At 73.3% G+C, this 188,523-nt stretch carries 157 protein-coding genes, 1 pseudogene and 1 riboswitch; of the genes and pseudogenes, 61 read left to right on the top strand and 97 right to left on the bottom strand.

What is annotated here, in order from left to right:
* Positions 1 to 121: 121 nt before the first annotated feature.
* The 3 genes from ACFVDM_RS06755 to ACFVDM_RS06765 all read right to left on the bottom strand — a co-directional run bounded on the left by ACFVDM_RS06755 (position 122) and on the right by ACFVDM_RS06765 (position 3,807).
* Positions 122 to 1,180 carry a hypothetical protein gene (locus tag ACFVDM_RS06755; protein ID WP_383634459.1) on the bottom strand — a complete coding sequence of 353 codons (1,059 nt, stop codon included), beginning with the start codon at positions 1,178 to 1,180 and terminating at the stop codon, positions 122 to 124.
* 71 nt (positions 1,181 to 1,251) lie between these two features.
* The gene (locus tag ACFVDM_RS06760) at positions 1,252 to 2,919 is read right to left on the bottom strand and encodes an OPT/YSL family transporter (protein ID WP_383634138.1); all 1,668 of its coding nucleotides are present in this window, start codon (positions 2,917 to 2,919) and stop codon (positions 1,252 to 1,254) included.
* Positions 2,920 to 3,006: 87 nt separating this feature from the next.
* Positions 3,007 to 3,807 carry an IclR family transcriptional regulator gene (locus tag ACFVDM_RS06765; protein ID WP_383634140.1) on the bottom strand — a complete coding sequence of 267 codons (801 nt, stop codon included), beginning with the start codon at positions 3,805 to 3,807 and terminating at the stop codon, positions 3,007 to 3,009.
* Between the two features lie 383 nt (positions 3,808 to 4,190).
* Here ACFVDM_RS06765 and ACFVDM_RS06770 point away from each other — a divergent pair, with 383 nt between their 5' ends.
* Positions 4,191 to 5,255 carry a PRC and DUF2382 domain-containing protein gene (locus tag ACFVDM_RS06770; protein WP_383634142.1) on the top strand — a complete coding sequence of 355 codons (1,065 nt, stop codon included), beginning with the start codon at positions 4,191 to 4,193 and terminating at the stop codon, positions 5,253 to 5,255.
* 171 nt (positions 5,256 to 5,426) lie between these two features.
* Here the strand turns inward: ACFVDM_RS06770 and ACFVDM_RS06775 are convergent, their stop codons facing one another.
* The 4 genes from ACFVDM_RS06775 to ACFVDM_RS06790 form a co-directional block, all read right to left on the bottom strand.
* A complete protein-coding gene (locus ACFVDM_RS06775; RefSeq protein ID WP_383634144.1) occupies positions 5,427 to 6,215 on the bottom strand; it encodes an ABC transporter ATP-binding protein in 789 nt (262 codons plus the stop codon).
* Complete coding sequence (locus ACFVDM_RS06780) at positions 6,212 to 7,291, bottom strand: FecCD family ABC transporter permease (RefSeq protein ID WP_383634146.1); 1,080 nt, start codon at positions 7,289 to 7,291, stop codon at positions 6,212 to 6,214. The genes ACFVDM_RS06775 and ACFVDM_RS06780 overlap by 4 nt, the downstream gene beginning before the upstream one ends.
* The gene (locus ACFVDM_RS06785) at positions 7,288 to 8,355 is read right to left on the bottom strand and encodes an ABC transporter substrate-binding protein (RefSeq protein WP_383634148.1); all 1,068 of its coding nucleotides are present in this window, start codon (positions 8,353 to 8,355) and stop codon (positions 7,288 to 7,290) included. Before ACFVDM_RS06785 ends, ACFVDM_RS06780 begins: the two co-directional genes overlap by 4 nt.
* 33 nt (positions 8,356 to 8,388) lie before the next feature.
* A riboswitch (cobalamin riboswitch) is annotated at positions 8,389 to 8,575 on the bottom strand.
* Positions 8,576 to 8,738: 163 nt separating this feature from the next.
* Positions 8,739 to 10,694, bottom strand: coding sequence for an acyl-CoA dehydrogenase (locus tag ACFVDM_RS06790; RefSeq protein WP_383634150.1), 1,956 nt, complete (start codon positions 10,692 to 10,694; stop codon positions 8,739 to 8,741).
* A gap of 158 nt (positions 10,695 to 10,852) precedes the next feature.
* Here ACFVDM_RS06790 and ACFVDM_RS06795 point away from each other — a divergent pair, with 158 nt between their 5' ends.
* The gene (locus ACFVDM_RS06795; protein WP_383634152.1) at positions 10,853 to 12,145 is read left to right on the top strand and encodes a hypothetical protein; all 1,293 of its coding nucleotides are present in this window, start codon (positions 10,853 to 10,855) and stop codon (positions 12,143 to 12,145) included.
* 200 nt (positions 12,146 to 12,345) lie between these two features.
* On the opposite strand, the gene ACFVDM_RS06800 is transcribed toward ACFVDM_RS06795, so the two are convergent.
* The 11 genes from ACFVDM_RS06800 to ACFVDM_RS06850 all read right to left on the bottom strand — a co-directional run bounded on the left by ACFVDM_RS06800 (position 12,346) and on the right by ACFVDM_RS06850 (position 26,655).
* Positions 12,346 to 13,311 carry a carbohydrate kinase gene (locus ACFVDM_RS06800; RefSeq protein ID WP_383634154.1) on the bottom strand — a complete coding sequence of 322 codons (966 nt, stop codon included), beginning with the start codon at positions 13,309 to 13,311 and terminating at the stop codon, positions 12,346 to 12,348.
* Between the two features lie 149 nt (positions 13,312 to 13,460).
* Positions 13,461 to 13,724, bottom strand: a complete 264-nt coding sequence (locus ACFVDM_RS06805; RefSeq protein ID WP_383634156.1) for a type B 50S ribosomal protein L31 — start codon at positions 13,722 to 13,724, stop codon at positions 13,461 to 13,463.
* A gap of 124 nt (positions 13,725 to 13,848) precedes the next feature.
* The gene (locus ACFVDM_RS06810; RefSeq protein ID WP_383634158.1) at positions 13,849 to 14,724 is read right to left on the bottom strand and encodes an ABC transporter substrate-binding protein; all 876 of its coding nucleotides are present in this window, start codon (positions 14,722 to 14,724) and stop codon (positions 13,849 to 13,851) included.
* 93 nt (positions 14,725 to 14,817) lie between these two features.
* A complete protein-coding gene (locus ACFVDM_RS06815) occupies positions 14,818 to 15,444 on the bottom strand; it encodes a GNAT family N-acetyltransferase (protein ID WP_383634160.1) in 627 nt (208 codons plus the stop codon).
* A 210-nt stretch (positions 15,445 to 15,654) separates the two neighbouring features.
* A complete protein-coding gene (locus tag ACFVDM_RS06820) occupies positions 15,655 to 15,981 on the bottom strand; it encodes a cupin (protein ID WP_383634162.1) in 327 nt (108 codons plus the stop codon).
* Positions 15,982 to 16,075: 94 nt separating this feature from the next.
* A complete protein-coding gene (locus ACFVDM_RS06825; protein WP_383634164.1) occupies positions 16,076 to 17,701 on the bottom strand; it encodes a glycoside hydrolase family 13 protein in 1,626 nt (541 codons plus the stop codon).
* Between the two features lie 136 nt (positions 17,702 to 17,837).
* Positions 17,838 to 18,794, bottom strand: coding sequence for a carbohydrate ABC transporter permease (locus ACFVDM_RS06830; RefSeq protein ID WP_383634166.1), 957 nt, complete (start codon positions 18,792 to 18,794; stop codon positions 17,838 to 17,840).
* Between the two features lie 16 nt (positions 18,795 to 18,810).
* Entirely contained in the window at positions 18,811 to 19,770 is a 960-nt protein-coding gene (locus ACFVDM_RS06835; RefSeq protein WP_383634168.1) for a carbohydrate ABC transporter permease, read from the bottom strand.
* A 76-nt stretch (positions 19,771 to 19,846) separates the two neighbouring features.
* Positions 19,847 to 21,271, bottom strand: coding sequence for an extracellular solute-binding protein (locus ACFVDM_RS06840; RefSeq protein ID WP_383634170.1), 1,425 nt, complete (start codon positions 21,269 to 21,271; stop codon positions 19,847 to 19,849).
* A 214-nt stretch (positions 21,272 to 21,485) separates the two neighbouring features.
* Positions 21,486 to 25,775: a discoidin domain-containing protein gene (locus tag ACFVDM_RS06845; RefSeq protein WP_383634172.1), complete on the bottom strand. Its 4,290-nt coding sequence runs from the start codon at positions 25,773 to 25,775 to the stop codon at positions 21,486 to 21,488.
* Between the two features lie 400 nt (positions 25,776 to 26,175).
* Positions 26,176 to 26,655 (bottom strand): GNAT family N-acetyltransferase, encoded by a 480-nt coding sequence (locus ACFVDM_RS06850; RefSeq protein ID WP_383634174.1) that lies wholly within the window; start codon positions 26,653 to 26,655, stop codon positions 26,176 to 26,178.
* A 179-nt stretch (positions 26,656 to 26,834) separates the two neighbouring features.
* Here ACFVDM_RS06850 and ACFVDM_RS06855 point away from each other — a divergent pair, with 179 nt between their 5' ends.
* Both ACFVDM_RS06855 and pgm read left to right on the top strand, forming a co-directional pair.
* A complete protein-coding gene (locus tag ACFVDM_RS06855) occupies positions 26,835 to 27,572 on the top strand; it encodes a 4'-phosphopantetheinyl transferase family protein (protein ID WP_383634176.1) in 738 nt (245 codons plus the stop codon).
* Between the two features lie 47 nt (positions 27,573 to 27,619).
* Complete coding sequence (pgm, locus tag ACFVDM_RS06860) at positions 27,620 to 29,260, top strand: phosphoglucomutase (alpha-D-glucose-1,6-bisphosphate-dependent) (protein ID WP_383634178.1); 1,641 nt, start codon at positions 27,620 to 27,622, stop codon at positions 29,258 to 29,260.
* 126 nt (positions 29,261 to 29,386) lie between these two features.
* On the opposite strand, the gene ACFVDM_RS06865 is transcribed toward pgm, so the two are convergent.
* Positions 29,387 to 30,838 (bottom strand): NAD(P)-binding domain-containing protein, encoded by a 1,452-nt coding sequence (locus ACFVDM_RS06865; protein WP_383634180.1) that lies wholly within the window; start codon positions 30,836 to 30,838, stop codon positions 29,387 to 29,389.
* A gap of 140 nt (positions 30,839 to 30,978) precedes the next feature.
* Between ACFVDM_RS06865 and ACFVDM_RS06870 the strand changes: the two genes are divergently transcribed.
* Entirely contained in the window at positions 30,979 to 31,341 is a 363-nt protein-coding gene (locus tag ACFVDM_RS06870; RefSeq protein WP_383634182.1) for an ArsR/SmtB family transcription factor, read from the top strand.
* A 94-nt stretch (positions 31,342 to 31,435) separates the two neighbouring features.
* Here ACFVDM_RS06870 and arsB read toward each other — a convergent pair whose 3' ends face one another.
* Together arsB and ACFVDM_RS06880 are read right to left on the bottom strand one after the other, a co-directional pair.
* On the bottom strand, positions 31,436 to 32,548 hold the full coding sequence (gene arsB / locus ACFVDM_RS06875) for an ACR3 family arsenite efflux transporter (protein WP_383634184.1): 1,113 nt from the start codon (positions 32,546 to 32,548) through the stop codon (positions 31,436 to 31,438).
* The gene (locus ACFVDM_RS06880) at positions 32,545 to 32,853 is read right to left on the bottom strand and encodes an ArsR/SmtB family transcription factor (protein ID WP_383634186.1); all 309 of its coding nucleotides are present in this window, start codon (positions 32,851 to 32,853) and stop codon (positions 32,545 to 32,547) included. Before ACFVDM_RS06880 ends, arsB begins: the two co-directional genes overlap by 4 nt.
* Before the next feature lie 94 nt (positions 32,854 to 32,947).
* Between ACFVDM_RS06880 and ACFVDM_RS06885 the strand changes: the two genes are divergently transcribed.
* Positions 32,948 to 33,388, top strand: a complete 441-nt coding sequence (locus tag ACFVDM_RS06885) for an arsenate reductase ArsC (RefSeq protein ID WP_383634188.1) — start codon at positions 32,948 to 32,950, stop codon at positions 33,386 to 33,388.
* A 70-nt stretch (positions 33,389 to 33,458) separates the two neighbouring features.
* Here ACFVDM_RS06885 and ACFVDM_RS06890 read toward each other — a convergent pair whose 3' ends face one another.
* Complete coding sequence (locus ACFVDM_RS06890; protein WP_383634190.1) at positions 33,459 to 35,348, bottom strand: rhamnogalacturonan lyase; 1,890 nt, start codon at positions 35,346 to 35,348, stop codon at positions 33,459 to 33,461.
* Between the two features lie 191 nt (positions 35,349 to 35,539).
* Here ACFVDM_RS06890 and ACFVDM_RS06895 point away from each other — a divergent pair, with 191 nt between their 5' ends.
* Together ACFVDM_RS06895 and ACFVDM_RS06900 are read left to right on the top strand one after the other, a co-directional pair.
* The gene (locus ACFVDM_RS06895) at positions 35,540 to 37,612 is read left to right on the top strand and encodes a SpoIIE family protein phosphatase (protein WP_383634192.1); all 2,073 of its coding nucleotides are present in this window, start codon (positions 35,540 to 35,542) and stop codon (positions 37,610 to 37,612) included.
* A gap of 66 nt (positions 37,613 to 37,678) precedes the next feature.
* Entirely contained in the window at positions 37,679 to 39,853 is a 2,175-nt protein-coding gene (locus ACFVDM_RS06900) for a hypothetical protein (protein WP_383634194.1), read from the top strand.
* Between the two features lie 19 nt (positions 39,854 to 39,872).
* Here the strand turns inward: ACFVDM_RS06900 and ACFVDM_RS06905 are convergent, their stop codons facing one another.
* Positions 39,873 to 40,490: a DUF6629 family protein gene (locus ACFVDM_RS06905; RefSeq protein ID WP_383634196.1), complete on the bottom strand. Its 618-nt coding sequence runs from the start codon at positions 40,488 to 40,490 to the stop codon at positions 39,873 to 39,875.
* 281 nt (positions 40,491 to 40,771) lie between these two features.
* Here ACFVDM_RS06905 and ACFVDM_RS06910 point away from each other — a divergent pair, with 281 nt between their 5' ends.
* Entirely contained in the window at positions 40,772 to 42,073 is a 1,302-nt protein-coding gene (locus tag ACFVDM_RS06910; RefSeq protein ID WP_383634198.1) for a pectate lyase, read from the top strand.
* A gap of 74 nt (positions 42,074 to 42,147) precedes the next feature.
* On the opposite strand, the gene ACFVDM_RS06915 is transcribed toward ACFVDM_RS06910, so the two are convergent.
* Positions 42,148 to 42,447: a DUF1876 domain-containing protein gene (locus ACFVDM_RS06915; protein WP_383634200.1), complete on the bottom strand. Its 300-nt coding sequence runs from the start codon at positions 42,445 to 42,447 to the stop codon at positions 42,148 to 42,150.
* 184 nt (positions 42,448 to 42,631) lie between these two features.
* On the opposite strand from ACFVDM_RS06915, the gene ACFVDM_RS06920 reads away from it, so the two are divergent.
* Both ACFVDM_RS06920 and ACFVDM_RS06925 read left to right on the top strand, forming a co-directional pair.
* The gene (locus ACFVDM_RS06920) at positions 42,632 to 43,456 is read left to right on the top strand and encodes a PP2C family protein-serine/threonine phosphatase (protein WP_383634202.1); all 825 of its coding nucleotides are present in this window, start codon (positions 42,632 to 42,634) and stop codon (positions 43,454 to 43,456) included.
* Positions 43,457 to 43,538: 82 nt separating this feature from the next.
* Entirely contained in the window at positions 43,539 to 44,534 is a 996-nt protein-coding gene (locus ACFVDM_RS06925; RefSeq protein WP_383634204.1) for an MASE1 domain-containing protein, read from the top strand.
* Between the two features lie 19 nt (positions 44,535 to 44,553).
* Here ACFVDM_RS06925 and ACFVDM_RS06930 read toward each other — a convergent pair whose 3' ends face one another.
* Positions 44,554 to 45,813 carry a D-arabinono-1,4-lactone oxidase gene (locus ACFVDM_RS06930; RefSeq protein WP_383634206.1) on the bottom strand — a complete coding sequence of 420 codons (1,260 nt, stop codon included), beginning with the start codon at positions 45,811 to 45,813 and terminating at the stop codon, positions 44,554 to 44,556.
* Positions 45,814 to 46,160: 347 nt separating this feature from the next.
* Between ACFVDM_RS06930 and ACFVDM_RS06935 the strand changes: the two genes are divergently transcribed.
* A complete protein-coding gene (locus tag ACFVDM_RS06935) occupies positions 46,161 to 47,663 on the top strand; it encodes an exopolysaccharide biosynthesis polyprenyl glycosylphosphotransferase (protein ID WP_383634208.1) in 1,503 nt (500 codons plus the stop codon).
* Between the two features lie 98 nt (positions 47,664 to 47,761).
* On the opposite strand, the gene ACFVDM_RS06940 is transcribed toward ACFVDM_RS06935, so the two are convergent.
* Positions 47,762 to 48,745, bottom strand: a complete 984-nt coding sequence (locus ACFVDM_RS06940; protein ID WP_383634210.1) for a GDP-L-fucose synthase family protein — start codon at positions 48,743 to 48,745, stop codon at positions 47,762 to 47,764.
* Between the two features lie 112 nt (positions 48,746 to 48,857).
* On the opposite strand from ACFVDM_RS06940, the gene gmd reads away from it, so the two are divergent.
* From gmd to ACFVDM_RS06965, 5 genes are read left to right on the top strand one after another with little or no spacing between them, the layout of a single operon-like run.
* Positions 48,858 to 49,871, top strand: a complete 1,014-nt coding sequence (gene gmd, locus ACFVDM_RS06945) for a GDP-mannose 4,6-dehydratase (protein WP_383634212.1) — start codon at positions 48,858 to 48,860, stop codon at positions 49,869 to 49,871.
* Positions 49,868 to 52,648: a DNRLRE domain-containing protein gene (locus tag ACFVDM_RS06950; protein WP_383634214.1), complete on the top strand. Its 2,781-nt coding sequence runs from the start codon at positions 49,868 to 49,870 to the stop codon at positions 52,646 to 52,648. Before gmd ends, ACFVDM_RS06950 begins: the two co-directional genes overlap by 4 nt.
* A complete protein-coding gene (locus tag ACFVDM_RS06955) occupies positions 52,645 to 54,900 on the top strand; it encodes a LamG-like jellyroll fold domain-containing protein (RefSeq protein ID WP_383634216.1) in 2,256 nt (751 codons plus the stop codon). Before ACFVDM_RS06950 ends, ACFVDM_RS06955 begins: the two co-directional genes overlap by 4 nt.
* Positions 54,897 to 55,595 (top strand): hypothetical protein, encoded by a 699-nt coding sequence (locus tag ACFVDM_RS06960; protein ID WP_383634218.1) that lies wholly within the window; start codon positions 54,897 to 54,899, stop codon positions 55,593 to 55,595. Before ACFVDM_RS06955 ends, ACFVDM_RS06960 begins: the two co-directional genes overlap by 4 nt.
* On the top strand, positions 55,592 to 56,419 hold the full coding sequence (locus tag ACFVDM_RS06965; RefSeq protein ID WP_383634220.1) for a glycosyltransferase family 2 protein: 828 nt from the start codon (positions 55,592 to 55,594) through the stop codon (positions 56,417 to 56,419). The genes ACFVDM_RS06960 and ACFVDM_RS06965 overlap by 4 nt, the downstream gene beginning before the upstream one ends.
* Here ACFVDM_RS06965 and ACFVDM_RS06970 read toward each other — a convergent pair.
* On the bottom strand, positions 56,408 to 57,580 hold the full coding sequence (locus ACFVDM_RS06970; protein WP_383634222.1) for a glycosyltransferase: 1,173 nt from the start codon (positions 57,578 to 57,580) through the stop codon (positions 56,408 to 56,410). The genes ACFVDM_RS06965 and ACFVDM_RS06970 overlap by 12 nt on opposite strands.
* A gap of 105 nt (positions 57,581 to 57,685) precedes the next feature.
* Here ACFVDM_RS06970 and ACFVDM_RS06975 point away from each other — a divergent pair, with 105 nt between their 5' ends.
* Positions 57,686 to 59,200 (top strand): hypothetical protein, encoded by a 1,515-nt coding sequence (locus ACFVDM_RS06975; RefSeq protein ID WP_383634224.1) that lies wholly within the window; start codon positions 57,686 to 57,688, stop codon positions 59,198 to 59,200.
* On the opposite strand, the gene ACFVDM_RS06980 is transcribed toward ACFVDM_RS06975, so the two are convergent.
* From ACFVDM_RS06980 to ACFVDM_RS06990, 3 genes are read right to left on the bottom strand one after another with little or no spacing between them, the layout of a single operon-like run.
* The gene (locus ACFVDM_RS06980) at positions 59,169 to 60,413 is read right to left on the bottom strand and encodes a hypothetical protein (protein ID WP_383634225.1); all 1,245 of its coding nucleotides are present in this window, start codon (positions 60,411 to 60,413) and stop codon (positions 59,169 to 59,171) included. The genes ACFVDM_RS06975 and ACFVDM_RS06980 overlap by 32 nt on opposite strands.
* Positions 60,410 to 62,134, bottom strand: a complete 1,725-nt coding sequence (locus ACFVDM_RS06985; RefSeq protein ID WP_383634227.1) for a lipopolysaccharide biosynthesis protein — start codon at positions 62,132 to 62,134, stop codon at positions 60,410 to 60,412. Before ACFVDM_RS06985 ends, ACFVDM_RS06980 begins: the two co-directional genes overlap by 4 nt.
* Positions 62,131 to 63,393: a glycosyltransferase gene (locus ACFVDM_RS06990; RefSeq protein WP_383634229.1), complete on the bottom strand. Its 1,263-nt coding sequence runs from the start codon at positions 63,391 to 63,393 to the stop codon at positions 62,131 to 62,133. The genes ACFVDM_RS06985 and ACFVDM_RS06990 overlap by 4 nt, the downstream gene beginning before the upstream one ends.
* Positions 63,394 to 63,609: 216 nt before the next feature.
* Between ACFVDM_RS06990 and ACFVDM_RS06995 the strand changes: the two genes are divergently transcribed.
* The gene (locus ACFVDM_RS06995) at positions 63,610 to 64,056 is read left to right on the top strand and encodes an adenylyltransferase/cytidyltransferase family protein (RefSeq protein WP_383634231.1); all 447 of its coding nucleotides are present in this window, start codon (positions 63,610 to 63,612) and stop codon (positions 64,054 to 64,056) included.
* Here the strand turns inward: ACFVDM_RS06995 and ACFVDM_RS07000 are convergent.
* Positions 64,025 to 64,765 carry a CDP-alcohol phosphatidyltransferase family protein gene (locus ACFVDM_RS07000; protein ID WP_383634233.1) on the bottom strand — a complete coding sequence of 247 codons (741 nt, stop codon included), beginning with the start codon at positions 64,763 to 64,765 and terminating at the stop codon, positions 64,025 to 64,027. The genes ACFVDM_RS06995 and ACFVDM_RS07000 overlap by 32 nt on opposite strands.
* 156 nt (positions 64,766 to 64,921) lie before the next feature.
* Entirely contained in the window at positions 64,922 to 65,614 is a 693-nt protein-coding gene (locus tag ACFVDM_RS07005) for a ribonuclease H (protein ID WP_383634235.1), read from the bottom strand.
* Between the two features lie 187 nt (positions 65,615 to 65,801).
* Between ACFVDM_RS07005 and ACFVDM_RS07010 the strand changes: the two genes are divergently transcribed.
* The 3 genes from ACFVDM_RS07010 (at position 65,802) to ACFVDM_RS07020 (ending at position 67,378) form a co-directional block, all read left to right on the top strand.
* Complete coding sequence (locus tag ACFVDM_RS07010; RefSeq protein WP_383634237.1) at positions 65,802 to 65,984, top strand: DUF6381 family protein; 183 nt, start codon at positions 65,802 to 65,804, stop codon at positions 65,982 to 65,984.
* A 136-nt stretch (positions 65,985 to 66,120) separates the two neighbouring features.
* Positions 66,121 to 66,855: an SDR family NAD(P)-dependent oxidoreductase gene (locus ACFVDM_RS07015; RefSeq protein WP_383634239.1), complete on the top strand. Its 735-nt coding sequence runs from the start codon at positions 66,121 to 66,123 to the stop codon at positions 66,853 to 66,855.
* A 4-nt stretch (positions 66,856 to 66,859) separates the two neighbouring features.
* The gene (locus tag ACFVDM_RS07020; protein WP_383634241.1) at positions 66,860 to 67,378 is read left to right on the top strand and encodes a hypothetical protein; all 519 of its coding nucleotides are present in this window, start codon (positions 66,860 to 66,862) and stop codon (positions 67,376 to 67,378) included.
* Positions 67,379 to 67,435: 57 nt separating this feature from the next.
* Here the strand turns inward: ACFVDM_RS07020 and ACFVDM_RS07025 are convergent, their stop codons facing one another.
* On the bottom strand, positions 67,436 to 68,308 hold the full coding sequence (locus ACFVDM_RS07025) for a UbiA family prenyltransferase (protein ID WP_383634243.1): 873 nt from the start codon (positions 68,306 to 68,308) through the stop codon (positions 67,436 to 67,438).
* Positions 68,309 to 68,426: 118 nt separating this feature from the next.
* On the opposite strand from ACFVDM_RS07025, the gene ACFVDM_RS07030 reads away from it, so the two are divergent.
* From ACFVDM_RS07030 to ACFVDM_RS07045, 4 genes are all read left to right on the top strand, one after another.
* Positions 68,427 to 69,482 carry a type III polyketide synthase gene (locus tag ACFVDM_RS07030; protein WP_383634245.1) on the top strand — a complete coding sequence of 352 codons (1,056 nt, stop codon included), beginning with the start codon at positions 68,427 to 68,429 and terminating at the stop codon, positions 69,480 to 69,482.
* A 13-nt stretch (positions 69,483 to 69,495) separates the two neighbouring features.
* A complete protein-coding gene (locus ACFVDM_RS07035) occupies positions 69,496 to 70,023 on the top strand; it encodes an isoprenylcysteine carboxyl methyltransferase family protein (protein ID WP_383634247.1) in 528 nt (175 codons plus the stop codon).
* Positions 70,020 to 71,033: an NAD(P)/FAD-dependent oxidoreductase gene (locus ACFVDM_RS07040; protein ID WP_383634249.1), complete on the top strand. Its 1,014-nt coding sequence runs from the start codon at positions 70,020 to 70,022 to the stop codon at positions 71,031 to 71,033. Before ACFVDM_RS07035 ends, ACFVDM_RS07040 begins: the two co-directional genes overlap by 4 nt.
* Before the next feature lie 139 nt (positions 71,034 to 71,172).
* Positions 71,173 to 71,805 (top strand): class I SAM-dependent methyltransferase, encoded by a 633-nt coding sequence (locus ACFVDM_RS07045; protein ID WP_383634251.1) that lies wholly within the window; start codon positions 71,173 to 71,175, stop codon positions 71,803 to 71,805.
* A gap of 45 nt (positions 71,806 to 71,850) precedes the next feature.
* Here the strand turns inward: ACFVDM_RS07045 and ACFVDM_RS07050 are convergent, their stop codons facing one another.
* On the bottom strand, positions 71,851 to 72,366 hold the full coding sequence (locus ACFVDM_RS07050) for a MarR family winged helix-turn-helix transcriptional regulator (protein ID WP_383634253.1): 516 nt from the start codon (positions 72,364 to 72,366) through the stop codon (positions 71,851 to 71,853).
* Between the two features lie 113 nt (positions 72,367 to 72,479).
* Between ACFVDM_RS07050 and ACFVDM_RS07055 the strand changes: the two genes are divergently transcribed.
* Complete coding sequence (locus ACFVDM_RS07055) at positions 72,480 to 72,893, top strand: organic hydroperoxide resistance protein (RefSeq protein ID WP_383634255.1); 414 nt, start codon at positions 72,480 to 72,482, stop codon at positions 72,891 to 72,893.
* Between the two features lie 38 nt (positions 72,894 to 72,931).
* Here ACFVDM_RS07055 and ACFVDM_RS07060 read toward each other — a convergent pair whose 3' ends face one another.
* The 4 genes from ACFVDM_RS07060 to ACFVDM_RS07075 all read right to left on the bottom strand — a co-directional run bounded on the left by ACFVDM_RS07060 (position 72,932) and on the right by ACFVDM_RS07075 (position 78,191).
* Positions 72,932 to 73,690: an IclR family transcriptional regulator gene (locus tag ACFVDM_RS07060; RefSeq protein ID WP_383634257.1), complete on the bottom strand. Its 759-nt coding sequence runs from the start codon at positions 73,688 to 73,690 to the stop codon at positions 72,932 to 72,934.
* Positions 73,691 to 73,768: 78 nt separating this feature from the next.
* The gene (locus tag ACFVDM_RS07065; protein WP_383634259.1) at positions 73,769 to 76,324 is read right to left on the bottom strand and encodes an ATP-dependent Clp protease ATP-binding subunit; all 2,556 of its coding nucleotides are present in this window, start codon (positions 76,322 to 76,324) and stop codon (positions 73,769 to 73,771) included.
* A gap of 115 nt (positions 76,325 to 76,439) precedes the next feature.
* Positions 76,440 to 77,786: a diaminopimelate decarboxylase gene (gene lysA, locus ACFVDM_RS07070; RefSeq protein WP_383634261.1), complete on the bottom strand. Its 1,347-nt coding sequence runs from the start codon at positions 77,784 to 77,786 to the stop codon at positions 76,440 to 76,442.
* 18 nt (positions 77,787 to 77,804) lie between these two features.
* The gene (locus tag ACFVDM_RS07075; protein ID WP_383634263.1) at positions 77,805 to 78,191 is read right to left on the bottom strand and encodes an SAV_915 family protein; all 387 of its coding nucleotides are present in this window, start codon (positions 78,189 to 78,191) and stop codon (positions 77,805 to 77,807) included.
* Positions 78,192 to 78,400: 209 nt separating this feature from the next.
* Between ACFVDM_RS07075 and argB the strand changes: the two genes are divergently transcribed.
* On the top strand, positions 78,401 to 79,255 hold the full coding sequence (argB, locus tag ACFVDM_RS07080) for an acetylglutamate kinase (RefSeq protein WP_383634265.1): 855 nt from the start codon (positions 78,401 to 78,403) through the stop codon (positions 79,253 to 79,255).
* A gap of 9 nt (positions 79,256 to 79,264) precedes the next feature.
* Here argB and ACFVDM_RS07085 read toward each other — a convergent pair whose 3' ends face one another.
* Both ACFVDM_RS07085 and ACFVDM_RS07090 read right to left on the bottom strand, forming a co-directional pair.
* Positions 79,265 to 79,759 carry a GNAT family N-acetyltransferase gene (locus tag ACFVDM_RS07085; protein ID WP_383634267.1) on the bottom strand — a complete coding sequence of 165 codons (495 nt, stop codon included), beginning with the start codon at positions 79,757 to 79,759 and terminating at the stop codon, positions 79,265 to 79,267.
* Positions 79,760 to 79,761: 2 nt separating this feature from the next.
* Positions 79,762 to 79,974 carry an MbtH family protein gene (locus ACFVDM_RS07090; protein ID WP_383634269.1) on the bottom strand — a complete coding sequence of 71 codons (213 nt, stop codon included), beginning with the start codon at positions 79,972 to 79,974 and terminating at the stop codon, positions 79,762 to 79,764.
* A gap of 135 nt (positions 79,975 to 80,109) precedes the next feature.
* Here ACFVDM_RS07090 and ACFVDM_RS07095 point away from each other — a divergent pair, with 135 nt between their 5' ends.
* The gene (locus ACFVDM_RS07095; protein WP_383634271.1) at positions 80,110 to 81,201 is read left to right on the top strand and encodes an alpha/beta hydrolase-fold protein; all 1,092 of its coding nucleotides are present in this window, start codon (positions 80,110 to 80,112) and stop codon (positions 81,199 to 81,201) included.
* 53 nt (positions 81,202 to 81,254) lie between these two features.
* Here ACFVDM_RS07095 and ACFVDM_RS07100 read toward each other — a convergent pair whose 3' ends face one another.
* The 8 genes from ACFVDM_RS07100 to ACFVDM_RS07135 all read right to left on the bottom strand — a co-directional run bounded on the left by ACFVDM_RS07100 (position 81,255) and on the right by ACFVDM_RS07135 (position 101,299).
* Positions 81,255 to 82,955, bottom strand: a complete 1,701-nt coding sequence (locus ACFVDM_RS07100; protein ID WP_383634273.1) for an ABC transporter ATP-binding protein — start codon at positions 82,953 to 82,955, stop codon at positions 81,255 to 81,257.
* Positions 82,942 to 93,876: an amino acid adenylation domain-containing protein gene (locus tag ACFVDM_RS07105; RefSeq protein ID WP_383634275.1), complete on the bottom strand. Its 10,935-nt coding sequence runs from the start codon at positions 93,874 to 93,876 to the stop codon at positions 82,942 to 82,944. Before ACFVDM_RS07105 ends, ACFVDM_RS07100 begins: the two co-directional genes overlap by 14 nt.
* 59 nt (positions 93,877 to 93,935) lie before the next feature.
* Positions 93,936 to 95,723 (bottom strand): ABC transporter ATP-binding protein, encoded by a 1,788-nt coding sequence (locus ACFVDM_RS07110; RefSeq protein WP_383634277.1) that lies wholly within the window; start codon positions 95,721 to 95,723, stop codon positions 93,936 to 93,938.
* A gap of 31 nt (positions 95,724 to 95,754) precedes the next feature.
* Positions 95,755 to 96,813, bottom strand: a complete 1,059-nt coding sequence (locus ACFVDM_RS07115) for an iron-siderophore ABC transporter substrate-binding protein (RefSeq protein WP_383634279.1) — start codon at positions 96,811 to 96,813, stop codon at positions 95,755 to 95,757.
* An 86-nt stretch (positions 96,814 to 96,899) separates the two neighbouring features.
* A complete protein-coding gene (locus tag ACFVDM_RS07120; protein ID WP_383634281.1) occupies positions 96,900 to 97,778 on the bottom strand; it encodes an ABC transporter ATP-binding protein in 879 nt (292 codons plus the stop codon).
* Positions 97,779 to 97,813: 35 nt separating this feature from the next.
* Positions 97,814 to 98,890, bottom strand: coding sequence for a FecCD family ABC transporter permease (locus tag ACFVDM_RS07125; protein WP_383634283.1), 1,077 nt, complete (start codon positions 98,888 to 98,890; stop codon positions 97,814 to 97,816).
* Positions 98,887 to 99,945, bottom strand: coding sequence for a FecCD family ABC transporter permease (locus tag ACFVDM_RS07130; RefSeq protein ID WP_383634285.1), 1,059 nt, complete (start codon positions 99,943 to 99,945; stop codon positions 98,887 to 98,889). The genes ACFVDM_RS07125 and ACFVDM_RS07130 overlap by 4 nt, the downstream gene beginning before the upstream one ends.
* Positions 99,946 to 99,988: 43 nt before the next feature.
* On the bottom strand, positions 99,989 to 101,299 hold the full coding sequence (locus tag ACFVDM_RS07135) for a lysine N(6)-hydroxylase/L-ornithine N(5)-oxygenase family protein (RefSeq protein WP_383634287.1): 1,311 nt from the start codon (positions 101,297 to 101,299) through the stop codon (positions 99,989 to 99,991).
* A 262-nt stretch (positions 101,300 to 101,561) separates the two neighbouring features.
* On the opposite strand from ACFVDM_RS07135, the gene ACFVDM_RS07140 reads away from it, so the two are divergent.
* Positions 101,562 to 102,509: a methionyl-tRNA formyltransferase gene (locus tag ACFVDM_RS07140; protein WP_383634289.1), complete on the top strand. Its 948-nt coding sequence runs from the start codon at positions 101,562 to 101,564 to the stop codon at positions 102,507 to 102,509.
* 13 nt (positions 102,510 to 102,522) lie between these two features.
* Here the strand turns inward: ACFVDM_RS07140 and ACFVDM_RS07145 are convergent, their stop codons facing one another.
* The 11 genes from ACFVDM_RS07145 to ACFVDM_RS07195 form a co-directional block, all read right to left on the bottom strand.
* The gene (locus ACFVDM_RS07145; protein ID WP_383634291.1) at positions 102,523 to 103,440 is read right to left on the bottom strand and encodes an aminoglycoside phosphotransferase family protein; all 918 of its coding nucleotides are present in this window, start codon (positions 103,438 to 103,440) and stop codon (positions 102,523 to 102,525) included.
* Positions 103,441 to 103,528: 88 nt separating this feature from the next.
* Positions 103,529 to 106,279 (bottom strand): alkaline phosphatase family protein, encoded by a 2,751-nt coding sequence (locus tag ACFVDM_RS07150; RefSeq protein WP_383634293.1) that lies wholly within the window; start codon positions 106,277 to 106,279, stop codon positions 103,529 to 103,531.
* Positions 106,280 to 106,283: 4 nt separating this feature from the next.
* On the bottom strand, positions 106,284 to 107,669 hold the full coding sequence (locus tag ACFVDM_RS07155; protein ID WP_383634295.1) for an ABC transporter permease: 1,386 nt from the start codon (positions 107,667 to 107,669) through the stop codon (positions 106,284 to 106,286).
* Positions 107,666 to 108,604 carry an ABC transporter ATP-binding protein gene (locus tag ACFVDM_RS07160; RefSeq protein WP_383634297.1) on the bottom strand — a complete coding sequence of 313 codons (939 nt, stop codon included), beginning with the start codon at positions 108,602 to 108,604 and terminating at the stop codon, positions 107,666 to 107,668. Before ACFVDM_RS07160 ends, ACFVDM_RS07155 begins: the two co-directional genes overlap by 4 nt.
* 165 nt (positions 108,605 to 108,769) lie before the next feature.
* Positions 108,770 to 109,408 carry a TetR/AcrR family transcriptional regulator gene (locus ACFVDM_RS07165; RefSeq protein ID WP_383634299.1) on the bottom strand — a complete coding sequence of 213 codons (639 nt, stop codon included), beginning with the start codon at positions 109,406 to 109,408 and terminating at the stop codon, positions 108,770 to 108,772.
* 102 nt (positions 109,409 to 109,510) lie between these two features.
* Complete coding sequence (locus ACFVDM_RS07170) at positions 109,511 to 110,590, bottom strand: alcohol dehydrogenase catalytic domain-containing protein (RefSeq protein ID WP_383634301.1); 1,080 nt, start codon at positions 110,588 to 110,590, stop codon at positions 109,511 to 109,513.
* A gap of 82 nt (positions 110,591 to 110,672) precedes the next feature.
* A complete protein-coding gene (locus ACFVDM_RS07175; RefSeq protein ID WP_383634303.1) occupies positions 110,673 to 112,124 on the bottom strand; it encodes an aldehyde dehydrogenase in 1,452 nt (483 codons plus the stop codon).
* 216 nt (positions 112,125 to 112,340) lie between these two features.
* Complete coding sequence (locus tag ACFVDM_RS07180; RefSeq protein WP_383634304.1) at positions 112,341 to 112,958, bottom strand: TetR family transcriptional regulator; 618 nt, start codon at positions 112,956 to 112,958, stop codon at positions 112,341 to 112,343.
* Positions 112,959 to 113,076: 118 nt separating this feature from the next.
* Positions 113,077 to 113,463, bottom strand: coding sequence for a VOC family protein (locus tag ACFVDM_RS07185; RefSeq protein ID WP_383634306.1), 387 nt, complete (start codon positions 113,461 to 113,463; stop codon positions 113,077 to 113,079).
* Positions 113,464 to 113,512: 49 nt separating this feature from the next.
* Positions 113,513 to 115,018: a hypothetical protein gene (locus tag ACFVDM_RS07190; RefSeq protein WP_383634308.1), complete on the bottom strand. Its 1,506-nt coding sequence runs from the start codon at positions 115,016 to 115,018 to the stop codon at positions 113,513 to 113,515.
* Positions 115,019 to 115,181: 163 nt separating this feature from the next.
* Positions 115,182 to 116,195, bottom strand: a complete 1,014-nt coding sequence (locus tag ACFVDM_RS07195) for a LuxR family transcriptional regulator (protein ID WP_383634310.1) — start codon at positions 116,193 to 116,195, stop codon at positions 115,182 to 115,184.
* A gap of 167 nt (positions 116,196 to 116,362) precedes the next feature.
* Here ACFVDM_RS07195 and ACFVDM_RS07200 point away from each other — a divergent pair, with 167 nt between their 5' ends.
* Positions 116,363 to 118,258: an alkyl/aryl-sulfatase gene (locus ACFVDM_RS07200; protein ID WP_383634312.1), complete on the top strand. Its 1,896-nt coding sequence runs from the start codon at positions 116,363 to 116,365 to the stop codon at positions 118,256 to 118,258.
* Between the two features lie 17 nt (positions 118,259 to 118,275).
* Here the strand turns inward: ACFVDM_RS07200 and ACFVDM_RS07205 are convergent, their stop codons facing one another.
* From ACFVDM_RS07205 to ACFVDM_RS07225, 5 genes are all read right to left on the bottom strand, one after another.
* Positions 118,276 to 119,991, bottom strand: a complete 1,716-nt coding sequence (locus ACFVDM_RS07205; RefSeq protein ID WP_383634314.1) for an aldehyde dehydrogenase family protein — start codon at positions 119,989 to 119,991, stop codon at positions 118,276 to 118,278.
* Between the two features lie 53 nt (positions 119,992 to 120,044).
* Positions 120,045 to 121,343, bottom strand: coding sequence for an MFS transporter (locus ACFVDM_RS07210; protein WP_383634316.1), 1,299 nt, complete (start codon positions 121,341 to 121,343; stop codon positions 120,045 to 120,047).
* Between the two features lie 140 nt (positions 121,344 to 121,483).
* Positions 121,484 to 122,410: a TauD/TfdA dioxygenase family protein gene (locus tag ACFVDM_RS07215; RefSeq protein WP_383634318.1), complete on the bottom strand. Its 927-nt coding sequence runs from the start codon at positions 122,408 to 122,410 to the stop codon at positions 121,484 to 121,486.
* Positions 122,411 to 122,693: 283 nt separating this feature from the next.
* Positions 122,694 to 123,296 (bottom strand): TetR/AcrR family transcriptional regulator, encoded by a 603-nt coding sequence (locus ACFVDM_RS07220; protein ID WP_383634320.1) that lies wholly within the window; start codon positions 123,294 to 123,296, stop codon positions 122,694 to 122,696.
* A 60-nt stretch (positions 123,297 to 123,356) separates the two neighbouring features.
* The gene (locus ACFVDM_RS07225; protein ID WP_383634321.1) at positions 123,357 to 124,883 is read right to left on the bottom strand and encodes a class I adenylate-forming enzyme family protein; all 1,527 of its coding nucleotides are present in this window, start codon (positions 124,881 to 124,883) and stop codon (positions 123,357 to 123,359) included.
* Positions 124,884 to 124,956: 73 nt separating this feature from the next.
* Here ACFVDM_RS07225 and ACFVDM_RS07230 point away from each other — a divergent pair, with 73 nt between their 5' ends.
* Both ACFVDM_RS07230 and ACFVDM_RS07235 read left to right on the top strand, forming a co-directional pair.
* Positions 124,957 to 125,568: a TetR/AcrR family transcriptional regulator gene (locus ACFVDM_RS07230; protein WP_383634323.1), complete on the top strand. Its 612-nt coding sequence runs from the start codon at positions 124,957 to 124,959 to the stop codon at positions 125,566 to 125,568.
* 25 nt (positions 125,569 to 125,593) lie between these two features.
* Positions 125,594 to 127,252, top strand: coding sequence for an acyl-CoA dehydrogenase family protein (locus ACFVDM_RS07235; RefSeq protein WP_383634325.1), 1,659 nt, complete (start codon positions 125,594 to 125,596; stop codon positions 127,250 to 127,252).
* Positions 127,253 to 127,312: 60 nt separating this feature from the next.
* On the opposite strand, the gene ACFVDM_RS07240 is transcribed toward ACFVDM_RS07235, so the two are convergent.
* Genes ACFVDM_RS07240 through ACFVDM_RS07250 form a run of 3 tightly spaced genes read right to left on the bottom strand, consistent with a single transcriptional unit; the run spans position 127,313 to position 131,037 of the window.
* Positions 127,313 to 128,407, bottom strand: a complete 1,095-nt coding sequence (locus tag ACFVDM_RS07240) for a GNAT family N-acetyltransferase (protein ID WP_383634327.1) — start codon at positions 128,405 to 128,407, stop codon at positions 127,313 to 127,315.
* 54 nt (positions 128,408 to 128,461) lie between these two features.
* Entirely contained in the window at positions 128,462 to 129,448 is a 987-nt protein-coding gene (locus ACFVDM_RS07245; protein ID WP_383634329.1) for an L-threonylcarbamoyladenylate synthase, read from the bottom strand.
* A complete protein-coding gene (locus ACFVDM_RS07250) occupies positions 129,445 to 131,037 on the bottom strand; it encodes an FMN-binding glutamate synthase family protein (RefSeq protein ID WP_383634331.1) in 1,593 nt (530 codons plus the stop codon). The genes ACFVDM_RS07245 and ACFVDM_RS07250 overlap by 4 nt, the downstream gene beginning before the upstream one ends.
* A gap of 231 nt (positions 131,038 to 131,268) precedes the next feature.
* Here ACFVDM_RS07250 and ACFVDM_RS07255 point away from each other — a divergent pair, with 231 nt between their 5' ends.
* On the top strand, positions 131,269 to 132,363 hold the full coding sequence (locus tag ACFVDM_RS07255; RefSeq protein ID WP_383634333.1) for a hypothetical protein: 1,095 nt from the start codon (positions 131,269 to 131,271) through the stop codon (positions 132,361 to 132,363).
* A gap of 35 nt (positions 132,364 to 132,398) precedes the next feature.
* Here the strand turns inward: ACFVDM_RS07255 and ACFVDM_RS07260 are convergent, their stop codons facing one another.
* Entirely contained in the window at positions 132,399 to 133,217 is an 819-nt protein-coding gene (locus tag ACFVDM_RS07260) for an SAM-dependent methyltransferase (RefSeq protein ID WP_383634335.1), read from the bottom strand.
* A gap of 259 nt (positions 133,218 to 133,476) precedes the next feature.
* On the opposite strand from ACFVDM_RS07260, the gene ACFVDM_RS07265 reads away from it, so the two are divergent.
* On the top strand, positions 133,477 to 134,862 hold the full coding sequence (locus ACFVDM_RS07265; RefSeq protein ID WP_383634337.1) for an MFS transporter: 1,386 nt from the start codon (positions 133,477 to 133,479) through the stop codon (positions 134,860 to 134,862).
* A 45-nt stretch (positions 134,863 to 134,907) separates the two neighbouring features.
* Here ACFVDM_RS07265 and ACFVDM_RS07270 read toward each other — a convergent pair whose 3' ends face one another.
* Positions 134,908 to 135,390: an NUDIX domain-containing protein gene (locus ACFVDM_RS07270; RefSeq protein ID WP_383634339.1), complete on the bottom strand. Its 483-nt coding sequence runs from the start codon at positions 135,388 to 135,390 to the stop codon at positions 134,908 to 134,910.
* Positions 135,391 to 135,419: 29 nt separating this feature from the next.
* Complete coding sequence (gene lnt / locus ACFVDM_RS07275) at positions 135,420 to 137,009, bottom strand: apolipoprotein N-acyltransferase (protein ID WP_383634341.1); 1,590 nt, start codon at positions 137,007 to 137,009, stop codon at positions 135,420 to 135,422.
* 189 nt (positions 137,010 to 137,198) lie between these two features.
* Here lnt and ACFVDM_RS07280 point away from each other — a divergent pair, with 189 nt between their 5' ends.
* The gene (locus ACFVDM_RS07280; RefSeq protein ID WP_383634343.1) at positions 137,199 to 138,227 is read left to right on the top strand and encodes an O-antigen ligase family protein; all 1,029 of its coding nucleotides are present in this window, start codon (positions 137,199 to 137,201) and stop codon (positions 138,225 to 138,227) included.
* A gap of 81 nt (positions 138,228 to 138,308) precedes the next feature.
* Here the strand turns inward: ACFVDM_RS07280 and ACFVDM_RS07285 are convergent, their stop codons facing one another.
* Positions 138,309 to 138,872: a hypothetical protein gene (locus ACFVDM_RS07285; RefSeq protein WP_383634345.1), complete on the bottom strand. Its 564-nt coding sequence runs from the start codon at positions 138,870 to 138,872 to the stop codon at positions 138,309 to 138,311.
* Between the two features lie 69 nt (positions 138,873 to 138,941).
* On the bottom strand, positions 138,942 to 139,727 hold the full coding sequence (locus ACFVDM_RS07290; protein ID WP_383634347.1) for a glutamate racemase: 786 nt from the start codon (positions 139,725 to 139,727) through the stop codon (positions 138,942 to 138,944).
* A 58-nt stretch (positions 139,728 to 139,785) separates the two neighbouring features.
* Here ACFVDM_RS07290 and ACFVDM_RS07295 point away from each other — a divergent pair, with 58 nt between their 5' ends.
* Positions 139,786 to 140,958, top strand: a complete 1,173-nt coding sequence (locus ACFVDM_RS07295) for a glycosyltransferase (protein ID WP_383634349.1) — start codon at positions 139,786 to 139,788, stop codon at positions 140,956 to 140,958.
* Between the two features lie 13 nt (positions 140,959 to 140,971).
* Here the strand turns inward: ACFVDM_RS07295 and ACFVDM_RS07300 are convergent, their stop codons facing one another.
* The 7 genes from ACFVDM_RS07300 to ACFVDM_RS07330 all read right to left on the bottom strand — a co-directional run bounded on the left by ACFVDM_RS07300 (position 140,972) and on the right by ACFVDM_RS07330 (position 146,647).
* Entirely contained in the window at positions 140,972 to 142,330 is a 1,359-nt protein-coding gene (locus ACFVDM_RS07300) for a TerD family protein (protein WP_383634351.1), read from the bottom strand.
* A gap of 91 nt (positions 142,331 to 142,421) precedes the next feature.
* Positions 142,422 to 142,784 carry an ArsR/SmtB family transcription factor gene (locus tag ACFVDM_RS07305; protein ID WP_383634353.1) on the bottom strand — a complete coding sequence of 121 codons (363 nt, stop codon included), beginning with the start codon at positions 142,782 to 142,784 and terminating at the stop codon, positions 142,422 to 142,424.
* A 168-nt stretch (positions 142,785 to 142,952) separates the two neighbouring features.
* On the bottom strand, positions 142,953 to 143,315 hold the full coding sequence (locus ACFVDM_RS07310) for a zinc ribbon domain-containing protein YjdM (protein WP_383634355.1): 363 nt from the start codon (positions 143,313 to 143,315) through the stop codon (positions 142,953 to 142,955).
* Between the two features lie 49 nt (positions 143,316 to 143,364).
* Positions 143,365 to 143,742 carry an ATP-binding protein gene (locus ACFVDM_RS07315; RefSeq protein WP_383634461.1) on the bottom strand — a complete coding sequence of 126 codons (378 nt, stop codon included), beginning with the start codon at positions 143,740 to 143,742 and terminating at the stop codon, positions 143,365 to 143,367.
* 50 nt (positions 143,743 to 143,792) lie between these two features.
* A complete protein-coding gene (locus ACFVDM_RS07320; protein WP_383634463.1) occupies positions 143,793 to 145,436 on the bottom strand; it encodes a SulP family inorganic anion transporter in 1,644 nt (547 codons plus the stop codon).
* A 68-nt stretch (positions 145,437 to 145,504) separates the two neighbouring features.
* Positions 145,505 to 145,846, bottom strand: a complete 342-nt coding sequence (locus tag ACFVDM_RS07325) for an ArsR/SmtB family transcription factor (RefSeq protein WP_383634357.1) — start codon at positions 145,844 to 145,846, stop codon at positions 145,505 to 145,507.
* Positions 145,847 to 145,996: 150 nt separating this feature from the next.
* Positions 145,997 to 146,647: a TetR family transcriptional regulator gene (locus tag ACFVDM_RS07330; protein ID WP_383634359.1), complete on the bottom strand. Its 651-nt coding sequence runs from the start codon at positions 146,645 to 146,647 to the stop codon at positions 145,997 to 145,999.
* A gap of 75 nt (positions 146,648 to 146,722) precedes the next feature.
* Here ACFVDM_RS07330 and ACFVDM_RS07335 point away from each other — a divergent pair, with 75 nt between their 5' ends.
* From ACFVDM_RS07335 to ACFVDM_RS07355, 5 genes are all read left to right on the top strand, one after another.
* Positions 146,723 to 147,415: an NAD(P)-dependent oxidoreductase gene (locus tag ACFVDM_RS07335; protein ID WP_383634361.1), complete on the top strand. Its 693-nt coding sequence runs from the start codon at positions 146,723 to 146,725 to the stop codon at positions 147,413 to 147,415.
* Positions 147,416 to 147,628: 213 nt separating this feature from the next.
* Entirely contained in the window at positions 147,629 to 148,108 is a 480-nt protein-coding gene (locus ACFVDM_RS07340) for a DUF6643 family protein (RefSeq protein ID WP_383634363.1), read from the top strand.
* 64 nt (positions 148,109 to 148,172) lie between these two features.
* The gene (locus ACFVDM_RS07345; protein WP_383634365.1) at positions 148,173 to 148,997 is read left to right on the top strand and encodes an MOSC domain-containing protein; all 825 of its coding nucleotides are present in this window, start codon (positions 148,173 to 148,175) and stop codon (positions 148,995 to 148,997) included.
* 137 nt (positions 148,998 to 149,134) lie between these two features.
* Positions 149,135 to 149,740: a hypothetical protein gene (locus ACFVDM_RS07350; protein WP_383634366.1), complete on the top strand. Its 606-nt coding sequence runs from the start codon at positions 149,135 to 149,137 to the stop codon at positions 149,738 to 149,740.
* Between the two features lie 178 nt (positions 149,741 to 149,918).
* A complete protein-coding gene (locus ACFVDM_RS07355) occupies positions 149,919 to 152,357 on the top strand; it encodes a right-handed parallel beta-helix repeat-containing protein (protein ID WP_383634368.1) in 2,439 nt (812 codons plus the stop codon).
* On the opposite strand, the pseudogene ACFVDM_RS07360 reads toward ACFVDM_RS07355, so the two are convergent.
* Positions 152,330 to 154,611, bottom strand: a pseudogene (locus ACFVDM_RS07360) (hypothetical protein); the annotation flags it as partial. The gene ACFVDM_RS07355 and the pseudogene ACFVDM_RS07360 sit on opposite strands and share 28 nt — an antisense overlap.
* Before the next feature lie 268 nt (positions 154,612 to 154,879).
* Here ACFVDM_RS07360 and ACFVDM_RS07365 point away from each other — a divergent pair.
* The 3 genes from ACFVDM_RS07365 (at position 154,880) to ACFVDM_RS07375 (ending at position 156,859) form a co-directional block, all read left to right on the top strand.
* The gene (locus ACFVDM_RS07365; RefSeq protein WP_383634370.1) at positions 154,880 to 155,722 is read left to right on the top strand and encodes a DeoR/GlpR family DNA-binding transcription regulator; all 843 of its coding nucleotides are present in this window, start codon (positions 154,880 to 154,882) and stop codon (positions 155,720 to 155,722) included.
* Positions 155,723 to 155,798: 76 nt separating this feature from the next.
* Entirely contained in the window at positions 155,799 to 156,248 is a 450-nt protein-coding gene (locus ACFVDM_RS07370; protein WP_383634372.1) for an SRPBCC family protein, read from the top strand.
* Positions 156,249 to 156,379: 131 nt separating this feature from the next.
* A complete protein-coding gene (locus tag ACFVDM_RS07375) occupies positions 156,380 to 156,859 on the top strand; it encodes an SRPBCC family protein (RefSeq protein WP_383634374.1) in 480 nt (159 codons plus the stop codon).
* Positions 156,860 to 156,919: 60 nt separating this feature from the next.
* On the opposite strand, the gene ACFVDM_RS07380 is transcribed toward ACFVDM_RS07375, so the two are convergent.
* Positions 156,920 to 158,071 (bottom strand): PLP-dependent cysteine synthase family protein, encoded by a 1,152-nt coding sequence (locus ACFVDM_RS07380; protein ID WP_383634376.1) that lies wholly within the window; start codon positions 158,069 to 158,071, stop codon positions 156,920 to 156,922.
* 214 nt (positions 158,072 to 158,285) lie between these two features.
* Here ACFVDM_RS07380 and ACFVDM_RS07385 point away from each other — a divergent pair, with 214 nt between their 5' ends.
* Together ACFVDM_RS07385 and ACFVDM_RS07390 are read left to right on the top strand one after the other, a co-directional pair.
* Positions 158,286 to 158,603 carry a hypothetical protein gene (locus ACFVDM_RS07385; RefSeq protein ID WP_383634378.1) on the top strand — a complete coding sequence of 106 codons (318 nt, stop codon included), beginning with the start codon at positions 158,286 to 158,288 and terminating at the stop codon, positions 158,601 to 158,603.
* A 184-nt stretch (positions 158,604 to 158,787) separates the two neighbouring features.
* The gene (locus ACFVDM_RS07390) at positions 158,788 to 159,309 is read left to right on the top strand and encodes an ATP-binding protein (protein ID WP_383634380.1); all 522 of its coding nucleotides are present in this window, start codon (positions 158,788 to 158,790) and stop codon (positions 159,307 to 159,309) included.
* Between the two features lie 68 nt (positions 159,310 to 159,377).
* Here the strand turns inward: ACFVDM_RS07390 and ACFVDM_RS07395 are convergent, their stop codons facing one another.
* Complete coding sequence (locus ACFVDM_RS07395) at positions 159,378 to 159,668, bottom strand: SHOCT domain-containing protein (protein WP_383634382.1); 291 nt, start codon at positions 159,666 to 159,668, stop codon at positions 159,378 to 159,380.
* 180 nt (positions 159,669 to 159,848) lie between these two features.
* Here ACFVDM_RS07395 and ACFVDM_RS07400 point away from each other — a divergent pair, with 180 nt between their 5' ends.
* Genes ACFVDM_RS07400 through ACFVDM_RS07415 form a run of 4 tightly spaced genes read left to right on the top strand, consistent with a single transcriptional unit; the run spans position 159,849 to position 162,375 of the window.
* Positions 159,849 to 160,412 (top strand): TetR/AcrR family transcriptional regulator, encoded by a 564-nt coding sequence (locus tag ACFVDM_RS07400; RefSeq protein WP_383634384.1) that lies wholly within the window; start codon positions 159,849 to 159,851, stop codon positions 160,410 to 160,412.
* Between the two features lie 43 nt (positions 160,413 to 160,455).
* The gene (locus ACFVDM_RS07405) at positions 160,456 to 160,854 is read left to right on the top strand and encodes a cupin domain-containing protein (protein ID WP_383634386.1); all 399 of its coding nucleotides are present in this window, start codon (positions 160,456 to 160,458) and stop codon (positions 160,852 to 160,854) included.
* A gap of 10 nt (positions 160,855 to 160,864) precedes the next feature.
* On the top strand, positions 160,865 to 161,443 hold the full coding sequence (locus ACFVDM_RS07410) for a DUF4865 family protein (protein ID WP_383634388.1): 579 nt from the start codon (positions 160,865 to 160,867) through the stop codon (positions 161,441 to 161,443).
* A 44-nt stretch (positions 161,444 to 161,487) separates the two neighbouring features.
* On the top strand, positions 161,488 to 162,375 hold the full coding sequence (locus tag ACFVDM_RS07415) for a phosphotriesterase (protein ID WP_383634465.1): 888 nt from the start codon (positions 161,488 to 161,490) through the stop codon (positions 162,373 to 162,375).
* 3 nt (positions 162,376 to 162,378) lie between these two features.
* Here the strand turns inward: ACFVDM_RS07415 and ACFVDM_RS07420 are convergent, their stop codons facing one another.
* Positions 162,379 to 163,602: an ROK family protein gene (locus tag ACFVDM_RS07420; RefSeq protein WP_383634390.1), complete on the bottom strand. Its 1,224-nt coding sequence runs from the start codon at positions 163,600 to 163,602 to the stop codon at positions 162,379 to 162,381.
* A gap of 165 nt (positions 163,603 to 163,767) precedes the next feature.
* Between ACFVDM_RS07420 and ACFVDM_RS07425 the strand changes: the two genes are divergently transcribed.
* The 3 genes from ACFVDM_RS07425 to ACFVDM_RS07435 all read left to right on the top strand — a co-directional run bounded on the left by ACFVDM_RS07425 (position 163,768) and on the right by ACFVDM_RS07435 (position 166,267).
* Positions 163,768 to 165,012, top strand: a complete 1,245-nt coding sequence (locus ACFVDM_RS07425; RefSeq protein WP_383634392.1) for an MFS transporter — start codon at positions 163,768 to 163,770, stop codon at positions 165,010 to 165,012.
* A 118-nt stretch (positions 165,013 to 165,130) separates the two neighbouring features.
* The gene (locus ACFVDM_RS07430; protein ID WP_383634393.1) at positions 165,131 to 165,889 is read left to right on the top strand and encodes a maleylpyruvate isomerase family mycothiol-dependent enzyme; all 759 of its coding nucleotides are present in this window, start codon (positions 165,131 to 165,133) and stop codon (positions 165,887 to 165,889) included.
* Positions 165,890 to 165,934: 45 nt separating this feature from the next.
* Positions 165,935 to 166,267 carry a DUF6332 family protein gene (locus ACFVDM_RS07435; RefSeq protein WP_383634395.1) on the top strand — a complete coding sequence of 111 codons (333 nt, stop codon included), beginning with the start codon at positions 165,935 to 165,937 and terminating at the stop codon, positions 166,265 to 166,267.
* On the opposite strand, the gene ACFVDM_RS07440 is transcribed toward ACFVDM_RS07435, so the two are convergent.
* From ACFVDM_RS07440 to ACFVDM_RS07455, 4 genes are all read right to left on the bottom strand, one after another.
* Positions 166,228 to 166,890 carry a response regulator gene (locus ACFVDM_RS07440; RefSeq protein ID WP_383634397.1) on the bottom strand — a complete coding sequence of 221 codons (663 nt, stop codon included), beginning with the start codon at positions 166,888 to 166,890 and terminating at the stop codon, positions 166,228 to 166,230. The two genes, ACFVDM_RS07435 and ACFVDM_RS07440, sit on opposite strands and share 40 nt — an antisense overlap.
* Entirely contained in the window at positions 166,887 to 168,191 is a 1,305-nt protein-coding gene (locus tag ACFVDM_RS07445; RefSeq protein WP_383634399.1) for a sensor histidine kinase, read from the bottom strand. The genes ACFVDM_RS07440 and ACFVDM_RS07445 overlap by 4 nt, the downstream gene beginning before the upstream one ends.
* 109 nt (positions 168,192 to 168,300) lie before the next feature.
* A complete protein-coding gene (locus ACFVDM_RS07450; RefSeq protein WP_383634401.1) occupies positions 168,301 to 168,891 on the bottom strand; it encodes an SMI1/KNR4 family protein in 591 nt (196 codons plus the stop codon).
* A gap of 53 nt (positions 168,892 to 168,944) precedes the next feature.
* On the bottom strand, positions 168,945 to 169,685 hold the full coding sequence (locus ACFVDM_RS07455; RefSeq protein ID WP_383634403.1) for a TetR/AcrR family transcriptional regulator: 741 nt from the start codon (positions 169,683 to 169,685) through the stop codon (positions 168,945 to 168,947).
* A gap of 148 nt (positions 169,686 to 169,833) precedes the next feature.
* Between ACFVDM_RS07455 and ACFVDM_RS07460 the strand changes: the two genes are divergently transcribed.
* On the top strand, positions 169,834 to 170,286 hold the full coding sequence (locus tag ACFVDM_RS07460; protein WP_383634405.1) for a nitroreductase/quinone reductase family protein: 453 nt from the start codon (positions 169,834 to 169,836) through the stop codon (positions 170,284 to 170,286).
* Positions 170,287 to 170,351: 65 nt separating this feature from the next.
* Here ACFVDM_RS07460 and ACFVDM_RS07465 read toward each other — a convergent pair whose 3' ends face one another.
* The gene (locus ACFVDM_RS07465; RefSeq protein ID WP_383634407.1) at positions 170,352 to 171,566 is read right to left on the bottom strand and encodes a geranylgeranyl reductase family protein; all 1,215 of its coding nucleotides are present in this window, start codon (positions 171,564 to 171,566) and stop codon (positions 170,352 to 170,354) included.
* A 183-nt stretch (positions 171,567 to 171,749) separates the two neighbouring features.
* On the opposite strand from ACFVDM_RS07465, the gene ACFVDM_RS07470 reads away from it, so the two are divergent.
* Together ACFVDM_RS07470 and ACFVDM_RS07475 are read left to right on the top strand one after the other, a co-directional pair.
* The gene (locus tag ACFVDM_RS07470) at positions 171,750 to 173,114 is read left to right on the top strand and encodes a dipeptidase (protein WP_383634409.1); all 1,365 of its coding nucleotides are present in this window, start codon (positions 171,750 to 171,752) and stop codon (positions 173,112 to 173,114) included.
* Between the two features lie 132 nt (positions 173,115 to 173,246).
* Positions 173,247 to 173,960 (top strand): MBL fold metallo-hydrolase, encoded by a 714-nt coding sequence (locus ACFVDM_RS07475; protein WP_383634410.1) that lies wholly within the window; start codon positions 173,247 to 173,249, stop codon positions 173,958 to 173,960.
* Here ACFVDM_RS07475 and ACFVDM_RS07480 read toward each other — a convergent pair.
* The gene (locus ACFVDM_RS07480) at positions 173,919 to 174,956 is read right to left on the bottom strand and encodes an NUDIX domain-containing protein (protein WP_383634412.1); all 1,038 of its coding nucleotides are present in this window, start codon (positions 174,954 to 174,956) and stop codon (positions 173,919 to 173,921) included. The genes ACFVDM_RS07475 and ACFVDM_RS07480 overlap by 42 nt on opposite strands.
* 215 nt (positions 174,957 to 175,171) lie before the next feature.
* Here ACFVDM_RS07480 and ACFVDM_RS07485 point away from each other — a divergent pair, with 215 nt between their 5' ends.
* Positions 175,172 to 175,348: a hypothetical protein gene (locus tag ACFVDM_RS07485; RefSeq protein WP_383634414.1), complete on the top strand. Its 177-nt coding sequence runs from the start codon at positions 175,172 to 175,174 to the stop codon at positions 175,346 to 175,348.
* A 127-nt stretch (positions 175,349 to 175,475) separates the two neighbouring features.
* Here the strand turns inward: ACFVDM_RS07485 and ACFVDM_RS07490 are convergent, their stop codons facing one another.
* Complete coding sequence (locus ACFVDM_RS07490) at positions 175,476 to 175,742, bottom strand: hypothetical protein (protein ID WP_383634416.1); 267 nt, start codon at positions 175,740 to 175,742, stop codon at positions 175,476 to 175,478.
* 92 nt (positions 175,743 to 175,834) lie between these two features.
* A complete protein-coding gene (locus ACFVDM_RS07495; protein ID WP_383634418.1) occupies positions 175,835 to 176,995 on the bottom strand; it encodes an FAD-dependent oxidoreductase in 1,161 nt (386 codons plus the stop codon).
* 114 nt (positions 176,996 to 177,109) lie between these two features.
* Here ACFVDM_RS07495 and ACFVDM_RS07500 point away from each other — a divergent pair, with 114 nt between their 5' ends.
* Positions 177,110 to 177,790, top strand: a complete 681-nt coding sequence (locus ACFVDM_RS07500; RefSeq protein WP_383634420.1) for a TetR/AcrR family transcriptional regulator — start codon at positions 177,110 to 177,112, stop codon at positions 177,788 to 177,790.
* A 30-nt stretch (positions 177,791 to 177,820) separates the two neighbouring features.
* Here ACFVDM_RS07500 and ACFVDM_RS07505 read toward each other — a convergent pair whose 3' ends face one another.
* Genes ACFVDM_RS07505 through ACFVDM_RS07515 form a run of 3 tightly spaced genes read right to left on the bottom strand, consistent with a single transcriptional unit; the run spans position 177,821 to position 180,934 of the window.
* A complete protein-coding gene (locus ACFVDM_RS07505) occupies positions 177,821 to 178,717 on the bottom strand; it encodes a carbohydrate ABC transporter permease (protein WP_383634422.1) in 897 nt (298 codons plus the stop codon).
* A complete protein-coding gene (locus ACFVDM_RS07510) occupies positions 178,714 to 179,628 on the bottom strand; it encodes a carbohydrate ABC transporter permease (protein WP_383634424.1) in 915 nt (304 codons plus the stop codon). Before ACFVDM_RS07510 ends, ACFVDM_RS07505 begins: the two co-directional genes overlap by 4 nt.
* 16 nt (positions 179,629 to 179,644) lie before the next feature.
* Complete coding sequence (locus tag ACFVDM_RS07515) at positions 179,645 to 180,934, bottom strand: ABC transporter substrate-binding protein (RefSeq protein ID WP_383634467.1); 1,290 nt, start codon at positions 180,932 to 180,934, stop codon at positions 179,645 to 179,647.
* Between the two features lie 260 nt (positions 180,935 to 181,194).
* Between ACFVDM_RS07515 and ACFVDM_RS07520 the strand changes: the two genes are divergently transcribed.
* The gene (locus ACFVDM_RS07520; protein ID WP_383634426.1) at positions 181,195 to 183,237 is read left to right on the top strand and encodes an NPCBM/NEW2 domain-containing protein; all 2,043 of its coding nucleotides are present in this window, start codon (positions 181,195 to 181,197) and stop codon (positions 183,235 to 183,237) included.
* A gap of 58 nt (positions 183,238 to 183,295) precedes the next feature.
* On the opposite strand, the gene ACFVDM_RS07525 is transcribed toward ACFVDM_RS07520, so the two are convergent.
* A complete protein-coding gene (locus tag ACFVDM_RS07525; RefSeq protein ID WP_383634428.1) occupies positions 183,296 to 184,264 on the bottom strand; it encodes an ROK family protein in 969 nt (322 codons plus the stop codon).
* A 169-nt stretch (positions 184,265 to 184,433) separates the two neighbouring features.
* On the opposite strand from ACFVDM_RS07525, the gene ACFVDM_RS07530 reads away from it, so the two are divergent.
* Positions 184,434 to 185,462, top strand: coding sequence for a LacI family DNA-binding transcriptional regulator (locus tag ACFVDM_RS07530; RefSeq protein ID WP_383634430.1), 1,029 nt, complete (start codon positions 184,434 to 184,436; stop codon positions 185,460 to 185,462).
* Positions 185,463 to 185,962: 500 nt separating this feature from the next.
* Here ACFVDM_RS07530 and ACFVDM_RS07535 read toward each other — a convergent pair whose 3' ends face one another.
* Both ACFVDM_RS07535 and ACFVDM_RS07540 read right to left on the bottom strand, forming a co-directional pair.
* On the bottom strand, positions 185,963 to 187,261 hold the full coding sequence (locus ACFVDM_RS07535; RefSeq protein WP_383634432.1) for a DUF6986 family protein: 1,299 nt from the start codon (positions 187,259 to 187,261) through the stop codon (positions 185,963 to 185,965).
* Positions 187,262 to 187,424: 163 nt separating this feature from the next.
* Entirely contained in the window at positions 187,425 to 188,387 is a 963-nt protein-coding gene (locus tag ACFVDM_RS07540) for an electron transfer flavoprotein subunit alpha/FixB family protein (protein WP_383634469.1), read from the bottom strand.
* Positions 188,388 to 188,523 lie beyond the last annotated feature (136 nt).

A 188,523-nucleotide genomic window follows, 5' to 3' on the forward strand; every position in this document is an offset into this window, starting at 1 on the left:
CCGGGGGGGGGGGGGGGGGGGGGGGGGGGGGGGGGGGGGGGGGGGGGGGGGGCGCCCCCCGGGGGGGGGGGGGGGGCGGGGGGGCCCCCCCCCGGTGGGTGCGGCCCGCCCGGCGGGTCGGTCAGTAGCCGGCGACGCCCAGGTCGCGGCAGATCTCGACGAGTTCGGGGTGCACGTAGCGCCCGTTCTCCTCGATGGCGACGCCGTCCAGGTAGATGGACGGGCCCAGCACGCTGCCGTCGGTGTGGGCGGCGGCGACCCACGGCTCGCCGCCGATCCAGGCGCCCTTGGTGCCGATGCCGAGTTCGACGCAGCCGAAGACGCGCTCGTCCTCGACGATGCGGCCGGTCGGGGCGAGGACGCCGGGGTTGAAACCGAGCGACCAGTGCGCGATGCGGAACATGTTCGGGTCGTCGAACGACTCCATCCAGCGACGGAAGGTGTCCGCGTCGGCGCCGCCCTCGATCCTGGTGACGACGCCCTTCTCGACGGTGCAGCGGACCGGCGAGCGCAGCAGGCCGATCTCGTCCGGCGGCCACAGGGCGCCGTCGAAGACGAGGACGCCGTCCTGGGTCTCCTCAAGGGGGTTCCAGGAGATCTGGCCGGAGAGCATGACGGTCTCGCCGGGCTTCTCTGCGGGCTTGCCCCGCAGGTTGATCGGGCGGTCGCCGTTGCGGCCGACCAGGTCGGTGCCGTTGGCGGAGGTGATCCGGACCTCGTCGGCGGCCTCCAGCAGGGCGACCAGGGCCTTGCCGAGGCGGATGACGCCCTGGAAGTCGGGGCGGCCGACAGTGGCGACCAGCATCTGGACGTCCATGGCGGTGAGGTTGGTGTAGCGGCAGCCGTTGGCCATCGCGGCGCGGAAGGCGTCGGAGTGCATCAGGTACGAGACGGCGAACTCGATCCACACGTCGGCGTCGGCGATGGCGCCGGCGACGGGCCGGGGCGGCTCCATGGAGGCGCCGGGCAGCGTCTCGTACCAGACGATGACGGGGTGCGCGCCGGCGGCGGCGACGGCCTGGGCGGTGGCCTCGACGACGCGGCGGTCGCTGCTGGTGTCACCGGTGAGGACGACGTGCTCGCCGCGCTTGACGAGCATGACCTCCTCGACGAGCTTGCGGGCGGCCAGGGCGAGTTCGAAGCCGAGGTACTCGGGGCGCGGTTCGAGCCTGCTGTACATGTCCACGGTGGGGGTTCTCCTTGCCATGCGGGTGGTGCTGTGTGGTGCGGAAGGTGGTTGCGGGGCGGCCGTCAGGTCTTGAGGATCTGGGCCGAGTCGCCGAGCGAGCTGCCGGCGATGAGTCCGGCGCCGACCAGGTTGAGTTCCTCGTCGGCGGAGGGACCGCGGAACCTGCGGTAGGCGACCCGGACGACGAGGGCGCCGAGGACGAGCCAGCAGGCCTGCGGGGTGAGGATGAGGAGCCCGGTGGCGAGCATGACGCCCATCTGGCGGCGGGTGCCGCCGATCAGCTGGACGGCGGCGCCGGGGAGGGCCCAGAGCAGCATGGTGCGCACCGCGTCGGGGTCGCTGAGTCCGCTCTTGATGGTGTCGGCGTAGACCTTGGCGACCGGCGGGATGAGGCCCTGGCCGAAGTAGGAGCGCCAGGCCACGGCCACGACGACGAGGGCGACGCCGAAGCCGATCAGCGCGGCGAGGAACTGCTGGCGGCGGCCCTCGCGCTCGAAGGGGTCCCAGGGGCGGTGCTCGCGGCGCAGCAGCCAGCCGGCCTTGAGGTCGTAGCCCATGTCGGCGAAGGCGGGCCCGGTGGCGGAGACGTAGCCGATGAGCAGGGCGAGCGGGACGGACGGGATGCCCATCGCGAGGCCGAGGACGAGGAAGATCAGGGTGACCGCGAAGGACGGGAACCAGCCCGACTGCATGGCCGCGAGGCCGACGATCAGCTCGTGGACCAGGGCGGCGAACGCGGCGAACAGCACCCAGCCGACGATGCCGAGCGGGCTCATGTCGCCGACCAGTCCGCCGAGGACGGCGAGGACGACGGCACCCGCGGTGAAGAGCGCGTAGCCGCGGATCAGGGAGAGGCGCAGCGCGCGCTCGTCGACGGTGTACGCGGTGGTGGGGTCGGCCTGCCGGAGCGTGGCGGCACTCTCCTCCGCCTCCCGGCCGGCCTCGTCGCGCTTGCGGGCGCGGCGGCCCGCGAGCATGTGGACGGCCTGGCCGAGGGCGACGATGCCGGCGCCGACCATGATGCCGTGCGGGATGTACCCGGCGCCGAGGTCGGTGTGGAAGAGATCGGGGCTGTACTGGCGCAGCATGAGCCCGATGCCGAACATCATGAGGGCCCAGACGTTGCCGAGGAAGGCCACGCCGGCCGCGGAGAGCGGCAGGCTGAAGAGGGTTCCGACGAGTCCCACGGCGGTGCCGCCGGCCAGGATCAGGGCGCGGCGTCCTCCCCGGTCGCCGGCCTTGATGGTCTCGGCCGCCGCGGTGCCGGGCGGCCAGGCGGCGTCGGCGGGCAGCAGCCGGGAACCGAAGGCGCGGTAGAGCACCCAGGCGTCCACGACGAGTCCGATGGTGGCGCCGGCCAGCATCGGCCAGACCAGGTCCTCGCGCCCGAAGACATAGGGCACGGCGACGGAGGTCAGCAGCGCGTTGGCGGAGGCGAAGGTCGCGGCGGAGATGGCGCTCTGGGCGAGGTTCTGCCGGTGCACGGAGCGCATCCGGCGCAGGAAGCCGAGCGGGATGCGGCCGATCAGCATGGCGACCAGGGCGCCGACCACCGAGGTGTTGGCGGAGATGCCGAGCTTGGACACCAGGTCGATGCCGATGACGGCGCCCACCGCGGCGAGCACCACGAGGACGACCAGCAGGACGGGTTCCGCCACGCGCGGGTGCGACCGGGGCTCTTCGGAGCCCGGCGGCGGGGCAGGGTGCGGCGCGGAGACATGGTGCGCCATGGGGCACCCCCTTCGGTGAGCAGGGCTGGGTGGGGCCGGGCCCCGGCGGTACGGCGGGGGCCGGCGGAAGCGGTGTGCGGGCGCGGGTCAGCCGCCGAGGGCGGCGGTGATGTCCGCCGCTCCGGCGCGTACCAGCGGCACGAGGGTGTCGACGGCCCGGTCCACGCGGTGGGAGGGGCCGATGACGGTGAGGGAGGCGGCGACGCCGTCGCCCTGGAGGACGGGGGCGGAGACCGCGGTCACGGCCTCGTCGTACTCGCCGTGGCTGATGCAGTACCCGTCGGTCCGGACCCGGGCGTAGCAGTCGAGCAGCGCGTCCAGGTCGGTGATGGTGCGGTCGTTGAACCGGGTCAGTCCGGTGGCGCCGAACATCTGCCGGATCTCGCGTTCGGGGTGGTACGCGAAGAGGGTGTGGCCGGAGGCTCCGGCGTGGCCGGGCATGACGGCGCCGATGATCGCGGTGTAGCGGACCGGGCCGGTGCCGTCGACGGCGGCCTCGCAGCGGTAGCTGCCGCCGTGCGGGACGTTGAGGACGACGCTCTCGCCGGTCTCGCGGAGCAGCCCGGCGAGTATCGGGCGGGCGAGCGAGGAGAGCACTCCGCTGTGTTCGCTGACCCGGGCCAGCCGGGAGAGGGCGGGTCCCGGGCGGTAGCGCCGGCTGTTCTCGTCGCAGAGCAGGAAGCCGCGCGCGCTCAGGGTGGTGAGCAGGCGCTGGACGACGGCCTTGTCCCAGCCGTGGTGACGGGCCAGTTCGCTGACGCCCCATTCGGGCCGCTGCTCGGTGAAGGTCAGCAGGACGAGCAGGGCCCGGTCCACGGTCTGGAGGACTCCGGGGGCCTGCCGTCCGGCAGCGGCCTCGGGGGTGGTGTCCGCGCCCTTCTCCGCCATGGGCCGGGCCTCCTTCGTGCAGGTGGTGCGCGTATCGGTGCGGAAATCGCAACGCCGTTGCGATTTCTGGCGAAAGGATGCGGGCGCCCCGGGCAGGTGTCAAGGGTTTCCCGGAAAGATCCGGACCGAGGTGTTCCGGCGGGCCGTCCCCACTCCCCCGGGTGTGGGCCGACACCCCACCCGTTCACCCGTTCGGCGTAATTCGGCGAGCCCCGCCGCGCCTCCGCCCTGCGGGGCCTGTGCCTACGCGGCGCGGGTGCGCCCGCCGGTGCCGGGGGCACGGGCGGTTGCAGCGTCCATCCGGGTGAGGCGCGATGGAAGCCGGACGCGCCTCCCCTGCTGGACCCACCCACAGGACGCGCCCGAGCGAGGAGGAATCGGCCATGGGAGCCGCTGACGGTTTCACGGATTCCGGAGAGCTCGACGGCCTGACGGCGTACGACGCCGCGGGTGAGAAGATCGGCAACGTCGGGCGGGTGTACGTCGACGACCACACCGGCCGGCCGGACTGGGTCACGGTCAAGACCGGTCTGTTCGGCATGAAGGAGAGTTTCGTGCCCCTCGCCGGAGCCCGCCGGGTGGGCTCCGACCTCCACATCTCGCACACGAAGGACCAGGTCAAGGAAGCCCCCCGGGTGGACGCGGACGCGCATCTGTCCGTCGCCGAGGAGGAGGAGCTCTACCGGCACTACGGCCTGACCAGGAACACCACGGCCTCGATGCAGGACCGCGCCGGGTCCGGCGGCACGAAGGGCGCGAACGCCCCGACGGCCGCAGGGACGGGCACGATGGGCGCGGCCGGCGCCGGAGCGGGTGCGGCGGCCGGGGCAGGCGCCATGGGCGCGGCGGACACCGACCGCACCGCGACCACCGGCACCGGGACCACCGCGGGCGCCGGTGCGGGCATGGGCACCGGCACGGGCACGGGCAAGCACCGCGACACCGCGGCGGCGGACACCTCCAGGCCGCTGGTCGGCGCGGGGGCCGAGCGGTCCGCCGGTGACCTCGGCGGCAAGGAGGAGATGATCCGCTCCGAGGAGCAGCTGCACGTCGGCACCGAGGAGTACGAGAGCGGCAGGGCCCGCCTCCACAAGTACGTGGTCACCGAGAACGTCACCAGGACGGTGCCGGTGACGCACGAGGAGGTGCGGGTGGTCCGCGAGCCGCTGCGTCCGGGCGACAAGGCGGCCCGGTCGGACCTCTCCGAGCAGGACGTGGAGGTCACGCTGCACGCCGAACGCGCCACCATGCGCAAGGAGACCGTGCCCGTCGAACGGGTGCGGATGGAGACGACCAGGGTGACGGAGCAGAAGGAGGTCTCCGCCGAACTGCGCAAGGAGCAGATCGACTACGCGGACGGCACCGGCAAGAGCGGGAAGGACATGCCGGGCAAGGACATGCCCGGCAGGGACACGGGCGGTGACCTGGGCAAGGGGCGGCACCGCTGACGACCCCACCGCGGCCACCGGCCGCCGCGCTCCGCGCTGACGCGGGGGCGGACCCGCACCGGGTCCGCCCCCGCGTCCCGTGCTCGCACCGTCCGGTCGTCCCTGCGGTCCTGCCTCTCCGCGCCGCCCCGGCTCTCCGGGCCGTCCTGCTTCTCCACGCCGTCCCGGCGCTCACACCGTCTGCGGCAGGAAGCGCACGGAGGGCCGGTTCTCCGGTCCCTCGGGCGTGACGACCGCCCGCACCCGGTAGACCTCGGCGATCAGTTCCTCGGTGACGACCTCGGCGGGGGTGCCGGCGGCGACCACCCGGCCCCTGCTGAGCACCGCGATCCGGTCGCAGAACATCGCGGCCATGTTGAGGTCGTGGAGCGCGATCACGGCGGTCAGCGGCAGGGCGGTGATCAGGGACAGCAGCTGGAGCTGGTGCTGGATGTCCAGATGGTTGGTCGGTTCGTCCAGCAGGAGTTCGCGCGGGCCCTGGGCGAGCGCGCGGGCGATCTGCACGCGCTGGCGCTCACCGCCGGACAGGGTGTGCCAGGACTGCGCGCGCCGCCCGGTGAGGCCGGTCCGCTCCAGCGCCGCGTCCACTGCGGCCTCGTCCTCGGGCGTCGGGGCCGACCAGGCGCGCCGGTGCGGGATGCGGCCGAGCCGTACGACGTCCACGACGTTCAGATCGGCCTCGGTGGCGGCGTGCTGGTCGACGACGGCGATGCGCCGGGCGGCCGCGCGCCGGCCGACGCGCGCGAGCGGATCGCCGTCGAGGGTGACCACGCCGGTCTCCGGGGCGAGCACCCCGGCCAGGATCCGCAGCAGGGTGGACTTGCCGGAGCCGTTCGGGCCGATCAGTCCGGTGGTGCCGCCGGGCGGCGGGGCGAGCGAGACGCCGTCCACGACGAGCCGGCCGCCCGCCCGGCGGGCCACCCGGTCGGCCCGCAGACCGCCCGGCTCCCCCGCGCTCACGGCGTCCGCCGGGTGCGGTGCAGGACCAGGACGAAGGCGGGGACGCCGATGAGGGCGGTGACGACGCCCACCGGGACCTCCTGGGGGTCGAGAACGGTACGGGCGAGGGTGTCGGCCCAGACCAGGAACACGGCACCGGCGAGCGCGGTGACGGGCAGCAGCCTGCGGTGCCCGGATCCGGTGAGCGCGCGGGCCGCGTGCGGCAGGACGAGGCCGACGAAGCCGATGGCCCCGGCCGCCGCCACCAGCGCGGCGGTCAGCAGCGCGGTCGCGCACAGCAGCACGATCCGGGTGCGTCCGACGCGGACGCCGAGGGCCGCCGCGGCGTCCTGGCCGAAGGCGAAGGCGTCGAGCGTACGGGCGTGGCCCAGACAGACCGCCAGGGTCGCGGCGAGGACCGCGGCGCACGTCCCGGTCTCGGTCCAGCCGACGCCCCCGAGCGAACCGAGCAGCCAGAAGAGCACGCCCCGGGTCTGCTCGGCGTCGGCTGCCGTCATCACGACGAAGGAGGTCAGCGCGGAGAAGAGCTGCATGGCGGCGACCCCGGACAGGACGACCCGGTCGGTGCTGCCACCGAGACTGTGGCTGAGCAGCATGACCAGGGCGAAGGAGCACAGGGCCCCGGCGAAGGCACCGGCCGACAGCGACACCGCTCCCCCGCCGGCCCCGAGGACGACGACGGCGACCGCTCCGGTGGAGGCCCCCGAGGAGACGCCGAGGACGAACGGGTCGGCGAGCGGATTGCGCAGCAGCGACTGCATGACCGTGCCGCAGACGGCGAGCCCCGCGCCGCACACCGCGGCGAGCAGCGTCCGGGGCATGCGCAGGTTCCAGATGATGCCGTCGCGGATCGGGGAGAGTTCCGGGGTGCCGAGGCCGAGGTGGGCTCCGACGGCGGACCAGACGTCGGCGACGGAGATCCGGGCGGGGCCGATCGTGACGGCGACGGCGACGGACAGGGCGAGCAGGAGCAGTCCGGCGGTCCAGCCCAGTCCGGCGCGCAGCGCCCGCCCCGCTCCGCGGACGGCCGGGCCGGCGGCCTCGCGCGCGGCCGCGGCCGGTGCGGTGCCGCTCATCCCGCGAGCCCGAAGGAGCGCAGCGCGGCCGCGACGCGTTCCACTCCCTCGACGGTGCGGATCGACGGGTTCATGGCCTGGCCGCTGAGCAGTACGTACCGCTTGTGGCGTACGGCGTCCATGGTCCGGGTGACGGGGTGGGACTCCAGGAAGGCGATCTTTCCGGCGGCGCTCTCGGCGGTCTGGGAGCGGCGGGTGAGGTCGCCGATGACCAGGACGGCCGGATCGCGGTCGGCGACGGTCTCCCAGTTGATCTGCGGCCATTCCTCGTGGGTGTCGTCGAAGACGTTCTTCGCGCCGAGTTCGCGGGTGATGATGCCGGGGGCCCCGCAGCAGCCGGCCAGGTACGGGGACGTGGAGTTGGCGAACCAGTACATCAGCGTGGTGCCGGAGGCGTCGACGGTCGCCGTGGCCTTCCGGATCCGTGCGCGGAGTGCGGCGATCAGTTTCTCGCCGCGTTCCGGGACGCCGAACACCCGGGCCAGTTCCCGTACTTCGGTGTAGACGCTGTCCATGCCGAGGGTGCCGGTACGCACCCCGTCGCCGTCCTTGCTGTTGTCCTTGGCGGTGCAGTCGGCGGGCGAGACGTAGGTGGGGACGCCCAGCTTCTCGAACTGTTCGCGCGGGGCGACGCCGCCCTTGGCCAGGGTGGAGGCGAAGGAGGCGCTGACGAAGTCGGGTTCCCGGTCCAGGACCTTCTCGGAGGAGGGCCGGTTGTCGGATATCCGGGGGACCGTGGCGTTGGCCTTCTCCAGGCCCTTCATCACCGGATCGGTCCAGGTGGCGGTCGCGGCCATCCGGTCGGCGAGGCCGAGCGCGAGCAGGATCTCGGCCGAGCCCTGGTCGACGGGGACGGCACGTTCGGGGGCGCGGTGCACGGTGACGGTGCGTCCGCAGTTGCCGAGGGTCACGGGGTAGCCGGCGGCGTCCCCGTTCCGGGCGGCGGGCGTGCGCCCTCCGGTGCCGCAGGCCGTCAGCAGGACGAGCGCGGCGGTGAGCAGGGCGGCGGTGCGGGCGTGGCCGGACAGGGGCGGCACGGAGTACCTCGTCGTCTCGGGGCCCATGCGCGGGGCCCGGGGTACGGACTCCGCGGCCCGGTCCGGACCGCGGGTGCCAGCAGGTCTTCGGACTCGGGTTCACGCGGACGGGGCGCCTTCCCGGGAAACCGTGGTCTCCCAGTGGCCGTGGCCCCGCCCGTCCCCCTCACCGCTGCGCGTCAGTTCCGGATTCGCACCGGATTCCCTGACTCCAGGCTGGAGTTCGACTGGCACCGGGCACGCTACCACGAGCTTCCGCGCAGCTCAGTGGCGGTGCGGGCCGGTGGCCGGGGAGCACGGCCCCCTGCCACCGGCCACCGCGCGGGCATCGGGACGCACCGGTCGCGGCAGGGCCCGCAGCTCACCGCCGGGGCGGTGGGCGGGATGCGCGACAAAGCGCCTCTGCCCGGTCACCCCTTGGGGCGAACCGATTCGCCACCGAAGCCGGGTGTCTCCTCGCGGAATGTCCCGGACAGGCCCGTCGGCGTCTCGGCGGACCGGGTGTTCCAGGAGGCCTCCGGGTCGTCGTAGGCGTCGGTGTACCGAGGACCCGCGATGGGCCAGTCCGCGAGGAGTTCGCCGGGCAGCGCGAAGGCCGCGGCCAGCTCCTGCAGATGGGGGGCCACGGCGGCGATCAGCTGCTCGACGGCGTCGGTCAGCCCTTCGACCTGGGCGGCGGTCAGCCGTCCGTCGGCGAGCAGGTCACCGCTGTTGCGGGCGATCCAGCGCAGGGCGAACAGCCGGGCCAGTTCGCCCAGCCGGTCGCGCGCCGGCCCCTCGGGCAGCTCCTCCAAGGCCTGCGCGTACGCCTCCGCCGCGTGGCGGTAGGCATGGGCCTCGACACCGCGCAGGGCGGGGCCGGACGCCGCGTTCCAGCGTTCCTTCGGGTCCTCGTGCGCCACCCGGGCCGTGCGGCCGGCCGCCCGTGCGAACCAGAGCTGTTCGATCCGCTCCAGCAGGGTGCCCAGGAAGCGGGGATCGGCGAGGTCGCCCGGCACCGGGAGGTCCGAGGGCTCCTGCCGGGCGCCCGTGACCGCGTCCATGAGGAGGCTCACGGCGGCGCGGGAGTGGATGGCCAGGTTGTCGCCCTCGGCGGTGATGGCGCCCTCGACCCCGGTGACCAGTTCGGTCATCCCGTTGTGCTCCAGCAGCCCCTGGGCGCCGCAGCGTTCACGGCTCTCGACGATCACGGAACGGGCCTGCCAGGTGATCCAGCCCTTGGCGACGTCGACCAGGCGCTCCGCCGCCGCGCGGTCGGCGGCGCCGGCCCGCTCCGCCCGCTCCCAGCGGTCGAGGGCGCGGCGGTGCAGCAGGCTCATCGCGAAGACGGTGGACATGGCCTCGGCGAGCGGGCCGTGGTGGCTGCGGTGGACCGAGACCGGGACGGGCGGGGCGCCGCGCCCGCCCGAGACGAAGCGGTGTCCGCCGTAGCGGACGGCGACGGCGAGCGTGGCGCGGGCCGAGCCCACCGCGCTGGCGCTCATACAGATCCGGCCGGCGGTGACCCGGCGGATGGAGACGAGGAATCGGCGCCTGCGGCCCTCGGTGTCGCTGCGGAACACCCGGTCCTCGCCGATCCGTCCCTGCACTCCGCCGAGCATCGCCCCACGCGGGACGAAGACGCTGTCGAAGGAGGTGAGGCAGTGGTCGACCGGGCTGCCCATCCGGGCGGGCAGCAGCCGCACCCGGATGCCGGGCAGGGCCCGGGTGGCGTCCGTGAGCGGGACCAGGAAGAGGAAGACGCCCTGGTCGACGCCCTCGACGACGAGCCGGGCGGCGACGAGCCCGGACTTGGGGCCGCCCGCCGGGCTGGTGTTCGGCATGAACTTCTGCGCACCGGCGTGCGGGGTGTGCAGGACGAAGCCGTCCCGGTCGGGGTCGTAGGCGGCGGTCGTCTCGACGGCGGCGGCGTCGTTCCCGTGCGCCACCTCCGTGCACAGGAAGGTGCCCATGCGGCGCAGCGCGAGGAAGTCCGAGAGATCGCGGGGGTGGTCGGAGTCGTGGTCCAGGAGGCTGCCGAGGAACAGGTTGTAGTGGATGCCCGCGACGGTGGCGAGCGCCGGGTCCACCGGGGCGAGCCATTCGTGCATGGCGGCCAGGGCGCGCGCGTCGCTCGCCGGGCGGGCGGCGCTGTCCAGGGCGTTGTTGAGGACGCGGAGCCGTCGGTGGGCGAGGGCGAGCCGTTCCCCGGGCGTGGGCCCGGGGGCCGGGCCGGTCGGGCGGCGAAACGGTTCGGTGGCCACGAGCCGCCGCCAGAAACCGTGTTCGCGGTGGGCGTCCGGGCCCAGGAGGACCCGGGTGAGCCGGTCCGTGACCGGCCGGGCCACGGCCTGCGCCGGACCCTCGGTGTCGAGAAGGGTGGTCATACGATGAAAACGAGCAGGAATCGGCCAGGACACCCGGAAACCTGCATAAGCGAGCGATTTCCGTACACCCGTGGGTGTCGGGTACCCTCCGCCCTCCGCCTCACCTGTTTGCAGCAGTCCGCCGCGCCCGCCGCCCGCCCAGGGCATCCCCTGGGTTCATGGAACGGGACCCCGACAAGCCGGACGCGGCGGGCGAGCACGCCGAACTCGAAGCGCTGCGCGTCCGGGTGGCGCAATTGGAGGCCGGGGCCCCGCGGAGCCACGGGCACCGCGTGCGCTCCTTCTTCGCGGTTCTGCTGGTGCTCGTGGCCGCCGTGCTCACCCCGCTGAGCATCGTGTCGAGTTGGGCGAGCGACGTCGCGGGGGACACGGACCGGTATACGGCGATGATGGATCCGCTCGCCTCCGACCCCGACGTCCAGGCGGCGGTGACCGACCGGGTCACCGCCGCGGTCATGGACCATCTGGATCTCGACGCGCTGCTGGCGGACGTGGCCCCCGCCGACCGCCCCGTCGTCGACAAGGCGCTCGGCAGGCTCGGCGATCCGCTCACGGCCGGGGTGACCTCGCTGGTGCGCGGCACGGTGGACCGCTTCGTCACCAGCGACGCCTTCGAGCAGGTCTGGCACGAGGTGAACGCGCGGGCCCACGCCTCCGTGGTCAAGGCCCTGACGGGGCAGGGCGGCGGGGCGGTGAAGCTGACCGACGACACCGTGACGCTCGACCTCGCCCCCGTCATCGACCAGGTCAAACAACGGCTGGTGGACCGGGGCCTGACGGTGGCGGGGAAGATCCCCGAGATCCACACCGACTACACGCTGCTGACCTCGGACGCGGTCGGCCGGGCCGAGAAGGGGTTCCGCGCCCTGCAGATCCTCGGGTTCTGGCTCCCGGTGGTGACGCTGGTGATCGCCGCGGGCGGGGTGCTGCTCGCGGTACGCCGCAGGCGGGCCCTGGTCACCGCGGCCCTGGCGGTCGCGACGGGTGCCGCACTGCTCGGCGTCGTGGTGTGGGCGGGGCGCGCGTTCTATCTCGACAGCCTGCCCTCGGACGTGTCGCAGCCGGCCGCGGGCGCGGTCTTCGACGCGCTGGCCGGATTCCTGCGCACCGGGGTCCGGCTGGTGGTGACGGTCGGCGTGGTGGTGGCGCTGGCCGCCTGGCTCACCGGCCGCGGCCGGGCGGCCACCCGGGTGCTGGCGATGTGGAGCGGCGGGATCGGCGCGGTGCGGCAGGCGGCGGGCTTCGCCGGGGGCCCGGTCGGGCGCTGGGTGCACCGGGCCCGGCGGCCGCTGAACTGGACGGTGGTCGTGGTGGCGGTCGCGGTGCTGGTGGCCTGGGACCGGCCGACGGGGCTGGTCACGGTGTGGATCACGCTGTGCGCGCTGGTCGCCCTCGCGGTGGTCGAGTTCCTCGACGACGACGGGGCGCCCCGCCTGGCGGCCCCGGTCTGACGGTACCGCCCGGGCCGATCTGTCATGTCCCGGTCGTCCAGTAATGCCTCGGTAACGGGGGGGCGGATACAACTCCCGCAGTGCGGCGACGCCGGGCGGTGAGGGGTGCAGCATTCTCCGGAGCCACCGCTCCGGCAGCGTCTCGCCGCACGATGACGGTGCCGCCGTCCCCGTGGGGGGTGGCGGTGGCACCGTCGCCCTCACTCCCGCCGTGGGCCGTGTCCGGAGGATCCCGTGACACCGCCCAGCGCCGCTTCCAGTTCCGCGGCGTCGGGCGGGCTGGCGCCGGCCCGGGAGACGGTCACGGCCGCCGAAGCCACCGCGTACCGAAGGACGTCGGTCACGGTGGCCCGGTCCGGCGACCGCAGCCGTTCCCGGGCGGCGGCCCCCAGCAGCCCCCGGCCGGCCAGCGCGTGCAGGACGCCGGACATGAAGGCGTCGCCCGCTCCGACCGTGTCCGCGACCGCGACGGGCGGCGCCTGTACGGTCAGCGGGCCCCCGGGCAGGAGCGCGCACGCGCCGTCCGCGCCCCGGGTGACCAGCACAAGGCGGGGACCCCGGCCCAGCCACCGTCCGGCGGCGCGCACCGGGTCCTCCCCCGGGTAGAGCCACGCGAGGTCCTCGTCGCTGGCCTTCACCACATCGGCGAGCGCGACGCAGTGCTCGACCCGGCGCACGGCCTCCGCGTGGTCGCCCATCAGCACCGGCCGCACATTGGGGTCGTAGCTGACGGTCGCCGCCGCCCGCAGCGACTCCACCGCCGCGAGCACCGTCGAGGACCCCGGTGCCGTGACGGCCGCGATCGATCCCGTGTGGACGTGCCCGGGTGTCCGGTCCGGCGCGACGGGGCCGAGCGACCAGCCGATCGCGAAGGCGTACGAGGCCCGGCCCGCGCCGTCCAGCGTCACGGCGGCGGACGGGGTGGCGACGTCGGCACCGTCGGTACGGACCTCGACGCCCGCGCCGGCCAGATGACCGCGGATCAGCCGCCCGTGCCCGTCCGCGCCGAGCTGGGTGAGCAGCGTCGTCGGGTGTCCCAGGCGGGCCAGTCCGCAGGCGACGTTGGCGGGGCTGCCGCCGGGGTGGACCCGGTCGGCCGAGCCGGGCAGGCGCACGATGTCGGCGACGCACTCGCCGATGACCAGCAGGTCGGTTCCGTCGGGCATGGGCGGGGTCTCCCGGGGTGCGGTGGCGTCGGTGTCCGGGCGGGCGCGGGGGCCCTGGAGGACGTCGGGTCGATCCCCGATCCTGCCGTACCCGGGGCGTGCCGGAGCCCTCCGCCCCGGTGGGTGGAGGGCTCCGGCACGGACAGGGCTCAGGAGGTGGGGGCGCCGCCCTCCTCGCCGTAACGGCGCTCGAACTTGGCGATCCGGCCCTCCGTGTCCACGACGCGTGCCTTGCCGGTGAAGAACGGGTGGCTCTCCGCCGAGATCTCCACGTCGATGACGGGGTAGGTGTTGCCGTCGTCCCAGTCGATCGTCCGGTCGCTGGACGCGGTGGACCGGGTCAGAAAGGCGTAGCCGGCCGAACGGTCGCGGAAGACCACGGGGCGGTAGGTCGGATGCTTGTCCTGCTGCATGCCTGCTCCTGGGAAGGTACGGGTTCGGGCGCGGGACCTCCCGGCCAGCCTCGCGAACCCGGGCCGTCCGCGCGATCCCCACGCGTCCGTACGGGGCACCGCCGCACGGGGCGGGCGGTGCCGGTCAGGCCTCCAGGGCGTCGGCCACCCGGCCGAGGAAGCGGGCGTGGGCGCGGGCGCTGCACACCGGCTCCGGGTTCCAGGGCACCACCCGGGCCGCGTTCCCGCCGGCCGCGGCCCACGGTCCGCCGGGCGGGAGGGAGGTGAGCGGGGTGGCGTGGGCCCGGGAGTCGGCGAGGACGACGTCGGGCACGGGATCGGCGGCCTGTTCCCAGCCGGCCGTGAACCAGTTGGCGCCCGGTCCCTCGGGCGGCTCCACCAGCTCCACGCCGAGTTCGGTCAGCACCCGCAGTTCGGGCCACATCCGGGGGCGGGCCAGGTGCACGCGGTCCGGGCCGTCCGGGGAGAGGGCGAGGACCCGGGGGCGGCGCGGCGCCGCCGTGAGCGCGCGCAGCCGGTCCCTGGCGGCGTCCCGTTCCCGTCCGGCGCTGCCGGGCTCCGCGCCGCCCAGGGAGCGGGCCAGTTCGGCGAACCGCCCGGTGATCTCCGCGAGGGTGCGCCCCTGGCCCACGTCGATGACCACGACCGGGACGTGTCCCTCCAGGTGCTTCGCGGCCTCCGGGTCGAGGCCGTAGACCTGGCCGCCGCCGTAGGTGACGGCGACCACGAGTTCGGGCGCCCCCTCCAGCAGGGTGTCGACGTCGAGCGCGGCGCCCGCGCCGATGTACGCGACATCGGCGGACGGCAGCGCGCCGGTCTTGGCCGGGTCCGGTACGGCCGGATCGTCGTGGCCGGAGCCGAATATCGCCCGGGGGCGGATGCCGTGGTCCCATAAGGTCGCCCCGGCCTGGACGTAGGCGAGGACCCGTTCCGGGCGCCGCCCGGAGGCCGACACCTGCCCCCGGTCGTCGGAGAACTGCCATGCCGTCCGCTCACCCATGCCATCCACCTCTCGCCACCGGCCGTCCGCCCCCCGTCGCGGTCTCGTCGAGGTCTTCCTGCCCAGCCTCCGGCCGGAGAACACGGGGACGGGTCAGAGGCCGGGCTCCGTGGAGCGCACCAGGTAGGTGACCGGTCCGGGGTCGGGGACGGCGATCTCCGTGAAGCCGAGCCGGTCGTAGAAGTGCCGGGCCGGGGTGTTGGCCGTGAGCATGGACAGGTGCACGCCCTTGACGTCGCGGGCGGCGAGGGCCGCGAGGAAGGTGCGCATGAGCTGTCTGCCCCATCCCTTGCGCTGCCAGTCGGGCAGCAGGTCGATGTGCAGGTGGGCGGGGTGGCCGGCGAGTTCGGACAGGACCATGCGCTCCGGGTCGTGCAGGAGGCCGATCATCTCCTCGGTGGGGGTGACCGGCGTCCGGTCGGGCTGGGGGTAGCGGTCCTCCACCAGGGGCAGCCAGCGCTCCCTGAAGTCCCGTACGAAGCGCGGGGTGTCGGCGGTGCCCAGGATGTAGCCGACGGCACGGCCGGTGCCGTCGTCGAGGACGAAGGCCAGCTCCGGTTCGAGGTGCGCGTAGGGCGCGGCGAAGATCGTGGACATGAGGGCGTGGTCGGGGTAGAGGTGCCGGGAGTCGCCGCCGTTGTCGGCGGTGCGGACGCAGATGTCGTCGAGGGCGGCGCGGTCGTCCGGGTGGTAGGCGCGTGGGCCGGGAAGCAAGGTCATGCGGTCATCCTGCGACCTTGGGAGCGCTCCCACAAGGGGTGCGCCCGGGCTCCGCCCCCGCCGCATCCACCGAACGGCCGGACCGGGCCGGGCGGCGGAGCCGCGCAGAGAGGACGGGGGCCGGCACCGCGCCGGACCGGGGCCGCGCCGGCCGTCGGGCTCCCGGTCGAGGTCCGCGCCTTCGAGGGGGACGCGGAGGAGTGAGCCCGGTCAGCCGTTGACGGTCGTCAGCAGCACCACGGCGTCCTCCAGGGCCAGCAGTCCGTGCCGCTCCTGGGGGATGGGGTGCAGCCGTCCGCTCGCAAGTTCCACGTCCCCGGAGGGGGCGGTGAGCCGGACCGCGCCGCGCAGCACCTGGAGGGTGGCCGCGGGCGGGGCGTTGTGCTCGTCGAGCGCGCTGCCCCCGGTCAGCGCGATGACGGTCTGGCGCAGCGGGTCCTCGTGGAGGAGCAGATGGGCGCTCCGGCCGTGCGGGGAGGTGCGGGCCTTCGCGAGGTGTTCGTCGGCCAGGGCGTTCAGGTCATGGGGTGCGTCCATGTGCCCACTGTGCCGCAGCCCCCGCTCCCCCGCGATCCTGCCGGTCCGGCCGTGCGCGGGGCGCGGCCGGACCGGCGGGGTGAGGGCGCGGCGGTCAGACGCGCAGCCAGACGGCGGTGTCCCGGGGCAGCCGGCCGTCCTCGTCGAGCGGGCCGCTGGCGAGCAGGAGCGCGCGGTGGGGCGGCAGCCCGGCGGGATCGGCGGCCAGGTTGACCACGCAGACCAGGCCCTCGGTGCGGGCGAAGGCGAGGACGCCGGGCGCCGCGTCCAGCCAGGTCAGTGTGCGGATCCCGGGTTCGCCCCCGGTGGCGAACCCGGGTTCGGTGCGGCGCAGCCGCAGGGCCTCGCGGTAGAGGGTGAGCATGGAGTCCGGGTCGCCGCTCTGCCGGTCGGCGGCGTAGGCGGACCAGCCCTCGGGCTGGGGCAGCCAGGGTTCGGCGGCGCCGCCGAAGCCGGCGTGCGGCTCCCCGGCCCGCCACGGCAGCGGGACCCGGCAGCCGTCCCGGCCGGGGTCGGTGCCGCCCTTGCGGAAGTGCATCGGGTCCTGGATGCGGTCCAGCGGGATGTCGGCCTCGGGAAGCCCCAGCTCCTCGCCCTGGTAGAGGTAGGCCGCGCCGGGCAGGGCCAATGAGAGGAGTGCGGCGGCACGGGCCCGCCGGGTGCCGAGGGCGAGGTCCGTCGGGGTACCGAAGGCCTTGGCCGCGAAGTCGAAGCCGGTGTCCGCGCGGCCGTAGCGGGTGACGGTGCGGGTCACGTCGTGGTTGCACAGGACCCAGGTGGCCGGGGCGCCGACCGAGGCGTGCTCGGTGAGGGTGTCGTCGATCGCGGTGCGCAGCCGCGCGGGGTCCCAGGGGCAGGCCAGGAAGTTGAAGTTGAAGGCGGTGTGCAGTTCGTCGGGGCGCAGGTAGCGGGCGAACCGTTCGGTGTCCGGGAGCCAGACCTCGCCGACGAAGACCCCGTCGTACTCGTCGGCTATGGCGCGCCAGGAGCGGTAGATGTCGTGCAGTTCGTCGCGGTCGACGTAGGGGTTGGGGTCGCGTCCCTCCGTGAAGTCGGGCAGGTCCGGGTCCTTGGCGAGCAGGGCGGCGGAGTCGATGCGTACGCCGGCGACGCCGCGTTCGAACCAGAAGCGCAGGACGTCCTCGTGCTCCTGGCGGACGGCCGGGTGGGCCCAGTTGAGGTCGGGCTGCTGGGTGGCGAAGAGGTGGAGGTACCACTGGCCGTCGTCGAGCCGGGTCCAGGGGGTGCCGCCGAATTCGGAGACCCAGTCGTTGGGCGGGATCTCGCCGTCGTCGCCGCGCCCGGCGCGGAAGTGGAACAGTTCGCGCTCGGGGCTGCCGGGTCCGGCGGCCAGGGCGGCCCGGAACCAGGCGTGCTGGTCGGAGACGTGGTTGGGCACGATGTCGATGATGGTGCGGATGCCCAGCGCACGGGCCTCGGCGATCAGCTTCTCGGCCTCGGCGAGGGTGCCGAAGGCGGGGTCGATGGTGCGGTAGTCGGCCACGTCGTAGCCGCCGTCGGCGAGGGGCGAGAGGTACCAGGGCGTGAACCAGAGCGCGTCCACGCCGAGTTCGGCGAGGTAGGGCAGTTTGGCCCGGACCCCCGCGAGGTCGCCGGTGCCGTCACCGTCGCCATCGGCGAAGCTGCGCGGGTAGACCTGGTAGATGGCGGCGTCCCGCCACCAGTTCGTGGTGGCGTCGGACGGACGGTTGGCTGCCACGTGACGTTCCTTTCGGGCAGGTGGGACTCCGCCGCCGGCCCGTCGGGCGGGGCAGGATGGGAGAGCCGGCGGCGGAGTGCTGGGGGGAGGGCGGCCGGGCGGGACCCCGGGTCGCGGGGCGCGGCCCGGGAAGGGGCTAGCCCTTGAGACCGCCCGCGGTGAGACCGCTCATGATGTTGCGCTGGAAGAGCAGGAAGATGAGGAGCGTCGGGATCGACGCGATGGTGAGGGCCGCGATGAGCACGTTCTCGGGCACACCGCTGGCCAGGGAGTAGATGCCCACGTTGAGCGTCTGCTTCGACGGGTCGGGCAGGGTGAGCATCGGCCAGAGGAAGTCCTTCCAGACCCCGACCACGGCGAAGATGGAGACGACGCCGAGGATCGGCCGGGAGATCGGCAGGATGATCGAGCGCAGGGTGCGCAGCGGTGAGGCCCCGTCGATGGAGGCGGCGTCCAGCAGTTCGCGCGGGATCGAGTCGAAGAAGCGCTTCAGCAGGAAGATGTTGAAGGCGTTGGTGACCGACGGCAGCCAGATCGCCCAGGGCGAGTTGACCAGGTTCCGCTGGAAGACGGGTACGTCCAGGACCGTGAGGTACTGGGGTACGACCAGCACGGTCGCCGGGATCATCAGGGTGGCCAGCATCATGCCGAGGATGGCCTTGCCGAAGACCGGCCGGAGCTTGGAGAGCGAGTAGGCGGCGGCCACGTCGAAGACGAGCTGGAAGGCCAGCGCGCCGAAGGCGTAGTAGAGCGTGTTGAACAGCAGCTTGGACAGGTCCATCACGTTCCAGGCCTGGCTGTAGTTCTCCGTGTGGACCGATCCGGGGAAGAAGGTGGGCGGGCTCTGGACGACTTCCTGGGTGGTCTTGAGGCCGCCGGTGACCATCCAGTACAGCGGCCCGAGGAAGACCGCCGTGAAGACGATGATCACCAGGGCGAAGACCGTCCAGTAGACGGCCCGGCCGCGCGGCCGGGCGAGCTGGGCCGGCGAGACGAGGGTCCGCTGGCGGCCGAGTTCGGCGCGTCCCTTGGAGGCCCCGCGCCGTTCCTTGCGCGCGCTCCCGCGCCGGGAGACAAACGTGTTCGATGCCATGGTCCTGGCTCCCGTCCTAGTCTTCGCTGCTGCGGCTCAGTCGTACGTACACCGCGGAGAATCCCGCGAGGACGACGAGCAGGACGAGGCCGAGTGCCGCCGCGCTGCCGTAGTTGTTGAAGTTGAAGGCGTACTGGTAGATGAGGTAGACGACGGTGGTGGTGGAGCCCTCGGGGCCGGCGCCGTTGGTGAGCAGGAACGGCTCGGTGAAGACCTGCATCGTCGCGATGATCTGCATGAGCAGGAGGAGCGAGAGGATCAGCCGGGTCTGCGGGATGGTGACGTGCCAGATCTTGCGCAGCAGCCCCGCCCCGTCCAGTTCGGCGGCCTCGTACAGCTCTCCGGGGATGCCCTGGAGGGCGGCCAGGTAGATGAGCGTGGCGCCGCCCATGTTCATCCAGGTCGCCGCGATGACGACGGAGAGCATGGCGGTGTCGGTGTCCTGGAGCCACTGCTGCGCGGGCAGGTGGAAGACGTCCAGGATGCGGTTGAACAGGCCGTATCCGGGGTCGTAGAAGTACTTGAAGAGCAGGACGGACGCGACGGGCGGCAGCATCACGGGGAGGTAGACGAGCAGCCGCAGATAGCCCTGTCCGTGGCGGAACTCGTTGAGCACGACGGCGACGACGAACGGGACGACGAAGCCGAGGAGCAGCGCGAGGACGGTGAACAGCAGGGTGTTGCGCCAGGCCTGCCAGAAGGCCGGGTCGTTGAAGACGTACGTCAGGTTGGACCAGCCGGCCCAGGTGGTCGTGCCGTCCTCGGTCTTCTGGAAGGCCAGGACGAATTCCCGGACCATCGGATACCAGGAGAAGAGCGAGAAGCAGAGCACCGCTCCGATGAGGAAGCCGTGGGCCGAGATGTTGCGGCGCACGGCGCGCAGGAACTCCTCCCGGCCGGAGGTCCGGCGGGCGGGGTCCGGATGTCCGTGGCGAGGCCTGGTCGCCTTGCGCGGGGACAGGGTTGGGGCCGACATGGTGTCTCCTCGGTGCCGTTGAACTGAGCGGGGCGGGTGCGGGGCCGGGTCCGGGGGACCCGGCCCCTCGCGTCCCTTACTGGTTCGCCAGAACCTGGTTGACCTGCTGCTCGGCGGTGGAGAGCAGCTTGTCGATGTCGGCGCCCTTGTTGGTCAGCACGCCGGACATGGCGTTGTCGAGGATCTTGTAGATCTCCTGGGCCTTCGGCGGCTCGGCCTTGCCGGGGACGGGGTTGTCCATGAAGGCCTTGAAGTTCTCGACGGGCATCGTCGCGTTCTCGGCGCGTGCGGCGTCGTCCTTGGTCTTGCTGTCGCCGAGGAAGAAGTTCGGCTGCGGGAGACCGACGGGGAGCTTGTCGGCCTTGGTGCGGGCCCAGTCGAACTGGCCCTTGCCCGGGGTGAGGTTCTTGAAGTTGAGCCAGGCGACGGCGGCCTTGATCTGGTCGGGCGAGCTGCCCTTCTTGATCAGGTAGTTGTTGCCGCCGAAGAGGGTTCCCTTGGCGCCGGGGATCGGGCCCAGGCCGAAGTTCTCGTACGAGGCGCCGAGCTGCTGCACCATGTACGCGATGTCGTCGGGGGCGGCCAGGAACATGCCGAGCTTGTCGCTGGCGATCTGCTTCTGGAGGTCGCCCCACTTCAGCAGCTGGGTCTTGCCCATGCTGTCGTCCTCCCAGCGCATGTCGTGCAGCTGCTGGAGGACCTGCCGGCCGGTGTCGTTGTTGAAGGCGGCCTTCTTGCCCGAGGCGTCGACCATCTCGCCGCCGAGGCCGAACTGGGTGGCGGCGAAGTGCCAGCCGCCGTTGTTGCCGGCGCTGTACTCGCCGTAGCCGGATATGCCCTTGCCGAGGCCGGCGATCTTCTTGGCGGCCGCGCGGACCTCGTCCCAGGTGGCCGGGGGCTTGTTCGGGTCGAGACCGGCCTGGGTGAACAGCTTCCGGTTGATCATCAGGCCCATGGTGTAGTTGCTGGTCGGCAGGCCGTAGAGCTTGCCGTCCTTGCGCGCCACGTCGACGACCTGGGGCTGGATGTCCTTGAGCGCCGGGACCGTCTTGTCGGTGACGTAGGCGGAGATGTCCTCGGCGCCGTTGTTGTCCAGGACCTGCTGGAGGTCGCTGAAGTAGGCGTAGAAGACGTCGGGCTGGGACTTGCCCTTCAGCATGGCGGTGAACCGGGGCGGCTCGTTGCACTGGCCGGGGGTGGACTTCCCGTTGATCGTGACGTTCGGGTAGGTCTTGTTGAACGTCTTGATGTCCTCGTTCCACTCGCGCAGCTCCGCAGCCTTGGCCGCCGGCGGCATGCAGTCGATCGAGATCGTGACCTTGGTCTTCGGGTCGAGCGGGGCCGAAGGGTCGGACGACCCCTTCGAGGTGCTGTTCGAGTCGCTGTCCTTGCTGCTGCTCGTGCCGCAGGCCGCGAGCGAGGTCAGGGCAAGGGCGGTGACAAGGGCAGCCGCGGAGGCACGGCTGATACGGCGTGTGCGGTGCAACCCGGCACTTCTCATCGATGGTCCCCTTCGGGCATGAGCGTGGAAGGCCCTCGGCCGGCTCTCTGCCGGGGCGAGGCACACTCAACCAGCGCCGACATGTGAACGCAATATCTCGCGCAGTTTTCGTAAAAGTTTGACAGTCGTTCGCACGCGGCATGCGTCGTCCGGTGCGGGCGCAGCGCGGGGCGCCGCCCGGCGAACCGGACGGCGCCCCTGGGAACAGGCCCTGCTACGGGTTGATGTCGATCTTCATGGTGGAGGTGGTGTTCTTCACGTCCAGCGCGTTTCCGCTGAGCCTGAGCCCGTTGAACGTGACCTCGCCGACGGCCGGCCCCTGGCCCGCCTCCGGCATCTCGTTGGCCCACAGGCCGAAGCCCGACTTGGCGTCGTAGGCGTCACCGCTCTTGCGGGCGCCGGTGATCGAGATGTCGGTCAGGATCGTGTCCTTGATCGGGAACTGCGGCCGGCCCCCCACGTAGTTCGTCTGGAACATGATCCCGCTGTACGTCGGGTCGACGATGTCCACGTGGTTGATCCGGATGCCCTGGAAGACCTTGGAGGCCGAGAACAGCCAGATCCCGGGGAAGGTCTGCGACCCCCAGAAGTGACCGCCCGCACGGACCACGGAGACGTTCTCGACCGTCGTGGGATCGGTCCCGAAGCCGTTCATCGGGTAGCCGAAGTCCAGCGAGCTGACCGTGATGCCCGAGTAGACGAGGGTGTCGGCGATGTGGATGTTGCGGAAGGTGTTGTTGTAGCCGCCGTAGACGGCCACGCCCGCGGCGCGCCAGGTCAGGATCGCCGTGAGGTTCTCGTAGACGTTGTTCTTCATGTCCGCGCCGCCGGAGTCGATCGCCGAGAACAGCGCGAAGCTGTCGTCGCCGGTGGCCCGCGCCTCGTTGTTGACGACGTGGTTGTCCGTCGAGCCGTTGGTCATGTTGATGCCGTCGGCGAAGGTGTCGCGGATGCGGGAGTTCTTGATGGTGATGCCGTCGGTGTTCGCGCCCCAGTACAGGCACACCGTGTGCTCGTTCCAGACGTTGTCGATGACCATGTCCGAGACGTTGGAGAAGTCGAACACCTTGCCGGGGCCGTCGATGCGGGAGGTGTAGTTCCCGAAGTACGCGAAGTTCGCGAACGTCGATCCCTTGGCACTCGCCTCGGCGCGGAAGCCGATGTCGGTGTTCTCCTGTCCGGAGGGGGCGTGGAACCTGGTGTACCAGGGGCCCGCTCCGACGACCCGGACGGCCTTCCCGTAGACCTGGAACTTGCTCGCGGTCTGGTAGTCGCCGGCCGGGAGGTAGACGCCCACGAGCGTGCCCGTGGTGTCCATGCGCACCTTGTCCAGGGCGTTCTGGACGTCCTGGTGGGTGAAGCCGGCCGGAACCGCGTACGCCGCCGGGTCGGGGTTCGCGATCTGGGCCGCCTGCTCCAGGCTGACGAAGTCGATCGCGTAGGTGCTGGTGTTGGCGCTGTCCTTCTGGAGGCGGATCCTGCTGCCGGCCGGGACGGTCCGGCCCAGCATCACGTTGGCCTCGTCGTAGATGTGCCGCGGCGATCCCGCACTCGGGGAGTTGCCCGGACCGGTCTCGGCGCCGTACAGCCAGGCGTACTTCGAGGTGAGGTCGATCGCCTTGAGGAAGGTGCCGTCGACGTAGACGTTCAGCGTCGAGTCGATGCCTCCGCCGCCGGGCGCGTCCGGGATCGAGAAACGGGTCACCAGGGTGTTGGTGCTGGCCCGGGTGGTGAACTCGACGTAGTTGCCGGTGTTGTTCAGCGTGACGGCCTTGCGGCCGGACGCCTCGCCCGCCACGTCGCCCACGGTCCGGTTGGGGCCGACGACCTGGGCCCCGCCGCCGGTGACGCCGTCCTCGGCCTCGTACATGTCGTACGGCATGTTCGCGCCGCGGCCGACGAAGAGCGAGCTGGTGGTGGTGTTGTTCTCGCGCTTGACCGGGAGTTCGTTGGCGTCGTCCGCGACGACCGTGCGCACGGTGTACGAGCCGTTGGCCGCCGTCCAGCTGCCCAGGTTCACCGGGGCGGTGGTGGCACCCGCGGCGACGGCGCCGCTGTAGCTGCCGGTCAGGGTCTTCACGGTGGCGCCCTTGGCGTCGAGCAGGGTCACCGTGACGGCGTGGGCGCCGGCGGCGGAGGCCACCGTGCCCTGGTTCTTCAGCGCGACGGAGAAGCTGACGTCGTTCCCCGCCGAGGGCGCCGACGGGGAGGTGCTGACGCCCGTGGACACCAGGTCCGAGCTGGCGACCGGCTTGACGACCAGGCCGGTGGCGCTGGTGTAGGTGTTGTCGGTCTCGTTCTGCTCGATGACCTCACCGGCCGCGTCGGCCACCGCGCTCAGCGCGTAGGTGCCCGCGTCGCGCGCGCCGATGTCCGCGCTCACCTGGGCCGAGGCCCCGGCCGTCAGTGCGCCGACGGAGGCCGTGGCGACCTTGGAACCGCCGAGCCGGAACTCGACCTTGCTCGCCGGGGCGGCGACCGCGCCGCTGTTGCGCACCGTCGCGGTCAGGGTCACCGGGTCGGACTCGACCGGTGCGGCGGGGGCCGCGGTCAGCGAGGTGACCTGGAGGTTCGGGTTGGGTGCCGGGGCTCCCAGGACCTGGAACTCGGCGACCTGGCCGGCCCCGGAGCCGGTGTTGGCGGTGAACTTCAGCTGGACGTCGGCGACGCGGGCGGAGACCGGAATGGTCACCGTGTTGCCGGTGGCCGGGCTGAACGCGTACTCCTTCGCGGCGACCAGGCCGGTGAACGACGTGGCGCTCTGCTCGCGGCCGAGGACCTGGATGATCTGGGTCCTGGCCCCCCAGCTGCTGTCCGGATTGAGCTTGACGACGACGTTCTCGGTGTCGGCGTTGGCTCCCAGCTTCACCGTGAGGGTGTTGGGGTAGCTGCCGCCGGCCCCCTCCCAGTAGGTGGTCACCTGGTTGTCGTTGGCGTTCTCCGCGACGAAGGTGTGCACCACGGAGGACGCGGTGATGGGCTTGCCGACCGCCAGGTTGGAGGCCGCTCCGGTGCTCCCGTTGCGGGTGACGGTGTTGCTGTTCCCCGAGACGTTGCCCGCCGCGTCCCTGGCCCGGACGTAGTACGACACGGTCGTGCCCGCGGACTGGGTGTCGGTGTACGTGGTGACGTCGCCCGCCACGCTCTTGCGCAGCACGTTGTTGGCGTAGACGTCGTAGCCGGTGACGCCCTTGTTGTCGGTGGACGCCTGCCAGACCAGCTTGATCTGGCCGGAGGTGGGCTCGGTGAAGCCCAGGCCGGCCGGCGCGGTGGGTGCCTGGGTGTCCCCGGTGTCCCCGGTGCGGGTGACGGTGTTGCTGTTCGCGGAGACGTTGCCGGCCGCGTCCCTGGCCCGGACGTAGTACGACACGGTCGCGCCGGTGGGCCGGGTGTCGGTGTACGTGGTGACGTCACCGGCCACGCCGGTGAGCAGCTGGTTGTCGGCGTAGACGTCGTAGCCGGTGACGGCGGTGTCGTCCGTCGAGGCCTTCCAGGTCAGCTTGATCTGCCCGGTGGCCGGTTCGGTGTACGCGAGCTGCGCCGGCGCGGTCGGTGCCTGGGTGTCGCCGCCGTCGGGGCCGTAGATCTCCAGCTCGGAGAACTGGGCGCCCGGCTGGACGGTGTTGGCGCTGACGAGCACGCGCACATAGCGGGTGGTGGTGGCGTCGAAGGAGACCGTGGCCGTCTCGCCCGCGGTGGGGCTGAAGGTGTAGGCCTTGGCCTGGGTGAGGTCGTTGAAGTCCGTGCCGTTGGCGCTGCCCTGGATCTTCAGGGTCTGGCTGCGGGTCTCCCAGCCGTCGGGCAGCCGCATGACGACCCGGTCGACGCGGACCGAGGAGCCGAGGTCGGCCTGGATCCACTGCGGCAGCTCGTTGTTGCGGCTCTCCCAGTAGGTCGCCGTGTTGCCGTCGTTGGCGTGGGACTCGACGTAGTCCTGGGTGTGGCTGCTGGCGGTGAGGGTCCGGCCGGCCGCGAGGTTCACCGAGGACTCGGCGGCCGCGCGGACCTCCATCTCGGCGAGCTGGCCGTTCTTCGCGACCGTGTTCGCGGTGATGTCCGCCCGGACGTAACGGGTCCGGGTGGCCGGGATGTCGATGGTCACCGTGTTGGAGCTGCCCGGCGCGAAGGTGTACGCGGCCGAGGTCTTCAGGGTGGTGAAACCGGTGCCGTCGGCGCTGCCCTGGAGCGAGAGCGTCTGGCGTCGGCTCTTCCAGCCGGCCGGGAGCTTCAGCGTGACCCGGTCGATGCGGGTGACCTTGCCCAGATCGCTCTGGACCCACTGGGGGAGGTCGTTGCCGGAGCCCTCCCAGTACGTGGAGGGGTCGCCGTCGGCGATGTTCGCGGCGCCTCTGCCGCTCAGGGCGCCGCTCGCGGCCGTCCGGTGCCCGGCGGCGATGTCGGGCCCGCCCGCCGCCGACGCCTGGAGCGCCGGCCAGCCGACCATCAGCAGGCTCGTGGTGACGACGGCGGAGAGGACCCGCCATCGCCGGCGTTGCGTTCTCATATGTCCCCGATCTTCGGCCTCGGCGCAGGGGACGGCCGAGGCGCGGCTCTGTCTGCGTCCCTGCTGGCATGGATTCCTGCAACCAGCAGGATGGACTTTTGCGTTTTGCGGTCAGAGAGTTGCAGAGAATTGAAGGGGAGTCCACTGTTCCGACAGAAGAAGAAAGCACGGGCGATGGCGGCGTTCCGCCTCAACCTCCGGCACATTCAGGGCATTTGACACCACGCTGACCAGGGCCGATCCCCGGTCCGTGAATGCAAGAAATTTGCGTCATGATGAAAGGCGCTGAAAGCTCCCAGCTCGGAGGCGCGGCCCGGCGACGCCGTATCCGGGCATACGAAGGGGCGGGGTCCGCGTCCGCGGACCCCGCCCCTTTCTCCGTTCCGGTACGTCCTCCGGTTCAGCCGGAGGGGCTCCAGCGGTAGCGGACGTCCGGTTCGTTCTCCTCGTTGCGCCCGCCGTCGTCGAAGGCGACGGCGGTGAATCCGTGCCGCTCGTAGAAGGAGCGCGCCGCCGTGTTGCGCTGGAAGGTGTGGAGGGCGAGCCCTCCGGGGCTCAGCTCCCTGGCCTTCTCCAGCAGCAGGGTCCCGATGCCCCGCCGGCGCACATCGGGCCGGAGGTAGAGGTGTTCGAGCTCCTGGCCGTCGAGCGAGACGAAGCCGGCCGGTTCCCATGCTCCCCCGGTCCCGGGGAGTTCGGCCACCCACACCTCGGTACCGGGCAGGACGACGTGCTCCATCCACGCCCGGGTGTCCGCGTCGCTGTGCACGCGCGGCAGATACGGCAGCGCGGTGGCGCGGGCGTCGAGGAAGACACGGGTGAGGGCGTCCGCGTCGTGCGTCCGTCCCTTCCGCAGCCGTGCGGGGACGTGCGAGGGCATCGGTTCTCCTGTCCGAAGGGGGCGGTGGCCACCACGCCTCCGGAACTCCCGTACGTCCGGGGCGACTCGGCCGTTCGGGGCCGACCGTACGCCGGACACCCCGCGGACCTCCATAGGATATGACCCGGCCCGCCCCGGGCCGCCCGAGTCAGCCGCCCCGCGAAGGAATCGACGTACCGGTGTACCAGCCCGAGACTTTCACGTTTCCCGAGGACGGCCACCGGGCACCGGTTCCGCGTCCGGGCGACGGCGCCCCCTCGCTGTGGCTGGTCGACGTGGCCGCCCAGGGCGGCGCGGCGGCCCGCCTCGCCCCCGGGATCCTCGACGCCGCCGAACGCGCCAGGGCCGCGCAGCTGGTGGCCCCTGCCGACCGTGCCTGCTACCTCACCGCGCACACGGCGCTGCGGCTGCTGCTCGGCGCCCGGCTCGGCGTCGCCCCCCGGGACGTGCCCCTCACCCGTGAGCCGTGTCCGTCCTGCGGCGGGCCGCACGGCCGCCCGGCGACCGGCGGCGGCGTCCACTTCTCGCTCTCGCACACCCGGGGGCTGGTCCTGCTCGCCTTCGCCGGGGTGCCGGTGGGGGCGGACGTCGAACTCCTCCAGCGGCCCTCGGTGATCGCCGAGATCTCCGGCCAGCTGCACCCGGCGGAGGTCCGGGAACTGGCGGAGCTGTCCGGGCCGGAGCGGCCGGTGGCGTTCGGCCGGGTCTGGACGCGCAAGGAGGCCTACCTCAAGGGCGAGGGCATCGGCCTGGCCGAGGGGCTGGCCGCCGGCTACGTGGGCACCGGCCCGGAGCCCGCCGCCGGCCCGGCCGGATGGGTGGTCACCGACGTCCGCGTACCGGACGGTTACGCGGCGGCGGTGGCGGTCCGCGCGGCGGGGCGGGCGCCCGCCGGCCCCGCCGACCGGCGAAGATGACGGGGCGGGCCCGACCGCACCGACCGACCGATACGGAGGAGTGGCAGATGCCGCACGCACGAGCCGGACAGCAGGCGCGTCCGGAGGACCTGACCGATGTGGCACGGCTGGTGACGGCGTACTACGCGCTCCATCCGGATCCGGCGGACCCCGGGCAGCGGGTGGCGTTCGGCACCTCGGGGCACCGCGGGTCCTCGACGGCCACCGCGTTCAACGAGGACCACATCGCGGCCACGAGCCAGGCGATCTGCGAGTACCGGGAGCGACAGGGCACGGACGGGCCGCTGTTCCTGGGTGCCGATACCCATGCCCTGTCGGAGCCCGCGCGGGTCACCGCCCTCGAAGTGTTCGCCGCCAACGGCGTGGGCGTGCTGATCGACTCGGCCGACGGCTACACCCCGACGCCCGCGGTCTCGCACGCGATCCTCACGTACAACCGGGGCCGCTCCACGGGCCTGTCCGACGGCGTCGTCGTCACCCCGTCCCACAACCCGCCGGGCGACGGCGGATTCAAGTACAACCCGCCGAGCGGCGGGCCGGCCGGCTCCGACGCCACGGGGTGGATCCAGGACCGGGCGAACGAGATCATCACGGGCGGGATGAAGGACGTCCGGCGGACGACGTACACCCGGGCGCTCGCCGCTGCCACGACCGGCCGGTACGACTTCCTCGGCAGTTATGTGACGGACCTTCCGTCCGTGCTGGACCTGGACGCGGTGCGCGCGGCCGGGGTGCGGATCGGCGCCGATCCGCTGGGCGGTGCCTCGGTCGCGTACTGGGGCCGGATCGCCGAGCAGCACGGGCTCGATCTGACCGTCGTCAATCCGCTCACCGATCCCACCTGGCGGTTCATGACGCTGGACTGGGACGGGAAGATCCGGATGGACTGCTCGTCGCCGTACGCGATGGCCTCGCTGATCGAGGGGCGCGACCGGTTCGCGATCGCCACGGGCAACGACGCCGACGCGGACCGGCACGGCATCGTGACGCCGGACGGCGGGCTGATGAACCCCAACCACTATCTGGCCGTGGCCATCCAGTACCTCTTCGCGCACCGCGACCGCTGGCCGTCGGGGGCCGGGGTCGGCAAGACGCTGGTGTCCTCCGGCATGATCGACCGGGTGGCCGCCGATCTGGGGCGGCGGCTGGTGGAGGTGCCCGTCGGGTTCAAGTGGTTCGTCGACGGACTGGTCGACGGCTCGCTCGGGTTCGGCGGCGAGGAGTCGGCCGGGGCCTCGTTCCTGCGCCGGGACGGTTCGGTGTGGACGACCGACAAGGACGGCATCCTGCTGGCCCTGCTCGCCTCAGAGATCCTCGCGGTGACGGGCGAGTCCCCGTCCGCGCACTACGCCGCGCTGACCGGTCGCTTCGGCGCACCGGCGTACGCGCGGATCGACGCCCCGGCGGACCGTGAGCAGAAGGCGGTCCTGGCCCGGCTCTCGCCCGAGCAGGTCACCGCCGACACCCTGGCGGGCGAGCCGGTCACCGGCGTCCTCACCTCGGCACCGGGCAACGGGGCGGCGATCGGCGGGATCAAGGTGACCACCGAGAACGCCTGGTTCGCGGCGCGTCCCTCGGGCACCGAGGACGTGTACAAGATCTACGCGGAGTCCTTCAAGGGCGCCGACCACCTGGCCCTTGTCCAGGAGGAGGCCAGGGCCGTGGTCTCGGCGGCCCTCGGCGCCTGACGCACGGGGGCGGCCGGGCACCGGCCCCGCCGCCCCTCCCCCGTTTCCCGCGGACCGGACGGCCCTGCCCGCGGCCACCGGCTTCGACGGGGTGGCGGTGCCCCGGCGGGGCCGGGGCGCCGGGATTCAGGATCCGCAGCAGCCCTCGGACGGTGCCGCGCCGCCAGGGGCCGTGAGCGGTGCGGGGACCGCGACCGGGATCCGGACGGGGGCGGGTGCCGGGGCGGCGCAGCATCCGGCGCTCTCGGCCTGGTCGGTGGCCGGGGCCGCGCAGCATCCCGTGCCGTCGGCCTGGTCGGTGGCCGGGGCGTCGAAGAGTCCGGCGCCGCCGCAGACGCCGGTTTCGGGGAGGGTGAGTTCGACGCGGTCGGCCGCCTCGGTGTCGCCGGCGAGGGCGGCGGCGACGGAGCGGACCTGTTCGTAGCCGGTCATGGCGAGGAAGGTGGGGGCGCGGCCGTAGGACTTCATGCCGACGAGGTAGACGCCGGGCTCGGGGTGGGAGAGCTCGCGGTGGCCGTGGGGGTAGACGGTGCCGCAGGAGTGCTGGTTGGGGTCGATCAGCGGTGCGAGTGCGACCGGTGCCTGGAGTCGTTCGTCGAGGCCGAGGCGGAGTTCGCCGAGGAAGGACAGGTCGGGGCGCAGGCCGGTCAGCACGATCACCTCGTCCACGGGGTCGAGGCGGCGGCCGTCCTCGGCGACGAGCACGAGTCGGTCCCCGGCGCGCTCGATCGCCTCGGTGCGGAATCCGGTGACGGCGTCCGCGTGGCCCTCGTCGACGGCGGCCTTCGCCGCCAGGCCCAGGGCTCCGCGGGCGGGGAGCTGGTCGGCGGTGCCGCCGCCGAAGGTGGAGCCGGAGATGCCCCGGCGCAGGACCCATACCGCGTGCGTGCCGGTGGCGCCGTCGGTCCTGGCCAGGTCGGCGAGGGAGGCGAGCGCGGTGAACGCGGAGGCACCGGTGCCGACGACGGCGGTGCGCCTGCCCGCGTAGCGGGCGCGGACGGCGGGGTCCTGGAGGTCGGGGACGCGGTAGGAGATCCGGTCGGCGGCGGCCTTCTCGCCGAGGGCCGGCAGGCCGGAGGCGCCGGCGGGGCCCGGGGTGGTCCAGGTGCCGGAGGCGTCGACGACCGCGCGGGCGAACAGCCGCTCCTCGTGGCCGTCGGCGTGGGTGACATGAACGACGAAGGGCTGGGCGGCCCGGTCGGCGTCGACGATCCGGTCCCGGCCCGCGCGGGAGATTCCGGTGACGGTCGCACCGAGGCGGACCGCGTCTCCCAGGACGTCGGCCAGCGGCTGGAGGTAGCGCTCGGCCCAGTCGCCGCCGGTGGGATACGTGGCGGGGTCGGGCTTCACCCAGCCGGTCGGGGCCAGGAGCTTCTCGGCGGCCGGGTCGGTGACCTCGCCCCAGGTGGAGAACAGCCGCACGTGCGCCCACGCGCGGACCGCCGTGCCCGCCTGCGCACCGGCTTCCAGAACCAGCGGCCGAAGACCCCGGTCGACCAGGTGGGCGGCGGCGGCCAGGCCGGCCGGTCCGGCTCCGACGACCACGACGGGCAGCTGTTCGGTGGCGGTGGCGTTCATGACGAGTCCCCTTGTATTTCGACGTCCGTCGATCTCTTGCGCGTTCAGCATGCACCCGATATCGACAGGCGTCAACATAGACATTCGTCGAACCATGGGGCTCGCAGCCCTCTTGGTTCGATATGTGTCAACATAGACATATGTCGAACGTGAAGGCGCTTCCCCTGCTTCAGCCCGAGGTCGAGCCGTGCTGCCCGCCGCTGAACGAGCGGCCACTGACCGCACAGGAGGCCGAGCGCACGGCGAAGATGTTCAAGGCGCTCGGCGACCCGGTCCGCCTGCGGTTGTTCTCGGCGGTCGCGTCGCACGAGGGCGGCGAGGCGTGCGTGTGCGACATCTCCGACGTCGGTGTGTCCCAGCCGACCGTCTCCCATCACCTGAAGAAGCTGAAGGAGGCCGGGCTGCTCTCCTCCGAGCGGCGCGGCACCTGGGTGTACTACCGGGTCGAGCCGGCCGTGCTGGCCGCGATGGGCGCGCTGCTGACGAAGGCGTCCGCGGCCTGATGCCGCGAGGCCGCGCGGACCCCGTCAACGCGAAACCGGCAGACCCCGGCGGCGGGGCTGCCGGTTCGCGTGGTGCCGCGGCCGGGGCAGTGGATCAGTCGCCCCTTCCCGGGGTGGTGAGCGCCTCGGGTGCGAACGCCCTGCGCCAGGCCAGCGCGACGTACACGAGCCCGATCAGGACCGGCACTTCGATGAGCGGGCCGACGACCCCGGACAGGGCCTGACCGGAGGTGACGCCGAACGTCGCGATGGCGACGGCGATGGCCAGCTCGAAGTTGTTGCCCGCAGCCGTGAACGCCAGGGTCGCCGTGCGGTCGTACGCCAGCCCCAGGGACTTGCCGAGCAGGAACGTGCCGAAGAACATGACGGCGAAGTAGACGAGCAGCGGCAGCGCGATCCGGACCACGTCCAGCGGCTGCGAGGTGATCGTCCTGCCCTGCAGGGCGAACAGGACGACGATCGTGAACAGCAGCCCGTACAGGGCCCAGGGCCCGATCCTCGGCAGGAACGCGGTCTCGTACTTCTCCCGGCCCATCCGCCGCTCCCCGATACGGCGGGTGAGGAACCCGGCCAGCAGCGGGACACCGAGGAACACGATCACGTTGACGGCGATGTGCCACACGGAGACGTCCAGGCCCTGGCCGTCCCCGAGGCCCAGCCACCTCGGCAGCAGATCGAGGTAGAACCAGCCGAGCAGACCGAACGCGATCACCTGGAACACGCTGTTCAGGGCCACCAGCACGGCGGCCGCCTCGCGGTCGCCGCACGCCAGGTCGTTCCAGATGATGACCATGGCGATGCAGCGGGCCAGGCCGACGACGATCAGGCCGGTGCGGTACTCGGGCAGGTCGGGCAGGAAGATCCACGCCAGCGCGAACATGACCGCCGGGCCGACGATCCAGTTGACGACCAGCGAGGACACCATCAGTCTGCGGTCACCGGTGACGGTGTCGAGCCGGTCGTAGCGGACCTTGGCCAGCACCGGGTACATCATGACGAGCAGGCCGAGCGCGATCGGCAGCGAGACGCCGCCGACCTCGATCTTCGCCAGCGCGTCGTCCATCCCGGGAATCAGACGGCCCAGCCCCAGGCCGACGGCCATGGCCAGCAGGATCCACACCGCCAGATACCGGTCGAGGGTCGAGAGCTTCCGGACGATCGAGTCGTCTCCGGCCGCCCCGGCCGTGGCGGGTTCGACGGAGGTCACGGACAGGCCCTCTTCTTCCCGGCCGCGGTACGGGCGGACTCCGCCAGCGCCGCGAACTGCTCGGACAGACCGGCCAGAACCTCCGGGCGCAGCCGGTAGTACGTGAAGCGGCCGCACGGCTCCGTCTCCACCACGCCCGCCTCGCGCAGCACCCTCATGTGGTTGGACAGATTGGTCTGCTTGGCACCGGTCTCCTCGACCAGATGCGTCGTGCACAAGGTCTCCCGCGCCAGCAGGGTCACGATCCTCAGGCGGAGGGGATCGCCCAGCACCCGGATCACATCAGGATCGACTGAAGTCATCATGCACTGATACTGTCACATCACCTCCCACTGATACCAGCGACAACTGATGTGCTGGTGACCGTGTGCCATCCCGCGACGAGAGAGAGCGATCACCATGGCCGAGGCCCGGCACAAGCCGTCCGTCCTGTTCGTGTGCGTCCACAACGCGGGGCGGTCCCAGATGGCCGCCGCCTGGCTCACCCACCTGGCCGGAGACCGCGTCGAGGTCCGCTCGGCCGGGTCCAGCCCCGGCAACGCCGTCAACCCGGCCGCCGTCGCCGCCATGGCCGAAGTCGGCATCGACATCTCCGCCGAAGTCCCGAAGGTCCTCACCGCCGACGCCGTCCGCGCGTCGGACGTCTGCATCACGATGGGCTGCGGCGACACCTGCCCCGTCTTCCCGGGCAGGCGCTACCTCGACTGGAAGCTCGACGACCCGGCCGGCCGGGGCGTCGAGGCCGTCCGTCCGATCCGCGACGAGATCAGGACCCTGGTCGAGGCACTCCTCGCCGAGATCGCCCCACCGGGACCGGGCGTCACCTCGGGCGGTTCCTGACCGGCGGTGCGGCCGGAGCAACCGACTCCGACCGCCTTCCTGCCGGGGATCCCGTGCCGCGGGTACGCGGCTACGGGGTGGTCACCGCGGGCCTCGGGGCCTTCGCCATGCCGGTGCCGAGGAAGAAGCCCGGGTGCGGTGGCTGGTTGTAGGCGGTGTTCTGCCAGGCCAGGGCGGTGCGGTAGGTGGTGTCGTGGAGCAGGGTGGTGATCTTCGTGTCGGTCTCGTACGGCGTGGAGTAGATCCGCAACGCGGTGTTGTTCGTCGTGGGCCAGACGACCTCCTCGCGCCAGTCCCCGAACAGGTCGCCGGAGATCGCGGGCGTGGCCTTGGTCCCGTTGTTCGAGTGGACCGACGCGCCGGTCAGCAGCCGGGTGTCACCGCCGGTGCCGTACTTGTCGATGTGGGTGCCGTCCAGCAGTTCGCGGGTGAGGTCGCCGTCCCACCAGCACAGGAAGTTGGTGCTGGAGGGCTTGCGGCTCGCGACGACGGTGCCCCGGGGGTCGCGTACGCCGTCGGCGGCCGACGACCACGACTCGGCGCCCGCGCTGCCGGCCCAGATGTCGCCGCTGACACCGCGTCCGTTGTCGCCGCCGGCCGGTGTCGACCAGAGGATCTGTCCGGTGCGCGCGTCGGCCATCCAGGAGGACGGCTTGGATCCGTCCTCGTCGACCTTGAACTCCTCCAGACCCGCCCGTGACGGGTCCAGATCGCCGACGTGCTGGGCGTCGCCGTGGCCGTTCCCCGTGGTCCACAGCGCGTTGCCGTTGTCGTCGACGGCCATGGCCCCGTAGACGATCTCGTCCTTGCCGTCCGCGTCCACGTCGGCGACCGACAGCTGGTGGTTGCCCTGGCCGTCGTAGCCCCGGCCCTTGTTGGTCGAGCTGTTGGTGTCGAAGGTCCAGCGCCGGGTGAAGGCCCCGCCGCGCCAGTCCCAGGCCGCGACGACCGTGCGGGTGTAGTAGCCCCGGGCCATGATCAGCGAGGGGCGGGAGCCGTCCAGATAGGCGGTTCCGGCCAGGAAGCGGTCGACCCGGTTGCCGTAGCTGTCGCCCCAGGAGGAGACCGTGCCGCGGGCCGGAACGTAGTCGACCGTGCCCATGGCCGCACCGGTCCTGCCGTCGAACATCGTCAGGTACTCCGGACCCGACAGCACGTAGCCGGCCGAGTTGCGGTGGTCGGCCGACGAGCTGCCGATCACGGTGCCCCGTCCGTCGACGGTCCCGTCCGAGGTCTTCATCGCGACCTCGGCCCGGCCGTCGCCGTCGTAGTCGTACACCTGGAACTGGGTGTAGTGGGCGCCGGAGCGGATGTTGCGGCCCAGGTCCACGCGCCAGAGCCGGGTGCCGTCCAGACGGATCCCGTCCACGACCGTGTTGCCGGTGTAGCCGGACTGGGAGTTGTCCTTGGCGTTGGTGGGCTGCCACTTCAGGACGAAGTCGAGCGCCCCGTCGCCGTCGAGGTCGCCGACCGAGACGTCGTTGGCCTCGTAGGTGTACGCGACGCCGTCGGGGGTGGTGCCGCCGGCGGGCGGGCTGATCGGCACGTCCTTGTATCCGGCGCGGAACTGGATCGCGTGGACGGAGTCGCCCTGCTCCACTCCGCCGACGACGGCACGCACGGTGTAGTCGGCGGAGTTCGGGGCGCCCGCGTGGAAGTAGTTCGTCGAGCCGGTGACCGGGGAGGCGTTGACCTTGGTACCCGCCCGGTAGACGTTGAAGGAGACGTCGTCGGCGTCGGTGGCGAGCCAGCGCCAGCTGATCAGGTTGCCGGTGTCGGTGTGGACGCTGACCAGGCCGCGGTCCAGTTTCTCGGCCTGCCGCGCGGTCGCCGCCTGCGAGGTCTGGCCGGTGACGACGAGGGCGGTGGCGGCCAGCACCCCCGCGGTGAGCGCGCCGAGCAGGGTGCGGGTCCGGGTGGAGCGGTGTCTGCGGGGGGAACGGGGTTGCTCAGGAGCCACGGTGCGTGCCTTCCGGAGTGGGGACGGGTGGGGTACCCCTCAGTGCCCGCCGGTCACGGAAAGGTTGCCGCCGTGTGTCACGCGGAATTCACCCGTTCGCCGCAGCGCGGTGGCGGCCCCGGCTTGCCGGGAACAGGCTTGTGGGCCAGTGCCGCCGACCGACCGGCGGCAGAGGGTGATGGGGGTACGACGTGCCGGACACCGGTCCACGCGACCACGGGACTCCGCCGGCCGACCGCATGGCGGCCGCGCTCCTGGACACCCTGTTCAGCCAGTCCGCGGTGGGCCTCCACGTCCTGGACACGGACCTGCGGGTGGAGCGGGTCAACACCCTCACCGACGAGGTCTCCCCCGAGGAGATCGTGGGCCTGCGCTTCACGGACGCCTATGTGCTGGACGACCCCGAGGAGTCCGAGCGGCTGCTGCGCGGGGTCCTGGAGAGCGGGACACCAGTACTCGACACGGTCCTGCGGGGACGGGTCGCCGGAAGCACCGGCCCCAGCCACAACGTGATGGTCACCGTGCACCGCCTGGACGACGCCTCGGGCCGTCCGCTGGGGCTGCTCGCGGCCGTCGTCGACGTCCACGAGCGGGAGAAGTCGCGGGCCCGGGTGGACGCGCTGGCCTCGGTCCGCCGGAACGTGGGCCACTCGCTCGACATGGAGGCGATCAGCCAGGGCTTCGTCCGCGCCCTGGTGCCGAAGTTCGCGGACTTCGCGGTGATCGAGGTGGTCGACGACGTACTGCGGGGTTCGCACGCGCCGCTCAGCCCGGTGGGCGGCGAGGTCCCGCTGCGCAGGGCGGCGCAGCTGGGGGTCGACGGGGACACGCCGGTCGGTGAGCTGCGGCGGCTGCCGGAGGGCACTCCCTCGGCGCTCGCCGCCGCCGATCTGCGGCCCCGGCTGCTGGCGCTCGGCCGGGACGCCCCCTGGCTGGACTCGGACCCGGTGACGACACACATGGTCGAGGCGACCGGTGCGCACTCCCTGATCGTGGCGCCCCTGAAACTGCACGGCGCGTTCCTCGGACTGGTCAGCCTCTACCGGTGCACCGGCTCCGAACCCTTCGACGAACGGGATCTCACCCTGGCCCAGACCGCGGCCGCGCACGTGGCGCTGAGCATCGAGACCTCCCGCCGCTACGCCCACGACCATGTGATCGCCTCGACCGTCCAGCGCCGGCTGCTGCCGCAGTCCGACGGGGCCCGGGTCGCCGTGGAAACCGCCCAGGTGCTGCTGCCGGGGCGCAACAGCGGCTGCTGGTTCGACACCATCGGGCTCTCCGGGGCCCGTACGGCGCTGGTCATCGGCAATGTGGCCGGGCACGGTCTGCAGACCGCCATCGCGATGGGGCAGCTGCGCACGGCCGTGCACGCCCTGGCCGGCCTGGACCTGGAGCCGGACGAGGTCCTGGCCCGGCTCAACGACACGGCCGACCGGCTCGCCGAGGAGCGGCGTGCGCTGCCGCCGGGCGACGCGCTGCACCGCCAGCCGCTGACGGCGACCTGCATGTTCGCCGTCTACGACCCGCTGAGCCGGAGCTGCACGGTGGCGCGGGCGGGGCATCCGGCGCCGGTGGTCGTCGACCCCGACGGCCGCCCGGTCCCGCTCGACGTCCCCGAGGGCCCCCCGCTGTTCTCCGAGGACAGCGCCCCGTTCGCCACCGCCACGGTCGAGCTGGACGAGGGCAGTGTGCTCGCCTTCCTGACCGGTTCGCTGCTGACCGACGCCGACGCGGTGACGAAGGTGCAGGACGCCCTCGCGTATCCGGACCGGCCCTTGCAGGCGCTGTGCGACGCGATCGTGTACAACCTGCCGCCCGGGACGCACCCGGACGGGGCAGCGCTGCTCCTCGCCCGGACGGGCGTCGTCCCGCCAGACCGCGTGGCGACGTGGGAGCTGCCGCACGACCGGACCACCCCAGCCGTGGCCCGCACCCTGGTCCGCGACCGGCTGGAGGGCTGGGGCCTGGAGGAGGAGACGGTCGAGGCGACCGAGCTGATCGTGAGCGAGCTCGTCACCAACGCGGTGCGCTACGGCACCCCGCCGCTGACCCTGCGGCTCCTGCTGGACCGCACCCTGACCTGCGAGGTCCACGACACCAGTCCGGTGGCTCCGCATCTGCGCCACGCCCGCACCGTGGACGAGGGCGGGCGCGGGCTGTTCATCGTCTCCCAGCTCGCCGCGCACTGGGGCACTCGGTACAGCTCCGGCGGGAAGGCGCTCTGGACCGAGCAGGAGATCGGCCACGACGCGCATTCCTGAGGAGCGGAGCGGCGGTGCGTCCCGCTCGCGACACGCACCGCGCGGACGGAGCATGAGGGGATGGCCATGGAGAATCCGCGCGGGGAGCCGCGTCTCCTGCGGGACGCGGCGTTCGTCCTGGCCGCCCTGTGCACCCTGGTCATGGCGCTGACCGCGACGGCCCGTTCCACGGTGCTCTCCCCCGCCTTCCACCGCTCGGTCCTGGACGGCTCGCACGTCTACACCCGGCTGTACGACGAGGTGCTGGTGGACCCCGAGGCGTCCGGCGTCACCCGGGACCTGCTGGCCCGGCTGCCGGTCCCGGAGGCGGTGGTCACCTCGAACATCAAGGTGGTGCTGCCGCCCGAGACCGTCCGGTACCTGGCGCACCAGCAGATCGACAGCGTGGTCGGCTATCTGCGCGGTGATGTCGGCACGCTGCGCCTGACGGTCGATCTGCGGCCGGTCGCGGCCGGTCTGGGTGAGCTGACGCAGATCTACTTCGGCGATCTGGTGGCCTCGCTCCAGGACCGGGACGAGCCGGACTTCGCGGCGTTCTCGGCCGATCTGAACGCGGCGCTGGCGGATCTGGTGGCCGGCCGCGGCCCGGCCGGACTGCCGGAGCTGCCGCTCTCCGCGGCGCAGGCCGGCGCGGCGACGGACGCCCTGCTGAGAGCGGTGCCGGAGGCGGAGCGGGCGGCGCTGCGGCCCGAGGTCCTGGTCGCGCTGGAGGAGGGCGATGTCGCCACGGCGCTGGCCGCCGTCGCCCCGGCCGCCGTGTCGGAGCGGACCCGGGCCTCGGCGGCCGGTCTGCGGGACATGGCCGGCGACGGCACCTGGGACGTGACACAGGCGCTGGCGGCGTCGGGCAACGGGCTGGACGCCGTCCACCGGGCGCGGGCCGTCACGCACGGGGGCCTCGGCCTCGCGGAGGCGATCGCGACCGTGCTCGGCGCGGCGTCCCTGGTGGTGCTGTGGTTCGCCTGCGCCGGGGGGACGGCGCGGCGGTCCGCGTTCCTGGGCGGGGCGCTGGTCTCGGGTGCGCTCCTGACGGCGCTCGCGGTGCTGATCGCCTGGGTGGTGACCGGCGGGCGGGTGGTGGATCCGCCGGACTCCTGGCCGTCGAGCGTGTCCGCGCTGGTGGACGACGTGCAGGGGGCCGCCTTCACCCGGATCGTGGTGACGGCGCTGACGACGGCCCTGGTGCCGTTCGTGTGCGGGGCGCTCCTGATGGTGGGCGGACGGCTGCTGCGGACGCGGCCCCGGGCGGTGTTCACGGCGCCCCGGGTCCGGGGGCTGGCGGCCGGGGTGGGGTGCGCCGCGATCGCCGGGGTGCTCCTGGTGCCGCCGGGCGTGAACGCGGCCCCGCCGCGCGCCTGCGAGGGCGGCGTCCGGCTCTGCGCGCTGCGGTACGACGAGGTGGCGTACGTGACGTCGCACAATGCCAACGCGACCACGTACGACCGGTTCATCGGACCGCTCCAGGACCCCGGGATCACCGCACAGCTCGACGCGGGGGCGCGGGCGCTCCAGATCGACACCTACCGCTGGGAGACGTCGGAGGAGATCACCGGACGGCTGGCGGACTCCGATCTGACCCCCGAACAGCGGCGGCTCGTCGGCTCGGCGATCGACCGGGTCAATCCGCCGCGTCCGGGGCTGTGGCTCTGCCACGCGGTGTGCCGGGCGGGCGCGATCGAGCTGGTGCCGGCGCTGAAGGCGCTGGGCACGTGGATGCGGGAGCACCCGGACGAGGTCGTCACGCTGATCGTGCAGGACGCGATCAGCGGCGAGGACACCGCGCGGGCGTTCCGGGAGGCGGGCCTCGACGAGCTGCTGCACACCCCGGACCCCGATCCGGACGCGCCGTGGCCGACCCTGGGCGCGATGGTGGACAGCGGGCGGCGGCTGGTGGTCTTCGCCGAGGAGGCGGACGGGCCCGCGCCCTGGTACCGGAACTTCTACCGGTACGGGATGGAGACGCCGTTCGCGTTCCGCTCGCCGGACGCGATGAGCTGTGTGCCGCACCGGGGCGGCACCGGCAAACGGCTGTTCCTGCTGAACCACTTCATCACGGTGGCGGGCGGCAGCCGGCTGGACGCGGGCAAGGTCAACGCCCGCGACTGGGTGCTCGACCGGGCCCGCCGCTGCGAGCGGGAGCGGGGCCGGCCGGTGAACTTCGTGGCCGTCGACTACACGACGATCGGTGATGTGCGCGGGGCGGTGGCGGCCCTCAACGAGGAGCGGGCGGCCGGGCGGTGAGGCGGGTCGCGCACGGGCCTCAGGCGGGAGCCGGCCGGACGCCGGACCGGGCGAGCAGCACCACCGAGCAGACCGCCGCGAGCGCGCACCAGGTGGAGACGAACTCCGTGCGCCACAGCACCGCGCAGACCGCCGCTCCGACGCCCGCCAGGACGCCGAGGCGCACCAGCCACCGGTCGCCGGAGAGCAGCAGCGCGCCGACGGTCGCGAGGAGGTAGCCCGCCACGATCGGTCCGGGGAGCGGCAGGCCGAGCACGTATCCGACGGTGCGGCCGCGGATGTGGGCCGTCACCGGCCGTGTCGCCAGGGCGTAGGCGAGGACGGCGGCGGTCAGGACCCCGGCGGCCAGCGGCACGGCCTGGCGGCGGCGGGCGGCGGGCGGGACGGCGCACAGCACGCCCAGCGGGACCCAGAGCGCCAGGACCGGCAGGGCGATGACCGCCCAGGCGAGGGTGGCCGGGCCGCTGCCGCCGTCCGCGTGCCAGACCGCGGCCTCGACGATCTGGTGCGCCCCGAGGAGGAGCGGCAGGGCGGCGAGCGGAAGATCGCGCGGCCGGCGGGTGCGTGCGACGCAGACGGCGCCGGTCGCGGCCACCGCGGTGCCCGCGACGAGATCGGCGGTGGCGCTCCAGCACATGGCTCACCCCGTGGTTCCTCGTCTCCGCCGGCCGCGCCGGACCACGGCCGCCGCCCCGGTCACGGTACGGCCCGCCGGCCGGGTCGCGGACTGTGACACACCGACTCCTTGACCGGTCCATGCCATTGACGTACCGTCACCGTCGTTCGCATACAAGAACTCAGGTCAGCATACGGAACGCTCTCCCCTGCCGTTCCCCTGGCCGAGGGATTGCCTGCCACCGGACCGAACCCCTCATTGGTGCCCGCGGGGAACACCGCGGGCGGTGAAAGGAATACCCAGTGCGTACCAGAAATCAGCATGCCGAACGGAGGGGCGGCCGCACAGCCGCCGTCTTCGTCGCCGGTGCCTCACTCCTCCTCGCCGGGTTCACCGCGCTCTTCGCGACCGATTCCGCGACGGCGGCCCCCGCGACCGGCTCGTACAGCCTGTCGAACGCGAACAGCGGACTGTGTCTGGAGGTCCCCGGCTCCGCGGCCTCCGACGGAGTACAGCTCGCCCAGCGCGCGTGTTCCGGGGCCGCCGCCCAGACCTGGCAGCTCAAGGCGTCCGGCAGCGGCTACACCCTGACCGCCGCCCACAGCGGACGGTGCGCCGGGGTGCGCGACGCCTCCACGAGCGCGGGCAAGGCCGTGGAGCAGCAGGGCTGCACCGGCGGGGCCGGGCAGGTGTGGACGCTGACGCAGGTCAGCGGCGCCACGTACCAGGTCGTCAACGCCAACGGCGGCAAGTGCCTGAACGTGAAGGACAGCTCGACGGCGGCCGGCGCCCTCGTCCAGCAGAACTCCTGCGACTCGGTGACCAGCAAGCGCTGGACGTTCACCGCCGCCGGATCGACCCCGACCGACCCGCCCACGGACCCGACCGACCCGCCGACCGACCCCGGGGCCCCGCCGGCCTGGCCGAAGGCCACGAGCAGCCAGCCGCTCACCTCGACGATGAAGGTCTCCGGCAGCTACGACGGCGGTCTCAAGCGTTTCTACGGCAGTGGGGACCTGGGCAGCGGCGGACAGGACGAGGACCAGCCGGCCCTGATCGAGCTGGCGGACGGCGCCACCCTGCAGAACGTCATCCTCGGCTCCCCCGCCGCGGACGGGGTGCACTGCGCGGGCACCTGCACGCTGAAGAACGTGTGGTGGGAGGATGTCGGCGAGGACGCCGCCACCTTCCTCGGCGGCTCCTCCTCGCTGGTGCGCACGGTCGACGGCGGCGGCGCGAGGCTTGCGGACGACAAGGTCTTCCAGCACAACGGCGGCGGCACCCTCGTCATCAAGAACTTCCAGGTCGAGGACTTCGGCAAGCTCTACCGCTCCTGCGGCAACTGCTCCACCCAGTACGGACGGCACGTCCAGGTGCAGAACGTCTGGGTCACCGCTCCGGGCGACACCCTGGTGGGGATCAACACCAACTACGGTGACACGGCCCGCTTCTCCGGCGTCACGATCTACGACGACGCGGACCACGACATCGACATCTGCACCAAGTACAAGGGCGTGACCAGCGGCGAGCCCAGCAAGATCGGCACCGGCGCCGACGGCACGAACTGCATCTACTCCGGCTCCGACATCACCTACGCCGACTGACGCGCACGGAGCCGTCGCGCCCGCCCGCCCCGGCCACCGGGGCGGGCGGGTCCGTCCGTCCGGTCCGCTTCACATCAGGCCGTTCCGTCCGACCAGGCGTACGGCGGCGGCACGGGTTCGTCGGACGAGCCCGCGCCCGCGCGGCCGATCTCGCGGTCGGCGACGCTCATCAGCTGACCCGCGACATCGCGCATCGCGCGGCTCGCCGCCAGCTCGTCCCCGATGGTGGGCACGTCCGGGTCCTGGGGAGCGCACCGGGCGATGCCGTGACCGGTGAGCTTCGCCGTTCCGGTGTCCAGCACCGCTTCCGCCTTCGTCGTTCCGTCCACCTCCGACAGATCGACGCGGACCGTCCATTCCATCGTGCGGTTCATCGCACACCTCCCGGGCCCGCTACCGGTGGGCGGGCGCCGCCGTCGTCGTACGGGTCATCTCCAGCATCCACCCATCCGGCTGCCCGCGCCCGTTCCCGGCACGGGCGGCCCCGGCTCGGCCTGCGCCGGACCCCGGTCCGAAATACGATGCTTCCTGGCGACCCCACGCACCGCGGAGCGGCCCATGAACCGGCGTCCCCGCTCGGCCAGTGCCGAGGAGCTGCTGACCACCCTCCATCGGCTGACCTCGCGCGCACGGCACGAGGTGGAGCTGCACCAGGCCCGGGTGGAACTGGCGGAAGCCCTCCAGCGCGAGATGCTGCCGCCCGAACTGCCCTCGGCACCCGGGCTGAGCACGGCCGCCCGCTACGCACCGGCCCGCAGCGGCCTGGACATCGGCGGCGACTGGTACGACGGCTTCCGGCTTCCGGACGGTGCGCTGGCCTTCGCCATCGGGGACGTCCAGGGCCATGACGTCGAGGCGGCGGCCTTCATGGGCCAGGTCCGCATCGCCATGCGGGCACTGGCGACGACGGCGGCCGATCCCGGCGAGGTCCTGCGGCAGACGAACGAACTGCTGCTCGCCGTGGACTCCGCCCTCCTGGCGACCTGCACCTTCGTCCGGCTCGAACCGGGCACCCGGGAGCTGCTGATCGCCCGCGCCGGCCATGTGGGCGCGGTCTGGGCCACGGCCGGCGGGGCCTCGGGCGTCACCGAGGACGAGGGCGGACTGCCGCTCGGGATCCAGACCGGCGAGGACTATCCGGTCACCGCCCGCCGCCTCACCGGCGACGGGGTGTTCGTCCTGGTCACCGACGGGGTGGTGGAGGGCCCCTCGTACCCGATCACGGAGGGGATGGAAGCGGTCGAGCGGGTGGTGCGCGCGTATGCGCGCGACGACGCGGACACGGTGGCCGACGCCGTCCTCGGCACCGCCGAGCGCACCGGCCACGAGGACGACGCCGCGGTCCTCGTGCTGCGCCACACCGGGGCCCCGGCCGCCGGCTGAGACGGCGCCGCGCCACCGGGCGCGGGGCGGCGGGGGCGTGTCACGCGGCCGTCACCCCGGGCGCCGGTGTCTGATGAGAGGCGTGATCCGCAGCGAGAACAACCGCCGCCGGGCCGTGGCGTTACTCCGTGTCCTGGGTGTCGCCGGTGCCTACTACGCGGCCGGGGCCCTGGGACTGACCCGGCAGGTGATCGTCGACGGGGCGGTGATCACCCCGCTGTGGCCGCCCACCGGCATCGCGCTGGCCGCGCTGCTGCTGATGGGCGCGCGGGTCTGGCCGGGGATCGCGCTGGGTTCCCTGCTCGTGATCACGACGCTCAGCGGTTCGGTGTCGGGGTCCACCGCGTTCGTCGTCGCGGGCAACACGCTCGCCCCCTTCCTCGCGTATCTGCTGCTGCGCCGGGCCGGATTCCGTACGGACCTGGCCCGGCTGCGCGACGGCATCCTGCTGGTCTTCCTGGGGGCGCTGACCGGAATGCTGATCAGCGCGACGACCGGCACGGTGTCCCTGCTGGTGGTGGAGAAGCTGCCGTCGAGCGGATTCTGGTCGGCGTGGGCGGCGTGGTGGGCCGGGGACGTGATGGGGGTGCTGGTGGTCACCCCGGTGGTGCTGGTGCTGCGGCGGCTGCGGATGCCCCGGGCCGACGACCGCTGGGCGGAGGCCGGCGCGCTCACGGTGGTCGCTGTCGCCGGCACGCTGGAGGCGACCCGAAGCCCGCTGTCGATGCTCTATCTGGTCTTCCCGATCGTCGTCTGGGCGGCCCTGCGCTTCCGGCTGGCGGGCAGCGCCCCGTGCGCGCTGCTGGTGTCGGTCCTGGCGACCGTCGCGGCGACGGACCGGGTCGGGCCGTTCGCCGGCCACACGATGGTCGAGGACATGATCAACCTGACGGTCCTGAACGGTGCCGTCGCGCTGACCGCGCTGCTGCTGGCGGCCGTCGTGACCGAACAGCAGACGGTCCGGCGGCGGATCGAGCGCGCCTGCGAGGAGTTGGCCGAACTGGTCGACCAGCTGGCCCCCGGCCGGTCGGCCGCGGCCTGGCCGTCGCGGGCGGAGGACGAACGCGACAGCCGCTGACCGGGCGCCGCGCGGGGGCTCAGCGCGCGAAGTGGCGGTCCAGGAAGTCGTTGCGGAAGGTGCCCTCGGGATCGTGGCGGGCCATCAGCGCCTCGAAGTCCCGGTAGCGGGGGTAGAGCGTGCGCAGCACGTCGGGCGGGGTGCCGAAGACCTTGCCCCAGTGCGGGCGGGCGCCGAAGGGGGCCAGCGCCTCCTCGATCCGGGCGAGCACCGGGGCGACCGCTGCGCCGTCCGGGACCCAGGTGAAGTGGAAGGCGACGGAGTCGCGGCCGAAGGCGGGGCTGAGCCAGAGCCGGTCGGCGGCGACGGTGCGGATCTCGGAGATCTGGAGCACCGGGGCGATCAGGTCCCGGATTCGGGCCAGGGCCTCGTAGGCGGCGGCCGCGTCCTCACGGGCCACGAAGTACTCGGACTGGAGTTCGTCGCCGTTGCTCGGGGTGAATTCCAGCCGGAAATGCGGCAGCCGGCGGTGCCAGGGGCCGGGGACACCGCCCTGGCGCGTGCAGTGGCCGGCGTCCATGCCGGGAACGGGGTGGCGCGGACCGTCGGCCGGGCGCGCGCCCGGCAGCAGGGCCGGCACGTCCTCGGCGCCCGGGTCGCCGACGCGCTCCTTGACCCAGACCTGGGCGAGCGGTCCCGGCCGCCAGTCCGTGAAGACGCTGACGCTGTACGCGGCGCCCGTCACCGCGTCGAAGCCGTCGGTCAGAACGGACTCGGGCAGATCCTCGTACACCCACTGCCGCACGTCGAAGGCGGGGACCAGGTCGAGCGTCAGCCTTGTCACCACGCCGAGCGCGCCCAGCGCCACGACCGCGCCGTCGAAGCCCGCGTCGCCACGGCCGAGGGTGAGCTTCGCGCCGTCGGCAGTGATCAGGTCGAGGGAACGGACCGCGCCCGCGAGGCACGGGAGCGCGGCCCCCGAGCCGTGGGTGCCGGTCGCACAGGCGCCGGCCAGCGAGATGTGCGGCAGCGAACCCAGGTTGTGCAGCGCGAACCCGCGCGCGTGCAGATCCCCGGCGAACTCGCCGAAGCGCAGTCCGCCGCCGACCGTGGCGGTGCGCGTGTCCGGGTCGATGCCGACCTCGCGGGGCAGTCCGGCCACGGAGACCAGGTCACCGGTGGTGTCGGCGACCGTGTTGAAGGAGTGCCGGGTGCCCAGCGCCCGGACCGAGGTGGCGGCGGCGACCGTCTCCCGCAGTTCGGCCTCCGAGCGGGGGACGCACAGCCGCTTCGCCCCGAACGTGATGTTGCCGGCCCAGTTCGTCTCCGCGGGAGTCACCGTGCGTCCTTCTTTCGCTCGTGACCGGGGCCGATCCCGCCCCGGCACCACGATTCTCCCAGACGGACATATCCGCACAGCATCCGGTTCCCCCACGTCCCACATACCAACAACCGGCTACAGAACCTGAGATCCCGTACGGATCGGGACGAGTTCATGCCCCCTCCGCCTGTCTGAACTTCACTGGAACAGCAGCGAAAGGGCACGTGTGTGGATATCGTGCACCGAGCGAGGGCGCATCCGTCAGTCCACAGGATCGGCGGATGCGCCCCGTTTGTGGCGATGCAACTGTGACTGGGGGGTTCATGGGGCATGTCGAGCTACCCGAATCCGAAATATCAGGACCCGTGGGACTGGCAGGGGCGCCACGTCCGCGGACCGCTTCGAACCGGCTCTGCGGCCGGGCCTCCGACCGGCCGCCGCAGGGCCCGACCGTACAGCGCGACCGTTCGGCCCGGACCACGGCGCGAACGGGGACCGGCCGGCGTCTGCCGTTCGTCGTCTGCACCGACCTGCTGGGCCTGGGGGTTCCCGGCTGGCTGGTGCTCCGCGCCGGCGCCCAGCCCTCGCCGGCCACTGCGGCGACCACGGCCGCACTGGTGTGGTGCTGCGTGCGGGCCGCGCGCGGCCGCTACGCACGGCGACCGGCCGATGCCGCGCCCGGCGCCCTGACCGCCGCCGGGGACTGGCTGCTGCTCATCGGCGTGGTGGCGGTGCTCGGCACCGCCACCCGGGCCCCCGTCGACCCGGCGACGGTGGTCGTCGCGCTGCTGCCCGGACTCCTGGTGGCCCTGGCGGCCGGAGGCGTGCGGCGGCTGCCGTGGTCCCGGCGGCGGAGCGCGGTGCGCCGGGTGCTGGTGGTCGGCGAGGCCGCGGGGGTGGACCGGGCGGTGCGGCTGCTGACCTCCCGGAGCGATCACGGCTACCGGGTGGTGGCGGCCCTGCCCGTCGGCACGGCGGCCCTGGGCTGCGAGGCCCCGGTGCCGGGGCGGCTGGCTCCGGAGCCCGCGGACGACGACGCCTCGACGGTGCTGGGCGCGGCCTTCGCGTACGAGGCGGATCTGGCGCTGGTGGTGCCGGGCACCCGGCTCGCCGAGGAGCGGTTGCGCCGGCTGTCCTGGGCGCTGCACGACGGCGGGCTCGATCTGTCCGTCCTCTCGCACCTCTCGGAGATCTCCGAGCGCCGGGTCCGCCCCTCGTCCGCCGCGGGTCTCACGCTGCTGCACATCGCGCCGCCGCTGCGGCACGGGCCGCAGCCCGCGCTCAAGGCGGCGGTGGACCGTGCCGGCGCCGCCCTCGGTCTGCTCGCCCTGGCGCCCCTGCTGCTGGCGGTGGCGGTCGCGGTGCGGCTCACCTCGGCCGGGCCGGTCTTCCACCGCCAGGTGCGCCAGGGGCAGCACAACCGCCCGTTCACGATGTGGAAGTTCCGCACGATGGTGGCGGACGCCGAACGGCACCGGGCCCGGCTGGCGGCCGCGAACGAGACCGACGGACCGATGTTCAAGATGCGCCGGGACCCCCGGGTGACCCGGGTGGGCCGGCTGCTGCGCCGCTCGTCCCTGGACGAACTGCCCCAGCTCTTCAATGTGTTACGTGGTGACATGTCCCTGGTCGGTCCGCGTCCGCCGCTGCCCGACGAGGTGTCCCGTTACGACGAGCGGGAGTTGAGGCGGCTCGCGGTCAAGCCGGGGCTCACCGGCCTGTGGCAGGTCAGCGGCCGGTCGGACCTGTCCTGGCAGGAGACCGTCTCGCTCGATCTCTGGTACGTCGACAACTGGTCGGTGGCCACGGACATGGGGCTCATGGCCCGGACCCTGCGCGCCGTCACCGACGGCCGCGGCGCGTACTGAGGGCGGCGGGCCGGATGGGGGGAACGGGAACGGGCCGGACGGACCGCCGCGCGGTGGCGGCGGTCCGTCCGGCGGGGGCGCCGGGCGGGCGGCACGGGTCAGCGCGGGGCGCCGCGCTCCTCCAGCCAGCCGGCGTAGGTGCGGGCGATGCCCTCGCGCAGCGGCACGCGGGGGGCGAAGCCGAGGGAGGTGAGCCGGGAGACGTCCAGGAGTTTGCGCGGGGTGCCGTCCGGCTTCTCCGTGTCCCAGCGCACGGCGCCCCGGTAGCCGGTCACCTCGGCGACGGTTCCGGCGAGTTCACGGATCGTCAGGTCCTCGCCGGTGCCTATGTTGACCGGTTCCTCCGCGTCGTAGCGCTCCAGCAGCAGGACGCAGGCGGCGGCCAGGTCGTCGACGTGGAGGAATTCGCGCCGGGGGTTTCCGGAGCCCCACAGCACCACCTCCGGCGCACCGTCCCGCTCCGCCTCGTGGAAGCGGCGGATCAGCGCGGGCAGGACGTGCGAGCTCTCCAGGTCGAAGTTGTCGCCGGGTCCGTAGAGATTGGTCGGCATGGCGCTGATGTACGAGGCGCCGTACTGCCTCCGGTAGGACCGGGTCTGCACGATGCCGGCGATCTTCGCGAGGGCGTACGCCTCGTTGGTCGGCTCCAGCGGGCCGGTGAGCAGGGCGCTCTCGGGGATGGGCTGGGGGGCGAGCCGGGGGTAGATGCAGGACGAGCCGAGGAAGAGCAGCCGCGGGATCCCGGCGGCGTGCGCCCCGGCGATCACGCTCAGCTGGATGCGGAGGTTGTCCTCCAGGAACTGCACCGGATACGTGCTGTTGGCCATGATCCCGCCGACGCGGGCGGCGGCGAGCACCACGGCGTCGGGGCGGGTGTCGCGGAGGAAGGCAGCGGTGCGCTCGGCGTCGCGCAGATCGAGCGTCTCGCGCCCCCGGGTGAGGACGTCGTGGCCGTCGGCGGTGAGGCGGCGCACCAGCGCCGAGCCCACCAGGCCCCGGTGGCCGGCGACGAACACCCGGGCGCCCGGACGTAGCAGGGACGGAACGGATTCCTGGGAGGGGCCGGGGAGATCAGTCGTCATGGCCCGGATTCTGCCAGCACCGTTCCGATGTCGTGACGTTTTGCAACAGAACGCTCAAGTCTTGACATTTCGGTGACCGATCGCCGTTCCGGCGACCACAGAAGGGGGACACATGGGGAAGACCGCGCTCATCACCGGTGTGACCGGGCAGGACGGTTCGTACCTGTCGGAACTGCTGCTGCAGAAGGGCTACACGGTCCACGGGCTGATCCGCCGCTCGTCGAGCTTCAACACCGAGCGGATCGACCACATCTACCAGGGGCCCGAGGAGGAGCACCGCTCCTTCGTGCTGCACCACGCCGATCTCGCGGACGGGGTGGCGCTGGTCAACCTGCTGCGCGACATCCGGCCGGACGAGGTCTACAACCTGGGCGCGCAGTCGCATGTGCGGGTCTCCTTCGACGCCCCCCTGTACACGGGCGACGTCACGGGGCTCGGCACGATCCGGCTGCTGGAGGCCGTGCGGGCCAGCGGCGTGGAGACCCGGATCTACCAGGCGTCGTCCTCGGAGATGTTCGGCGCCAGCCCGCCGCCGCAGAACGAGCGCACCCCGTTCCACCCGCGCAGCCCGTACAGCGTCGCCAAGGTCTACTCGTACTGGGCGACGGTCAACTACCGCGAGGCGTACGGGATGTTCGCGGTCAACGGGATCCTCTTCAACCACGAGTCGCCCCGGCGCGGCGAGACCTTCGTGACCCGGAAGATCACCCGGGGGGTGGCCCGGATCAAGGCGGGTCTGCAGAGCCATCTGCACCTGGGCAACCTGGACGCGGTGCGCGACTGGGGGTACGCGCCGGAGTACGTCGACGCGATGTGGCGGATGCTCCAGTGCGACACCCCGGACGACTACGTGGTGGCGACCGGGGAGGGCGTCAGCGTCCGGGAGTTCCTGGAGTACGCCTTCGAGCACGCCGGTCTCGACTGGCGCGAGCACGTCCTGTACGACGCCAAGTACGAGCGGCCCAGCGAGGTCGACGCGCTGATCGGGGACGCCTCCAAGGCCGCGGAGCTGCTGGGCTGGAAGCCGGCCGTGCGGGCCCGGGAGCTGGCCCGGATCATGGTCGACGCCGATGTCCGGCAGCTGGCCGACCAGTTGACGGGCGCGGCCGTGCGGGTGGACCGGTGAGACCGTGGGGGCGGTCCCGGCGCTGCGGGGTGGTCGCCACCGTCCTGGCCCTGGCGGCGGGCGTGCTGACGGCCTCGGCCGCCACCGCTCCCCCGGCCGCCGCGCTCACTCCCCCGGTCGCGTTCACCGCCGACGACCTGCCGACCTACCAGACCAACGGCATTGTCTGGACCCTGGCGGAGGCCGACGGGGTGGTCTACGCGGGCGGCACCTTCACCCGGGTGCGCCCGGCGGGTTCGGCCCCGGCCGAGGGCACACCGGCGGTGAACTTCGCCGCGTTCGACGCCGCCACCGGCGCGCCCACGGGCTGTTCGCTCTCCTTCACCCGGACCTCCGGCACCGCGACGGTCCGCGCGCTCGCCGTCTCGCCGGACCGGTCGACCCTCTACGCGGGCGGTTACTTCAACGCGGTGAACGGGACGGCGGTCAACGGTCTGGCGGCGATCGACACCGCGACGTGCGCCCCGCGTCCCGGATTCGCGCCGGGCTTCGGGGCGACCGTGCGGGCGCTGGACGTGTCGGCGAACGGCACGGTGTACGCGGGCGGTGACTTCCAGACCGTGAACGGGACCGGCCGCCGGTTCTTCGCGGCCGTGACGCCGTCCGGCGCGCTGACCGCGTGGAATCCGAACGCCGACGACCCCGGCCGGGCCCTGAAGGTCACCCCGGACGGACGCCATGTGCTGATCGGCGGGGACTTCTTCACCGTGGGCGGGACGGCCTCGCACGCGCTCGCGGTGACCGGCGCGGACACGGGCGCGGTGGCCCGGGCGTACCCGGACAACTTCATCCCCGCGTCGGCGGTGATCAAGGACATCGTCACGGACTCCGCCTCCGGGGGGTGGTACGCGGCGGGCGAGGGCGCGGGCGGCGCCTCGTTCGACGGCCGGCTGGCGATGGACCTGACCGGCTTCGGCCAGCGCTGGCGGGACACCTGCCAGGGCGCCACCCAGGCGCTGCGGGTGTATCAGGGGGTCCTCTACGCGGGCAGCCACGTCCACGACTGCTCGACCATGGGCGGCTTCCCCAACCAGGTCCGCAAGCACCTGACCGCGCAGAAGGTGGACGATCCGGCGATGCTCGGCTGGTGGCCGGACACCAATGACGGCATCGGCGAGCCGGTGGGGCCGCGCGCGCTGACCGTCGCCTCGCGGGGCGGGCGGGACTTCCTCTGGGTGGGCGGCGAGTTCACCACTGTCAACGGGGCGGCGCAGCAGTCGCTGACCCGGTTCGCCACCTCCCCGGACACGGGGGCGCCCTCGGTGCCGGTGGTCAGCGTGTCGGCGCCGCGCGCCGGGCAGGTGCGGGTGAGCTGGCGCGCGAGTCTGGATCTGGACGACAGCCTGCTCACCTACCGGGTGTACCGCGACGGCGGGTCCACGCCGGTGTACACCACGACCGCCTCGTCCCTCTTCTACAGCCGGCCCCAGCTCACCTTCACGGACGGCGACGTGGTGACCGGGCGTACCTACACGTACCGGATCACCGCGAGCGACGGCCGTACCACCAGCGCGCTCTCCCCGGGGGCCTCCGTCACCGCGGCCGGTGCGGCGAGTCCGTACGCGGCGCGGGTGCTGGCCGACGGGGCGGAGCTGTACTGGCGGTACGACGAGGCGGGCGGCTCCTTCGCGGCGGACGCCTCGGACGGCGGCGACGGTGGCGTGTACATGAACGGGCCCGGGTACCGCTCGGTCCCGTCCGCCGTGGCCGGCTCGGCCGCCCTGGCCCTCGACGGCACCGACCAGTACGTGTACAGCGACCGGTTGCACCACTACACCTCGCCGTCGCCGTACTCCATCGAGACCTGGTTCCGCACGGCGACCACCCGGGGCGGGCGGCTGGTCGGATACGGCAACAACATCGGGACCGCGCAGGGCCACACCAGCTCCATCTCCGACAAGATCCTCTATCTGACCGACACCGGGCGTCTGGCCTTCGGGGTGCAGACCGGCAGCACCGCCAGCCGTCCGACGCTCACCTCGGCGGCCTCGTACAACGACGACGTCTGGCACCACGCCGTGGCCACCCAGGGGCCGGCCGGGATGCGGCTGTACGTGGACGGGGTGCAGGTCGCCGCGAACACCACCGCTGGGAACCGCTCGTACAACGGCTACTGGCGGGTGGGCGGGGACGCCATGTCCGCGGCCTGGCCGAACCGCCCGACGAGCGGCTACTTCGCCGGGCGGATCGACGAGACCGCGCTCTACCCGACGGCGCTGAGCGCGGAGCAGGTGGCCGCGCACCACGCGCTGGCGGACACTCCGACGGGCCCCGGGGAGACCACGGTCACGCTGACGCCGGCCGAGGACGCCTATGTGAACGGCGTCGCCCCGAACACCACGTACGACGACAACCAGCTCGCCTCCCGGGGCAGCACGCCGTACCTCGGCTATCTGCGCTTCGCGCTCCCGTCGGCACCGGCCGGGCAGCGGCTCACCTCCGCCCGGCTCACCTTCCGCACCTCCTCCGATCCGACGGCCGGCTCGACCGAACCCCACACCCTCGTGCCGGTGACCGGCGCGTGGAGCGAGTCGACCGTCACCTACAACACCCGGCCGTCGCTCGCCGCGACGGTGCTGGGGACCATCTCCGGCGCGACCGCCGTCTCCACGGACTACTCGGTGGAACTGGACGCGCCGGCCCTGGGCGGGGCCCTGGGCTCCGCCTACTCACTCGCCCTCACCGGAAGCGGAACGGACAGTCTGCGCATCTGGTCGGGCGAGATCGCCACCGCGGCCTGGCGGCCGCAGCTCGTTCTCACCTTCGGAGCTGAATGATGAACCCCACCACGGGGCACGGACGGGGACGCGGCCGGCTGCGGGCCGCAGCCGCCGCGCTCTGTCTGCTCGCCAGCGCGCTGAGCGCCGCCGCCTCGGGATCCCCGGCATCGGCGCTCACCCCGCCGGTCTCCCTCACCGCCGACGATCTGTCCACCTGGCAGACCAACGGCATCGTCTGGTCCATGGCCGCCTCCGCCGACGGCACGGTCTACGCGGGCGGCACCTTCTCCACCGTCCGGCCGCCCGGCGCGGCGGCGGGCACCTCGGAACAGCCCGCGGTCAACTTCGCCGCCTTCGACGCGGCGACGGGCGCCCCGACCGGATGCAGCCTGTCCTTCACCCTTTCCTCGGGAACCGCGACGGTGCGGTCGCTGGTGCTCTCGCCGGACGGCTCCACGCTGTACGCGGGCGGCCAGTTCGGGTCCGTGAACGGTGTCGGCGTCAGCAATATCGCCGCCGTCGACACGGCCACCTGCACGCCCCGGCAGGACTTCAAGGTCGCGGTGTCGGCGACCGTGCGGGCGCTCGCGGTCACCGACGACACGGTGTACCTCGGCGGCGACTTCAACAGCGTCGCCGGGCAGACCCGGAACAAGTTCGCCGCGGTGACCACGGACGCTCAGCTCAAGCCGTTCACCGCGAACACCGACGAGGTCGGCCGGGCCGTCGAGCTGACGCCGGACGGGCAGCATCTGGTGATCGGCGGGGACTTCTTCACCGTCAACGGGACGAACTCGCACGCGCTGGCCGTGGTGGACGCCACCACGGGCGCCGTGACCAGGAGCTATCCCGGGTTCATCCCGAACACCTCGACGGTGCAGGACCTCACCTCGGACGCCACCCAGTTCTACACCGCCAACGAGGGCACCGGCGGCGGGGTGTTCGACGGCCGGATCGCGCTCGACCTCGGCACCTTCGACCAGGTGTGGCGCGACACCTGCCTGGGCGCGACCCAGGCGATCCTGGTCCACGCGGGGGTGCTGTACAGCGGGAGCCACGCCCACGACTGCGCGTCCATGGGCGAGTTCCCCGACCAGCCGCGCAAGCATCTGCTGGCCCAGGCGGTGAACGACCCGAAGCTGCTGCCCTGGTTCCCGGACACCAACGACGGGATCGGCGAGCCCGTCGGACCCCGGGTGATGGCGCAGACGGACAAGGGCGGACACCACTACCTGTGGGTGGGCGGCGAGTTCACCACCGTCAACGGGTCGGCTCAGCAGGGGCTGACCCGGTTCGCCGACGGCCCGGACACGGGCGCGCCGTGGGTTCCCAACGTCAGCGCCTCCACCGTCCGCCCGGGTCAGGTGGACGTGAACTGGCAGACCAGTTTCGACACCGACGACGGGGATCTCACGTACCGGATCTACAAGGACGGGGCGAGCACACCCGTGCACACCGTGACCGCGTCCTCGGTCTTCTGGGACCGCCCCCAGCTGACGTGGACGGACCTGGACGTGGCGGCGGGCGAGACCCATACCTACCGGATCAGCGCGAGCGACGGCACCAACACCAGCGCCAAGTCACCGGCGGCCACGGCGGTGGTGGCCTGGGGCCCGGAGCCGTATCCGACCCGGGTGATCGCCGACGGGGCCTCGTTGTACTGGCGTTACGACGAGGGCGTCTCGACGTTCGCCGCCGACTCCTCCGGGAATCTGGACAACGGGTTCCTGCGCAATGCCCCGGCCTACCGGCAGACGCCGGCCGCGGTGCCCGGCCCGTCCACCGCGATCGGCTTCAACGGCACGGACGAGTACGCCTACAGCAACCGGCGGCACGCCCAGCCCACCGCGTTCACGCTGGAGACGTGGATCAGGACGACGACCGTCCGAGGAGGGAAGATCATCGGCTTCGGCAATCTGACCATGGAGAACAGCGGCACGTTCGACAAGCACGTCTACATGCGCAACGACGGACGGCTGATGTTCGGCGTGTACAGCTCGGGCGGCCGCCGTACGGTTGCCACGAGCGCCGCCTACAACGACGGTGCCTGGCACCATGTGGTCGCCACCCAGGGTCCGCAGGGGATGGCCCTCTACGTCGACGGCCAGCTGCGCGCCTCCAACGCCCTGTACACCAACAACCAGGCCTACGCCGGGTACTGGCGGGTCGGCGGGGACAACCTGGCCAACTGGCCGAACCGTCCCACGAGCAACTTCTTCGCCGGGCAGATCGACGAGACGGCGGTCTACCCGACCGCGCTCAGCGCCTCGCAGATCGCCTCCCACTACACGCTGGGGACGGCTGGATGAGATATCCGTTCCCGGCCGGCGCCGCCGTCGTGGTCCTGACGGCGGCGCTGGCCGCCTGCGGCTCCCCGTCCCAGGACGGCGGAGCGGAGAGCACGCCCCGCGCCGCCGCCGCGGCCTCGCCGTCCCCGGCCACGAGCTCGGCGGCCGGGGGCGGGAAGCCGGCCTCCGCGGGTCCGGCCGCCCCCGCCGACACCGGCCCCAAGGTCCCGAGCGACGAACTGACCCCGGCCACCGGCTCGTTCACCAAGAAGCAGAAGGAGTACCTGGTCGACCGGGTGCCCAAGGGCATGGACCCGGCGGCAGTGCTCCAGACCGGGCAGGAGACCTGCGACCGGCTCACCTATCTGGTCAAGGCCGACCCGGACGTGGCCGTCGGCGCGATCGTCACCGGAGAGATCGCGAACGCGGAGCCGGCCGTGGCGCATCTGTGCACCGGACACCAGGACCTGGTGGACCGGGCCGCCGGGGGCTACGCCGACGGCACGTACGAGGGCCGGGCCCTGCGCCCGGGGCGCTACCGCGACGTCAGCCCGACCAAGGCCTGCTCCTGGCAGGTCACCGGGGCCGGCGGCAAGGAGCTGGCCTCCGGATCCTCCACGGACGGCGGACGGAGCACGCTCACGATTCCGGTCTCGGCCCGCACCTTCACCTCCACAGGCTGCTACGCCTGGCTGCCCGCAAAGGACAAGGGATGAGCAAACTGCCGATAGCCGTGGCGATCCCCACGAAGAACGAGGGGCTCAACATCGCCGAGGCGGTGCGGTCGGTCCTCGGCCATTTCGAGGCGGTCGTCGTCGTCGACTCGCACAGCACCGACGACACGGCCAAGATCGCCGCCGAGTGCGGGGCCGAGGTGGTCCTGTACACCTGGGACGGCGGCCATCCCCGCAAGAAGCAGTGGTGCCTGGACCACGTCCGCACGGACCTGGAGTGGATCCTGCTCCTCGACGGGGACGAGCGGCTGAGCCCGGGGCTGCTGGCGGAACTGCGGGAGGTCTTCGCCGATCCGGCCGCGCCGAAGCCCGCCGCGTACGACATCCCGCTCGGGTACTGGTTCTCCGGGAAGCGGCTGCGGCACGGGTACACCATCCGCAAGCGGTCCCTGACCGACCGGACAAGGGCCCGCTATCCGGAGGTGGGGGACCTCGACGCACCGGGCATCGGCGAGGTGGAGGGCCACTACCAGCCGGTCGCCGAGAGCACCGGCACCTTGCGCCATCCGATCGAGCACCAGGACCTGGACCCGGTGACGGCCTGGTTCGAGCGGCACAACCGCTACTCGGACTGGGAGGCGTGGCTGGAGCACCATCCGGACGTCAAGGAGCAGGTGCGCCGGGTCAAGTCCCGGCAGGGGCAGCTGTTCCACAAGGCGCCGTTCAAACCGCTGGTGTCCTTCGCGTACATGTATCTGTACCGGAGGGGCTTCCTCGACGGGCGGGCCGGGTTCGACTTCGCCCTGGCGATGAGCTTCTACCGGTGGCAGATCGCGTTGAAGTCCCGGGAGGGTTCAGCGCGATGAGCCGGCGCGCCTCCGGCGGACCACGTCCTCGTAGGTCCGCCGGAGCGTCCCGGTCACCGCGTCGATGGTGAACTCGTCGTTGACGAGCTTCCAGGCGGCCTGCCCCGCCTCGGCGTTGGCCCGGGGATCCAGGAGTTCGAGGACCGCCCGCGCCACCTTCGCGGCGTTGGCCGCGTCCTCGCCGGGCCGGCTGTCGATGACCCGGCCGGCCCCGGCGCGGGCGACATCGGGGCCCAGTCCGCAGGTGCGGGTGACGACGACGGGCGTGCCCACCGACATCGCCTCCAGGACCGAGACGCCCAGCGGTTCCTCGATCGACGGCAGGACATAGACATCGGCCCGGCGTCCTGCGTCCAGGACCTCCTCGTGGCCGAGCGGTCCGACGTGGTCCAGGGAGCCCAGCACGCCCAGTCTCCCGGCGAGGGCCAGGGTGCCGGGCAAGGCCCCGGTGTCGGGCCCGGCGAGGACGAAGCGCGCGTCGGGGTGCTCGGCCAGCACGGCGGGCATGGCGGCGACGAAGTCATCGGGGCGCTTGCGCTGCTGGATCCGGGCGAGGAAGAGCACCGTGGGCGGGCGGCCGGGATCGCGGGCGGGCTTGAAGTCCTGGGGGCGGACCCCGTTGACCAGCCGGACGGTGCGGGTGAGGGCGACCGGGGCGGCGACCGCGTTCACATCGAGCCGTTCGGCCTCGGTCAGATGGAGCACCGCGTCGGCCCCGCGCAGCACCCGCCGCACGCCGAGCAGGTCGGTGAGCTGGGCGACGCGCTTCTCGGTGGGGTCGACCATGCCGTGGGTCTGGACGACCAGCGGGGTACGGCCGGCCAGGGCCAGGAGGGCGGCGGGCAGGGTCACCAGATCGCGCATCAGATGGACGTGCACGAGGTCGGCGCCGCGCATCATCCGGCGTGCGGCGCGCAGCAGCGGCATCGAGGTGATGCCGCTGACCTCGAACATCGGCAGCAGGTGGCGGGCCTGGAAGAGGTGGACGGGCACGCCCTCGACGTCCGCCGGCAGGGCTTCCTCGAAGCCGTCGCCGAGCGCCATGATCCGGGCGTCGTCCCCTGCGGCGCGCTGCACCTTGGAGAGGTTCAGCGCGACCCTGGTCGGGCCGCCGAAGGCGTGGTCCGGAGTGTGCAGTGTGACGATGTGCAGGATCTTCACCGGGGTCCCCCTCGCCCTCGTCCGACTGTTCACAGACTAGTCATCACATCACCCCAAGTGGGTTGATTCGTTAAGGTGTTGGCAGGTTCACGGAACGGGGGGCAGATGACGTCCGTGCACGGGGCGATCCCGTCCGCGCCCGCCGGGCGGGGCGGTCCGCGTCCCCCGGTGGAGCCGGTGGGCAGGCCGCTGTCCTGGGCGATGCTGTCCCGGGCGCTGGCCGTGCCGCTGATCCTGGGGCTGGTCTGCTTCCTGCCCGCGCTGATCGCCGCCCAGCCCGGCACGGGCGTCCGGGACACGGCGTACTGGCTCCAGCTCGTTCTGACGTGCTACGCGGGCGCCCGGCTGGCGACGATGATCCTGTCCACCCGGCGGCGGCTGCTCCAGGGCGTGTTCTGGATGTTCGTGTACATCGCGCTGGGGGTGGCGCCGTTCGCGCAGGCGGTGATCGGGCAGACCCCGACGCCGGTGGTGGGGCCGCGCGCCGATCTGGTCATGGCGATCGCGCTGATCCTGGTGGGGTGCGCCGCCTTCGACCTGGGGGCGCTGCTGGCGTCCCGGCGACCGCTGCGGCGGCGCGCGGCGGTGCGGGCCGGGCGCGGCCCGGCGGTCGCGCATCCGGTGCGGCTGCGGCTGCTGATCGCGCTGGCGTTCGCGGCGAGCGGCTACTACGTGCTGAAGCTGGGCGGTCCAGCGGTGTTCTTCACCAGCCGTCAGGAGATCAGCGCCTCGGTCGCGGAGAGCGGGGTGGCGTCGTCCCAGTCCAATGTGGGATCGGCGTTCCTGAAGGGGTTCGGCACGGTGCCGGCGCTGCTGGCGCTGCTGTTCTGCACCCGCCGGCTGGTGACCTCGCGCCGGGCCCGTCGCTCGCCGGCGGCGGTGCTGGTGTGGTGCGCGCTGGCGGCGCTCAATCTGGTGGTGAACAACCCGGTTTCCAACGCCCGTTACTGGTTCCTGACGGTGCTGGTCTCGCTGCTGTTCACGGCCTTCCCGAGCAGTGCGGCGATGTACCGCTCGGTGCTGGCCATGGGCGTGATCGGGGCGCTGGTGCTGTTCCCGTACGCGGACCGGTTCCGGTACGACGACGAGGGGTACCGCCCGGTGCAGTCCTCGTCGGTGTTCGAGCCGCTGGCGACGAAGGACTACGACCAGACGGTGATGTTCGCCAACACCATCTCCTGGGTGGACACCCGGGGCCACACCTACGGCCGTCAGCTCGCGGGCTCGGCGCTGTTCTTCGTGCCGCGCTCGGTGTGGAGCGGCAAGCCGGAGGACACCGGGGTGCGCGTCGGCCAGTGGATGGGGATGAACATGACCAACCTCTCGGCGCCGCTGTGGACGGAGCTGTGGGTGGACTTCGGGGCGCCGGGGCTGGTCGGGGGGCTCGCGCTGGTGGGGTACGCGGCCGCGCGCACCGACCGCCGGTACGCGCGCGCGGTCATGCGGGACGGTCCGGGGCCCGGCAGTGTGCTGGCGATCGTGGCGCCGCTGGTAGCCGGCTACACCTTCATCCTGCTGCGCGGCCCGCTGCTCCAGGCGGTGGGGAAGCTGGCGATCGGAGCGCTGTGTCTGGCTCTGGTCACGAGTTTCACGGAGCGGAGCCGGCGGCGGACGCGCTGACGGCGGGGCGTTCGGGGGCGCCCCGGCGGGTCAGGCGGGCCACGCGCGTCCAGGTGGCGACGGCCTTGCAGACGGAGCCCAGGCACAGCCCCCAGGCGGCGCCCATGATGCCGCCGGTCAGATAGCCGCCGATGAGGAAGCCGACGGCGGCGAGCGAGAAGACCACCTGGATGGACAGGGTGGTGCGGGGGTCCAGGAGCCGCAGGGCCAGGAGTCCGCAGGTGCCGACGGCCATGGCGGCGTACTGGCTGCCCGTCGCGGGGAGCAGGGCGGAGGCGGCCGGCCAGGTGTCGCCGAGGAGGTGGCGGCCGGCCGAGGAGGGCAGCAGGGCGAGGACGGTCGCCCAGCCGGCGGCGGTGAGCGCCAGGACGGCGGCGAGCGCGGCGGTGGCCCGGACCTGGCGGCGCGGGCCGGCGAGGCGGCCGAGGAGCGGGGGCCCGAAGCCGGTCGCGGAGGTGAAGAGGACGTTCAGCGGTCCGAAGAGGGTGGTGGCGCCGCGCAGCGCACCGACGACCAGGGGGTTGCCGACGGCTCCGAGGCCGAGGACGGAGAGCTGGCTGCTCGCGTTCCCCACGCCGAACTCGACGACGAAGCGGCGGCCGAGGTGGCCCCTGCCCAGCAGCGGGCGCAGGCGCACCGGGGTCCCGGCGGTCCGGTGCCGGAGGAGGGCCAGCGAGAGCAGGAGCGCGGGCAGGGCGGAGAGTCCCCAGACCAGGACGAGCCGGGCGGCGGGAGCGCCGTGCGGCTGGACGGACAGGGCTCCGAGCACGCAGACCAGCCGGAGCGCGTCGGCGGTCAGCGCCAGGTGCTGGGCGTGCAGGGTGGCGAAGGCGTAGCGGGCGGTGTCCTGGCCGAGGACGGCGGGCAGGACGAGTCCGAGGACGGTGAGGGCCGTGGCGGTCTCCCCCGGCAGCAGGGCGCAGACGGCGGCGAGCGTCCCGCCGGCGGCGGCCGCGGCGAGCAGGGTGAACGCGACGGCCGAGCGGCAGGCCCCGCGGGTGGCGGGGTCCTGTCCCCGGTGCAGCACGAGGGGCTGGCCCGTGTAGGCGCCGGAGATCCCGAGGAGCACGGTGAAGACGAGGTAGACGGCGGAGAAGCGGGCGAAGTCGGCGACGGTGGAGAGCCGGGCGGCCACCACGAGGACCAGGATGTTGGTGAGGGCGGTGACCCCCTGGTCGGCGACGGCGCAGAAGACCGCCGTGCGTGCCCTCATCGGCGTCCCGCGGTGCCGCTGTGGTCGCCGCCCGGGTCCAGGGTGCGCAGTCCGAGGGTCTCGGTGGGGTCGCCGGGCGGTCCGCCGCGTCCGGGTCCGTCGGGCCGGGGGTGCGGGCCCTCGTCTCGGGTGCGGTCGGCGGGCCGTGCTCCGGTACGCCGGGCGGCCTTGCGCAGGGCCCGGCGCTCGCGGCGTCCGTGGCCGGGGTGGAGGAGGGTGCCGAGGACGGTGCCACCGGCGGCGGTGATGATCTCGCGGATGCGTTCCAGGTCGCTGCGGTGGACCTCGCGGGCTTCGCAGACGACCACGACGCCCTCGACGCGGTCGATGAGGGCGACGGCGTCCGCGTACGCGAGGACGGGCGGCGCCAGGACGATGACGACGGCTCCGGGCCTGCCGCCCTCGGCGAGGATGACGCCCACCGGTGTGGAGGTCAGGGCGCGGGGGACGTTGTCCGTGCGGCGGCCGGCGATCAGGGTGAAGGCGCCGGAGCCGGGTACGTCGACGTTGCTGCGGCTGTCGGCGGGCCAGCCCCGGCCGCCGGGGGCGACGGCCCAGCTGGGGCGGCCGTTGCGGGCTGCGGCGCCGAGGGCGTCGGCAAGGGTGGGGGTGCGCAGATCGGCCTCGACGAGGAGGACGTCGCGTCCCATCTCGGCGAAGGCGGCGGCCAGGTTGGCGGCGGCGGCGGTCGCCATGGCGTTGTCGCCGCGCGGGGAGGTGACGAGGAGGCGGCGGCGTTCGGCGAAGGAGGGGTCGTAGGCGAGGCGGAAGGCGACAGCCCGGTACTCCTCGGCGAGCCGGCTGCCGCCGCGGCCGATGGCGAGCAGGCTGCCGGGCGTGCTCCGTTCCCTGGGCAGGGTGCCGAGCAGCGGGGCGCCGAGCGAGCGGACGAGTTCGCGGGTGGAGCGGACGGCGGGGTCGAAGACGAGCCGCACCCAGGACAGCAGCAGGCCGAGGGCGAGGCCGACGACGCCGCCGAGGCCGAGCAGCAGCGGGAGTCCCGGGCCGCTGGGGTTCTCGGGGGCCAAGGGCTTCTTGTTGAGATAGCCGGGCGTGGTGTCCAGGGCCCTCAACTCGGAGATCTTCCGGTTGAGTTCGGAGATGGAGACGATGAGGTTGGCCCGCGCGCTGCTGACGTCGTCGCCGGTGGTGCCGGTCTCCTGCTGGGCCAGCCGGTCGCGCTGCTCGGTGAGCGGTCCCAGCTGGACGCGGTAGCCGTCGACCATGTTGTCGATGCTGTCCTCGGTGCGTTCGCGCCGTATCTCCAGATAGGCCTCGGCCAGGGCCTGGGCGCGGGCCCTGGCCTGTTCGGGCGTGCGGCCGGTGTAGGAGAACCGCAGCACGAGGGTGTTGGGCGGATTGGTGACCTGGAGGCCGGAGAGCAGGCTGCGGACCTCCACCCGGTCCCCGCTCCTGGCGAGGGTGGCGACGGCGACGGTGCCCACCACATCGCTGACGGCGGTCTGGCGTTCGGAGCCGATGTTGATGCCCTTGTCGGCCGAGGCCCCCGCGGCGAAGGGGTCGGAGGTGGCGGAGCGCACGGACACCTCACCCGTGGAGGTGTAGGTGTCCTCGCCGCCGAGGGCGAGCCAGCCGCCGCCCAGCAGGCCGACGACGACACCGAGGGCGAGCAGGGACCGGTAGCGCAGCAGTTGGCGGAACTGGTCCCGGAGCAGGGCCGGCTCGTCCTGGTCCTCCAGGGCGCGGATCGGGTGGGTCATCGCGGGCGTCTCCCATCGGCGTCCTGGAGTACCTCGGTGAGCAGTGCGTCGAAGCGGGCCAGTGCGGCCTCGCGGCCCAGGTGGGCCGCGACGTATCCGGGTCCGCGGGCGCCGAGTTCGGCCGCCGCCGCGGGCTCCTCGACGAGTTTGCGGACGGCGGCGAGGACGGCGGCCGGGTCCTCGGGCGCGACGAGGAGCCCGGCGCCGGAGCGCTGCACCTCCTGGGCGGTGCCGCCGCTCTCGGCGACGGAGGCGACGACGGGGCGGCCCGAGACGAAGTAGGAGGTGAGCTTGGAGGGCACGCTCATGTCGAGGACGGAGGCGCGCTGGGTCACGGCGAGCACATCGGCGGCGGCCAGGATGTCGGTGAACTCGTCCGGTCCCGCGGGCGGCAGGAAGTCCAGGTTGGGCAGTCCGGCGGCGCGGGCGCGCAGTTCCTCGCGCTGGTTGCCGTCGCCCATCAGCACGACGCGTATGTCCGGGGCCAGCCGCGCGGCGTCCACCAGGACCTCCAGGCCCTGTTTGAGCCCCATGTTCCCGGAGTGCAGGACCACGGGGGTGTCCTCCCGCCAGCCGAGACGGGTCCTGGTGACGGCACGGTCGGCCGAAGGGGCCTGCACATGGCTCCAGTTGGGGACCACTCGGATGCGTTCGACGGGCACGCCGTAGGCGGTGACCCGGGGGACGAAGCTCTCGTGGATGACGCCGACGAGGGTGGCGGCGGTGAGGGCGTGGCGTTCGGCGCGTGCGGCGAGGGCGGCCGCCCTGCCGCCGCCCCGGATGCCGCTCTGCGCGGCGGCGGCGCCCATGAGGTCCTGGACGACGGGGATGTACGGGACGCCGTGGCGGCGGGCGAGCCGGGCGCCGATGACGCCTCCGGCGAGGCTCGGCAGCTGGGCGATCACCGCGTCGGGCCGCGTCCCGGGCGGGGCGGTCAGCCCGTGGACGAGCACACTGGCCTCGAACAGGGCCCGGCGTAGGGCCGTCTGACGGGACGGCACATAGTGGCGCCGCCGGTGGACGGTGACGCCGCCGCGTTCCTCCCGGGCCCGCCACACGCCCCGGTAGGCGGGATCGGTCCGCCAGGACGGGTAGTGGGGCATGCCGGTGAGGACATGCGTCTCGGCCCCCGCGCCGGCCCAGTGCTCGGCGAGCTGGGCGGCGTACGGGCCGATGCCGGTCACCTCCGGCGCGTAGTTCGTCGAGACCACCAGCAGCCGGCGGCCCTTCCACGGTTCACGGTGCTCTGATTCCGGCATCGGACGATCGCCTTCCCCCCGGAGCCACCTGCGTTCCCCCCAAGGAACGGCCCCCAAAAGTGAGCTTATCCGTTCACGTGATGAGCAAGTGGTCTTCACAGTAAGGTCGTTGCACCATCAACACCGATACCGATATCCCACCGGACCGGAGGTCATGTCCGGAAACCGACCGGTGGGCCGAGGTCATCACGTTCACACCGTGGGGGGAGAGAACGGATGGTGCACAGGGTCGGCTACGCGCCGGGGGTCTACGACCTGTTCCACGTGGGTCACCTCAACATCCTCAGACATGCCCGCAGCCAGTGCGACTACCTGGTCGCGGGGGTCGTCTCGGACGAGATGGCGGCGCTCGCCAAGGGCCACCGGCCGGTGATTCCGCTGCGGGAACGGCTGGAGATCGTGCGCAGCGTGCGGTACGTGGACGCGGCGTTCGTCGAGACGGTCCCGGACAAGGTCGAGACCTGGCAGCAGGTCAGGTTCGACGTGATCTTCAAGGGGGACGACTGGCGCGGTACGGAGAAGGGGCTGCGGCTCGAACGGGACTTCGCCGAGGTCGGCGTCGAGGTCGTCTACTTCCCGTACACCGTGCACACGTCCAGCACCCAGCTGCGCCGGGTGCTGGACGCACTGGTCAGTCCGGACGGAGCGCTCTCAGCTCCCTGAACCACTTGGCGAGGAACGCCACGAGGAACAGCGCGTGCACGGCGGCGAGTACGGCGTATCCGGCACGGAACGCCGTCTCGTCGCCGAGCAGTAGGAAGACCAGGCAGAACACTCCGTAGTCGGCGGGCAGCAGCGCCACGGCGCGCAGCCGGGAGACGGGGGCCGCCGCGGCGGCGGGGGCGGCCGGGGCTGCAGCGGTACGGGCCGCGGCCTTGCCGAGCTGTTCGCGCAGCAGTCCGGCGCAGAAGGTGAGCACGGCGACGAAGAGGAAGCCGAGCGGCAGGAGCAGCCAGCCGTCGCCCTGCAGGGCGAAGAAGCGGTGGAACGCGATCAGGACGACCGTGTGGACCAGGATCATCTTGGCGCAGTCGACGACGTGGTCCAGCCATTCGCCGTCGGGGCCGCCGCGTCCGGTGAGCCGGGCGAGCTGCCCGTCGGCCGAGTCCAGGGCGAATCCGACGGCGAGGGCGGCGTAGACGAGGACGGCGGTCCCCCACCCGGGCCGGGCCAGGGCCACGACCGCGAGTCCGGAGAAGGTGAACAGCGCGCTGGTCAGCGTGACCTGATTGGGCGTCATCCGCAAGTGCCAGGCCGCGGCGGCGAAGATCCGCCCGGCGGGCCGGTTGACGTACCGCGAGTAGAGCGACACCCCCTTGGCGGTCTTCTGCGCCCCGCGCAGCTCACGCAGCACCGTTCCCGTGCTTTCCATACGCCCCCCAGCGTGTCGCGGTCCCGCACAGCTCCGGCGGCGCGGCCCGTGGCCGCCCTCCGCCGGAGCCGCATCATGGCACGCGGACCGGGCCGCGCGGGCGGGATCGGCGCCAGGTGGCCGGGGGACGTCCCCGCCGGGCGGGCCCGCGGGGGCTCAGGCGCCGGCGGTCCGGCACTCCGGGTGGCCCCAGCCGTGGTCGTTCCTGGCGATCGTCTCCTGGGCCGCGTAGGGCTTTCCGCAGTGGCAGCGCCCCGCGTACCGGGCCCGGATGGTGGCCGTCGAGGAGCGGGCGGCGCCGCCGGAGCGCTTCTTCGGCGCGGTGCGGGTCCTGGGCTGCTCGGTGGCGCGGCCCGGGGCGGGCGCGGGCGGTTCGGCGGCGCCCCGGGAGGTGCCCGCCGGGACCTGGGCGACGGCGGCCTCGCTGGCCGCCTGGTCGGCGACGGCGTTCAGCGGGTCTCCGCCGACCTGGTGGGCGGGGACGTAGACGAAGTCGACGGCGCGGCCGGTGAGCAGGGTGTCGATGGCGACCACCAGCTCCCGGTTGGCGACGGGCTTTCCGGCCGATGTCTTCCAGCCGTTGCGCTTCCAGCCGGGCAGCCACTTGGTCACGGCGTTCATCGCGTACTGCGAGTCCATCCGCACTTCGAGCGCCACGGCGGGGTCGACGGATTCCAGCAGTTCCTTCAGGGCGGTCAGCTCGGCGATGTTGTTGGTCGCGGTCCCGAGCGGTCCCGCCTCCCACCGCTGCGGCGTGCCGTCGGCCCCGGCCACCACATAGGCCCAGGCGGCCGGTCCCGGATTTCCCTTCGACGCCCCGTCACACGCGGCGATCATGCGCTCGTTCATGCCCCCGATCATGCCAGCGCCGGACCGGGCCCCGGACCCGGGTGCGCGGCACAACCGGCCTCCGGCGGCCGTCGCGGCCCGTCCGACCTGCCGGTCTCACCGTCCGTAGCGCTTCGCCGTGCGGCCGTCGGGCGCCGCTGCTTCCCTGGGGGGACCCGTTTCGTGCCCACCGTCCGAGGAGTGAACGATGAGCGTTGCAGAAGCGACCGTCTCCGCCGCGCAGCTGCGGGAGACGGCCCGGCACATGGCCGAGGCCGCCGAGCGCACCCGCGACCCGGAGCAGCGGCGCCGGCTCCGGGAGCGGTCCCGGAACCTCCTGGAGCGCAGCGAGCGGGGCACGGACCTGCCGGTGGGCGGGGTCCCCCGGTAGACCGCTCCCCCGCGTACGTCCCGGGGCCGCCGCCCTCCTCCACGGGCGGCGGCCCCGCCCCTGCCCCGGGGTGCCGTCCGCCTACGATGGCCCGGCCGGGTACGCAGGGTCCCCGCGCGTGAGTCCGGGGGTCCTCATGAGCCGTCAGCAGGTCAGCGTCGTCACGGGCGGCAGCCGGGGCATCGGCGCGGCGGTCTGCGTCCGGCTCGCCGCCGACGGCCACGACATCGCCCTGGGCTACCGCTCGGACGCCGACGCGGCCGAGGCGGTCGCCGCCCGGGTCCGGGCGGCCGGGCGGCGATGCGTGGCCGTCCGGGTCGACACGGCCGACGAGGCCGCGGTGGACCTGCTCTTCGACACCGCCGCCTCGGAGCTCGGCCCCGTGACCGCCCTGGTCAACAACGCCGGGATCAGCGGCCCGGTGGGCCCGCTCGCCGACGCCGACGCCGAGGGCCTGCGGCGCGCCCTGGACGTCAACGTCCTCGGCTATCTGCTGTGCGCCCGCCGGGCGGTGCGCGACATGACGCCCACGGGCGGCGGTGCGATCGTCAACCTCTCGTCCGCCGCCGCCACCCTCGGCAGCCCCGGTGAGTACGTCCACTACGCCGCGGCGAAGGCCGCCGTGGACACCCTCACCGTCGGCCTGTCCAAGGAGGCCGCCCCGGCCGGCATCCGCGTCAACGCCGTGGCCCCCGGGATCATCCGCACCGGGTTCCACGCCGATCCGGAGCGCCCCGACAAGGCCGCCGCCGGTATCCCGCTCGGCCGCCCCGGCACCCCCGAGGAGATCGCGAACGCCGTCGCCTGGCTCCTCTCGGCGGACGCCTCGTACACCACGGGCACGGTGCTGCGGGTGGCGGGCGGACGGTGAGCCGATGACGGGCTCCGGGCGCCTGCCGCTGCTCTTCCTCGACGTCGACGGGCCGTTGATCCCGTTCGGCCCGCGCGAGGGCGGTCACCCGGAGTATCCCGGGGGTCCGTGGCCGCCGGGCGGCGGGGACCATCCGCTGCTGGCGCGGATCGACCCGGCGCTGGGGCCCGCGCTGGCGGCGCTGCCCTGCGAGCCCGTGTGGGCGACGACGTGGGAGGACGACGCCAACGCGCTGGTCTCCCCGCGTCTCGGGCTTCCGGAGCTGCCCGTCGTCCACTGGCCGGCGCCGTCGGAGACGGACGAGGCGGACGCGCGGGCCGGACTCCACTGGAAGACACGGGCGCTGGTGGCCCTGGCGGCGGGCCGGTCCTTCGTCTGGGTGGACGACGAGATCACCGGGGCGGACCGGCGGTGGGTGGCCGCGCGGCACGGCGGGCGCGCGCTGCTCCACCGCGTGGGACCGGCCGTGGGACTGACCGCCGGGGATCTGCGGCTGATCGGCGACTGGCTCCGGGCGGTGTGACCGGGCGGACCGTCCGGACGGCGGAGCCGACGCGGTGACCGGGCCGGTTCCGGTCCCTCAGAGCGGGGCCGTCCCGCGCGCCAGGAGGAGGGTGACGTCGGCCGCGGCGAGGAGGGCGGCGACGGCGAGGGGGGCCTTGCGGCGGACGGGGGCGAGGAGGAGACCGGCGAGGGCGGCCGGGGGCGCGAGGGCCAGGGTGAGGGTGCCCCAGGGGCCGGGCGGACCGGGCGGCCCCAGGGCGAGGACCACCGAGGCGGCGAGGAGGGGCAGGGGCAGGAGGAGGGCGGTGGTGCGGGCGCCGAGACGGTGCGGCAGACCGCGTACGCCCTCGCGCAGATCGTCCTCGATGTCGGGCAGGACGTCGCCCAGATGGGCGGCGATGCCGAGGAGCGCGCCCGTGGTGACGGCCCACCAGGCCGGGGCCGGCCGGGCCGGCAGGGTCAGGGCCGCGACGGCGGGCAGGACACCGAAGCCGAGGGCGTAGGGCAGCCAGGACAGGGCGGTGGCCTTGAGCCGCAGGTTGTACGCCCAGGCCGCGGCGACCGCGCCCAGATGCAGCGTTCCGGCGAGGGGGCCGCAGGCCCAGGAGAGCGGGACGCACAGCAGGGCGGCGCAGACGGCCGCCGCCCAGACGGTGCCACGGCCCACCCGGCCGTCGGACACCGGTTTGTCCCGGCGTCCCGCCGCCGCGTCGCGGCGGGCGTCGAAGGCGTCGTTGCACCAGCCGACCGAGAGCTGCCCGCACAGCACGGCGGCGACCAGCAGCGCGGTGCGGACCGCGTCCAGGCCGACGCCCGCGCCGAGGGCGCCGGCGGTGAACGTGACGGCGGCGACCGGGCCGGGGTGGCAGGAGCGCAGGAGCGCCACGGCCCGGCGCGGCGGCCCCGCCGTCGTCGTGGCCCAGGCGTGCGGGGGTTCCGGAGTGCCCATCGGCCGAGCGTAGGCACCGCGCGGCGGCGGGCGTGACAGCCGCACGGGTTGTTTGCGGTGGCGCGTGGGGCGGGCGGGGCAGGGATGGGGCCATGACGTCTTCCCCGCAGGACCCCGGATGACCCGGATCGCCGCCGTGCACGGCACTCTGGCCCCGTACCGCCACACCCAGCGCGAGGTCACCGACATGGTGGCGCGCACCTGTCTGCCGCCGGGCGCCGACCGGCGGGTCCTGGACCGGCTGCACGCGAACGCGCGGGTGCGGACCCGGCACATGGTGCTGCCGCTGGAGCGGTACGCCGGGCTGAAGGGGTTCGGGGACGCCAACGACGTGTTCGTCCGGTCCGCCGTCGATCTGGGCGGTGAGGCGGTGCGCGGGGCACTGCGCACGGCCGGGCTGCGGCCCGGGGACGTGGACCTGCTGATGTTCACCTCGGTCACCGGAGTGGCCGCCCCCTCCGTCGACGCCCGGCTCGTGGGACGGCTCGGGCTGCGCCCGGACGTGAAGCGGCTGCCGGTCTTCGGGCTGGGCTGTGTGGCCGGGGCGGCAGGCGTGGCACGGCTGCACGACCATCTGCTCGGCCGTCCGGACGGCGTCGCGGTGCTGCTCTCGGTGGAGCTGTGCTCGCTGACCTTCCAGCGGGGCGACTGTTCGCCCGCGAACCTGGTGGCGACCGCGTTGTTCGGCGACGGCGCGGCGGCCGTCGTGGCGGTGGGCGAGGGCCGGGCGGCGGGCCGGGGCCCCGAGGTGGTGGCCACCCGGAGCCGGATGTATCCGGACACCGAGCACGTGATGGGCTGGGACGTCCGCAACTCCGGGTTCGGGGTGGTGCTCGATCCGGGGGTCCCGGACGTGGTGCGCCGCTTTCTGGCGGACGACGTACGGGACTTCCTCGCGGAGCACGGGCTGAAGCCGAAGGACGTCGCCCACTGGGTGTGCCATCCCGGCGGGCCCAAGGTGCTGGAGGCCGTCTCCGAGGTGCTGGACCTGCCCGAGGGGGCGCTCGACATCACCTGGCGCTCGCTGGCCGAGGTGGGCAATCTGTCGTCCTCCTCCGTGCTGCACGTCCTGCGGGACACGCTGGAGCGGCGGCGTCCCGAGCCGGGTTCGCCGGGTCTGATGATGGCCATGGGGCCCGGCTTCTGCTGCGAACTGGTGCTGCTGCGCTGGTAGGTCGGAGGGACGGATGATCTGGTACGCCGCGCTGGTGCTGGCCGTGGCGGCCGAACGGCTCGCGGAACTCGCGGTGGCGCTGCGCAACACGCGGTGGGCGCGGGCCCGGGGCGGCACCGAGTCGGGCCGCGGCCACTATCCGGCGATGGTCGCCCTGCACACGGGGCTGCTGGCGGGCTGTCTGGTGGAGACGGGCCTGGCCCACCGCCCGTTCGTCCCGGTGGTGGGCTGGACGATGACCGCGGTGGTCGTGGCGGCGCAGGCGCTGCGCTGGTGGTGCATCGGGACGCTCGGGCACCGGTGGAACACCCGTGTCGTCGTGGTCCCGGGGCTGCCGCTGGTGACGGGCGGGCCGTACCGGCTGCTGCGCCATCCCAACTACGTGGCGGTGGCCGCCGAGGGGCTGGCGCTTCCCCTGGTGCACGGGGCGTGGGTCACGGCGGTGGTGTTCACCGTGCTGAACGGGGCGCTGATGGCGGTGCGGGTGCGGTGCGAGGACGCCGCGCTCGCCGCCGCGTCCGGCGGGGGTGCCGCCGCGTGATCGACGTCCTCGTGGCGGGCGGCGGGCCCGCCGGGCTGGCGGCCGCCGTCCGGGCGGCCGGGCTCGGCCTGGAGGCGGTGGTGGTGGAGCCACGCCCGGTGCCCGTGGACAAGGCGTGCGGCGAGGGCATCATGCCCAGCGGGGTCGCCGCCCTGCGCGCCCTCGGGGTGGAGCCGGCCGGTCATCCGCTGCGCGGCATCCGCTATGTGCGCGGGACCCGGAGCGCGGAGGCGGACTTCACCGGTCCGGCCGGTCTCGGGGTCCGTCGCACCGTCCTGCACACGGCGCTGTACGAGCGGGCCATGGGGCTAGGGGTGCGTGTGGTGCCGGGGAAGGTCACCGGGGTCCACCAGGGTCCGGACCGGGTCACGGCCTGCGGACTGACGGCGCGCTGGCTGATCGCCGCCGACGGGCTGCACTCCCCCGTGCGCCGCGGGCTCGGCCTGGACGGTCCGGTGTCCCCGGTGCGCCGGTACGGACAGCGCCGGCACTTTCGCGTCGCGCCCTGGACCCCGTTCGTGGAGGTCCACTGGTCGGCACGCGGGGAGGCGTACGTGACCCCGCTGGGCGGGGATCTGGTGGGCGTGGCCGTCCTGAGCCAGGAGCGGCGCGCGTACGCGGACCAACTGGCGGACTTCCCGGGGCTGGCCGCCGTGCTGGCGGGCCGGGAGGACGGACCGGTGCGCGGGGCGGGGCCGCTGCGCCGGCGGGCGCGGACGCCGTGGGCGGACCGGGTGCTGCTGGCCGGTGACGCGGCGGGGTACGTCGACGCGCTGACCGGTGAGGGCGTCGCGCTGGCGGTGGCGACGGCGCGCGCGGCGGTGGACGCGGTGGCCGCCGGACGGCCGCAGGACTACCCGGCAGCCTGGGCACGGCTGACCCGGCGTCACCGTGTCCTGACGGCCGTCCTGTTGGCACTGGCCCGGCGTCCGGGAACGGCCCGGCTGGTGGTGCCCGCCGCGCACCGGGCCCCGGCGCTGTTCCGCACGGCGGTCCGGGCGCTCCAGTAGCGGCCACGCGGTGCGGGGCCGGTGACTGCGCACGGGTGGTTTCGGGGGACGTCCGGGTCCGGGGCGCCGGCGGAAGCCCTCCGCGGCGGCCGTGGTCCGCGTACCGTGGCGGGACCGTCACGGGAGAAAGGATTCCTCGATGGAATCAGGTCAGCACCCCACCGCCGCATCGGTGTTCGACGCGCTCGGCGCCGACTACGAGCGGGCGTTCGGCGCCTCGGCCGGACACCGCGCGTCGCTGGAGCGGCTGCTCGCGCGTCTCGGCCCGCACAGCCGGGTGCTCGACATCGGCAGCGGTACGGGACGGCCGACGGCGCAGACGCTGGCCGACGCCGGGCACCGGGTGCTGGGGGTGGATGTCTCGCCGGTGATGGTGGAGCTGGCCACCCGGCAGGTTCCGGGGGCGGAGTTCCGGTGCGCCGACATCCGCGAAGTCCCGCTGGAGGAGGGCGCGTTCGACGCGGTCTGTGTGTACTTCGCGCTGCTCCAGCTGTCGCGCGAGGAGCAGACCGGCATCCTGCGGACGGCCGCGCGGGCGCTGCGCCCGGGCGGCCATCTGGCGGTGGCGACGGTGCCGTTGGACGTGGAGGGGGTGGACGGCACGTTCATGGGCCAGTCGGTCAATGTGACCAGCTTCGGCGAGGACGCGTTCCTCGCGGCGGTCGAGAAGGCCGGGTTCACCGTGCTGGACCAGGAGAGCATCATGTTCGTCCCGGCGCTCCCGGAGGCGGTGCCGGAGCCGCAGCTGTTCCTGCTGGCGCGGCGGGACTGAGACCGGCGGCGGGACCGGGGCACCGGCCCCCGTCCCGCACCGCGTTCACACGGGCGGTGCGGCCTCGTCGAGGTCGGCCGCGTCCAGGGCGGCGGTGAGCCGGTCGAGGCGGGTGCGCAGGTCGTTGATCTCGTCGAGGCCGAAGCCGGTGGCGGCGGCGATGCGGCGGGGGACCAAGAGGGCCCGCTCGCGCAGGGCGGTGCCCTCCTCCGTGAGGTGCGCGTGCACCGAGCGCTCGTCCGCGGCGCTGCGCTCGCGGCGGACCAGCCCGGCCGCCTCCAGCCGCTTGAGGAGCGGCGACAGGGTCCCGGAGTCCAGGCGCAGATGCTCGCCCAGGGTCTTGACCGGGAGTTCGCCGTGCTCCCAGAGGACCAGCATCACGAGGTACTGGGGATAGGTGAGCCCCAGGTCCTTCAGGAGCACCCGGTAGACGCCGCCGAAGGCGCGCGAGGCGGCGTTGAGGGAGAAGCAGATCTGCCGGTCCAGACGGAGGTGGTCGGCCTCGGTCCCGGCGGTGGCCCCGTCCTGGTCCGGGCGGGCGGGGCTGGGTGTGGCGGTCATGGGCCCAGCATAGCTCCGCCGACTCCATTTGATTGTGCACAATTTAATTGTGTGCTTCACTTCAGGGGTGCGGGCGGAACCCCCGCCGGCACGGACCGAGAGGAACGGTTTCCATGGACGCGCTCTACACCGCCGTCGCCACCGCCACCCACGGCCGCGACGGCCGCGCCGTCAGCTCCGACGGCCGTCTCGACCTCCAGCTGGCCGTTCCGTCCGAGATGGGCGGCAACGGGCAGGGCACCAACCCGGAGCAGCTCTTCGCCGCCGGTTACGCCGCCTGCTTCGCGAGCGCGCTGGGCGTCGTGGGCCGCCGGGCGGGCGTGGACGTCACCGACGCCGCCGTGACCGGCGAGGTCGGCATCGGCAAGGAGGGCGAGGGCTTCGCCCTGGCGGTCACCCTGCGCGTGGAGCTGCCCGACACGCTCGACGCGGAGACCGGCCGCACGCTGGTCGAGCAGGCCCACCAGGTCTGCCCGTACTCGAACGCCACGCGGGGCAACATCCCGGTCGAGCTGGTCGTCGAGTAGCCGCCGCTCCCGCGGACGGCCGCGCGCCGTCCGCGCGGTCAGCCCGGCAGGGACAGGCCCCGGGAGACCCGGATCGCGCAGGACATCAGCCCGGACCTGACCAGGGAGGAGCGGTACATCCGGTCCGACCGGAAGGAGATCCCGAGCGAGCCCACCTGCTCCCCGCTGTACACCGGCACCGCGATGCAGGTCGTCCCCCGCGCGTACTCCTCGCGGTCCATGACCAGCGGCGGGGCGGCCGGGGAGTCGAGCTCCCGGAGCAGATCGTCGCGGTGCGTGAGGGTCCGCGGGGTCAGGCCCGTCAGCGTGTGCCGGGACAGGTACTCGGCGCGCGCCTCCTCGTCCAGCTCGCGCAGCACGCTCTTGCCGAGGGCCGTGGCGTGGCCGGCGTCCTCGAAGCCCACCCAGAGGTCGACCCTCGGGGTGCGCGCGCTGTCGACGATCTCCATGACCCGGATCTCGCCGTCCTCGTACAGCGTGAGGTAGACGGCGGCGGCGAGATCGTTGCGCAGGGCCGTCAGGGCGGGGCGGATCCGGCTCAGCGAGGCCGGTCCGCCCGCGTGGCCGCCGGCGCCCGGACCGCTTTCGGCGAGGGCGAAGGTGCCGTCCCCCAGCCGCGCCAGATAGCCGTCCCCGGCCAGCGCGGGCAGCAGTTCCTCGACCGCCGCCAGGGAGAGCCCGGCCGAGTGCGCAAGCTGCCGCGCGGTCGCCGCGCCGTGCTGCGCCCCGGCCGCGTCCAGCAGGCGGAGCGCACGCCTCACGGCGGCGACGGGCTCGGGGCCGGGGTGGTCAGCCATTCCCCCAGCATCACCCGGACGCCCGGGACCGGCAACGCGTCCCGGGCGTCCCCCGGGCGGACACCGATGCGCCCCGGTTCAGGCGGCGCGCCCGGCCCCGGTCCCCTGCGCGTCCTGCGCGTCCCCGGCGGCCCGCGCGTCCTCGCCCTCGCCCTCGCCCTTCCGAATCGTGCAGTACAGCGTGTCGTCGCGTACGTCGGCGACGATCGTGTCGCCCGGATCGGCCTCGCCGCCCAGGAGCAGCGAGGCCACCCGGTTGTCCAGCTCCGTCTGGATCGTCCGGCGCAGCGGCCGGGCCCCGAACTCCGGCTGGTGGCCGTGCGCGACGAGGAGCTTCTTGGCGGCCTCGGTCACGTCGAGGGTCAGGCCCTGGGCGCGGACGCGGTGCCTGCTGCCGTCCAGCAGGTGCTCGACGATGCGGGAGAGGTCGTCCTCGGTGAGGCTGTGGAAGACGATGATGTCGTCGATGCGGTTCAGGAACTCCGGCAGGAAACGTCCGCGCAACTCGCCCATCAGCTCGTCCTTGAGCTCGGCCGCGTCGCCCTCGTGGGCGAGGATGCGGTGGGCGCCGATGTTCGACGTCATGATGACGACGCAGTGCCGGAAGTCGACCGTGCGGCCCTGCGCGTCCGTGAGACGGCCGTCGTCGAGGATCTGGAGCAGCGTGTTGAAGACGTCGGGGTGCGCCTTCTCCACCTCGTCGAAGAGCACCACGCTGTACGGCATGCGGCGGACCTTCTCGGTGAGCTGGCCGGCCTCCTCGTAACCGACGTATCCGGGAGGCGCGCCGACCAGCCGGGCGACCGTGTGCTTCTCCTGGAACTCGCTCATGTCGAAGCGGATCATGCGGTCGTCGGCGCCGAACAGCAGCTCGGCGAGGGTCTTGGCCAGTTCGGTCTTGCCGACGCCGGTGGGGCCGAGGAAGAGGAAGGAGCCGACCGGCCGGTTCGGGTCGCCCATGCCCGCGCGGTTGCGGCGCACCGCCTCGGAGACCGCGGTGACGGCCTCGTCCTGGCCGACGATGCGGGCGTGCATCTCCTCCTCCAGCCGCAGCAGGCGTTCCTTCTCGCCCGCGGTGAGCTGGGAGACGGGGATGCCGGTGCGGCGGGAGACGATGTCGGCGATGTCCGCGGCGGTGACGGAGACGACGCCCTCGCGGCGTTCCTCGATCCCGGCGAGTTCGCCCTCCACCTCGGCGATCCGCCGCTTCAGGTCGGAGGCCTTCTCGAACTCCTCGGCGGCGACGGCCTGGTCCTTCTCGCGCCGCAGCTTGGCGAGACGGTCCTCGCGGCTGACGACCTCGGTGGAGCGGCCGGAGCTGCGCAGCCGGACGCGGGCGCCCGCCTGGTCCATCAGGTCGATCGCCTTGTCCGGCAGGAACCGGTCGCTGATGTAGCGGTCGGAGAGTTCGGCCGCCGCGGTGAGGGCGCCGTCGGCGAAGCGGACCTGGTGGTGCGCCTCGTAGGCGTCGCGCAGTCCTTCGAGGATCTGCACCGTCTCCTCGACCGTGGGTTCGGGGATGAGGACGGGCTGGAAGCGGCGTTCGAGGGCGGCGTCCTTCTCGACGTGCTTGCGGTACTCGTCGATCGTCGTCGCGCCGACCACGTGCAGTTCGCCCCGGGCGAGCGCGGGCTTGAGCATGTTGCCCGCGTCCATGGCGCCCTCGCCCGTGGCACCGGCGCCGACGACGGTGTGGAGTTCGTCGATGAACAGGATGATGTTCCCGCCGGACTGCTGGACGTCCTCGATGACCTTCTTCAGCCGTTCCTCGAACTGGCCGCGGTACTGGGCGCCCGCGACCATGCCGGACAGGTCCAGCGAGACGACCCGCTTGTCCCTGAGGCTTTCGGGGACCTCGCCGGCCACGATGCGCTGGGCCAGGCCCTCCACGATGGCGGTCTTGCCGACCCCGGGTTCGCCGATGAGCACCGGATTGTTCTTGGAGCGGCGCGACAGGATCTCGACGGTCTGCTCGATCTCCTCGCTCCGGCCGACCACGGGGTCGAGCCGCCCGGCGCGGGCCTCCTCGGTGAGGTCCCGGCCGAACTCGTCGAGGGTGGTGGCCGGCTGCTGCCCGCCCGCGGGGGCGCCCTCCGCGCGGGCCGCCTGCTCGGTGAGGCCGCGCAGTTTCCCGGTGTCCAGGTCCTGGGCCCTCAGGAAGCGGGAGGCGCCGGAATCGGGGTCCTCCAGGAGGGCGGCGAGGATGTGCTCGGGGCCGATGTACGAGACTCCGGCGGCCTGCGATCCCGCGTAGGCGGCGGCGAGGGTCCGCTTGGCCGCCGGGGTGAGCCCCGGCCGCGCGGACGGTTCCGCCGACTCGCGGGGCAGCACCTCGTCGATGCGGCCCGCGAGCGCGTCGGTGTCGACGCCCGCTCGGGTGAGGAGTCCGCGCGCGGGGTCGACCTGGGTGGCCGCCCACAGGAGGTGTTCGGTGTCGAGGTCGGTGGTGCCGTTCTCGGACGCCTTGCGGGTGGCGAGACCGAGCAGTTCGTGCGACGACTCGGTCAGCAGCCGTCCGATGGGCACCCGCTGCACGGCGGGCGGCGAGGAGGCCGGTGACATGCCGAAGAACCGGTCCAGCATCTCGCTGAAGGGATCGGACGATCCGAAGGGTGATCCGAACGCCATCGACATGGTCAGCTCCAGACGGGCGGCAGGGGGTCGTCTCCACTCAAACCCGAGGTCCACGCCTCCGCAAACGGAGAGGAACCGCCGCCCGGGACCGTTCGGCGGCCCCGGGCCGCGGCCCTCAGAGTCCTATGTCGCGGCTGGTCAGATCGGCCAGGGACTCCCGGCGCACCAGCAGCCGGGCCCGGCCGTCGCGGACGGCGACGACGGGCGGGCGGCCCACGGCGTTGTACGTGGAGGCCATGGACAGCTGGTAGGCCCCCGCCACCGGTACGGCGATCAGGTCCCCGGGGCGCACGTCCGCCGGCAGTTCCGCGTCGGCGGCCAGGACGTCGCCCGCCTCGCAGTGCCGTCCGACGACGGTCACCGCGCACGGGCCGGCGGTGGAGCGGCGGCCTATGAGCCGGGGCGCGTAGCGCACCCCGTACAGCGCCGGGCGGGGGTTGTCGCTCATCCCGCCGTCCACGGCCACGAAGACGCGTGGGCCGCTCCGCTTGACGGCGAGGACGCGGTAGACGGCGACGCCCGCGGGGCCGACCAGGGCGCGGCCCGGTTCGACGGTGAGCCGGGGGACGGGCAGTCCGGCGGCGGCGCACTCCTCGGACAGCGCGGCACGCATCAGGGCGCCGAGGTCCCTGATGTCCTGGGCGGGTTCGCCGGGGCGGTGGGCGACGGCGTGGCCGCCGCCCATGTCGAGTTCGGTCAGGACAATCCCGTGCCGGTCCCGGATCAGGGCCAGGGCGCCGACGGCCCGGCGCAGTGCGGTGAGGTAGGGCGCGGTGCCGGGGATCTGCGAGCCGATGTGGCAGTGCAGTCCGGTCAGGTGGAGCCGGGTCTGGCCGAGGACGCGGGAGACGGCGTGCAGGGCGCTGCCGTCGGTGAGGGAGAGGCCGAACTTCTGGCCGTCCGTTCCGGTGCGGACGGCCGCGTGCCCGCCGGCCTCGACGCCGGGGACGACGCGGAGGAGCACCTTCTGCCGGTCGCCGTGCGGGACGAGTGCGGCGAGACGGGCGATCTCCCCCGCGCTGTCGATGACGATGCGGCCGACGCGCAGGCGCAGGGCGGTGGCCAGGTCCTCGGGGGTCTTGGCGTTGCCGTGCAGCAGGACGCGGTCGGGCGGGAAGCCGGCGGTGACGGCGAGTTCCAGCTCTCCGGCGGAGCAGACGTCGAGGCCGAGCCCCTCGTCGCGTATCCAGTGCACGAGGGCGCGGCACAGGAAGGCCTTCGCGGCGTAGGCCACCTCGGCGCCGGGGAAGGCCTCGCGGTAGGCGCGGCAGCGGCGGCGCACCTCGTCCTCGTCGAGGAGGTAGAGGGGGGTGCCGAAGCGTTCGGCGGTGCGGGCGAGCGACACCCCGGCGACGGCGACGTCCCCGTGGGCGGTGACGCGGGCGGAGGCGGGCCAGACGGAGAGTCCGGCCGGGGGGCGGGTACGGGTCGCCGTGGCGGTCCCCGTGGGTTCTGGGGTCATGGCGGGCTCCTCGGCGGGTCAGGCGGTCGGGGCGGGCACGAGGGGCGGGGCGGCGGGGACCCGGACGGGAGCGGCGCCGTGGGGGCCCCGGGCCGGGCGGCCGGCCGGTGTCCCGGCGGGGGCGGGGGCCGCGAGGGGCGGGTCGACGACGAGGCCGATGCCGTCGAGCGGTGCGAGGAGGGAGCGGAGGGCCGCCTCGGAGAGCCGGGTCCAGTCCTGCCGCCGGCCCAGGGTCCGGGTGAGGCGCGGTGCGCTGGTGAAGGCGACGGCGGTGCGCGCGCCCAGCGGGGTGCGGAACAGGCGGACGCGGTCGGCCGGGTGTCCGTGCCGGACCGGAACGTACAGCGCTCCGGTCCGGCCGGTTCGCAGCGGGTCGGGGTCCTCGGCGTGCGGGTGGTCGTTCATGGCTCTCCTCGTGGGGCGTCGCGCCGGCCCGGTCGGCCGGACGCTCGCTTGCGACGCTAGATCCGCCGTGGGGCCGGTGGGTGTTCCGTTGACGTTCCCCTGATCCGTAACGGCCGCTCCCTGACGTGGGTTTGACGTGGCCGGATCCATCTCACCCCCTAAGAACTTAGGTTAGGCTCAGCTAACCTATCGAACCGAGGGAGTGGACCATGGAACCGGCCGGTGCGCACCACCGTGTGATCGTCGTCAAGTTCGGCGGCCACGCGATGGTCGACGCGAGTCTGCAACGGCAGTTCGCCCGGGACGTCGTGGAGCTGTGGCGCGGCGGGCTGCGCCCGGTCGTCGTGCACGGTGGCGGCCCGCAGATCAGCGCGATGCTGGAGCGCCTCGGGCTGGAGTCACGGTTCGAGGCGGGGCTGCGGGTGACCACCCGGGAGACGATGGACGTGGTCCGCATGGTGCTGTCCGGGCGCATCCAGCGGGAGCTGGTCGGGGAGATCAACGCCCACGGTCCGTTCGCCGTCGGGCTGACGGGCGAGGACGCGCACACCATGACGGCCGTGCGGCGCACGGCCGGGCCGGACGGCCGGCCCGTGGACATCGGGCTCGTCGGGGATGTCGTGGACGTCAGCCCCGGCATGGTGCGGGGGCTGCTGGACCGGGGCCACATCCCCGTGGTCTCCCCCGTGGCCCGGGGCGAGGACGGGCGGGTCTACAACGTCAACGCCGATCTCGCCGCCTCGGCGCTGGCCGTGGCACTGCGGGCCGAACGGCTGGTCGTGCTGACCGACGTCCCGGGCCTGTACGCGGACTGGCCGCACAGCACCGAGGTGATCGGGCGACTGACGGCGGACGCGCTGGCCGGGATGCTGCCCGGACTGGCGAGCGGAATGCTGCCGAAGATGGAGGGCTGCCTGAGGGCGGTGCGCGGCGGGGTCGGCCGGGCCAGGGTGGTCGACGGCCGGGTGGAGCACGCGCTGTCGCGGGCCGTCGCGGACGAGGAGGGCCACGGCACCACCGTGGTCCCCGGCAGCGCCGCCCCCTCCCCCGCCCTCACCGCGTAACACCCTTGTTCAGAGGGCCCGTCGGAGAATCCGGGCGCCGCGCCGGGGGTCCAGCTCGCGCACCCAGGCACGCGGCGCCCGGTCCGGTTCGGCGGAGATGAATCCGTACCGGCCGAACAGCCGGCCGTCCCCGGTCGTGGCGGTGAACAGGGCGGTCAGCGACCGGGAGCGCGCCCGGTCCAGGACGGAGCGCAGCAGCGCGCCGCCCAGGCCGCCCCCCTGCCGCCCGGCGGCGACGCAGAAGTTGTACAGGACACCCGCACTCCCCTCGGCGCCGTCGGCGGCGGCCGGGTACACCCGCAGGCCGACACAGCCGTCGAAACCCCCGCCCGGCCCGCGCACCACCAGGAAGTCGGCGGCGCGCGCCGCGTACAGGGAGACCGGGCGCTCGCGCAGGGCCCCGGTGCGCACGAACGGCCGTGACAGCGCCGCGAGTCGGGCGGCGTCGTGCGGCCCGGCGGACCGCACGACGGGGGGCGGGGCGAGGGCCGGGGCGAGGCTCAAGGTCAGCGCTCCGCGGGCGTCACGAGCGAACGGGGCCGCAGATCCGTCCAGTTGGCCTCGACGTACTCCACACAGGCCGCGCGGGTGTTCTCCGGGAAGGCGACCGTCCAGCCGCCCGGCACCTGCGCGAAGGACGGCCACAGCGAGTGCTGGCCCTCGTCGTTGACCAGGACCAGGAACCGGCCGTCGGGATCGTCGAAGGGATTGGTGCTCATGCGGATGCGCCTCCTCGATACGGACAGGGAGGTCAAACTTAGGTTAGGCTCCCCTTAATTGAGAGGAGCTTAGCTCTTTCTCTTTCCCTTCCACAAGGAGACAGCGATGCCCCCGGAAACCGAACGGCTCAGGCCGTGACCGCCGCAGCGGACTCCCCCTTCGCCGCGTTCGGCCTGCCCGGCGTCCCGGGCTCGGACGCCTTCTGGGCGGCGGCGCGCACGCCCGCGTACGCCCCGTCCGACGACGGCTGGACCGCCCTGTTCCTGTGGCGCGGCCCGGCGCCCGCGGCCCTCTGCTTCGAGGGCGTGTCCGAGCCGCTGCCGCTGCGCCGCTGGGGCCGAACGGACTGCTGGTACACGGAGGTGGACCGGCCCCGACGGCTCTGGTCCACCTACTGGTTCCTCGTGGACGGCGACGCGTACGCCGACCCGTTCAACCCGGTCGGGGCCGGCCCGGACCGTTCGCTCACCGCGACCCCGGACACCCCGCCCGCGCCCCACTGGCCGCTCCTGGGCGCCGACGACGTCCTGCCCGTGCCGCTCACCCGGCTGCGCTGGAACAGCGCCCGGCTGGGCGGGCGGCGCACCGTGCGCGTCCATCCGGTGGCCGGGGGCGGGCCGGTGGTGCTGCTGCTCGACGGGGACGACTGGCTCCATCTCCATCCGGCCATGACCGCGTTCGACGCGGCGGCCGAGGAGGGGGCGGTGCCGCCCGTCACGCTCGTCTTCCTGCCCGCAAAGGACCGGGTGGCCGAATTCACCTGCCGGCCCGCGCTGTGGGAGGCCGTCCGCGACGAACTGCTGCCGCTGGTCGCCGGATCGGGCGTGGTCGCGGACACCGGCCGGATGGTGGTGGCCGGACAGAGCCTGGGCGGGCTCTCGGCGCTGTACGCGGCGCTGGAGTTCCCCGGCCTCGTCTCGCGCGTCGCCTGCCAGTCGGGGTCCTTCTGGTGGGGGCCCGGGGTCATGGACCTGGCCGATCCGCTCGGCGGGCCGGTGGGGGGCGCGCTCGCCGCGCGGCTGCGGGAGCTCCCCGCTCTGTCGGGGCTGCGGATCGCCTTCGACGTGGGCGAGCACGAGGAACGGATGCTGCCGCACTGCGCACCGGTGGAGGCGCTGACCGAGGAGGCGGGCGCCACCGTCCGCGTCTCCCGGTCCCCGTCCGGTCACGACCGCGCGGGCTGGCGGCACGCCCTGCTCCGGGACGTCGCCTGGGCCCTCGGCTGAACCGGGCCCCGCTGAACCGTGGCCGGGGAGCCGTCCGGCACCCCGGCCACGGTTCAGCGGGCGACCGCCCGGCAGTACGCCTCGTCGCGGGCCAGGAGGTTGCGGTGGGTGTCCTCGGCCGCGACGACGCCGTCGTCCAGGACGAGCACCCGGTCGGCGGCGTCCAGCACCGCCGGGCTGCTGGTGAGCACGACGGTGGTGCGGCCCCGGCGCAGCGTCGCCAGATTGCGCGCGATGAGCTGCTCGGTGACCGCGTCCACCGCGGTGGTCGGATCGTGCAGCACCAGGATCTCGGCGTCGGCGGCGAGCGCGCGGGCCAGCGAGAGGCGCTGGCGCTGGCCCCCGGAGAGGTTGGCGCCCCGGTCGCGCACGGCGTGGTCCAGCCCCTCGCGGTGCAGGGCCACCACATCGGTGAGCATCGACGCCTCCACGGCCTCCGCCACGTTCCGCGCGGTGCCCGAGGGGTCGATGTTGCTGCGCAGGGTTCCCGCGAAGATCTCCGCGTCGTACGGGTTCACCAGCAGGTGCCCGCGGACCGCCTCGACCGACAGCTCCGCGAGCGGCACCCCGCCGAGGCGCACCTGACCCTCGTAGGCCGCGGGGGGCACGTTCAGGGCCAGCACCGCGACGAGATCGGCGGCCGCGCGGGGCCGGTAGGCGGTGATCGCCACGAACTCGCCGTCCGCGACCCGCAGTTCCAGTCCGCTCAGCTCCCCGTGGCGGACCCCGTGGAGTTCCAGGTCCCCGCCGGGCGGCGGACCGGGCCGCTCCGGTGCGGCGAGCGGCGGTGCGCCCAGCACCAGGGCCATCCGTTCGGCGGAAGCGCGGGCCATCATCACGTACTTGGGCATCTCCGAGAACATCTTCAGCGGGTCCATGATGAACTGCGCGAGGCCCACGGCCATGACGAGCTCCCCGATGGTGATCCGCCCCTCGAAGGCCAGCCGGCCGGCCGTCAGCGTCACGGCGGCGGCCAGGGCCGCGTTGAGGGCGAGGGCGACGCCCGCGTAGGCCCCGTTGACCCGGGCGACGGTGATCGCCTGCCGCTTGGCCTCCGTACTGACCTCGCGGTACGAGACGTACGCGGCGTGGTTGCCGCCGAAGCCGTGCAGCGGGCGCAGACCGGTGATGAGGTCGGCGACCTTGGCTCCGGCGCGGGCGACCCGGGCCTGCTGTTCCTGGGTGCTCGCGCCGATCCGGCGGGACATCACGCTGAGGATCGACAGGATGACGACGGTCCCCACGATCACCAGCAGGCCGAGGACGGGATGCGCGAGTCCCAGCGCGACCGCTGCCACGAGCACCGCGACCAGGGAGCTGATCAGCAGCGGCACCACCTCGATGATGTCGGCGGTCGAGTCCGCGTCCTCGGTGGCGATGGTCAGCACCTCGCCGGACTTCAGACCGCCGTCCCGGCCCACGGGCTGCAGTCCGCAGGAGGCGACCTCGACCCGCCAGCGGTGCGCCTCGGTCGTGTTGGCCTTCTGGAGCACCCGCATGCCGAACCGCCAGGACAGCGACACCGTCGTGATGATGACGGCCAGCGCCCCGATCGCGAGCCCCAGCGAACCGGCGCTCCGCTCGCGCAGGGTGTGCTCGACGATCAGGCCGAGGGCGATGGGGAACGCCGTCTCGCCCGCCTGGTAGAGCCCCATCAGGACGGTGCCCCGGGCCATGGCGCCGATGTTGCGGCGCAGCGCGGTCCGCAGGATGGCGGCGCCCGGGGCGGTCCGCCGCTTCTCAGGAGTGTGCATCGAGGTGACCGGCAATCGCTTCGGGGGTTCGCAGGGTGAGCAGTTCGCGGATCGTGATCACCGGACCGTACTCCCGGCGCAGCAGCCCGACCAGCCGGACCGCGACCATGGAGTGTCCGCCGAGGGCGACGAAGTCGCTGACCGCGCCGACCTCGTCGTCGTCCAGGTCCAGCGCCTCGCCGAAGAACGCGCAGACCTCGGTCTCGGTGCCGGGGCGCGGCGCCCGGTCGGCGGTGCCGGTCAGGACGCCCAGGGGCCGGGCGGGCGGGAGCGCCTTGGTGTCGGCCTTGCCGTTGACGGTCAGCGGGATCCGGTCGACCTCCGCGTAGTGGGTGGGGCGCAGGAAGTCGGGGAGCGAGGCGCCCACCTCGTGCGCCACGTCGGCCAGTTCCGCGCCGTCGAGCACCAGATAGGCGGCGAGCAGGTACGTCCCCTCGGTCGTGGGGTCGGGCTGGGCGACGGCGGCGGCGAAGCGGACCGCCGGGTGCGCGGCGAACGCGGCCTCCACCTCGCCGGGCTCCACCCGGTGGCCCCGGATCTTGACCTGCTGGTCGGTGCGGCCCAGATAGCTCAGATTGCCGTCGGGGCGCCGGACGACCAGGTCGCCGGTGCGGTACATGCGGGTGCCGGGCGCGGCGAACGGGCAGGCGACGAACCGTTCGGCCGTGAGCCCCGGCTGTCCGAGGTAGCCGCGGGCGATGCCCACGCCCGACACGTACAGCTCGCCCGGGGCCCCGTCCGGCAGCGGACGCAGCCACGGATCGAGCACGTACACCTCCGTGTTGTCGATCGGTACGCCGACAACCGGGTCGGGGCACTCGAAGGTGCCGACGCCGAGGGTGTTGATGGTGTACTCGGTCGGCCCGTAGAGGTTGTAGCCGACCGTGCCCCGTGTGGTGGCGAGCCGCTGCCAGAGGGAGGGGGTGACGGCCTCGCCGCCCAGCAGCACCAGGGCGGGCCGCCGCTCCGGGTCGTCGAGCAGTCCCTCCGCGACCAGCTGGCCGGCGTAGGTCGGGGTGACGTTGACGACGTCGATGCCGTGCTCGCGGCAGTAGGCGACCAGCCGGGGCGCGTCGCGGCGCAGTTCCTCGTCGCAGATGTGCACCTCGTGGCCGTCGGCCAGCCAGAGCAGTTCCTCCCAGGACATGTCGAAGGCGAACGACACGGTGTGCGCGATGCGGAAGGTGCGGTGGCCGTGCTCGGCCAGGACCGGTTCGAAGATCCGCCGCTGATGGTTGATCAGCATGTTGGTGAGTCCGGCGTACTCGGTCACGACCCCCTTCGGCCGGCCCGTCGAGCCAGAGGTGAAAATCGTGTACGCGGGGTGGCGCAGCCGGTCCGGGTCGTCGGGGTCGAAGGTGCGCAGCGGCTCGGCGGGCGGCAGCGGGCGGTCCAGTTCGATGAGGTCGCCGGTCAGCCGGGGGGCGACCGCGCTCACCGTGAGGATCGTGTCGGGGCGGGCCTCGTCGAGGATCGCGGCGATCCGCTCGTCCGGGTGGTCGAGTTCGAGGGGCACGTAGGCGGCGCCGGTCCGCAGGACCGCGAAGAGCGCCACCAGGGAGTCGAGGGAGCGCGGGACGGCGAGGGCGACGGTCCGCTCGGGTCCGATGCCGCGGGCGGCGAGCACGCCCGCGAGGGCCCGGCTGCGGTCGCGGAGTCCGCCGAAGGTGAGGGTCGCGCCGTGGGCGACCAGGGCGGTCCGCTCCGGGTCCCGGTCGGCGGCCGTGTCGAAGCGGTCGACGACGGTGTCCGTGCCGATGTCCGTGGCCTCGGCGGGCGCCGCGGTCGTGCCGAGTGCGGGCAGGGCGCCGAGCGGTCCGGTGGCGGACGCCAGGTCCTCCAGGACGCGCAGATAGCCGTCGAGCAGGTCCCGGGCCCGTTCCGGGTCGTCCTCGCGGTGCTCCAGCTTGACGGTGAGCTGTTCGCCGGGGGTGACGACCCAGGTGAAGGGGTAGTGCGTCGAGTCGTCGGCCCGTACGGAGGTGATGCCGTGGCGGGTGTTCATCGCGGCGAGCGCGTCGAGGTCCAGGAAGTTCTGGAGCACGAACAGGTTGTCGAACAGGGTGTCGTGCCCGGCGGCCCGCTGGATCTCGCCGAGCCCCAGGTGCTCGTGCTCCATCGCCGCGGTCCGGCTCTCCTGGATGTCCGTCAGGTACTGCCGGACGGTGGTGTCGGGCCGGGCGCGGGTCCACATCGGCACGGTGTTGAGGAGGACGCCGACGATGTCGGAGAGGCCCTCGCCGTCGCGTCCGGAGACGGTCACTCCGAACACCGCGTCGGCGCGCCCGGTGTGCGCGCCGAGCAGCAGGCCGAACGCGCCGGTCAGCACCGTGTTCAGGGTGACGCCGTGGGTCCTGGCGGCGGTGCGCAGCCGGTCGGAGAGTTCGGCGGACAGGGTGCGGACGAGCGGGACGGGCAGGGTGTCGGTGAGGACGGGCCGGGTCCCGGCGAGCAGGGTGGGCCCGGTGAGCGGGGCGAGGTGCGCGGCCCAGAAGCGTTCGGCGCCGGACGGGTCGCGGCCGGCGAGTTCCCGGACGTGGTCCTCGAAGGCGGGCCGGGCCGGGGCCGTGTCGAGCGGTTCGCCCGCCAGGACGCGGCGGTAGGCCTCGAAGAGGTCGCGCAGCAGGATCTCCCGCGACCAGCCGTCCCACAGGAGCAGGTGGTAGCTCAGCAGCAGGGAGTCGCACCCGCCGGGCAGCCGCAGCACGGTGAGCCGGACCAGGGGCGGGCGCGCGGCGTCGAACCCGGTGGCGCGGTCCTCGGCGCACAGGGCGTCCGCCTCGGCCTGGCCGGCCACCTCGACGACGTGCACGGGAACGCGCCGCCCCGCCCGGAGGAGCTGTACGGGGTCGCCGTCGTCGTCGGTGGTGAATCCGGCGCCGACGCCGGGGTGCCGGGCGATCACGGCCGCCATGGCCTCGGCGAGGGCGTCGGGGTCCAGGCGCCGGTCGAAGGCGAAGCGGCTCTGGGCCACGTAGTGTCCGGCGGTGTCCGCGTCCGCCAGCTGGGCCTGGAAGTACAGGCCGCGCTGGAGCGGGCCGACCGGCGCGGTGCGCTCGGCCGTGGCGGCGGCGTCCGCGATCTGCTCCAGCGCGGACCGCCAGTGCGCGGCCGGGTCGCCGGGGAGGGTGTCGGCCAGCAGGAAGGTGGCGTGCAGCCGTCCGGTGGTGTCGTCGGTCCAGGCGTTGACCTCGACGGCGTACGGCGCGCCCTCGTCCGCGCCGGCGATCGCGGGCGCCCGGGACTCGCCGCCCCGTCCCAGGTAGTTGAAGAGCACCTGCGGGCGGGCGGTCAGCAGCGGGGCCGTCTGCGGGTTCAGGTAGCGCAGTCCGCCGTACGCGAGGTGGCCGTCCTCGTCGGGCTGGCGGGCGGCCAGTTCGCGGGCGGCCTCGACCGGGTCGGTGTGCGCGGTGAGCCGGACGGGGGCGATCGCGGTGAACCAGCCGACCGTGCGGCTGTAGTCGTGGTGGTCCGCGACGGGGACCCGGCCGTGCCGCTCCAGGTCGATGGCGAGATCGGTGGGGGTGGGCTGGATGCGGGTCAGGGCGGTGCGCAGAGCGCCGCAGAGCAGTTCGGTCGGGCCGAGGCCCAGCGCGGCCGGCGCGGTGCGCGTCACGCGGTCGCTGGTCTCCGGGTCGAGAACCACGGTGGTCTCGCGCAGCCCGGTCACGGCGGGCAGCAGCGGGGGCGCGGCGAGCACCGTCGTCCACGGGGCCGGGTCCCCGCCCGCCGTCGCGGCCCGGGTGGCCAGCGCCTCGGCGTACTCGGCGTAGGACGTGGTGGGCGGCGCGAGCGGCTCCCCGTGCAGGGCGGTGTCCAGGTCGTCCAGGAGGATCAGCCAGGAGACCGCGTCCACGGCGAGGTGGTGCGCGGTGACGACCAGGGTCCGGCTCGCGGCGATCCAGGAGAACGCGACGGTCTCACCGCGCTCCGGATCGAGCCGCCCGGCGGCCTCGTTCGCGACGGCGGTGACGGTCGTCCCGCCCGTGTCCGTGGGCGTGCCGTCGTCCGTGCCCGGCCGCGCGACGGAGACCGGGCGGGGGGCCTCGGTCCGCAGCGACCAGACGCCGTGGCGGACGTCCAGGACGAGCCGGAGCATCGGATGGGCGGCCACGACCGCGGTCACGGCGCGCTCGATGTCCGCGAGCGCGACGCCCTCGGGGACGGTCAGCGCGCGGGCCTGGGCGAACCGGGCCAGGGAGCCGCCGAGTTCGCGCCGGCGCAGCACGACCGGGGTCGGGACGACCGGTCCGTCCGCGCGGCGTTCCCGGGCGGCGGGGGCGGGCCCCGGTGTCCGCGCCGCCAGATGGGCGGCGAGCGCGCGCGGGGTCTTGTGGAGGAAGACGTCCCGGGGCGCGATGGCCAGGCCGAGGGCGCGGGCCCGGTTGATCACGGTGATGGCGAGGATGCTGTCGCCGCCGGCCGCGAAGAAGTCGGTGTCGGCGTCCACGTCGGCGTCCGGCAGCCCGGCGGCGAAGACCGCCGTCAGGGCGTCGAGCGCGGCGCCGTCCGGGGCGGCGGGCGTGCCGGGGCCCGCGGCGGCCGGGGCCTCGTCGCGGGCGGCGGCCTCGGCCAGTGCCCTGCGGTCCAGCTTGCCGTTGACGGTCAGCGGCAGCGCGTCGACCCCGCGCGTGCGGCCGGGCACCATGTGCGCGGGCAGCGTGGCGGCCAGCAGGGCGGTGAGGCCGTCCGGGACCCGGCCGACGATGTGCGCGACGAGGTGGTCGCCCTCGTCCGCCACGGTGACGGCCGCGTCGGTGACGCCGTCGAGCGCCCTGATCGCGGACTCGACCTCGCCGAGTTCGATCCGGAAGCCCTTGAGCTGCACCTGGTCGTCGGCGCGTCCGGCGAACTCCAGCTCGCCGTCCAGGGTGCGGCGCGCCAGATCGCCCGTGTGGTACATCCGGGAGCCGTCGGCGGCGAACGGGTCGGCGACGAAGCGGCCCGCGGTCAGCCCGGTCCGCCCCAGATAGCCCAGCGCCACCTGGTCGCCCGCGACATAGATCGCGCCCACCCGGCCGGGCGGGACGGGCCGCAGCCGTTCGTCCAGCAGATGGGTCGTCAGGCCGGGGACGGGTCCCCCGATGGGGCTGACGTCGGCGATGAGGTCGTCGTCACCGAGCACCCGGTGGGTGACGTGGACGGTGGTCTCCGTGATGCCGTACATGTTGACGAGTTCAGGCCGGGCCGTGCCGTACCGCTCGGTCCAGCCGCGCAGCCGCGCCGGGTCCAGGGCCTCGCCGCCGAAGACGATCCGGCGCAGCGAGGTGACGGGCTCGGCCGCGTGCCGGTCGGCCTCGATGAACCGGTAGAACGCCGAGGGGGTCTGGTTGAGCACAGTCACGCCACGCTCGCGGACCAGCCGGTGGAAGTCCACCGGAGAGCGCGTCAGGGCGTAGTCCGGCACCAGCAGTTCGCTGCCGTGGACGAGCGCGCCCCACAGCTCCCAGACCGCGAAGTCGAAGGAGTACGAGTGGAACTGGACCCAGACGTCGTCCGGGCCGAAGCCCATCGCCGGGCGGGTGTGCGCGAGGAGCGCCACCACGGCGGAGTGCGGGACGGCGACACCCTTGGGGCGGCCGGTGGAGCCCGAGGTGTAGATGATGTACGCCGGGTCCCCGGGTCCGGGCCGTGCGGCGGCCGGAGCGGGGGTCGCGACGGCCTGTCCTTCCTCTCCCGGCACGAGGACCCGGGCCGGGGAACCGGCCCTCTCCAGGAGGCGGGTGAAGCGCTCGCGCTGCGCGCGGTCGACCAGGACGGCCTCGGGGGCGGCGTCCTCAAGGACGTACGCCAGCCGTTCGTCGGGGTAGGCCAGGTCGAGCGGTACGTACGCGCCGCCGGCCGAGACGACGGCGAGGAGGGCGACGACCTGGTCGAGGGAGCGGTCCACGGCGACGGCGACGCGGGTCCCCGGCGCGACGCCGGCCGCGCGCAGGGTGTCCGCCAACGCGTCCTTGGCCGTCGCGAGTTCGCCGTAGGTGAGGGAGCGGGTGGAGCCCTCCAGGGCGCACTGGGTGACGGCGACGGCCGCCGGGGCGCGGCGTGCGGCGGCGTCGAACAGCGCGTCCAGGGTGGTCGGGGCGAACGGCTCGGGGCGGCGGACGTCCTCGGCCGCGATCTCCGCGACCGGGGTGTCCGGCCGGGTGAGCAGTGCGGTGAGGGTGCGCAGGAAGCGGTCGAGGAGCGCGGCGGCGCCCTCGGTGCGCAGGAGCGCGCCGTCGTGGATGAGGTTGAAGCGGGGCCCACCCCCGGGGTCGCGTTCCACGACGAGGGTCAACGGGTAGTGCGGGGCGCCCTCGTTGACGATCCGGGTGATCGCGAGCGTGTCGCCGGGGCTGCGCAGGGCCTCGATGTCCGTGGCGACGTCGAACACCACCAGGGTGTCGAAGCGGGCGCCGGTGCGGCGGCCGAGGGCCGCGGGCGAGACGTGCTGGTGGGGCAGGACGGCGCTCTGGTGCGCGCGCACGGCGGCGAGGAGGTCCGCGGCGGTCGTGGTGGCGGTCCACCGGGCCCGGACCGGGATGGTGTTGATGAACAGGCCGACCATGTCCGCGATGCCCGGGACATCGGCGTCGCGGCCGGAGACGGTGGAGCCGAGGACGACGTCCCGGGCGTGCAGCAGGGAGCCGAGCGTCACGGCCCAGGCGCTGTGCACGGCGACGCTCAGGGGCACTCCGGCCGCGCGGACGACCGCGTCGATGTCGGCGTCCGGGACTCGGACGCAGTCGGCGAAGCGGTCGGAGGGGGTGTGCCCCTCGGCCACGAGCGAGGGGCCGGGCAGGCCGGCCAGTTCCTCGTCCCAGACGCGGTCGGCCGCCGCGTCGTCGTGGGCGGCGAGCGCGTGCACGTAGTCGGCGAAGCCGCCGGTGCGGTACTCGCCGCCCGGCCGGTGGTACTCGGCCAGCAGGGTGCGCAGCATCGGCGGGACCGACCAGCCGTCGGCGACGATGTGGTGCACGGTCTGCACGAGCACGGTGCGGCCGGGGCCGCCGCGGACCAGGGTGCAGCGCATCAGCGGCCCGGTGGCCAGGTCGAATCCGGCGCGGCGGTCCGCCTCGGCGAGGGCGGCGATCTCGGCGTCGGTGATGCCGGGGCGCTCCAGCACGGTGAAGGGCGCCTCGACGCCGCTCTCCAGGACGGAGACGACGCGGCCGTCGGCCAGGGCGACGAACCGTGCGGCGAGGTTCGGGTAGAGCGCGAGGAGCCGGGTGGCGGCCGTCGCGAGCCGGTCGGCGTCCACCTCCCCCTCCAGGGTGAGCAGTTGCTGTTCGACGTAGCTGCCGGCTGAGTCGTCGTCGTAGACGGAGTGGAAGTACAGACCCTCCTGAAGCGGGGTCAGCGGCAGGATGTCGCGCAGGGCGGGGCCGTCGAGCGCGTCGACGTCCTGCTGGGTGAGCGGGAGCGCCGGGAAGTCACCGGGCGAGTGGCCGCCGTCTTCGAGGGCGGCGATGCCCGTCAGGGCCGTACGCAGATGGCCGGCGATCGTGGTGATGTCGTCGTCGGTGAAGACGCCGTCGGGCCAGGTGATCGTGGTGACGAGGGCGTATCCGTCGCCGCCGTCGCCGGCCGGTTCGGCGATGAGGTTGAACTCCAGGGCGCGCGGCAGGCGCATCCCGGGGTCGCGCTTCTCGCCGAGCTGTCCGGTGGCGGTGGCGAGCTGCCAGTCCCCGGCGGTGCCGGAGTCGAAGCGGCCGAGGTAGTTGAAGAGGACCTGCGGGGCGGGGGCGTCGAACGGGGTGTCGTGGAGATGGCGCAGCACGCCGTAGGAGAGTCCGTTGGAGGGGACCCGGGCCAGTGCGTCCTTGACGGCCTTGAGGGCGGCGGTGAGGTAGCCGGGCGCGGTGAGGTCGGCGGCGGTGCCGGGGTCGACGGTCACCGGGAACAGGGTGGTGAACCAGCCCACGGTGCGCGAGAGGTCGGGTTCGGGGCCGGTGACGAAGCGCCCTTCGCGGCCGTGGCCCTCCAGTTCGATGTGGGCGAAGGTCTGGTCCTGGCCGAGGTCGCGGCGCCACCGGGCCAGGGCCACGGCCAGGGCCGTGAGCAGGACGTCGTTGACGCCGGCGTGGAAGCGGGCGGGGACGTCGCCGAGCAGCGCGGCGGTGGTGGCGGGGTCGAGGGTGAGCGTGCGGGCGCGTTCGCGGGCGACGGTGTCGGACGCGGTGAGGGCGCGCCGGCCGAGCGGCCGGTCGGGGCCGGGCAGCGGGCGGTCCCAGTGGGCGCGGTCGGCGTCGAAGGCGGTGTGTTCCAGCAGTTCGGTCCAGCGCCGGAACGAGGTTCCGGCCGCGGTGTCGTCCACGGGTTCACCGGCGGTGTACCGACGCCATCCGGTGGTCAGGTCGTCCATGAGGATCCGCCAGGACACTCCGTCGACGACGGTGTGGTGGACGACGATCACCAGCTGCCGGTCCCCGGGCCGCCGGACGGCGCGCAGCATCACGCCCCGGTCGGGGGCGAGCGCGCGGGTGGCGAGGTCGACGCAGGCGTCGAGGGGCAGGTCGCTGCTCTCCCAGCCGGCGACGGCCTCGTCCGCCCCCGGTATCTCGAACCCCCAGTGGTCGCCGCGCACCAGCCGGGCGCGGAGCACGGCGTGGCGGCGCACCAGCGCGGTGAGGAGCGTGTCGAGGGCGTCGTCGGTCAGCCCGGCCGGGGTGTTCAGGACGACCGACTGCACGAAGCCGTCGACGGCGTCGGTGGTGGTGCCGAGCCAGCGCACGACGGGCGAGCCGGTGACGGCGCCGGTCGCCACGTCGTCGGACGCGGCGGCCGGTTCCTCGCGGCTCGCCACGGCGGCGAGCGCGCCGACGACGCCGTGGGTGAAGATCTGCCGTGCCGTCACATGGAGGCCCGCCTCGCGCAGGGCGCTGAGCAGGGAGATCGCCAGGATGCTGTCGCCGCCGAGCCGGAAGAAGTCCTGGTCCGTACCGACCTCGTCGAGGCGGAGCACGGTGGCGACGGCGGCGCAGACGAGCCGTTCGTTCTCGGTGGCGGGGGCGAGGACCGGGCCGGTCGTGACGACGGGGTCGGGCAGGGCCGCGCGGTCGGTCTTGCCGTTGGCCGTGAGGGGGAACGCGGTGAGGACGACCAGATGGGCGGGGACCATGTAGGCGACCATGTGGTCCTCGGCCCAGGCCTTGACGTCGTCGGCGGCCAGGTCCTCGTGTCCGGCGGCGGGGATCACGTAGCCGACGAGGTAGCTGCCGCCCGCGGTGTTCTTCCGGGCGACGACGCAGCTGTGCCGTACGCCGGGGTGTTCGGCGAGGCCCGCCTCGACGTCCTCCAGCTCCAGGCGCATGCCGCGGATCTTGACCTGGTTGTCGGCGCGGCCGAGGAAGTCGAGCGTGCCGTCGGGGGCGTAGCGGGCGAGGTCGCCGGTCCGGTAGAGGCGTGATCCGTCGGTGGCGAAGGGGTTGGCGACGAAGCGGGAGGCGGTCAGCGCGGGTGCGTTGACGTAGCCGCGGCCCAGGAGGAAGCCGCCGACGTAGAGTTCGCCGCCGACTCCGGTGGGGACGGGGCGCAGTTCGTCGTCGAGGACGTAGAGCCGGGTGTTGGGGTTGGCCCGGCCGATCGAGGTCGACAGGCGTTCGGCGGCGCCCCGGTAGATGACGTGGGAGACCCCGATCGTCGTCTCGGCGGGGCCGTAGCCGTGGTACATCGGGATGTCCAGGCGGGTGCGGAAGCGCTCGTACAGTTCGGGGGTCAGCACCTCTCCCCCGCACCACACGTGCCGCAGGCTGTCCAGCCGGCCGGAGTCGCCGGCGATCTCCAGCAGGACGTCCAGCATGGAGGAGACGAGATAGGTGAAGGTGACGCGTTGCGCGGCGATGACGCCGAGGAGGTGGTGCGGGTCGCGTTCGCCGTCGGGGCGCAGGACGACCACCCGGCCGCCGCTCACCAGCGGGAGGAAGATCTCGTTGATGGAGATGTCGAACGAGAGCGGCGCCTTGAACAGCGAGGCGTCGTCGTGCCCGAAGCCCAGGATCTCGTTCACCTGCCACAGCAGGCGTTCGCTGATGGCCTCGTGACGGATCATCGCGCCCTTGGGGCGGCCGGTGGATCCGGAGGTGAAGATGACGTACGCGAGGGCGGGGCCTGGGATCGTGACGGCGGGTGCCTCGGTGGGGCGGTCGGTGAAGCCCCAGTCCCCGAGGTCGACGGCGAGGGCCGGCGGTTCGTCCGGGTCGTGGCCGCCGGAGCCGTTGACCTGGAGCACGACGCGGGCGTCCTCGACGACGACGGCCCGGCGGGCGGCCGGCCACCGCGGGTCGAGCGGGACGAAGGCGCAGCCGGCCTGGAGCACACCGAGCAGGGCGACGACCATGTCGGCGGAGCGGTCCAGGGAGATGCCCACCACCTGTTCGGCCGTCAGTCCGCGGTCGCGCAGCGCGTGGGCCAGCTGTGCCGATCTCTCCGCGGCCTGACGGTACGTGAGGGTCCGGTGCTCGTCGACGATCGCGACGGCGTCGGGCCGCTCCCGGGCCCGGTCGCGGAACATCTCGACGAGGGTGGGCCGTTCGCGGTCGGCGTCGGTGTCGTTCCACGCGGCGAGCGCGGCGAGGCGTTCGGCGTGTCCGGAGGGGCCGACGGTGCCGAGCGGCCGGTCGGGGAAGTCCGCGAGGTCGTCGAGGGCGCGCTGCGCCTCGGACAGGTCGACCCCCTCCGGGACGGCGACGGTCCGGGCCTCCGGGTCGGCCTCCCAACCGGCGGGCGCCCGGCCGCCGTTGCCGGCCCAGCCGACGACGTCGGCGAACAGGGTGGCGGGGGTGAGGTCGATGCCCTCGGGGCCGCGGCCGGTCGCCCAGTGGGCCAGGGCGATGGCGCAGGCCTCGGTCAGGGCCCGGTCCGTGTGCTCCCCGGTCCGGCGGCGCAGGCCCGCCAGCCGGTGGTCGGAGAGCCGTACGAGACGAGCGACCGGTTCCATCATCGAGAGACTCCGCTTCCCATCCGAGATTTGCGACTTAGCCTAGCCTAACTAAGGCTTACCTAACTACCTTCTCGCCAGGCCTGCCACAGGCGCGCGTACCGGCCGCCCAGGGCCACCAGTTCGCCGTGTGTGCCCTGCTCCACCACCCGTCCGGCGTCCAGGACGGCGATCCGGTCCGCGGCCATCGCCTGGGTCAGGCGGTGCGCCACGAACAGGGTGGTGCGGCCCGCGCAGGCGGCCAGCACCGCGCGTTCCAGTTCGGCCGCGCCCTCGCTGCCCGCCTCGGCGGTCGACTCGTCGAGCACGACGACCGGGGCCCGCCCCAGCACCAGCCGGGCCAGCGCGATCCGCGCCACCTTGGTGCCGTCCAGCCGCTCACCGCCCTCACCGACCGCGGTGCTTGTCCCCTCGGGCAGTTCCTCCACCCAGGAGGCCGCGCCCACGGTCCGCAGCGCGTCGGCGAGTTCGGCGTCGGTCGCCCCCGGCGCGGCCAGCCGCAGATCGTCGGCGAGCGGCCCGGAGAAGACGTGCGTCTCCTGGGTCAGGATGCTCACCAGCGCCCGCGCGCCCGCCTCGTCGAGATCCGCCAGATCGTGGGGCCCGATGCGCACGGCACCGCTCCACGGTGTCCCGATCCCCGCGATCAGCGCGGCCAGGGTGGACTTGCCGGCCCCGGTCGCCCCCACCAGCGCGAGCGAACTCCCGGCCGGGATCGTCAGACTGACGTCCCGCAGGACCGGCTCCTCGGAGCCGGGGTAGCCGAAGGTCAGCTTCTCCACCGACACGGGGTGGGCGACGGTCTCCGGCGCGTCGGCCCCGCCGTCCCCCACCAGCCGCTCCTGGGCGTCCTCCCCCACGACGCCGACCAGCCGGGTCAGACTGGCGCCGGACTTCTGCGCCTCGTCGAAGGTGAACATGATGGCGCCGAGCGGGGTGAACAGCCGGTGGAACATCAGCGGGGCGGCGGCCACCTCGCCGAGCGTGGCCGATCCGCCTTCCAGCAGGGCGTACCCGACCAGCAGGATCAGCACCAGACCGATGAACTCGGCGCGGTTCTCCCGGCCGACGAACCGCCCGAAGAACCGGAAGACGTCGACGCCGAGATTGCGCACCCGCCAGGACTCCTCGGTGACCTTCTCCCGGAACGCGCCCTCCAGCCGGTAGGCGCGGACCGTGTCGATCCCGTCGAGTCCGCTGATCAGGGCCTGGGCCCGGTCGGCCTGGGCGGCCCGTTGCCGGCGGTAGAGCGGCGCGGAGCGGGGCAGGTACCAGCGCAGGGCGAACGCGTACGCGGGCAGCGCACCGGCCCCGGCCAGTCCGAGCCGCCAGTCGAGGCCGAACATGCCCAGGGTGGCGATGGCCACCAGCACCCCGGCGGTGAACACGGTGGGGACGGCGGAGCGGATGCCCCGGGACAGCACGGCGACGTCGTCGCCGACCCGGGAGAGGACGTCCCCCCGCCCCACCTGCTCGATCCGGGCGCTCGGCATCGCGAGGACCGCGCGCACGGCGCGCTCCCGGAGCCGGGCGAGGAGATCCGCGCCGAGCCGTCCGATGAGATAGGTCGACGCCGCGGTGGCCGCCGCGCCGAACAGCGCGGCGGCCGCCATCAGTACGCCGATCCTGACCAGCAGGGACCGGGGTTCGCCCCCGGTGACACCGTCGACCACCTGGCCGAGCAGCAGCACCGGGAGGACCTGGAGCGCCGCCCCGGCCACGGTGGTGCCCACGGTGGCCGCCGTCAGCCACGGCATCGCGCGGCAGTGCTCCGCTACCCACCGGGCGGCCTCCCGGCCGGACGCCGTGGCGAGGGCGGCCGGGACGGCGCGCGTTCCGGCGGCGCTCACCCGGGGTCCGGGGTGTGCCGTGCGAAGGAGGTCACTGGGCGGCCGACTTCACGAGCTCGTCGATGGCGTACGGCAGTGACAGCAGCGTGCCCTGGGACATCGCGGCGCCGACGGCCGGACCCTCGCTGTCCAGGAGGTAGGAGACCCGGCCCTCCTTGACCGCCTTGAGGTTGGCGAAGAGCGGCGACTTCTTGAGGGCTTCCGTGTCGGCCTTGTCGTTGATGACGAAGATGCGGTCGACGTCGACGAGGTCCATGCGTTCGGGCGAGAGCTTGGTGTAGAACTTCCCGCCGGCGATCTTGTCGATCTCCGTGGCGCCCTGGTAGCCGATGCCGGTGACCAGGCGGCCCCGGACGTCGGTGGTGGTGAACGGCGCGACCGAGTTGTCGTACCAGGAGAGCGGGACGGCGGTCTGCTTCGCGAACTCGGGGTGGGCCTTCGCGGCGGCGTCCAGCTTCGTCTGGATGCCGGCGACCAGGTCCTTGCCCTCCTTCTCCTTGCCGAGGGCCTTGGCGATGTGCACCGCGTTGTCCTGCCACGGGGCGCTGAAGGGTTCCTTCTCCGCCTTGGTGCGGCCGACGGTCGGAGCGATCTTCGAGAGCTTGTCGTAGGCGGCCCGATCGATCTCCGAGTAGACCGCGATGATCAGATCGGGCCGGAGGGAGGCGATCTTCTCGTAGTTGGGGCCCGTGTCACCGTTCTTCATGATGACCTCGGGACGGGCGTCGCCCCACTTGTCCTTCACCCAGGGCCACTGGGTGTTGATGTCCGGGGTCGTGCCCTCGGGGTTGGGGTACTGGTCGACCATGCCGACCGGCTTGATGCCGAGGGCGAGGATCGCCTGGTCGTCGGTGTAGCCGACCGAGACGACCCGCTCCGGGGCCTTGGTGATCTCGGTGGACCCGAACGCGTGCTCCACGGTCACCGGGAAGGCGCCCGCGGCGGCCGGCGCCTTGTCCGCCGCCTTGTCCGCGTCGTCCTTCGTGTCGAATCCGCAGCCCGCCAGGAGGCCGACGCCGAGGGCCGCCGCCGACAGGGTGGCCGCCAGTCGCCGCCAGGGCTTCATGGGCGTCGTTCTATGGAGGAGCATCCGGATTCCCTTGCTTTCGCGCTGTCCACTGAGCCCTTGAATAAGGGCAGCCAAACCTTACCTCGGCTAGGTGAGGGTAGCCTAGCCTAAATTCCTCTACTTCCTTGGTCCGCGCCCTGGTTGAGCGGGACGTGGGTGCGTCCTATGGGCACGATCAGCGGGCGGTCGCCCACCGGATCGTCGATCACCCGGGCGCGCAGGCCGAAGGCCTCGTCCAGCAGTTCGGCCGTGATCACCTCGCGCGGATGGCCCTGGGCCAGGATCTCGCCCCCGCGCATCACGACGAGGTTGTCGCTGTACCGCGTCGCGAGATTGAGGTCGTGGAGGACCATGACCACGGTGCGGCCGGACTCGTGCAGATCGTCCACGAGATCGAGCACGTCGACGGCGTGCGCCAGGTCGAGGTACGTGGTCGGCTCGTCGAGCAGGAGCAGATCGGTGCCCTGGGCCAGGGTCATCGATATCCAGACCCGCTGGCGCTGCCCCCCGGACAGCGAGTCGACCGGGCGGTCGGCGAGTTCGGAGACCCCGGTCATCGCCAGCGCGTCGGCCACCACGTCGGCGTCGTCGGAGGACCACTGCCGCAGCCAGCTCTGGTGCGGATGGCGGCCGCGCGCCACCAGGTCGCCGACCGTCAGCCCCTCGGGCGCGACCGGTGCCTGCGGCAGCAGGCCGAGCTTCCTGGCCACGTCCCGGGTCCTGAGCCGGGCGATGTCGTCCCCGTCCAGCACCACGGTGCCGGAGGCCGGTTTCAGCAGCCGGCTCAGGGTGCGCAACAGGGTCGACTTCCCGCAGCCGTTGGGCCCGATGATCGTCGTGATGACACCGGGGGGAATCTCCACGTCCAGGCCGTCGATGACGGTCCGGCCCCCGTACCCGACGGTGACGCCCCGGGCGGCCAGCCGCGCGGGTCCGGGCCCCGCGGGCGGGGCCTCGGGGGTGGTCAGGGTGGGGTGAACGGCCACGGCTGCTCCTTCGTCGGGGTGGTCCGGCTCGTCGGTCACGCGGCGCCCTGCCGCAGGTTCGCCCGTATCAGCAGGTACACCAGGAACGGTCCGCCGATCACCGCGGTCACGACCCCCACGGGCAGGGAGGCGGGAAGCACGGCGCGGGCGATCAGGTCGGCGCCGGTGAGCAGCACGGCGCCGAAGAGCCCGGAGGCCACCAACGGCGGTGTGGGGCAGCGCGCCAGACGCATCGCCACCTGCGGCGCCACGAGGGCGACGAAGGGCACCGGACCCGCCGCGCTCACCGCGACGGCGGCGAGCAGCACGGCGCACAGCAGCAGGACGGCCCGGACCCGGGTGTGGCGCACGCCGAGACCGGCCGCCACGTCGTCGCCCAGATGCATGGGCTTGAACGGGAAGACCGCGCAGGCCACGACCACCAGCAGCACGAGCGAACACCACAGCGCCGTCCGCACGTCGTCCCAGGAGCGGTTGTCCAGCGAACCGACCAGCCAGGCCTGGGCGCGGGCCACGTCCCTGATGTCGGCGCCGACCAGCAGCCAGGTCGTGACGGCCTCGGTCATCGCGCTCACCGAGATCCCGATGAGGATCAGCCGGAAGCCGTCCACCCCGCGCCGCCAGGCCAGGAAGTACACCAGCAGTCCGGCCCCGAGCCCTCCGGCGAGGGCCGCGAGCGACAGTCCCAGCGTGCCGGCGACGGCCGCCGAGGCCCCGCCCGACACGGTCACCAGGAACACCGCGACCATGCCCGCGCCGCCGGTGATCCCGAGGACGTCCGGGCTGGCCAGCGGATTGCGGGCGACGGACTGGGTGATCGCCCCGGACACCCCGAGGGCGATCCCCACGACGGTCCCGGCCAGGGCGCGCGGCATCCGCAGGTCCATGATCACGAATTCGTCGACCCGTTCGCCCCCGCCGAGGATCGTGGCGATCACCCGGGGCAGCGCGATCGCGAAGTCTCCGACGGCGATGGACAGGCAGAACACCAGGAAGGCGGCCGCCGCCAGGGTCAGGGTGACCAGGGCGACCCGGGGCCGCAGGACGACCGACATCCCGCCCCATCGGACACCCCGCGCCAGGGCCGGGCGCCGCACCTCTGTCACGTTCATGCGCTCCTGAACTTTCCGCGCCACACCAGGCCCGCGAAGAACGGGGCTCCCAGCAGCGCCACGACGACACCGGAGTCCAGTTCGCCCGGCCGCACCACCACCCGGCCCACGATGTCGCAGACCAGCAGGACGACCGCGCCGAGCAGACCCGCGTACGGGACGAGCCAGCGGTAGTCGGGACCGGTGAGGTACCGGGCCACATGAGCCACCATCAGCCCGAGGAAGGCGATCGGTCCGCACGCCGCCGTCGCCGCGCCCGCCAGCAGCGTGACGGCGACGATCCCGGCCGTACGGCTCCGGGCGATGTCCACGCCCAGCCCCCGCGCCACGTCGTCCCCGAGGTTCAGCAGATTGAGGGAGGGCAGGACGAACAGGGCGGCGACCAGACCGAGGGCGACGAAGACCGCCACCGGGCCGATGACGTCGAATCCGACGCCCGCGACCGAACCGGCGTTCCAGAACCGCAGCGCGTTGAGCGACTTCTGGTCCGACAGCGCCACGGCGGTCGTCAGCGCCGCCAGGAACACGGTGATGCCCTGGCCCGCCAGGGCGAGCGTCAGCGGATTGCCCGCCCCCCGGCCGATACTGGCCAGGCCGAAGACGACGACCCCGGAGACGGCCGCGCCCGCGAAGGCGAACCACACGTACTGGAACGGGTCGGTCAGCCCGAACGCGGCGATCGCCGACACCACGGCGAACGAGGCGCCGGCGTTCACCCCCAGCAGGCCGGTGTCCGCGATCGGATTGCGCGTGTAGCCCTGGATCAGCGCTCCGCCGACGCCGAGCGCGAGGCCCGCCACCACGGCGAGCACGGTCCGCGGCAGCCGTACGGTGTGGACGATGAGCCGGATCTCGGTGAGCCGCTGGTCCGGCTCGGGCGCGGCGAACAGCCCGTGCCAGACCTCGGCGGGGCTCAGCGCCCGCGCGCCCACCGCCAGGGAGACGGCGGACGCGAGGACGAGGAGCACCACCAGCGCGCCCAGTCCCGCGACCCGTTTCCGGCGGGCCCCGGCAGGACCCCGGGGGGTGGGGCGCTCCACTGCGGTGGTGCTCATGTCGGCGTACGTCATCCCTCTGGTCACGGGTGTGCGGTGCGGATCAGCGCGGGGCGGGCGCGGCGTTCCGGGCGAGCATCGAGTCGAGGATCTCGCCCACGCGCACCGCGGTGTTGGACAGCAGCGCGGAGGTGATGCCGTGCGTGTGCTCGGTGCCGCCCTGGAGGTAGATGCCGCAGCGCACGGTGTCGTCGGTGGAGACGCGGTAGTCGCGTTCGACCCGGACCCGGCCCTCCTCGTCGCGGAGGCAGCGGCCGGCGACGTCGCCGAGCAGGGCGAGCGGGTCGGCGGGGCTGTAGCCGGTCGCGAAGACGACGAGGTCGGCCTCCAGCTGGGTCTCCTCGCCCGTGACGAGGGAACGGACCGTGGCCAGGACGCGGTCGGACGTCTCCTTGGCCTCCTCCAGCCGCGAGACGTTGAGGAAGCGCAGCCGCTCGGCGCCGAGCACCTTCTCCTGGTACATCTGCCGGTAGAGGTCGTCGATCAGATCGATGTCCACCACCGAGTAGTTGGTGTTGCCGTGATAGTCCATCAGCCGGCGCTTGACGCCCTCGGGGGCGGCGTAGAACTCGTCGACCGCGCCGGGGTCGAATATCTTGTTCGCGAAGCTGCTGTCGTCGGCGGGGCTGTAGCCGTAGCGCGAGAAGACCGCGCAGACCTCGGCCTCGGGGAAGCGGCGGTGCAGATAGGCCACGTTCTCCGCGGCGCTCTGGCCGGCCCCGACCACCACGAGACGCCGGGGCGAGGTGCCGTCCAGCTCGTTGATGCGGGCGAGCAGTTCGGAGTTGTGCCAGATGCGGTCGCCGCGTTCGACGTTGTCCGGCAGGAGGGGGCGCAGCCCGGTGCCGACGACGAGGTCGCGGGCGCGGTGGACGGCGAGGCCCCGGCCGGAGCGGACCGTGACGTCCAGGTATTCCACGACGCCCTCGACGAGGACGGGGGTGACGGCGACGACCTCGTGGTCGTAGGCGACCATGTCGCCGACCTGCGCCGCGGCCCACTCGAAGTAGTCGTGGAACTCGACCCGGAGCGGGAAGAGGTTCTTGTGGTTGATGAAGTCAATCAGCCGTCCCTTGCTCTGGAGGTAGCAGAGGAAGCTGAACCCGCTGGAGGGGTTCCGGAGCGTCACCAGGTCCTTGAGGAAGGACACCTGCATCGTCGCGTCGTCGATGAGCATGCCGCGGTGCCAGCCGAAGCTCGGCTGGCGTTCGAAGAACAGCGCGCTCAGCGGCTCCCCCGCGCCTGCTGCGTTGTGCTCGCTGACCGCGATCGCCATGGCCACGTTGGACGGCCCGAAGCCGATTCCGATGAGGTCGTGGACCGGTGGTGCGTCGGCAGGACGAACCTGTGACATATCACTCCCATCGTGCGGGAAAGCCGCCGCGCGCCAGGTGCGGAGACAGTACGAAGGACGGGCACGCCGAAGGACCGGCCCGCTGAACTTAGGTAAGGCTAAGTTAATCACGCAGCGGTGTCGATAGGTCAGATCCGGACAGCAGTTTCAGCCAGAAGCCCGCGAACAGCCCCACAACTACGCGCCCACGCGGGCTCGTTGCGCGATAAGGTAAGCCTTGCTTTACTTGCCTCGCACCGTTCCCATGCTGAGGAGGAACCCCATGCGGGTCGTCATGTTCGGTTATCAGACCTGGGGGCACCGCACCCTGCGCGCCCTGCTGGATTCCGAGCACGACGTGGTGCTGGTCGTGACGCACCCCAGGAGCGAGCACGCGTACGAGAAGATCTGGAGCGACTCGGTCGCCGACCTCGCCGAGGAGCACGGCGTCCCCGTGCTGATCCGCAACCGCCCGGACGACGACGAACTGTACGAGCGCCTGCGCGCGGCCGATCCCGACATCATCGTGGCCAACAACTGGCGGACCTGGATCCCGCCGCGCGTCTTCGCCCTCCCCCGGCACGGCACGCTGAACATCCACGACTCGCTGCTGCCGAAGTACGCCGGTTTCTCGCCGCTGATCTGGGCGCTGATCAACGGTGAGAGCGAAGTGGGCGTCACCGCGCACATGATGAACGACGAACTCGACGCCGGCGACATCGTCCGGCAGGAGGCGGTGCCGGTCGGCCCCAAGGACACCGCGACCGACCTGTTCCACCGGACCGTCGACCTCATCGCCCCGGTCACCACCGGCGCGCTCGCCCTCATCGCCTCCGGGCAGACCGAGTTCACCCGCCAGGACCGCTCGCAGGCGAGCTTCTTCCACAAGCGGTCCGACGAGGACATCCGCGTCGACTGGACCTGGCCCGCCGAGGACCTGGAGCGCCTGGTGCGCGCCCAGTCCGAGCCGTACCCCAGCGCCTACGCCTTCCACCGGGGCCGGCGCCTCGAAATCCTCGCCGCCGATGTCTCCGAGGGGCGGTACGGGGGCACGCCCGGCCGCATCTTCTACCGCGAGGGCGAGGGCGTCGTGATCGTCGCGGGCGCCGACGCGCGCACCGGCCGCAACCGCGGTCTGTCAGTCACCCGGGTGCGCACCGACGACGGCAGGGAGCTGGCGGCGACGGAGTACTTCACCTCGATGGGCGGCTATCTCACCAGCCGCCCCTGAGCCGCGCCCCGGCTCAGGCCGCCGTCTCCAGGAGGCGGCGCAGCGAGGCGCGGGCGGGCGGGCCCCAGGAGGACTTGCCGCCGGGGCGGCCGTGGTCACCCGCGTCCCCGACGGAGAGCCCGGTCAGCGCCTGCACCACGGCCCAGCCCCGGGCGCGGCGGCGGGTCGCGGGATCCGCGGCCGGTCCGTACACCGCGTGGAAGCGGTCGAGCGCGCCGTCCGGCAGCAGCACCCAGGCGGACCCCAGATCGCCCGCCGGATCGCCGGAGCAGAGGTCGCCGAAATCGATCACCCCGCAGAAACTGCCGTCCGCGGTGAGGACGTTGGCCGGGTGGAGGTCCCCGTGGAGCCAGAGCGCGGGACCGTCCCACGCAGGTGCGGCGACCGCGTCCTCCCAGATCGCCAGGACGGCGTCGGGGTCGTCGATCAGTCCCTGCCCGGCGACCGTCGCGATCGACTCGGTCACGCCGTCGGAAATCGCGGAGAGCGGCCCGCCCCGGCCGAATCCTCCCGTCGGCGCGGAGTCGGGGGCGGGGCGGTGCAGCGCCGTCAGAAAGGCGGCCAGGGTCTCGGCCGCGCGGTCCGCCCGGGTGGCGGGCGCCCGGTCGCCCGGCGTCCCGGGCACCCAGGTGGTGACGATCCAGGGCCGGGGGAACCGGGCGGAGGGCTCACCGAAGCGCTCCGGCACGGGCACCGGCAGCGGCAGTCCCGGGGCGAGGACGGGCAGCCAGGCGTGTTCCTTGCGGAGCAGTTCGTCCGAGCGCTCGGTCGCCCAGGGCAGCCGTACGGCGAGGTCGTCGCCCAGCCGCCAGAGCTGGTTGTCCCAGCCGCGCGCACCGAGGCGGACGGGCCGGCCGGCCAGATCGGGATGCTGCTCGCGCAGCAGCGCGACGACGAGTTCGGCGGTGATCTCGGTCTCGGTGGAGGTCATGCCGCCCCACCGTAGCCGGGCCCGTCAGGTACGCGGAGGGTGGGGGCGCTGCGCCGCGCCCCCACCCCGAGGGATTCCGGTGTCCGGATCAGCCGTCGGACTCGGGCGACGGGATCGCCGCGCCCGGGACGTCCTCCGGTGCGAAGATCTTCTTCTCACCGGGGTACGGCTGCTTCCAGTTGTGCGTCTCGTACCAGGTGAAGTGGTTCATCTGCGCCGGGTTCGCGAAGTCCGGCACGGCCCGGGGGCCGGACAGCCGCTGCCGGGACTTCCAGGTGCTCCACCGCGAGGCCATCGGCTTCATCTCGGCGGGCACCTTCGCGGACGGAACCGGCGCGGCGAGCGGGTTCTGTGCCGCCGGGACGTCGAGGCCGCAGGAGGGCGGGGTGGCCAGCCCGTCGGTCAGCGAGGTCCGGTTGGGCAGTGCCGTGAACGGGGTGTAGTCCGCCTTCTTGGTGAAGGCGCCGGTCATCGGGGTGGCCGCGCTGTCCTTCTGGTTCATCGGACGGATGCCGAGGATCTGCTCGATGGTGCGGATGATCGTGATCTGCGAGTAATAGCGGCTGTCCACGACGCCGCGCCGCGCGTACGGGCTGATGATCTGGATCGGGGCCCGGTGGCCGTCGACGTGGTCCAGGCCCGCCTGGGAGTCGTCCTCGACCACGAAGATCGCGGAGTCCTTCCAGTACCTGCTGTGGGTGATGGTGTCGACCATCTTCCCGACCGCGAGGTCGTTGTCGGCGACCTGGGCGGCGGAGCCGGCCGGTCCCCCGGTGTGGTCGCTGGAGTACCAGAACATGTTCAGGTCCGCCGGACCGTTCTTCTCGAAGTCCCGCTTCCAGATGCCGTACCGGTAGACGTCGGGGACGGCGGTGTCGAACTTCGGGAAGCCGTGCACCGACACGTCGTTGAGCGACGGGATCGGGGACGAGGAGATCAGCGGGTAGGCGGTGTCCTGCCCGGTCGCCTCCATGTTCCTGCTGTCGCAGTACAGGTTCTGCCAGGTGGCCCCGGCCGGTTTGGTCAGGAACTGCTGGAACTCGCCGAAGTCCCGCACGGTCCGGCCCGCCGCCTGCGCGCCGGTCCACAGGAAACCGGTCCGCTGGTGGCCGAGCGCGTCGTCCTCGGTGTCGTAGCTGCGCAGATACTCACCGGCCGAGGACTCCGTGTACTCGGGGTTGTCGGCCTGCATCAGCCAGTTGTGTCCCTCGGCGGAGTTGGTCCCGATGTCGTAGGTGTTGTCGTAGAGCCCGAACTGCTTGGCCAGGGCGTGCTGGTTGGGGGTGACGTTCTCGCCGAACTGGGTGAGCGAGGGGTCGCCGTCGCCCTCCGGGATGTCGCCGAGGACCTGGTCGTAGGTGCGGTTCTCCTTGACGATCAGGAAGACGTGCTTGATCGTCGACGGGTCGCCGAGCCGGGCCGGTACGGGCACCGGCTTCGCCGGCTTGCGGCCCTCGGCGTACGCGACGGAGCCGGCCGTCCAGCCGTTCTGGCGGAAGACCTTCTTCGTCTCGTTGCGCACGGTGCGGTCGGAGGGCAGCGTGAACCGCGTCAGGCTGGACGTGGTGTCGTGGGTGCCGTGCCCCGCGGCGGAGGTGGGGCGGCGTGCGTCGATGCCCCGGGTGTGCGAGACGACGACCTGCTTGCCGACGGTGGTGATCTCCGCCGGGAAGTAGTCGGTGGGCAGCAGGCCGACGTAGCTCACCGGCTCCTGCGGGCTCGTGTACCGGTACACGGCGACCGCGTTGGCGCGGCCGAGGGTGACCAGCAGCCGCCCGTCGTCGGTCAGGGTGACCGCGTCCGGCTCGTACCCCACCGAGGCCTCCGGCCAGGGGCGGGTGGCGATGGTCTGCACGACCTTGTCGTCGGACGTGCGGATCACGGAGACGTCGTTGGTGGCCGTGTTGGTGACGAAGAGCGCGCCGTTCTTCGCGTAGAGCGCGGTCGGGTGCAGTCCGACGTCGATGCTGCCGACGGCCGCGTCGGGGTGGGCCAGGTCGATGACGCTGACCGTGCCGGTGGTGGTGGCGGCGGTCACCGGGTCGGCCGGTACCTGGGTGTTGTACGAGTTGATGGTGGTGTCGCCGGGCTTCGCGGGACGGCCGCCCTCGTTGCTGACGTAGAGCTTGCCGCCGACCTGGACGAGGTCGCGCGGGGCGTTGCCGACGGCCCAACTGGTGCGGACGGTACCGGTGGCCGCGTCGATGGCGACCACCCGGTTCTGGCCGTTGACCGCGGAGTAGACGGTGGTGCCGTCGGGCGAGAACACGGCCTCGCCGACCAGGGCGCGCCTGGGGCCGTCGGCCGCGATCCTGACGGTGACCGGGTCGGAGACGGTGCCGTCCGCGTTCACGGTGAAGCGGGTGTAGCCGTCGGGCTGGCCCAGCCAGAGATGGCTGCCGTCGGGCGAGTAGGTGGGGCCTTCCTGGCCCACGTTGTTGGAGCCGATGCGCGGGGTCGAGGAGGCCGCCGTGCCGACGACCTGCTGGACCTTCCAGCTCTTCAGGTCGACGACGGCCAGGGCCGCGCCGCCGTCCGCGACCGAGGCCGCGAGGTGGGTTCCGTCCGGGCTGACCTCGGACGACATGATCTTGCCGTTGTCGATGACGAGCCGTTCGCCGTACGGGGCGACGTACTGGTCGGCGGAGACGACGAGGCCGTCCCGGGTGACCTCGCCGACCCGGTCGGTGCCGAACTGCTGGGTCCGGGCGAACGCGGTGCCCGCGGCGACGAGCGCGAGGGCGGTGATCCCGGCCGTGACCAGTGGGATTCGGCCGACGCGTCCGCCGAGCGGGCCCGATCGGCTCCTCCCGGGCCGCCTGCGCCGTGTTACCTGCATGGAGTCATCCCTTCTCGGTGCCGAGCAGTGCGACATTGCCGTCGAACTGCCAGAGCGGGTTGGGCGTGTCCCCGGTCGGGGTCCGCACCAGGAAGTAGCCGTTCACTTGCTTCGGCCCGTCGCCGTCGGCCATGTACCGGCCGTCGGGTGCGACGTCGAGCTGGTAGACGGCCGAGCCGGTGGCGGCGACATCGGGGAGGTGCCAGGTGACGACGCAGCGCCAGTCGTTGCCGGGCCCGCTCACACCGTCGGCGACACCGCCCTTGGTGCAGGCGGCGGTGGTCCGCAGCTGCTCCTCGGTGACGTCGGGCCGGTGCAGCTGTCCGGTCTGCTGGCGGTAGAGATGGGCGAAGGCGGTGGCGACGGAGCGCTGGACCTCGTCCTGTCCGATGCCGGAGCCCTGCGCGGTGGTGGTGGCGGTGACGACGGCGACCGAGGCGGCGAGCAGTCCGGCGAGCGGCAGGGCGCCGCCGAGGAGGGCGCGGCGGGGCGAGCCGTCGTCGCCGGTGCCGGTGAAGTCGCGGCGTACGAAGTGGAGGTACGCGAGCGCTGTGGCGGTCACCGCCCACAGCAGGGCGACGACGATGCCGATCAGCAGCGGGCCGTGCTGGCCGGGCCGGGTGAACAGCCCGTTCCAGGCGGTGAAGGCGTAGCCGGGCAGGGCGAGGCGTACCCCGACGGGCAGCGGCAGCATCTGGAGGAGCTGGGTGGCGAGGGCGACCAGGGCGGGCAGCAGCAGGCCCATCGGGGAGCGGCCGAGGGTGACCGAGCCGAGCAGTCCGAGCGCGGCGAGGGCCAGGGTCGGGGCGAGGACGCAGGCCCAGGCGAGCAGCACGGTGGCGGCGGCGTCGCCCGCCGGCAGCAGATGGCCGTCGAGTCCTACGAGGGGATGGTTGCCGACGGCGAGGAGCCCGCCGGCGATGCCCGAGACGACGAGTCCGGCGACGAGCAGCAGGATGACGGTGAGGCTGGCCAGCGCCTTCGAGACGAAGATGCGGCGCGGCGAGCGGACGGCGACGAGCAGATGGCGCCAGGTGCCGAGCCGGTCCTCGGCGGCGAACACGTCACCGGCGACGAGCGAGGTCAGCAGCGGGAGCGCCCAGATGCCGGAGAAGCCGAGCACGACGAGGGGCCCGGCCCAGCCGGAGGCGTGCATCCAGCGTCCGAAGAGGGTGTCGACGGGCAGGGAGCTCTGCCGGCTCACCGCGGCGACGAAGAGCGCGGGAGCCAGCCAGCAGGCGAGGAGGACGAGGCGGATCCGCCACTGCGAGACCAGCTTGACCAGCTCGAAGCGGTAGCAGCGGGTCAGCGGGACGGGCCTGGCCGCAGCGGGCCCGGTGCCGGTGCCGGGGTCCGCGGACGTGGCCGGGCCGTTCACGGTGGTGGTCATCGAACGGCCTCCTGGCGCTGGTCGGTGAGGGCGAGGAAGGCGGCCTCCAGCGGGGACACCACGGGGGCGAGTTCACGCAGGGCGATGTCCGCGTGCACGAGGCGGACGACGAGCGCGTCGAGGGCGGGTGTCGCGGCGCGGACGACCAGGGGGCCGGAGCCCGCGTCCGTCTCCTCGACGAGGTGGACGCCGGAGGTGTCCAGCGCGAGGGTGCGGGCGGCCCCGGGGTCGGAGGTGAGGACCCGGTAGTCGAGTGCGCGGTCCCCGGCGGCCAGTGCGTCCAGCGGTCCGGAGAAGACGACCCGCCCGGTGGAGAGGATGGTGACCTCGGAGCACAGGGCCTCCAGGTCGTCCATGCGGTGGCTGGAGAGGACGACCGCGGTGCCGCGGGCGGCGAGCCCGGCCAGGACGCCGTGGATGTGCTTCTTCCCGGCCGGATCCAGGCCGTTGGCGGGTTCGTCGAGGACCAGCAGACGGGGTTCGGTGAGCAGGGCGGCGGCCAGCCCGAGGCGCTGGCGCATGCCCAGGGAGAAGCCGCGGGTCCGCTCGTCGGCGACGTCGGTGAGTCCGACCTGCTCCAGGGCCTCGTCGATCGCCGTGTCCGCGCGGCCGGTGCCGTGCAGTGCGGCGAGCGCGGAGAGGTTCTGCCGGGCGGTGAGCGAGGGGTAGAGCCCGGGGCCGTCGACGAATCCGGCGACGCCCTCGGGGACGGAGAGCGCCCGGCCGACGGGGGTGCCGAGGATCTCCAGCCCGCCCGCGTCGGCGACGGCGAGGCCGAGGAGCAGTCCGAGCAGCGTGGTCTTGCCCGCCCCGTTGGGCCCGGCCAGCCCGTGGATCCGCCCCCGCGTCACCTCCAGATCGACTCCGTCGAGAGCGATGACGTCACCGAAGCTCTTGACGATGCCGCGAGCCCGGACGGCGGGGAGCGTGTCCATGAGTCCCTTCCCGGTAGACCGGAAAGGACCCTAGGACCGTCACACGGCCCTTCCAGGGAAGGCGAGTTGAACGAACGGGGAACGCGCGGCGACCGGAACGGACCGCACCGGGGACTTCCCTCCGTTTGTCCCGTTCATGCCCAGTACCGGGCCTCGCGACGGCTTCTAGACGCCCTCCGGGTCGTACTCCCGGAAGACGAGCACGAGCCGCTCGCGCATCGCGGACCAGTCACCCTCTAGCTCGCCCTCGGAGACGCCGGTGGCGCGGGCCATGAGCAGCAGTCCGCGCATCGCGCTGATCGCGGTCAGCAGGCTCGCGTCGAAGCCGGGGCGGTCGGCCATGGAGCCGACCAGGCGGTGGACGGCGTCGGAGAGGGCGTCGCCGAGACGGCCGTCGAAGACGCGCAGGGCGTCGCGGAGTTCGTCGTCGCCGCGGGCGCCCGCCATGAGTTCGAGGCAGGCCTGGTACTCGCGGCTGCGCTTGAGGCTCCACAGCACATCGAGGGCGCGGGCGATCCGTCCCTCGTGCGGGCCGTCGGTGATCAGCTCCAGATGGAGCGGGACGCGCTCCCGGTAGCGCTCGACGAGATGGTCGAGCGTGGCCTCGATGAGCGCGGTGCGGGTCGGGAAGTGGTGGACGAGGCGTCCCCGTGACACCCCGGCGGCCTCCCCCACGGCGAGCGTGGAGAACTGGGCGAAGCCCTGGTCGACGAGGACCCGGACGGTGGCGTCGAGAAGGAGCCTGCGGGTGTCGAGCGCGCGCTGCTGGACGCGCCGCTGCCGGGGGGGATGCTGCTCGGACATGCGGAAATCCTATGCCGTACGGGGCCGGCGGGCCGCCGCCCGGGGCCGCGCTCCCTCAGGGGCGGGGCGGCGGTTCCGGGCGGCGTGGGCGGTGCGGGGCGCTCAGCCGGTGGTGAGCATGACGCGCAGCGCCTCGCCGCTGCGCATCAGGCCGAGGGCGTCGTTGACGTCGGCCAGCGGCAGCCGGTGGGTGACCAGCGCCTCCAGGTCGATGCGGCGGGCCCGAAGCAGATTGATGATGCGGTCATAGGTGCGGGTCACGTCGTCGCCCCCGTACACGGAGGGGATGATGCGCTTGGCGCTGACGAAGAGTTCCAGCAGGTTGACCGGGACCATGTCCTCGAAGCCGCCGACGCCGACCAGGCAGACCGTGCCGCCCTGCCGGGCGGTCTCGTAGGCCGAGCGCACGGTGGCCGGGCGTCCGACGGCCTCGATGACGTGGTCGAAGCCGAGTCCCCCGGTGTACGTGTCGACGGCGTCCTTGACCTCGTCGGGGGCGACGGCGGCGGTGGCGCCGAAGTCGACGGCCCAGGCACGGCGGGAGGCCACCGGGTCGATCGCGACGATCTGCGCGGCGCCGGCCGCGCGGGCGCCCATGACGGCGCTGATGCCGACGCCGCCGCAGCCCACGACGGCGACGGTCTCACCGGGCTTGACCTGCGCGGAGTTGATCGCCGCGCCGATGCCGGTGGTGACGCCGCAGCCGATCAGGGCGGCGGCCTCGTAGGACACGTCGTCGGGGATCGGCGCGGCGAATCCGGCTTCGAGGACGACCTCCTCGGCGAAGGTGCCCGCGCCCATGAAGCGGTACAGGTCGGTGCCGCGAGAGGTGAAGGCCGGGACCCGCATCGCGGCGGATCCGGCGCCGCACAGGTTGGACTCGCCGCGCCGGCAGTGGGCGCAGTGCCCGCACGCGGGGCGCCAGTTGACGATGACGTGGTCGCCGGGCTTCACATGGGTGACGCCGTCGCCGACCTCCAGGACCTCTCCGGCGCCCTCGTGGCCGAGGACCATCGGGGTGGGGCCGGGGATCTTCCCGGACATGCCGGAGAGGTCGGAGTGGCAGAGGCCGGTGGCCCTGATGGCGACCCTGACCTTGCCGGGGCCGAAGCCGGTGGTCTCGACGTCGTCGCGGACTTCGAGGGTGTCCTGGCCGGGGGCGGTGATGAGTGCGGCAAGCATGACGGCTCCTGAGGGGTGCGGGTTCCCGCGGGTGTGGGGTGGGTGGAGAGGGGAGGCCCCGGCGCACCGGGGCCGGGGCGGGTCAGAACGCGGGCAGCGCGATCGCCTTCTGCTCCAGGTAGGCGGTGAGGCCGGCGGCGCCGAACTCGCGGCCGATGCCGGAGTTCTTGTAGCCGCCGAAGGGCGCGGTCAGGTCGACGGAGAAGCCGTTGACCGTGAAGGTACCGGTGCGGACGCGGCGCGCGATCTCCAGTCCGTGGTCGACGTCGGCGGTGACGACGGCCCCGGAGAGCCCGAAGTCGGAGTCGTTCGCGATCCGTACGGCGTCCTCCTCGTCCTCGTACGGCAGCAGGCAGACCACCGGGCCGAAGATCTCCTCGCGGGCGATGCGCATGTCGTTGGTGACGTCGCCGAAGAGCGTCGGCTCGACGTAGGCGCCCGCCTCCAGCCCGGCGGGGACGCCACCGCCGGTGAGCAGGGTGGCGCCCTCCTCCCGGCCGATGCGGATGTAGTCGAGGTTGCGGGCCTGCTGACGCCTGGTCACGAGCGGGCCGACCTGGGTGGCCGGGTCGAGGGGGTCGCCCACGGTGAGCGCGCGGACCGCGTCGACGAGCGCGCCGCTCAGCTCCTCGTACCGGCTGCGGGGCAGCAGCACCCTGGTCAGGGCGACACAGGCCTGGCCGTTGTTGAGGAAGGAGCCGCTGAGCACGGTGTTCACCACGTCGTCGACGGGGGCGTCGGGCAGCACGACGGCCGCGGACTTGCCGCCGAGTTCCAGGGTGACGCGGGTCAGGTTGCGGGCGGCGACCTCCATGACGCGCTTGCCCGCGGCGACCGATCCGGTGAAGGCGACCTTGTCGACGCCCGGGTGCGCGACCAGGTACTCACTGACCTCCCGGTCGGCCGGCAGCACGCTCAGGACGCCCTCGGGCAGTCCGGCCTCGGCCGCGATCCGCGCGAACAGGAAGGCGTCGAGGGGGGTTTCGGGCGAGGGCTTCAGCACGACGGTGCAGCCGGCGGCGAGCGCGGGGGCCAGCTTGGAGGCGGCGGTGAACTGCGGCACGTTCCACGGCACGATGCCGGCCACGACGCCCACCGGTTCACGCCGCAGCACCAGCGGCCGGCTCATGCCCTGCCGGGACTCCTCGAAGGGGAAGGCCTCGGCCACCTTGGCCGTGACCGCGAAGTGGCCGATCGCGCCCTTCACCTGGTTGACGAGACTCCAGGAGATCGGGGAGCCGTTCTCGCGGGTGATCAGCTCGGCGAACTCCTGGGCCCGTGCGCCCATGAGCTCCACGATCCGCCCGATGACCGCCAGCCGCTCCTCCACCCGCAGACGCGGCCAGGGCCCGTGGTCGAACGCCTCGCGGGCGGCGGCGACCGCGGCGTCGACGTCCTCGGTGGTGGCGTGCGGCACCCGGCCGACGAGGCTGCCGTCGTGCGGCGAGCGGACCTCGATGACGTCGGATCCGGCGGGCCGGACCCAGCGGCCGCCGATGAAGAGGGTGGTGTGTTCCAGGATCTCGCCGGACATGTGGCTCCTCGGCTCTTCGCCCCGGCTCCGGGGCGGCTCTGCGGCCGGCGTCTGCGCCGGCACATAAAACATACAGCGCTGACTGCTTAATGCCAAGCTATTCAGACAACGCTGACCGTTTACGTGTCGGGCATCCCCGGAGCGGGAACACGAAAGGCGCCTGCCGAGCCCCGGTGACGGGCTCGGCAGGCGCCTTTCGGACGGGCGCGGCAGGGGTCAGTCGCGTACGGCGGCGCCGCGGCGGGTGGCCCTGGGGCGGTACTCGACGACGACGAGCGCCAGCGCGACATAGCGCTCGACCAGCTCGTCGGGGCCGACCTCGCCGTCGGCGCGGTACCACTGGGCGACCGCGTTGCACATCGCGATCACCGCGCGCCGGGCGTCGTCGGGGTAGGGGGTGAGGAACAGTCCCCGCGCCACCCCGTCCTCGATCACCTCGCGGAACTGGCGGGAGCCCCGCTCCTCGTTCTCGCGGTAGCGGGCGAGGTGCTCGGGCTCCAGGCTGCGGCCCTCGGTCAGCACGATGCTGCTCTTCGTGCGGTGGTCGATACGGAAGCGCACGGTGGCCTCGACCAGCGCCTCCAGCCGCTCGGCCGGATCGTCGCCGACGGCGTCGAGCGCGCGCTCGCAGGCGGAGAAGTAGGCGTCGAGCCCGTCGTCGAGAATGGCGACCAGCAGCTCCTGCTTGCCCTTGTAGTAGTAGTACAGGGCGGAGAGGCTGACGCCCGCGCGCTGGGCGATGTCGCGGATCGAGGTCGATCCGTACCCCTGCTCGGAGAACTCCTGCCGGGCCGCCTCGATGATCGCCTTGTGGCCCGCGGGTCGACTCGACACGACGCTCCGATCTCCGTACCACCCGGGCACGCTCGCTCCAGGCCGATCGTTCGACCAAGTGGACAGAAAGCCCCATGGTAACGCGGGCCCCACCCGCCACCGCGGTCCGGCCGCCGGGTCAGGACGCGCTCGTCGCCGCCCGCTCGGCGGCGCTGCGCAGGACGCAGAACTCGTTGCCCTCGGGGTCGGCGAGGACCGCCCAGCCGGTGCCGTCGGGCTCCCTGAGGTCGTCGACGAGGGTGGCGCCCAGCTCCAGGAGCCGGGCGACCTCCGCCTCACGGGTCGTCGTCGGCCGCAGGCACAGGTGCAGCCGGTTCTTGACGGTCTTCGGCTCGGGCACCTGGTTGAAGTGGAGCAGCGGCCCGTGCGGCAGCATCACCTCCGCCTCCGTCACACCCGGCCCGTCCTCCTCGTGGAGCGGGTGGCCCAGCACCCGGCTCCAGAACCGGGCCAGTTCATAGGCATCCGCACAGTCGATCGCCACGTTCTGCAGTTCCGGGTACATGCGGCCACCCTGCCCGAGCGGCCGCGCGGTCCGCCAGTCCCGGCGCCGGTCAGCCCAGGGGCGCGGCGGCCGGAACGGTCTCGGGCGAGCCCCCCGCCTGCGGTACGGCGGGGCGGGCGGAGGTCGTCCCGGCCGGAGCACCCGGGGCTGCGCGGCGCCGGGCGGCGTGGCCGACGGCGACGAGGGTCAGCGCGACGGTCCCGGCCAGCGCCGGCCAGTACACATAGCGGTAGTTGGACTCGGGGGCGGTCGGCAGATAGGCCAGGATGTAGAGCAGCGAACTGGCGCCGAGCAGGCGCAGTTCGCGGCCGAAGGGGCCGGCCCATTTGCGGCGCAGGACGAGGACGAGCGAGACGGCCAGCCAGAACCAGCCCTGGAACAGCATGGGCACATCGCGGTGGGCCCCGGTCACGTAGTTCCCCAGCGCGGCCCGCAGCGTGTCGTTGAGCGGTTCGCGCCGGGCGACCGGGTTGACCTCGACACCCGCGTTGACGCGGGTGCCGTTCCAGAAGACCTGGTTGCTCCGGAACAGCAGTTTGCTGAAGACCCGGACGCGGTACTCCGCGTACCCCTTCCAGTGCCGGGGCATCTGCTGGGTCCACATCCGGACGAGGACGTCGGCGTTCCGGTCGAGATAGGTGACGTCGAAGGGCCGGCGGTGCGGGAAACACTGGAGGTAGGCGTCGGAGGTGATCCCGCGCCGCGCGCAGTCGGTGGCGGCGGTGACCAGACCGTCCCTCAGACCGGGGCTCGCGCCCGCCCGTTCGGCGGCCGTCCGCACCTGCTCCGGGGTGAGCACGTGGACGAGGTCGTCGACGGGGATCACCGCGTAGACGCGGGTCGGCAGCGGGGAGGTGGCGGCGTCCACGGCGGCGCCGCCGGCCAGGACCACGGCGAGGAAGGCCCCGGCGGCGGCCAGCCAGTGGCGGCGGCCCGGGGCCGGCCGGGCGGCGAGGGTGAGCAGGGCGAGGAAGGGGAGCGTGGCGGGCAGGCCGTTCTTGCGGACGAGGGCGGCGTAGCCGAGCAGCAGCAGCCCCAGGGCGAGGAGCGCCCAGCGCGTCCTCGTCCGCTCCGGCGGCAGGTCGCGCACGGTCAGGGCCACGGCGAGAACGGCGAGGAGCGCGTACGCCAGGTGCACGTCCTTCCAGACGACCCCGGTGAAGTTCATGAGGTGCGGAGCGAAGCCGACGGCCAGCGGGGCGAGGGAGAGTCCGCGGCTGCCGGTGTGCTTCCACACCAGCCGGGCCAGCACCCAGAGGGAGCCCCACAGCAGGGCGGTCTGGAGGGCCGCCATGGCGGCGAAGTCGCCGGTGACCGCGATGACGGCCCGCCAGGCGAGGGCCATCACGGGCGGGTGCCAGTCGTTCACGGGCTCGTCGCCGAGCGCCTGACCCAGCTGGGTGTTGCTGTCGGCGCTGAGGTAGCCGGGGTGAAAGACGGTGGCCACGGCGTAGCCGCAGGCCGACGCGAGGACTGCGAGCCACCACGGCCACAGGGTGCCCGCCCGCCGGGCGTCGCGCAGCGCGGTGGTCCATCGGTCGACGGTTCCGGACATATGGGCGGGGCCTCCCAGCCGATGACGACAGGTCGCCGTGCCGCTCGTCCGCGAGCCGGGAGAGGGGCGGTTCGCCGGCGGCAGGCCCGGGGAATCTACGCGTACCGGACTCGACAGGACAAACCGGAATGATTATGCGTCCGCCGGTGCGGAGCCCACGGGGTCAGGCCATGAGCCAGCCGCGCAGCGCGGCCTGGACGCCCGCCTGGAAACGGGTCTCGGCGTTCAGCGCGCGCATCAGCCGGGTGATGCGGCGGCGCACGGTGTGGACGTGGATGTCCAGCCGCCGGGCCATCGCCTCGTCCTTGAGGCCGGAGGCGAGCATGGTGAGCAGTTCCCGGTCCTCGTCGGTGATCTCCTCCTCCACCACGGAGCCGATGGGCAGGGCCCGCTCCCAGATCCCCTCGAACAGCGGCACCAGGGCATTGCTCAGCAGCGCGTCGCTCACCACCAGGGCGGAGGCCGTCGGATCCGCCGCGTCGGTCGGGGGCAGCAGGGTCACCCGGCGGTCGATCCCGATCAGCTTGGTGGGCAGGTCCACGCCCACCCGTATCTGGACGCCCTGCGCGGCCAGTTCGCCGAGGCCCCGGGCCCGCCCGTGGAAGCGCAGCCCCTCGCGGTCCACGACGACCCGCACCCGCACCCCGCGCCGCACCGGTTCGGCGACGTCGAGCGGGGCGGGCATCCCGTTCGGCTCGCTCGACGCGTACGGCGGGCGGTCCAGGAGGACGACCTCCTCGCTCGCCGAGACCAGCAGCGACCGCACCCGGAGGGCGATCGCCCGGCCGCCCCGGACCGCCTCGATCCCGGAGGCGCCCCGGGTGGGCACGGCGCTCTGGAGCCGGGCCGCGATCCGGTCGACGGAGCCGGTCAGTTCCTCCAGCTCCGCCGAGCGGTGCAGCAGTTCGGCCTGGCGCAGATGGATCAGATTGCGCAGCGCGGTGGCGGGAGCCACGGCTTCGGGAAGGGCCGTCCCGCGCCGGGCCGGATGGACGAAGCCCTGCACGGCCAGCCGGCCGAGCGCGTTCGTCACCCGGCGGACCGTCAGGCCGAGACGCCCGGCGAGCGCGGTGCGGGACACGGGTGCGGGTGGGTCGAGCAGCGCCTCGTACACCCGGAGTTCATCGGCTCCGAGACCCAGCGCCTGCCATTGCGTGTCCTGCTCAGTCCACCCCACTGGCGGAATTCTCCTCCGTTCTCGCAGGTCACACAAGTGCCGGAAGCGGCAGCGGCATTCGGGTGATCCGTTCGGCGCAGTCCTGGTGGCCGGGGCGCGCCCCGGGAGCGAGGCTGGCGGTCAGGGGCGGCCGGCGGGCCGCTCCTCCGACGGACAGGGAGCTCAGGATGACCGGGACCACACCGCCCAAGGACGCCCAGCCCGCGATCGGCCGGGCCAACGAGTCGGTGCTGCGCCGGTTCCCGTTCGACGACACCCAGGATCTCGACGACGCGCGCCACGGGTTCCTGGGCACCTCGGACACGAGCATCATCGGCGCGGCCGACGGGCGGACCGTGTGGGACCTCGACGCCTACGGCTTCCTGGACGGCGACTGCCCGCCCACGGCCAATCCGAGCCTGTGGCGGCAGAGCCGGCTGGTGCGCGACCACGGCCTGTTCGAGGTCACGGAGGGGATCTACCAGATCCGGGGCTTCGACCTCTCGAACATGACGGTCGTGGAGGGCGAGCGCGGCGTCCTCGTGATCGACCCGCTGATCTCGTCCGAGACGGCCGCGGCGGCGCTCGCCCTGTACCGGCGCCACCGCGGGGACCGCCCGGTCACCGGTGTGCTGTACACGCACAGCCATGTCGACCATTTCGGCGGGGTGCGGGGCGTCCTCACCGACGAGGACGTCGCGGCCGGTGTGCCGGTGCTCGCGCCGGAGGGCTTCCTGGAGCACGCGGTGAGCGAGAACGTGTACGCGGGCACGGCGATGGCCCGCCGCGCCGCGTACATGTACGGGGCGGCGCTGCCCAAGGGCGAGCGCGGCCAGATCGGTGCCGGACTGGGGCAGACGACGTCGACCGGCTCGGTCGGGCTGGTCCCGCCGACGCTCGACATCACCCGTACGGGGCAGACGGAGACGGTCGACGGCATCCGGATGGTCTTCCAGCTGACCCCGGGCACCGAGGCTCCCTCCGAGCTGAACATCCACTTCCCCGCCCACGCGGCGCTCTGCATGGCGGAGAACGCCACGCACAACCTCCACAACCTGCTGACGCTGCGCGGCGCCGAGGTCCGCGACCCGCACGTATGGGCGCGGTATCTGACGGAGGCCGTCGCCCTGTTCGGCGACGCGACCGACATCGCGTTCGCCTCCCACCACTGGCCGGTCCGGGGCCGGGAGCGGGTGCTGGCCTTCCTGTCCGAACAGCGCGACCTCTACGCCTATCTGCACGACCAGACCCTGCGGATGATCAACGAGGGGATGACGCCGCTGGAGATCGCCGAGGCGATGGAGATGCCCCCGGCCCTGGAGAGGGCCTGGCACACCCATGGCTACTACGGTTCGGTCAGCCACAACACCAAGGCGATCTACCAGCGGTACCTGGGCTGGTTCGACGGGAACCCGGCGCATCTGTGGGAGCACCCGCCCGTCGAGGCGGCCCGGCGGTACGTGGACTTCATGGGCGGCGCGGACGAGGTGGTGCGCCGGGCGCGCGAGGCGTTCGAGGCCGGCGACTACCGATGGGTCGCCCAGGTGGTCAACCATGTCGTCTTCGCGGAGCCGGAGCACACCGGGGCGCGGGCGCTCCAGGCGGACGCGCTGGAGCAGCTGGGCTACGGCAGCGAGAACGGCACCTGGCGCAACTTCTTCCTGATGGGCGCCCTGGAACTGCGGGACGGCGCGGTCGGCACACCGACCACGACCACCTCCCTCGACTTCCTGCGGGCGCTCAGCCTGGACCAGCTCTTCGACGCGCTGTGCATCCGGGTCGACGGCCCGCGCAGCTGGGACGCCGACATCACCGTGCTCTGGAAGGTGCGCGGCGGGGACGCGATCGTGCTGCGTCTGCACAACGGGGTGCTGACGCACACGGCCGCCGGCGGACCGGCGGCCGTGGAGCCCGATGTCGAGGTCGCCCTGGACGAGGCGGATCTGCGGGCCGTCCTGCTGGGACAGCTCGCCCCGGCCGACCTCGCGGGCCGCGCCGAGGTGACCGGCGACCCGGCGAGGATCACCGAGCTGCTGGGTCATCTCGGCGCGCCGGACCCGGACTTCGCACTCGTCACGCCCTGAGCCCGGGGCCCGGCCGCTCAGCCGCGCAGGGCGGAGAGGAAGATGCCGGGCAGTTTCGACACCTTCGGTGCGGCGGTGAACCCGGTGAGCCGCCGCATCGTCGTCCGCCCGGTCCGGTTGGTCACGAAGTACGGGGGGCGCGGGGAGAGCGACGGCGCCCCGGTGAACAGCCCCCTCGGTGAGGGGGCGAACGGGGCCCGGAGCACTGTCTTCTCCACGTCCTCCAGCATGAACGCGTTGTGGACGAAGCCGATGCCGCTGCCGATGTCCTGCCGGGTGTGCCCGGGGTACGCGCCCCAGGGGGTGTAGCCGAGGAGGAACCCGAAGGCCGACCAGCAGTTGATCCCGAGGGTGCCGTAGCGCAGTCCGTCGACGGCGGCGTCCACGGCGGCGCGGTGGGCCCGTTCGGTGCGCGGGTGGACGAGGAGGGTAGCGCCGAGGGTGCCGGGCAGGGTGTCGTTGGCGAAGTCGGTGGCCCGGCGCAGGAAGGTCTCCGGGTCGTCGCCTTCGAGGCGTACGACGCCGAGGGCGCTGGCGAACACCTCGTCGGTGAGCATCGGGCCGCCCTCGCCGCTGACGTCCGCGACCAGCGTGGCACCGCCGGGGCCCGCCGGGTGCTCGGCTCCGGGGTGCGCGTCCACGACGGCGCGGAGCCTGCCGGCCGCGCCGGGGTAGTAGTCGGTGCGGGCCGGGAGGCGGCGCAGGACCCGGCGGATCTCGTCGAGCAGGCGCTCGGTGCCGTCCCAGTCCCGGGGCACCACGAGGATCTGGCTCGCGACGCAGTTGTGCCCGGAGTTGTTCATCTTGCTGGTGACGATGTGCTCGGCCTGGAAGCGCAGATCGGCGTCGCTCCACGGTCCGGGGACGACGATGCAGGGGCTGACGCCGCCGAGTTCGCTCGTGAACGGTTTGGTGTTCAGCGGGGTGTCCTCGCGGCGGCGGCGCGCCGCGTCCCCGTCGGTGCCCCAGACGATGGCGTCGTGGGTGCGCTCGCTGCCCGTCACATGGATGGTGTCGATGCCCTCGTGCCCGGTCAGGTACGCGCCCTCGGCCGCTCCCCCGTCGACGAAGCGGACCCAGTCCCGGTCCACGAACTCCTGGAAGACGGCCTCGAAATGGGGACGCAGATAGGCGTTGACCGGGTTCATCTTGGCGAGGACGACCTGGTTGTCCTGGCAGAGCTTGTGCAGGATGTCGAGCGGGGTGATCGCTGCGACGTTCCCCGCGCCCAGCACCAGGGCGACACCCGGGTCGGCGGGCCGGCCCCGGTAGGTCCCGGCGGCGCGGGCGAGCACCTGTTCCCGGGTGGTGCCGGGCAGCGTCCGGACCTGGGCGGAGAAGCCGTTGAGGAGCAGCCGGTCCGTGGCGGTGGCGGGGAAGACGTCGACGACGGTGCGGCCGTCGCGCTCCCGGACGGCACCGGCCGGCACCGGGTCGCGGCCGTCGGCGAGCCTGCGCAGCACATGGAGGTAGGCGCCCACGGTCTGGGCCAGGGCCCAGGGTGCGGTCACCCAGTCCTCCGCGGCCCAGGAGGAGGTGGCCTCGTACCCCTTGGCACGCGCGGCGTCGGCGACCATGGCCGGGGCGCCCTGGGCGATGCGCGGCAGCATCCGTTCCAGCAGGGCGATCCGTTCGGCGGTGCCGGTCGCGGCCCAGCTCTCGCGACCGGCCCGCAGGGCGGTCACGGCCCGGTCGAGGGGGGCGGTGTCGGGTTCCGTGGTGGTGGTGCTCACGGGGGCGGCTCCTTGGTGTGGGACGGAGGGGCGGGTGCGGCAGGGGGCGGGCATCAGCGGCCGAGCCGTGCGATGTCGCGGGCCGGGTCGATCAGGAGGAACGAGGCCGCGGCGCCGATGACGAGCAGGGCTCCGGACAGGGTGACGGCAAGGTGGTAGCCGTCGTTGCCCCGGGCGTCGACCAGGGCGCCGACGACGGCGGGCGCGGCGAGTCCGGCGGCGGTGACGACCGCGTTCATGGCGCCGAGCGCGCCGCCGCTCCGTCCGGCGGGGGCGAGTTCGGCGACGGTGGTCGCCGCGACGGCGGCGTACGAGCCGCCGAGGCCGAAGCCCAGCGAGACGAGGACGGTCTTTCCGGTGGGGTCGTCGACCAGGGCCTGGGAGAGCAGGCAGACGGCGCCCAGGGCGAGGAGCCGGCCGCCGACCCGGCCGCGCGCCCGGCGGCTGCCGACGCCCCGGCGCATGAGCCGGCCGGTGATCCCGGCCTGGGCGAGCAGGGCGACGGCGCCGACCGCCCAGGGCGCGACGATCAGGACGGCCGCGGTGTGCGCGGGGTGGCCGAGGGCGTTGCGCAGGTAGGAGGGCAGCCAGACCAGCATCAGGGCCACGGACCAGTAGCTGGTGAAGTAGGCGAGTGTGGCGCCGATCCAGGTACGGGTGGCGAGGATCTTCCGGTACGGCACGGCCCTTGCCGTCTCCGTCCGGCTTCCGGCGTCCGGCGCGGTGTCTTCGGTGGCGTGCGTGCCGTCGGCGCCCAGCAGTTTCCAGGCGGCGGCCCACAGGAGTCCGACGGCGGCGAGGGCCCAGAGCGCGGAGCGCCAGCCGTGGTGCTCGATCAGCCAGGAGAGGCCGGGTGCGGAGACGATCACGCCGAGCGTGACGCCGAGGGTGATCAGGGCGCCGGGCAGATTGCGCCGGTGGTCGGGGAACCAGGCGAGGGTGGCCTGCTGGGCGACCGGGAAGGCCGGTCCCTCGGCGGCGCCGAGGACGACACGGGAGGTGACCAGGACGGCGAGCCCGCCGCCGAGCGCGGCCGGTGCCTGGGCGACCGACCAGAGCAGCGCCATCACCAGCAGCAGGAGCCGGGGAGAGACCCGGTCGGCGACGAGGCCGACGACGACCGCGGAGACCGAGAAGAGCAGGAAGAACGCGCTGTTGGCGAGGCCGAACTGAGTGGCGCTCAGATGCAGGTCCGCGCGGATCTCGTCGGCGGCCAGGCCCAGGACGGACTTGTCCGCGAAGTTCACCATCATGAAGACCACCAGCAGCGCGGTCACGGTCCAGGCCCTGCGGCCGTCGGCGCGGCCGGTGGGTGTGGAGGACTGCTGGGACAGGGTCGGAGCCGCGTTCATGGGGTCCTCCGGGGGAGCGGGCAACGGATGAGGGGGCGGGCGGGCACACCGCGCACGGCCGGCGGGCGGTGCGCGGGCCGGGGCCGCGTCCGGAAGGGGCCGCATGTGACGGCGCGTTCGGGACGCGGCCCGGGAGGGGGTCAGGACAGCGGGACGCCGGCGACGGCGATGCGCTCCATGACCCGGCGGCGCGGGTAGTAGTCGCTGATGGCGTAGTGCTGGGTGGCGATGTTGTCCCAGATGGCCACGGAGTCCTGCTCCCAGTGGAAGCGGACCTGGAACTCGGGGACGCGGGCCTGGAGGACCAGTTCGTCCAGGAGCGCCCGGCTCTCGGCGTCGGTGAGGCCCACGATGCGGGTGGTGAACGGCTCGTTGACGTAGAGGAGCTTGCGGCCGCTGCGCGGGTGGCGCACCACGACGGGGTGCTCGACCGGCGGCAGCGTCTCGCGGAAGTGCGCGATCTGCTCCGCGGTCATCGTCGATCCCCAGCTCGGCACCCAGTCGTGCACGGCGGTGAGCGACTCGATGCGCGTCTTCATCTCCTCGGAGAGGTTGTCGTACGCGGCGCCCATGTCGGCCCACATGGTGTCTCCCCCGGCGGAGGGCACCTCGACGGAGCGCAGGACGGAGCCGAGGGCGGGCGCGGCCATGAAGGAGTGGTCGCTGTGCCAGATGTTCTCGTTGCCGACGGCCATGGCGTCCTTGGCGAGCCGGGACACACCGGCGGTCTCGGCCTTCGGGAAGAAGGGGTTGGCCTCCGGCGGTCCCCAGACGGCCGCGAGGCCGAGGTGGTGGCCGGGCTCCAGACCGGTCTGCCCCCGGAAGAAGATCACCTTCCATTCGAGCAGCGCCCGGCGCAGTTCCTCGGCGACCTCCTCGCCCAGCGGCCGGGTCAGGTCGACGCCGCTGATCTCCGCGCCGATGAGCGGGGTCTGGGGGCTGATGCCGAGGACGCGGTACGGCGTCTCGGGGGTACCGGGTGCGAGGCGCTCCAGCGTCCTTCGGCCGTACCGCATGAGCGGCTTGTCGAGTACGGGCTTCGGACCGTCGGTGATGGCGGCTGCCATGGGTTCCTCCCACAATCGACGTTGATTACGTAACCGGCAGTATCGATATTGGGCCGCCCGGGGGCAAGAGGGTGGGAGGAAAAGATTCCGCTCCGCTACGGGGCCGGCCCTTCGGGGCCACCGAGCGTGAACGCCCCTGCGTACGAGGCGTGTCGGCGCGGGCCTGGACGACGGCCCGGACCGATGTGCGGGCATGCGGGAGGAGGGCACGGCCCCCTTGGCCGTGCCCTCCCCGCGACTGCTCGCGGCTCCGTTCAGGGGGCGCCGGTCACGCCCCCGCGGCTCACGGCCGGACCGCGACCGCCCGGCCGATCAGCTCGACGACCGACTCCACGAGCGCGTCGTCCGGCTGCCGCTGCTCGCCGACCATCCGGAACACCAGGGAGGCCGCGACGAGGGTGGCCGCCGCGTCGATGTCGACGTCCGGCCGCACGTCGCCCCGTTCGACCCCGCGCTCCAGCAGGTGCCGGGTCTCGCTCATCACGCGCGCGGTGTAGTCCCGGTACGCACCGCGTTCCGCCCCTGCCTCGGCCGCCGAGCCGATCACGCCGGCGAGCAGCCGGTCGACGCCCGGCAGCCGGTAGGCGCGGGCGCGGGCGGTGAGGACGGCGCGCAGTTCGGCGCGGAAGTCGCCCATGTCGGGCACGGTCAGCGGTCCGATGCGCGATTCGGCCGCGGCGATGATCAGATCCTGTTTGGTGGACCAGCGGCGGTACATGGCGGGCTTGCTCACCCCGGCCCGCGCCGCCACGGCGTCCATGGTCAGCGCGCCCATGCCGCTCTCGGCGACGAGCGCGACGACGGCGTCCAGCACGGCGCCGGTCACCCGCTCCTCGCGCGGCCGTCCCGGCCCCCTGCGTACGCCCCGCACCCGCTCCTCGGCCATGCCGCGACCCTACGCGGCCCCGGCGTCCCGCCCGGCACGGGGTGGCGACGGCGCGGCCGGTCAGGAGCCCTGGGACAGCCGGGCGCGCAGCACGTGCTTGGTGATCTTCCCGGAGGGCGTACGGGGCAGGGCGTCGCTCAGCACCAGTTCGCGCGGGATCTTGTAGCGGGCCAGACGGGGCTCCAGCCAGGCCCGGATCTCCTCCAGCCCGGGTGCGGCACCCCCCCTCGGCACCACGACGGCGACGACGGTCTCGCCCCACTGCGGATGCGGGCGTCCCACGACCGCGGCGTCGACGATGTCGGGGTGGGCGAGCAGCGCGCCCTCGACCTCCTGGGAGGCCACGTTCTCGCCCCCGGTGATGATCATGTCCTTGAGCCGGTCGACGATGGTGACGAACCCGTCCTCGTCGACCCGGCCGAGGTCCCCGCTGCGGTACCAGCCGGCCTCGAACGCGGCCTCGGTGGCGGCCTCGTCATCGAGATAGCCGACCATACGGGTGTCCGAGCGGAGCCAGATCTCCCCGGCGTCCCCGGCGGCGGCGTCCGTCCCGTCCGCCGTCACGACGCGCAGATCGACGCCGACCATGCCGCCGCGCCCGATCGATCCTGCCTTCTCCACCTGCTCGTCGGGCGAGAGCGAGGCCCCCACGGGCCCCATCTCGCTCATCCCGTAGACCTGGTGGAAGCGGCGCGAGCCGTACGCCTTCATCAGCCGGCGGACGGTTCCGGCGTCCATCGGCCCGGCCCCGTAGATCCAGGAGCGGACCGAGGAGAGGTCGTGGGCGTCGAAGTCGGGCACGGTCTGCACCGGGGCGATGAAGGCGACCGGCGCGCCGAAGACGGCGGTGATCCGCTCGCGCTCCACGGTCTCCAGCATGGTGCGGGGCTCGTACTCGCGCTGGAGCACGACCGTGCCGCCGAGCAGCAGGGTGCCCAGGGCCCAGTTGTTCAGCGGGGAGGCGTGCCAGATCGGCATGCAGACCAGGAAGCGCTCGTCACGGCGCAGGGGCACGGTCGCCGCGGTGTACGTGGCGGTGAGGGCGATGCCCCGGTGGGTGTGCACGCATCCCTTGGGGCGGCCGGAGGTGCCCGAGGTGTACAGGATCTGGGCGATGTCGGTGTCCGGTCCGGGCCCGCCGCGCCAGGGGGACGCGCCGGCCAGCAGCGCCTCGAAGGAGCCCTCCGGCGCCTCGTCCGCCGGGGCGTCCGGGTGGCTGACCAGCCAGCGGACGTCCGCGTCGGCGGTGGTGGCCCGTTCGCCGATCTCCTGGTCGACCACCGCGAGCCGGGCCCCGCAGTGGAGCAGTTGGTCGGTGACCTCGGCGGTCTGGAGTTTGTGGTTGACGGGCACCAGGGTGGCGCCGGCCAGCCAGGCACCGAAGGCGGCGAAGAGGAAGGCCGGGGTGTTGTGCGTCATCACGGCCAGGCGGTCGCCGGGGCCGAGCCCCGCCTCCCGCAGCAGGGTGGCGGCGCGGCGCACGGCCTCGTCGAACTCGCGGTAGGTCCATCGCCGGTCTCGGTAGACGAGGGCTTCTTTGCGGCCGGCCGAGCGAACGACACCGTCCAGCATGGCACTGAGATGCACACGTGCTCCAGGGATCGAGGACCGGTGCGTCCGGCCCTTGTCGGGAAACTATGAATGATGCTTCACTTCTTCCATGGCTTACCGCAAGACCCCGGCCCAAATCCAGCGTCTCGAATCGGCACGCGAGCATCTCGTCGCCCGAGCGACCGATGTCGTCGCGGAAGTCGGCTGGTCAGGGGCGTCCGTGACCGCGGTCGCCGGTGCCGCCGGAATCTCGGCGGGGTCGGTGTACCAGCACTTCGCGTCCAAGTCCGCGCTCGCCGTCGAGGTGTTCCGGCGGGCGGCGGGGCGGGAGGTGGAGGTGCTCTCCGCCGTGCTCGCCACCACCGGGACGCCGGTCGAACGGCTCGTGCGGGGCGTGCAGACCTTCGCCCGCCGCGCGCTGGAGAACCCCGGACTGGCCTACGCGCTGCTCGCCGCGCCCGCCGATCCCCCGGTCGGCGCGGAACGCCTCGTCTTCCGGCTCCGCTACCGCGCCCTGTTCGCCGAGGTGATCGGCCAGGGCATGGCCGACGGCCTGCTGCCGCCCCAGAACGGGGAGATCACCGCCGCCGCGCTCACCGGCGCGATCGGCGAGGTCCTGGTGGCCCCGCTCGGCGACCCCGGGGACGGCGACCCCGAGAACCTGCTCGACGAGCTGGCCGCCATGGCGCTGCGCTGCGCGGGCGCCGCTCCCCGCCCCTGATCCGTCTCTGCCCAGGAGGACCCTCATGTCCGCGAGCCCCGCTCCGCACAGCCACCCCACCGCCACCACCCACGAGGTGACCAACCAGACCCCTCCGCTCGTCGGCCACGACGTCGCCGACGACCCGGTCCTGCTCGAAGGGGTGCGCCGCGAGGGCGCGGAGTGGTATCTCGACGAACTGCACCGGCTGGGCCGCCGGGCCGGCAGCGAGGAGGTCCAGCGCTGGGCCGACGAGGCCAACCGCCACGAGCCCCGCCTGCGCACCCACGACCGCTACGGCAACCGTCTCGACGAGGTCGAGTTCCACCCCTCGTACCACGCCCTGATGGACGTGGCGATCGGCGCGGGGCTCGGCGGAGCGGCCTGGGCGGACGAGCGCCCCGGGGCGCATGTGGCTCGCGCGGCCGGCTTCATGGTGTGGAGCAGTACCGAGGCTGGACACGGATGCCCCGTCTCGATGACCTACGCGGCGGTTCCCGCGCTGCGCCACGCGCCCGACCTCGCCAAGACGTACGAACCACTGCTGACCAGCCGGGTGTACGAGGCGGGGCTGCGCACCCCGGCCGAGAAGCCCGGTCTGCTCGCGGGCATGGGCATGACGGAGAAGCAGGGTGGTACGGACGTACGCGCCAACACCACCGTGGCCACCCCGCAGCCGGACGGCACCTGGCGGCTGCGCGGCCACAAGTGGTTCACCAGCGCGCCGATGAACGATCTGTTCCTGGTGCTCGCCCAGGCCCCGGCCGGGCTCTCCTGCTTCCTCGTCCCCCGGGTGCTGCCCGACGGGAGCCGCAACACCTTCCGTATCCAGCGCCTCAAGGACAAGCTCGGCAACCGCTCGAACGCCAGCAGCGAGCCGGAGTTCGACGACACCGTGGCCTGGCTCGTCGGCGACGAGGGGCGCGGGGTGCGCACCATCATCGACATGGTCACCATGACCCGTCTCGACTGCGTCCTCGGCTCCGCCTCCGGCACCCGGGCGGCCCTCGCCCAGGCGACGCACCACGTCCGCCACCGCTCGGTGTACGGCGCCAAGCTCATCGACCAGCCGCTGATGCGCAACGTGATCGCGGACCTGTCCCTGGAGTCGGAGGCTGCCACGACGCTGGCGCTGCGGCTGGCCGGCGCCGCCGACCGGGCGCAGCGCGGGGACGCCGGGGAGCGGGCCTTCCTCCGGCTCGCCACGGCCGTCGGCAAGTACTGGGTGTGCAAGCGGCAGCCCGCCGCGGTGGCGGAGGCGCTGGAATGCCTCGGCGGCAACGGGTACGACGAGGAGTCCGGCATGCCGCGGCTCTACCGGGAGGCACCGCTGAACGGCATCTGGGAGGGTTCCGGCAACGTCAACGCGCTGGACATGCTGCGTGCCCTGGCCCGTGAGCCGGAGTCCCTGGAGGCGCTGTCCGCGGAGATCGGCGCCGCGTCCGGCGGCGACCGCCGGCTGGACACCGCCTGGCAGGAGCTGCGCCGGGAGATGGTCCTCACCGAGGACGCCCCGCTGCGTGCCCGCCGCGTCATCGAGCACGCCGCCCTGGTCCTCCAGGGATCGCTGCTGGTCCGGCACGCCCCGGCGGCCGTCGCCGACGCCTTCTGCGCCTCGCGGCTGGCCGGGGACCGCGGACTGGCCTTCGGCACCCTGCCCACCGGCACGGACTTCACCGCCCTGCTGGCCCGCACCCCCGTCTGACCCGGACCGGCCCCGTCCGGCCCCCGCGCGCCACGGACGCGCGGGGGCGGGGCGGGGTCCCTACGGCCGCGCGGCGGTCAGGTCGAGCAGCATCAGATCGAGCCGTTCGGCGTCCTCGCCGGTGCCGATCCTGCTCGCGGGGCCGACCGTGCGGTAGCCCCAGGCCCGGTAGGCGGCCCGCGCCTCCAGGCTCCGGGGGTGCACATTGAGCAGGACCCGCTCGGCCCGGACGGTGCCGAGCAGCGCCCGGTGCAGTCGCCGGGCGACGCCCTGCCCGCGCCAGGCCCTCCGGACCGCCAGCTCCATCAGTCCGAAGGAGCGCTGCCCGTCCTCGCGCCGCACGGCCTCGGGGACGGGGTCGACGAGTTCGTCCCACCAGACCGTGTCGGCCGTCAGGGCGTGACCGTAGGCCATCCCGACCGGTTCGCCGTCGGGGGTCCTGGCCAGGACGGCGCGGAAGGCCGGGCGGCCGGCCAGGGCGGGGAAGTGGCGGAACGCGGCGTCGACGTCCTGGGCCGTCTCGTGGAACGGGGGCCCGGCGAACGCCTCCGCGTACACGGTCCGCAGCGCGTCCTCGGCCCGCAGCGCGCCCGGCCCGTCCAGCTGCTCGACGCGCACGCTCCGGCGGGGCGGAGCGGTCGCGGTCAGATCCAGGACGTACCGCTCGAAGGCGGTGCCGTCCGGCGCGGTCGTGGGCCCCGCGGCGGTGAATCCCGCGCGCCGGGCCACGGCCAGGGAGGCCGCGTTGTCCGGCTCGGCCCGGATCACCGCCTGCGTCGCGCCCTCGCCGGCCGCGTACCGGCAGGCGAGCAGCACCGACCGGGTCGCCAGGCCGCTCCCCCGCCACGACGTGTAGAGCCCGTAGGCGACGTTCACCTGCCCGGGGTCCAGCCCCTCCGCACCGAACCGCAGGTCGACGGTCCCGGCGAGCGTGCCCGTGTCCCCGGCCCGGATCCCGAAGGCCCGCAGCTCACCGGCCGCCTCCCACTGCTCCCGGCAGTGGCGCAGATAGGCGGCGACCCCTTCGCGGGTGCCGGGTCCGCCGTTGAGCCGGCGGGCCGGCTCCGCGTCCTCCCCGGCGAGATGGGGTTCCAGATCGTCCGGTCCCAGCGGGGTCAGCACGATGGTCCCGTCGGACAGCCTCACGTCATCCATCCGCCGATTCTCGACGTCACCGGCGCGTGGCACCAGGGGATTGCCGGCCGGGGGTCAGTCCGTGGAGCGAGGACCCGCCGCGCGCCGGAGCCGGTTGGCGATCGCCAGGCCCAGTCCGCCCTCCGGCGGCAGGGAGGCGACGACGAGGTCGCAGCCCCTGCGGTCGAACTCGCGGAGGAAGCCGTACAGCTCGCGGGCGTACGCGGCAGGTGCGGCGGGAACCGTCAGCACGGCGTGCGCCTTGACGTCGGTGTCCGCGAGAGCGGCCGGGAGGAGCAGGCCGACCCGCCGGCCGTCCTCCTGGGCCCGCTCGGCCTCGACGACGGCCCGCTCCGGGTCGACGAGGACGACGCGGGCACGCGGGGCGTAGTGGGAGGGGTGCTGTCCCGGTACGCGGACGCCGCTCGTGACGGGCACGTCGACGGGGTGGCCGAGCACGGCCTCGATGTCCTCGCGGGTGACGCCGCCGGGGCGCAGGACGGCCGGAACCTCACCGGTGACGTCGACGATGGTCGACTCGATGCCGACCGCGCAGGTGCCGCCGTCCAGGACGAGGTCGACTCCGTCGCCGAGTTCGCTGCGGACGTCGTCGGCGGTGGTGGGGCTGACCGCGCCGAAGCGGTTGGCGGAGGGGGCGGTGACACCCGTGCCGAAGGCTTCCAGGAGCGCGAGGGCGACGGGGTGGTCGGGCACCCGCACCGCGACGGTCTCCAGACCGCCGGTCACTTCGAGGGGCACCCGGGGGCCGCGCCGCAGAACCAGGGTGAGCGGCCCCGGCCAGAAGTGCTCCGCCAGCAGCCGGGCCGTGTCGGGCACGTCCACGGCCCAGGCGTCGAGCTGATGCGCTCCGGCCAGGTGCACGATCAGCGGGTGGGACGGCGGTCGCCCCTTGACCCGGAAGATGCGCGAGACGGCGGCGGGGTCCTCCGCGTTGGCTCCCAGTCCGTAGACGGTCTCGGTCGGAAGGGCCACCAGACCGCCCGCGCGCAGCACACGGGCCGCCTGCTCGATGTCGCTCGTTCTCGCTGTCACGCCCTTCATCCTAGGGAATGCCCGAAGGTGTCCGGGTCGGCCGCCCGCCAGTCCGCCGCCCACTCCGGCGGTGGCCCGTCCACCAGCTCGCCGGGGCGCAGCCAGTCGTACAGCTCGGCGTACGAGAGCACGGTGCGGGGATCGAGCCGGCGGCGCAGCTGGGCGGGGCTCAGCTCCCCCGGGTCGCGGACGCCCATGGCGGCCATGATCTGCAGCGCGCTGTTCACCGTGGCCTCCTGGAAGCGCCGCACCCGCTGGTACTTGTCGTCGACGCTCAGCGCCCGCGCCCTGCGCGGGTCCTGGGTGGTGACGCCGACTGGGCAGGTGTTGGTGTGGCAGCGCTGGGCCTGGATGCATCCCACGGCGAACATCATGGCGCGGGCGGCGTTGGTGTAGTCGGCGCCCTGGAGGAGCCGTTTCACGAGGTCGCTGCCGGTGGCGACCTTGCCGCTCGCCCCGATCCGGATCCGGTCGCGCAGTCCGGTGCCCACCAGGGCGTTGTGCACGGTGATCAGCCCCTCGGTCAGGGGCATGCCGACGTTGTCGGCGAAGCCCAGCGGGGCGGCTCCGGTGCCGCCCTCGGCACCGTCGACGACGATGAAGTCCGGGGTGACGCCCTCCGCGAGCATCGCCTTGCACACAGCGAGGAATTCACGCCGGGAGCCGACGCAGAGTTTGAATCCGGTGGGCTTTCCGCCCGCCTTCTCCCGCATCGAGGCGATGAAGCGGACGAGTTCGCGGGGCGTGCGGAAGACCCGGTGGTAGGGCGGGGAGATCACGGTCCGTCCCTCGGGAACACCCCGTACGCGTGCGATCTCGGCGTTCACCTTGCCGCCGGGGAGCACCCCGCCGATGCCGGGTTTCGCTCCCTGGGAGAGTTTCAGGGACACGCATTTCACGTGCGGGTGCGCGGCCTTCTCGGCGAAGGTGTCCGGATCGAAGTCCCCGTCACCGGTACGGCAGCCGAAGTAGCCGGTGCCGATCTCCCAGATCAGATCGCCCCCGTGCCGCAGGTGGTGTTCCGACAGCCCGCCCTCCCCGGTGTCGTGCGCGAATCCGCCGGCGGCCGCGCCGCGGTTGAGCGCGAGCACCGCGTTCGCGGAGAGGGAGCCGAAGCTCATGGCGGAGACGTTGAGCAGCGCCATGTCGTACGGGCGGGTGCAGTCGGGCCCGCCGACCCGGACGACCGGGGCCCGGTCGGGCACGGGCTCGGGCGCCATGGAGGGCACGAGGAACTCGTAGCCGGTGAGGTACACATCGCGTTCGGTACCGAACGCCTCCTCGGCCTCCGTTCCCTTGGCCCGCTGGTAGACGATGCTCCGCACACTGCGGTCGAAGGGCCGGCCGTCGTAGTTGCGTTCCACGAAGTACTGCTGCATCTCCGGCCGGATGTATTCGAGGACGTACCTCAGATGCCCCAGCACCGGATAGTTCCGCAGCACCGAATGCCGTCGCTGCGTCACGTCCCACAGCCCGGTCAGGGCCGGCGGAACCAGCAGACCGGCCGCCACCCACCACCAGGGGGAGAAGGCGAACGAGGCGGCCACGGAAAAGGCCGCGGCGAGAACCAGCGCGACGAGCGAGGCGAATCTGTACACGGCCCGAGTCAAGCGCATCCGCGGAACCCGGCGGTGCGGAACGAATCGCGGACGGCGCGCGTTCGCCCGATGGGACGCGCAAGCGCGTCCCGGTGCCGGCGGGCCGCTCCCGTCGGCCTTCCGCGGACACTACCGGGTGGCCGGAGCGCGGAGGCCGGTAACCGCCTTGTCTTCCCTGCCCGTTGGGCCATACTCGATTCACCGTTGACCGGTGCGCAGTCGGGGGGCTCGGTGTCAGGTGATGCGGTTGCGGCCGAGGCGGTCCGGGCGATCGCCGGGATGGCCAGTGGTGCGGCGACGGCCGTGGGCACGGGCGTGGGCCAGTTGGTGGCCGACCTGGTACGCCGCCAGATCGGCGGCAGCCCCGAGGGCCGGGCGGCGCTGACCGCCGTGGAGGAGCGTCCGGAGGACCCCGACGCCGCGTCCGCCCTGGAGGAGGCCGTGCGGGCGGACATCGCTGAGCATCCCGCCTTCGGGATCCAGTTGGACGTCGCGCTGAGGGGCCCGCGGACCACGGTCAACACCGGGATCCAGATCGGGGCGGGCGCGCGGATCCGCCGCGCCCAGATCGCCCTCGGGCCGATCACCGTCACCAACACCCCGGCGGCCAGGGCCACGCTCGCCACACTGGCCGCCGTGCTCGCGGCGGCCCTCGCCTTCGGCGTCTACGGGGTGATCCGCGCCGCCGAGGACGACCCGCCCCGTTCGCGGCCGGGCACGAACGCACCCCACGGGGACCAGGAGGCGCAGGATGCCACGTCCGGCGGGACGACCGGCGGAACCTCGTCGGCCGGCGACGGCGGCGGAGCCCCGGCCCCGGACGTCCGGTCCCTGACATCCGGTGAGATGGAGCAGGTCTTCGCCGCCCTGCCCCTTCCCTCCGGATGGGCGAAGGACGGCTACTCCGAGTCCGCCGCCGATGCCATGGACCTCTCCAACGAGGCCCGCATGGGGTGCTGGGGACTCGGTGACGCGGACCCGGGCGAGAACTCCGGATCCGGCAGGATGTCCACCTACGGCGCCGGGGACGACGGCTTCATGATCAACCTCAAGGGTCACCGGGCGACCGGCTCCGGCACCGAGACCGACAGCGCCGTCACCGCCATGGACGCGCTCTTCGGCATGTACGGCTGCCTTCCGGACGCGGAATCCGTGGACATCGGCGACCGGGCGTTCAGTTACACCCAGCCCGGATACGTCTACACCTGGGTCCGCGTCGGCCCCATGGTCGCCTGGCTCATCACGGCGGACACGGCCGGGCGGACGTCCGAGGACTGGGCGCGGGAACTGGTGCCGCTCGTCCGCGACGCCCTCGCCTCGCGGTAGCGCACCGGCCCCGGCCCCACCCTCCCCCGTGCACGTCAGACCTTGCGCGCCACTCCCCCGTAGATCGGCACCGGGTCCTGTCCGGCGGACTCCGCGCCCTCACCGGACTCGGGACGCCACCGGTCCAGCGGCACGACGCCGGGCTCCTCCGGTTCGAGCCCGTCGAAGAACCGGACCACCTCGGCATGGGACCGGGGAACGAAGACCGCGCCACGAGCCGCGTACGTGGCCACCCCCTTGGCCACCCCCTCCGGGTCGAAGTCCCCGGTGGCCTGGGAGAGAATCAGCCGGCTGCCCGGCGCGAGAGCGCCGACATAGCGCGCCACCAGCGCGTGCGCGTGGTCCGTGTCCGGGACGAAGTGCATCAGCGCGATCAGCGACAGCGCCACCGGCCGCGTGAAGTCGATCGTCTCCGCGGCCCGTTCGAGCACCGTCTCCGGCTCACGCACGTCCCCCTCGATGTACCGGGTCTCCCCCTCCGGCGTCCCGCTCAGCAGCGCACCCGCGTGCGCCAGCACGATCGGATCGTTGTCGACGTACATCACCCGCGCCTCCGCCGCCTCGGCCTGGGCCACCTGGTGCAGATTGGGCGCCGTCGGAATCCCCGACCCGATGTCCAGGAACTGCCGCACCCCGCAGTCCCCGGCCAGATGACGCACCGCGCGCCGCATGAAGCGGCGGTTCTGCCGGGCGAACTCCTTGATCTCCGGCTGGATGTCCAGAAGTCGCCTACCCAGCTCCTCGTCCACCGGGTAGTTGTCCTTGCCCCCGAGGAACCAGTCGTACATCCGTGCCGGATGCGGCCGACTGGTGTCGATACGGTGTTGCGCGGCTTCCGTGTCGGTTCCGGTCATCCGATGCCCTCTCCCCTTACGTCCCCACCTGGGCGTACAGCCTTTCACCACAGGAGAGTTCGCCACCTGACGATATTCGGCCAGGGTGGGCGACGGCCCGGTACCCGCCGTTCCCCGGCCGATCGGACCTGCCCCATGGTGCCCCCGGGCACTCCCCGGCGCCCAACTGTGGTGCCCCACCACATACGCCCCCGACCTGCCCCTTCCTACGGTGTGGCGACACGTCCCCGTCCCCCCTCCCCCTCCGGAAGTGGTACCCATGGCCACCCCCGCATCCGCTCCCCCGACGCCGTCCGGCCTCCGCAGGATCGTCGCCGCCAGCCTCATCGGCACAACCATCGAGTGGTACGACTTCTTCCTGTACGGGTCGGCGGCGGCCCTCGTCTTCAACAAGCTGTTCTTTCCCGACTCCGAACCGCTCGTCGGCACGCTGCTGTCGTTCCTGACGTACGCCGTCGGCTTCGCCGCCCGGCCGCTCGGGGCCCTGGTGTTCGGGCACTACGGTGACCGGCTGGGGCGCAAGAAGCTGCTGGTGCTGAGCCTGCTGATGATGGGCGGGGCCACGTTCGCGATCGGGCTGCTGCCGACGCACGCCACCGTGGGGGTGGCGGCGCCGGTGCTGCTGACCCTGCTGCGGCTGGTGCAGGGATTCGCCCTGGGCGGTGAGTGGGGCGGGGCGGTGCTGCTGGTATCGGAGCACGGGGACCCGGCGCGCCGGGGGTTCTGGGCCTCGTGGCCGCAGACGGGCGCGCCGGCCGGGCAGTTGATCGCGACGGGGGTGCTGTCCGCGCTCACCGCGCTGATGTCGGACTCGGCGTTCGAGGCGTGGGGCTGGCGCGTGCCGTTCCTGCTGTCCGGGGTGCTGGTGATGGTCGGTCTGTGGATTCGTCTCTCTGTCGATGAATCGCCGGTCTTCAAGGCGGCGCTGGCCCGGTCCCGGGAGCGCGGCAAGGAGGCGGAGGAGGCCGAGAGGATGCCCGTGGTGGCCGTGCTGCGGCACCATTGGCGGGATGTGCTCGTTGCCATGGGGGCCCGGATGGCGGAGAACATCAGCTACTACGTCATCACCGCGTTCGTCCTGGTGTACGCGGTGACGGCCGCGGATCTGAGCAAGCAGACGGCGCTCAACGCGGTGCTCGTCGCGTCCGCGGTGCACTTCGCCGTCATCCCGCTGTGGGGTGCGCTCTCGGACCGGGTCGGCCGGCGGCCCGTCTATCTGGCCGGTGCGGTCGGGGTCGGGCTGTGGATGTTCCCGTTCTTCGCGCTGATCGACACCCGGGACTTCGGGAACCTGCTGCTCGCCGTCACGGTCGGGCTGGTGTTCCACGGGGCGATGTACGCGCCGCAGGCGGCGTTCTTCTCGGAGCTGTTCGCGACCCGGGTGCGGTATTCGGGCGCGTCGATGGGCGCCCAGTTCTCGTCCGTCGCGGCCGGTGCCCCGGCGCCGCTCATCGCCACCGCGCTGCTCGCGGACTACGACGACTCCGCGCCGATCGCGCTGTACGTGATCGCGGCGGTCCTCGTCACGGTGCTGGCAGTCGTCTGCGCGAAGGAGACCCGGCTGCGGGACCTGGACGACGGGGTGCCCGGTGCGCGGGACGCGGCCGAGCCCCGACCGGCGCCGGCCGGCGCGGGCGAGAGCTGACGGGTCACGCGGAGCGGGGGCCGGGCGGAGCGCCCGGCCCCCGTGTCATGCCCGCGCGTCGGTGGGCTCGAACCAGGTGGGGCCGTCCGTGAGCGCCTGCTTGATCCGCAGGAGCGAGAAGTCCTTGAGCGGCGGCAGCGCGTCGACGGGGAACCAGCCCACTTCCAGGGACTCGTCGTCGTTGACGCGGGCGGTGCCGCCGACGGCGCGGCAGCGGAACGTGATGTCGAGGAACTGGCAGCGGTCGCCGTTCGCGTACTGCACGGGCTCCAGCGCCTGGGTGAGGACCACCCGCTCCGCCACGCAGCGCACGGCCGTCTCCTCGTAGACCTCGCGCTCCGCCGTCGTGGCGGGCTGCTCCCCGGGCTCCGAGATGCCGCCGACGACCGACCAGCCACCCGTGTCGGCGCGCCGGCCGAGCAGCACTCTGCCCTCGTCGTCGAGGACGACGGCGCTGACGCCGGGCAGCAGAAGCAATTGGTGACCGGCGGTCGCACGGATCTCACGGATGAAGTCAGGAGTAGCCATGCACCGACCCTACGCGGCGCGTCCCCCGTTCAGCGGACGCGGCGGGCACGGACCGCCCGCGTCGCCACCCAGCCGATCCCGCCCAGCGCGAGCAGCGCGAGCAGGCCTTCCGGGAGCGGGCCCATCCGCGTCGCGGGCGTCAGCGAGGAGCGCAGCGGCACCTCGTCGACGAGGGCGTCCGGTGTGAACATCTTCGTCTTCTGCACGACCGTGCCGTCCGGGCGGATCACCGCGCTGACGCCGCTGGTGACGGGGACGACGACCGCGCGGCTGTGCTCGACCGCGCGCACCCGGGACATGGCGAGCTGCTGGTAGGTCATCTCGCTGCGGCCGAAGGTCGCGTTGTTGCTGGGAACGGCGATCAGCTGGGCGCCGTGCTCGACCGTGTCGCGCACGGCGTCGTCGAACGCGGCCTCGTAGCAGGTCACCAGTCCGACGCTCGTGCCCGAGAGGTCGAAGACGCCGACCTTGTGGCCCGGTCCGAAGTCGCGCTGCACCCGGTCCACGTCCGAGCTGAAGATCCGGACGAAGGAGCGCATCGGCATGTACTCGCCGAACGGCTGGATATGGCGTTTGTCGTACGTGTCGACCGGGCCCTTGTCCGGGTCCCACTGGATGAGGGTGTTGCGCAGGTTCCCGGTGTTGGGCTCGACCACGGCGCCGACGACGGTGGGGACGCCGATGGCCTTGACCGCGTCGTCGATGACGATCCGGGCGTCCGCGTAACGGTAGGGGTCGAGGTCGGAGGAGTTCTCCGGCCACAGGACGAAGTCGGGCTTGGCCACCTTGCCGGCCTTGACGTCCCGGGCGAGCTGTTCCGTGCGCTTGGCGTGGTTGTCCAGGACGGCGCGGCGCTGGGCGTTGAAGTCGAGGCCGAGCCGGGGCACGTTGCCCTGGATCGCGGCGACGGTCGCGGTGCCGTCCTCGGCGGAGTCGTCCACCAAGGGCAGTGAGGCGAGGGCGGCGGCGACGGGCACCAGGACGGCTGCGGCGGTGGCGGCCGCGGCCAGCCGGGGCAGCTCGCCCGTGGTCCGCCGCAGCCGGAAGCGGCGAACGGCCTCGAAGAGACCGAAACCGCAGAGCACCACGGCGAAGGAGAGCAGCGGGGTGCCGCCCAGCGCGGCGAGCGGCAGGAACAGGCTGTCGGCCTGCCCGAAGGCGATCTTGCCCCAGGGGAAGCCGCCGAACGGCACCCGGGCCCGGACCGCCTCGTCGAGGGTCCAGACGGCCGCCGCCCAGAGGGGCCAGCCGGGCAGCCGGGTGACCGCCGAGATGCCGACGCAGCCGACCGCGACGAACAGCGCCTCGGCCGCGGCCAGGGCCAGCCACGGCACCGGGCCGACCTCCTCGCCGGTCCAGTGCAGCAGCGGCAGCATGAATCCGAGCCCGGCGAGCAGTCCGAGGCCGAGGGCCGCGCGGAGCCGGCGGTCGAAGAGCACCCAGCCGAGCAGGGCGAAACCGGGCAGCACCAGCCACCACAGGGGGCGCGGCGGGAAGCTCAGGTAGAGGAGCACGCCGGAGACCACCGCCGCCGCGGGCCGCGCGAGGCGCGGCAGGGCTCGTGGACGGGCGGGGGCGGGCTGCTGCGGTTCGCCGACCGGCGCGATCGTGGTGCTCACCCGGCGGAGTCTACGGTGGTGGGCCCGCCGTACGGGAGCCCCGCCCCGATCACGGAATCACCGCCGCCGGATCGTTTCCTCGCATCTTCTGCCCCTGTGCCCCCTCCTGCCGTTACCCTGTCGCCCACCCCCCGCCGAGCGGCCCGACGCTGCCGTTCGTGAACGCGACGGTCACGGACGGGGGACCACGTGGGGGCTGAACCGTCGGGACGCGGTCCCGAGAGCGGCACCGCGTCCGACGCCGCCGGGGCCGTGATCCTCGCCGCCTGCGCGGTCTGGACGCTGATCAGCGCGGCGGGCCGGGAGACCAGGCCCGAAGGGGTCCTGCTCGCCCTGCTCGCGGTCGCGGCGGGCTTCGCCTGCGGTCGCATCTGCGGGACGCTCGCCCCGGTGGCCGCCCCGTCCGCCGCCGCGCTGGCCGCGCTGGCGGCGGCGTTCCTGTGGCGGCACGGGGTGCCGGGCGCGACGGCGACATCGGAGACCGCGCCCGGGGACACCGGCGCCACGGCTGCGCTGCTGGTGCTGTCGGCCGGGGCGGCGTGCTGTGCGGCGGCCGCGGCCCGGTCCGAGGGGGTGCGGCTCGTCCTGCGGCTGACGGCGCTCGGGGCCGCCGGGGTGGCGCTCGGGCTCGGTTCCGTGCCGGGGTGCGTGGCGGCGCTGGGCGTCCTGCTGTGGTCGCTGGCCTCGGCCGGGATGCGCGGCCGGCTGCTGGCCCTGACCGGTCTGGCGGTGGTGGCCGGTCTGATGGCCGGTCTGTCGTGGGCCCTGGCCGAGGGGGTCCTTCCCGATGGGCCGGCCGCCGTCCTGGAGGGGCGGTTCACCGGCGACCGGGTGCGTCTGTGGCAGGACGCGGTGCGGCTGGCCGGACAGCATCCGGTCCTGGGCATCGGTCCGGACCGCTTCGCGGAGCTGAGCCCGGCCGTGCGGCAGACCGTCGGCGCGGACGGCAAACCGCATTCGGCTGCGCTCCAGCAGGCGGCCGAGCAGGGTGTGGTCGGTGTGGTGCTGTTGGGGACGGCGTTCGCCTGGCTGCTGTACGCGCTGTGGCGCTCGCCGCGGAGCACCCCGGTGGTGCTGACGGCCGGTGCGGCGCTCACCGCGCTCGCGGTGCTGGCGGGTGTGGGCAACGCGCTGAGTTTCACTCCGGTGACGGCGGGGGCCGGGCTGCTCGCCGGGCTGGCCTCGGCGCGGCGGCCGATCGCGCCGGGCGGGGTCTGACCACCTGCGCCGACGGGCCCGCACGGACGCGGACGAACCCCCGGGGGTCAGGTACCCGCGGGGGTCAGGTACCCGCGGGGGTCAGGTACCCGTGGCGGAGCCGGGGGCGGACAGATGGAGCCGGTCGCGGATGAACCGGGCCCCGGCCTCGGCGTCGTCCACGGTGACGGTGAACGTCCGGCCGTCCCCGAGCCGGAGCACCAGGCCCTCGCCCCGGCGCACCACCACGGCGGTCCCCTGGTCGGGACGCCAGCGGTATCCCCAGCCGCCCCACTGGCGCGGGGTGACCTTCGGGGCGAACTCGGCCCCGACCACATGGGTGAGCAGGATCCTGCGGCGCGGCAGGCCGATGTGGCCGCAGCGCACCTCCAGGGCGTCGCCGTCCACCCGGACCGCCACGTTCACGAAGGCGAGCGTGCCGAAGAGCATGAGCAGCCCGGCCGCCACGCAGCCGATGACCGACATCAGCAGCGGCACCCCGCCGGAGGTCCAGGTCGAGCTGACGGCGAGCTGGATGCCCAGGGCCAGGCAGGCGGCTCCGGCGGCCGCGAGCACCCACTGGGTGCGGTTGGTGGCGCGGCCGGTCCAGACCGCGGTGTGAGTGGCGGCACCGTTGCGCGTCGTTTTGCGAGGGTGGTCCGTCATGTCAAGCAGCGTACTGAAGAACGTGCCTCCCGGGGCGGGTCCGACGGCCCCGCTCGGGTGGTGCGGGCCTCAGCGCGGGGAGCCGACCGCGGCCAGGCCTCGGCCCTCCGGGTAGGCCAGGGCGGCGGCCGGGAGCTCCGAGGCGGTGCCGCCGAGCAGCACGGTGAGGGACGCGGCCGGTTCGGCCGACGGAGCGGGTTCGGCACCGATCCGGCGCAGTGCCTGGGCGGCGACGGCACCGGCCGAACCGTGCAGGACGACGGGCGGCAGACCGGGCCGCTGGACGGCGGCGCGGATGCGGTCGGCGACCAGCTCGTAGTGGGTGCAGCCGAGGACGACGGCCCGCACGTCCGGCGGGGTGAGCGCGGCGGCGGCGGCGACCGCCCGCTCGACGCCGGCCTCGTCCGCGTACTGCACGGCGTCGGCCAGTCCGGGGCAGGGAACCTCGGTGACGTCTGCGGAGCCGGCGAAGTCGCGGATCAGTCCGCGCTGGTACGGGCTGCCGGTGGTGGCGGGGGTGGCCCAGATGGCGACGGAGCCGCCCGCGGCGGCGGCCGGCTTGATCGCGGGGACGGTGCCGATGACGGGGAGCGCGGGCTCCAGCTCGGCCCGCAGGGTCCCCAGCGCGTGCACGGAGGCGGTGTTGCAGGCGACGATCAGGGCGTCGGGGCGGTGCTCGGCGGCGGCGCGGGCCACGGCGAGCGCCCGTACGGTGACGTCCTGCGGGGTGCGCGGTCCCCAGGGCATGGAGCCGGGGTCCGAGGAGAGCACCAGATCGGCGTCCGGCCTCAGCCGGCGTACTGCGGCGGCGGCGGCCAGCAGGCCGATTCCGGAGTCCATGAGCGCGATCTTCACCCGGTCACCATAGTCGACCGCCCTTGCGGTCCCAGCTCAGTGGGGCAGACTTCGGGCAATGAGCGCCGTTGCCTGGATCGCCGTGGTGTCGCTGGTCGCATGGGTCTGGCTGCTGCTGGGACAGGGGTTCTTCTGGCGGACCGGCCAGCGGCTCCCCGCCCGCGCCGCCCCGGCGCACTGGCCCTCGGTGGTGGTCGTCGTCCCCGCCCGCGACGAGGCGGACATGCTTCCGCTGAGCCTGCCGTCGCTGCTGGCACAGGACTATCCCGGGACCGCGGAGATCGTCCTGGTGGACGACTGCAGCACCGACGGGACGGGCGAGCTGGCCCGCACACTGGCGGTACGGCACGGCGGTCTTCCGGTCACGGTGGTGTCGCCCCCGGAGCCCGGACCGGGGTGGACGGGCAAGCTCTGGGCGGTGCGGCACGGGATCACGCTGGCCCGCTCCCGTGATCCGGAGTTCCTGCTGCTCACGGACGCGGACATCGCCCATGAGCCGGACAGTCTGCGGGAGCTGGTGGCCGCCGCCACGGCGGGCGGCTACGACCTGGTCTCCCAGATGGCGCGGCTGCGCGTGGAGAGCGCCTGGGAACGCCTCGTCGTCCCGGCGTTCGTCTACTTCTTCTCGCAGCTGTACCCGTTCCGGTGGATCAACCGGAACGGGGGGCGGACCGCGGCCGCCGCGGGCGGCTGCGTCCTGCTGCGGACGGAGGCCGCCGTACGGGCCCGGGTGCCGGACTCGATCCGGCAGGCGGTGATCGACGACGTGGCGCTGGCGCGGGTGGTGCGGCGCGACGGCGGGCGGATCTGGCTGGGTCTGGCGGACCGGGTGGACAGCGTGCGCCCGTACCCGGGGCTGGGGGATCTGTGGCGCATGGTGTCGCGCAGCGCGTACGCCCAGCTGCGGCACAACCCGCTGGTGCTGCTCGGTACGGTGCTGGGGCTCGCGCTCGTCTATCTGGCGCCGCCGCTCGCGCTGGCCGCCGGACTGCTGGGCGGGGACGCGGCGGCGGCCTGGGCGGGGGGCGCGGCCTGGGCCGTGATGGCCGGGACGTACACGCCGATGCTGGGGTACTACCGGCAGTCGCTGTGGCTCGCGCCGTTGCTGCCGTTCACCGCGCTGCTGTACCTGCTGATGACCGTCGACTCGGCGGTTCAGCACTACCGGGGCCGGGGCGCGGCCTGGAAGGGGCGTCACTACGCCCGTCCCGAGGCCGCGCCGGATCAGTGACCGCGGGTCCGGCTCACTTGCGGCCGGGCGTCCAGTTCATGCCCCAGCCGTAGGCGCGGTCGATGGTGCGCTGCGGGCTGACGCCCCGGTCGCAGACGAGGTAGCGGGCCTCGCGCTGCACGGTGAGGTCGCCGCCGTTGTTCGTGATGAGGGCGAGCGCGCAGACCGTCGAGGGGACGGTGCACTCGTCGAGCGAGAAGTCGATCGGTGCGCCGTGCTGCGGCTGGAGGGTGACCGTGGCGTGCAGATCGGCGAAGCTGCGGGCGCCCTCGTAGATCGTGACGAAGATCAGCAGCCGGCGGATCCGGGCCTTCTGGTCGAGGTTGATGGTCAGGTTCTCACCGGCCTCCACGGCGCCGGTGCGGTCGTCGCCGTCGAGTTCGACGTAGGGCGGCTGGTGGTAGGCGCCGAAGGCGTTGCCGAGGGCCTGGACGACGCCCTTGCGGCCGTCGGTCAGTTCGTAGAGGGCGCAGAGGTCGAGGTCGAGGTCGGCGTGCTGGGCGACGGCCCGGCCGAGTTTGCTGCCCCAGCCCTTGAACTGCTTGCGCACCTCCCAGTTGAGGTTGACGCGCATCGCTCCGGAGGTGCCGCCCTGCTTGGCGAGGGAGACGGCGGGGGCGTCCTTGGTGAGCGTCACCTTCGTCAGGCGCACCGGCTGGGCGGGCGGTGCCGGGGGCGCGGGCGGCACCGGCGGGGCGATCGGCCCGGCGAGGGTCGGCTGGGCGTGCGGCGGGAGCGGTGCGGGCGGCGGCGCCGCGACCCGGGCCGAGGGCTGGGGCGGCGGCGGGGCGGCGGGCATGGTGGCGGGCGGGACCGGGCTCGTGGGGCGCTGCGGCTCGTCGACGGAGATGCCGAAGTCCGTGGCGAGCCCTTCGAGTCCGCTGCCGTACCCCTGGCCGACCGCGCGGAACTTCCAGGCGCCCTGGCGCCGGTAGAGCTCGCCGAGGATGAAGGCCGTCTCGACGGTGGCGTCGGTGCTGTCGAAGCGCGCCAGTTCCGCGCCGCCGACCGCGTCCAGGACCCGTACGTACAGTCCGGCGACCCGGCCGAAGCTGCCGCCGTCCGCGGAGGCGGCGAGGACCACCCGGTCGACGGCGGGTTCCAGCCGGGCGAGGTCCACGGCGAGCGTGTCGGTGGCCGCTCCCGCGGTGGCCCGCTTGCCCTCGTGGCGGACCGCGCCGCCGGCGTGCACGGGCTGGTTGTAGAAGACGAAGTCCCCGTCGTCGCGTACCTTCCCGTTCGCGAGAAGCAGGAGTGCCGAGGCGTCCACGTCCGGTGTGCCGGGGCCGGTGCGCCACCCCAGCTCGACGCGGACGGCCTGGGCCGCCACCGGAACGTTGGTTCCCTTAAGCATGGTCATGCTCGCCCCCATCGCGAGTCCGTCTGCCGAGACTTCTCCCGGGTCAACCTAGCGCCTCGGCGGGCCGTGCCCGCCCGCCGGGAGGGGCCCGGTGCGCGCTCCGTCACCGCGTGCCGCGCCGCCGGGAGGAGCCCGGCGCGTCGGCGGCCTCCAGATCGGCGAGGAGTTCGGCCTGCCCGGCCAGGACGCCGGACAGGATGGTCCGGGCGACCCTCAGCAGTTCCGCGAGCCGGGGGTCGGCCAGGGAGTAGAGGACGGCGGAGCCCTCCCGGCGCTGGATCACGAGGTTGGCGCGGCGCAGCACGGCCAGTTGCTGGGAGAGGTGGGCGGGTTCGACGCCGATCTCGGCGAGCATCTCCGAGACCGCGTGCTCGCGCCTGCTGAGGAGTTCCAGCACCCGGATGCGGACCGGGTGACCGAGTGTCTTGAAGAACTCCGCCTTCAACTGGTAGAGGGGCGTACTCACCGCTGCCGCTCCTCGCCCGCCGTGCGTGTCCGCGTGCCGGACGGCCGCCGTCGTACGGGCGCGGTGCGCCGTGTCCACCCAGAAACGTTCTCCATGGGGACATCCTCGCGCCTCCGCCCGCCCGTCATGACCCCGGGCGTGCCGGACGGGCGGGCGGCGGGCCGGTGCTCAGGCCTTCTTGACCACGCTGGACTTGAGCTGCATCGAGCCGAATCCGTCGACCTTGCAGTCGATGTCGTGGCCGTCCACCCCGTCGACGAGGCGGATGTTGCGCACCTTGGTGCCGGCCTTGATCCCGGTCGGGCTGCCCTTCACCTTCAGGGTGCGGACGACGGTGACGGTGTCGCCGTCGGCGAGGACGTTGCCGACCGCGTCGCGGATCGCCGTGTCCCCGGCCGGTGCTCCGGTCTCCGTGTCGGCCGGGGCCCATTCGTGGCCGCATTCGGGGCAGACGAGGAGCGCGCCCGACTCGTAGGTGTAGGTGCCGGAGCACTCGGGGCAGGGCGGCAGGGCCCCGGTGGTGTCGTTCATGGTCGTTCCTTGCCTTGTCCGTTGCCGTACGTGGTCCTGCCGCCGCGGTTCACAGCGGGAGGGTGATCCAGATGCTCTTGCCGCCGCCGTCGGCGTCGCCGCGTACGACGGCGGTGCCGCCGAGGCCGAGGGTGAGTTCCATGACGGTGCCGAGGCCGCCGCCGGTGGTCCCGGGGCGTGGCAGCGCGGTCAGGAGGGCGGGCCGGTGCGGGTGGCGGTCGTGGACGGCGAACGCGAACGTGTGGCGGCCGGCCGCGTAGTGGACGGTGATGCTCGGGGAGTGCGAGGCGGCGTGCCGGACGCTGTTGGTGACCAGCTCGGACAGGATGAGCAGCGCCGGGTCGACGGTGCGGTGGCGTCGGCTGATGCCCCATTCGGCCAGCACCTGTTCGGTGGTCTCGCGGGCGATCCGGACGGCGGGGCCCATCGCCGGGAGGGTCAGGACGTGCCGCAGGGGCAGGGTGTCGGGCCGGAGGCTCACCGGACGGCCTCCTCGGTGACGGGCGCGGCGGGCAGCAGCCCGGACCGGTGGAGATGGGCGCGCGCGGCGGTGACGGCCTCCCCCGTGGTGGCGTGCGCCTGGCCCTCGCTCTGGAGCAGTCCGAGGGCGCCGACGGAGGCCAGGACCGGCAGATGGCCGGGGCGGATCCCGGCGGCGAACACGGCGATCCCGCGCCGGTGCAGCGTGCGCACCGCGTCCTTGAGGGCGAGGGCTCCGGTGGCGTCCATGGTGGTGATCCCCGCCATCCGCAGGACGACCACGCGGACGCCTGCGACCTCGGAGAGTTCCGGCAGCAGGCGGGGGGCGCCCGCGAAGAAGAGCGGTCCCTCGATGCGGTAGGCGGCGATGTGCTCGGCCAGCAGCGCGTGTTCCTCCGGGCTGTGCGGTCCGGTGAGGTCGGCCGTGACCTCGGTCCGCTCCATCCGGGTCTGCCGGGCGACCGCCCGCAGCGCCAGGGCCCCCGCCACGGCCAGGCCGATGATCACCGCGTAGACGAGGTCGAGCACGAGGGTGGCGGCGGCGGTCAGCACCAGGACGACGGCGTCCGGCCGGGTCGCGCGGGCCATCGCCCGCAGGGCTCCGACCTCGACCATGCGGACGGCGGTGGCGAGGAGTACTCCGGCGAGCGCGGCGAGCGGGATCCGCGAGACGAGCGGGGCTGCGGCGAAGACGATCACCGCGAGGACGAGCGCGTGGGTGAGGGCGGCGAGCCGGGATCCGGCGCCGGTCCGGACGTTGACCGCGGTACGGGCGATGGCCGCCGTGGCGGGGACGCCGCCGAAGAGCGGGGCGGCCAGATTGGCGATGCCCTGTCCGAACAGTTCCCGGTCCGGGTCGTGCCGGTGACCGGTCGTCATCCCGTCGGCGACGGTCGCCGAGAGCAGCGACTCCAGGGCGGCGAGCGCCGCGACGGCGACGGCCGGGGCGAGCAGCGAGGGCAGCGCCGCCGGCTCCAGGAAAGCGAGGGAGGGGGCGGGGAGTCCGGAGGGCAGGGTGCCGATGGGGGCGGCCGCGTCCAGGTGGAGGAGCTGGACGGTGAGCGTCGCGGCGGCGACCGCGACGACGGAGAAGGGGACGGCGGGCCGCAGCCGGGCGCCGACGAGCATCACCACGGCGACGGCGAGGGCGAGGAGCAGGGCGGTCCAGTTGGGGGCCCGTACGAACGCCTGCACCGCGTGCCAGGTCACGGGGAGGACCTTGTCGCCCTCGGGTTTCGGCACGCCGAGGGCGTTCGGCACCTGCTGGAGGGCGATGACGCAGGCGATGCCGAGCGTGAAGCCCTCGACCACCGGGGCGGGGAGGTAGCGCATGAAGCGGCCGGCCCCGAGGAACGCGAGCGCGATCAGCAGGACTCCGGCCATCAGCCCGACGGTGAGCACGCCGCCGGGGCCGTGCGCGGCCACGATGGGCAGCAGCACCACGGTCATGGCGCCGGTCGGGCCGGAGACCTGGAGGTGGGAGCCGCCGAAGAGGGCGGCGAGGGCGCCCGCGACCACGGCGGTGGCGAGTCCGGCCTCGGCGCCGAGGCCGGAGGAGACGCCGAAGCCCAGCGCGAGGGGCAGCGCGACGACGGCGACGGTGAGCCCGGCGAGCAGGTCCCGGCGCGGGTTGCGGGTCATCGTGCCGAGGTCGGCGCGGGTGGGCAGCAGGGCGCGGACCCGTGCCACGGGCCGGAGGACGGACGCGCTCACGGCGCGGAGACCTCGGCGCCGCGCAGTTCGGCGAGGAGTTCGTTCTGCCCGGCCAGCATCTCGGTGAGGATCCGGCGGGCGGCCCGCATCAGCTCGGCCACATCGCCGCCGGCGAGGGCGTAGACGACGGTCGAACCCTCCCGGGTGGCGTGGACGATGCCGGACCGGCGGAGCACCGCCAGTTGCTGGGAGAGCGCAGAGGGCTCCACCTCAATCGCGGCCAGCAGGTCCCGGACGGGCATCGGGCCGTTCTGCAGCAGCTCCAGAACCCTTATCCGGACGGGGTGTCCGAGCATCCGGAAGAAGTCGGCCTTGGCCTGGTACAGCGGAACCGGCACGGTCGCGGACCCCTTCGTCAGCCCTCAACGCGCCGGGGTGCCCCCGTCGGCGCACCGCATCACTTGCGGATACGGCGAACACAGCATGTAGTGAATTGCAGAATTTTGCAATTCGACGAAAGGTCGTTCGAGGCGGTGCGCTCCGGGGGGTCACCTCGGTGGCGGGCGGTCTCCGCGCCGCCGGCCCGCGGGGGCGGAGGCCGGGCGGGCCGGGCGGGTACCCAGGGCCGCGCGCAGGACCGGCGCGAGGACGGCGCGCGTCTGGTCGCGGGTGAGCGCGGCCGGGGTGGGCAGCGGATTCACGTAACGGGTGTAGATGAGACCGCCCAGGACGGTCACGACGGCCGTGGCGCGGGCGGTGGCGTCGCGGCCGCCCAGGAATTCAACGAGCCGGGCCAGCAGTTCGGTCTCCAGGTACTCCCGGACCGCCTCCGCGCCCTCGCCGCCCAGCCCGGACAGCCTTCGGAAGTCGGGGTCCTCCCACAGCCCCGTCACCGCGTCGACGAGCCGTCCGGGCAGACCGGCCGGATCCCCGCCCAGGACCTCCTCGACGCCCAGTACATCGGCGCACCGCACCTGCATCACCTCGGCGAACAGGCCCTTCTTGGAACCGAAGTGGTAGGAGATCAGCGCCGCGTCGACCCCGGCGGCCCCCGCGACGGCGCGTACGGTCGTCGCCCGGTAGCCGCGCTCCAGGAACAGCGCGCGGGCGGCGGACACGATCGCGGCACGGGTCGGCGGACGGCCGGGCGGCCTGCCGCGGGGACGGGCGGGGGCGGCGGCAACGGCGGCGTTATTCATCAGCGTTGAGCCTGCGGGGCGTGATCGACAGAGTCAAGGGCGTCAGGACGACCCCTCGGAAGGACGAACCCCGCCATGCGTATCGCAGTCTTCGGTGCCAACGGGCCCACCGGCCGGCACCTCACCGACCAGGCTCTCGCCGCCGGCCACGAGGTGGTGGGCGTGACCCGCCGCCCCGGCTCCCTGGGGGCGCGGCCCGGACTCACCGAGGCCGTCGCCGACGCCACCGACCCCGCGGCGGTCGACGCCGCCGTGCGCGGCACGGACGCGGTCCTCTCCGCGCTCGGCGCGCGGTTCTCCAAGGAGGCGATCACCCTGTACTCGGCGAGCGCCGGGGCGATCACCGAGGCCATGGCCCGTCACGGCGTGAAGCGGCTGCTGGCCATCAGCTCCAGCGTCGCCGACCCCGGCTGGCGGCCCACCGGCGCGCACTTCTTCAACCATGTGCTCGATCCGCTGGTGAACCGGCGGCTGGGCCGCACGCTGCACGCGGACATGCGCCGCATGGAGGAGGTGATCGGAGCGACCGGTCTCGACTGGACCCTGGTCCGCCCCTCGGGACTCTTCGAGCACCCCGTCGTCACCGACTACCGGACCGAACGCACCAGCGCGGACGGGGTGTTCACCGCCCGCGCGGACCTCGCGGCGGCCATGCTCCGCGAGTTGGAGGAGCGGCGCCACGTCCGCGCCGCCATGGGTGTGATCACCACGGCGGTGAAGCCGAACATCGCCTCGCTGATCTGGAACGAGGGGATACGGAAGAAGTGAGCGGCGCGCCCCTCGGCACCGGGCCCGGAAACCGCCCGGAACACCGGGTTCCGGGCACCGGGGGCGGTCCGTGCCTACGCGCGGGTAGATCGCGCTCCCAAACCATCTCCCGGACGATGTTTTGCCAGGTCGGAACGGGAGAACCCGCGTAAATCGGATGAGCCTGAGATTGGGACTCCCCAATCCGCACATCGTGGGCTTAACTTAGGTGCCATGACCTCCCCCCGCTCCACCTACGGCGGCGGCTACTACTCCGCGCCGTCCTTCCCCGACACCCCCATCTACGACTCCCTGGTCGCGGAGCGGGGTACGCCTCAGATCGCACCGATCCGAGTGCCCGCCGCGTACGACACCGGCAACAGCTATCTGCCGGCGCTGCCGTCGGCCCTGCCAGCGCTTCCCGCGGCCCCTTCCCAGCCCGCTCCGTCGTACGGCTACCCGCAGCCGGCGACCCAGCAGAGCTACGCGCCCATGCAGCCGGCCCAGCTGCAGCACGCCCCGGCGCCCTACATCCCGCAGCAGCCGGCGGCGAGCCGCGGCGGGTACCAGTCCCCTCCGCCGTACCAGCAGCAGCGTCCCGCGCCGGGGACGGGCTACGAGTCGATGCGCCCGGCGGCGCCCCGGCCCGCGCCCGTGCAGTCCCCGTACGAGGACCCGTACAACCGCCCGTACCAGGGCGGCCGGGGCTACTAGCACCGGTCCGCGGAGGTACGGGGCACGGGCGGGCCGTCCTGGTGGCGGCTGGCAGGATGGGGGCATGCCTGCTCCCGGCCTGAGCGCCGTCCATGTCCATCCGGTCAAATCGCTGGCCGCGTACGCCGTCGGGGAGGCCGTCGTCGAGCCATGGGGACTCGGCGGCGACCGCCGCTGGATGCTGGTGGACACCGAGGGAACGGTGGTCACCCAGCGGCAGCGGCCCCGGCTGGCGCTGGTCTCCGCCGAGCCCGTGCCCGGCGGTGGAGTCGTGCTGGCCGCGCCGGGGAGCGCCGCCCTGACCGTGGAGGTCCCGGAACCGCGGGAGACGGTCCGGGTGCGGCTGCACCGCAGCCGTCTCGATGTCGTCGAGGCGGCGCGGGAGGCCCACGACTGGTTCGGGGCCTTCCTCGGCACCGAGGTCAGGCTCGTTCATCTGGACGCGCCGGAGCGGCGCCGGTTCATCGATCCCGCGTACGCGCGGCCGGGCGAGCCGGTGAGTCTGGCGGACGGCTATCCGCTGCTCCTGACGTCCACCGCCTCGCTGGACGCGCTGAACGCGCTCGTCGCGGCGGGCGACCGGGCCGACGAGGGACCCCTGCCGATGGACCGGTTCCGGCCGAACGTCGTGGTCTCCGGGACCGAGCCCTGGGCGGAGGACGGCTGGCACCGTCTCGCGATCGGGGAGGTCGCCTTCCGGGTGGCGCGGCCGAGCGCCCGCTGTGTCGTGACGACGACCGACCAGCGCACCGCCCGGCGCGGCACCGAACCGCTCCGCACTCTGGCCCGTCACCGCAGGTCGGACGGCGAACTGCGTTTCGGGCTGAACCTCGTCCCCGACACCACCGGTGTCGTCCGGGTCGGCGACCCGCTCCGGATCCTGGCCTGAAACGGACGCCTCCGGCCGGGAACCCCCGCCGGTGCGCGCGCTGTTGGACGGCGTGAGCTTGCTCTCTCTTCCGTCCCCGGGCGCGCGGGCCGCACCGTACCGGGTTAAGACGGATACGGAAGAGGGGGTGCAGGACTGTGCGAGCGCTCACGGGAGTCTGGCGTTGGCGGCACAACCCCCTGCGCCGCGCCACGGACAGGCGCGAGGCGTGGGTGGCTCTGGTCGCGTTCCTCCTGCTGGTGGTGGGGGCGCCGGTGGTCGGCTGGCTGTGCGGGGCGCGCGCCGACGGAGCACTGCTGGACGCGGTCCGGGCGCAGCGCGCCGAGCGGCGGGCCACCACGGCCGTCGTGGTGCGGCGGGTGGCGCCCCGGCAGTTGGTCACCGACACCGAGTCGGGGGCGGACAGCCGTGCGCAGACCCCGGTGGTGGCCCGCTGGAAGGCCCCCGACGGGACGGCACGGGTGGCCACCGTGCGGACGGTGTCGCGCGACACGGAGGCCGGGTCGCGGGTGCGGATCTGGACGGACCGGGCGGGCCGTCTCGCGTCCCGTCCGATGGACACCGCGACCGCGCACACGAACGCGGTCCTGGCCGGAATCGGCGGGGCGCTGCTCGCCGCCCTGTGCGTCGAGGGCGGCCGGCGGCTGATCGTCCGGCAGATGACGCGTCTGCGGTACGCGCGACTGGACCGGGCCTGGGCCGAGGTCGGGCCGGACTGGGGCAGAACGGGGACCGGGAGTTAGCGGGGTCCGTCCACCTCGCGGAACGACGACCTCCTGATCGGGTCAACTCCCGCCCTCCGCGCGCGCTACGGTGGACCGGCCCGCCCGTGACACCGGTGGGCGGACCCCCGGTCGGTCGCTGCCGCGAGGCGGTGGCAGGGGGCATCACACACGCACGAGGTGGGGGCACAACAGCGCCATGGCACAGGGCACGGTCCAGGTGACGCACACCGGCACATCGCGGTGGCGGCGCCGCACAGGCGAGTACGCCTCCCTCACCGCGGCTCTGGAGGCGGCGGCGGACGGTGACGTGCTCACCGTCGCGCCGGGTACGTACCGGGAGAATCTGGTCATCGCCCGCGCGGTGACGCTGCGCGGGCCCGAGGGCTCGGTCGGTTCGGTGCGGATCGCGCCCGCGGACGGCGTGCCGCTGACCGTACGCGCCTCCGCCGTCGTCCAGGACCTGCACGTGGAGGGCCAGGACGTGGCGTCCCCGGCGCTGCTGATCGAGGACGGGACGCCGGAGCTGTCCGATCTGCGGATCGTGACGCGGTCGGCCGCCGGGGTCGAGGTGCGCGGCGCGGCGCGGCCCACGGTCCGCCGGTGCACGGTCGACAATCCGGCGGGCGTCGGCATCGCCGTGCTCGACGGCGCGGGCGGTGTCTTCGAGGAGTGCGAGGTCGTCTCGGCCGGGCAGGCCGGGGTCTCCGTGCGCGACGGGGCACACCCCCGGCTGGACCGCTGCCGGGTCCACCACGCCTCGGGCGCGGGCCTGTCGGTCACCGGTGAGGGCAGCGCGCTGGAGGCGCTGGGCTGCGAGGTGTACGAGATCAAGGGCAGCGGGATACAGGTGTCGGCGCGCGCGAGTGCCCATCTGACCGACTGCACCGTGCACCGCACCTCGTCGGACGGGGTCACCCTGGACACGGACGCGGTGCTCACCCTGGCGGACTGCGACATCCACGACGTCCCGGAGAACGCGGTGGACCTGCGGTCGCGTTCGGTGCTGACGCTGACGCGCTCGACGGTGCGGCGGTTCGGCCGCAACGGTCTCTCGGTCTGGGACCCGGGCACCCGGGTCGACGCCAACCAGTGCGAGATCCACGACTCCACCGGGGACTATCCGGCGGTCTGGGTCAGCGACGGGGCCACGGTGATACTGGACTCCTGCCGGGTCCACGACGTGCCGGACGCGCTGTTCGTGCTCGACCGGGGCTCGCGCGCCGATGTCGTGGACAGCGATCTGACCCAGGTCCGCAACACGGCGGTCTCCGTCAGCGACGGGGCGACCGCCCAGCTCGACGACTGCCGGATCCGGGAGGCGTCCACGGGCGCCTGGTTCCGCGACCACGGCAGCGGCGGCACGCTGAACAACTGCACCATCGACGCCGCGCAGACCGGGGTGATCGTCACCAAGGGCGCCGACCCGACGATCGAGCGCTGCACGGTCACCTCCCCCGCCGAGGCCGGCTTCTACGTGTCGGCGGAAGGGCGGGGCACCTTCCACGGCTGCCGGGTGACGGGCAGTGAGGGATACGGCTTCCATGTGATGGACGGCTGCCGTACGACGCTGCGGCGCTGCCGCACCGAGCGGTGCGCGCGCGGCGGATACGAGTTCGCCGAGGGCGGCGGCCACGGGGACGGCACGTCCGGCGGCCCGGTCGTCGAGGACTGCACGAGCGACGAGAGCGGGCTGCGCACCACCCCCGCCCCGCCGCCCGCGGTGATGACGGCCACCCAGTCCTCCCCCGGGCTGCTGGGCTCGGTGCCCGCGCCGAGGGCCACGCCGCCGGTCGTGGAGGCGGCCGCGGCGCCCGCCGAGCCGTCCCGCACCTCCGACGCGGTGCTCGGCGAACTCGACGCGCTGGTCGGGCTGGACAGCGTCAAGCGCGAGGTCCGGGCGCTCACCGACATGATCGAGGTGGGGCGGCGGCGCCGGCAGGCGGGGCTGAAGGCGGCATCGGTCCGCCGGCACCTCGTCTTCACCGGCTCCCCCGGCACCGGGAAGACGACGGTCGCCCGGCTGTACGGCGAGATCCTGGCGTCGCTCGGGGTGCTGGAGCGGGGCCATCTCGTCGAGGTGTCCCGCGTCGACCTGGTCGGGGAGCACATCGGCTCGACGGCCATCCGCACCCAGGAGGCGTTCGACCGGGCGCGCGGCGGGGTGCTGTTCGTCGACGAGGCGTACGCGCTGTCTCCCGAGGACTCGGGCCGGGACTTCGGCCGCGAGGCGATCGACACCCTGGTGAAGCTGATGGAGGACCACCGTGACGCGGTCGTCGTCATCGTCGCCGGGTACACCCACGAGATGGAGCGGTTCCTGACCGTCAACCCCGGGGTGGCGTCCCGGTTCTCCCGGACCATCACCTTCAGCGACTACGAGCCGGACGAGCTGCTGCGGATCGTGGAACAGCAGTCCGAGGAGCAGGAGTACAGCCTGGCGCCGGGCACCGGGGAGGCGCTGCTGAAGTACTTCACGGAGCTTCCCAAGGGCCCGGCGTTCGGCAACGGGCGCACGGCGCGGCAGACCTTCGAGTCGATGGTCGAGCGGCACGCGGGCCGGGTCGCCCAGCTCGCCGACGCGAGCACGGACGACCTCACCCTGCTGTATCCGGAAGACCTTCCGGCACTTCCCTGAGGTCCCGGCCCGGTTGCTCCGCCTGGCGGGGCACGACCGGGACCAGGCGTTCCAGGAGGGCCGCCCGCTCCTCGGCGAAGACGGGGTCGGCCTGGTAGTCGGAGTGGCCGAGCACCGGTTCGGGCAGCGGGTGCTCGGCGGTGCGTCCGTAGACGAGCGGGTCCCTTAGGGGGCCTCGGTCGACCTCGGGGCCGGACTCCTCGCCGAGGCGGACCGGGCCGCCGATCGGGTCGGTGGCCCGCCAGAGGTTGCGCCAGCAGTGCACGGAGCGGTGCAGTCCGTGGAGCTGGGCGGGGCCGAAGTAGGCGGGGAACCAGCGTCCGTAGAGCCGCTCGATCGGGGAGCCGTAGGTGAGCAGGGCGACCCGGGCCCGGGTCGCGGCGGGCAGTTGCCAGACCGCCGAGGCGGCCAGGACGCTGCCCTGGGAGTGGCCGGAGATGACGAGCCGGCCCCGGGTCCGCGCGGTCCAGCCGGACATCCGCGAGGCGAGGTCGGGCACGGCCCGCTCGGCGTAGCAGGGCGGGGCGAACGGGTGCGCGGCGCGCGGCCAGAAGGTGCCGACGTCCCAGAGGATGCCGATGGTGCGGCGGGCCGAGGCGTCCCGGTAGGCGCGCCGCCCGCAGGCGACGAAGACCAGGAAGCCGAAGCCGATCAGCCAGGAGCCGGTGGACTGCGCCGCCTCGGCCAGCGACTCGACGAAGGCACTGCCGCCCTCCAGCGCGAGCCCGGGGACCTGTCCGCTGGCCCAGGCCCCGGCGACGGCTCCCGCGCCGAGCAGCAGGGTGGCGGCGGAGACCAGGCCGAGCATGCCGGGGGCGGAGTCGGTGAGGGCGGCGGTGGCGCGGATCCGGGCGATCTGCCGGGTCCGTGCGGCATCGGGCCGCTCCCCCGCGTACTCCGTACCGATGACCGGCTCCAGCCGGCGGGCGGCGCGGTAGGTGCGCAGACCGAGGACGAGTCCGGGGACCAGGAGCAGGAGCAGCAGCACCGGGATGACGGAGGCCTGCCAGCTGAGGAGCACCGGCGGGCCCTCGATGACGGAGCTGCGGCCCATGCCGGGGGTGCCGGGCCCGTCCAGCCAGTCCGCGACGCGCTGGGCGACCCCGCCCGTCATCACCCCGCCGAGCGCGCAGGCGAGCATCGCGACGGCGGGGCCTCCGAGTCCGCGCATCACGGTGCGCGGTTCGGGGCTGCGGCGGTACAGGTCGAGCGAGACGACGGCCAGGGCCACGACGAGGGCCCCCTGGGCCAGGGTGACGACGCGGAAGGTGACGTCGCCGGGGAGCGCGCCGCTGGAGACCCAGCCGGGGCGCGACCAGCCGGCGTGCAGCAGGGCGAGGGCGAGGAGGAGCAGGGAGGCGGCGGGGAGCCAGGTGACGAGGGCGCGGTCGAGCCGGTTGTCCAGGCGCCGTTCGCTGCGTCCGCGCCGGCACACCACCCAGAGGACGACGAGCATCCCGACGACGAGCGCGGCCTCGATCAGCCGGCCGTACAGCGCGGGCACGGCGCCGTCGACCGCGCGGTCGCGGCGGGCCGCCGCGCCGGCGACGGAGGCGGTCACGGTGAGGAACCCCGCGGCGGTGTGGGCGGCGCGCAGCCGGGCGACGAGGCGCCGTCCGTACCAGAATCCGGGGCGGCCGAGGACCGGTCGCACGACGGGGGCGGGGTCCGCCGGGGCCGCCGGGGCGGTGTCCTCGTCCGGGTCGGTCCCGTCGAGCGGCCGCTGCGACTCGTAGGCGCTCCAGGTGCGGTTGGACAGATACCAGAGGAGGCCCACCAGGGCGGCCGGCAGCAGGGCGGCGAGTGCGAGCCTGCGGCCGGGCTGGGACCACCAGCCGCCCTGGGCGGTGGACAGGAATCCCAGCCACGAGCGCTGGTCGGAGCAGGCCGGGACACCCGCGCACTGCCAGGCGGTGAGGTCGAGCGCCACCTCGCAGGCGGCGGCGGTGAGCAGCACGGTGAGGCTCAGGGCGACGAGGCGGACGAGGACGCCGTAGAGCCGGATCGCGCGGGGGCGGCGGCGGGCCGCGGGGCGCATCCAGTGCGCGAGGTTGATCACCATGAACGGCAGGAGCAGCAGCCACAGGGCGCGGGAGCCGTTGCCCGAGGTGAGGTTGGACCAGCAGTAGGCCTCGGGGATCGGGCGGTCCCGGTAGCGGTCCGGGTGGTCCTCCGCGTCGGCGTCGCCGGAACGGCGGTAGATGGCCGCGGTGGCGTCGCCGGTGATCCGGACGGTGCGCGGATCGACGAGCATCTCCTGCGGGGTGGCGCCGCCCACGCCGTGGACCAGCAGTTCCAGTGCGGGGCCGTCGTTCTGCGGGGCGTGGGTGACAGATGGCACGGAGATGACTCGCTCTCGGATGAGGGCCCGGAGGGGCGCGGCTGATGCCCGGTCACCAGAGTGGGGGACGGGGCCGGGTGCGCGCAGCGCTCTCGGGGATTCTCCCCGGTGCGGCGTGCGCCGACACCGCGTGGCAGGATGAGCGGTCCCCGGCACGGCCTACGGAAGGGATCGGACCCCGTTGAGCGACCATCAGAATCTGCTCGCCGAGCAGCGGCGTGCGCTCATCCTCGACGAGGTACGCAGGCGGGGTGGCGTCCGGGTCAACGAGTTGACCCGGAAACTGAGCGTCTCCGACATGACCGTGCGCCGGGACCTGGACGCCCTGGCCCGTCAGGGTGTGGTGGAAAAGGTCCACGGCGGCGCCGTGCCCGTGGTCGAGGCCCGGACGCACGAGCCCGGTTTCGAGGCCAAGTCGGCGCTGGAGCTGACGGCCAAGGAGGACATCGCGCGGGCGGCCGCCGCGATGGCGGTGCCGGGCAGTGCCCTCGCGCTCTCCGGCGGGACCACGACGTACGCCCTGGCCCAGCAGCTGCTGGACGTACCCGATCTGACGGTGGTGACCAACTCGGTGCGGGTCGCGGACGTGTTCCACGCCGCGCAGCGGCCGGGTTCGTCGGGGGCCCGGCCCGGTGCGGCGACCGTGGTGCTCACCGGTGGGGTGCGTACCCCGTCGGACTCGCTGGTGGGTCCGGTGGCGGACCGGGCGATCGCCTCGCTCCATTTCGACGTGCTGTTCCTCGGTGTGCACGGGATCTCCGTGGAGGGCGGTCTGTCCACGCCGAATCTGGCGGAGGCGGAGACCAACCGGCGGTTCGTGCAGTCGGCCCGGCGGGTGGTGGTGGTCGCGGACCACACCAAGTGGGGGACGGTGGGGCTGAGTTCGTTCGCCACGCTGGACCAGGTGCACACCTTCGTCACGGACGCCGGGCTCTCCGAGGGGGCCCGCGCGGAGATCGAGGAGCGGCTGCCGGGGCTGGTGGTGGCGGGCCGGTCGTCCGGCGACGCGCCCGCCGCACCGTAGCGTCGGACTCCGGGGTGGTACCGGGCGCGGGTTCCGGTCAGCGCGCGCGGGGGCTGTGACGTCCTAGGATCGTTCCGTGGCCGTCTTCCGTATCGAGCGATGCACCCCGCTGCCCGCCGCCGAGGCCTGGCGCCGGGTGACGGACTGGGAACGGCACGCCGCCCAGGTCCCGCTGACGACGATCAGCGTGCCCGACGGTCGGCCGACGCGGACCGGCACCGTGTTCGTGGCCCGTACCGGCCTGGGACCGCTGGCGTTCGACGATCCGATGGAAGTGGTGCGGTGGTCGCCGCCGGCCGGCGGGCGCGCGGGGATGTGCCTGCTGGAGAAGCGGGGCCGGGTGGTGCTGGGCCGGGCCGCCATCGACGTGTATCCGACCCGTTCCGGTTCCCGTGTGGTGTGGGTGGAGGAACTGCGGGTGCGGCTGCTGCCGCGCTGGGCGGACCCGCTGGTCGTCCGCGCGGGAGGGCGGGTCTTCGGCCGGGTCCTCGACTCGGTGCTCGACCGGCCGCCGCACACGCGCTGAACCGGTCCGTGCGGTGCGGGCGGGCGCGGTGCTCCGGCCGGTCCGCCGTGCCGCGTACGGCGACTTCTGGCGGTGCGCCCGCTATGGTGTGCGCGGCCCGTCCGCCGCCGTCCGCACGGGAGGTGCGTTCCATGGCACGCCTGCTTCGCCCCGTCGGACTCGATTTCGTCGAGTCCGCTCCCCTGCGGCTGGTGTTCGCCGCCGAGGTGTCCGCTCCGCCGGACGTCGTGTACCGCGCCCTGGCGGACGATGTGGAGGGCTGGCCCCGCTGGTTCACTCAGGTCACGAAGGCGGTCCCGACGGACGGAGGGGCGGGGCGCGAGGTGCGGCTCCAGGGCGGGATCACGTTCGCGGAGACCATCGTGGCCGCCGAACCGGGTGAGCGCTACGCGTACCGGATCGACCGGTCCAACGCCCCGGGGCTGCACGCGCTCGTGGAGGAGTGGCGGCTGACGCCTGCGGGGAGCGGCACCCGGGTGCAGTGGACGTTCGCCGCCGGCGGCTCCCCGGTGTTCCGCTTCGTTCTCGGCCGGGGGCGGCCCGTGGTGGGGCGCTCGTTCCGGGACGCGGTGCGGCGGCTCGACCGGCGGCTCGCGTCGTCGGCGGCCTGAGCCCGGGTCCGGGCCCCGCCGCGCGGGCCACGGCGCGTGCGGCGGGGAGCCGTCGGTGCGTCAGCCGGTGGTGCGTGCCGGGCCGGGCCACGCGCCGGTGGCCAGGAAGCGGTCGATGGTCCGGGTGTACGGCTCGATGTCCAGGCCCTGGGAAGCCAACCAGGAGTCGGAGTAGTACTTGTCGAGATAGCGGTCGCCCGGGTCGCAGATCAGCGTGACGACGCTGCCGGTGCGGCCCTCGGCGAGCATCTCCGCGACCAGGGTGAAGGCGCTCCACAGCCCTGTTCCGGTGGAGCCGCCCGCCTTGCGTCCGATGGCCCGTTCCAGGGCGCGTACGGCCGCGACGCTCGCCGCGTCCGGCACCTTCATCATCCGGTCGATGGCCCCGGGCACGAAGCTGGGCTCCATCCGGGGCCGGCCGATGCCCTCGATGCGGGACCCGCAGTCGCTGGTGGCGTGCGGGTCGTGGTGGGTCCAGCCGTCGAAGAAGCAGGAGTTCTCGGGGTCGGGGACGCAAATGCGGGTGTCGAACTGCATGTAGTGGACGTACCGCGCGATGGTCGCGGAGGTGCCACCGGTGCCGGCGGTGGCGACGATCCAGGCCGGTTCCGGATACCGCTCCAGCCGCAGCTGCTGGTAGACGGACTCCGCGATGTTGTTGTTGCCCCGCCAGTCCGTGGCCCGCTCGGCGTACGTGAACTGGTCCATGTAGTGGCCGCCGGTCTCCGCGGCGAGCCGGGCGGACTCCTCGTACATCGTGCGCGAGTCGTCGACGAAGTGGCAGCGCCCTCCGTGGAATTCGATGAGCCGGCACTTCTCGGGGCTGGTGGTGCGCGGCATCACGGCGACGAACGGGACGCCGATCAGCTTGGCGAAGTACGCCTCGGAGACGGCCGTTGAACCGCTGGACGCCTCGATCACCGGCTTCCCGGGCCGGATCCAGCCGTTGCAGAGCCCGTAGAGGAACAGCGAGCGGGCCAGCCGGTGCTTGAGGCTGCCGGTGGGGTGCGTCGACTCGTCCTTGAGGTAGAGGTCGATGCCCCAGCTCGCGGGGAGCGGGAAGAGCAGGAGGTGGGTGTCGGCGGAGCGGTTGGCGTCGGCCTGGACCTTGCGGACGGCCTCCTTCAGCCAGGCGCGGTACTCCGGGTCCGTGCGATCGATGTCGATGGTCGCCGCGGCCTCGCCGCCGTGCTCGTGCTCACTCGTGTTCATCAGCGCGCCTCTCCTCGTACGGCCGGTCCCGGCGGGGCCCACGATATGCCCCCCACCTGCACAAACGTTGACTTTGATGGTCCATAGCCCTGCCTTGGCGTCGCGGGCGGCCCGGCCGCCCGGAAGGTGGGCGTCCGTCCCGATGCGCCCTGGTGGATCCGGCGTGCGCTGGGCAGACTCCCTCCAGGGGAGAGACGAAGGGGGCGAAGGGGCCGTGCGCGAAGCGGAGTTCAGTGAGACGGGTGTCCGTATAGACCGGTGGGCGCGTTCGGTCACCCGGGCCGGTCAGGTCACCGTGAAGGACGGCCGGGTGTCGCTCCTGACCAGCTACGGGCGGGAGATCGACAGTGCCCCGGCGGGGACGGTCAGCGCCGGGCGCCCCTGGTTCGCGGGGCAGGACGCCACGGTGGCGCGGGTCAACGGGAGGCGGTACCGGCTGACGATGCCCCGGCGCGCGGACAAGCCGGACGAGGCGGGGGCCGTGGGGCGTTTCCTGGAGGCGGTACGGCGGGCGCGCGGCGTGACGGGCTGACGGAGCGGGGCCGTGGGGCCACCGCGAGTTGCGGGGTCGCCGACGCGGGGTGACATTGGAGTCACGTCACTCAAGGTCGACCGGCGGTGACAGCGAGACCGCGTCGCCGGCCGCCCGCAGCGGCCAGCCATCTGCTGGATCCGTTCCTTCGTCTTCTTCCGGACTACTTCGGGGAGTCGCAGCCGTGATCAGCGAGCCAAGCAGGCACTGCACGGTGGAGCTCCAGGCCCTGCCGTCGCGGATCGGTCAGGTCCGCAGGATCATCTCGGCGCAGTTGCGCTTCTGGCATCTCGATCCCTTGATCGACCAGGCAGCCCTCGGCGTCACCGAACTTCTGACCAACGTCCACCGGCACGCGCAGCCGGACAAGACGTGCACCGTCGAGGTCGAGTTGCTGCTCGAACGCCTCACGGTGTCCGTCCACGACCACGACCCCCGGCTGCCGACCGTGCGCGAGGCGAGCGAGTCCAGTACGTCGGGACGCGGCCTGGCCCTGATCGCCGCCGTCAGCGAGAGCTGGGGCGTCCGCCCCCGGGGTGGCGCGGGGAAGGTCGTCTGGTTCACCCTGCCGACCCCGTCCCCGCTGGTCACCCAGGCGCCGCACGCCCTGTACGGGGCGACGACCGACGGGCCGTTCGACCTCACCTGTCCGATGGCGCCCGAGACCGTCCCGGCTTCGGCGGCCCGGTCGGTGGTCGTCGGCTGAACCGCGCCGCGTACGGGGCGCCCCACCCGGGGTGCCCCGTACGCGTTCCGCCCGAGGGCGGGCGGCGGTCAGCCGCGGCCGTCCCCGTCGCGGGGGCCGAACCTCTCGTCCAGGACGGAGAGCCGGCGCCAGTACTCGTCCTCGTCGATCTCCCCGGCGGCGAAACGCTTGCCGAGCAGGGCGATCGGTGAGGGTTCACCGGGGCCGCCCGCCACGGCGCGGCCCTGCCAGGGGCCGCGGCGGCCGCGCCACACCGTGCGGCGCAGGACCGTGACGACGGCGACGACGACGGCCGCCCAGACGAGCGGGAAGAGCAGGACCCAGGGTCCGGGTCCGCCGGAATAGGCCAGGGTGTTCATCTCGGTCAGCTCCTCGGGTCACGGTACGGAGGGAAGGTTTTCCCTTGTCACCGAGCCTGCCCCCGCCCCGGGTGCCGCGTCGTCGTCCGCCCGGCGGCCGTCCGCGTACCCCCTCGGGAGTAGCCGGCCACCGGGCCGCATTCCCTGGTTTCTGTACCAACTAGTATGTACAGTGTCGCCATGAGCACTTCGGACCGACTCGTCGAGGCCACCCGCGAACTGCTGTGGGAACGGGGTTACGTGGGCACCAGCCCCAAGGCGATCCAGCAGCAGGCGGGCGCCGGCCAGGGCAGCATGTACCACCACTTCGCCGGCAAGCCCGATCTGGCGCTCGCCGCGATCCGCCGGACGGCGGAGGAGATGCGGACGACGGCGGCACGCTCGCTGGACGGGCCCGGATCGGCGTACGAGCGGATCTCCGGCTATCTGCTGCGCGAGCGCGATGTGCTGCGCGGGTGCCCGGTGGGGCGGCTGACCATGGATCCCGACATCGTCGCGAGCGACGAGCTGCGGGCCCCGGTCGACGAGACGCTCGCCTGGCTGCGCGGCCGGCTGGCAGCGATCGTCCAGGAAGGGCTGGACGGCGGCGAGTTCGACGGGGCGCTGGTGCCGGAGGAGATCGCCTCGGCCGTCGTCGCCACCGTGCAGGGCGGCTACGTCCTGGCCCGCGCCTCCGGCTCGACGGACGCCTTCGACGCCGCCGTGCGGGGGCTGCTCGCCCTGCTCGCCCCGCGCACCCGCTGAGCCCTTCTCCGTACACCGCACCCTCTCCAGGAGCCTTTCGCGCATGCACATCACCCGAAACCGCCCCGCCACCCAGGCCGGTCCGGCGGCGCAGTTCAACGGCACGGTCTGGCTCGACGCGGTGGCCGAGCCCGCACCGCCCTCCCGGATACGCATGTTCAGCGTGCACTTCGCCCCCGGCGGCCACACCGGCTGGCACACCCATCCGCACGGCCAGGTCCTCCACGTCACGGAGGGCGAGGGGCTGGTGCAGCGCCGGGGCGCGCCGCCCGAGCGGATCCGGGCGGGCGACACCGTGTGGATCGAACCGGACGAGTGGCACTGGCACGGCGCCACCCCGCACACGTTCATGACCCATCTGGCCGTCGTCGAGGCGGCCGAGGACGGGTCCACCATCCACTGGCACGACGATGCCGCCGTCCCCACGTACCCGTCGAACTGAGGCCGCCGCGATGCACGCGATGCAGTACGAGATCACGCTTCCCGCCGACTACGACATGGACGTCGTCCGCGACCGGGTGGCGACCCGGGGGCATCTCCTGGACGACTTCGACGGGCTCGGCATCAAGGCCTATCTGATCCGGGAACGCGGTGCGGACTCCCCCGTCAACCAGTACGCCCCGTTCTACCTGTGGACCCGCCCCGAGGGGATGAACGCGTTTCTCTGGGGGCCCGGATTCCAGGGCATCGTGCGGGACTTCGGACGTCCGGCGGTGCAGCACTGGACCGGTCTGGCGTACGCGGAGGGCCCGGCGTCCGCCGCGGAGCCCCGGACGGCCACCCGGCTGCGGTCGGCCGTGGATCCGTCGGCCGCCCCGGCGGAGGAGGTCGAACGGGCCCTGGAGGAGAGCCGGCGCCTGGCCGGGACGCCCGGCGCGGTCGCCACCGCGCTGGTCGCCGACCCCCGCCACTGGGAGCTGGTCCACTTCACGCTCTGGGACCGTCCGCCGCCCGAACCGGGCGAGCGCTACCAGGTGCTGCGGACCAACCGCCCGGAACGCGACCGGCTGGGCGCCGGACGCCAGTGGTAGCCGCCGGGCCGGGCTCCCCCGCGGCGGCCGGTGCGCGGACGGTGGTGCGGACCGTGCTCGGCGACGTCCCGCCGGACGCGCTCGGGGTGTGCGACGCCCACGACCACCTGTTCCTGCGCAGCCCCGTGCTCCCCGGCCAGGAGCTGGACGACCCCGTGGCGGCGGACGCACGGCTGCGCGCGTTCCACGGACTCGGCGGCCGGACCGTGGTCCAGTGGACGCCGTACGGGATGGGGCGCCGGGCCGCTCTGCTGGCGGAACTGTCGCGGACGACCGGGACCCATGTGGTGGCGGCGACGGGCCTGCACCAGGCGGTGCACTACCCGGCGGAGCTGCTCGACGGGATCCGGGACGGTCTCGCGGACCTGTTCGTCTCCGAGCTGACCGGGGGCATCGGCTCCACTTCCGTCCGGGCCGGGCTCATCAAGGTGGCCGGGGCCTTCCACGCGGTGGACGCGCACGCCCGGCTCACCATGACGGCGGCGGCCGAGGCGCATCACCGCACCGGCGCCCCGATCGCCGTCCACCTGGAGCTGGGCACGGCCGCCCTCGACGTGCTGGAGCTGCTGTGCGGCACGCTCGGCGTGCCGCCGCACCGGGTGGTTCTCGGCCATCTCGGCCGCTCCCCCGACCTGCCGGCCCAGCGGGAGGCGGCCCGCTCGGGGGCGTTCCTCGCCTTCGACGGCCCGTCACGGACCCACCACGCGACGGACTGGCGGCTGCCGGAGGAACTGGCGGCACTCGCCGACGACGGTTTCGCCGGGCAGCTCCTGCTGGGCGGCGACACCACGGTGCCGGAGACCCCGGGCATGCCCCACCTGCTGCGCCGGCTCCGGCCCCGGCTCACCGAGGTGCTGGGCGCGGACACCGTGGAGCGGATCCTGGTCGCCAACCCGGCGCGGGCGTTCGCCTTCGAGGCCCCGGCGGCCTGAGCCTCACACGGTCTGTGCCAGGGCGGCCAGGGGGTCGTCCAGCACCGGCTGCCAGGCCAGCTCCGCCGCGCCGACGAGGCTGTTGTGGTCCAGGGTGCAGGGCAGGATCGGGACGCTGCCGCTGCGCCCCCACAGACTGCGGTCGGCGACGACGGCGCGCAGCCGTTCGGGGTCGGCGTCGAGCAGCGCGCGGTGCAGTCCGCCGAGGATGATGCGGTCGGGGTTGAGGATGTTGACGAGTCCGGCGAGCCCGAGGCCCAGCCGGTCGATCAGTTCCTCGGCGGCGGCGCGGACCGCCGGGTCGGCGTACTCGTTGCGCAGCAGGTCACCGGACTGTTTGAGGAGGGACTCCTCGGGGCCCGGCGCGCGGCCCGCGGCGGTGAGGAAGGCCAGCGGGTCGGTCTCGACGTCGAGGCAGCCCCGGCCGCCGCAGTGGCAGGGGCGGCCCTCGGGGTTGACGGTGAGATGGCCGACCTCCAGCGCGAGCCCCGAACTCCCGGTGTGCAGGCGGCCGTCCAGGACCAGGGCGCCGCCGACACCGCGGTGCCCGGTGGCCACGCACAGCAGGTGCTGGGCGCCGCGTCCGGCTCCGTGGCGATGTTCGGCGAGCGCGGCGAGGTTGACGTCGTTTCCGGTGAACGCGGGGCCGGTGATGCCCGCTTCGCGGACGCAGGTGGCGAAGATCTCGCGGACCGGGGCGCCGGCGGGCCAGGCGATGTGCAGCGGGTTGAGCGCCGTTCCCTCCGGCTCGGCGACCGCCGACGGCACGGCGAGACCGGCGCCGACGCAGCGCAGTCCGCTGTCGCGGAGCAGCCGCGCGCAGTCGTCCACGACGGCGCCGATGACCTGTGCGGGGTCGGCGGTGATGGTGACGCAGCCGGGGGCGGTCGCGATGAGCCGGCCGCCCAGCCCGACGAGCGCGGCCCGGAATCCGTCGGCGTGGACCTGCGCGGCGACGGCCACCGGACCGGACTCGCGCACCGCCAGCCGGTGCGAGGGGCGGCCCTGCGAACCGGCCGCCGAACCGGGGCTGGAGTCGACGCGGATCAGGCCGAGCGCCTCCAGTTCCGCGGCGACGGCGCCCGCGGTGGCCCGGGTGACACCGAGCTCGGAGGTGAGGACGGCGCGGGTGGGCGCGCGTCCGGTGTGGACCAGCTCCAGCGCGGGCCCGAGCGCGCTGCGGCCCCTCTCCAACTTCGTCCGGGTGGTGGTCACCTTGCCGTTCATGGGGGCGAGTCTCCCATGATCCGGAGGTCGCGCGGGCGCCGTTGCGCCGCCGCGCTCCCCCGTACCACCGCACTCCACGGGGCGGACCGGCGGCCCCGGATCCCTTGCGCGTACGGGCCGGCGGCCGTCTTGCGTCCATGGCCCGGCGACCCCTATCCTGAGTTTGTGCCGCAACTAAACAAACTGCGGACGGCACTGCCGGGGGGACCGGGCGACACCATCGCCGCACCTCCGTCGACACGCCTCCGTACCGCGCTGACCGTGTTCTTCGCCCTCGACGGGTTCCTCTTCGCCGGCTGGGTGGTCCGTATCCCGGCCATCAAGCAGCAGACCGGCGCCTCGGCCTCCACCCTCGGCCTCGCGCTGCTCGGCGTCTCCGCCGGTGCCGTGATCACCATGATGCTGACCGGGCGGCTGTGCCGCCGGTTCGGCAGCCATCCGGTGACCGTGGTCTGCGGCGTCCTGCTGTCGCTGAGCATCGCCCTGCCCGCCCGCACCCACTCGGCGCTCGCCCTGGGGCTGGTCCTCCTGGTCTTCGGCGGCGCGTACGGCGCCATGAACGTGGCGATGAACAGCGCCGCCGTCGATCTGGTCGCCGCCCTGAGGCGGCCCGTCATGCCCAGCTTCCACGCCGCGTTCAGCCTCGGCGGCATGATCGGCGCGGGGCTCGGCGGGCTGGTCGCGGGCGGGCTCTCCCCCTCCGCGCACCTGCTCTGCCTGACGGCCGTCGGCCTGCTGGTCACGGCCCTCGCGGGCCCGGTCCTGCTGCGCCACCCCTCGGGGACCCCGCTGCGCAGCAGCGCGGGCCACGGGCCCGCCGCCTCCTCGCCCCTGACCGGACGGACGCGCCGCCTGGTGCTCCTGTTCGGCGTGATCGCGCTTTGCACGGCGTACGGCGAGGGGGCACTGGCCGACTGGGGCGCGCTCCATCTGGAACAGGACCTGGACGCCCATCCCGGGGTCGCCGCGGCCGGCTACTCGCTGTTCGCACTGGCCATGACGGCCGGCCGGCTCAGCGGCACCGCGCTGCTCGAACGGCTGGGCCAGACCCGCACCCTGGTCGTCGGCGGGGGCACGGCGGCGGCCGGCATGCTGCTGGGCTCGCTCGCCCCGAACGCGTGGCTCGCGCTCGCCGGGTTCGCGGTGACCGGGCTCGGCCTGGCCAACATCTTCCCGGTGGCGGTCGGCAGGGCCGGTGAACTGGCCGGCCCCGGCGGGGTGGCCGCGGCCTCCACGCTCGGCTACGGCGGCATGCTGCTGGGGCCGCCCGCGATCGGCTTCCTCACCGACTGGTTCTCGCTGCCCACGGCGCTCACCACGGTCGCCGTACTGGCCCTGGCGGCCGCCGCGCTCGGCTACGGCGCCCGCCACGCGTCCGGCTCCGGGACGGCCGCCCGGGGCGTTCTCTGAAAGTCCCGCCTGCCCGGCGGCGCCACTTTCCCTCCACGCCCCCGCACCGCCCGGGTGCGCGGTGCGGGGGCGGAAAAACCTCGTCCCCGCACCGCGCGCCCCTGGCAGAATCCGAGCCATGAAGATCATGGAGCACATCGAATCCCTTTCCGCCGAGGGCCGGTTGATGGCCGACGCGGCCGAGGAGGCGGGGACCGGAGCGCCCGTGCCGACCTGCCCCGGCTGGCGGGTGCGTGATCTGCTCGACCACACCGCGGCGGTGCATCGCTGGGCCGCCGCCTTCGTGACCGAGGGCCACCGCGCCTATGTCCCCGAGACCGAGGTGCCGGAGCTCGACGGCATCGCGCTCGTCGACCGCTTCCGCGCCGGACACCAGCACCTGGTCACCGCGCTGGAGAACGCTCCGGAGGACCTGGAGTGCTGGACCTTCCTCCCGGCCCCCTCCCCGCTGGCCTTCTGGGCCCGCCGCCAGGCGCACGAGACGAGGGTCCACCGCTTCGACGCCGAATCCGCGCTCGGCCGGACGCCGGCCCCGGTGGCACCCGCCCACGCCGAGGACGGCCTGGACGAGCTGCTGCGCGGCTTCCATGCCCGTCCGAAGAGCCGCGTGCGCACCGACGTCCCGCGCACGCTGCGCATACGGACCACGGACACCGGCGCGGTCTGGGACGTCCGGCTGACCACCGAACCCCCGGCCGCCGTGCGCCTGGACGCGACGGAGGACCGGGCGGAGCACACGGCTCGGGCGGACTGCGAGGTGGCCGCCACGGCCGGACAGCTCTACCTCGCTCTGTGGAACCGCGCCCCGCTCGACGCCCTGCCCGCGACCGGTGACACGGACCTCGTCCGGCTCTGGCAGGAGCACTCGGCCATCTGACCGGGCGCCTTGTCCGCCGGGCACCCCGGCTGTGACACTGCGGGGATGGGAGACCGCGACCGGGCGGAACGTGACGCGATGACCGTCGAGATCGTCTTCGCGGTGGTCACCGCCGCCCTGCTGGCGGCGGTGGCCTTCGCCGCGGTCTGTGCCCCCGCGTTCCTCGCCTCGGGCCGGGCCGGCTCCGGACTCGTGAGGGTCGCGGCGTGCACGGCCGGGGTGGTCTTCCTCGGCCGGGTCGTCGACGTGCTGCTGCGCTTCGGGCGCCGGGGCACCGAGCGAGAGATCGGCGGACGCGCTCCTTCCGCCACGGGGAAGGGCCGGACACCTGCCGGGGATCAGCCCATCCAGCCGGGCCGCACCAGCCCGGACTCATAGGCGAGGACGACCAGTTGGGCCCGGTCGCGGGCGCCGAGCTTGACCATGGTGCGGCTGACGTGGGTCTTCGCGGTCAGCGGGCTGACGACCAGGCGCCGGGCGATCTCCTCGTTGGAGAGCCCCATGCCGACGAGTGCCATCACCTCCCGTTCCCGCTCGGTCAGTTCACCGAGGGCGGCGGCGACGGGCTCCTTGGAGCGGGCCGCGAACTCGGCGATCAGCCGGCGGGTGACGCCCGGGGAGAGCAGGGCGTCACCCCCGACGACCGCGCGGACGGCCCGCAGCAGTTCCTCCGGTTCGGTGTCCTTGACGAGGAAGCCGGAGGCGCCTGAGCGGATCGCCTCGAAGACGTACTCGTCGAGTTCGAAGGTGGTCAGCATGATCACCCTGACCCCGTCCAGCGCGGGGTCCCCGGTGATGGCGCGGGTCGCGGCCAGGCCGTCGAGGCGGGGCATCCGGATGTCCATCAGGACGGTGTCGGGGCGCAGCTCGCGCACCAGGCGCACCGCCTCCTCGCCGTCGGCGGCCTCACCGGCCACCTCGATGTCCGGCTGGGCGTCCAGCAGGGCGCGGAACCCCGCCCGGACGAGCAGTTGGTCGTCGGCGAGCAGTACGCGGATCACGCTGTCCCCTTCCGGTGCGCCGGCCCGTCGGAGCCGCCGGTCAGCGGGAGCTCGGCCTGGACCCGGAAGCCTCCGCCGGATGCGGTTCCCGCCTCGATCGTGCCACCCAGGGCCGCGGCCCGCTCCCGCATCCCGGCCAGTCCGTTGCCGCTGCCGCCCGCTTCCGTGCCGGTGGCGGGTCCGTCGTCGTCGATTCGGAGCAGGACGCGGCCCTGTCCGTAGCCGACGAGGACCCGGGCGGTACGTGATCCGGAGTGCCGGACGACGTTGGTCAGGGCCTCCTGGACGATCCGGAACGCGGCGAGGTCCGCCCCCGGCGGCACGGTGCCCCGCTCGCCCTCGGTCGTGACGGTGACGGTGAGGCCCGTGCTCGCGGCCTGCTCGACGAGCTCGGGCAGCCGGCCGAGTCCGGGGGCGGGGGCCCGGGGGGCGTCGCCGGGGGTGCGCAGGGTGTCCAGGACCTGCCGCACCTCGCCGAGCGCCTCCTTGCTGGCGGCCTTGATGGTCGTCAGCGCGGTGCGGGCCTGCTCGGGATCGGTGTCGATGAGGGCGAGGCCCACGCCCGCCTGGACGTTGATGACGGAGATGCTGTGGGCGAGGACGTCGTGCAGTTCGCGGGCGATCCGCAGCCGCTCCTCGTCGGCCCGCCGCCGCTCCGCGCGGGCGCGCTCGGCGCGCTGCGCCGCCCACTGCTCCCGGCGTACGCGGACGAACTCGGCGGCGGCCACGATGGCCACCACCCAGGCGGTCACACCGGCCTCCTGCCCCCAGGGCCGGGCGCTGTCACCGTCCGGCGGCAGCCAGCGGTAGAGCCAGTGGCCGACGAGGATGTGCCCCGCCCACACCATGGCCACCGCCGACCAGGCGGCGCGGCGGTGCCCGGCGACGACGGCGCTGAAGCAGCCGACCGCCACGGCCAGGAAGACCGGCCCGTACGGATAGCCCGCACCGAGGTACACCGTGGCGGCCGCCGAGGCACCGAACACGACCGCGACCGGACGGCGGTGCCGGAACAGCAGGACCGCGACGGAGGCGAGCAGGAGCAGCCGGGCGAAGAGGTCGAGCGGGACCTTCTCGCCCTCCTGGCTGTGCGCGGCGACGGTCGAGCCGACCATGACGACGACGCCGATCAGGATCGTGGACACCCAGGGCAGCCGGGCCCGCGCCCCGTCGCTGCCACCGGTCAGCCAGCCCGGCGGTTCCCCGCCGCCCCGGCGGCCCCTCGCCCACGGAGGACGGTGCGCCGTTCCGCCCCGGCCTCCGGGGGACCCGTCGCCCGTCTCCGCTCGCTGGTCGTCCATGGCGGCCACGCTAGACCGCGCACCGTCCCGGAGGCGTCCGCCCGGCGTGGCGATCGCCCGTACTCCCCCGGGAGTACGCGAACGGCCTCGGCGGGCCGCCGGACAGGGCTCAGCGGCCGACAACGGGGCTCGGAGGGGACGGCGGCCCCCAGCCCGGCGGCAGAAGCGCCCACGAACCGTGCTCCAGCCACTCCCCGAACCGGACGGGGCGGCCGCCGCCGGCGTGGTCCAGGGACAGCGGGACGATCAGGTCGCTGGTGGCCCTCCCGTCCCACCAGACCGTGCCGGCCAGCGGGCCGGTCACGGCCAGCAGGGTGGAGAAGCCGCAGCCGTGCTCCTGGATGACGACCGCACCGGCCGTCTTCAGGTCCTCGGCCCGATCGGCCTCGTCGACCCAGGCGCGCCGGGCCTCCGCATACGCGGCATCGTCCGCGAACTCCTCAACCCGGGGCTCGCGCGCCACCGGTTCACCGTCGCTCCCCGCACAGGAGTCCGGATGCGGGAAGGCCGTCGTCAGCAGATCGCGCCGCCACGCGTCGTTCCCGGCCCACCACCAGCCGCGCCCGGTCCGCCGCAACGGGAGGAGCGCCCCGCCCGCGCTCACCTCCCGCAGGTACGCCCGGTACTCCCCGGGGAGACGAACGCCGAGTTCCCTCTCGGCCTCGGCGATCTCGGCTTCGGTGAGGGGCGGTTCCGTCATGGGAGGAGCCTACGGGCCTCGTACGAACCGCCGGACCGTTGTCCGAGGGATGCCTAGCGGTTCCCCATCAGGCCGACGCTCCGGCCCAGTTCCGTGACGGCGTGGCGGAAGAAGACCTCGCGGTCCTCCACCACCCGGTTGAACTGGCCGAACAGCTCGAAGGACAGCAGCCCGAAGAGCTGCGACCAGGCGGCGACGAGCGGGGCGGCCGCGGCCGGCGGCAGTCCGGGCGCGAACGCGGCGGCCAGCCGCTCGGCCTCGGGGCGCAGTTCCTCCGCGAGCGGCGGGAGCGCCAGTCCCTCGGTGCGGTGGGCCTCCTCGACGACGGCGATGAGCCGGAGGCCGACACGGGAGGCCGGGGCGACGGTGGTCTGCGGGGCGGTGTAGCCCGGCACGGGCGACCCGTAGATCAGCGCGTACTCGTGGGGGTGTGCCAGGGCCCAGGTGCGGACGGCGCAGCCGACGGCCGTCCAGCGGGCGAGGCCGGTGCCGTGCGCGGGGGCGGGGGCCTCGGGGTCGGCGGGGGGTGCGGGAGTCTCCGTCACCTCGCGGTCGGCGCGCTCGGCCGCCGCGCCCACGGCGTCGTACGCGTCGACGATCAGAGCCGTCAGCAGTTCGTCGCGGCTGGGGAAGTAGCGGTAGAGAGCCGACGAGACCATGCCCAGCTCGCGCGCCACCGCGCGCAGCGACAGCTTCGCCGCTCCTTCCTCGGCGAGCTGCCGCCGGGCCTCGTCCTTGATGGCGGCGGTGACCTCGATGCGGGCCCGCTCCCTTGCTCCCTTGATTGCGCTCATGCCCTTCAGTCTGCCATGGAAATGGAGCACCGACCAGAAACGAGAGCAGTGCTCTTGCTTTCGAGCACCGCACCAGTACACACTGATCTCAAGCGAGAGCACTGCTCACTCACCCAGAGCACCGCTCTCACCAACCATGGGGGTCACCATGTCGCAGCCGTACTACCGCCGGGGCAGCGCCTTCACCGTCCGCATGAACAGCGTCGTCGGCTGGCTGGCACGGCACGGGATCAGCCTGATGGGTTCGCAGGAGCTGTCGGTACGGGGCCGCAAGAGCGGTCGGATGCAGCGCATCCCGGTCAACCTCCATACCTACGAGGGCGTGCAGTACCTCGTCTCGGCACGCGGCCACTCGCAGTGGGTGCGCAATATGCGCGCCGCGGGCGGCGGCGAGCTGCGGGTAGGCCGCAGGACCCGCTCGTTCACAGCGGGGGAGATCGGGAACGACGCGCACAAAGCGGCGGTCGTCCGCGCCTATCTGGAGCGCTGGGGCTGGGAGGTCAACCAGTACTTCCAGGGCATCACGGCCACGTCCACGGACGCCGAACTCCTGGCGGCCCTCCCCGACCACCCGGTCTTCCGGGTGCGCGTCGACAACTGACTCCGGGGCCGGACCGCGCGTCTCGCGGAACCGACCCCGGAGCCTCGGGTCAGAAGGGAAAGGGGTTAGCGGTCCATCGCCGACAGCGCCCGCTGCGCCAGCGGGTGCGAGCGGACCAGTTCGGCCAGCGAGGTCGTGCCCCGGGTGACTCCGGCGAACGCGTTCCACGCGGGCCGGAATCCGGTCAGAACGGCGTGCAGCACACCGGGGCGGCGCTCGAAGAGCTTCAGCATGCGGCGTCCCACGCTCATCTCGACGCCGAGGCCGGCCTTGATGGCGAAGGCGTAGTTGAGCGCCTGACGGCGCGCGTCGACGGCGTCGTGCGACTCCGCGACCCGTACGGCCCACTCACCGGCGAGCCGCCCCGAGCGCAGGGCGAAGGAGATGCCCTCCCGGGTCCACGGCTCCAGCAGTCCCGCCGCGTCCCCGCACACCAGGACCCGGCCGCGCGAGAGCGGCGAGTCCTCGCTGCGACAGCGCGTCAGATGACCGGAGGAGATCTTCGGTTCGAAGCCGGCCAGGCCGAGCCGCGCGATGAAGTCCTCCAGATAGCGCTTGGTGCCCGCGCCGTCGCCCCGGGCCGAGATCACCCCGACGGTCAGGGTGTCGCCCTTGGGGAAGACCCAGCCGTAACTGCCGGGCATGGGGCCCCAGTCGATGAGCACCCGCCCGGCCCAGTCCTCGGCCACGGTCGGCGGCACGGGGATCTCGGACTCCAGACCCAGGTCCACCTGGTCCAGCTTCACCCCGACATGGGCTCCTATCCGGCCGGCGCTGCCGTCGGCACCCACCACCGCACGGGCCAGGACGGTCTCGCCGCCGGAGAGCACGACGGCGACCGTGCGCCGGTCGGGCACCGCGGCTCCGTGCTGCTCGACCCGGGTCACCGTCGCACCGGTGCGCAGTTCGGCGCCCGCCTTCTGCGCCTCCTCGACCAGGCCCGCGTCGAACTCGGGCCGATTGATGAGGCCGAAGAGCATGCGCCGGGAGCGGCGGGTCCGCGCCAGCCTGCCGTTGAGCGAGAAGGTGACCGCGTGGATCCGGTCCCGCAGGGGCAGTTCGAATCCGGGCGGCAGCGCGTCGCGCGAGTACCCGATGATGCCGCCGCCGCACGTCTTGTAGCGGGGCAGCTCCGCCTTCTCCAGGAGCAGTACCCGGCGGCCGGCGACCGCCGCCGCGTATGCCGCCGAGGCTCCCGCCGGTCCGGCGCCGACTACGACGACGTCCCACACGGACGACTCTTCGTGCTCATGTCCGGCGTCTGCGTTCTCGCTGCTCACGATGTGCTTCTGCTCCCGATCCGACCAGTGGCCCCAGCTGCTCCAGGCATCCTACGGCGCGCTGCGAGCGCTCCCCGCTGTGGGAGGATCGGCCGAGCCTCCGCCGTACCCGCGATACCGCACTCCTGGTGTCCGGGTGGCCGGATTCGTACCCATAACGCCGCACCTACGAGGAGCGTACCCATGACCGTCCATCCGATTTCCGAGACCGTCGCCTCGTTGATGCCCCGCGCCCGGACGGAGCTCGCGGAGCTGGTGGCCTTCCAGTCGGTGGCTGACCCGGACGTGTTCCCGAGGAGCGAGTGCGAGGCGGCGGCCGCGTGGGTCGCCGACGCCCTGCGCGCCGAGGACTTCCAGGACGTCGCGCTGCTCGACACCCCGGACGGCACCCAGTCCGTCTACGGCTACCTGCCCGGCCCGGCGGGCGCTCCCACGGTGCTGCTGTACGCGCACTACGACGTGCAGCCGCCGCTCGACGAGTCGGCCTGGCTGTCCCCGCCGTTCGAGCTGACGGAGCGTGACGGCCGCTGGTTCGGCCGGGGCGCGGCCGACTGCAAGGGCGGTGTGGTGATGCATCTGCTGGCGCTGCGCGCCCTCAAGGCCAACGGCGGGGTGCCGGTCTCGGTGAAGGTGATCGCCGAGGGCTCGGAGGAGCAGGGCACCGGCGGTCTGGAGCAGTACGCGCGGTCGCACCCGGAGCTGCTGACGGCGGACACCATCGTGATCGGGGACACCGGCAACTTCCGCGTCGGACTGCCGACCGTCACCTCGACGCTGCGCGGGATGACGATGCTCCGGGTCCAGCTGGACACCCTCGAAGGCAACCTGCACTCCGGGCAGTTCGGCGGTGCCGCGCCCGACGCGCTGGCCGCGATGATCCAGTTGCTCGCGTCGCTGCGGGCCGAGGACGGCTCGACCACCGTCGACGGTCTCACCGACGACGCGGCGTGGGAGGGGCTGCAGTACCCGGAGGAGGAGTTCCGCTCGGACGCCAAGGTCCTGGACGGGGTCTCCCTGATCGGCACGGGCACGGTCGCGGACCGCGTCTGGGCGCGTCCGGCCGTCACCGTCATCGGGATCGACTGCCCGCCGGTGATCGGGGCGACGCCCTCCGTACAGGCGAGCGCCCGCGCGCAGATCAGCCTGCGGGTGCCGCCGGGCGCCGACGCCGTCGAGGCGACGAAGCTGCTGACCGCGCATCTGCACGCGCACACCCCGTGGGGGGCGCGGATCTCGGTCGAGCAGGTGGGCCAGGGGCAGCCGTTCCGCGCCGATCTGTCGAGCCCGGCGTACACGGCGATGGCCGACGCCATGCGGACCGCGTACGACGGCCAGGAGATGCAGTCCTCAGGGATGGGCGGCTCGATCCCGCTGTGCAACGCGCTCTCCGAGCTGTATCCGGAGGCCGAGATCCTGCTGATCGGTCTGAGCGAGCCCGAGGCGCAGATCCACGCGGTGAACGAGAGCGTGTCGCCCGAGGAGCTGGAGCGGCTCTCGGTGGCCGAGGCGCTGTTCCTGCGGAACTACGCGGAGTCCAAGAAGGTCTGAGGCTCCGGGCGGTGTCCGGGGCGGCCGGCCGGGGTGGGATGTCCGCGCCCCGGCCGCCGCTACGCGCAGAGCGAAGCTCGCCCAGAGCGTAGTCGGGGGCCGCCGCGGAGCGTGCGCGCTTACGTTCGCGGCATGGAACTCATCGAGATACTTCCCCGGTTGCACCTGCTCCGTTTCCGGATCGGCCAGGCCTACCTCTGGCGCGACGGGTCCGAACTGACCCTGATCGACGCGGGCGACGCGGAGAGCGGACCCGCCATCGAGGAGGCGGTCCGCGGACTCGGCCACGATCCGGCCCGGATCGCCCGGATCGTCATCACCCACGGTCACCGCGACCACTACGGCGCCGCTCAGGAACTCGCCGACCGGTACGACTGCGAGATCCTCGCGCACCGGCTGGACGCCCCGTACATCCGGGGCGAGGCGGAGGTCCCCGCCCCGGACCTGCTGGACTGGGAGATCCCCATCCACGCCCACGGGCTGACGGTGCCCGTGGCACCGCCGACCCGGGTGGACACGGAGCTGTCCGACGGGAGCGCGCTGCCCTTCGGCGACGGGGCGGTGGTGGTCCACTCCCCCGGGCACACGCCGGGTTCCGTCGGCATCCATCTGCCCCGGCACAAGGTCCTGTTCACCGGGGACTGCGTCGCCGAGGCGCAGGGACAGGTGCTGCTGGGCGTGATGAACATCGACCGGGAGCGGGCCGCGGCCTCCTTCGGCCGGCTGGCGGACCTGGAGGCGGCCACGGTCTGCTTCGGTCACGGCGAACCGCTCACCGAGGACGCGGTGGCGGTGATGCGCGCCTCAGCCCACGGGGATGCCGGCCTCCAGGTTGAGCACGGCTGAGCGCTCCCGGGCGCGCAGGGCCCAGCGCAGCCGTTCGTACCGGGTGGGAGGCAGCATGGTGGCCGCCTCCTCCTCGGTGACGAACCGCCAGTCCCGCAGCTCCGATCCGGGCAGCAGCAGTCTCCGGGCATCCGCTCCGGTCAGGGTGCCTCCGTCGAAGATCAGGCGCAGACCGCCGTAGCCGGGCGGCCGGGGGGCCTCCCAGTCGACGACGAGCAGCCGGGGCACCCGGTCGAGGTGGATCCCTATCTCCTCGGCCACCTCCCGTATCCCGGCCTGCGCGGGCGCCTCACCGGCCTCCACCACACCGCCGGGGAATTCCCAGCCCGGTTTGTACGTGGGGTCGACGAGCAGGACCCGGTCGTGCTCGTCGAAGAGCAACACCCCGGCCGCGACGGTCTCGGCCGTGGGGTCGGGGGTCTGCACGATCTCGCAGACGGGCGCCGCCCCGGTCCGTACGGCCTCGGCGATCCGCTCGGCCGTCTCGCGCGGGGTGAGCGCGCTGTTGTCGATGGTGTGGGCGTCGGGGGTGATCCAGCGGAGCGCGGATTTGTAGGGCGCGATCCGGTCGAACGCCCAGCGGCCGGTGCTGTCGACGCGCTCCGGGTCCTCGGGGAACTGGGCCCGGTGCGCGATCCGTTGACGCAGGATCGTTTCCTCAGGTCGGAGCAGTACATGGTGCACGGAAACGCGCTTGGAGGCGAGCCCGCCGAAGATCTCGTCGCGGTACTCCTGCCGCAGCAGGGTCATCGGGACGACCAGCACACCGCCGATCTCGGCGAGCAGCGCCGCCGCCGTGTCGACCACGAGGCGCCGCCAGATCGGCAGGTCCTGGAAGTCGGTCACTTCGGCGAGTTTCTTCTGGGGCAGCAGGGATCCCAGCCCCGCCCCGGTCAGTTCCGGGTCGTACAAGGTGCTGTTCGGGATCAGATCGATCAGTTCACGCGCGGCGCTCGTCTTGCCCGCGCCGAACGCACCGTTGATCCAGACGATCACGGTTCCCCCTCTTCCGTAGCCCCCAGTGGCTTGCCCGCAACACCGTGCCGCGAAAACACGACTGTGGCGGTGACGTTGCCGGAGCGCAACCACGCCGTCCGGCCGGGCGGCTGCTTCCGGTGGGCCGAAGGCGCCCGTTCGGGCCGTTCCGGGCGTAACGGCGGGCCCCGCTCGTCGTTGGAGCGGACATCGGAACGAACGACAGGGGGTGCACCGTGCGCCGCACCGTACTGGAACGGTTTCCCGCGAGGGATCCACGGGGCAGTTGGCCCGCGGAGGAGTTCGCGGCGGCCCGTCGCGGCGAGGGCGTCGCGGCGGAGGTGGTGATGGACCTGGAACAGGACGCGTTCCTGGTGGTCGTACCGCAGCAGGGCATGGACCGCGGCCGGTGACCCGGGGCGGGGCGCGCCGAAGCCGCGCGGGCCGGCCGCCCGGTGTCCCGGCGGCGCCCCACCTCCGGCTCGGGCCCGCCGGAGGTGCCCCGGCCGCCGCCGGGGAGCTCCCGGTCCCGCGCAGCGGTCAGGGCGTGTCGCCGCGCCAGTCCCACTTGTCCGGATCCTCGCCCCGCGGTCCGTACTCCGCCCGGCCGCCGGCCCCGTAGGCGCCGATCTCGGTGACGAGGGCGGAGCCGTCCGCGAGGGCGACGTCGGTCCAGCCGGTCACGTCCAGCAGCAGTCCGTCGAGCGGCCCGCCCACCAGCTCCCGGTAGGAACGGCCCGGCTTGGGCCCGGGGTCGGGGTCGTCGTGATCGGCGCCGTACACGCGACGCCGCATGATCTCGTCCATATCCGCAGGATCGCACCCGCCACTGACAACGCCCTCGGTCCCCGGGCCCGGATGACTCGATCGGACCCGCACCGCCCGCGCCCGAACGGCCCTCAGACGGCCGTTGGAGCGGTGGTGTCCGGTTCCGCCGGGGCGCGCCCGTCCTCCTCGGGGCGGAAGAAGGCCAGCATCCGCCGGGCCGCGTCGGGCGCCGCGAGTACGGAGTGCAGCCGTTGGGACATCCGGGCCGCCTCCCCGGCGCGTTCGAACATCTCGCGTTCGTAGGCCGCGACGGCGGCGGGGACGTCGCCCGGCCGTCCGGCCAGGGCGAGGGCGAGCAGTGCGCCGTCGAGCAGCGCCATGTTGGCCCCCTCCCCGACCGGCGGCATGAGATGCGCGGCGTCGCCGACGAGCGTCACTCCGGGCACCGGGGCCCAGCTCAGTCCGGCCGGGAGACTGCTGACGGCCCGTGGCACGACGAGGTCGTCGCAGGCCCCGATGAGGGTGGCGAAGCGGGCGTCCCAGCCGGGGAGCAGTTCGATCAGCCGGGCACGGGCGGCGGCCGGGTCGTCGAAGGGGATGCCGCAGGTGTCGAGCCAGTCCTCGTCGGTGCGGTGGAAGCCGATGCCGATGCGCACCCGGCCGTCGCCGTTGCGCTGGGCGGCCAGGGTCAGCCCGTCTCCGAGCGCCCAGTAGCTTCCCCGGCCCACCATCTCCGCGAGTTCGGGGTGCGTGCGGTCGATGTCGGGGATGCCGATCTCGACGGTGTGGTGGCCGGTGTGCGCGGGGCGGGCATCGGTGACCAGCGGGCGGACCCGGGAGAAGGCGCCGTCCGCGCCGACCAGCAGCTCGCAGGGTGCGCTGCCGCCGCCCTCGAAGTGCAGCCGGCCCGGTTCGGCGCGGGTGAGGGTGTGGCCCCAGCGCACGACGCCCTCGGGCAGGGAGTCGAGCAGCAGGGCGCGCAGATCGGCGCGGTCGATCTCGGGACGGAGGAGCGGGGCGTCGTCCGGGGTGTCCTCCTGGAGCAGCAGCGTGCCGTCCGAGTCGAGCAGACGCAGGTCCTGGCCCTCGCCCCGGGCGAGGGCCAGGAAGGCGTCGAGCAGGCCGGCCTCGCGCAGGGCCCGTTGCCCGGAGTGGATGTCGAGCATGCCGCCCTGACCGCGCGCGTGGCGCGAGGACTCGCGTTCGTAGACGACGGATTCGATGCCGTGCACATGCAGCACCCGTGCGAGGGCGAGCCCGCCGAGGCCCGCTCCGACGATGGCGATGGTCATGGTTGCCCCCTTGTTCGACGGTCGTCCGGTCCCGTGCCGTGCACGGCGAACCGCCCGATACACCGTATCGTTCGATACGGTGTATCGGCCAGCCGCCCGGGTATCGTCGGCCCCATGTTCGTGTGGGAGCGGCCGGAGCCGCCGCAACGTCCGGTTCCTGCCCCGCTGAGCCGTGGGCTGATCGTGGGTGCGGCGGTCCGGCTGGCCGACGCCGACGGGCTGGATGCGGTGTCGCTGCGCAAGGTCGCCACCGCGCTGGACGTCCGCCCGATGCGGCTCTACGGCTACATCGACAGCAAGGAGGAGCTGCTCGATCTCATGGTCGACGCCGCCCACGAGGAGATCCGGCCGGCCGGTGACGGATGGCGGGAGGTGCTGGAGTCGCTGGCGACGGGGATGCGGCACGCTGTGCTCGCCCACGAATGGCTCGCCGACCTCCTCGGCGGGCGCCCGCAGCTCGGACCGCACGCGCTGGCCGTCAGCGAGAGCGTGCTCGCCGCGCTGGACGGTCTGGACGTGGACGACGTCATGCCGGTGGTCTCGGCGGTCAACGCGTACACCATCGGGACGGTGCGCCGGGAGGTCGCCGACCGGAGGGCCGAGCGGGCCACCGGCCTGGACGAGAAGAGCTGGCAGGCCACCCGGGGGCCGTATATGCGCCGGGCCTTCGCCACCGGGCGGTACCCCGCGCTGGCCGCGGTGGTGCGGGACGCCGCGCACCTCGGCCCCGACGAGACCTTCCGGACCGGACTCGCCTTCCTGCTCGACGGCATCGGGGCCCGCGTCGCCCGGTGACCGGGGCGCCGATGCCGCCGGGTTGCGGTGTCACCCCTTGCCGGACCCCAGGGTGAGGCCCGCGATGAAGTGGCGCTGGAGCAGCAGGAAGACCACCAGGGTGGGGAGGGCGACGATCACCGAACCGGCGGCGAGCAGGTTGTAGTCCGTGAAGAACTGACCGCGCAGATTGTTCAGCGCCGAGGTGATCGGGAGCTTGTCACCGTCCGAGACGAAGACCAGCGCCCACAGGAAGTCGTTGTACATCCAGGTGAACTGGAGCGTGCCCAGGGCGGCGAGCGCGGGGCGGCAGAGCGGGAGGGTGATGCGCCAGTACCGGGTCCAGACGCCCGCGCCGTCCACGACCGCCGCCTCCAGGATCTCCTGCGGGAGGGTCCGCATGAAGTTGGCCAGGACGAAGACGCAGAAGCCCAGCTGGAAGCCGACCTGCACCAGGACGACGGCCCAGTAGGAGTCGAACATCGTCATCGAGTCGGACATCCAGTACGGCAGCGGGATCCGGTTGAAGACGACGTACAGCGGGGTGACGATCACCTGCTGCGGAAGCAGGTTCCCGGCGGTGAAGAGCATCAGCAGGACGAGCCCGCCGCGCAGTTTCAGCCGGGCGAGCGCGAAGGCCACGAACGAGGCGAGGAAGAGCGTGACCAGCACGCCGGGGACGGCGATGATCAGTGTGTTGACGAAGTACTTCGTCATGCCGGAGTCGGAGAACGCCTGCCGGTAGTAGTCCAGGGAGAGATGGCGCGGCAGCGAGAAGTAGCCGTGCTCGGAGGTCTCCTCGTACGGGCGCAGCGAGGCGTAGACGGCGAGCAGCAGCGGGGCGAGGAAGGCGAGCGAGACCGCCATGAGGAAGGCGTGCACGCCCAGCCGGCCGGGGCGGACGCGGCGCCGGGCCGGGCGGGCGCCGGCCGGATGCGGCGGGGTCATCGGTCCTTCTCCCCTCGGAGTTCCTGCACCAGGTACGTCACGACGAATCCCAGCGAGACGACGAGCAGGACGACGGCGATGGCGGAGCCGAACCCGATCCGGCTGGCCTCGCCGATGATGTTGTCCGTGACGAGGACGGAGAGCAGTTCGAGTCCGTTGCGGCCGTGGTTGACCGCGTAGACGATGTCGAAGGCGCGCAGCGACTCGATGACGGTGATGACGCCGACGATCACGTTGACCGGCCGCAGGGTGGGGAAGACGATGCGGAAGAAGGTCTGCGTCTCGCTCGCCCCGTCGATGGCGGCGGCCTCCTTGAGGGAGGTGTCCACGGCCTTGAGCCCGGCGAGGTAGAGGATCATCACATAGCCCGTGTGGCGCCAGGCCGCCGCCAGCAGGACCATCCAGATGTTGAGGTCGGGGTCGCCCAGCCAGTCCGTGGGAGTGCGCGTGTCGCCGATGACGGCGTTGAGGGCCCCCTGGTCGCGGGAGAAGACCAGCTGGGCGATGAAGCCGACCACGGCCAGGGAGAGCACCACGGGCATGTAGAGGGTCGACTGGTAGAACCGGCTGAAGCGCACCCCCTTGTCGACGAGGACGGCCAGCAGCAGTCCGAAGGGGGTGGCGACCAGGCCCAGGAAGGCCAGCCAGAGCAGGTTGTGACGGGCGGCGGGCCAGAACGGCGGGTAGTTCGTGAAGAGGTTCGCGTAGTTGCGCGTGCCCACCCACTCGATGTCGCCGATCCCGTCCCAGCTGGTGAACGAGAGGACGACGGAGGCCAGGGTGGGCCCCCACACCACGGCGAGGTCGAGCAGGAGGGGCAGGCCGAGCAGCGCGCCCAGGACGGCCAGGTCGCGGCGGGTGAACCGCCGCGTGCCCCGTCGTCCGGTGCGCCGTCCCGAGGTGAACGACACGGTCGGTACTCCCGGTTCAGTCCGAGGCGAAGATGGTCTTCTTCTGCCGTTCGATGTCGTTGACGAGTCCGTCCACGTCGTTCGGGCTGCTGATGAACTTCTGGATCGCCGGGATCATGACGGTCGAGGAGAAGTCGGGCCGGGTGTCGCGGTCCAGGAACTGGGAGATCTGCTTGGCCCCGGAGACCAGCTCGACGGCCTTCTTCTGGAGGTCCGAGTACTGCGAGGTGTCGGCCTTGTCGCTGACCGCGATGTTGTTCGGGTCGCTCTTGAGGTAGATGTCCTCGGCCTTGCCGGTGGCGAGCCACTTCAGCAGGTCCTTCGCGCTCTCCAGCGTCTTCTCGTTCTTGAGGCTCTTGGACTTCTTGGCGAGGAGGAAGCCGTCGATGGGCGCCTCGACGGCGTCCTGGCCGTGCTCGGGGTTGATGACGGGGAAGGGGAAGAAGTCGAGGTCCCCCTGCTCGTCCTTGGGGAACTGGGCGCCGGGGTGCGGGAGTCCGAAGACGGCCATGCCCGAGGTGCGCTTCTGGAGGCTGGTGGCGGCCTCCTGCCAGGTGCGCCCGTTGGCGCCCGGCTGGCAGTACGGAAGCAGCCGGCGCCAGGTGTCGAAGACCTCCTTGACGCGCTTGTCGGTCCAGGCCTCCTCCCCCGCCATCAGGCTCTTGTGGAAGGCGTATCCATTGGTGCGCATGTTGATGTAGTCGAAGGTGCCCATGGCGGGCCAGCCGTCCTTGTCGCAGAACGCGATGGGGTCCAGCTTGTCCTTCTTCATCTGCCTGGCGAGGGCCACGTACGCGTCGAGCGTCTTCGGCGCCTCGTAGCCGCGCTCCGTGAAGAGGCTCTTCCGGTGGAAGACGGCCCACGGATAGTAGTAGTACGGCGTGAGGTACTGCTTGCCGTCCTCGCCGGTCGACTGCGCCTTCAGGGCGTCGGAGAATCCCTCGTACCCCTGCCAGTTGTCACTGATGTCGTACAGCAGTCCCTTCTTGGCGAAGAACTGCATGCGGTATCCGGCGAACCACATGAAGACGTCGTCGGGCTTGCCCTGGAGATAGCGGTTGATGTTCTCCTGAAAGGTGTTGTGGTCGACCGTGTTGACCTTCACCGTGCGCCCGTCGGACTGGGCCGCATAGGCCTTGAACGCGTCGGCGAAGGCCTTCTTCGGAATGGGGTCGGAGGAGTTGGAGCCCAGGGTGATGGTCTTGCCGTCGCCACCGGGGCCGCCGCCGCAGGCGGTGAGCAGTGCGGGGAGCGTGACCGCGCCGGCCCCGACCGCCGCGCCACGCAGCAGGCTCCGCCGTGACATCCCTCCCGCGACGCCGCGGGCCGGATCCGAGCTGTCGTACGAGTGCGCCATGACCTCCTCCTTCGGAAGGCAACCGAACACAACCGAACGTGCGCTTGGATCACACCCCCAACCAGCATGCCCGTCAAGGGTTTTGACGAGATGTCGAACAACCGGCACCGGGCCTCTTCCAACAGACTTCAACACGCTCTAACGTAATCGCTCGCCTTGGCGTGCACATGTCGTCATTCGATCCGGCACGAGTACGGAGGAACGTAACGATGCGTCATCTTCCAAGCCGTACCACCCGCACCCGCCGCCTCAGAGTCGTCGGAGCCCTGGCCGCGGGCCTTCTCTGCGCGGCCGGCACCACTGTTCCGGCCACCGCGCTGACACCCTCCGCCCCCGCTTCGCCCCCGGCCGCCCAGGCGGCCGGAAACGGTCTCGCACTCACCCCGCCCATGGGGTTCAACAACTGGAACTCGACCCATTGCCGAGCCGAGTTCAACGAGGAGATGGTCAAGGGAATCGCCGATATCTTCGTCGACAAGGGGTTGCGGGAGGCCGGCTACGAGTACGTCAATCTGGACGACTGCTGGGCGAAACCGCAGCGCGACGCGGAAGGAAAACTGGTCGCCGACCCGGTGCGCTTCCCGCACGGAATCGCGGCCGTCGCCGACTACGTCCACGCCCGGGGGCTCAAGCTCGGCATTTACACCAGCGCGGGCACGAAGACCTGCGACAGCGTGGGCCTTCCCGGCGCGCTCGGCCACGAGTACAGCGACGCCCGGCAGTTCGCGGACTGGGGTGTCGACTACCTCAAGTACGACAACTGCAACAACCAGGGCGTCGACGCCCGGGAACGCTATACGACGATGCGCGACGCGCTGGCCGCCACCGGCCGCCCCATCGTGTACAGCATCTGCGAATGGGGCCAGAACAAACCCTGGGAATGGGCCGCGGAACTGGGTCAGCTCTGGCGCACCACGGGTGACATCAGCGACAGCTGGAGCAGCATGCTGTCGATCATGAAGAAGAACCTGCCGCTCGCCGCCGCCGCGGGCCCCGGGCACTGGAACGACCCGGACATGCTGGAGGTCGGCAACGGCGGCATGACGGACACGGAGTACCGCACGCACTTCTCCATGTGGTCGGTGATGGCCGCGCCCCTGCTCATCGGCTCCGATCTGCGCCGGGCGACGCCCGAGACGTACGCGATCCTCTCCGACCGGGAGGTCATCGCCGTCGACCAGGACCCGCTGGGCCGGCAGGGCGTCGTCCTGTCGTCCGAGGGCGGCCGCTGGGTGGTGGTCAAGGAGATGCGCGACGGCAGCAGGGTGGTGGCCCTGTTCAACGAGAGCGCGAACGCGCAGCGGATCTCCACGACGGCCGCGGCGGCGGGGCTGCCGGCCGCCGACGCGTACACCGTGCGGGATCTGTGGGCCAAGACCACCCGCAATACGGCGGGCGCCCTGTCCGCGACGGTGCCCGCGCACGGGACGGTACTGCTGCGGGTCGCCGCGGACAGCCGCTGGGCCGCGTATCCGCCGGCGGTGGAACTGGCCCTGGACGGCAGCCCCCTGCTGGAGGCGGGGCGTACGGCGACCCTGACCACCTCGGTCACGGATCTGGGCCGGACCCCGGCGCTGCGGGCCTCGGCGACGCTCACCGGGCCCGCGGGCTGGCGCGTCACCGCCGACTCCCCGACCACGGCGGAGGCCCTGCCCACCGGTCGGGCGCTGACCACCCGCTGGCGGGTGACGGCGCCGCCCGGTACCGCGGCGGGCACCTACGACCTGACGCTCGGCGCCCGCTACCGCGCCCCCTCCGGCGAGCGCGCCGCGTCCACGGTCCCGTTCCAGGCCCATGTGGTGGTGGCGCCCCCGGCGGGCGGCGGCTATCTCAGCGATCTGCCGTGGCTCGCGGCGACCAGTGGCTACGGCCCCGTCGAGAAGGACACCAGCAACGGTGAGAGCGCGGCGGGCGACGGCCGTCCGCTGACCATCGGCGGCGAGGTGTACGCGAAGGGGCTGGGGGTGCACGCGCCCAGTGAGATCTCCTACTACGCGGGAGGCGCCTGCGCGACGGTGACGGCACACGTCGGCGTGGACGACGAGAAGGGCGCCAAGGGCACCGTCGCCTTCGAGGTCTGGGCCGACGGGGCGAAGGCCGCCTCGACCGGGGTCCTCACCAACGCGATGCCCGCCCGGCCGCTCTCGGCGGACGTCACGGGAGCGCGGGTCGTCCGGCTGGTCGTCACCGACGGCGGCGACGGGGTCGACTCCGACCACGCGGACTGGGCGGATCTGCGCATCACCTGCTGACCCGGTCCGGACCCGGGTGGCGGCCCCCTCCGCCGTCACCCGGGTCCGGTCCGGAGGTTCATGGCCGCGCCGGGGCCGTCAGGATCCCCCGCACCCCGTCCCGCGTGCCGAAGGCCGCCGCGGCCGCGCCGACCAGGCCCGCGTCGTTGCCCATGACCGCCGGGGTCACCGTCAGTTCCTGGACGAACGACAGGGTGGCGTAGCGGCGCAGCGCGGAGCGCAGCGGGGCGAACAGGAGGTCGCCCGCGCCCGCGACTCCCCCGCCGATCACCGCGATGTCGATCTCCACGAGGGTGGCCGTCGCGGCGATACCCGCGGCGAGCGCCTGTGCGGCCCGCTCGAAGGAGGCCCGCGCGACCGGGTCCCCGGCCCGTGCGGCGGCGGCCACCCCGGCCGCCGAGGCGTCGGCGTCCGGGCCGGGCAGCCAGCCGTTCGCCAGGGCCCGGCGGGCGATGTTCGGACCGCTCGCGATGCGCTCGACACAGCCGCGCCCGCCGCACGGACACGGGTCGCCGTCGAGGTCCACACTGATGTGCCCGATGTGACCGGCGTTCCCGCTCGGCCCGGGGTGCAGTGCGCCGCCGAGAACGAGCCCGCCGCCGACCCCGGTCGACACCACCATGCACAGCGCGTTGTCATGGCCCCGGGCGGCGCCCAGCCAGTGCTCGGCCGCGGTGACCGCGACACCGTCCCCGACCAGCTCGACCGGGAGTCCGCCGGCCGCTGCCGTCACCCGCGCCACCAGCGGAAAACCCCGCCAGCCCGGCACGTTCACCGGGCTCACCGTGCCGTTCGCCGCGTCCACCGGTCCGGCGCTGCCGATGCCGACGGCGCGGACCCGCGGCCAGAGCGGGGAGGCGGACAGCTCCGCGAGGACCTCGGCGACGGCCGCCATCACCGTCTCGCCGTCCTCCCGGGCGGGCGTGGGGCGGCGCGCCCGCGCGCGGAGGGTGCCGGACCCGTCCACCAGCGCTCCGGCGATCTTGGTTCCGCCGATGTCCAGCGCTGCGACGAGGTCGGTGTGCATCGGGACGGCTCCGGGGGTGAGGGGCGGGACCTGCGGCTTCGGCCGGTGGTCTGCACAGTCTCCATTCCGCTGACAACGTTGTCCAGGGCCTATGCTCGACGCCACAGCCTCCGGCGCCCCTCGTGACACAGCCGGATCCGTCCGCAACCCGACGACAGGACAGCGCATCGTGGCCGAGACCACCCGTCACCCGGAGCCCCGTTACGGCAACCGTCCGACGATGAAGGACGTGGCCGCCCGAGCCGGGGTGGGCCTCAAAACGGTCTCGCGTGTGGTCAACGGCGAACCGGGCGTCACCCCCGACACGGAGCGCCGGGTCCAGGAGGCCATCGAGGCGCTGGGCTTCCGCCGCAACGACAGCGCGCGCGTCCTGCGCAAGGGCCGCACCGCGTCGATCGGGCTGGTGCTGGAGGATCTCGCCGACCCGTTCTACGGACCGCTGAGCCGTGCCGTCGAGGAGGTCGCGCGCGCCCACGGGGCCCTGCTGATCAACGGGTCGAGCGCCGAGGACCCGGAGCGCGAGCAGGAACTGGTGCTCGCGCTGTGCGCCCGTCGGGTCGACGGCCTCATCGTCATTCCGGCGGGCGACGACCACCGCTATCTGGAGCCCGAGATCAAGGCGGGCATAGCCACGGTGTTCGTGGACCGCCCGGCGGGCCGGATCGACGCCGACACGGTGCTGTCGGACAGCTTCGGCGGGGCCCGCGAGGGCGTCGCCCACCTGATCGCGCACGGCCACCGCCGCATCGGCTTCGTCGGCGACCAGCCGAGGATCCACACCGCCACGGAGCGCCTGCGCGGCTACCACACGGCGATGGCGGACGCCGGGATCGCGGTCCGGGACTCCTGGGTCTCGCTCGGCTCCACGGACCCGGTGCGGGTGCGCGGGGCGGTGGAGGACATGCTGACGGGCCCCGAGCCGGTGACCGCCCTGTTCGCGGGGAACAACCGGGTGACGGTGACCGCTGTGCGTGTCCTGGCCGGCCGGGAGCGGCCCGTGGCCCTGGTCGGGTTCGACGACATCGAACTGGCGGATCTGCTCGGCATCACCGTCGTCTCCCAGGATCCGGCGGCCGCCGGCCGCACCGCCGCCGAGCACCTCTTCCGCCGGCTCGACGGCGCCGACCACGCCCCGGCCCGGGTCGAGCTGCCGACCCGGCTCATCCCGCGCGGTTCGGGCGAGCGGCCCCCGGCCTGAGGAACCGGGACGCCCCTAAAGGCCGTCCCGTAACTGCAGATATCACCTCTCAGTGTCCGGTTCGACCTGCTTGGTCCGGTTCCAGTTGAGGTCGCGAGCCGGGGCAGAGCCGGATAAATCGATCCGTTTTATGGTGCCCCCTGGCATCCGCCCTGAGTTACGGGACAACCTTTACGACCTCGTGCACGATAGGCGTCACCGCAGGTCAGCGACTTGCGCCGCCGCGACGCCCGAGCCGCTGACCTGCACTGATGCAGCAAGGGCCCTAATCGTGCACGAGGTCGTTAGGGCGTGTCCGGAAAGTAGCGCCGTCCGCCCGCAGGGCGGGCTCGGCGGGGTCTGGTGCGTGCGATCGCAAGGCGGAGGGTCGCCCCGATACTGGATGTATCGGGGCGACCCGACAACGCGGGAGAGGGGTCCCCCCGTGGTCGAGCGAAGCCGAGACCATGGGGGAGTGCGTGCCAGGCGTCGCCGAGCAGGCGGGACTTCCCGGACACGCCCTAGGGTGCCGTGACGGTCAGCCCGCCGCGCCGCGGTGCGGCGTACTCGTCCAGATCGGCGCGGGTCAGCCCGGTCAGCCCGGTCACCTCGGCGGTGTCGAGTGCGCCGCAGTCGATGCCGCGCAGCAGATAGCCGCTCAGCGCCTTCGCGGTGGCCGGTTCGTCCATCACGTCGCCGTCGGCCTTGGCCGCGTAGGCGGCGAGGCGGGCCGCGGCCTGCTCCAGCCCCTCGCGGTAGAAGGTGTAGACGGCGGCGTAACGGGTCGGCAGGTGTCCCGAGTGCATGTCCCAGCCCTGGTAGTACGCGCGGGCCAGGGCACGGCGGGTCAGACCGTAGTGGAGCCGCCAGGCCTCGTGGACCCGGGCGGTGGGACCGACGGGCAGGACGTTGGTGGAGCCGTCGCTGACCCGTACGCCGGTGCCTGCGGCGGCGACCTGCATGACGGCCTTGGCGTGGTCGGCGGCCGGGTGGTCGCTCGCCTGGTAGGCGGCGCTGACGCCGACGCAGGCGCTGTAGTCGAAGGTGCCGTAGTGCAGTCCGGTCGCCCGGCCGGCCGCGGCGTCGATCATGCGGGCGACGGCGGCGGTCCCGTCGGCGGCGAGGATCGACTGGCTGGTCTCGATCTGGATCTCGAAGCCGAGCCGCCCGGCGGGCAGCGCGTGCGCCTTCTCGAAGGCGTCGAGCAACTGGACGAAGGCGGTGACCTGTTCGGGATACGTCACCTTCGGCAGGGTCAGCACGAGCCCGTCGGGGAGGCCGCCCGCCTCCATCAGACCGGTGAGGAAGACGTCGGTGGTGCGGATGCCCCGGTCGCGCACGCCGGCTTCCATGCACTTCATCCGGATGCCCATGTACGGGGCCGCCGCGCCGTCCCGGTAGGCCTCCGCCACGAGCCGCGCGGCCCGAGCCGCCGCCTCGTCCTCCTCGGCGTCGGAGCGGGATCCGTAGCCGTCCTCGAAGTCGATGCGCAGGTCCTCCACGGGTTCGCGCTCCAGCTTGGCGCGGACGCGGTCGTGGACCGGGCCCGCCAGCTCGTCCGGGATGCCGAGCACGGACGCGAACGCGCCGGCGTCGGGGGCGTGTTCGTCGAGCGACCGCAGCGCCCGGTCGCCCCAGGAGCGCAGGGTGCCGGCCTCGAACACGTCCCCCGGTACGTAGACCGTGTGGACGGGCTGGCGGGTGCCGGGGTCGCCGGGATAGCGGCGGGCGAGTTCGGCGTCGACCGGCGCGAGGGACGCGCTGATCCCCGCGCTGACGGCACCGGCGAGGCTCGTCGCCACCTTCTCCTGCTGGCCCATGTCCACACCCTCCACTCTCGACAGCGTTTCCGCTTTCCGGAATCGACAATCCGTATGGTGAAGTTATAAGGCCGCCGTACCGGCGTCAATGGTGATCGACAGCAGTGCGGGGCCGCGCGGTGGGTGTCACCGTGCGGCCCCGCACTGTCTGCCGGGTGGGGTGTCAGTCCTTGCGGCTGTTGATCTCTTCGGTGAGCTGGGGCACGACGTCGAAGAGGTCGCCCACGACGCCGTAGTCGACGAGCTCGAAGATCGGCGCCTCGGCGTCCTTGTTGATCGCGACGATCGTCTTCGAGGTCTGCATCCCGGCCCGGTGCTGGATCGCACCCGAGATACCCGACGCGATGTACAACTGCGGCGAGACCGACTTGCCCGTCTGACCGACCTGGTTGCTGTGCGGATACCAGCCCGCGTCCACCGCCGCACGCGACGCACCCACCGCCGCACCCAGCGAGTCCGCCAGCGCCTCGATCACCGCGAAGTTCTCCGCACCGTTCACACCACGGCCGCCCGAGACCACGATCGCCGCCTCCGTCAGCTCCGGACGCCCCGTCGACTCCCGCGCCTCACGCGACACCACCTTCGTCGCCCTCGCACCCTCGGAGAACGACACCGACAGCTCCTCCACGGCACCCGCCGCGGCCACCGGCTCCACCGGAGCCGAGTTCGGCTTCACCGTGATCACCGCAACACCCCGCGACACCCGCGACTTCGTCGTGAACGACGCCGCGAACGCCGACTGTGTCGCCACCGGACCCGACTCACCCGCCTCCAGATCCACCGCGTCCGTGATCACACCCGAACCGATCCGCAACGCCAGCCGCGCCGCGACCTCCTTCGACTCCGCCGACGACGGCAGCAGCACCGCCACCGGCGACACCGCCTCCACCGCCGCCTGCAACGCCTCCACCTTCGGCACCACCAGGAACTGCCCGAACTCCGGACCCGACGCGGTCAGCACCCGCACCGCACCGTGCTCACCCAGCACCCCCGCCGTCGCACCGGCACCCTCACCCAACGCCACCGCGACCGGCTCACCGATCCGCCGCGCCAACGTCAGCAGCTCCAGCGTGGGCTTGCGGACAGCACCGTCCACATGATCGACAAAGACGAGAACCTCAGCCATGAAACTCAATCTCCTGCAAGCGAAAGAAGCACCGACGGACAGACGGGAAGAACAGGGCCCCGCCCACACCCCACGCACACCCGGATCAGATGAACTTCCGACCCGCCAGGAACCCGGCCAGCGCCTTCCCGCCCTC

The organism is Streptomyces sp. NPDC057682, assembly GCF_042799575.1.
Classification (GTDB): domain Bacteria; phylum Actinomycetota; class Actinomycetes; order Streptomycetales; family Streptomycetaceae; genus Streptomyces.

Bases quoted from the DNA above. Each gene is read 5' to 3' on its own strand.
- ACFVDM_RS06865 (WP_383634180.1), bottom strand. From the start codon at position 30,838: ATGAACGCCACCGCCACCGAACAGCTGCCCGTCGTGGTCGTCGGAGCC.
- ACFVDM_RS06785 (WP_383634148.1), bottom strand. From the start codon at position 8,355: ATGGGCCCCGAGACGACGAGGTACTCCGTGCCGCCCCTGTCCGGCCAC.
- ACFVDM_RS07270 (WP_383634339.1), bottom strand. From the start codon at position 135,390: ATGGCTACTCCTGACTTCATCCGTGAGATCCGTGCGACCGCCGGTCAC.
- ACFVDM_RS07320 (WP_383634463.1), bottom strand. From the start codon at position 145,436: ATGACCCGCAACCCGCGCCGGGACCTGCTCGCCGGGCTCACCGTCGCC.
- ACFVDM_RS06850 (WP_383634174.1), bottom strand. From the start codon at position 26,655: ATGCCCTCGCACGTCCCCGCACGGCTGCGGAAGGGACGGACGCACGAC.
- ACFVDM_RS07200 (WP_383634312.1), top strand. From the start codon at position 116,363: ATGACCGGGACCACACCGCCCAAGGACGCCCAGCCCGCGATCGGCCGG.
- ACFVDM_RS07055 (WP_383634255.1), top strand. From the start codon at position 72,480: ATGGACGCGCTCTACACCGCCGTCGCCACCGCCACCCACGGCCGCGAC.
- ACFVDM_RS07170 (WP_383634301.1), bottom strand. From the start codon at position 110,590: ATGCTTGCCGCACTCATCACCGCCCCCGGCCAGGACACCCTCGAAGTC.
- ACFVDM_RS07135 (WP_383634287.1), bottom strand. From the start codon at position 101,299: ATGTCACAGGTTCGTCCTGCCGACGCACCACCGGTCCACGACCTCATC.
- ACFVDM_RS07455 (WP_383634403.1), bottom strand. From the start codon at position 169,685: ATGAGCGCAATCAAGGGAGCAAGGGAGCGGGCCCGCATCGAGGTCACC.
- ACFVDM_RS07165 (WP_383634299.1), bottom strand. From the start codon at position 109,408: ATGTCCGAGCAGCATCCCCCCCGGCAGCGGCGCGTCCAGCAGCGCGCG.
- ACFVDM_RS06770 (WP_383634142.1), top strand. From the start codon at position 4,191: ATGGGAGCCGCTGACGGTTTCACGGATTCCGGAGAGCTCGACGGCCTG.
- ACFVDM_RS06900 (WP_383634194.1), top strand. From the start codon at position 37,679: ATGGAGAATCCGCGCGGGGAGCCGCGTCTCCTGCGGGACGCGGCGTTC.
- ACFVDM_RS06960 (WP_383634218.1), top strand. From the start codon at position 54,897: ATGAGATATCCGTTCCCGGCCGGCGCCGCCGTCGTGGTCCTGACGGCG.
- ACFVDM_RS07060 (WP_383634257.1), bottom strand. From the start codon at position 73,690: ATGGCTGACCACCCCGGCCCCGAGCCCGTCGCCGCCGTGAGGCGTGCG.
- ACFVDM_RS07105 (WP_383634275.1), bottom strand. From the start codon at position 93,876: ATGATGGAACCGGTCGCTCGTCTCGTACGGCTCTCCGACCACCGGCTG.
- ACFVDM_RS07430 (WP_383634393.1), top strand. From the start codon at position 165,131: ATGAAGATCATGGAGCACATCGAATCCCTTTCCGCCGAGGGCCGGTTG.
- ACFVDM_RS07100 (WP_383634273.1), bottom strand. From the start codon at position 82,955: ATGCACACTCCTGAGAAGCGGCGGACCGCCCCGGGCGCCGCCATCCTG.
- ACFVDM_RS06955 (WP_383634216.1), top strand. From the start codon at position 52,645: ATGATGAACCCCACCACGGGGCACGGACGGGGACGCGGCCGGCTGCGG.
- ACFVDM_RS07260 (WP_383634335.1), bottom strand. From the start codon at position 133,217: ATGACCGGAACCGACACGGAAGCCGCGCAACACCGTATCGACACCAGT.
- ACFVDM_RS06765 (WP_383634140.1), bottom strand. From the start codon at position 3,807: ATGGCGGAGAAGGGCGCGGACACCACCCCCGAGGCCGCTGCCGGACGG.
- ACFVDM_RS07535 (WP_383634432.1), bottom strand. From the start codon at position 187,261: ATGGGCCAGCAGGAGAAGGTGGCGACGAGCCTCGCCGGTGCCGTCAGC.
- ACFVDM_RS07220 (WP_383634320.1), bottom strand. From the start codon at position 123,296: ATGGCCGAGGAGCGGGTGCGGGGCGTACGCAGGGGGCCGGGACGGCCG.
- ACFVDM_RS07520 (WP_383634426.1), top strand. From the start codon at position 181,195: ATGCGTCATCTTCCAAGCCGTACCACCCGCACCCGCCGCCTCAGAGTC.
- ACFVDM_RS06980 (WP_383634225.1), bottom strand. From the start codon at position 60,413: ATGAGGGCACGCACGGCGGTCTTCTGCGCCGTCGCCGACCAGGGGGTC.
- ACFVDM_RS07075 (WP_383634263.1), bottom strand. From the start codon at position 78,191: ATGAACGACCACCCGCACGCCGAGGACCCCGACCCGCTGCGAACCGGC.
- ACFVDM_RS07150 (WP_383634293.1), bottom strand. From the start codon at position 106,279: ATGCAGGTAACACGGCGCAGGCGGCCCGGGAGGAGCCGATCGGGCCCG.
- ACFVDM_RS07185 (WP_383634306.1), bottom strand. From the start codon at position 113,463: ATGTACCCGGAACTGCAGAACGTGGCGATCGACTGTGCGGATGCCTAT.
- ACFVDM_RS07395 (WP_383634382.1), bottom strand. From the start codon at position 159,668: ATGAACACCCTGGCCTATTCCGGCGGACCCGGACCCTGGGTCCTGCTC.
- ACFVDM_RS07315 (WP_383634461.1), bottom strand. From the start codon at position 143,742: ATGGGCCCCGCCGTCCGGATCGCCCGCGAGACCACCGAACAGGTGCTG.
- ACFVDM_RS07345 (WP_383634365.1), top strand. From the start codon at position 148,173: ATGCCTGCTCCCGGCCTGAGCGCCGTCCATGTCCATCCGGTCAAATCG.
- ACFVDM_RS07470 (WP_383634409.1), top strand. From the start codon at position 171,750: ATGACCGTCCATCCGATTTCCGAGACCGTCGCCTCGTTGATGCCCCGC.
- ACFVDM_RS07015 (WP_383634239.1), top strand. From the start codon at position 66,121: ATGAGCCGTCAGCAGGTCAGCGTCGTCACGGGCGGCAGCCGGGGCATC.
- ACFVDM_RS07130 (WP_383634285.1), bottom strand. From the start codon at position 99,945: ATGAGCACCACCGCAGTGGAGCGCCCCACCCCCCGGGGTCCTGCCGGG.
- ACFVDM_RS07500 (WP_383634420.1), top strand. From the start codon at position 177,110: ATGTTCGTGTGGGAGCGGCCGGAGCCGCCGCAACGTCCGGTTCCTGCC.
- ACFVDM_RS07505 (WP_383634422.1), bottom strand. From the start codon at position 178,717: ATGACCCCGCCGCATCCGGCCGGCGCCCGCCCGGCCCGGCGCCGCGTC.
- ACFVDM_RS07050 (WP_383634253.1), bottom strand. From the start codon at position 72,366: ATGACCGCCACACCCAGCCCCGCCCGCCCGGACCAGGACGGGGCCACC.
- ACFVDM_RS07540 (WP_383634469.1), bottom strand. From the start codon at position 188,387: ATGGCTGAGGTTCTCGTCTTTGTCGATCATGTGGACGGTGCTGTCCGC.
- ACFVDM_RS06830 (WP_383634166.1), bottom strand. From the start codon at position 18,794: ATGGCATCGAACACGTTTGTCTCCCGGCGCGGGAGCGCGCGCAAGGAA.
- ACFVDM_RS07330 (WP_383634359.1), bottom strand. From the start codon at position 146,647: ATGAATAACGCCGCCGTTGCCGCCGCCCCCGCCCGTCCCCGCGGCAGG.
- gmd (WP_383634212.1), top strand. From the start codon at position 48,858: ATGGGGAAGACCGCGCTCATCACCGGTGTGACCGGGCAGGACGGTTCG.
- lysA (WP_383634261.1), bottom strand. From the start codon at position 77,786: ATGACCCCAGAACCCACGGGGACCGCCACGGCGACCCGTACCCGCCCC.
- ACFVDM_RS07495 (WP_383634418.1), bottom strand. From the start codon at position 176,995: ATGACCATCGCCATCGTCGGAGCGGGCCTCGGCGGGCTCGCCCTCGCA.
- ACFVDM_RS07230 (WP_383634323.1), top strand. From the start codon at position 124,957: ATGGCTTACCGCAAGACCCCGGCCCAAATCCAGCGTCTCGAATCGGCA.
- ACFVDM_RS07025 (WP_383634243.1), bottom strand. From the start codon at position 68,308: ATGGGCACTCCGGAACCCCCGCACGCCTGGGCCACGACGACGGCGGGG.
- ACFVDM_RS07335 (WP_383634361.1), top strand. From the start codon at position 146,723: ATGCGTATCGCAGTCTTCGGTGCCAACGGGCCCACCGGCCGGCACCTC.
- ACFVDM_RS07245 (WP_383634329.1), bottom strand. From the start codon at position 129,448: ATGAAGGGCGTGACAGCGAGAACGAGCGACATCGAGCAGGCGGCCCGT.
- ACFVDM_RS07125 (WP_383634283.1), bottom strand. From the start codon at position 98,890: ATGAACGTGACAGAGGTGCGGCGCCCGGCCCTGGCGCGGGGTGTCCGA.
- ACFVDM_RS07035 (WP_383634247.1), top strand. From the start codon at position 69,496: ATGATCTGGTACGCCGCGCTGGTGCTGGCCGTGGCGGCCGAACGGCTC.
- ACFVDM_RS07115 (WP_383634279.1), bottom strand. From the start codon at position 96,813: ATGCTCCTCCATAGAACGACGCCCATGAAGCCCTGGCGGCGACTGGCG.
- ACFVDM_RS06905 (WP_383634196.1), bottom strand. From the start codon at position 40,490: ATGTGCTGGAGCGCCACCGCCGATCTCGTCGCGGGCACCGCGGTGGCC.
- ACFVDM_RS07340 (WP_383634363.1), top strand. From the start codon at position 147,629: ATGACCTCCCCCCGCTCCACCTACGGCGGCGGCTACTACTCCGCGCCG.
- ACFVDM_RS06790 (WP_383634150.1), bottom strand. From the start codon at position 10,694: ATGACCACCCTTCTCGACACCGAGGGTCCGGCGCAGGCCGTGGCCCGG.
- ACFVDM_RS07400 (WP_383634384.1), top strand. From the start codon at position 159,849: ATGAGCACTTCGGACCGACTCGTCGAGGCCACCCGCGAACTGCTGTGG.
- ACFVDM_RS06915 (WP_383634200.1), bottom strand. From the start codon at position 42,447: ATGAACCGCACGATGGAATGGACGGTCCGCGTCGATCTGTCGGAGGTG.
- ACFVDM_RS06795 (WP_383634152.1), top strand. From the start codon at position 10,853: ATGGAACGGGACCCCGACAAGCCGGACGCGGCGGGCGAGCACGCCGAA.
- ACFVDM_RS07215 (WP_383634318.1), bottom strand. From the start codon at position 122,410: ATGGCAGCCGCCATCACCGACGGTCCGAAGCCCGTACTCGACAAGCCG.
- ACFVDM_RS06870 (WP_383634182.1), top strand. From the start codon at position 30,979: ATGTCGAACGTGAAGGCGCTTCCCCTGCTTCAGCCCGAGGTCGAGCCG.
- ACFVDM_RS06815 (WP_383634160.1), bottom strand. From the start codon at position 15,444: ATGACCTTGCTTCCCGGCCCACGCGCCTACCACCCGGACGACCGCGCC.
- ACFVDM_RS06880 (WP_383634186.1), bottom strand. From the start codon at position 32,853: ATGATGACTTCAGTCGATCCTGATGTGATCCGGGTGCTGGGCGATCCC.
- ACFVDM_RS07445 (WP_383634399.1), bottom strand. From the start codon at position 168,191: ATGGACGACCAGCGAGCGGAGACGGGCGACGGGTCCCCCGGAGGCCGG.
- ACFVDM_RS07265 (WP_383634337.1), top strand. From the start codon at position 133,477: ATGGCCACCCCCGCATCCGCTCCCCCGACGCCGTCCGGCCTCCGCAGG.
- ACFVDM_RS07460 (WP_383634405.1), top strand. From the start codon at position 169,834: ATGTCGCAGCCGTACTACCGCCGGGGCAGCGCCTTCACCGTCCGCATG.
- ACFVDM_RS07140 (WP_383634289.1), top strand. From the start codon at position 101,562: ATGCGGGTCGTCATGTTCGGTTATCAGACCTGGGGGCACCGCACCCTG.
- ACFVDM_RS06985 (WP_383634227.1), bottom strand. From the start codon at position 62,134: ATGACCCACCCGATCCGCGCCCTGGAGGACCAGGACGAGCCGGCCCTG.
- ACFVDM_RS07375 (WP_383634374.1), top strand. From the start codon at position 156,380: ATGGCACGCCTGCTTCGCCCCGTCGGACTCGATTTCGTCGAGTCCGCT.
- ACFVDM_RS07515 (WP_383634467.1), bottom strand. From the start codon at position 180,934: ATGTCACGGCGGAGCCTGCTGCGTGGCGCGGCGGTCGGGGCCGGCGCG.
- ACFVDM_RS06840 (WP_383634170.1), bottom strand. From the start codon at position 21,271: ATGAGAAGTGCCGGGTTGCACCGCACACGCCGTATCAGCCGTGCCTCC.
- ACFVDM_RS06820 (WP_383634162.1), bottom strand. From the start codon at position 15,981: ATGGACGCACCCCATGACCTGAACGCCCTGGCCGACGAACACCTCGCG.
- ACFVDM_RS06990 (WP_383634229.1), bottom strand. From the start codon at position 63,393: ATGCCGGAATCAGAGCACCGTGAACCGTGGAAGGGCCGCCGGCTGCTG.
- ACFVDM_RS07000 (WP_383634233.1), bottom strand. From the start codon at position 64,765: ATGGAAAGCACGGGAACGGTGCTGCGTGAGCTGCGCGGGGCGCAGAAG.
- ACFVDM_RS06800 (WP_383634154.1), bottom strand. From the start codon at position 13,311: ATGCCCGACGGAACCGACCTGCTGGTCATCGGCGAGTGCGTCGCCGAC.
- ACFVDM_RS06810 (WP_383634158.1), bottom strand. From the start codon at position 14,724: ATGGGTGAGCGGACGGCATGGCAGTTCTCCGACGACCGGGGGCAGGTG.
- ACFVDM_RS07155 (WP_383634295.1), bottom strand. From the start codon at position 107,669: ATGACCACCACCGTGAACGGCCCGGCCACGTCCGCGGACCCCGGCACC.
- ACFVDM_RS07045 (WP_383634251.1), top strand. From the start codon at position 71,173: ATGGAATCAGGTCAGCACCCCACCGCCGCATCGGTGTTCGACGCGCTC.
- ACFVDM_RS06885 (WP_383634188.1), top strand. From the start codon at position 32,948: ATGGCCGAGGCCCGGCACAAGCCGTCCGTCCTGTTCGTGTGCGTCCAC.
- ACFVDM_RS07380 (WP_383634376.1), bottom strand. From the start codon at position 158,071: ATGAACACGAGTGAGCACGAGCACGGCGGCGAGGCCGCGGCGACCATC.
- ACFVDM_RS07435 (WP_383634395.1), top strand. From the start codon at position 165,935: ATGGGAGACCGCGACCGGGCGGAACGTGACGCGATGACCGTCGAGATC.
- ACFVDM_RS07090 (WP_383634269.1), bottom strand. From the start codon at position 79,974: ATGAGCACCAATCCCTTCGACGATCCCGACGGCCGGTTCCTGGTCCTG.
- ACFVDM_RS06965 (WP_383634220.1), top strand. From the start codon at position 55,592: ATGAGCAAACTGCCGATAGCCGTGGCGATCCCCACGAAGAACGAGGGG.
- ACFVDM_RS07525 (WP_383634428.1), bottom strand. From the start codon at position 184,264: ATGCACACCGACCTCGTCGCAGCGCTGGACATCGGCGGAACCAAGATC.
- ACFVDM_RS06760 (WP_383634138.1), bottom strand. From the start codon at position 2,919: ATGGCGCACCATGTCTCCGCGCCGCACCCTGCCCCGCCGCCGGGCTCC.
- ACFVDM_RS06780 (WP_383634146.1), bottom strand. From the start codon at position 7,291: ATGAGCGGCACCGCACCGGCCGCGGCCGCGCGCGAGGCCGCCGGCCCG.
- ACFVDM_RS07210 (WP_383634316.1), bottom strand. From the start codon at position 121,343: ATGAACGCGGCTCCGACCCTGTCCCAGCAGTCCTCCACACCCACCGGC.
- ACFVDM_RS06920 (WP_383634202.1), top strand. From the start codon at position 42,632: ATGAACCGGCGTCCCCGCTCGGCCAGTGCCGAGGAGCTGCTGACCACC.
- ACFVDM_RS07030 (WP_383634245.1), top strand. From the start codon at position 68,427: ATGACCCGGATCGCCGCCGTGCACGGCACTCTGGCCCCGTACCGCCAC.
- pgm (WP_383634178.1), top strand. From the start codon at position 27,620: ATGCCGCACGCACGAGCCGGACAGCAGGCGCGTCCGGAGGACCTGACC.
- ACFVDM_RS06940 (WP_383634210.1), bottom strand. From the start codon at position 48,745: ATGACGACTGATCTCCCCGGCCCCTCCCAGGAATCCGTTCCGTCCCTG.
- ACFVDM_RS07420 (WP_383634390.1), bottom strand. From the start codon at position 163,602: ATGAACGGCAAGGTGACCACCACCCGGACGAAGTTGGAGAGGGGCCGC.
- ACFVDM_RS07065 (WP_383634259.1), bottom strand. From the start codon at position 76,324: ATGTCGATGGCGTTCGGATCACCCTTCGGATCGTCCGATCCCTTCAGC.
- ACFVDM_RS07160 (WP_383634297.1), bottom strand. From the start codon at position 108,604: ATGGACACGCTCCCCGCCGTCCGGGCTCGCGGCATCGTCAAGAGCTTC.
- ACFVDM_RS06995 (WP_383634231.1), top strand. From the start codon at position 63,610: ATGGTGCACAGGGTCGGCTACGCGCCGGGGGTCTACGACCTGTTCCAC.
- ACFVDM_RS07410 (WP_383634388.1), top strand. From the start codon at position 160,865: ATGCACGCGATGCAGTACGAGATCACGCTTCCCGCCGACTACGACATG.
- ACFVDM_RS07355 (WP_383634368.1), top strand. From the start codon at position 149,919: ATGGCACAGGGCACGGTCCAGGTGACGCACACCGGCACATCGCGGTGG.
- argB (WP_383634265.1), top strand. From the start codon at position 78,401: ATGGAACCGGCCGGTGCGCACCACCGTGTGATCGTCGTCAAGTTCGGC.
- ACFVDM_RS07235 (WP_383634325.1), top strand. From the start codon at position 125,594: ATGTCCGCGAGCCCCGCTCCGCACAGCCACCCCACCGCCACCACCCAC.
- ACFVDM_RS07190 (WP_383634308.1), bottom strand. From the start codon at position 115,018: ATGTCCGGAACCGTCGACCGATGGACCACCGCGCTGCGCGACGCCCGG.
- ACFVDM_RS07490 (WP_383634416.1), bottom strand. From the start codon at position 175,742: ATGGACGAGATCATGCGGCGTCGCGTGTACGGCGCCGATCACGACGAC.
- ACFVDM_RS07285 (WP_383634345.1), bottom strand. From the start codon at position 138,872: ATGACGGACCACCCTCGCAAAACGACGCGCAACGGTGCCGCCACTCAC.
- ACFVDM_RS07300 (WP_383634351.1), bottom strand. From the start codon at position 142,330: ATGGGGGCGAGCATGACCATGCTTAAGGGAACCAACGTTCCGGTGGCG.
- ACFVDM_RS07010 (WP_383634237.1), top strand. From the start codon at position 65,802: ATGAGCGTTGCAGAAGCGACCGTCTCCGCCGCGCAGCTGCGGGAGACG.
- ACFVDM_RS06805 (WP_383634156.1), bottom strand. From the start codon at position 13,724: ATGCAGCAGGACAAGCATCCGACCTACCGCCCCGTGGTCTTCCGCGAC.
- ACFVDM_RS06835 (WP_383634168.1), bottom strand. From the start codon at position 19,770: ATGTCGGCCCCAACCCTGTCCCCGCGCAAGGCGACCAGGCCTCGCCAC.
- ACFVDM_RS06845 (WP_383634172.1), bottom strand. From the start codon at position 25,775: ATGAGAACGCAACGCCGGCGATGGCGGGTCCTCTCCGCCGTCGTCACC.
- ACFVDM_RS07475 (WP_383634410.1), top strand. From the start codon at position 173,247: ATGGAACTCATCGAGATACTTCCCCGGTTGCACCTGCTCCGTTTCCGG.
- ACFVDM_RS07450 (WP_383634401.1), bottom strand. From the start codon at position 168,891: ATGACGGAACCGCCCCTCACCGAAGCCGAGATCGCCGAGGCCGAGAGG.
- ACFVDM_RS07295 (WP_383634349.1), top strand. From the start codon at position 139,786: ATGAGCGCCGTTGCCTGGATCGCCGTGGTGTCGCTGGTCGCATGGGTC.
- ACFVDM_RS07005 (WP_383634235.1), bottom strand. From the start codon at position 65,614: ATGAACGAGCGCATGATCGCCGCGTGTGACGGGGCGTCGAAGGGAAAT.
- ACFVDM_RS07175 (WP_383634303.1), bottom strand. From the start codon at position 112,124: ATGTCCGGCGAGATCCTGGAACACACCACCCTCTTCATCGGCGGCCGC.
- ACFVDM_RS07145 (WP_383634291.1), bottom strand. From the start codon at position 103,440: ATGACCTCCACCGAGACCGAGATCACCGCCGAACTCGTCGTCGCGCTG.
- ACFVDM_RS06755 (WP_383634459.1), bottom strand. From the start codon at position 1,180: ATGTACAGCAGGCTCGAACCGCGCCCCGAGTACCTCGGCTTCGAACTC.
- ACFVDM_RS07020 (WP_383634241.1), top strand. From the start codon at position 66,860: ATGACGGGCTCCGGGCGCCTGCCGCTGCTCTTCCTCGACGTCGACGGG.
- ACFVDM_RS06975 (WP_383634224.1), top strand. From the start codon at position 57,686: ATGACGTCCGTGCACGGGGCGATCCCGTCCGCGCCCGCCGGGCGGGGC.
- ACFVDM_RS07405 (WP_383634386.1), top strand. From the start codon at position 160,456: ATGCACATCACCCGAAACCGCCCCGCCACCCAGGCCGGTCCGGCGGCG.
- ACFVDM_RS07240 (WP_383634327.1), bottom strand. From the start codon at position 128,407: ATGGATGACGTGAGGCTGTCCGACGGGACCATCGTGCTGACCCCGCTG.
- ACFVDM_RS07310 (WP_383634355.1), bottom strand. From the start codon at position 143,315: ATGAACGACACCACCGGGGCCCTGCCGCCCTGCCCCGAGTGCTCCGGC.